Origin of the sequence: Ruegeria lacuscaerulensis (assembly GCF_013031245.1) — a bacterium.
Lineage (GTDB): Bacteria > Pseudomonadota > Alphaproteobacteria > Rhodobacterales > Rhodobacteraceae > Ruegeria > Ruegeria lacuscaerulensis_C.
Window position 1 is genome coordinate 1 of record NZ_WPZL01000004.1, and the last position, 227,968, is coordinate 227,968.

The window sequence follows — 227,968 nt, forward strand, 5'->3', positions numbered from 1 at the left end:
TGGTTCCTCCGTTTTCTTAACCATAACGGCGGACCACTTCAGAGGGGGAGGATCACCCGTTCGCAGCGACTAATCACACCTTCTGATTTGAGACGTGACGGACTCGTGGGGCAAACGGTTTACCGTCGAAGCTACAAGTGCCCGTTACGCCTCGCGAATAGTCTTGTTCACGCAAAAACGCCTGCTAACCTCGACTGATAACCCCAGTCTCGACCCATTCGTCAAATTGGGTCAAAACGACCCCACAAAATGCGGTGTCGTTGATGTGAGCATCCAATTCAGTCATCGGCACTCGGCCCGGCATGACCTTGCGGGCTTCATCAACCATGTCCGCAAGGGCTGCGGGGTCATGGGCTTCCTCGCCCTCCTTGTCCCATGCCTCGACGCCTTGCACCGGCAGGAAGAAATGAACCGGCCCGGTTGCTGCCTCCAGCCGGTTTGCCAGTTCTCGTATCCAGGCCCGGCGTTCCTCGCCGTTGAAGACCGAGCTTTTGATCAGGCGGTTATGTTCGTGAAAGGGGCGGTCTGCATATTGGTCGGGTATCTCTTGCCAGCCCGCAAAGTCCAGCAGGTCGAGCGCCCCGGGGGCGACCATCTGTGGCGTGCCAACGCGCCCGGCGTTGGTGACGCGATCCTCTCCGCTTGAGACAACGGAGCCTGCCAGCAAATTGCCAAACTCCTGCATGCAGAAGTCCATCACGCAGGCAAAAGCGCCCTCGGCAGCCAGTTTCTCGAAGGCCATGCCGCCCATGCCGGTCGAGTGAAACACCGCGACCTCAAAGCCGCGCTCTTCCAATGCTGGCTTCAGGGTTTTCATGTAGCGCAGGCAGGACGACCCAAGGCTGGTCATGCCGATCAGAGGTTTGCTGCGATCCGGCGCGATGGCGGCTTTGGCAGCGCCGACCACGGCCCCTGCGGCCTGAGCCAGCGAGGACCGGCAGATTGAGTTCATACCGTACAGCCCCCCGGCCCACAGGATCATCTGAATGTCCGGGGCCAGCCGATGCGGCGGGATCAGCGGCGAGAAGCTGACGGTTGAGACGATGTATTTCGGCACCCCCATCGGCAGAGCCTGCGCGCAATCCAGCGCGAGGTCGGTGCCCATGGTGCCGCCGGTGGCCAACATTCCGTCGAAACGGCCATCGGCATAGGCCTTTGCCACTACTTTAGCGGCCCCGGCGGACATGACACGGAACGCCTTGTTCTCGTCCCCCAGCGCGATCACCTCGTCGATGGACATGCCTTCGGCGGCGGCGACGTCGTGTTTCGAGATGTCGGTCGGCGTCTCCGGATCGCCCAGAACGGACACATCCATTGTCAGTACATCCGCGCCCTGCGCCCGTACGGCATCCTCGATGAACCGCATCTCGGGGTCTTTGGTGTCGTATGTCCCAATCAGCAGGATCGTTTTGTTGGTCATTGGTTTCCTCCCGTCCATGCGTGTTATCCGAGGTAGTGCGTCAGCAGTCCCCGGGCGGTTTCAACGAACCGCGTATTGCGTGCCTGTGACCCATCTTCGTCCATCCGGGACGATATCCACCCGACATACGTGGCTGCGCGCAGGGCCATGAACAGATCGAGATGCTTAGTGTCGAACGCCCGTTCTGACCGGTATCCCTCAATCAGGGCTTCTTGCAGAGCGTCGTAGTCAGGCTCGCGCAGGTTTTTCAGCAGCGTTGTGGCGAGGTCGAACAGGCGGAACCCAAACCCCGCATCGTCGAAATCAATCAACCAGAGCTTTTCGCCGTGGATCATCACGTTTTCGCGCACTAGATCGGCGTGGATCAGGCCATAATCCAGCTGACTTTCGATCTGTTGCAAGTGGCTGTTTGCTGTCTCGCGGAACGCGGCGAACAGGGCGCGATCCTCGTCCGAAAGCGTGGGGTTCTCCCAAAATCGATCCCACAGAGGGGCATCGCCCAGCAGCCCGGCACGGTCCCAGGACCAACGCGTAAAGCCATCTGGCCGGGTCCAGACATCGCTGGTCTCGTGCAGCTTTGCCATCTCGCGCCCGAGGGCCCGGAATTTCCCGGTGCGGTCGTCATGGTCGATCCCGGTTTCGGTCGATCCCAGCGGGCGACCTGACAGCCAGTCCAGCATATCGACCTGAACGCGGTCCAGCAGATGCAGATAGCGTCCGTTCTTGGCCGGCACGGGCGTGGGCACACTGACACCATTGGCGCCAAGCTCGATAATCCATTGCAGTTCGGACCGTAGGGCGGCGTCCGAATGCAGCCCCTGACGGTGCAGGCGCAGGGCAAAGCCTTTCCCGCCGGTCTGAACCCGATAGACATGGTTTTCACGGGCTGCGACCAGCGACCATTCAGCGTCGTCCATGCCCCAAAGGGTCAGGGCTTGCTCGACAATCCGGGTCATAGGGTCAGCGGGGTTTCGGCCAAAACCTCGTCCAGTGTGTCAAACAGCAGATCGGCATTCTCTTTCGAGAAGGGCATCGGTGGCCGGATCTTGAGCGTGTTCTTGTGGCGGCCCAGTTTTGAATGGATGATCCCCTGGTGCCGCATCGCATTGATCACCCGATCGGTGAATTCACTGGCTGGTTCCTTGCTTTGACGATCCAGCACCATTTCGGCCCCGAAGATCAGGCCCGAGCCGCGCACGTCGCCGATAAAATCATACTTCTTTTGCAGCGCCGTCATACGCACGCGGGCGTGATCGCCCACCACCTTGGCATTGGCGACAAGGTTCTTGTCCTCAATCTCTTCCAGCACCGCCATGGCTGCGACGCAAGAGACCGGGTTGCCGCCGAACGTGTTGAAGTACCGATAGCCCTTGCGAAACGTGATCAGGATTTCGCTGCGCGTCACCACGCCGCCCACTGGATGGCCATTGGCCATCGGTTTGCCCATTGTCATGATGTCCGGCACCACGCCCATTTTCTGATGCGCCCACATATGGGTGCCGGTGCGGCCAAAGCCGGATTGCACCTCATCACAGATCAGCAGGCCACCGGCCTTGCGCACTACCTCGGCCACCGGTTTCAGCCAGCCGTCGGGATGGTTGGGGAAGCCTTCGTTCAGGAAGTATGGGCAGACCACCAAGGCGGCGAAACCAATGCCGGATTTTTCATGCTCGGCAATCTGTTCGGCCACGGCATCGGCAAACCTGTTGCCGTCCGGGTCGGGAGCGCGATAGCTGTCGGGTGCCTCCACAAACCGGAAATACTGATTCAAACCGAAGCCAACGGTCGGCACGTTCGATTTGCTCAGCTGGCTGACAAGTGAAGTGTTGCCGTGATAGGTGGCATCCGTGGCGATGATGCCGCGTTTGCCGGTCATGCCCTCGGCCATGCGCAGGGCGATGTCGTTTGCCTCGGACCCGGTGCAGGTCAGGATGGCTGTGTCCAGCGTCGTGTCCATCGTGCCGGTCAGCTTTTCGACATAGTCCAGAATACCGTCGTGCAGATAGCGGGTATGGGTGTTCAGCGCCGACGCCTGACGGCAGATCGCGTCGACCACGCGCGGGTTGCAGTGGCCGACATGCGGCACGTTGTTGTAGCAGTCCAGATATTTGCGCCCGTCCGCATCCCACAGCCAGACACCGTCGCCCTTCACGATATGAAGCGGCTCATCATAAAAAGTCGAAACATTCGGGCCTAGCAGTATGGCCCGGCGTTCAACAAGCTCGGCGGATTTCGGGGGAAGCGTCATGCGTTTGGCCCTTGGTCAGAGTTTTATCCATGCGGTTTTCAGGTCGAGATATTTCTCGAGCGCGTGCAGAGACTTGTCATGCCCGTTGCCCGATTGACGCACCCCACCCAGCGGCACGGTCAGGTCAGACCCGCCATAGGTGTTCACGTGCACGACGCCTGCGCGGATACCCGCGATCATGCGGTGCGCGCGGCTCAGGTTCGACGTCCATACGCCCGAGGACAGACCGTAGACCGTGGAGTTGGCCAACTGTATCGCCTCGTCCTCTTCCTTGAAGGGCGTCACGGCCAAAACCGGGCCAAACACCTCGTTCTGGAACAGGTTGTCGGCGGGCTTCACTCCGGTCATTACGGTCGGCGCCATATAGTAACCGCCGGTTTCCTCAAGAATGCGGCCGCCACCTGTGCGACGCTCGGCGCCTTCGGCTTCGGCCTTGGCGACGAATTCCAGGTTGGAGTCCAGTTCGGGCAGTGAATGAACCGCGCCGATTTGCGTGTCCAGGTCCAGTGGGTTGCCGACGCGCATCGCTTCGGCATGTTTGACAAGTTCGGCAACAAATTCGTCGTGAATGTCCTCTTGTACAAGCAGACGAGATCCGGCGATGCAAATCTGGCCGGCGTTGCGGAAAATGCCGCCCGCCGATACTTTGGCGGCATCGCTCAGGTCCGGGGCGTCGTTGAAGACGATGTTGGGGGATTTGCCGCCCAGTTCCAGATAGCAGCGTTTCATGTTCGAGCGTGCCGAATACTCCAGCAGCCGCCGACCTGTCGCGCCCGAGCCGGTGAACACCATGATGTCCACATCCATCGATAGCGCCAGCGTTTCACCCACCACCCGGCCCGAGCCGGTGACGACGTTCAGCACGCCGTCGGGCACTCCGGCCTCAGCCGCCAGTTCGGCGAGCTTCAGCAGCGAAAGGGACGCGCTTTCGGCCGGTTTCAACACCACCGAGTTGCCTGTGGCCAGCGCCGGGGCCAGTTTCCAGCTGCCGATCATCAGCGGCATGTTCCAAGGCACAATCGCGCCAACGACCCCAACCGGCGCGTGATGGATCAGGCCCAACACGCTTTCGGCCGTGGGGGCGATCTGGCCATAGACCTTGTCAATCGCCTCGGCGTAATAGCGGAATGTGCCGGCCGCCGACATCGGTTCGGCCTTCATGGCCATGGTAATCTCGGTGCCGTTGTCGCGCACGCCCAGAACCGCCAGTTCGAGGGCGTGCTTTTCGATCAGATCGGCCAGTTTCAGCAGCACTTTCTTGCGCTCGGCCGGGGATCGGCGTGACCAGCGGCCATCTTCGAACGCGACCCGAGCGGCGGCAATCGCTGCCTCCATATCCGCTGGTGTGCCTTCGGCAATCTGGGTCAGAACCGTGCCATCAATCGGCGACAACACATCCCGGTGACCGCCTTCCGAGGCAGCGATCCAGCGACCCCCGATGAAGTGCGAACGGGGGGACAGAACCTGAGATCGCAGGGCGTCAATGTCGGATTGGTTCATGGCAGGGTTACCCTTGCTGATTGGGGTGATCGGAATCGACCGGTAGCGCGGTCGGCTCGGGTTTCAGCTTGTTGCGGAATTCAAAGTACAGCGTGCGGAGATGAAGCAGCAGGATCAATACGATCAGCGCTGTCAGGATCGCGGCAATCGGGCGGTCGACGAAATCGAGCGGTGATTTGACCCGAGCCATGGCGCTGCGCAGTTTGACTTCCATGATGCCGCCCAGAACCATGCCCAGGATGATCGGCACAATCGGCAAGTCCAGCCGTTTGAGGATCAGGCCGAACACACCAAACCCGGCGGCAATGGCGCAGTCGGTGATCGAGTTGCGCAGGCTATAGACGCCGACAAAGGCCAGGATCAGGATCAGGATGCCCAGGAACCGGGTTGGGATCTGGATGATCTTCAGCAACAGGTTTGTCGAGAACAGCAGGAACACCAGAACGATGACGTTGAGCAGGATCAACGCCATATACAGCGCCATCACAAAGTCCATCTGGTTTTCAAACAACTGGGGGCCGGGGATGACGTTATGCACGTAGAACACCGATAGCATCATCGCGGTCAGCGCCTCGCCCGGGATACCCAGCGCCAGCAGCGGGATCATGGCCGCGCCGGGTACGGCGTTGTTGGCGGCCTCGGACGCCACCAGCCCTTCGGGTGAGCCATCCCCGAATTTGTCGGGGTCTTTCGAGGTTTTCTGCGCATAGGTGTAGGACAGGAATTGCGAGGTAAACTCACCCGTGCCCGGCACCATGCCCATGAACACGCCGATGCTCGAGGATACGGTGGCAACGCGTTTGATGCCCAGCAGTTCCTTGAGACCGGCAAAGATGTTGCCGCTGACATGCGCTTCGCCCGGTGTGTGGTTCTTTTCCAGCAACAACAGCAGCGCCTGGCTGATCGCAAACAGGCCCAGCACGACCACGATCAGGTCAACGCCAGAGGCCAGCCAGCTTTGGTCAAAGGTAAAACGGCGGGTGTATTTGACCGGCTCAAGCCCGACGGTGTTCAGGAAGATCCCGAAGGCCGCCAGCATACCAGCCGCAAAAATCTGCCCGCGGTGTGCAAGGATCACCAGAATGATCCCCAGAAGGGCGGCCAGAAAAATCTCGCGGCTGCCGAAATGCGGTGCGATCAACGCCAGAACCGGAGACAGGATCATCAGGCAGATGATGGCGAAAACGCCGCCAAAGAAGGATGCAGAGTAGGCCAGTGACAGCGCACGGTGCCCTTGTCCGCGTTTGGTCATCGGATAGCCGTCATAGGTGGTTAGCGCGTTCACCGCCGTGCCCGGCGTGTTGATCAGAATGGCCGGAATGGCGCCGCCATACATGGACGAGCCATAGATGCCCAGCAGCAGCGTCAGCCCAACAATAGGTTCGAACGCGAATGTAGCAGGCAAAAGGATGGCGATGGCCACAGCCGCGCCGACACCGGGCAGCGCGCCGATGATGACCCCACCGATCGAGCCGATCAGAAGGGCAACGATCACCTGCCATTGCGTCAGAATAGAAAGCCCGGACAGAAACGTTTCCATGGCGCACCTCAGAGATAAGTCAGCGCAAAGGCGCGTACGGAGTCCGGCAGGTATTCATAGACGGCGCCTGCCGGAATTTTGACCTGCAGAAAGGCGCGGAAGATGACCGTCACTGCGATACCAAACGCTGCCGCTAGGCCAATGGCCCCGGCGCTCCGGAACCCGGTTCGGATTGCAAGAAAAACCGCGAACAGAACGGTCGATGGCAGGTATCCCAAAAGCGGGACGACCGCGACATAGATCAGAAAATAGGCGACGTATTCAAAGGACCGCAGCCAAAATGCCACTTCGGGCCAGCGCCCCGGAATACGGTCAGATATGGCCGAGCTGAGCCAGTGCAGAAAGGCAAAGATTGCCATTGCCCAAAGCGAGACCATTGGCCAGAAGCCGGGTTGTGCAAACCACTTGGTTCGCTTGACGACCTGGGTCTGCTCACCCAGTTGGGTCAGCAGGAAAACAGCAAAAACCAGAAAGGCCAAAGCAAAAACAACATCGCCGGGTCGGCGGTATCGTTTGAACATGTCCTGAAGTGTTTTAGCTATCATAGTCCCCTCCCTAACCGCTGAAAAAGTCGCGCGAAGAGCTCCCGCGCGACCCTGTGGTTCCTTTATTCGCCCACGAGGGCTTGGATGGCACCAATCGTTTCACTGTCACTTTCGATCTGGGCGTTTGATGCGTCGGCATCCAGCCAGTAAATCAGAACACCGGTCTCACCGATCAGGTTCTGTGCCTTTTCGGTCTGCAGCGCGTTTTGTGCAGCGACCGCGATTTTTTCGCGCGCTTCTGCCGGGGTGTCCTTGTGGACAAACAGACCGTTCCAAAGCGCCACATTCAGATCAGGGTGCAGTTCGCTGACCGTTGGCGTGTCCGGTGTCAGGCTAATGCGCTCGTTGCCAATGCTGGCCAGAACGTTGACGTCGTCCAGGCAGGGCAGGATCAGCTGCAACGTGGTGTTGATCACGTCGACATCGCCGGAGGCCAGAGTGTTGCAGTCCAGCGCATCAAATGCAGCTTCGCTTGCAAAATCAAAGCCCGAACTGATCGCGGCGGCAAACGTCACCTGGGTGGGCGGCAGGAACGACCCAAAATGACCCAGCGCCACGTCGTTTTCCTTGCCATAGGCGACCAGTTCTTCCCAGGTCGCGAATGCGGCGTCTTTGCTCGACGCGATCACGAAGGGATAGGTCATGAAAATGCCGATTGGCTCGAACGGGTTGGGGGACAGTTCGGGAATGCCGATCTGGGGGCCGCCGACGGGAACGTCCGTCACGAAGGACCCGATGGTATAGCCATCCGCCGGAGCGGTTGCCACTTCGACAGCGCCGGGGAACGGGCCGCCGCCACCGCCGGGCTTGTTCACGACCGCGGCGGGAACACCATACATCGCCTGGAACTCGTCCGCGATGATCCGCGTCAGGACGTCTTCCAAGTCACCCGGGGGCCACGGAACGACAAAGGAAACAGGTTTTTCAGGATATTCAGCCAGCGCAGCCGTCGCTGACGCAACAAAGGCTGCAGTTGCAAGAAACTTTTTCATTGACACCTCCTGTAAGTGGTTCGTTATATGAACCGCATTAGCATTAATAATGTTGCTTTGTTAAGGTTGTTCTGTCAAGTATTACCTTGGCGGGAGGATACGAAACACATAGGTACCGGCCTGAACGCTCTGAAAATGCTCCATTATTTCTCAAACGCCCGACCGGAAATCGGGTTAAGTCAGTTTGCGCGGTTGTCCGGATTGAACAAAGCCACTGCGCTGTGCCATCTACGGGCGCTCGAGGAATACGGGCTGATCGAACAGAACCCCATGACCAATTCCTATGCGGCCCCGCCGCGCTGCACCTGGCGGCGTTGCGCCAAATCGCCCGTCCCGGGATAGAAAGTGCCCACCAAAGAATGCAGGCCTCTACGTGGGACGTGGGCGAAAGCCTGCATCTTTCGCTGCTTGAAAAAGATTCTCTTCTAACCGCGCTGGTGGTCGAAACGACGTGCCACAATGTACGTGTCAGCCTCGATCCCAGCGAGATTCCTCCGATCGATGCCACCGCTTCGGGCCTGTGCGTGCTCAGCTTTGGTCTACCCTACTTGTTGGACCCTCTCGCGCAGGAAGAACATACGCGATACACGAACACCACGCTGACTGACCCGACCGAAATCAAAGAGCTGGTCGCGACAGTCAGCCAAACCGGTTGGGCCAACAGCAATGGAAGCTATGAAAACGGCGTCTATGGTTATGCGGCACCCAATATTTGGATTTGATCAGGTGGCGCTGGGAGCCATTGCGATTGCCGTTCCCGAAGGCCGCGCCGGAAACGAACCACTGCCAGAAATTTTGACCACCCTGCACGCCCTTTCGATTGACTTAACCGCAAGATTTGGCGGTCAGCTCCCCGCCGAATTCCATCCTTGAGCGGATGGGCGCAAACCCCAGAGACCCGAGAAATGAAAGACTCGAACTTTCTTAAGGAAAACAACGCGCATTATTTCTGACACTCGATGACGCGGATCTGTAGCAATCTTTTGGCGTTTGACCCTCACGCCATTATCGGCTGAACGACAGCTACGCCCAGAGTTTGCGGCGGAATCATCAAATCGTTCACTCTCATGCTTTTTCAATCCAAACCCGAATGCCTGGCATCGAATTCTCATGATGTACTGCAACAGCAACTCCGGGGATTGATACCAAAGTTCCGACCAGCGAGTGAAATGCTCGGGTAGCATAGCAGAGCCATTCAGGAATTTTCGGGCCGCGTTCATTCATCAGGAAATATTGCGGAAAAACCGCAATGCCTGATAGCCTGCTGAGGAACTGGACAACTGCGCTTTAACCCCTTGTTACCTTCTCTTGCGCGTCCCTGTAACGATGGCGGGTCAAACAATGTCCCTAAATGTGAACACATTCCATTTCGACTCGTTCGATCTGTGGACCGAGAAGATGTGGCGCTTCAGCAGCCCGATGATCGTGCATTGTGAAAACCCAAATGCATTCAAGGGCTTCAGCAAGACTTGGGAACTTGGCGATCTGGGAATGACCTTTTTCAGTGCACCACCTTACCAGGCAGAACAGACAGATGTCGAACTTAGCAAAGCACAGCGCAAAAGACTTGTTCTGACGATTCCAACCAGCGGGCGATGCGAATTCAATCAATTCGGAAGATATGTGGAGCTTGGCCCTGGTGACGCGGTTTTTCATGTCACCCGGTCACCGATGGTATACACTCAGCGGGAACCAACCACCGCCTGGTTGATCAGTATCCCATTGAAAACGGCATTGATGCACGTGGACGATCCGGAAGAGATCTGTGCCGTGCTTATCTCAGAAGCCACGCCCGGGTTCAGGACCTTGCGGGCACTGCTCTCGGCAATGCCGGATGACGTTCCAAATTTGTCAGACGCGGCCCGCGATATTTTTGTCCATACCTCAATCGAAATGATCTGCGCGATCATTACTCAAATGCGCGGCGATGCCAGCAGCCGACGCAGCCAGATTGCACGTCAGAGGCTACGGCAGATCAAGGGATATATCGACCGCCATTTGGGCGATATCGACCTGACTCCGACCCGAGTCGCCGATGACCATTCGATATCGCCGCGCTACCTGCATTATTTGTTCAGCACCGAAGGGCAGACCGTCTCGAAATACGTGTTGAACCGCAGACTTGAGGAAAGCGCGCTATTCATCACCCGCAACAAGAACAAGAAGCTGGATGCGGGTGATGTAGGGTACCGTTTCGGGTTTGCCAACTCAGTTCAATTCAGGCGGGCTTTCTCACGAAAGTACGGTACGACACCGTCGAAATACCTAAAACTGACACTATCAGCGCAGTAAAACAGTACTATCAGTGCAAAATATGTAACCGATTGTTGCGTTTTGAGTCCCCCTTTTTCTTCCTGATGTCATAGCCAGGGGATGGTCCGCTCGGTCTGACCGGTAGGTCGTCGCGATGAGATGCCGCTCCGTTTCTGAGCCAAACAGGGAGAAGACAATGTTCTTGTCGACCGAGAAGAAGCAGCTTTCAGAATTACCCAGAAATTGTACGTTTCCGGAAAACGATTGGCACATTCTGGCCGGGTTTTGGCATCCGGTCGCCTTTTCGTCTCAGGTCAAGGACAAACCCGCCAAGGCCAAGCTTCTGGATGTCGATCTGGTAATCTATCGCACCGTCGACGGGATCGCCGCAGCGCGGGATTTGTGTGTTCACCGCGGCGCTGCCTTGAGTCTGGGCTGGATGGACGAGGACTGCAAAAACATCGTCTGCCCGTTTCACGGACTGCACTACAACAAGGACGGTGAGTGTACAAAAGTCCCGTCCATGCCGGACCAGTCAAAACCGATCCCGAAATCCATTCGGTTGATCAGTTATCGGGCGCAGGAACGGTATGGCCTTGTCTGGGTGTGTCTGAAACCCGAGGCAATCCGCCCGATCCCGGAATGGCCGCTTTTGGAGAATGCCGGTGACGAATGGCTGACCATCGAAATCCCGGAGGGCCTCTGGAAAGCCTCTGCCAGCCGGCATGTCGAGAACTTTAACGATCTCGCCCATATTTCCTGGGTGCATATGAAAACGTTCGGCAATCGGGAACGTCCGGAAATCATCGACTACAAGCTCGAACTCGACGACAACGGGATGCGCATGGAAATGCCCTATATCGAGGTTGAACGCGGTTACAACGACGATGAAGGCGAACGCGAGCGCGAGGTGTACTACACGCACTTCTTCACCTTCCCTTTCGCCACGGATTTACAGGTGGACTACAAGACCGATGATGGCGGACACGTCACCAGCCATTTCTATGACATCGGTACTCCGATCAGCGCCCATGAAACGGCGATCTTCCAGATTTCGCAGACGAATATCCCGGGGGCAACCGCCGAGGACTATGCCGAATATCAGCTGGTCACGAACGAAGAAGATCTGGCCCTTGTCGAAAGCCAAAAACCGGAAGAAGTCCCGCTGAATATCGCGGAAGAGCTTCACATTCCGGCAGACAAATTCTCGATCCAGTACCGCCGGGCTCTGGTGCGCCTGTTCAATTTGGGTGCGCCTGAAATGACCGAGTAATCGGCGGCAAGACAAAAGAAAAAGAAATCAAAACACGCGGCAGAGGAGGATATTATCAATGTATCCAGCAAATCTACTGAATAAGACGAAGGCGGCCGTTTTTGGCGCCGCCGCATCCGTCACGATGCTGGCCGGTGGCATGGTTATGGCTCAATCTGATGTGAACATCGCCCTGATGTACTCGGTTGGCCCGGAATCCGGTTGGGATAAAGTTGTCGAAGAGGCGCTGGACCGCGTGGGGGCGGATAACAAGCACGGCCTCAACGTGTCATATGACTCCAAAGACGCGGTCTATGGCGAGGAAGCAGAAACTGTGATGAACCTGCTGGCCAAATCCGGCAAGTACGACATCATTATCAGCGCCACCGCACATAGCGATCAGATCAAGAACCTGCAGGGCAAGTATCCGGATACGATGTTTGTGTCCCTTGGGTCCGGAAATTACAACACCGGCCCGAACCACTATCTTCTTTATGGCCGTGTTCACGAGGCCGCCTACCTTTTGGGCATGCTGGGCGCGGGAATGTCCGAAACGGGCGTGCTTGGTGCCGTCGGCAGCTTTCCCGCAGATGACATCAATGATCAATTGAATGCCTACAAGGCGGGTGCGCAGGCGGTGAACCCGGACGCCAAAGTCAAAATCAGTTTCATCGAAAGCTGGTATGACCCGCAACTGGCTATCGAGGCGACCTATGCGCAAAACGCGGCCGGGGCCGATGTTGTTTATCAGCTTGCCGGCGAGGTGTACGAAGCTTGCCGTGATCGGGGCATCTTGTGCTTTGGCCTGTTCCAGGACACCAATTCGATGGCGCCAGATGTTGTCCTGAGCGGCACCGAATTGATCTGGGACCCTGCGGTTGAATGGGTGCTGGACGAATGGGTCAAGGCAAAATCCGATGGCGGGTCGTTCAACGGCAATACCGAGCCTGTCTGGTTCGGGCTGGCCGACGGTGGCAGCGACATTTCACCCTATCATGATTTGGCCGACAAGGTGCCCGCCGATCTGAAGGACCAGATCGAACAGGCCAAGGCAGATATCATCGCGGGCACGCTCGAGGTTCCGCTGGTGCTTGACGTGCCGGCCTCGGACTGACGCGTAACCGACTGCTGGGTTCCGGGCTGACCGTTCGGAACCTCACTTAACCAGATCGGGGAAACGAAAATGAACGCAGTTGCCAACCCACCGCACCTGCGCGTGGAGGGTTTGACCAAAACGTTCGGGCCCGTCATCGCCAACAGCGACGTGTCCTTTCAGGTCGAACGCGGAGAAATCCTGTGCCTTTTGGGCGAAAACGGGGCCGGTAAATCCACGCTGTCATCCTGCTTGTACGGTTTTTATCAAGCCGACAAAGGACGGATTTTCTACGAAGGCAAAGAAGTGGAATTCCACTCTCCACGCGACGCGATTGCCTGCGGGATAGGAATGGTTCACCAGCATTTCGTTCTGGTCACCCCGATGAGCGTTATTGAAAATATCGTTTTGGGGACGCACGAACATGGCTGGGCACTGGGCGTTGAAGAAGCGGAACGCCGGGTTCGGGACCTCTGCGGCCGATATGACATCGACCTCGATCTGGACGCCAAGATCTGGCAGTTGTCGGTGGGTGAGCAGCAATGGGTCGAGATTGTCAAAGCGCTCTATCTCGGGGCCGAACTGCTGATCCTTGACGAGCCGACGGCAGTGCTGACCCCGCAGGAGTCGGACAAGCTGTTTCGAATTATCCGTCGGATGACCGGCGATGGGCTGTCGATTATCATGATCTCGCACAAGCTGAACGAGGTCATGCAATCCGACCACGTCGCGGTTCTGCGCCGGGGTAAGATCGTCGACACCGTGCGCACGGCGGATGTGACCAAAGAAGATCTGACCTCGATGATGGTTGGCCGGCCGGTCATGTTGCAAGCCGAGCGTGAGGATATGGAACCTGGTGAAACCATCCTTGAGGTGGCCGGTTTGCGTGTCCGAAACGACAAGGACCAGCACGCCGTCAAGGGCATGAGTTTCAAGGTGCATGCTCATGAAATTCTGGGTATCGCGGGTGTGTCAGGCAACGGTCAGAACGAATTATTCGAAGCCCTGATGGGCGTACGTGACACGGACTCGGGCCAGATCTGGCTACACGGTGAGGATGTCACTCACCAGAACCCAAGGCAGATGGTGGAACATGGTATCGGATATATCCCGGACGACCGGTTTCGCGCGGGATTGGTGGGCAGTTTCAGCGTGGCCGAGAACACGATCCTCGGGTTGCAGAAGAACCCGCGGTTTTCGGACGGCCCGCTGCTGAATTTCCGACGCATCCTGAATTTTGCCAACGAAGCGATCAAGCGGTTCGGCATCGTCACACCTGGGCCTCACGCCCGAACTGACACCCTGTCGGGCGGCAACGCGCAAAAGATCATCTTGGCCCGCGAATTCTGGTCCGCCTCATGCTGCATTCTGGCCAATCAGCCGACACGCGGACTGGACGTGGGCGTGATCGAATATGTCCACCAGATGCTGCTGGAAAAGCGCCGCGACGGTTTTGCCATCGTTCTGGCCTCCGAAGAACTGGAGGATATTCTGGCACTTTCCGACCGGATCGCCGTTGTTTTCAAAGGCGAGATCATGGGTGTTTTCCGCTCGGACGAGGTGGATATCCAGAAACTCGGGCTGCTGATGGCCGGACAGCGCGACGCCGCTGCGCAATCGGATGGGAAACCCTATGTCAAAGTCGTTTAGGATCGAGAAACGCCCCGAAATGGGATTGATCGGACTGGTGGTTCAGGCCGCCTTCGCGATCACGCTCGCCTTTGTCGCGTCGGCCTTGCTGCTGGAAGTGCTGGGATTTAACGCGCTGGAATCGTTCGAGGCGCTCCGGATCGGCGCCATTGGCGATTGGGAAAGCTTTGAGGGCACGCTGATACAGGCGACACCTCTGGTCTTTACCGGGCTTGCTGCCGGTATCGCATTTCGCACCCGTATCTGGAGCATCGGTCAGGAAGGTCAGCTTTTCGCCGGAGCCATGATGGCCTATTTCATCACCACCCTGTTCGACCTCCCTCCGTTTCTTATGGTTATCGCCGTCATTCTGGCGGGCGCCCTGGGTGGGGCGCTGATGGGTGGACTGGCTGGTGTGCTCAAGGCGCGGTTCAATGTCGACGTGATCGTGTCGACGGTGATGCTGAACTATATCATCGTCTATCTTCTCTCTTATCTTCTGACCAGTCGTCTGTGGATGGCGCCGGGCGAGTATTACTTGCAGACGGCGCAGGTTCCCGAAGCGTCGCGGTTGCCGGCGTTCCTGTCCGGCACCAACCTGCATTTAGGCGTCGGGCTGGCGCTGCTCGCGATCATGATCATGCAATTCATCCTGTCACGCACCACTTTCGGCTATGAACTGCGTGCCTTTGGCGACAATCAGGTTGCGGCGCGGTTCAAGGGCACAAATCCGCAGCGCATGACCGTCATCGTGCTGATGCTTTCAGGCGGCCTGGCCGGGCTGGGCGGTGTGGCGCAAACGTTCGGGGTTGATTTCCGCATCTCGCAGACGTTCCTGTTCGGTTTCGGCTCGGCCGGGATCATCATTGCGGTCATAGCGGGACTGCGCCCCGTCATGATCGGGTTCGTGGCCCTTCTGTTCGGGGGCTTGGCCAGCGGTGGTCTGTTCATGCAGGTCATGGCGGATGTGTCCTCGGCGATCATCTCGGCGATGCAGGCCATTATCCTGATTTTCTTCCTCGGTTCTTCGGTGCTGTTTCGGTACCGCCTCAAAAGGGTGACCTCAGATGAGTGACCTGTTCCAACAGACCATTCTGGTATCCATGTTCGCGGCCATGTTGCGCATCGCGGCCCCCTTGATGCTGGCTTCGATCGGAGAGCTTGTCGTGCAGCGTTCCGGTATCTGGTTTCTGGGTGTCGAAGGCAGCATGTTGATGTCGGCCTTCGCGGCATACACGGCGGCTTTGTCCAGTGGATCGATGTATGTCGGGCTTCTGGCGGCCGTGCTGACCGGGATCGCGGTGCATCTGTCGATGGCGATCGCCGCGGTCACGTTCAAGATCAATCAGTTCGTAACCGGGCTGGGCATCAACCTGCTGGCATCGGGACTGACGCTGTTTCTGTATCGCGAAAGCCTCAAGTCCTATGGATCCGGCAACATTCCCACGGTCGATCCGTTTGAGACCGTGGCCATACCCGGCCTGTCCCGGATTCCGGTTCTGGGCGAAATCCTCTTTGACCAGCATCTGTTCACCTACTTTGCCTTCCTGATGGTCTTTGTGGCCTGGTACTTCCTTTACCGCACCCGCTATGGGCTGGAGCTGCGTTCGTTGGGCGAAAACCCCAAGGCGCTGGATACCAAAGGGTTGAGCGTTTCGCGGCGGCAATATGCGGCGCTGGCCTTTGGCGGCTTCATGGCCGGTCTGGCGGGGGCGGTTCTGGTGTTGGCGCTGACCGACCGGTTCGTACCTGGAATGACCGGTGGGCGTGGCTGGCTGGCCATCGTGATCATCATTGCCGGCAACTGGAAACCCGTGCCGATCATGCTCGCGGTTCTGGTCTTTGCTTTCCTCGAGGCTTTCCAGCTGCAGGCGCAGGGCGTTGGCCTGCAAATCCCGTATCAACTTCTTCTGGCACTGCCCTACATCGTCGCGATCATCGCCATGATGGGCATTCGGGTGCGGTCCGAACAACCGGCGCACCTGGGTGTGCCATACCACCGGGAGTGAGGGACATGTTCGATAGCAACAACCAAACCCTTCAAGTCACGGTGTCTCAAAAGCGTTGCGCGGCCGAAGACACGGCGGTATTCGAACTTGTCCCGGCAGAGGGCGAAAGCCTGCCGACCTTTACCGCGGGTTCCCATATCGACGTTCATCTTGGCGATGGGATGATCCGCCAATACTCGCTGTCGAACGACCCGTCGGAACGCCACCGCTATGTCATCGGCGTCCTGCGCGAGGCGGATGGCCGTGGCGGATCTCGCACCATGCATGACCAGGTGCACGCGGGTGATACTATGACCATAAGCACCCCGCGCAATGCCTTTGAGCTGAACGAGAGTGCCCGTAAAACCCTGTTGTTCGCGGGCGGGATCGGCATAACGCCCATCCTCAGCATGGCGCGGCGTCTGGCGGCGCTGGGTGCTGAGTTCGAGATGCATTACTGCGCCCGGTCCAAGGAACGTATGGCATTCCGGGATGAGATTACCGCGTCCGGATTTGAAGATCGGGTGTGGTTACACTTTGACGACGGCCCGGAAGATCAGAAGTTGGATATTTCCGGCGCTTTGTCAGACCGGATCGATGACACGCATCTGTATGTTTGCGGACCCAATGGCTTTATGGACGCTGTACTGAGCACGGCCAAGGCAGAGTGGCCGGATGAGGCCGTACATCGGGAGTACTTTGCCAGCGATCTGGATCTCCATACCGATGGCGATGAAGCCTTTCAGGTCAAGATCGCCAGTTCAGGCGAAACCGTCGATGTGGGCGCCAACCAGACAATCGCCGAAGCGCTTCTTGGCCACGGTATCGGGGTCACGATGTCCTGCGAGCAGGGCGTCTGCGGAACCTGCGTCACCCGCGTTCTGGAGGGAACGCCCGATCACCGCGACATGGTGCTGAGCGAGACGGAACATGCCGCGAATACCGAAATGACGGTGTGCTGTTCGCGATCCAAAAGCCCGCTGCTGGTGTTGGATTTATGACCCTAAGCCGCTTGATGAACTTTGAAAAGGAACGTTGCCATGTCATGCCATGATCGTATTTTGCTCGACGATTGGCACGTTGTCGCTGACATGGAGCAGTTACGGCAAAGCCGGGTTCTTTCGGCCACCCTGTTCGAAGCTGCTCTGACCGTTTCCCTGGGCGAAGACGATAATGTCTCGGTCAAGCGCGACCGCGATGGCCAGGACCTGACCTGCCAATTGAAATACGGCTTTGTCTGGGTCTGTCCCGGCACGCCGACCCGCGACATTCTGCATATTCCCGAGGCCTTCGAAGAAGACCGCTACGTCGTCAGCGGCGGGTCGTTTCCCGTGCGTACGTCGGGTCTACGCGTCGTCGAGAATTTTCTGGACATGGGGCATTTCCCCTTCGTCCACACCGGCTGGCTGGGAGAAGAACCATTCACCGAAGTTCAGCCCTATGAAGTCGAACTGACCGACGATGACGAGATCATCGCAACCGAGTGTTATTTTCATCAGCCGATCGCATCGCCTACCGCCGAGGGTGGGATAGAGGTGGAATACACGTACCGGGTTTATCGTCCCTACATCGTGTCCCTGTACAAGACCAATCCACATTTTGACGATCGCAAGGACTACATTGTCCTGTTCATTCAGCCGGTCGGACCAGAGCGCTGCGTAGTCCACAACATGCTGTGTTATTTGAAAGAGGGGATGAATATGCCGGATCTGCGCTGGTTCATGCAGCTGATTTTCGCGCAGGACAAACCGATCCTGGAAAATCAGATTCCGCGCCGTCTGCCGCTGGACCCCCGTGCCGAAACCCCCATCCGCGCCGACAAGGTTGCGATACTTTATCGCCGCTGGTTGCGTGAACATCAGGTGAACTACGGCGCAATCCCCGCCGTTTGACCCGAGAGGAGCCCATGTCCGAGTTCAAATGCAAAGATCCCGTCGCCCTCAATCTCTGGTACGCGATTTCCGCCCTGGAGGAAGTCCGGCAGGGTCAGATCGTCCGCTCGATGTTGCTGGAGGAACCCATCGCCTATACGCGCGATGACTCCGGGCAGGTTCGGTGTTGGGCTGGAGGCGATAAAGACAGCCGCGCCCTGCCGGTACAGGAACGCTATGGTTATTTCTGGACAACACTGGGTAAGCCGACCTCTGAAATTTTCCCGATCCCCGAACACGCCGAGGCAGACCGTCGCAACATTCACGCGGCAACCGTCGGGGTAAATGTCTCCGCGCCTCGCATGGTCGAGAACTTTCTGGATATGGGACATTTCCCCTATGTGCACACGGATATCCTGGGGGCGGAACCACATACTGAGGTCAAGGAATATTTCGTCGAGGTTTCCAAGGAACGCGACGAGATTCTGGCGACAAACTGTCTGTTCTGGCAACCGATGGCGGCTGCGGCCTCGGATGGCGGGGCGGATGTTGAATATGTTTACCGCGTCCCACACCCCTTTTGCTCGGTGCTCTATAAATCCAGCCCGCTGGACGAAACCCGGATGGATGTGATTGCCATCTTCATTCAGCCATACAATCAGGAACAGGTGCGTGTTCACATGATGCTGTGCCTATTGGATGAAGAAAACACCGACACGCAGATCCGCCTGTTCCAGCAGACGATCTTTGGTCAGGACAAACCCATTCTGGAAAACCAGCATCCCAAGCGCTTGCCGCTTGATCCACGGGCCGAAACGCCCATTCGCGCGGATAAATCCGCAATCGCCTACCGCAGGTGGCTGTCCGACAAAGGGATCACATACGGTGTGATCCCCTCGGCTGCGTGACCAAAACAACAGGGAAATCAACATGACGACCGACCTGCAGAGAAATTGGTATCCGATCGCCTCCAGTACGGATTTGCCGAAACGGCATGTCTATCAGGCCCAGCTATTGGGACGTGAATTCGCGGTCTGGCGCGCGGATGACGGATACGTCAATGTCTGGGAAAACCGTTGCCTGCACCGCGGCGTGCGGCTGTCCATCGGGATCAATGACGGGCGTGAGCTGAAATGCCAGTATCACGGATGGCGCTATGCCAACCGCACGGCAGGCTGCACTTATATTCCGGCCCATCCCGCGGATGCCCCTGCGCGGACCATCTGCAACAACACCTATCCCGCGCAAGAGGCATACGGACTGGTCTGGGCCGGCGAGGAAGCCACCGGCGACGTGCCTGCCCTGGACGGGTTCGACGACCTGACCGCCCTGCGACCGATCCCGCTGATCGCGCCGATGAATATGGTTGCGGAGGCGTTGCTGGAGTACAAATGGGATGAATCCTGCAAGGGCGCGCGCAACGACGAAGGGTCCGTTACTGTGACTGCGTCGGATGGCACCGCGGTGCGTGTGTTCGTGCAGCCGCTGGACAGCAACCACTCGGTAATGCGCGGCATTTACAACCGGGCGGTTTCAGAAGACGACCGGGTCGCCCTGCTGAAACGCCACAGCTGGCTGATGCAGGAGTTGCGCGACCGGATCGAAGCTCAAGCCGCCACGCAGGACGCGCCGGAACCGTATCACCCGGTTATTGCAAAGGTCTCGGAGGATCTGGTCGATATCCCGGCGATCAGCGAAGATGGCCGCACCGCTGATCTGCGCGTGACTGTCACAAGAAAGGAAATGACTGCCGAGAGTATCGTCAGCCTGCGCATGGAGCCCATCAAAGGGACCTTGCCCACATTTCAGCCCGGCGCGCATATCGATGTGCATCTGCAAAACGGACTGGTGCGGCAATATTCGCTGACCAACGGGCCGGGAGAAACCGATCATTTTACTATCGGGGTCAAGCGCGAACCGGACAGCCGGGGCGGTTCCGTCTCGATCCATGACAATCTGCAGCAGGGCGACAATCTAGCGATTTCAGCGCCGCGCAACAACTTTCCGCTGCGCCGGGATTCGGTGCATACGATCTTTGTCGCAGGGGGCATCGGTGTCACACCACTGATCGCAATGGCCCGCGCGCTGAACGCACAGGGCCTGAGCTTTGAGTTTCATTACTTCGTACAGTCCGACGATCACGTCGCTTTCAAGCGCGAGATTGGCGAATTCGAGGGGGCCCTCAGTATCCACACGGGGCTGTCGCCGGATGCAACAGGCGCCAAGCTGGCCGAGATATTGTCCAGCCCCGACAACTCACGGCACGTCTACATTTGCGGACCGGGCCCGATGCTGGAAGCCACCCGCGAAATCGCGTCCGAGAAGGGATGGAGCGACGATGCGGTGCATTTCGAGTATTTCAAGAACACCACGGAACTGGACGACAGCTCGAGTTTCGATATCGACCTTGCGCGTTCGGCCATGACGTTGAACGTGCCCGCGGGTAAATCCATTCTGGACGTGCTGCGTGAAAACGGCATCAACATGTCCAGTTCATGTGAACAGGGCGCCTGCGGCACGTGCCGCTGCGGCGTGATCGAAGGCGAAGTGGCGCATCAGGACGTCTACCTGAGCGACACGGAAAAGGCTGAAGGCAAATCCATAATGACCTGCGTCAGCCGTGCGAATTCCGACCGGCTTATTCTGGATATCTGAGAGGGCGAGATGCTGAAACTTTACGATTACGAACTGTCAGGCAACTGCTACAAGCTGCGCTTGATGATGTCCTTCCTGGGGCTGGAACACACCACCGAGGCGGTCGATTTCTATCCCGGCAATCAACACAAGTCCGAGGCGTTCCGCCAGATCAACCCGCTGGGCCAGCTGCCGGTAATCGATGATGACGGATTGGTGCTGCGAGATGCGCAGGCGATACTGGTCTACCTGGCCAGCAAATACGACACATCCGGAAAATGGTATCCGTGCGACGACCCGGCCATGTTGGGCCAGATCTCGCAATGGCTGGCCTTTGCCGACGGGATCACCGCGACCGCATCCGCCGCGCGCCTGCATGACGCGCTGTTCTATACCCATATCGACGTGGATGCCGCACGGTCTGGCGCGCACAGGCTGTTCCGCATTCTCGACGAACACCTCTTCTTTGCCGAAGAGATCGGACAGACGTGGATCTGCCCCGGAGATCATCCGACCATCGCCGATATCGCCTGTTTCCCCTACATCATGCTCGCCGAAGAGGGCGGCGTGTCCCGCATGGACTATCCCGCCATTCGCCGCTGGTGTGACCGGTTCAAACGCATTCCGGGGTTCAAGGTCATGTCGGGTGTTTTCCCGGCGGGCCCCGCAGCCGATCAATCCGCCGCCTGATTGTTTCTCCCATTCGCCACACACTTTTGTGGCGAACCCAGGCGTCCGGTCCAGGATGCGACACATGTGGACCGGACGCCGATTAAAATATACCAAATATAAGGACAGACCGATGATAGTGACCCGCGCCGCCGTTGCCCTTGCCCCCGGCAAACCCCTGGAAGTGATGGATGTGAACCTGGAAGGTCCGAAAGCGGGCGAGGTGTTGGTCGAGATCAAGGCCACCGGCTTATGCCATACCGATGAGTTCACCCGCTCGGGGGACGATCCCGAAGGCATTTTCCCGGCCATTCTGGGCCACGAAGGCGCGGGCGTAGTGGTTGAAGTTGGCGAAGGCGTGACCTCGCTGAAGCCCGGCGATCACGTGATCCCGCTCTACACACCGGAGTGTCGCGAATGCGAATACTGCCTGAATCCAAAAACCAACCTGTGCCAGTCGATCCGCTCAACTCAGGGTCAGGGGCTCCTGCCGGATGGCTCGACCCGGTTTTCGATGCTGGATGGCACGCCGATCCACCACTACATGGGGTGTTCGACCTTTGCCAACCACACTGTAGTGCCGGAAATCGCGCTGGCCAAAATCCGCCCCGACGCGCCGTTTGACAAGGTCTGTTACATCGGCTGCGGCGTGACCACAGGCATCGGCGCGGTGATCAACACCGCCAAGGTCGAAATCGGCAGCCGCGCCGTGGTCTTTGGTCTGGGCGGGATCGGTCTGAATGTGATTCAGGGCCTGCGGATGGCGGGTGCAGACCAGATCGTCGGTGTCGACCTCAACGACGGCAAAGAAGAAATGGCCCGTCATTTCGGCCTGACCGATTTTGTAAACCCGTCAAAGGTCACGGGGGACATCGTAGCCCATCTGGTTGAGCTGACCAAAGGCGGTGCAGATTACACGTTCGACGCAACAGGCAACGTGAACGTGATGCGCACGGCGCTGGAATGCGCACATAAGGGATGGGGCGAAAGCATCATTATTGGCGTGGCCCCTGCCGGGGCCGAGATTGCGACACGACCCTTTCAGCTGGTCACCGGCCGGGTCTGGCGCGGCACCGCCTTTGGCGGCGCATCCGGCCGGACCGACGTGCCGAAGATCGTCGACTGGTACATGGAGGGCAAAATCGAGATCGACCCGATGATCACCCATAAGCTGTCACTGGATCAGATCAACAAAGGCTTTGAACTGATGCACAAGCTAGAAAGCATCCGTGCCGTAGTCGAGTTTTGACGCTTTAAATTGAACTGAAACCCGGAATTTCTGGTGGCAGCGCTGATGGGGCAGTTCAGGGCGTTTGGCAAAGTAGGATTTCTGGTTCATCGGGCCTTTGTGGAGTGGAGGTGAACCGAAATCCGGAACACCCGCGAGCCAAAGTGAGAAGGTTTTGGAGGGTATCCGCCGAGCCACGCGTAAAGGTTGTGTCGCAATCTATTGGATCGACCAAAGTCTGCGTTTTACTGGACACACTTATCCCGCGATCTCAGCAAACACCCGAAAGCCTGAGGTCGTCGCGCTAGAGAATTGCTGCTTCCGTGTAATGTTGGCGAATTCGATACCATCTAGTGTTGTCGCAACTTATCGGAACGACTTGAACCCGCAGTTGGGCCGAACATGCCGCTTTATGAACCTGTGATTTTGTTCCACGAGGTTGTTCAGACTATGGACCTGACGGATTGTACCTTGATCGAACAAGAAAGGCGCTGCAGGATCTTGCTTTTCTCTCGAATGCTGGCCGCAGTTGCTCCGCTTTTGTCGATGACGATTTTGTTTGGGATTCCGTTCGAAAACAGTGCTTTGGCAAAGAACTTGGTTGCCGCAGGACCATTCCTTCGCTCAGACAGCATGAAATCCAGGGTGTTTCCTGCCTTGTCGACGGCTCGATAGAGGTACATCCATTTGCCGCGAACACGAACGTAGGTTTCGTCCATTGGCCAAGACTTCAGTGTTGGGTGTTTCCTTGATTGGCGCGGGCAGCAACTAAAGGCGAATACTTCGTTACCCAACGGTTCAGAGAGGCGTGATCAACCCGCACTCCACGCTCGGCCATGATTTCTTCCAAATCCCGATAGGTCACCGTGTAACGGAGATAGAAAGAAACTGAATACAGAATCGCATCCTTAGGAAATTGGGAGCCTTTGATTGAAATCATGTTGACGCCTGCTCGATAGTATCGCGAAAGAAAAGGGCACCAGAACACGCACTCTCGTCAATCCGGACCCAAAAGTTCGCAACATATCCATTTCGGTCGCTACCCTCAGTAAAGAATACATTGCGGGGTAAAGAAACCTTCCGGGCTATCCGAAAGAGTCACATCGCGAACAACCGAACCAGTGTACAAAACGATATAGTGTCCATTGTAATTCTGTTTCCGAAAGCTGCTTGAATGAGGAACAAGCCCTCCAAGTCTGCGGCCCATTGAGTTAATGCAACAGTGCCAATTCATTTAAGGACGCGCTATCGGATCTGCGTTCGGCCTGACAGATGGGGACAGAGCTCGTGACAGGTTCGCTCTAATGTCCTAGAAAAGCTTGGGCGACCAGAGGCGACCTGACCAAAGATTCACCATCGCCTGTGATCCCGACAAGACCGTTTTCGAGTACATAGCCGTAGTCGGCAATTTTCAGTGTCGAGCGCACGTCTTGTTCCGCGATCAGGATGGACAATCCGAAATCCAGCAACTCGGGTATCGTTGAAAATATCTGTTTGGCGATTCCAGGCGCCAATCCAAGCGTCGGCTCGTCCAGCAACAAAACTCTGGGCATGGCCATCAGGCCCCTGCCCAAGGCAAGCATTTGTTGTTCACCCCCAGAAAGGGTGCCGGCATATTGCGATTTGCGTTCCTCCAGCCGCGGGAACAGCGCCATGACCGTTTTCAGGGTGTCATCGGAATGCGCACGCGCCCGGACATTGATCGCACCCAGCCTGAGGTTTTCGGCCACGGTGAGATCGGGGAAAACCAGCCGTCCCTCGGGAACCAGAACAACGCCTTTTTCAACTCGTTTGTGGGAAGCCAGAACGCCAATATCCTCGCCCTGAAACCTGACGCGGCCCGACATGCAGGGCAGCAGGCCCGCGATGGTGCGAAATAACGTTGTCTTGCCTGCGCCATTCGCGCCCAGAACCGCCGTCACTTTTCCTTTTTCCAATGCGATGCTGACACCATGCAAAACCTTTACGTCCCCGTATCCCGTACCCAGATCGTTGATTTCAAGAAGGGCCGTCATGTGTCGTCTCCTCCGAAATAAACTGTGCGCACATCCTTGTTTTCGGCAATTTCCCGGGGTGTTCCTTCGGCGATTTTCACACCGTGGTGCAAGACGATTATCCGGTCGGACAGGTCCGACAGCGTCGATACAACATGTTCGATTATGAATATTGTCAGTTTGTGGTCGGCCTTGATGGCCCGCAGCGTGTCCAGCATCTTAGCGACTTCGGCTGGGGTTAAACCCGCCATTACCTCATCCAGCAGCAGCAGTTCGGGACCGGTACCCAGGGCACGCGCGACCTCCAGCTTTTTTCGCCCTGACAATGTCAGGGCACCCGAGGGCATTTCGGACTGATCAACCAGCCCGACCTGATCCAGAATGTCCTTTGCGCGGATTTCAAGCGGTTGGTTGCTGGCATGGCGTGCCCCGCCGAACAGGATTGCCGTTTCCACGTTTTCACGGACGGTCATACGCGCGAATGGCCGGACAATCTGAAACGTGCGGGCAATGCCGGCATGACAGATCTGATCCGGGCGTTTCCCGGTCATCTGGTCGCCCTTGAACCGGACAATGCCATCCGTTGGTGGCTGATGCCCCGCAATGATGCTGAACAAGGTGGTCTTGCCGGCACCGTTGGCTCCCATCAGCCCGACGGTTTCGCCGTTGTTCACCGCAAAATTGACGTCGTTCAACGCGCGAAGCCCGCCGAAGGATTTCCCTATTTTTTCGATCTGCAGAAGAGTCATTTGCTGTGCCCTTCGCCGTATTTCCGCAGAAGACCGACCAGACCGGAGGGTGCCAGAAGGACGAATGCGATCAGGAATGCCCCCAACAGGATCATATAAAGCCTTGGCGCACTGGACCACAGAAGCTCGGAGAGAAACACCAGAAACGCCGCCCCAAGGATCGGCCCACGGGCATCGTTGCTGCCGCCGATGATTGCCATGGTCACAATGGTGAATGATATGAAAGGGTTAAAGACCTGTAACACCTCGAAATAGGTCGAGCGCAGTGCCATCAGACCGCCGACCATGCCGGGAATGAAGGCCGACAGCGTGAAGCCCATGACCTTGAAACGGGTCACGGGGATACCCACAGTTTCGGCGGATGTCTCGTCCCCCTGAATGGCGACGAGACCTCGGCCAAATGTTGATGACTTGACTAGTCGCATCAAGACACTGGATGCGACGGCCAGCGCAATCATCGTATATAGCACCGCTTCCGCTGAAGGCGCGCCAAAGAGCAGCCGGCTCGACTTCCCCAGATAGGTTTCCAGATTGAGGATCGAATACTTGACCAGTTCCGAGATGCCAAATGTCAGAATGACGAAGTAGGGTCCGCGCACACGCAAGGCCGGGACGGCGATCATCAACGCAAACACGGCGGCAACCAGACCACCCATCGGCACCGCCACCCATAGTGGCAGCACCTTGAAGCTGACCGCGACCGTATAGGCCCCCAGACCGTAAAATACGACGTTGCCTAGCGAAATGTAACCTGTCAGCCCTGAAAACAGGGCCCAGCTTTGGGTCAGCGCAATCCACATTGCGAAATTCAGCGCAACGATGACCCAATAAGTTCCAAAAAGGCTGCCGACCGACAAACCGAAACCGGCAAGAATGGCGAGGCCTGCGAAAAAGGCCAGATCGCTGCGCAATACAGTCATCAGGTTTGCGCCTTTCCGAACAACCCCTGCGGCCGCAGCATGATGGCAGCCACAAACACGCCGTAGATCAGGATCGACCGGTACGTCGCGGATGTAAGCGCGACCGAATAGATCTCTATGAACCCCAGCAGGATACCGGCGATGATGCCGCCGCTGATATTGCCCAACCCGCCCAGGATGATGACAACGAAGGCCGCAATGGTGAACGGAAAGCCCATAAACGGCGATATCTGTTCGGTCAGGCTGACCAGCGCGCCGGCGATTCCGGCAACTCCAAATCCCAGAATGAAGCTGCCGAGTTGAACCCGCCCCACATCAATGCCGACAATTTTGGCCGCGTCCCGGTTCTGAATGATTGCTGAAATGCCCAACCCGTAGATCGAGAATTTCAGAAACATGGAAATTGCAAAGACGATGGTCAATGACACGACCAGTGCCAGCAGACGGCTAAGTGTCATATCCAGACCGCCGATGCTGATCACATAGTCCAGATGCTGATAGGCGCGCGGCGAAGTGGTGAACAGCAGAGCCATGGTGTTTTGCAGGATGACGGACACACCAAAAAACAGCAGCAGCGAGTTTGCTTCAAGCTGTTCGACAGAAGTGGTATTTTCAAGTTGCCGTTTGAACAGGCCAAAATACAGCCCCGCCCCGATCATAGCCGTGATGCCCGCGATCAGGGGAAGTCCAAACATCGGCGAAAGACCCAACGCCGTGAAAAGACCGAAAGCGGCATAAGCACCGATCATTACAAGATCGCCATGCGCGATATTGAGCAATCGTATCGTGCCGTAGACAAAATTCAGTCCAACGCCGATCAGTGCATATAACGAGCCCAGAACCAGTGCCGAAAACAACAGCTGAGGCGAGAGCAGCAGATCCATGATCACTCTCCGAAGACCATTCGTTCAGGTACGCCGTGGAGTGTTCAACGCAACCCACGGCGATATCGTCTGAGGCTCAGCGATTTTGGTATTCTGACGTCGCAATGTCGCCCGGCCAGATCAGATGCATTTCACCACCCTGCAATTGCAGAAACGCTGTTGGCGTTTCGACGTTTTCGACACCGTCAAACCGCACCGGGCCATTGATGGTATCGAATGTGCTTGTCGAAATCACGTCTCGCAGCTTCTCATGGTCCAGCCCGGCCTGAGCAACGGCGGCCTCAAGGATCTCGGCTGACATGTATGCCAGAGCCGAGTCCAGATAATCCGGCGCAAATCCGTACTTGGCGACATAGGCGTCGTAGAATGGCTTGGCCCTTTCCCAGTCAGCCTGGTGCGGCGACCAGTGGCCCAATGTTACGATGCCATCCGCATCAGCGCCAAAGGCTCCCTGAAACGCGGAAATTGTCGGACCGACCAATAGGAACTGGAAAGGCTGGTCAATTCCGAGTTCCTTGGCCTGACCCATGTACAGGAAGGAGTCTGCGGGGTAGGACAGGGCAATTACTGCATCCGCCCCCGACGCTTTGACCTGCGCTAGCAGGGACGTCATGTCCGAGATGTCGGGCGGGTAGTTTTCATTCATCTTCACCTCGATCCCTTGCTCTTCCAGGGCAGGCAGCAGGAACTGCAGATTCTCCTGCGCAAAAGGCAGCACGTTCGCCAGAATAGCGACCGAGCCTATGCCTTCGGATTTTGCAAAGGCGGCAAGTTCCGGGCCTACCTTGTCGGGAATGGCAGAGGTCGGGAACCAGACATTGCCCGGGGACACTTCGCGAATGGCGACAGAGGCCGCGGTATTGCCAACCATCGGAAAACCGTGCGATTCCACAACACCGGCGACGTTCAGATGATGCGGCGTTCCCCACGGGGCCAGCAAGAGATCGACTTCGTCATCCGAGATGAGTTTCTCATAAATCTGGGCCGCCTTCGCCGGATCGGATTCGTCGTCATACCAGATCAGCTCCACCGGTCGCTTCTCGCCTGCCACTTCGAGACCGCCTTCGGCGTTCACCTGCTCCGCCCAAAGTTCATAGGCTGTCACCTGCGATGGTGCCGCCTGGGAAAAAAGTCCTGTATTTGCTATGGAATAGCCGATTTTGACAGCGTCCTGCGCGCTTGCCACACCCGCCAGCATGGTCAACGCTACAGCGCCTAGAACAGTGTTCCGCAGAGTCATTGTATCCTCCCTTGGTTTGCTTGCTATTCTGGTGTCTTATTCAGAATGAACTGGCTGGCGCGGTTGACCCACGCCCCGTCTTCGTCTCCTGCGGCGTAGCTTGCCTGCAAATGATCGCAACCCCGCAATTCCAGTGTTTCCACCGTGACGCCATGCTCTTTCAGACGATCCGCAAACCGTTCTGACTGCATCTTGAGATGGGCAAAGCCCATCGCGCCGTAGGCTACCAGAAACGGAGTGTCCGAGCCTGAGACGAACCGGACCGGCGACGCGGCTTGTTCGGCGCCGTTTTCTTCAGGCCCAAGAAAGCGTGGCCGTATGGACAGGCCGGAACCCTCCCCGAACCAGAAAGTTCCAGAAATTGGCAAGGCTCCCTTGACGATGTTGCCGGGAAGGCCGCGGGTCGTTTTCCAGTCATTCTGCAATGTCAGCAGGCTGGCGTAGTGACCGCCGGCGGAATGCCCGCCTATGAAAATGCGGTCCGGGTCGCCGCCATGTTCCGCGATATTGTGATAGACCCAGCCGACACCATCGGCGCAATCGTCAAGCCCGACGGGAAACACGTGGTCGGGGGCCAGGCGATAGCCGAGACTGACAAAAGTTATGCCACGGTTGTTCAGGGCCGGGGCCATAAAAACCATCCATTCCTTGTATCCGCTGGTCCATCCGCCGCCGTGAATGAAGCACAGCACCGGCGCGCCCGGCATGTCCGCCGGGCAGACAAGCAGAGATTGATAGGGGTTGTCGCCATGCCGGATATCCAGACCCGTGACATTGCTGCCCAGATTCATGACATGGTCATGATACCGGGCTCCGATTTCGGTGAACGGCTCTTGCTGCGGATAATCCGATGGTTTCATGGCACTGGCCCTGTCTGGTCCCGGTCGAGCAGCCCATTCAGAACCCGTTCGGGCGTCAGGGGAAGATGATGATGCCGAAAACCGGTCGCGTCGTAGACCGCATTGGCAATCGACGCGGCAACCGGATTGATACAGATCTCTCCCGCGCCTTTGGCCCCAAACGGCCCGTCCGGCTCGGGGGCTTCCACGATGATGGATTCAATGTGATCCGGAATATCGCGGCTGGTTGGCACCTTGTAGTCCATCAGCGACGGGTTCGCGAGGCGGGGACCGTCCCAGACCATTTCCTCGCACAGGGCAAAGCCCATCCCCTGAACAAACCCACCCTCAAGCTGCACCTCGACAAGTTGCGGGTTGATCGCGCGCCCCACATCTGCGGCCGTCCAGGCACGGCATACACTGGTTTTGCCCGTGACGTGATCCACCTCAACCTCGGTGGCGAGCGCGCCGAAACTCATCACGCCGATGCGCGGAAAAGGCAGGCCCAGGGCCGACGCGCGTTTCGGGTCATGCGTGTTGCGGTCAAAGACCAGTGTATCGCTTCCGACAACCGGGCCGCCTTCGGCCCAATGCGCACGACCCGAAATGTCGCCGAACGTCAGGTCCGTGTTGGACCCTTTGATCCCGATCCTGCCTCCAAAACGCAGTTCCAGGTCGGATTTGTCGCAATCGAGCATCTCGGAGGCGTATTGCATCATCTGCGCCACCACCTTGTGTGACGCCGCCGAAACCGCACGCCCGGTGGTATAGGTGACGCGGCTGGCAGTTGTGCCCCAATTATAGGGGGACCCGTCCGTGTCGGGGCTGGACACGACAACCTGCTCGATCGGGATTTGCAGCGTTTCCGCGCAAATCTGGCTGAGAACTGTATCCGATCCCTGGCCGATATCCGTGGCTCCGGTGTTCAGCGAGACGGTACCGTCCTCCAGCACGCGGACGATGGCGCCGGTTCCCAGTAGACCGGAAATATGCGCGGTAATGGCAATGCCCAAACCGCGGGACGTGTCATCGGGCCAAGAATCCCGGTTCTTCCAGTCGCAGGCGCTTTCGACCGCGTCAAGACAGGCGTCCAGACCGTTTGATTCCACGACCTGACCCAAAAACCAGGGGTCGCCCTCGCGGCAGATATTCTGACGGCGCAGATCGAACGGGTCGCGCCCGAGTTTTCCGGCAATCTGGTCGATTTGCTGTTCGCCCGCAAATGTAACCTGCGGATTACCGAAGCCTCGAAACGCGCCAAAGCGCATCTTGTTGGTGTAAACCAGCTTGCCACTGCATTTCACATGTTCGATCCGATATGGACCGCGCGCCATCAGCAGGCTGTAGCCCAGAACCCCGGGGCTGTCATCGGCGAAGGCGCCGCAATCCAGCAGCACTTCGCATTCTCGGGCCACCAGCGTTCCGTCGCTTCTGGCGCCGGTTTTCATCCTGATCCGGAATGGGTGACGGGCGCGGACAACTTCGAAATCTTCCTCGCGCGAGAGAATCATCTTGACCGGACGCCCGCATTTCAGAGCAAGCGCCACGGTAATGGGCTGGATGTGCGGCTCCATCTTGTTACCGAACCCGGCCCCGACGCGCGGGGTCAGGCTGCGTAGCTTGCTCATCGGCAGTTGAAGGGACTCGCAGACATTGGCCTGAACCCGGAAAACGGACTGGTTCGCGGACCACAGCGTCACGCGGCCCGTGGCATCCACCTCGGCGAGGGCACCGCACGGCTCCATTGAGACATGGGCCTGCGGCTGGGTAGTGAATTCGCCCTCGACGATCACGTCGCAGTCGTCCCAGGCGGAATCAGCATCACCCTCGGAGAACACGGTCCGCGCGGCCAGGTTACCCTCGGAGCCTGCGTCGAAAACCTTGACGTACTCCTGCAAATTCTCGTGCAGGATCGGCGCATCCGGTTCCAGCCCTTGTTCCGGTGACAGAACGGCGGGCAATTCTTCGTAGTGAACCTCGATCAGCCGGGCGGCGTCGCGCGCTTGTGCTTCTGTTTCGGCGGCGACGGCGGCAACCGGTTCCCCGTGGTACAGAACCTTGCCTTTGGCGAGCGCATGTTCGTCCTTGATAAAGGCCCCCATACGGCCATCGGCGACGTCATCTCCGGTCAGAACCGCCACGACGCCCGGCGCACCGAGCGCCTTGCTCACATCATATCCCAGAATACGCGCGTGAGCATGCGGGCTGCCGACGAATGCGGCGTGAACCATGTTCGGGCGATACATGTCGGCGATGTATTCGGATCGCCCGACAACCTTTTCCCGGCTGTCGAGTTTCGCCACGGATGCGCCGACAACATTAACACCGGGCTCCTCGGCGACAGCGCGTTGGCGGTCGGGGCGCACGGTGTCTTCCGGTTTGTAGCCCGGGGTCATTGGCTGGTCTCCTGCGCGGCTTCTGCGACGCTGTCGATGATCTTTTGGTATCCGGTGCACCGGCACAGGTTTCCGGACAGAGCCGATCGGATGTCCGTCGCGGTCGGTTGATCGGATGTTTCAAGGAAATGCCAGGCTGTGATCATCATGCCGGACGTGCAGAACCCGCACTGCACCGCCCCGTTCCCCTGAAAACTATCCTGCAGTTTCCGCATTCGGCCATCATCAAGCAAAGCGTCCAGCGTCCGGATTTCTTTGCTCTGACAATTGGCGGCCAGCGACAGGCAACTGCGCTGCGGCACGCCATTGATCAGGATGGTGCAGGCCCCGCAAACGCCTTGATTGCAGCCCCGCTTCGGGCTGGTGATCCGCAATTCGTCCCGCAAGACCGTCAGGAGAATTTCGCCACAAGCGACCTCAATCTCGCGTCGCGCGCCGTTTACATCAAGTGTGAGTACCTCTTTCGCCGTCATCATGCGTCCTCTCGCGTGGACATTGCGGTTTCAATGGCTTGTGTCACCATGCGCGGAATAATGCATTTCCTGTATTCGGCGCTGCCCCGAACATCATCGACAGGGTCCGCAAGACCGGCCAGGGTGTCCGCAAAAGCCGCGATCGCCGATTGGGACAGACCGTCGGCCACAAGCTGTCTTTCTGCCGATTTCGACCGTATCGGTTGCGGGCCGCAGCCTCCGACGGCGATTTGCACTGACGGCGAAGGCTGCGCTGTGACCGATATCGCGCAGTTTGCCGTCGCAAAATCGCCCGATACCCGGGCCATCTTGTAATATTGCGCGTGGCCTTTTTCGGCGGGCGGCAAATGAACCGCGACGATCAGTTCGGCGCGCTGCAACGCGGTTTCATGCCAGTCGACCAGAAACTCTGCGATCGGGATACGGCGCCGGCCGTTCGGTCCGGCCAACTCAAGTTGCGCGTCCAGACACGTCAATGCCGTCAGGTAATCGGCGGCCGGGTCGGCATTCGCGACCGAGCCGCCAATCGTGCCCATGTTGCGCACCGGTGGGTTGGCGATCCGGCCCGCGGCCTGTTTCAGAACCGCATGCGTGCCGGTCAGAACATCGCTGTCGGCGGTTTCACAATGGCGCGTCATTGCACCGATCCTGATGGCGCCGGCCGCAGAAACGGAAATACCCCGCATCTCGGCGATACCCTCCAGGCTGACGAAATGATCCGCATGCACCAGATTGGCGTTTTTCATGGCGATCAGGGTGGCCCCCCCGGCCAGCGGCAGCACCCCGTCAGATTGGATCAGGTGATTTACCGCATCTTTGACCGTTTGCGGCTGCAGAACGCTTTGAGCCGAACGCGGGTCGGCGACCCTCTTAGCAGACGATTCCACCGGGATGTCCGCCTTCCTGCGGAACAGACCGCGCCACCCACCTGATTTGTCCGGCTCGGCGACATCCGCCGCGGTATCCGAAGTTGCTTCGGGCGTGTCGCCAGTCAAAACCTTCCGGAATTGTTCGGCGAATTCCTCTCCAAGGATCGCCGCCTTTTTGCGCATCATCCCTAGGCCGAATTTCCCCAACCGACCGGTTACATGCACCTCGGATTCATAGTCGACCCGGGTGCCTCCGCCGGGCAGGTCCGTCAATCTGACGACGGTGTCGGCAGACACCACGCTGGCGCGCGTGCCCTCGTCGCCCCGTGTGATGGCGTATATAGCGTTGGGAGGGTCCTCGCGCGTGACTTCGACCATAAGGTCGAAGTGAGCCTTGATGAGACCGAGAGAGATTTGGACAGCAGCGCGGTAATGGGTCGGATCAATCTGTTCGATATCAACGCAGCCGGGGATGCACCGCACCATTAGCTGCGGGTCCCGCACGTGCTCCCACACCGAAGCACGTGACATATCTATATCAAATCCATCATCGATCTGCATCGCTTCACGTCCCCCGGTTCAGCGACGCTCGCGCGGGACGATCATCCTGGGGTCGGTGAGATTCCCGTCCTTGACCACGATCTGACCGTCGATCTCGATGGTGCAGTCCCGCATCGGCACGTCATAATGTCCGCGGGTCGTGCGTTTGCCGCCACCTTGCGAGTTCGGACCGGTCGAAAACAGAAAGTTGCCCGGAAAACAGCGCGAGGCCGCGCGGCTGCGTTCGGGCGCATCACCAAAAAGCGCGATGGAATCCCAGCGGCACTGCGGATTCAGGCCCCAGCCCAGATGCGACAGGGCATACGGATCACGATCGCCTTCGAATTCCTCACCGTCCTTCAGCCATTCACGCATCAGGGTCGCATCCAGCCCGCCCTCGATACTGACGACATGGCCGTCTTCGATGTCCAGATGGATCGGATCAACGACATAGCGGCAATATGGCAGTATGATGATGTCACCCGGCTGAATGACCACCTTGCCCCGGGCGCTGCCTTCGTTGGGGAAGGTGTGGATCAGACCGACGCCCCAGTGATCGAAGCGACCAGGCTTATCTGCCATGCCATATTAGCTCATCACCGGGTATTCCCCGCGCTCGTAGTACAGGTCCGTGCCCGCATTGCTGGTGACGCGGATTTTCGAGCATTTCTCATAGACATCGTGTGCGTGCAGTACGGCATCTTTCAAACCCGGCGGTGATTGAAGCTGTTCAAGATCGTCGGGTGCATCAATGATCATCTGCACCCGCACATTTTCGTCCATGACCTCTTTCAGCCACTTTGCGAACAACGGCACATGGAAGATCAGGATCATGTCGCACTGCTTGAGCGCATCCAGCGTGCCCTTGCATTTGCCAATGGTCGGTACGCCGACCTTGGTCCAGCCCGGGATCATATTCACGCACATTTCGTAGATATCCGCGCCCAACTCATCCGCCGCTGCAAACGCTGCCTGTATATATTCGCGCCGGGTCCCCAAGTCGGACACGATGGCAATCGTGTCACCGGGTTTAATCTTGCACAGTTCGAACTGTTTCCTGAACAGACCCGGCATTTTTCCCGGGTTCATTTCCTGACTGCGGATTGCGGATTCCATATCGTTTCTCCCTTGTCAGCGTCGCTGCGAGGTCAGAGCGTCTGCCCCACATCGTTTACCGAATGGTATTCGCTATAGTAAACGGGCGGCTGGACGTCCCTGTCAATAGCGAATACCATTCGGTATAGATTTTGTCTGTCGCGAAAAGGAAATCCTGTGAAGCTCAAGAGCCAGAAGGTGCATGACGCGATACTTAAAGCTGCTCGTGCAGAGTTCACCGAACGCGGCTATGTCAAGGCGACCATTTCAAAAATTGCCGCCAGCGCCGCGATTTCACCCTCAAACGTCTATGTCTACTTTCAGTCCAAGCTCGAGATCATGCTGGCGGTCTACGAGCCTTGGTTCAAAAGCAAGGTGAAGAGTTTTCTGGCACAACAGGACGTGACGGCCGAGACCGAGAACCGAATCCATGCCCTACTGACGGCGCTTTGGTCACAGATTCCCGGACGCCGCGAAGGTCTGACTACGCCGTTTATGCAGGCGCTTGCGATGGCAACGCCAGAGGAGAAATACAACCCCGAACTTTTGATCTGGACCGAGAACAAAATTGCCGAAGAATTGATCGAAATACTGGGTGCCGAAAGCCTGACCCGCGATCAGGCTCTTGCATACGCACATCTGATACTGATCACGTTCGATGGCGTGGCCCTGCGCCGCAATCTGCAAGGTCTGCCTGACAGATCGGCACGTATGGTACAGGAAATGGCTGCTTTGCTGGCGGGCATCAAAAAAACTTGACGATCAGGTCGCTTCAATCAGTATGGTTGCGCCCTGCCCTTCGCCCACGCGTATCGCGCAAGTCGCCTGGCGTTTGCGACAGAGTCACAGAGTCTCACTTTAGGGACTGTCAGATTGATTTCGAGAGATAAAGAATTGCATCGCACCACTGGTTAAGCTGCTGAACTGTTTGTGCAATCGTTCCAGTGATTGAATGCGGCTGTTCTTTTCTGGCGGTAGGATGCGCCGGAGAGTTTGTGGCGGCGGGGACGGAACTGGTTGGAAGTTACGTCATGCACTTGCAGGAATAGCTGCGCTTGTCAGGTTGATTTGAACCGGCCCTGTAATTTCTCTTGTTTCCGAGTGGGCCGGTGGGATCCTTCGATACGATTGTTCAACCCATTATGCGCCCGGTGATCCATGCCCAGCGCGAGCCTGCACAGGGCCGCGCTATAGCTGCGCAACTTGTCCGTCACGATGACCCGAGGCTTACCCCAAACCGGCCATCATATGAGCAAATATCCCATTATCGCTCCACCGCTTCCAACTATTTTAGAGGGACCTGCACGGGCCATACTTTCTCGGCGCATTTCGCCACCGTAAGTCGTTGCCATTGATGAAGATAATCCCGCTGAGGGAAGGTCGATCATCAACACCTGGATTGCCGTGGGACTTCGGGAAGAAGGGCTCAAGACGCACCATCTGCACAACGCTCAACCAGAAAAGATCAGACATGTTCACCGATCAGTTTTGTGACCCGTGAATCACGCACAAAGTTGGGAAACAATGAGTCGTGAGCCTAAGAACTCAGCAGTGCGAAGAGCTGCTCTATTGTAGGTTAATGCAAACCGCCTTCCCATTTTTCGTAGTGAAGAAGTCGGAAAGACGGTGGCGACGGATTCGGCTGCAATCAAATTTCAAAATTCACGAAGCAATGTAGGTTGGTCGGTCAACTCCCAATCAAAGGCAACGTACCGCGAGGTGTCCGTTCATTAAGAAGCACTGGTCAATACTTCGACGACTGACACAGAGATCGAGGCATTAGCCATGAAGAAGAACCCATTCACTAACCGCGTTTCCAGTTTATCGGGACCTGCGCGGGACATTTTGCCTGTTACGCCTTCTGACACCACCGACTTGTCGCAAGTTGCAATCAGTCTTTACGTCGAAACGGGCGGCACGCTGGTTGTAACCACTGTACCGGGTAGAAAACGCTTTGTTGAAGTGGACGATTTTTCGATCCTACCCGTTGGAGCAACGCGTGTGCATGCAAGCGGCACGACAGCAACAGGCATTCACTCTATGGTGCTGGCATGAAGCTGACGCGAGATATTTCAATTACGTCACGGCAAAGCCGCCGGAAGTCGAATGCAACATTGTCGCTCGACTTTGCAAGACAAGTTTATCGCCGATCCGGCGCTCCGATTTCGTTAAACTCAGTTCTGAGCTTCTCGCGCGCAACTCCCGCCACGCTAATAGGCGCAACAGGTGTGATTGAGACAGCAGGCATTGATACTCTCCGTCGCGATCACGTCCTTGGAACGGGCTTATTCCGTGGAGTGCTTTTCGAACCCGAAGCGACAAACCTTCTTCACTATTCGAACAGTTTCACCCATCAGGACTGGTATGGTCATTGGTCCAAGCCAAGTTTTTCTGTTGGTCTGACAGCACCGGATGGCAGCAGTACCGCGATGGGTTGGAACTGCACCGAAACAACTGGCGGGTTGGACGGCCTGCGCGGCGGGCTCGTCATGAAGGATGAAAGTGTCGCCGGAACATCGACCGTCAGTATCTGGCTTCGGGCCAGCGCACCGGTAGCACTGCGTTTTGGTCAGTCTGACGGGAACTCGGAAATCATTAATGTGACCACAGATTGGCAGCGGTTCACCTATACTGAAGTACTGCCTAATGCGCAGGACCGGATCTTTGTACTCAGCGAGACCGAGGGCGCGGACATTGACATCGAAATCTGGGGCGCCCAGGTAGAGATTGGCTCGAAGGAAACCACAATCATACCTACCGATGGGAGCGCAGCGAGTCGCAGCGCGGATGTCGCAGGTCTCAGCGGTACCAACGGCACGTTTGATGTCACACTCACTTATGACGATGACAGCCAGGACACGCTTTTAGCCCAAAGCATCGGCGAAGGTTGGTGGCCGGTTCTGCGTCGGAACCATCTGAAGCATATTCTGATCGAGTGAGGCGGTTAGGCGACAGCTGTGGCAAGTGCTTTGAAGTTCTCCAATGACGAAATTCTGATGGTATAGCTAAATCACGTCGCAGCCGAAAAGCGTCACCAGGATTGGTTGCGGTCGTTGTTGTACATGGCAGCAACCGCTCCATTCACAGCCTGGCCTTCTGCGCTGCACGCAACGCAGGTCATTCATGCCCTTTTACGACAAAGTAGTATGATAGGAGCAATCACCAACAAAATTTGCCAGATGAACTCTGCCACGCTTTGGAGCGACCCACGTGTTATGAACAGCATATTCCCAGCAATCACAACAGACGCAAAGTAGGGGATCGTCGCCGAGGGATTTGAGCGAAGCGACCGATCAATCCGTGAAATCAGAATGCCTAAGTACAGAATCAATACCGCGCCCAACAAATGGAAGTTCAAATAGGCTTCTCCAAAAAGTGGCATCGAGAGATTAGTATTGGAGCTGCCGAGCCATTCCGAAACGATTGTGCCTGAGTGTGCTGGTTTTTCTGGCCAAAGTTTACGCGGTACAAACGCTAAGGAGCTATTGATTAACCCTGCCCCCCAAAAGTGCCCAAATTCCTGGGCCCAATAGACCGCGTGCATCATTGATTGATACCCGTCAAAATCACCTCCGGCAAAAAACTCACGCCATGCACCGGATGAAATTCGATCCCACTGCCGCGAAGTACGGCTAAGCACGCTTACGAGCGGGTAAATCAGTATCGACCCTCCCAACATTGCTAAGAATGCAAGTAGCTTCGCCCGAGTACTGTTGAGCGGAAAAAATAGCAAAAGGAAAGAAGATACAAATCCAATTAGTCGCCACCGTGCTGAGTTTATTGGATTAACAAAGACAAACAAAGTTATCACCATAATTATGAATAGCCAAAGGAATATGCGCCGATTATTGGGATGAGGGTCATTTCGAGCATTAAATCCTGCCACGAGAGTAAGACCAAAGAGCAGCAATGAAACTCTCTTGAAGACACCAAAACGCGGACCTGCACTGTTTGAAAGTGTATCTTCGATCAGAATTCTTGGCGTCGTTATGATGTCTAGCCCCACCCAAGCATAGATCAAAAGGACCAGAAAATAACCACCAATCAGAAGTGGAAAAGATCGCTTTGCAGAGACACCCATTCTTGGCCGTGTAGTGGAAGGCGCGCGAACTCGCATTCCGTAAATTATCCCAATATGTAAGCAAATACTGAATACAAGACACATAAGCGACGTGCTACGAAGTAACTCTTGCGAAAGCACTCTATACGCGATAGGCCAAGGGTAAATTCCGATTGCCGTATAGATTAGCGCTGGGAAAAGCGCGCCGAAGGCGAAATAAAACGAAACTTGGATTGTCGCGAATCCGGCATTTGGGTGAGTAATATAGTAATAGATTGCGAACAAATTTATCGCGAAAGCGCTACCGAGGTACAAAAAATGAACGTCCGACAGAATTACGCTGTTTAATAATACCCAATTCAAAATCGCCACTGTGCCGATTGATAAAATTATCATTAAAGCAAAGTTGAATAAAGCGTGGCGGTTATGGGGCGAAATTTCGGTCATTTTTCTAACTATAGATGTACGAAGTCATTTCAGCACGAGACATGCGTTTAACACCGTTCACGCTGATTGAACATAGTTCTTCTGAAGTTGTGTTTTATAACCTCTGTTCGGCAGTTAACTAGTGAGAAATAAGTGCGAATTCTGATCATCTTAAATGAGTCCGCGGTGGAGAGAGGCACTTATCACTTTTCCCAAAATTAGGGCGTGCTGTGCCTGTACTTTGATGCGAAAGTTCAGTAGAAGCCGCCAGGGATCCACGCCTCTTCCAGCTTGCAACTTAGATCTTAACTACTTGAGGTTAAATTGAAAATTAGACAGATCTTTCTTGCAGATCTAAATAATGACCAGACAATTTCCTAAGCCGTCGCACAGCCCTGTTCCAAGCATTTCATGGACGCGCTGAGACAGAAACCGCCATCAGGCATACCATGACGTTTCCAACGAACCTCTTCAAAGTCACCTTCCTTGCGCTGCTCGTAAAATTGGCAAGTGCGCCTCTGAACTATCTTATGCTGATCGCTCTGGCGCGGGCCATGGATCTGGAGGGGTACGGAGTCTTTGCGTTTGGGTTTTCGGCAGCTTTGATTCTTGGGCAAATTGCACTCATGGGGCAGAACCAGTTGGTGTTGCGCGTGCTGCCCGCCAACGCCGATCCTGCGCAAGAACCTATACGCAATGCGGCCATTGCCTATGGTCTGCGCAACGTCCTTCGGTCAGGAATTGTGCTTTCACTGGTCTTTGCGGTTTACAGCCTGACGACCGAGGAAAGCTGGTCGATGCTGGCAGCTACGCTGATGATTGTACCCATTGCGTTTGCCGAGTTCCAATCGAGCGTTTTGCGAACGCGAAACCGTGTTATTGGTGCGCTCGCTCCGCGGGACATACTGTGGCGTCTCAGCGTGATCGGTGTGGCGGGTCTGGTGATCTTGGGCGTCCTGCCGCCGCTCGAGCCGGTGTGGGCCTTTCTGCTTTGCGCCGGGACGCTGGTGTTTTGGCTTGTGGTGCAATCTGGCATCGACCCGGCAACACGCTACTTTGAGGTTTTAAAGCGGCGCGGCACGCCGCTGACGCAGAATTGGTGGGACATGACCAGAAGCTTCTGGCTGGCCTCGGTAGTGATCGTCTCGGGCCCCAACCTGGCTGTGGTGGCGATTGGTTTGGTCATGACTCCAGATCAGACCGCGCCGTTCTTTGCTGCGCTCAAAACGGCGCAATTGATGACGCTACTGCTTTTGGCGGCCAACCTCGCGGCAACACCCCTGATTTCGCGCGCCTATGCAGAGGGCGAACATGATACCGTGCGGAAAATCTGTCAGTTCGTCTCTGCCGCGGCAGGGGGGTTTGCCGCCTTGGGCCTGATGGCGTTCTGGGTTTTTGGAGGGCTTGCTCTGAGCCTGTTCGGGCCGGATTACGCGGTGGCCAAGCCCGAACTCCTGGTTCTTTCTTTTGGTTTCGCCATCAGCGCAGCGGGGGGTCTTAATGGAATCCTGATGCAGATGACGGGGCAGGAAAAATCCTTTGCGCGGCTTTCGCTGATCTGGAATGCCGTTGGACTGGCCGCATTGATCCCCGTGGTTTGGGTCTTTGGCACTCTGGGAGCCGCCTGGGCCGTGGCGCTGACAACGATTGCCTGGAATGTCCATGCCTGGGTACTGTGCCGAAGCAGGATTGGAATTGACCCAAGTCTCTTGGGCTTTGTCCTTCCGGCCCCTCAACTTCCGATAAAGGATTGAAAACATGTCAGACCGGACCAAGCGTGTCGTCCTGGTGATGGATTACGGAGACATCCGCGGCGGGCTGGAAAAAGTTTGCATCGAGAGTGCTCTGGCGTTGAAAGAGACCGGCAAGGAAGTGGTGTTTTTCTGTGGGGTTGCCCCAGTGGATAAACGCCTTGAGGAGGCTGGGATCAGCGTCACTTGCCTGGGTGTTCAGGATATCGGATCGGACAGGTCCAAACTCCGCGCGGCGGCAACTGGGCTTTGGAACGTGGCTGCCGCGCGTGAGCTGGACCGGGTTATCCGCGACACAGACGATTTGGATGGAACTGTCGTGCACATCCACGGCTGGACCAAAAGTTTGTCGAGCGCCATCGGGCAGATTGTGACTGCGCCGGATATTCGGCACGTATTCACGATGCATGAATATTTCTTTGCATGTCCAAATGGTGGCTTTTACGATTATCAGGCCAACGAAATTTGCCAAAGACCTGCCTTGGGCCTTGGGTGCCTGACCACGAACTGTGATGTTCGGCACCCTTTACACAAAGGCTATCGGATGCTTCGGCAAGTTGTGCAAAAGGGCCGTGGCGGCCTACCGCCCCGGGTCAGAAACATAATCTACATCAGCGAATTGCAGAAAGAGGTCATGCAGCCCTATTTCCCGGCTTCAACCGTCTTCCGGCAGGTTGCCAACCCTGCCGTGAGCCATAAGCGTTCGCCGGTTCAGGTGGCGGGAAACAAAGAGTTCTACTTTGTCGGCAGACTCGTCGAGTCCAAGGGAGCTTTGGAGTTTGCTTTGGCAGCCCGCGATGCGGGCATTCCGGCGGTGTTTGTCGGTGATGGGCCGCTACGCGGCGCCATTGAAGCGGCCAACCCGTCGGCAACCATTCTGGGTTGGCAAAACGCCAGTGAAGTAATGGAGCATCTGCACCGCGCCCGAGCTCTGGTTTTCCCCAGCAAGTGGTATGAATGCCAACCGCTGGTTCCGATCGAGGCGCAGGCTCTTGGCATCCCCGTTATCTGCGGAAATTGGTGCGCAGCTCGCGAGAGCGTCGCTCATGAGGAAACCGGCCTGCATATCCGTTCACTGGATGAAAACGGTGGGTTCCAGGACGCTCTGGCCCGGCTTTCATCGGCTGAATATGCCGCTCAGCTGGGCCGCGCAGCCTATGAGCGCTATTGGAGCGATCCCCTCACTATGAAGCGTCACCTGGACCGGCTTCTATCTGCGTATGAGCAGATCCGAACACGGCAAGAAATGGACGACGACTGCCTAACTGACGGCACGGTGCAAGCCTCGCAGAGTTGAACGGCCTAGCCCAACTCCAGATGCTGACGCAATAGTTCCTTGTCCGTGTCGCTGACCTGCTCCGTGTTGGGCTTAAAGTAAACCGCTTTCAGTTTGCGCTTTAAACTGACGGGCAGCAGTTGACGCAGATGAGTTTTGAGGCCCGAGGTCATCAGGAAGGCGTTAAGAGCTTTGAAACGCGGCGCGTCGCCTGCGTTCTGGCTGTCGACGGCCGTGTCAAATTGGCCGGGATCAATTTCAAGAAATGCAGCAACCTGCGCCAGCGTAGCGTCGACATTGCTGACCAAATCCTCAAAGGTGAGTTCCAGCAGATTGTCCGGGCCAAAGACTTCGCGGTATCTGTAAACGGCGTCGTCGTACCGGCTTTGACGCAGAAGGAAACGGCCCGGCAACGGCGTTTCTCCGCTGGCTTCCGCCTGAATCTCCTCGCGCAATGACCTTGTGGTGCGGCCGGTGCGTGTGGCCAGGCGGTAGTGCGACAGCGCGCGCGCCACCGGGTTCCGGGTCAGCAGGATGACCTTGGCATCGGGCGCGTGGTCGCGGATACTTTGTGCGGCTTCCGGGCAATGCAGGTAGGTTGTTGAGGCATCCATGCGCCAGCGGGCTGCCAGCCCCTGAAACAAGTAGTCATAATGCTCAGACTCTCGAAATATCGCAAATTGCATCACCTTGGCGGATCGCTGGGCCACATAGCGGGCCGGGTCCACGTCGTTCAGATGGTGCCTGGCAACGTAATCGGCCGGAAACTCATGCTGAGAAAAGAAATTGGGTTCCTTGATTGTCGGCAGGTCCACGTCCGGGTGGGACGCCAGCCATGCAGATAGTTGCGTCGAGCCAGACCTTGGCGCCGCGACGAGGAAAAGATTGGAAGTCATTGCAAAGTCACTCTCAAATCTGGGTGGTCCCGGCGTTGCAGACGGTTTGCTTGCGCCCGACGGGCACCGTACAGATCCTGCAGCCCGCGCAACGCACCGGCACTGAAACCGATATGGATTACTATTGCCAGAAGTGCGGCCAGCCCCCAGACCGAAGAAGGCACAGCGGGCCGTGCGCACTGCGCACCGTGCCAAGCCAGGAAGAAGACAAGCGCAATATAGCTGGCAGGTATTACTAGTGCCCAGGGCGTTACCAACGCAATCATTGCAGACAGCACCAGAATCGGCGCAATTGCCATAGGCAACAGTTGACGTTTACCCAGCCTTTCCCTGTGCTTCACGGCTGTCCAGACGCGGTATCGCCCGTTGCGGAAAAACTGCTTGAAAGAGCCTCTCAAGGTCGGGCGCGGAAAATAGTCGATGGCGGCATCGTCCTCGAGGAAAATCCGCCCATCCGCACGGACAAGGCGCAGGTCAAATTCGGCATCTTCATTAGCCGCAAACTCGGGGTCATAGCCGCCGACCCGGGCAAAATCCTCGACCCTGAACAGGGCGTGATGCCCGTGCTCGACCCACCCCCTGAAACCTTCGGCGCGATGGTGCGCGCCCCCATTGCCAAGCCAGGTCGAGAACAGAAACCTGGCCGCATTCTGAACCCTGTTTCCGCCTTGCGTGCGCATCGTCACAACCACACTGTTGGCGTTCGTCTTCTGCGCTGTGGCACATAGTTTCGAGATGAAGTCACTGGGGTATCTGGCGTGGAGATCAGCCCTCACCAGAAACTCGGCTCCACGTTCGATAGCGATCCCGGCGGCCATGTTCATGGCGTGGGCCTGTAACCGGTGAACATTGTGTACGATTTCGACCCGATCACCGAAGGCGGCGCGCACTTCTTCCTGAGTGCCGTCCGTGCTGCCTCCATCAAGCAACAGGATGTCGAAATCAGCAGCCCTTTTGTCATCAAGCAAAGAGGTAATGGCCTCAACGGCCCGGTTGGCTTCGTTCAGGCAAGGGCATGCCACGACTATTTTGCGGGTTGAGGTGTCTGTCGGCATCTTGTGACTTATGCAGGTCCGGAAAGTAAAATTGTGTTTTGGTCAAGGACTTTAAGGGTCTCATCATTAGTTCGAAGCAAAAATTTCTCGCGCTTCCAAACTCCACCTATTTCAAAGCAGCTGCTTCATAGAAATGCCTCAAGAAGATTTCAATTACATCGCCAATTCACTTGGTGATAATGAATTCGCTCATCCGTTACCATAGGTAGATTCAGCCTCCAATGGCCACGCTACATCACCTCCATCGCGAAGACTTATGCTAACAAGTCTGTTTGCCGACATTTGGAGCAACTTCGAGAGCTGTCGGGCTCCAGTGCTTTGTCCCGCCGGTCACCGTGCTTTAGTCTGGCACGTCTCCTCTAGAAGGCCGTTCCCAGATCGAACCCGTCGCCGGCCTGGACAGGACCGCACCGCGCATCGGTTCCAACATTTGCAGCGATGTGCGAACGCACTCCGGCCCATCACGGTTGCGCGGCCAGTTCCAGCATCTCATGATGCCTGAGCTCGGCCTGCCCTTTCACCCGCTTCACAAACGGCGCGGGCAGATCGGGGCCAATTGCGGCCTGATACCTCCGACAGGATTTGTCACCGATCAATTCGGCGTATTTGACCCACGTACGGAACGCGAACACATCCCGCAGGCTGATCAGTAGTTTCGTTTTAGTGTGTGTCTGCGGCGGTGGAAGTTTCAGACGCCCGAAGTGCTTGTCCTCAACGTCCCGCCATCCGGCCGGAGTTTCAAAGCGGTTCTGATCTTCTGTCTCAGAATATTTGAACTCCGGGTATTCCAGACCGTACTCGGAGCAGCCGTGAGAGATTTTTGAATGCACACCCCGAATTCCAAATTTCGCCTGTATATCCTGAAACGCCGCTAGACTGGCTTTCACCTCGGCAATGCTTTCGCAAAAAATATAGGCTTTATACGGGAACTTGATACCGTCGCGCAGCTCGATCATGCATTTTCTGGCATTGTCACCCGGCAAGTCGAGATTGAGCAGCAGGAAATAGGTTTGGAACATCGCCTCGAGGTTTTCCGGCAGTATCTGAACCTTGTAGCAGTCGTGACACAGAGCTGGTATCACGCTGGTTTCCTTGAAGAACTTCAGCTTTTCCCCACAATATAGATGCTGCCCCTTTATGGTCATGACCTTGCCGGAAAAAACCTGCCCGATGGGTACGGCATGCTGGATCCGGGCAGAATTCAAGATGTCCAGCCATTGCCCATAGGCCTCGGCACTGCGCGCAGAGTCCAGAAAGGACTTTTGCCATCCGGGTTTCAGAGACCTGCCGATCCGGGTCTGTGCTTTGCCAAAAGCACCTGAAGGCGCGGCCCCGGGATCAGGCAATTCCAAAAGCGTGACCAGTTGCCGGATTGCTGGCAGGTCATTGGGTTTGTTCGCCACCCAATCTTCTAGTTTTTCCAACTGTGCTTGGCTTCGCACCCTGGCCTCCTGCTATGGGATGTCATGGTGATTGCGCTGATTGGCACTGTCGTCAACTGTATTGATCAGTAACCGAGACGCCGGGGCAGGATGCTGGGGGTGTGAAGCTGTGGTCAGGACACCGATTGTTCCGAAACAACCTCACCAAATCGGGTGAAGAATTTGCCTGAAAGCTTTTTGGCCGTCCCTGCGATCAGGCGGCTGCCCAACTGCGCGATCTTGCCGCCGACCTCGACCTTGGCAGTATAAGCCAGAACGGTTTCATCCCCATCTTCAGTAAGGGTGACTTCGGCACCGCCCTTGGCAAAACCTGCCGCCCCGCCTTTGCCTTCTCCGGTCAGGGAAAACCCGTCGGGCGCATTTGAATTGTTCAGCGTGACCTCACCGGCAAATTTCGCTTTGACCGGGCCGATCTTGAGAACAACTTTTGCCTCGAGCTCTTCGGGAGAGTTCTGGATCAGTTCCTCGCAACCCGGAATGCATTCCTTCAGGATTTCGGGATCATTCAGAGCCTGATATACAACATCCCGAGGTGCCGCGATGCGGATTTCGTCACTGAGTTCCATTCATGTTTCCTTCGTTCAACAACATCTTGGATAAACCAGAATTGCGGTCTCGGCAGCTTCTTCCGGAGTTTGTTCCGGACGAGACGGCCAAAGGGCCTTTAGGCGGTTAAGCACGTTTTTCATCATCAGACGCCTCCTTCCTCTTGTCGGTGTTCCGCCACAACACGATCTCGGCAAGGATCGACAGGGCGATTTCGTGCGGGTCAATCGCGTGTATATCCAGCCCAGCCGGGGATTTAAGCTGTGCAGCGCGTACCGGGTCCAGCCCCTGAGTGATGAGTTTCGCCGTCAGCGTATCAGCCTTTCGGCGGCTGGCCACCATAGAAACGTGGATCGCATCGGTTTGCAGGGCGGCTTTCAGGGCGTCCGCGTCCCCGCGCCCCTGCGAGGCCACGACAACGAAATCCCGCGCTTCGATACCCAACTGAGTGATCGCGCCGGGCGCGAACGTCTCATAGCCAACGTTGCCTTCAGCCCCTTCAGTGACGCAGATGCGAAAACCGGCCAGTGCACCATGCGTAGCCAGCGCCGTGGCGATTGGCGACTCGCCAAAGATCACCAAACGGGGGGCATGTTGATACGGCTCCACCAGCAGATCGACTGTACCACCCGAAGGACATCCGCTTTTGAAGGTCTGCACCCCGTCAGGATCGATCATGTTCACCACCCTTTCCGACGGTTTGACCCGGATCATCTGCGGCGCACCGCTGGCCAATGCCTGAAGAGCCGAAGTTCGCACCGCGCGCTGGACGCAGGCCCCGCCGAGATGGCCTAGAATACGTCCGTCTTTGGTGACCGCGGCCTTTCCCCCGGCCTTGGCCGAGGTCGCATTCGCCGTGCGCAAAACCGTTGCCACACAGAAGGCTTCATCCGTCTGACGCAGCTGTTCGATGGTGTCGAATATGTCGAAATTTGCCATGTCAGATTCCTTTCACAGCTTTCGAAATTGCGGTTCCAGCGCTGCCAGCGCTGCCAGCGTATTGGCGGGCAGATGTGCGTCCAGATAGGGTTCAGCCGCCTGCATCGCGGCTGCGACGGGCTTATAGTCGCGCCAGCCTTTCAGAGGGTTCAGCCAGACGATCCGCCGGACTTTGCGCCGGATGCGCGCCAGCACATCGCCCAGCGCCTGCGGGTCGGAACTGCAATAGCCATCGGACAGGATCAGTACGACCGTCCGCCCGTTCAGCGCCCGCGCGCCATAGCCGGTCAGAAAACTATCCAGACTGCCTGAAATATCGGTGCCACCGCCAAACCCTTCGGCCATCAGCGACAACCGACCAGCGGCACGCAAAGTGTCGTGGTCGCGGAGTGCATCGGTGACGCGCATCAGGCGCGTATGGAAAAGATATGCATCCGCTTCGGTTCCGCTGCCGATCAAACCTTTGAGAAAGGCCAGAAACACGCGCGAATAGACGGTCATCGAACCACTAACGTCACATAGGGCGACGATCCGCATCGGGCGCGGCGGACGGGCGCGACGATACAGGTCCATCGGCTCTCCACCACGCGCCAGACAGGCGCGTTGTATCCGCCGCATATCCAACGCGGGACCGCGCAGCGCCTGTTTACGCCTGCGGGACCGACGGTCCCGAATGGCGCGCGCCAAGATCATTGCAGCTTTTTCCGCCTGCTTCAGAGCCTCTTCATCAATCACCTCGCGCAAATCCCGACGCGACAGGTTGGCCGCACGGGTCGCAATCAGCTTCCCGTCTCTCCCCGCGGCCTCCCCGTCGCCCGGATCAGGCGCGGCGACCTGATCCGTATCGGATTCTGTTTCCTGAGCTTCCCCGGTCTGCTTCTGCCAGATCATCGGTTTGGCGGATTGCACACGGACATGTTCGGTTGACGCCGTTTCTGCGCGTTGTTTCCCGGCGTTGAACCAAAAGGCATCGAACAGTTCATCAAACCGGCGCCAGTCGTCAGCGTCGCCCGCAAGCAGGACGCACAGGGCTTGCCGAGCCTGTTTGGCATCCGTCGCCTCAACGGTCGTCAAGGCGGCCAGCGCATCGGCGGTTTCCGCAGGCCCGACACGCATCCCGTTCATCCGCAGATGCGCAATGAAACCGGACATGCGATCTGCCAGACCGGCGGCACGGGAGGGAAACCGGGTGACCCGCATCAGGCCACCTTGCCGATCAGCCGACCCATCACCTCAGGTGGGGCGGCATCATAGTCGGCTGCGGTTTTCAGCAAGCAGACAAGGGTTGCCTGCACTTCATCCCGGGATCGCGCCATATCGTTGACTCCAAGTCCCGACAGCGCGGCCGCCCAATCCAGCATCTCGGCGATGCCGGGGGTTTTCTCCAGATCTTCTTTGCGCAGCGCCTGCACGACACCGATGATCTGGCGTGCCAACAACCCTTCGATCTGAGGCATGTGGGCGCGCAAAATGGCCAGTTCGGTTTCACGCGGCGGGTAATCGAGGAAGCTGTACAGGCACCTGCGGCGCAATGCGTCCGACAGGTCCCGGGTCCCATTCGCCGTCAGGATCACGATGGGCCGCGAACGCGCTTTGATGGTACCAAGCTCGGGGATGGTGATCTGAAAGTCTGAGAGTATCTCAAGCAGGTAGGCTTCGAATTCCTCGTCCGCGCGGTCGATTTCATCGATCAACAGGACGGGCGGCTCGTCTTCAGTGATCGCCTCCAGCAAGGGGCGTTTGAGCAGGTAGGCATCGGTGAACAGCTGTGCCTCGCTGGTTCCGCCCTGGGCCTCGCTGGCGCGAATGGCCAAAAGCTGGCGCTGATAGTTCCACTCATAAATGGCATGGCTGGCGTCCAGACCTTCGTAGCATTGCAACCGGATCAGGCGTGCGTCCCGTTGGGCAGCCAGCGCCTTGGCGACTTCGGTCTTGCCAACGCCAGCCGGGCCTTCCAGCAGTAGTGGACGGCCCAGCGTCTGCGCCAGATGCAGCGCCATCGCCAGGCGGTCGTCGGCGACATAGCCCACTTGCGCAAGTCCCTGCTGAATGTCCTGCAAGCTCATGCCATTCTCCCGAATTGCCGCCGCGCCGAGTTCCGGCACGGCGGCCTGTCGTTTCAGCCGTGCATTCCGAGACCGTTGGCGATCTTCCAAATGCGCCAATGATCATGCGGCATGTGGCTCTGAACAAGGCCAAATGGCCGGAATGCATCATGCACAGCGTTCGAGAATGCGGGCACGCCGCCCACATTCGGGCTTTCGCCCACACCTTTGGCGCCGATCGGGTGGTGTGGCGAGGGGGTCACCGTGTGATCGGTGGTGTAGTTGGGCGTCTCCCATGCGGTCGGCAGGAAAAAATCCATCAGGGTGGCGGTCTTGACATTGCCCATCTCGTCATAGGCAATCTCCTGCCCCATCGCGATGGCCAGCGCTTCGGTTACGCCTCCATGGACCTGCCCCTCGATGATCATCGGGTTGATCCGGGTACCGCAATCATCCAGCGCATAAAACTGCCGAACCTCCCATTCGCCGGTATCCACGTCGATCTCCATGACACAGATATAGGCCCCAAACGGGTAAGTCATATTCGGCGGGTCGTAGTAGCTGACCGCCTCCAGACCGGGTTCTAACCCCGGAATAGCCTGGTTATAGGCGGCGAAGGCAATTTCCTTCATGGTCTTGAACCGCTCGGGCGCGCCTTTGACCGTGAACCGATCCACGTCCCATTCGACGTCGTTGTCGTGGACCTCCAGCAGATAGGCCGCGATCATCTGGGCCTTGGCGCGGATCTTGCGCGCGGCCATTGCCGTCGCCGCTCCGGCCACGGGCGTCGACCGTGACCCATAGGTCCCAAGCCCATACGGCGCTGTGTCCGTGTCACCTTCCTCCAGCGTGATGTCATCGGCGGGCAGTCCGATCTCACTGGCGATGATCTGGGCAAAGGTCGTGGCATGTCCCTGACCCTGACTGATGGTTCCCAGTCGCGCGATGGCGGATCCGGTCGGATGTATTCGGATCTCACACGAATCGAACATGCCCAGCCCGAGGATATCGCAGTTCTTCACCGGGCCGGCCCCAACAATTTCGGTGAAATGCGTCAAACCGATCCCCAGCAGTTTGCGGGTTTTACCGGCTTTGAAATCCTCGATCCGCTGCGCCTGTTCCGCCCGCAGACCTTCGTAATCCACTGCCTTCAGCGCCTTGTCCCATGCGGTGTGATAATCGCCCGAGTCATATTCCCAGCCCAGCGCCGACTGATACGGGAACTGATCGGCCCTGATGAAGTTGATCCGGCGCAGCTCGGCCGCGTCCATGTTCAGCTTGATGGCCAGAACCTCAATCATCCGTTCGATGAAATACGCAGCCTCGGTCACCCGGAACGAGCACCGATAGGCCACCCCTCCCGGTGCCTTGTTGGTATAGACACCGTCCACGGCCAGATAGGCGGTGGGGATGTCGTATGACCCGGTACAGATGTTCATGAACCCCGCGGGGAACTTGGTCGGGTCGGCACAGGCGTCAAATCCTCCGTGATCCGCCGTTGTATGACACCACAATCCGGTGATCTTGCCATCCTTGGTGGCGGCGATCTTGCCCTGCATCCAGTAATCACGGGCAAAGGCGGTGGACATCAGGTTTTCCATCCGGTTCTCGACCCATTTCACCGGCTTGCCGGTGACAATCGATGCGACAACCGAGCAGACATAGCCCGCATAAGCGCCCACCTTGTTGCCAAACCCGCCGCCGATATCCGGGCTGATGACGCGGATATTGTGCTCGGCCAGACCAGAGATCAGTGAAACAACGGTGCGGATCGCATGCGGAGCCTGAAAGGTTCCATACAGCGTCAGCTTGCCGGTCACCTTGTCCATGCTGGCCACGGACCCGCAGGTTTCCAACGGGCAGGGATGGGTGCGGTGATAATAGATCATCTCTTCAGCCACCACATCGGCCTCGGCCAATACGGCCTCGGTCGCATCCTTGTCGCCCTGTTCCCATGTGAAGATGTGGTTGTGATGTTTCCGGGGGCCGTGCGCGCCCTCGGTCTGGCCTTCAAGGTCCTCGCGCAAAACAACATCGGATTTCAGCGCTTCGAACGGGTCGGTGATGACGGGCAGTTCTTCGTATTCCACCTCGACCAGTTCGACGGCGTCCGCCGCGATATACCGGTCCTCGGCTACCACAAAGGCCACCTCTTGGCCCTGGAACAGCACCTTGCCATCGGCCAGAACCATCTGCTTGTCACCCGCCAGGGTCGGCATCCAGTGCAGGCCCAGCGGCGACAGGTCTTCGGCGGTCAGCACCGCTACAACACCGGGCATGGCCAGCGCGGCCTCTTTGTTCACACTGACAACGCGGGCATGGGCATAGGGTGAGCGGACAAAAGCGCCGAACAGCATCCCGTCCAGCTTGATGTCGTCGACATAGTTGCCTTTGCCCTGAGTTAAGCGCACGTCCTCAACACGCTTGCGGGCGCAGCCCATCCCTTTGAGATTGGCGGCACGTTCTTCGGGGGTCAGAGCCTGGTCGTTCATTCCGCAGCCTCCTTCTGAGCGTTCAGCACGTCGGCAGCAGCCGAGATCGCCTTGACGATGTTCTGATACCCCGTGCAGCGACACAGGTTGCCGGACATGCCAAAGCGAATTTCTTCCTCGGTCGGATTGGGGTTCTCCTGCAGCAGGCGATGCGCGCGGGTGATCATGCCGGGTGTGCAGAAACCGCATTGCAGCCCGTGATGTTCACGGAACATCTCTTGCAATACGCCCAGGCTGCCATCGTCATTGGTCAGCCCTTCGACTGTGGTGACATCGGCCCCATTCACCTGCGCCACAAAGACTGTGCAGGATTTGACCGACTTGCCGTCGATATCCACGGTGCAGGCCCCGCAATGGCTGGTTTCGCAGCCGATATGCGGGCCGGTGATATTCAGGTCTTCCCGCAGGAAATGAATGAGCAGCGTGCGCGGCTCGGCCAGACCTTCGATCTCTTTGCCGTTCACGGTGAGTTTAACGTGCATCTTCGACATTGTTCCCTCCCCTCAGCCCGCGCGGCTTTGCGCGCGGTTGATGGCGCGGCGCAGCATCACGGCGGCCACGTGTTTCTTGAATTCGACGGGGCCGCGGTTGTCGGCCACCGGATCGATCGCGTCGAGCATCGCGGCCACGCAACCGTCCACATCGCCGTTGGCCAGCGCAGTGCTGGCCCCTTCGGACCAGACCGGCGTGTCGGCCAGGTTGGTCATCGCCACCGAGGCCTGACCGTTGCCGACCATCACCGCTGCGGCCGCCGTGGCATAATCCCCGATCTTGCGCTTTTGCTTCTCATAAGCTTGCCCGACACCGGCACCCGGTATGGGGATGGAAATCCGGGTCAGGATTTCTTCGTCTTCGCGAGCAGTGAAATAGGCGGCTTCGTAAAAGTCCCGCGCCGCGACACTGCGGGTTCCATCCGGACCGAAAAGCTCAAATGTCGCGTTCAAACATTGCATCAGCCCCGGAATGTCATTGCCCGGATCACCATTTGCGACATTGCCGCCAACGGTGCCCACATAGCGCACCTGCGGATCCGCGATCTGCAAAGCGGCCTCACGGATCAGCGGAATTGCGGCGGCCAACCCCTCGTTGGTAATCAACTCGTGCTGTGTAACCATCGCGCCCAGCGAAACGGCGTCGGCACCCAGCTCAATTCCCTTCAACTCGTTTATGGCCTGAAGGTCGACCAGATGACTCATCTCGGCCATGCGCAGCTTCATCATCGGGATCAGGCTGTGCCCGCCCGCAATCACGCGCGCCTCATCTCCGTGTTCCTGTAGAATGCCGATGGCCGATGCGATGTCGCCTGGCCGGTGATACTCGAATCCGGCTGGTATCATGTTTTTCCTCCCTGGGTCCGCGCGATATGCCTTGGGGACCCGGGGTCAGAAAAACGGCGACTTCTTTATGCCTTCCAGCAAGAGGAAACGGGGCGCGCAGCTTGTTTCACGAAATGCGAATAAGCTGCACGAGATGCGATCAAAGACCCAGCGCGCTGCGGATGTCAGTCAGGCGGGACCGGCTGACCGGCACTTTTTTCAGGGCATCCACGCCGTCGAAAAAGCAGGTGCCGTTATCCTTGTGCCGCTCGAAGCTTGAGACATGTTTGGGATTCACCAGATAGCTGCGATGGGCCCTCAGAAACCCGTCTGGTGACAGGCGCGTTTCCGCCTCGGTGATCGACCATGGGCAGAACAGCTTCTCAACCCCCATGTAAAGCACGGTATAGTGCCCTTCGGCCCGGATTGCGGCGATGCGCGCGGGTTCGGCAAAAAAGGTCTGTCCTTCTCGCTCGAACGGGACACCGGCCCGCAAAGCTGTCGTGGGTTCTGGTTCGAAGGCGTCAGGCCGTGTGTCCGAGGCGTCAGACCCGATGAAGGTGATCCCGGTCAAAAGGAACGCGCCGCAGATCAGGAACACTGCCACCGTGACCCCCATCGCCAATACCTGATTGTTCAGCGCGGGTCCGGCCCCTCCGGCGCTGTCGCTGGCGACAAAATCGGTCAGTCCAGCGGCCACGAAATGCATCGTGAAGACCGCCAACCCAAAACATGCTGTCCCTAGCAGAATGTTGCGCTGCGTTCGGTTGTCATAGGCCACCCAGATCGCCAGTACGGACAGCACGACTGAGGCGAGTGTCGAAATCGCCACGTCCCAGGCAGTATAGACCGGGCGGCAAAGCTTCATCCCGGCCATGCCGACATAGTGCATTACGACGATTCCCAACCCCACAATCACTCCAGCGCCAACTACCGTTTGCATCGTCCGGGGGCGGAAATGCAAAAGCAGCAACGCCAGTCCGACCATCAAAATGGCGACCAAGGCAGAAATCAGAGTGATCAAGGCGTCGTAATAGAACAGGATGGGCAGTTGCAGGCCCAGCATCGCCACGAAATGCATCGACCAGATGCCGCCACCCAGAATGATCGCAGACAGAGCGACAACGAACTTACGCCTTTGGTCATCCAGTTTGGAGGCCCCGTGCGTCAGGTAAAGCCCGGTGAAACCGGCCATCAGCGCCACGGCCAGCGATGCCGCCACAAGCCAGGCGTTATGCGAATAGTCCAGCATTTGGGTTTGCGCGCCCTCCCCGACGCGAGGGCGACGTTAGCAAACAGATTTGATTGGGACAATTGACTGTTGGTCACGATTTGCAAGCGCTGCCCTTACCCGCGGACAGCACTCATTCGGCTCTGGCGCGAAGATCTTTGAAGGATGAATGCGATCTCATTATACCCATCTCTTCGGCGCGCTAGACGGAAGGTGGCAACAGATCCGTGGTGAAGCGGCTATCCGTTTTGCTGGTGGAACGCTATCCGTAAACGGTCAAATTACAACGCTTCTTCAAGCAGTCGGCACAGCTACCACCCGTAAATAGGGCGATAGACCAAGTGGACCGCGAGGGTGCAAAGGGCGATACCACAAAGATTGAGAAAAAGGCCCGCTCGCGCCATATCAGTGATTTTGAGATCAGGGTTTGAAAACACAATTGCATTTGGCGCCGTTGCGACTGGCATCATGAACGACATATTGGCGGCCAAGGCCGCTGGAACCGCCAATAATAGGGGGCTCCAACCGAAACCAACGGCAACGGCCGAAACCACCGGCAGAATAGTCGCGGCTGAGGCAGGGTTTGACATAATCTCTGTAAGAAAGACCATCATCGTGACAACCAGAAACAGCATCGCCAGAACCGAGATGTCTATTCCTGACACCTGTTCACCGATCCAGTCGGCGAGCCCGGTAATTTGAAACGCCAATGCTACGGCCAAGCCCCCGCCGATCAGGATCAGCACGTTCCAGGGCAACTTGACTGCGGTCTGCCAATCCAGAGCGAATTTCGTCATACCTGCGTTCACCGGGGTTGCAAAAAGCAGCAATGCGGCGATCAGGGCGACACCTGTATCCGTGATTGGCAATCCGGTTAAATACGTGATCTGGTCGCCGAATATCCATCCCGCCGCGGCCAGAACAAAGACCCCCGCGACCGTCTTTTCCGGACGCCCCATCGGCGGCAGCCGTTCGCGCTCGACACGGACGGCGTCAGCCAGATCGGTATCCGCCATGCCGTCGCAGCGAAACAGGACAAAACTCAGCAATGCCCAGGAAATGAGCAACATGACAACCGTCACTGGCAGGCCGATCATCAGCCAGTCGACGAATTCGACAGTGATGCCGTATTCGCCAGACATGATCGTCGCCAGCAACGCATTGACGGGCGACCCGATCAATGTCGCCATGCCTCCGATCGATGCGCTGTAAGCCACGGCAAGCATCAGGCCTACGGAAAACCGGCGTAGCTCGTCTGAAGGTTCTACCTTGCTTTTGATAAAATCCACGACAGAAAGCGCAACGGCGTACATCATGATTGTTGCCGCGGTATTTGTGATCCACATCGAAAGAAATGCGGTCGCAATCATGAAGCCGAGCGTCAGATTGCGCGGCCCCGTACCGGCCCTTGAAACGATTGCAAGCGCGATGCGCCGGTGGAGGCCAACAGATTCAATCGCCATGGCCAGCATGAACCCGCCCAAAAACAAAAATATCAGGGGATGGCCATAGGCTTGTGTAACCGTCCCGATCTCGGCAACTCCGGCCAGAGGCATGACGACAACGGGCAGTAAGGCTGTGGCCGCAAGTGGTATCGCCTCACTGAGCCACCAGGTAACCATCCAGGCAAGCAAGGCGAGCAACGTCCAGCTTGTCTCGGACATTCCGGCTGGTGGGTTAAACATGCGGATCAGAAAAAACAGGATCGGACCCGCCATAAGCGAGATTATTACGCGCCAGCGGGAACGAGCGGACCGGACTTGAATCTCCTGCATGATACCAACCTTCGGCGCAACAATTCACCGACGATGTTTCTACGCAGTACCGATGACCGCGCCCTGTGTCAGACTATGGCAAACATCTCGCTTGTGTCATCTGCAAGTTTCTTATTTGGGCGGTCAGTTCGAATGACCGGTTGCCCCACAGACGACTTTGTTGGCTTAAATCTCCATCTCGTCCATATCGGTCAGGTCTGTTTTGAGCAGTGATTTCAGCTTTGGTCGCCAAGTTTCAGTAAGGGCGTCTTCACGTGTCACCAGCGAAATGTTGCGGAACAAGGGCTGCGGCTCGCAGGGCAGGACAAGAACCTGGTCAGCACCGTAACGAATGACATCCGCCTTCGGCAAAAGCGCGTATCCGATCCCGTTTTTGACGCAGTTAACGATGGCTTCGATACTGTCCAGGATAATCACGTCACTGGATTTCAGTTGCATCTGATCGCAATATTGAGCGATCAGTTTCCCGATGCCCGACGACGGGATGAAATGCAGAAAAGGATGCGTCTGAGATAGCTCGATCAATCCCCCGGCCTTGCTGGGCAACGGCGCTGCAACCACCATTTCGTCGCGGATCAATGTTTCGCAGCAGAGCTCGAAAGTCGCGTCCGAGATTTCCGTTACGACGGCCGCATCCAGTTGGCCGGTTCGAACCTGTTCGCACAATGTTTCGGACAACCCGGTGCTTGTATGGAACATCGCCTTTGGGGCCAGCTGCTTTGCGGTCCTGAGAAAATTGGGCAGGATGCGGGCGCCGGCAGACGGGACAAACCCGATCCGGTAAGCCCCTGTCAATTCCCCGGTGGACACACAGCGCGATTTCAGGACCGAGAATGCATCGACAATAGTCCGGGCGTCCTGAGCCACCCGTATTCCCAATGGGGTCAGCTTGGGTGGCCGATACCTGCGATCAAACAATGAGGCGCCAAGTTCCTCTTCCAGAGATTTCATCTGCATGCTGACTGCAGACAGGGTCATGTTGCGGATCTCTGCAGTTCGCGAGAATGAACTGTGCTGCGCGATGGCAACCAGTGTCTCAAAGGCTGAAATTTGCATAAGTTCAATTAATCTTAATTTGATAGTAAAGTAAATTCGATTGAAAATAACATAGCCGCCCTCACATAATCTTGAGTATGAGGGAGGATGGCCCAATGCTCGATCAAGGCACCAAAACCTATCAGGAAATTGCCCGTGAATTGGCACCCGGCTTCGCAGAACGAGCGGGTCATTGGGACGAAACCCGCAACTACTGCTGGGAAAATGTGCGCGAACTGACCGACGCCGGACTAATGGGAATGACCATTCCAACAAAGTTCGGAGGTCCCGGGGCCTCGTACCTTGATGTTGTTCTGGCTGTCGAAGAAATTGCCAAAGCCTGCGCGTTAAGCGCCCGGATCGTGGTCGAGGCCAATATGGGTGGCATCAGTGCAATCATGGCTTACGGCACAGATGAACAACGTGCCTTTGTGGCCCCTCTTGTCCTTTCAGGGGATAAGCCAGCGATATGTATAACAGAGCCAAACGCGGGCAGCGCCGCCACTGAGATGCAGACAACGGCGCGGCGTGTCGACGGAAAATACCTGATCAATGGAACCAAGCATTGGATCACCGGAGGCGGCGTCTCCAGGCTCTATCTAATTTTTGCGCGTGTTCTGGATGAAGACGGAAACGATCAGGGCATAACCGGTTTTCTGGTTCACTACGATCCCGAAAACGGTATCTCTCCAAAAGGGTTCGATGTGGTTGGCCACGAACGGACCATGGGGCTTTGCGGGATGCCCGAAGCAGAACTTCGTTTTACCGATCTGGAAGTTGATGAGCGTTTCGCACTGATGACACCATCGGGGATCAAACGCGGCTTTGCGGATCTGATGACCGCCTATAACAGCCAGCGCGTCGGTGCCGGAACGGTTGCCATGGGAATTGCGTCAGGTGCGCTGGACCATGCGAAAAGATACCTGCGCGAGCGTCATCAGTTCGGCCGCCCGTTGCAGGAGTTTCAGGGTCTCCAGTGGATGTTTGCTGACATGGACACGGCGGTCCATGCGTCGCGCCTGATGCTGCACGAAGCCGCCCAGACGCTGGGGCCGACTGGGTTTCCCGACATGATGATGGCGGCCCGGGCAAAGGCATTTGCGTCCGAACAGGCAGTGAAAGTCGTTAATGACGCCCTGCAAATATTTGGCGCGCGTGGATACGGCGCTCAGGAGCCGATCGAAAGGATGTATCGTGACGTCCGTATGTTCACCATTGGCGGTGGAACGGCGCAGATATTGAAAACTCAGGTCGCGGGCGCTTTGCTGGGCATCAAAACGCCGCAGACCAGAGACGGGTACGCGAAACTGGCGGCCCGGTCTTCTGAACCGAGCGCTGCGGTCTGAAATACGGGCTTTTGCGGTTGAAGTTCTTTTACCCTCTCCAGGCTACCGTGAACGATTGATTAAACCTTGTTCATGCTTGCGCAAACAGGCCCTGTTCAGGTTGGCCAGCCCCGGCCGAACGACCATCTCTTTCGCAACAGATTGCTATTCAACAATGCTGGATATCGGAGGAGATCATGTTACTTGCCCAAAAATCGGGACTGGCCAAGTCCCTGCAAGCCGCAACGATTGCCGCGACACTGTTGGTAGTCCCGGTCGCTTTAAAGGCCGCTGAGTCGAAGTTTCTGCCCGAGGGCAGCGTGAACGCGGTGGATCTAATTCCGCCCGCGCCGACCCTGGACAGTCCGGAGTTCCAAACACAGATGGAGATTGTCGAATGGGCTCAGCAGACCAGAACCGATGACGACGTTGCATTTGTCGAACAAACACTGAATGTGGATCGGTTCTGGCCGATTATTGGCGCAGACCTGTTTTCGGTTGATGCGCGTGGGCTGAAAGACGTGATCGATCAATCGATCGACGAGGTCAGGGCAGACTATGACGCGTTAAAGTCCGTCTATGACCTGCCGCGTCCCTTTCAGGTGAATGAAGTCATCGACCCCGTCGGGGATGCCCGCCCGGTAGCGTCATACCCAAGTGGCCATTCGATCCGCGCGATCGTCTATGCGCGCCTGCTTTCAGAGGTGTTTCCACAGCATGAGGCCGAACTGATGGAACTGGCCCATCAGGTTGGCTATGGGCGCGTAATGGCCGGCGTTCACTACCCTGTTGACGTGGTATCCGGCCAGGCCCTCGGGCACGCGTACTCCGATGCTATTTTGGCTAACTCCAAGTTTCACGATGCGGTAATCCGCATTTCAACGGAACAATCAGTCAGCAATTGCTGTTGGCCGTCTCAGGCTGAAGGAACCGGTGGTTCGGACTCATAGATGCTGTTGTCAGCGGTCAGATTGATTGGCTGGTAAGCTAAATCGGACCTTCGTAGCGCAGATAACCAACGGCAATTTGGCGCAACAACCTGCCACTCGGGATTGCGGCTGCAACGTCAGAAATCTGTCATAAGTCGGCACTGCCCTTAGCAGCATGAGGTTAAGAGCGGTCGTTCACTGCTGCCTCAGGCACACAGACCATTTTTGCGAAGCAGACGAAGCGTGAACAGTCTTTAGCGTTCACGCTTCGATGCCATTGTGTCCAAATCTGCGGAATGCACACCTGTATCTTGGTAACTAAAGATCGAAACCGCTATTTAGCACAGAGCAAATCACTGGCCTTTTCCCCAATCATGATCGCTGGGGCGTTGGTGTTTCCGCTGACGATTTCCGGCATAATCGAACAATCGGCAACGCGCAGGTTTTTGATCCCATTCACCCTTAGGCTTGGATCCACAACAGCGCTTTCGGAGGTACCCATCGCACAAGTTCCTGTCGGGTGATAGATAGAGACAGAGTTCGAGCGCGCCCAATCCAGGGTGCCTTCGTAATCATCGAAAGACAGATCCGACGTCGGTCGGAACTCTTCCGAAATCTTGGAAGCCAGGGGGTTATTCCTGGCAATGCCGCGCGCGATGTTCACCCCGTCGACGATGGTTCTGCAATCCGTTTCCGTCGACAGGTAATTTGGGATGATCTTGACGTAACTGGTTGGGTCAGGGCCATCCAGACGCAGTTCGCCCCGGCTTTCCGGCCTAAGCTGGCAAACGGACATGGTAAATGCGGAAAACGGATGCACACCCTCTCCGGGGCTGTCGGCAGACCACGGTTGAACGTGGAATTGAATGTCCGGTGACTGAACCTCGGGACGGGTTTTCAGGAAACCAGTGGCCAAGCTGGCCGCCATTGTCATGGGCCCTGCACGAAAGAGAGCGTATTTTAGCGCAATGCGCGCCTGATTGAACAAGCTTCGTACTTCATCATTCAGTGTCGGTTCGTTGCATTTGAAGACCAGTCGGGCCTGCAGGTGATCCTGCAACCCCTTGCCAACTCCGGGCAGCGAATGGACGGGCTCGATACCGTTAGCTTTCAAATGATCCGGGTCGCCGATACCCGACAACATCAATATCTGGGGTGAGTTGATCGCACCTCCGGACAAGATGATTTCGCGCCGCACTTTGATGGTCTTCACTTCGCCCGATCGATCGCGATAGAGAAGCCCGGTTGCCCTTTTTCCATCCAGTTCGATCCGCGTTACCAGCGCATGGGTAACAATGTTCAGGTTTTGCCGGTTGCGAATTGGCTTGAGGTAGGCAACCGCAGCGCTGCAGCGGCGACCGTTTCGTGTGGTCAACTGAAAATAGCCGACACCTTCCTGATCGGCCCCGTTGTAATCGGGGTTGAATTGGTACCCCGCCTCCTGGGCGGCGGCGACCCAGGCGTCGCAGATGGGGCGCTGAATGCGCATGTTCGACACTGCGAGCGGGCCACCAACGCCGTGAAACGCGTCCTCTCCGCGTTCCTGGTCCTCGCTACGTTTAAAAAGGGGCAGCACATCTTTCCACCCCCAGCCTACATTCCCCATCTGGCGCCAGCGGTCGTAGTCCTCTTTCTGGCCGCGAACATAGAGAAGACCATTGAGAGAGGATGATCCGCCCAGCACCTTTCCGCGCGGCCAGTCTATTGATCGCCCGTTCAATCCCGGGTCGGGCTCGGTGCGGTAACACCAGTCAACGGACGGGTTGTGCATTGTTTTGAAGTAGCCGACCGGAATGTGAATCCATGGATTGGTGTCACGTCCGCCCGCCTCAAGCAGAGCGACCGTGGTTTTGGGATCAGCGCTCAGGCGATTTGCGATAACACAGCCCGAAGAACCGGCCCCGACGACTGCATAATCTACCTCCATGACTGTCTCCTCCTAAGGTCGCTGGAAAAAAGCTCTATACAAATTACCGCAACTATACTAGCCTTTTTTGATACAAAACGTCTCAATAATTGCAATCAGGGAGGTAAGCAATGGAGATCGGACGGAAAATAAGTGGCATTTCAAGGCGGGATTTCTTCCGAGTTGCAGGCCGTTACGGCATGAGCTCAACCCTGTTGGCGGCAGGCGGGTTCGGCGGGGCGATGAGCCTGGCGAATCTGGCGCAGGCTGCCGAATCGACCTACGAAAAGCGATTCTCGAAAGAGCCGAAGCACACGCTGAAATTCGGCGCGTCGGGCTTCAACACCCGTAACCTTCTGATCGAACGCGCAGGCGCGATTGAGTTTGCGCGTGACTTGGAAGAGCGCACGGATGGCGAGATTCGCATCGAGTTCATCGGCGACAACCAGATCTGCGGACAACTGAGCTGTGTCGAGAAGACCCAGCAGGGAATCGTCGATATCTACGCGGCCTCAACTCAGAACTCGGCTGGTGGCGCGCCCTATCTGAACGTTCTTGACTACGCTTACATGTTCCCGGGTCGGGCGGCGCAGTATCACTTCTTCTACAGCCCGGCGAGCCAGCGCATCCTGCGCGACCCGCTGGAAAAGCGGCACGGGCTGAAATTCCTGTTCACGCATTGCGAACTGCGCGGCCTGCAGATGGGTTCGACGTTCTCCGACAAACCCACCGTCACCAAATTGGAAGAACTGTTCGGCACCAAGAACCGCGTGACGGGCACGCAGCTTGGCCGGATCGCCATGCAGTTGCTGAACCTGAATCCGGTGCCGGTTGCGTGGGAAGAGACGCTGGACGCACTGAAGACCGGTCTGATCGACGGGGCGGAAACCTGGGCCTCGGCCGTGGCCTACGCCAACATGTCGCCTGTGGTATCGCAATCTGTGAACCTGAAATTCTTCTGTGGCACTGAACATACGTCGATGTCCGCCAAGGTCTTTGACGGGCTCGGCGGTGAGCTGCAGGACGCGGTCATGGAGTCCTCGTATTTCACTCAGGCCTTGATTCAGGGGGCCAACGAAGCCGCGCTGCTGAACACCGTTGGCTTCTCGGACCCTCAACTGCCCAACACGATCTTTGCCGAAAACGGCGTACGCCCGGCCTTCCTGGCGGACGATCAGATCAAGCTGGCGGAAGAGATGTGCGCCCCGAACTTTAACCCCGAACCCTGGGCGCAATGGCGCGAACGGCTGAACAAATGGGCGGGCGGCATCGATACCTATCAGGAAATCTACGATATCGCGCGGGAAATCCCGGCGGACACGTTGCCGGAAAATGTCGAACCGCGCCGTTGGTGGAAAGGCGAAGCTTGATACAACATTGTGAATCGGCCCTGACAGGGGCCGGTTCCACCTAACACCGACTGGGAGGACGGGGTTCATGTCATTTTGGGCAGATGTAGGTGCGATTTTCAGTGCCATTCTCAGCCAGGATTCATTCGAGATTCAATCCGCATTGGAGTCTGATGCAACTTGGGTCGTCGGCACAGTAGTCTCAGCTTTGGGTGGCTTACTCATCATGCTGATCTATCGGAAAGTACCGTTCATTGAACGACACTTTGAGCGGGCTGTGATGGTCTATTCGTACCTGGCCATCGCATTGATTATCTTCTGGGGCGTGATTGACCGGTTTGTCTTTAACGATCAGGAGCCCTGGTCCACCACTATTCCTCCTCTGTTGTTCATGGTCATGGCCTGGTTCGGCGCTTCCTATAACGTGCGTTTGCGCACCCATCTGAGCTTCAGCGAATTCCGCACAGCCATGCCGCGTGGCGGACAATTGGCATGTCTGTTCCTGGATGCAGTCCTTTGGTTCATTTTTGCAGTCATTGTTATCGTCACTACGACGCGGCTGGTGGCGCTTTCGGCCTCGAACTTTCAGATCGTTCTGGGGACTGACAATATCATGCAGTGGTGGTTCCTGCTCGCAGCACCGCTGTCCTTCTTTCTTATGGTCGGACGGGTGTTTCAGAACCTCGCCGATGATTTGCACAACTGGAAAACAGGCAAGCCGCTGATCAAGCAGGCCGTGATAGGGGCAGACTGATGACAGACGGAACCATGGTCACACTGATCTCGCTTGGGGTCACATTTCTGTTCATGCTGGGCGTGCCCGTGCTGCTGGTCATCGGCTATTGGGTGATCGGATGCTCGTTCGTGCTGGGTCTGACCCTGGACAATATGGGGGCAGAACTGCTGAACGTGTTCAACAAGGGCTTTGCGCTGCTGGCGATGCCCCTGTTCATCCTGACAGGAGACCTGATCAACAAATCAGGCATCGCCCGACGGCTCAGCGATTTTGCCTATTCCTGTCTTGGTTGGATACGCGGTGGGCTGGCCATGGCCTCGCTAGGGGCGTGCGGGCTGTTCGCAGCGATCTCGGGCTCCAACTCTGCGACGACGGCAACAATCGGGTCGATGCTGCACCCGGAAATGGTCAAAGGTGGCTATGACGAACGGTTCAGCGCCGCCACCGCGGCGGCAGGCGGTACGGTGGGTATCATCATCCCGCCCTCGATCATCTTCATCGTCTACGGATTCCTGATGAACCTGCCCATTTCCGAGCTGTTCGTGGCGGGTATCCTGCCCGGTGCGCTGATGGTCATGGGAATGCAATTCGCCTGCTGGATCATCTGCCGCATGAATGGCTGGGGCCACCTTATCCCGTTGCAACTGAACCGGGTTCTGAAAACCGCCTTCGGGGCGTGGCTCGGTTTCTTCGCCATCGGTCTGGTGCTGTGGGGCATCTATACCGGCAAATTCTCACCCACCGAGGCGGCTGGCGTGACGGTTGGGTTCTGCGTGATCGCCGGGTTGGTCAGCTATCCCATCAACCGGATCATGGGCGCGCGCGACGATGTCTCACCCACCGACAAGAGTTTTGCCGAAATGCTGGTAGTCGAAGGGTTCACCATCCCCGAAATCCCATCAATCGTCATCCGCTCGGCCCAGATCACCGGCATCCTCGCACCGCTGATAGCAATATCCGTCGTCATGCAACAGATCCTGTCCTTGCTTGGCGCCCAGCAGACCATTGGTGATTTTGTGACGTCAATGGGGGGCTACTACGCCGTGTTGTTCACATCGATGGTAATCGTCTTCTTCTCGGGCATGGTGCTGGAAAGCCTGCCGGTTACGATCATCCTGGCTCCGATTCTTGCACCTATCGCCGCCTCCGTCGGGGTCGATCCAATCCATTTCTCGGTGATTTTTCTGGTTGGCGCATCAATCGGGTTCATCACGCCGCCTTACGGGCTGAACCTTTATGTCGCTTCCGGTGTGACGGGCGTGCCCTATTTCCGGCTATTGCGCTATACGGTGCCGTATTTGGTAGCGTTGCTTTCGGTCTGGATAATGGTGTCGCTGGTCCCTGATCTGGCCTTGATCCTGCTGCCAAATAACTAGAATGTTGCAGGATGGCCGAGACGGATACACAAAACAAAGAAACCCAGATTCCGACCAACCTGCGTTTGCTTCTTATACTGGAAGAGGTGGCCCGGCGTGGCGTGGCGGTCAAACCCGCTGATTTGATCGAAACGCTGGGTCTGGCCAAGCCAACCGTCCACAGATTGCTGCAAACTGCCGAGGCTGAGGGGTTCTTGCAGCGCGATCTGGATGGCCGGTCCTATGGTCCGGGCCGGCGCCTGCGGTTGTTATCCGTGAACACCATGTCGTCAGAACATCTGCGCACCGCACGCCTCGCGATCCTGCGCGGCGTCGCAGATGAAATCGGCGAAACCTGTAATATTGCCATCCCGGATCGGGAGGGGATGATCTATCTTGATAGGGTCGAGACCAAATGGCCGCTGCGCATTCAGCTGCCCATTGGCAGTCAGGTTCCGTTTCACTGCACCGCCAGCGGAAAGATGTACCTTTCTACGCTTCGCCGAAACACACTGAACGGTTTTCTTTCTGCGCGTGAGCTGAACGAGAATACCAAAAAAACCATAATCAACCCTGAAGCATTAAGCGCCGAAATCATCCGCATTGCGCGAAATGGGTACTCGACCGACGACGAAGAATTTATGCCGGGCATGGTGGCCATAGCGGTGCCTGTTTTGGATGGGCACGACAGACTGGTTGCAACATTGTCAGTTCATGCGCCAACCCAACGCTACGACTTGGAAAGTTTGACGCAGTTCCTTTCCTTATTGCAGGTTGGAGCACGCAAACTCTCGGGTTTGCTCGCGTCTTAGATAGGTTCTGGATTCAAAATCATTTGGCGGTCCAAAGGAAATTGATCGGTTTTCTGCAACCTGGACCTCCACTTAACCGCGTATGATTCCTGCATTTTTCCGAGGGTGAACCGGCTGCGCGTATTGTCACGTTGAGATGTGAAGACGCACGTGGAATCGTCTGGGCCAAAATAATCGGATCCGACCGTCAATGGTTCTTCCATCCACCTTACAAGAGATTTCCGCGTTATCTCGATCCAAACCGGCTTTTACGTCCTGCTTTGGATGATCGACATGCCCTCTTTGACCTGACCGGTTGCATACACGGACATTCCGGTGGCTGCCCGCAAATGGCGGCTCAGCGCAACAAGGCTGGCGTTTCCAGGATTTTTCAAATGGCCTGTCAGGACTGGCTTTGAAGCCAGTCGGAAAAAACCCGTACTGTTTCAGTCGCTGCAACACGGTCCGGTCGAACGAGGAAATAGCCATATTCGGACAGTTCGGCGCCGGACAACCGAACAAGCCTGCCCGTGTCCAGCTCGTCCCTGATCAGATCATCCATCAAGGCGATCCCCTGACCATCGATCACGGCTTGCACCCGCACGTTGGGGTCCGGGACGATCAAGACGTCTCTGCGAGATTGGGGAGGCAATTCTGCCGTGTTGAGCCAATCCGACCAGGCGTTGCTGTCATCGCGATCCCGCAGCAACGTGAAGTGCGAAATTGCCTGTTCAATCCCCAGGTCTTCGACCAGTCGGGCAGCGTCAGAATTTCCGACAGGAAAGGTTGGCATAGGCATGAACGGCGTCACCACACCGCCGCCAAAACAACCGTTGCCCCATCTGATGGCCAGATCAATGTCCTGCATTTCGTGGTCGGAAAACTGGATCATCGGCTGAATGCGCAGCTGCACATCCCCATGCGCTTGCATGAAAGACATCAGCCGCGGTGACAGCCAGCGCGCAGCGAAATAGGTTGATACCCCAACCGTCAGCGTTTTGGATGATGTGCCCTGCAGCGCCAGCAGATCAGCCTCGATATCCTGATACCGCCCCTGGCAGGCCGCCAGCACTCCCTGCCCTAGTTTTGTCAGCGCAACTCCGCGTGTCGTGCGTTGGAACAGGACCATGCCCAGATCGGCCTCCAGTGTTTTAATTTGGTAACTGATTGCACCCTTGGTCATGTTCAGCGCCTCGGCCGCTTCCGAGAAACTCGGGTAGCGGGCGATTTCCGCGAATAGCCTGAGAAGATCATGGTGTCGGAACCGGGTCGGCATGTTCTTTGCGTACAAAATTTTTGTACGCATTGGAAAGAAAATTTCGATTTTCAAGCTCCGTGGCCCATGCACACATGATCTTGTTTCCAGGAAATGGAGGACGTGCGTTGGGAAGCTTGAACGCAGAACCAAATCCGGCCAGGCAGTTGTCACACCGGGCCAGGTCGCGCCGGGGGCGCTTATCACGTCACAATGCGCCGCATGAGGCGCTTCCTTTCCGAGGGCGCAAGATACCGGCTTATGGTCTTCTGGGCGACGCGGCGCTAACCCGGATCGAAGAGCAGGCCGATTGGATTCTGGAACAGATCGGTGTTGAGTTCCGGGGGGATCGAACCGCGCTGGATCTCTTTTCACAGGCGGGCGCACGGATTGACGGCGAGCGGGTGCGTTTCGAGCCTGGGCATGTCCGTGAACTCTGCGCCTCTGCCCCGGCTGAATTTCAGCTTAAAGGGCGTGATTCTGCCCATACCGTAACACTTGGCGGAGACAACGTGGTGCTGATGCCGGGGTACGGCGCGCCATTCGTAAGTGATCTTGAGAAGGGCCGGCGTTATGCAACGCTGGCGGATTTCCGAAACTTCGTGAAGCTCGCCTACAGCGCACCTGCCATGCACCATTCCGGTGGCACAATCGTTGAACCGACCGATGTGCCGGTCAACAAGCGGCATCTGGACATGATGCTGGCGCATCTCACTTTGTCGACCAAGCCTTTCATGGGATCCGTCACCGCGCCCGAGCGCGCAAGGGACAGCATCGAAATGGCAAGGTTGGTCTTCGGACGTGGCTTGATGGACCGCCATGCGGTGATGCAGGCCAATATCAACGTCAACTCACCGCTGATCTACGATGACACGATGTCGGGCGCGCTGCGCGTCTATGCCGAGGCGAACCAATGTGTCTGCGTTTCTCCGGCGATCTTTGCCGGGGCTATGGGCCCGCTGTCACCCGCCGCCGTCGCGGCGCAGACTTTAGCCGAGGCGATGGTCGGCATTGCACTTACACAGCTGGTCCGGACCGGCTGTCCGGTTGTCTTTGGCAGCTTCCACTCCACGGTGAACCTGCGCACCGGTGCGCTGACTTTTGGCTCACCTGAGGCCAACCTGACAACGATGGCATTGACCCAACTGGGCCGCAGACTGGGTGTCCCGGTCCGCTCTGGAGGCGGGCAGATCACAGCCTCGAATGCGCCCGACGGACAGGCCATGCAGGACAGTGCGGGCGCCATGTGGGCCACTCTTTTGTCTGGGGCGCATCAGGTCTGGCATGCGGCGGGCTGGCTCGAAGGCGGATTGGTCATGTCCTACGAGAAATTCGTGATGGACCTCGACCATTGCGGCGCGATGCTGAAACTACTGCAAGGGTTTGGAACCGAAGACGAAGCTTTTGGCCGCGACGCTTATCTAGAGACCGGACCGGGCGAGAATTTCCTGTCCACAAGCCACACGTTGCGTCACTACACCTCGGCCAATTTCGAACCGCAGATTTCAGATGCGGGGCCTTATGAAACATGGGCCGAAAACGGATCGCTGACCTCTGATCAGCGCGCCTTGGCGCGGTGGCGGCAGATGCTGGCCGATTATCAACAACCTGAAATCAAACCCGAAATCCAAGCTGCTTTGGAAGACTTTGTCGCCGAGCGCAAAGCCTCGATGCCTGACGAATGGCACTAGAAAGGACCCGAAATGACTGAGGAACTCAGCCGCACCTCTGCGCTGGCCTCCCGCCATGCCGACCTTGGCTCCGGGCTGGAGGATTGGAACGGTATGGGTACCGCCTGGACCTACAACACCGATCCGAACGATGAACATGATGCTGTGCGCGAAAGGGCGGGAATGTTCGACATGTCGCCCCTTAAAAAAGTGTTCGTGCGCGGCCCGGACGCGCAGGCGGTGCTGGATCACCTGACCACACGAGACTTGTCGAAAGTCACGCCCGGTAAGGCGGCCTATCTCTGTGTTATAACGGATCACGGCGGCATCGCGGATGATGCCATCGTATCGAATAACGGCGGCGACGAGTGGATGATCGTGCACGGTTCGGGCGATACCATGGCTTTGTTGGAGGCCTCGGCAGGCGCGCGCGATGTTCAGCTGCAGTTCACAGATGATCTGCATGACCTGTCGGTGCAAGGACCAGCGGCGCTGGATATCCTCAACGCCTACACAGATAAAGACCTGGGAATGCTGGCCTATTTTGAACACGCCCCTGTGACGCTGTTCGGCCACGCCTGCCGGATCTCGCGTACCGGTTATTCCGGCGAACGCGGCTACGAGATATTTGCCGATGGAAGCGTGATCACCGATATCTGGGACAAGCTCGTCGAAGCGGGCGTCATGCCCTGTTCCTTCACCACGCTGGACAAGGTCCGCATCGAGGCAGGCCTCTTGTTCTACGGCTACGACATGACCGAGGAAAACACCCCATGGGAAGTTGGGCTCGGCTTCACTGTCAGCAAGTTCAAGGGCGATTTCCGCGGCAAGGCAGCTGTTTTGACGGCCCAAGGGGCGGAGACGGTCAACAATGTCTGTCTCGACATCGACCACCCGGATATGGTCGCAGGCGGTGAAACCTTGTCTTTGAATGGCGAAAAGGTGGGGGTCGTCAACAGCCCCTGTTATTCGCACCGAATGGGCAAATCTCTTGCCCTCGCCCATGTCCGACCGGGCTTGCCCGTCGGAGCATCCTTGGGGGTTTCGGGCGATGGTTTGGATACGACGGCAACAATCGTTTCAAGCCCCGTTTATGATCCGGGGAAGACACGCACGCACGGCTAAACCCGATGGCACCGTCAACGTGGTGACGACAGGTGACTGCGCTATTCAGACTTGCCTAGTGCACCGGCCACGGTGCCGACCATGGCGTTCGGGTGAGACTTGAACTGGCGGGCAGCCCTCGCGACCATGCGTTGTTCAACGCTGATATCGATTGCAAGCCGAACACTGTCGCGGGCGTGGCAATGCCAAACTCCTCGGAGCAATGACTTTGGTCGCAATGGCGGCAGAGAGCCCGGTGCGGCCGTTCTCTTCCTAAATTCATCCCGGCACTGACGCGCGTTGGTTCTCTTGTGCCCGAGAGTTACCACCAATGGTCAGGCATTCGCAGGCAAAAATCTGACGGTCCTTCCGGTCATACTCGAGACATGCGAACCGCTCTCCACCCCACAGCGCTAGATGTGCCGGAAAACGCTCCAATTTAGCCTGGAGCTGGCGAAAAACTGCTAATCGGTCGCTGTACGACAGAGATTCAAGTCTCACGGCAGCATCTATGCCCGCGCTGCGCGGAGGCTGTGCTATACTCCTCTAAAATTAGATGCATTGTTGTGGAGGTTAGTCATGATTATTCGCTTATTAACAACGCTTGGCATCGCGCTTTCATTTGCGATGGCCGCTCCTCAAATTGCCCGAGCCGATGCCGGTGATTTCATCGGCGGTGCGGTCGTCGGTGGAGTCGTGGGTTACGCGATTGGCAAGGACCAGCAAAAGAAAAAGTCCCAATCAACAACAACTCGGACCTACCGGTCGGGCATTCCATCGACCTCACAAGGCGCGCAGACCCAGACGGCACTCAACTATTTCGGCTACAATGCCGGAAGGGTCGATGGCCAGGTCGGCGGTGGTACCCGAGCAGCAATCGAACGTTATCAGGCTTCAATGGGCTATCCTGTAAATGGCTATGACTTTCAGCCCTATCAGCGCGACTTCCTGATGCAGGCCTATTACTGGGGTACAAGCGGCGGTCAGGCCGCAACTCAACTCTCGGGCCAGCCGCTTCTGATGGCGTACCGCCGACAAATCCAAACCGGTTCTGCCCTGGCGGTCGCTCCTCAGGCTCCGGCACAGGCCACCCCGGTTGTTACACCCCAGAGTGACGCGCCCGCGACAAACACTGCCGAAACAACGGCTTCTAGCCTACCGAGCCTGTTCTCTGGCGGTACCACGGGACCTTCGCTCGCCAATCGCTGTAGCGCGGTTATGCTTCAAACCTCAACCAATGGCGGCTACACGACTCTGTCAAATATGTCCGATCCAAATTTTGCACTAAGCGAACAGTTCTGCCTCGCCCGCAGCTACGCGATGGCGCGCGGTGAAGAGCTAATGTCGGACGTCCAGGGATTGACGCCGGATCAGGTGGCTGCTCAGTGCGACGCTTACGGTGAAACGTTGGCGCCGCAAGTTGTCAAGCTGTCTCTGAGCTCAAAAGCAGAAGCGGAATCTCAGATGCGCGAATTTGCGTTAGGCACCGGGCTCAGCCCTGAAGATCTGGCGGCAACAAGCAAGGTCTGCCTGGCAATTGGCTACCGTCAGGACAACATGGATAGCGCACTTGGTTCTGCACTGATGTTGGTCGCAATGGGCGAGCCTGCCTATGGAGAGTTGATAGGGCATCACCTGCGTGAAGGCTTCGGTGTGCAGGAACGCCGCGATCTTGCGATGCAGTGGTATGATGCCAGCCTTACGGCGCTGGACGCCGGATCGCAGGCTGTCTTCCTGCCGTCTCAGTCCGACCGCCCGCAACTCTTGCGAGCAGCTATGACTGGCGCGCAGTAAGCCGAAATTGCCGCCCACCCGCAGGCAAACTGACTGCCTGCGGGACCAATCTAAAATCCGATTCTAACAGCTGCATGCCCAATCACCGGGCTTGTATTGGCTGTGCGATGCATAGAGGCTGAGCCCAGTACGTGGGCCATTATCTGACCTCTCAAGCCGCTCCACACCGAACGGCAATCACGTCCGCAGTGCTGCCATTTCCGACCCGTACGATGTTTTATATTCCCCAACGTCCACCTTGGGGCAGCGGCAGCGTTCAACCTTAATGATGGTGGCTTTGGGCCGATCTCGCGGCTTTGCAAAGTCCGCATCCATTGCGGAGGTGATTTACAATGCCCAAAGATCAGTTCGCTCCACCCACCTGGTCTTTTATGAATAAAGGAATGACTGTGCCTGCCCGGAAATGATACTCTTCGAACATCGCGAATTCGGAAATCCTCACTCGCACTTTCGGCAAGCCATCTATAGAGTTCCACCGGTAAGTGGAAACCGCGCGCTAGGTCTGTTTTTCGACCTCTTTGTCAATGGGCTCGACATCAGGCCGGACGGGTTCAACCTCGATTTCGATAACTTCGGGATCAACCGGTTCCTCGGTCTCTTCCACTTCAGGTTCAGGTTCAAGTTCAGGTTCTGCCGTGTCCTCCAACGCACCGACGATCAAGGGCAGCATGTGCACACCTGTTGCAGTCGCAATTTCGGGCGTTTGTGGGGTTTGCCAGCTGAGCGTGTCAAAGCTGTGGCAGTTCTGGCAGACCGGGCCCCATTCCGCCTGAATATCATGGCAATTGTCACAGACCCATTGCGGACCCCGCGGCGCGTTCAGTGCCTTGGCCAGCCAGCCCTGAACCACAGCATCCGTGGCGCCTTCGCCCCGCTCAATAGCCGCCATCAGGGTATAGGCTCGCGCGTCGGCCTGTTTTTCAACCACGTCACCCAGCGCTCTGCGCGCTTCCGGGAAATCCTCGGCCACAATGTTCAGCTCCGCAAGGATCAGGCGGGTTTCCATGTTCTCCGGGTGAATGCGGGTCAGCGCTGTGAACCGCTTGATCCGTTCTGTCGGTGTTTCGTCCGGCGCGATCTCGGCAAAGGCATGGGCCAGATCGGGATGGGGCTGAACCTCCCACGCTTTTTTCAGAATCTTGGTCGCGGGGCGCGGTTTGCCCTTTTCGATATAGGCTCGCGCGGCCATCGCCGCGGCTGGTACCAGATCGGGCGACAGGCGGTTGGCCTCGATCGCGTGTTCCTGCTGTTCGACGGTGGCGCTGTCGTCCAGAATATCCTTGGCCTCGGACAGGGCCAGCACTGCGTCCCGACGTTTGAACACGTCGCGCGGCAGGTGACCGGCCTTCAGTTTGGCCGTCAGAGTTGACCGCGCCCCGACCCAGTCCTGCGCCTTGGTTTGCAGACCCAGCAGAATATCCTGCGTCTCCCCATGGCGTGGTTTGATGGCCAGCGCCTTTTCGGCCAGCTTGCGGGCGGTTTCGTCATCGCCCTCGGCCAGCTTCTGTTTCATGATGCCACGCACACCAACAAAGCGGGTGGCGTTGTTCGTGACCAGTTTCTTGTAGGTGTCCGACGCTTTTTTGGTGTCGCCATTCATCTCGGCGGCTTGCGCCACCAGCAGGTTGGTCAGTTCTGGCTTGTTCAGCAGTTTCTCGGCCTTGGTGGCCTTGTTCATGGCCACACGACCCTCACCCGAGGCCAACGCCATCAGGCCATCCGCCAGTGCCTGATATCCGCGCTTCTCGCGGCTACGGTCGAAATAGCGCGACAAGGCGGTTTCGTCGCCGTTGAGGAAATGAAGCGTCGCGACCAGAAGGGTCAGCAGCTTAAAGAACAGCCAGATCACAAGCACCAATACGCCCAGCGCAATCACCGACTGCAACGGTCCCAATGTATATTCGGTCCCTGCGGCAGTGATCTGCACGCCGCCGCTGGTATCCATCAGGAATATTGCGCCCATGGCCAGCAGGCCGACAATCGCAACAAAAACAAGGATCTTTAACAGTGACCACAGCATGGCAGGTCCTTCAGTTCGAGTTTACGCTTGATTGAAGCGCATTTGCGGCATCCACAGCTGCGACCCGCGCCTGCGCTGCCTTTTCCCAGTCGGCCAAAGCAGCCTGCGCCGCATCGGGCAGGGATTTGAGTTCGGTCAGGACGGCAGAAACATCCCCATCCGACAGCGCTGCCTGCGCGCGCGACAGAATGGCATCCGGGCCGTCACCCTCTTGTGGAGTCACAGACCGGGCACCTGTCTGGCGCTGCAGGAATGCGACCAGGCCCGTGCCTTTATCCGCGTCCCGCGCATCCGCTAGCGCGGTGCGCGCCGCAGGTGCAAATGAACTGCGCAATGCGGCAAGTGTCGCCACACCCTCGCTGGCAGGGGTCGAAAGGGCCTCGGGCACCGTCACGCCACCGGCCGAAAGTTCCGCGAGCAGATCGGCATAAGGCTGACCCGCATCCAGCTGCCCATTCACCTGAGACAGGATCGCCGCGTTGGTCGCGGCTTGCGCCTTCGCGGCGGCTTTGACCTCTAACGCCTGCGCATCCGAGACCATTTTTTCGACCTCAGCGCGCTGCGCGGCCAGTGAATCCTGCAATTTCTTCAATTCCGCTTCAAAAGCGGCAGTAACTTCGGGCGATGCGCCTTGCGTCAGCGCACCGCTTTCCAGGTCGCTCAGGCGGTTTGCCAGCGGATCAACCTTACCCGCCAGGCCTTCGACACTGGATTTCACCGCATCCAGATCCGAGGTAATCGGCGCAATCTGATCGGTCAGCGCCGTGATTTTCGTGTTCAGATCCGCACTGTCAGCAAGGGATTTCGACAAAGCCTCGAGCTGGCCGGACTGGTCGTTGAGCTTCGATTCCAGCGCGGCAATCGCGTCGGTCTCATCCGAATTGAACAGGCCGGCATTGCCCGCCGCAAACCCGATCGCCGCCGCAATCACGCCACCGATCAGCGCGGGCACGAACCCGCCGCGCTTTTCTTCCTTACGCTCAACGGGCTTTTCTGCGACCGGTTCAACAACCGCTTCGGCTTCGGCTTCGGCTTCGGCTTCGGCTTCGGCTTCGGCTTCGGCTTCGGAAAGGGCCTCTTCTACCGGCTCGGGCAGGTCAAGAAGCGCGTCGTCCGGCTTGGAAACGGATTCGACCGCCTCATCCGACTTGGGGTCCTCTACCGGCTTTTGATCGGTTTTCTTCTTACCAGCCACCGCAACATTCCCCTTATCGAATCCAAAATCATATGAATAACAGGCCAGTCTAAGTTAATCGGTGGCCTCGCCGCCCTCAACCCGCATCGCATGTTTCACAAGCTTTTTAACGGCTTTCCGCATTTTCTTCGGTGTCGGCTCTCTGGCGATCTTCAGACGCGCATAGTCCAAGGAATAAAGGGGTTCGGCGGTCGCGTCACTGATCGCGGCCAGCCACAAAGGTGCCGATCCGGTCCAGATATCGGCAAATTGTCGCGCCGTTCTGGGGGAAAACAATGGGGCGATTACCGGTGTTTCACCGTCGGCAGCAGCGATCGCTTCGGGTGTCAGCGGTAACAGACACTGCTGATACACCGCCTTTTCCTGAACACTCAGCCCGGATTCGATCAGGCGTTCGGCAACATTTCCCCGGCTGTGCTCTCCGCGCAGGTGCAACAGAGGGCTTTCTGGTCTGTGTTTCAGCAGATAGGCCACCAGCTCTTCGGCCGTTGCCCCTACCATCTGGGCATCCCACCCCGACCCTTTAGCTGTTCCAGTGGTGGCCGGTCCGACGCAAAACGCGGGCAAATCCCGCGCCAGGCCCAGGGACACAGCAGCATTTACCCCATTGGCCGAAGTGAAAATAAGCCCCCGTACCCTACTTGCATCGACTTGCATCGGAAGCGGCCTGATTTCCAGGATCGGAGAATAGATGACCTGAACCCGTGACCTGACGCGGGTCGGCAACTGCGCGACAAACCTTTCAGAGGCGGCACGCGGGCGGGTCATCAACAATTTCAACACTCGGCGCCTTCGGCCTTGGGATTGTTTGCATCCGCGCAGGGTGATACCCCGCTTGGCAGTCATGATGTAACGGATCAGACCAATGGTGCAAACACTTACCGTGCTCGGGTTGGAAAGCAGTTGCGACGACACCGCTGCAGCCGTCGTGCGTCAAACCGATGGCGCACGGGCCGAGGTGCTATCGTCGGTTGTGCACGGCCAGACCGAATTGCACAGCGCGTTCGGCGGTGTGGTTCCCGAAATTGCTGCCCGGGCGCATGCGGAAAAGCTGGATACTTGCGTCATCCAGGCGCTTGAGGCTGCGGGCCTGACCCTTTCTGATATGGACGCCATCGCCGTGACCGCCGGGCCGGGTCTGATCGGAGGCGTCATGTCCGGTGTCATGTGCGCCAAGGGGCTGAGCGCCGCGACCGGCCTGCCCCTTATTGGTGTGAATCATCTGGCGGGGCATGCGCTGACTCCGCGCCTGACGGATGGGATTGCCTTTCCCTACCTGATGCTTCTGGTTTCGGGTGGGCATTGCCAATATCTGATCGCGCACGGCCCCGAAGAATTCACCCGTCTGGGCGGCACAATTGATGACGCCCCCGGCGAGGCCTTCGACAAAACCGCCCGTCTGCTGGGCCTGCCGCAACCCGGTGGCCCCTCGGTCGAGGCCGAGGCACGCTCGGGCGATCCGAAACGGTTTCGCTTTCCACGACCGTTGCTGGATCGGCCGGGATGTGACCTGTCCTTTTCCGGCCTCAAGACCGCGCTGATGCGGATGCGGGACCAAATTGTCGCCGAAAAGGGCGGCCTGACCCGGCAGGACCGTGCTGACCTGTGCGCGGGGTTTCAGCAGGCTGTCGTAGATACGCTGGCCGAGAAAACACGCCGGGCAATTGACCGATATCTGGAGGAATCCCCTTTGGACCCGGTCATTGCGGTTGCCGGCGGTGTCGCTGCAAACTCGGCCATTCGGGCTGCGTTAGAGACTGTTTGTGCCGAAAAAGGCGCCCGTTTCACCGCGCCGCCGCTGGCCTTATGCACCGACAACGCGGCAATGATTGCCTTTGCCGGAATGGAACGTTTTCGCGCCGGCGCACGCGATGGGCTGGACCTGACCGCCCGACCCCGCTGGCCTCTGGATCAATCCAGCCCTGCCATGCTGGGCGGCGGCAAGAAAGGAGCCAAGGCATGAGCGTTTCTGTACTGGGATCCGGTGCGTTCGGCACGGCTCTGGCCATCTCGCTGGCTGGAAACGGGCCGGTGACGCTGTGGTCGCGGGACACGGATCAGGCCAGGCAAATGCAGAAGAGTCGTGAGAATGCGCTGCGCCTGCCGAATGTGGCTCTGCCCCGCGAGATCACTGTGACGTCGGATATCAAACAGGCTGTCGAATGCGACGCCGTCCTCGTATCCGTACCAATGCAACAGTTGCGCAAAGCCCTGCAGGAGCACGCGTCGGTTCTGGTCGGAAAGACGCTGGTCGCCTGTTGCAAGGGGATTGAGCTGTCTTCGGGCCTTGGGCCCATCTCGGTGATCCGTCAGACGATTCCGGACGCACGCCCCGCTCTATTGACCGGACCCAGTTTTGCCGATGACATCGCGCGCGGGCTGCCCACCGCCCTGACACTGGCCTGTTCTGATGCTGATCTGAGCCAAACATTGCAGTCCGAACTGACCACAGCAAATCTGCGCCTTTATCGCACGACCGATGTAGTCGGCGCAGAACTGGGCGGCGCCTTGAAAAACGTGATGGCCATCGGCTGCGGAGCCGCCATCGGCGCCGGGCTGGGCGACAGCGCCCGCGCCGCATTGATGACGCGCGGATTTGCCGAGATGCAGCGGTTTGCCCTGATGCGTGGCGCGCGGTCGGATACGCTGATGGGTCTGTCCGGACTGGGGGATCTGGTGCTGACCTGCTCCTCTGATTTGTCCAGAAACTACCGTTTTGGCCTGTCTTTGGGTCTGAATCGTCCATTTGACGCCAACACGACCGTCGAAGGTGTCGCCACGGCCCGCGCTATGTCCGAGATTGCCACCACGGAAGGGTTGGACATGCCCATCAGTGGTACGGTGGCGGATCTCAGCAGCGGCGCTTACAGTGTAGCGCAAGCCATCCAAACCCTGCTCAACCGCCCCCTCAAGGAGGAATAACATGCTGATCGCCCTCATCGCCCGTGACAAGGACGGCGCCCTGCAAACCCGGCTGGACAACCGCGCGGCCCATCTGGCCTATATCGAGGAAACCGGTGTGGTTGCACAGGCAGGCCCGCTTTTGGAAGGTGACGCCATGATCGGGTCCCTGATCATCCTCGAGGTCGAGGACATGGCCGCGGCGCAAAACTGGGCGGACAATGATCCCTACGCCAAAGCCGGGTTGTTCCAGTCCGTTGACCTGATTGCCTGGAAAAAGGTCATAGGCTGATGGCTTATTGGTTGTTCAAGTCCGAACCGTCGACCTGGAGCTGGGACCAACAGGTGGCCAAGGGCGATGTGGGCGAAGAATGGGATGGCGTCCGGAACTATCAGGCGCGCAATTTCATGCGTCAGATGGCAGTAGGCGACCGGGGGTTTTTCTATCATTCTCAAAAGGACAAAGCGATTGTCGGCATCGTCGAGGTTTGTGCCGAAGTACATCCCGACAGCACCACCGACGACGCGCGCTGGGAATGCGTGGACATTAAGGCTGTGCGCCCATTCACAACGCCTGTAACGCTGGACCAGATCAAGGCGGATGAACGCCTGGCCGAGATGGTTTTGGTCAAAAACTCACGCCTGTCTGTTCAACCGGTCAGCGCGGCAGAGTGGTCAGTAATTTGCGCGCTGGGAAACACGCAATCCGATTGAGCCGGTCCGGCTTTGGAACGCAAACCTTCTCAATTACGCAATAAAATGCTATAAATTATGGGTTCGCGCCGGTTTTGGGGGCTTGGTGGCAATTTGAATGTGATCGGGACTTCGTCGGCATAAATAAGGAATAGTACGTTCATTTTCGAAAGTATTGACCCATGTCTGACGCTAATGGCAGCAGTGGGGCATTCGAGGACCTAGATAACGCGCATCAAACAGCAAGTTGGGAAGCGCGCCTGGAATTGGCGCGAAAACAACGGGCAAAAATTCTGGCTGAGGCCAATCGGTCGGCCGATGTCACACCCGAAAAGACTGGCGCGCAAAAGAACCTTGTCAATGGGGCACTTTACGCGCCGCCAGACACTGAATTTGAGCGTTCTGAGGACCATTTCGGTGCAGAAAATCGTGCTTCGGAACCTCGGAAGACAAGAAAGACCAGCGCCAGCATTCTCGCCCTGGCGTCCTTGCTGTGTGGCGTTTTTCTGGGATTGGCATCCTCTCAAATTGCGGCGGGATGGCAGCAGAACCCTGCGATATCTGCGCAAAAAAAAATGGCAATCGCGAAGGTGATCCCAAGCGAAGCTTTACCGCCAACCGCTATCGGAACTGCACCTTCTGGTCTGAGCTTTCAATTTCAAACTGTCGGCCTACGCCCGGATCCATTTTTGGCGCTCAGCCCTCCAGGCAAAGTCACCAGATCTGGCCAGCCGGACCCATTGCCAGTGCAAAAACCCGTCTCTGGTAGCTTTGCGTTCAACGAGCCAGCGCCTCCGGTGCCCGTACCGTCGTCACTCTCCGAAGTTAAGCCTCTCCCGTCATCGGTGCGTGGCCCAGCCATAGAGGTGTCCTTGTTCGTGCCTGTGGAAGTATCGGCCGAAGCAAGTGACAATGCGCTGGACGTTCTGACAAGTGGCAGGGCGTCGGTCGTGGCGACGGCTCGGGTGGGGTTTTCAGTCAAGGAAACCCAGGTGCGCTACTATCACCCGGGTGACGCGGAAGAAGCCATGTTGGCCGCTGGTGCTTTGGGTGGAATTTCCCGCGACTTTACCAACTCCGCAACGAAAACACGGCCCGGTCGACTCGAGGTTTATCTGGCTGGGAATGGCGCAAGTTCTGGCCAGAAAAGGAACTTGAGAGGCCAACCGAACCAGTTTGACGTGTTTATCGCCCGGCTTCTGGACGAACTTCGGTAGAAATTTCGGGAAGGCCCTGACAGATGCAGAACCTTCCCTACCCCGCGTGCTCCCAACTCACCACACGCGTATAGAAATCTTTGGTTCTGACCGTCCTGGTCACATTTTGACACTAACCGATCAGGCCGGGTCAGCACAAACACCAAGTGCTTAAAATTGAAAACGCCCGCCGGCGATCCGACGGGCGCTAAAAAAAATTGTTATCGGGATCAGCCGTAGACCGACTCTTTGCCGAATTGTTTGGTCAACATGTAATAGACAACCGCGCGATACTTGTTGCGCTCGGACATGCCATAGGTTTCCAGTACTTTGTTGATACCCTCCATCAACTCAGGACCATCTGACAGACCCAGCTTTTTGATTAGGAAATTGTTCTTGACCGTTTCAAGCTCACCCTCTTGGCTGGCGGCCACGGTTGACGCGTCAGCGTCATAGATCGCAGGACCACAGCCGATCGTGACTTTGGTCAACAGGTCCATATCAGCGTCCATTCCACATTTGGACTTCAGGTCTTCCGCATATTTAGCGATCAACTCGTCGCGTTTTCCCATTGTTGTCTCCTGATTTGGGTTCGTTTCTGGTCAATCCGTCACCTAAATACGGTAATGGTCAGTGGAATTTGTACAAAGGGAAAATTTTGCGGCTTTCCCCCTAACCTTGTCCCCGCGCTTGTTCAGGCTTGATTTCTGCCATTTTTCTATTTAACATTATTGTTAAATAAAAGATCAGGAGATTACCATGACCGTTTCCCTGCCAAACGAAAGCCCGGAATACAGAGTTGCGCGAAACAGCTTGCTGTCCGCCGAAGCAGACCTGCGAGCAAAGATTGAAGAAGTAGCCAGCTTAAGACGCGGTCTTCCCAAAGGCGGCATGGTGCCTCAAGACTATGGATTCAGAACCCTTCAGGGCGCAGATGCTCCTCTCTCTTCTTTGTTTGGCCCTCATGACACCTTGGCGGTTTATTCTCTGATGTACGGGCCAAATGCGGATTTACCCTGCCCCATGTGCTCGGCTTTCCTTGACGGATTGAACGGGCAGATCGCGCATATTTCGCAAAAGATCAGCTTTGCCGTCGTTGCCCAGAACACGCCCGGGAAACTGTCTGACCTGAAGACGCGGATGGGGTGGAGTGAATTGCCGCTCTATTCGGCGCTCGGCACCGATTATCAACGCGACTATCTGGCCGAAGGTGAGGACGGAAGCCAGTTGCCAATCCTGAACGTTTTTCAGCGTGATCAGGATGGGGTTCATCACTTCTGGAGTTCCGAGCTGTTTTTCGAACCCAGCGACTGGCATCCACGGCACATAGATGCGGCATGGCCGCTTTGGAACATATTGGATTTCACGCCACAGGGCCGCAGTGATTTCTTTCCGTCCCTGCGCTAGGGGCCAGACACAAAAAAACGGCGGCCGCGTTGGCCGCCGCTCCGATTCCGCTAACCGCGGAAATCAATAACGATAATGCTCCGGCTTGTACGGACCTTCGGGCTTAACGCCAATATAAGCGGCCTGTTCGCTGTCCATCTTAGTCAGTTTCACGCCGATGCGATCCAGATGCAGGCGTGCCACTTTCTCATCCAGATGCTTGGGCAGGATGTAAACCTTGTTCTCGTATTCATCACCCTTGGTGAACAGCTCGATCTGGGCCAGAACCTGGTTGGTGAACGAGGCCGACATCACGAAAGACGGGTGCCCGGTGGCGTTGCCGAGGTTCAGCAGACGACCTTCGGACAACAGGATGATGCGGTTGCCCGTGGGCATCTCGATCATGTCCACCTGTTCCTTGATGTTGGTCCATTTGTGGTTCTTCAGGTTGGCGACCTGAATTTCGTTGTCGAAGTGGCCGATATTGCCAACGATGGCCATGTCCTTCATCTCGCGCATATGCTCGATGCGGATCACGTCCTTGTTTCCGGTGGTGGTGATGAAGATGTCCGCGCTGGCAACTTCGTCTTCCAGCAGCGTGACCTCAAATCCGTCCATTGCGGCCTGCAAGGCGCAGATCGGGTCGACCTCGGTCACTTTCACACGGGCACCGGCGCCGCGCAGCGAGGCGGCCGAGCCTTTGCCCACGTCACCATAGCCGCAGACCACGGCGACCTTACCGGCCATCATCGTGTCGGTGGCGCGACGGATGCCATCAACCAGCGATTCCTTACAGCCGTATTTGTTGTCGAATTTCGACTTGGTGACGCTGTCATTCACGTTGATTGCCGGGAATGGCAGTTGGCCGTCTTTCACCAGTTGGTACAGGCGGTTTACGCCGGTGGTTGTTTCCTCGGACACGCCCTGAATCTGTTCGCGCATCTTGGTGAACCAGCCGGGGGATGCGGCCAAACGCTTTTTGATCTGCGCCTTGATCACCTCTTCCTCTTCCGAAGACGGAACCGGGATGATGTCCTCACCCGCTTCGGCGCGTGCGCCCAGCAGGATGTACAGCGTCGCATCGCCGCCGTCGTCCAGGATCATGTTGGGGCCGTCTTCGAACAGGAAGGATTTGTCCAGATAATCCCAATGCTCTTCCAGCGTCTGGCCTTTGATGGCAAAGACCGGGATGCCAGCCTCGGCAATCGCTGCCGCTGCATGGTCCTGGGTTGAGAAAATGTTGCATGATGCCCAGCGCACATCCGCGCCCAGCGCCACCAGCGTTTCGATCAGTACAGCCGTCTGGATGGTCATGTGCAGCGAACCTACGATGCGCGCACCTTTCAGCGGCTTGCTTTCACTGTATTCGGTGCGCAGAGCCATCAGGCCCGGCATCTCAGTTTCGGCGATATCCAGTTCCTTGCGGCCAAACCCGGCCAGCGAAATGTCTTTTACTATATAGTCCCCGGCCATCAGGTACTCCACTCCGGTAAATCACAGTCCGGGATGCCCCTAGCATTCCTCGGGGCAGGTGGCAACGCGGATGGCCGGAAACAGGAGATTCCGTCGCTAAAATCAGCTGGGCTGACCCTTCAGTTTAATCTTCGGGATCGCTTCAAAAAAATCTGTGCCAACGGCGACAATACAACTAATGCCGTTCGCCTGGGTCACCAGAACCGTGTAGCTTCCGGTTTCCTTCGAGGTCCAGACCTCCATGATCGCCTGCGCGCCGCGCGTTTTTTGCAATCCGCCAAAGGTCAGCTCTTCCGAATAGCTGTCCTGCAGCTTGGCAATGACATGCTCACGCTGTGCGCAACTTTTGGCAAATGCAGGGGGGGCGGTGGCGGCCATTCCAAAGGCCAGTGCAATTCCAAATATTCGCTTAAACATAGCTAGCTCCTTTCGATACGAGTTACGTTCCGAGAGGGGCACACCGGGAGGAGCATGCACCCCCCTCAGTACAAATGTCGGTATCACCAGGCGTCGATTCAAAGCACGAATGCTCAAGAAAAAGTTGGCAGCTGGTGATATCGACAGGTACATCATACCACAAAAACGCGAAACTTACGTGTTCAACTTCACAAGGCATGGCATAATGGCAACACAACCCAGAGCGTGGCAAAGGATGCTGTCGGGTCGCCGGCTGGATTTGCTGGATCCGACGCCGGTGGACATCGAAATCGAAGATATTGCCCACGGATTGGCTTTTGTGGCCCGCTGGAACGGCCAAACCGCTGGGAATTTTGCCTATTCCGTGGCCGAGCATTCCCTGCTGGTCGAAGAGCTTTTTGGCCGGATTGCACCCAATGCACCGGTGAAATGGCGGCTCGCGGCTTTGTTACATGATGCGCCGGAATATGTGATCGGAGATATGATCTCGCCGGTGAAATCCGCCGTCGGTCCGGATTACGGCGCGCTGGATGACCGTCTGGCGGCAGCGATCCACATCCGGTTCGGCCTGCCTGCTGCGGTGCCGAAAACGGTGAAGCGGCAGATCAAAAAGGCCGACAAGATCAGCGCCTGGATGGAGGCGACCCAGATTGCCGGGTTTTCCGAGGCCGAAGCGACAAAGTTCTTTGGTCGCCCGGACAAAGCGGTGATGGAGGGGTTGGAGATTACCTTGCGCCCGCCGGTTGAGGTCCGAGAGGCATATATGGCGCGGCATGGCGAACTGTTGGCGGCGTGCTGAAACACTTTGCTTCTGGTTGCGTATCCAAACAAAGAGAATCTGAATGAATGAAACATCCATTTATCAAGCTGTAAGAAGCAAACTTATTACTCACGGGGCCGATAAAACCAAAGAAGGTCGGGTCACTTTTAAAGACCCAAATTTATTCGGATTGTTTGTAAAACTAGAAAAGGCTGCAAAAGGGTCAAGTTTTTCCGCAACTCAATCCACTGTCCAAGAAATCGAAGATTATGCCTTTTCTATTGGCAAGAGGCATTTGGTTGTCTTCGCTCTCATGTACCTGCGGTTTTCCGACCTGACTCCTAAGACTTGGGAACTAGACGAAGAACTGCCTGACGGGAAAGTAAAAACAACCAATATCTATGAGAGAGAGCTTTCCGAAGAAGAAATGCTCATCGGTCTTTGGGCGAAGGTACGGTACGATTCCGTCGGCCAGGATTACCTTTCGGCTGTCTACAAGGACGAACACTCTTAAGACTATTTCAGCCAGAAGTTTTACCGCGGGCTACGCTTCGCCAATATCCGTTGCAAGGTCCGACGATGCATGTTCAGGCGACGCGCTGTCTCGGAAACGTTCCGGTCGCACAGCTCATAGACCCTCTGGATATGTTCCCAGCGGACGCGGTCCGCACTCATGGGGTTTTCTGGTGGCGGCGGCAGTTCGTCGCCCTTGGCCAGCAGCGCGTTGGTTATGTCAGTGGCGTCGGCGGGTTTAGACAGGTAATCGGTCGCACCGATCTTGACCGCTGCAACAGCGGTGGCAATTGCGCCATATCCGGTCAGAACCACTACCCGGCTGTCGGGGCGTTTCTCGCGCAGAACCTCGACCACATCCAGCCCGTTGCCATCCTCCAGGCGCAGGTCAACGACGGCATAGGCGGGGGGGCGGGCTGTGGAAATGGCGCGACCCGCGGCAACGGAACCGGCGGTTTCAACTTCGAACCCGCGTTTCTCCATGGCCTTGGCCAGGCGTCTCAGAAACGGCTCGTCATCATCCACCAACAACAGTGATTTATCGGGGCCGATGTCGAGTTCAGAGCTGTCCGCCATATTCTGTTCTTTCCGCTATTTCCTGCCTCTGGCTTAAACATGAGTAATAGCAGCGCCATTCCAAAGGTCAAATAACCCGTTGCGCCTTAGAGCTTGTCCAAAAAGCACCCGACCTTGTCGGCCATCTGTTCGGCGGTGTCGTCGCGGTTGAAAAATTCGATGAACCCGTCCTCGGGTGTGACCAGATAGGTAAAGGTCGAATGGTCGACCAGATAGAACTCGTCGCTTTTGTCATGCGCCTTATAATAGGTCTTATAGGCCTGGCTTGCCGCCTTGACCTGTTCGGGTGAACCGGTCAGCGCGATCATGCGTTCATGCAGGTTGAACGCATAGTCGCCGACCACTTCCGGTGTGTCGCGGTCGGGGTCGATCGAGATGAACAGCGGCGTCACCGATTGTCCGCGCTCGGCCAGAATATCCACGGCCTCGGCATTGCGGGACATGTCGAAGGGGCAGACATCGGGGCAGAAGGTGTAGCCGAAGTAAACCAGTGTCGGTTCGGTGATCACATCCTTGTCCGTGACTGTCTCACCATTGCCGTTGACCAGTTCGAAAGGACCACCGATGGCCGCTGCGCCACCCGCGATCTGGCTTGACCGGCATTGCGCGAACTTGTCGTTTGCCCCCGAGCCGCGCGTCAGCAGCCACATGGCCCCCAGGCCCACGGCCAGAACAACGGTTGCGAGGACGGCATAAAGACGGACCATGACATCAATCCTGACATGAGAGGGGTTGTTGATCGTTTCGGCCGGGACACCTATCAAGATGATCAGCCGATGCAACAGGACATAATAGACCGATGGCAAATTCCAACATCACATTATGGCGCGGTCAGGAACGCAGCAGCTGGATTCGGCTGCGTACGCTGATCCTGTTGCGCTGGGTGGCCATCATCGGCCAGATCACCGCCATCACCGTCGCGCAACGCACCTATGGCGTCCAGCTGGATGTTACTCTGTGCTATCTGGCCATCGGCGTTTCGGTCATGGGCAATCTGACCGCCATCCTGCTGTTTCCCCGCAACAAGCGCCTGTCCGAGTTCGAAAACTTCCTGATGGTGCTGTTCGACCTGTTGCAACTGACTATCCTGCTGTACCTGACCGGCGGGTTGAACAACCCGTTTGCGTTGTTGCTGGTCGGTCCTGTGACTATCTCGGCCAGCGTCATGAGCACCCGGTCGACCATGGTCATTGGCGGCGTCGCAATTGTTCTGACCACCCTGCTGGCTGAATTTCATCTGCCGTTGCGCACTGACGTGGGGGTTGATCTGGTCATCCCGGATATCCTGCTGTTCGGCAACTGGGCCGCTATCGTGATCGCCATCGTCTTTCTGGGCGCTTATTCCCACCGTGTCAGCTCCGAAGTGCAATCGATGTCCGAAGCACTTTCAGCCACGCATATGGCGCTGGCCCGCGAGCAGAAGCTGACCGATCTCGGCGGTGTGGTCGCCGCCGCCGCGCATGAGCTGGGCACACCTCTGGCCACGATCAAGCTGACCAGTTCCGAACTGATCGAGGAACTGGACGACCGGCCCGACCTGAAGGAAGACGCCGCCCTGATCCGCGAACAGGCCAACCGCTGCCGCGATATTCTGCGCGATATGGGCCGGGCCGGTAAGGACGACCTGCACTTGCGGCAGGCACCCTTGTCTACGGTCGTTCATGAAGCAGCCGAACCGCATATCCATCGCGGCAAGACTGTTCACTTTGCCGAAGGTCCGGCCGAGGACGGCGATGTGCAGCAGCCGTCGATCCTGCGCAAGCCCGAGATCATCCATGGGCTGCGTAACCTGATTCAGAACGCGGTGGATTTCGCCCGCTCCAATGTCTGGGTCGAGGCCGAATGGACCACCGATCAGATTACCGTAAAAATCATGGATGACGGGCGTGGATATCCGTCACAGATGATTGGCAGAATTGGTGATCCCTTCATGCGCCGCCGCCGGGCCGAATCCGATCGAAAAGCCAGACCGGAGTATGAAGGCATGGGGCTGGGACTGTTCATCGCAAAAACGTTGCTGGAACGCAGCGGCGCGGAACTGGATTTTGCCAACGGCTCCGACCCGTACCAAACCCTGTCTGATAACCCCGAGCGCCGAGGGGCGATTGTCCGGGTTTCGTGGCCACGCAAAATTGTGGACGCCCAGATTGGCGACACACCTGTGCCATCGGGTGCAAACCAGCAGATCCAGGTTTGAGTTAAGACCCCGTTAACCATTCAGGCGCATAGTCATAGCTCGTGATTTCCGCCGAGGAGAGCGCATGGTCGACTGGATCATTCTGGCCGCGATCAGCCTGGTATCTGCCAGCCTGGCGGTTCAATGGCTTTTGCCTCGCCGCAGGCAAAGGGGCGACAATTTCGGCCTGTCCTCGCCCGCATCGCTGTTCGATACGGTGTTTCTGTTCGACGGCAACCGCCTGATCAGCCACTCCGACATAGCGCTTGAAGGGTTTGAGGCCGTTCGCGACTGGCCCGATCTGCGCCGCCTTTTACAGCGGGATTTCCCCACGTTTCCTGAAACGCCCGACCGCATTCGGCACGCGGGCACTCTGGTCATTCCCGCCATTGACTGCACGGTTGAGCGTGACGTTTTGTGCGAATGGATCGATGGCATTGTCCGCGTTCAGCTGCGCGACAGTACCGAACATCCGACTCCGATTCAGCGCGACGCACTTGACCCGATCCGCCTGGCCATGGAGCAGGCACCCTACCCTGTCTGGCTGCTGGACCACCAAAATAACGTCCGCTGGTGCAATGCGGCCTATGTCTCGCTGGTGCGCAAGGTTCGGGGTCAGAATACGGATCTGACCGCACCGCTGTTTCCCGCTTCGGACGAGGACGAGCGATTGAGTGCGAAGACGCGCATCTCGATCTCGTCAGACGGCAGCGACAACAGGCTCTGGTTTGACCTGACTATGGTCAGCCACCCCGAGGGGCACCTGTGTTACGCCGTCGATATCAATGCCATCGTTGCTGCAGAAACGGCCCAGCGCAAATTTGTTCAGACGATGACAAAGACCTTTGCGCAGCTCTCCATCGGGCTGGCCATTTTTGACCGCAACCGGCAACTTGCGCTGTTCAACCCGGCCCTGATCGATCTGACCACCCTGCCCCCGGACTTCCTGAGCTGCCGCCCAAGCCTTTCCAGCTTTTTCGACCGGCTGCGTGACCAGCACATGATGCCGGAGCCCAAGAATTACCGCAGCTGGCGCAGTCAGATGAACGACCTGCTCGAAGCGGCAGAGGACGGAAACTATCAGGAAACCTGGTCACTGCCGTCCGGATCGGTCTATTCGGTCAGCGGTCGCCCCCATCCCGATGGCGCCGTCGCCTTTCTGTTCGAGGATATCACCGCCGAGATCACCCTGACCCGGCGGTTCCGTTCGGAAATGGACCTGATGCAGTCCGTTCTGGACAAGCTGGCAGATGCTATCGCAGTGTTTGGCGATGACGGTACGCTGGCCTTGACAAATCTTGCCTATCAAAATCTCTGGGGCGATTCGGGCGAAGCCGGGTTCGAACCGGATTCCGTTCTGGATGTCACGCGATCCTGGCAGAAACTCTGCGCTGCATCGCCGATCCTGGGCGAAATCCGCGACTTCGTCGGGATGCGGGACAACCGCGCCGAGTGGTCGGGCGATCTTCGGATGCGTAACGGTACCAAACTGACATGCACCGTCAGTCCCATGCAGAACGGTGCAACGATTGTTCGGTTCGCGGTGGACGACGTTGCTTTGGCTTCACATCCGATCCAACAAATCAGCGCCTGAACCGGGTTGCAGCCGACCGGGCGCGAGGTCATTGTGGCGCCATGACGTTGCACTCCCTCTCATTCACGCTGAATTCGCCGGAAGAAACCGCTGATCTTGCGGCCCGGCTCGGCGCGGAATTGCGACCCGGTGACATACTGCTTCTCGAAGGCGAGATCGGCAGCGGTAAGACCCATTTCGCGCGCAGCCTGATCCAATCGTTGATGACGGTGCCCGAGGATGTCCCCTCACCCACGTTCACGCTGGTGCAGGCCTATGACACCGAGGCCGGCGAAATCTGGCATTGCGATCTCTATCGGCTGAGCGCGGTGGAAGAAATCGAGGAACTGGGGCTGATCGAGGCCTTTGACGCCGCCATCTGCCTGGTCGAATGGCCGGACGCACTGGGTCCGCTGACTCCCGGCGCCGCCCTGAAACTGACTTTTGAAACAGACCCTAATTCAATGGATACACGCCATCTGACCCTGTCCTGGTCCGATCCGAAATGGCCCCCGAAACTGGAGACCGCCGCATGACAAACCGCGCTGTGCTGGCCGAAGCGCTGATCGCACAAACACCTTGGGCCAACGCAATCCGCGCGCCTCTGGCCGGGGATGCCTCATACCGCCGGTATGAACGCCTGACTGACCCGGCGACCGGTCGGACGGCCGTATTGATGGATTCCCCTCCGGGCCAGGCCGAACCTGTCGAAGCCTTCGTGCGTATGGCAGAGTATTTGCGATCCATCGGGCTCAGCGCACCCGAGATTTATGCCGAGGACACACAATATGGCTTCCTGCTGCTCGAAGACTTGGGCGATGACCTGTTCGCCCGTGTTCTTGAGCAGCACCCTCAGATGGAACGCGAGTTGTATGAGGCCGCAACGGATGTACTAATCGAGCTTCACGACGCACCCACCCTGTCGTTGCAATCCTATGACCCTACCCTGATGACAGAACTGGCCGCGCTATCCTTTACCACATACGCACAGGCGGTTCTTGGGACACATGATGCCGACGCGCGCGTGCGGTTCGAACATCGCTTTTCCGATATTCTGCATCAGGAGACTTCGGGAAAGAAAGTGGTCATCCAGCGGGATTACCACGCGGAAAACATGATCTGGCTACCGGATCGGACGGGAGTCCAGCGGGTCGGCCTGCTGGATTTTCAGACCGCAATGCTGGGCCATCCAGCCTATGACCTCGTCTCGATGCTGCAAGACGTCCGCCGCAATGTGGGACTGGGAACCGAAATGCGGATGCTGAACCGCTATATCGCGGCAACAGGCGAAAATGATCACGATTTTCGGACAGCTTACGCTGTGCTGGGGGCGCAGCGAAACCTGCGTATTTTGGGGGTCTTCGCGCGTCTGGCGACAGAACGTGGCAAACCTCAGTATGTGGATCTGATCCCGGCTGCCTGGGCGCATCTGATGCGCGATCTGGAACATCCTGCTCTGGTCAACGTTGCTGATCTGCTGCGAAGCGCCCTTCCCAACCCAACACCGGAAAATCTGAACAGGCTCAGACAGAAATGACTCAACACCCCAATGCTGTCATGTTGTTTGCCGCCGGGTTCGGGACCCGCATGGGTGCGTTGACCAAAGATCGGCCCAAACCGCTGATCGAGGTCGCAGGTCGGCCCCTGATCGACCACGCGCTTGATCTGGTGGATGACCTGCGTCCCAACCGCGTGGTCGCTAACCTGCATTACCTTCCCGAACAGCTTGAGGCACATCTGGGCCCCAAAGGCGTACTGATTTCGCGGGAAGAGCCAGACATTCTTGAAACCGGCGGCGGGCTGCGCGCTGCACTGCCCTTGCTGGGATCGGGACCGGTGTTCACCCTGAACACCGATGCGATCTGGTCCGGGCCAAACCCTCTGACCCTGCTGCGCGAGGCATGGGACCCCGACAGGATGGACGCGTTGATGATGTGCGTTCCCACCGCCCAGGCCATCGGGCACACCGGGAAAGGCGATTTTACCGCCGATGAGGATGGCCGGATCACCCGCGGCCCCGGATTGATCTATGGGGGCGCCCAGATCATGAAGACCGGGGGGCTGCAGAACTTCTCGGAAAAAGCGTTCTCACTGAACCTGCTTTGGGATCAGATGCAGAAGCAGGGCCGCTTGTTCGCCCTGTCATACCCCGGCCGCTGGTGCGATGTCGGACGCCCCGAAGGGATCGCTTTGGCCGAGGGGTTGATTGCCGATGTTTGAGCCCAGCTCCGCACCGCGCGTCTTTGCGGTTCCACCCGGCGCGGATTTTCCGAAAGCGCTGGTCCACGGGCTGAGAAACCGCAACGCAGATTGCCCACCCGAGGCGTTGGCGCGGGTTCATCTGGTCGTCAACACCCGCCGCATGGCGCGCCGCGTGCGCGATCTGTTCGATCAGGGCCCGGCCTGTCTGTTGCCGCGCCTGTCGCTGGTCACCGATCTGGGCGAAAGCGTCGATCTGGCCCAAATTCCACCCGCCATCCCTCCGCTGCGGCGCAGGCTGGAACTGACACAATTAATTGCCAAATTGTTGGAACAACAGCCTGATCTGGCGGCGCGATCATCCTTGTTTGACCTGTCTGACAGTCTGGCGGCCCTTATTGATGAAATGCAGGGCGAAGGTGTCTCACCCGACGCGATCCGGCAACTGGATGTCAGTGATATGTCCGGCCACTGGGCTCGCGCGCAGGCTTTCATCGGCATTGCTGATCACTTCATCGACTCCGGCCCCGATACGCTGGATGCGCAGGCACGGCAGCGACTTGTGGTGGAGAACCTGATCGATCGCTGGCAAGGCGATCCGCCGCAGCACCCGGTCATCCTTGCCGGGTCTACCGGGTCGCGGGGGACTACGCTGATGCTGATGGAGGCTGTCGCGCGCCTGCCGCAAGGGGCGCTGATCCTGCCGGGCTATGATTTCGACCAACCGGATCATGTCTGGCGGGGATTGGATGATGCCCTGGCCTCAGAGGATCACCCGCAATACCGGTTCCGCAAGTTGATGAACCAGCTTGAAATGCAGCCCGATCAGGTCATGCACTGGACCAACGATTGGCCTCCCTCACCTGCGCGTAACCGCCTGATTTCACTTGCATTACGCCCGGCGCCGATCACCGATGCCTGGATGTCCGAAGGCCCTCGGTTGACCGAATTGGACAGCGCCACCAATGACCTCACGTTGGTCGAGGCGCAATCTCCCCGTGCCGAGGCGCTCGCCATCGCCCTGCGCCTGCGGCAAGCAGCTGAGACCGGCCAGACCGCTGCACTGATCACACCCGACCGGATGCTGACCCGTCAGGTCAGCGCTGCGCTGGACCGGTGGAATATCCTGCCCGATGACAGCGCCGGCTTACCGTTGCAATTGTCTCCGCCCGGCCGGTTCCTGCGCCATGTGGCAGGTCTTTTCGCCCGGCGTCTGGATGGTGAGGCGCTGCTGACCCTGCTCAAAAATCCGCTGTGCCACGATGGCGGCGATCGCGGTGGGCATCTGTTGCATACCCGCGATCTGGAACTGGATTTACGGCGCCATGGTCCCCCATTCCCGGACAGCGCCAGCCTGACCGCATTTGCCATTCGCAAGGAAATGCCCGAGGGCTGGATACAATGGCTGACGCGGCATTTCTGCGATCAGCAAATGGCGGGCGAGCGCCCTCTGTCTGACTGGGTTGCCCGACTACGCACACTGGCCGAGGCAATTTCGGCGGGGAGCGTCGGGGAAAGTGGCACGCTCTGGGACAAAAATGCAGGCCAAAACGCGCTGACAGTTTTGGCCGGATTGGAAGCAGAGGCGCAGCATGGCGGCCCAATGACCGCCTATGATTTCGCCGATTTGCTGGGTGCGCTTTTGGCGGGTGAAGAAGTTCGCGACCGGGACGCGCCGCACCCCCACATCATGATCTGGGGCACACTCGAAGCCCGTGTTCAGGGTGCAGACCTGCTTATACTGGGCGGTCTGAATGAAGGCAGTTGGCCTGAAGCCGCGTCGCCAGACCCATGGCTGAATCGTCAGATGCGCGACAAGGCCGGGCTTTTGCTACCAGAACGCCGGATTGGCCTGTCTGCACACGACTTCCAACAAGCTGTCGGTGCACCGGAGGTCTGGCTGACCCGCGCGACCCGGTCCGATGACGCGGAAACCGTGCCGTCGCGCTGGCTGAACAGGCTGACGAACCTGTTGCAGGGCTTGCCGGGGCAGGGTGGACCCGACGCCCTGTCCGATATGCGCAAACGCGGGCAGCAATGGCTGCGCTGGTCCGAGCAATTGGAAGTTGCGCCGCGAATAGACCCCGCACCGCGCCCGTCTCCGCGCCCACCGGTCCCGACCCGTCCGCGTCGTCTGAGCGTGACGGAAATCAAACGGCTGATCCGCGACCCGTATGCGATCTACGCCAAACATGTGCTGCGTCTGAAGCCTCTGGACCCGTTGGTGCAGGCACCGGACGCCTTGCTCCGCGGTATCGTCATCCACGAGATTCTGGAGCATTTCGTCAAAGACAGTGTGCTGGACATGGCATTGCTGACCCGAGAGAATTTCCTCAAGCGCGCCGAAAGCCTTTTGGATCAGCATGTTGCCTGGCCTACCGCTCGCAAGCTATGGCTGGCGCGGCTTGAATGTATCGCCGATGATTTTCTGAACGCTGAAACCGCCCGTCGTGGCGATGGTGGGCCAGTAGCGTTTGAAGCCGCAATGAAGCTGGTGCTGTCGCCGCTGGATTTCACAATTGCAGGCCGGGCGGACCGCATCGACCGCAACAGCCGGGGCGCCCTGCGGATCGTGGATTACAAAACCGGGACGCCGCCCACCGAAAGCCAGCAGGCCAAATTCGATAAGCAATTGTTGATTGAGGCCGCAATGGCCGAGCAGGGCGGTATTGAAGGAATCGACCCGACATCCGTCGCCGAGGCTGTGTTTATCGGCATGGGCGGGACCTATAAAGAGGTGCCCGCGCCACTGGTCAAGGAGCCTTCGGAAAAGGTTCTGGCCGAGCTGAAAGAGTTGATTTCCTCTTATTTAGAGCCTGATCAGGGATTCTCGTCCCGTCGAATGCTGCACAAGGATACGGACATTGGCGATTATGATCATCTGGCCCGGTTCGGTGAATGGGACCGCACTGATGAAACTACGCCAGAGGACCTGACATGAGTGCCCGCAATGACGCAACTGAACGGCAGGTGCAGGCCGCGCGACCCGATGCCTCGACCTGGCTGGCGGCCAATGCGGGGTCGGGCAAGACGCGGGTTCTGACGGACCGGGTGGCCCGCCTGTTGCTGGGCGGGGTTCAGCCACAACACATTCTGTGCCTGACCTACACCAAAGCCGCCGCCAGCGAGATGCAGAACCGGTTGTTCAGGCGGTTGGGCGAATGGGCCATGTTGGGAGATGGGCCGTTGCTGGCGCAATTGACCGATTTGGGTGTTCCGGGGATCATCAACCCCGACAGGCTTGCGCAAGCCCGCACGTTGTTTGCGCGCGCGATCGAAACACCCGGCGGGTTGAAGATTCAGACAATTCACTCGTTCTGCGCCTCATTGCTGCGACGCTTTCCGCTTGAAGCCGGCGTCAGCCCGCAATTTTCGGAAATGGAAGACCGAGCGGCGGCACTGCTGCGTGAAGAAATTGTCGAGGATTTCGCCGAAGGCCTGCAGGCCGCATTGATCGAAGATGTCGCCCATTTCGTCACCGATACCGGGTTCGACAAGCTCACGGCTGCCATATCCCAAAAGCGCAACCTGTTTGCGCAGCCGATGGAGTGGTCCGACTTGCTGCTGCAGTTCGACCTGCCCGACGGGTTTGACGAAGACACCTTGCAGGCCCGCGTATTTCTGGGTGGCGAGGTTGAACTGATTCGCTCGATCCTGCCTGCTTTGACTGAAAGCGGCGGCAACAATGCCAAGGCCGCAGCAAAGCTCGCGGCGTTCACCGAGGCGCGGATCAGCAGCTTGCCTGTTTTGGAAAGCGTGTTTCTGACCGGAAAATCCGCCAAGGAACCCTTTACGGCAAAGATCAACAGCTTCCCAACCAAAGCGCTGCGCGAAGGGGCGCTGGCTGGGCACATGCCCAAGTTGGAAGCCTTCATGCTGCGGATCGAGGCCGCGCGGGAACACCGGCTGGCGCTGGTCGCCGCCCGCAAGACGCTGGTGCTGCACCGCTTCGCCGCTGCCTTCCTGCCGGAATACGAGCGGCGCAAGCAACTGCGCGGCTGGTTGGATTTCGACGATCTGATCCTGCGCGCGCGGCAGGTGCTGAACGATCCGGTCGTGGCAGAATGGGTGCTGTACCGGCTGGACGGCGGTATCGACCACATTCTGGTGGACGAGGCGCAAGACACCAGCCCCGATCAATGGGATGTGGTCGAGAAACTTGCGCAGGAATTCACCAGCGGGGAAGGGGCCCGGTCGGGGGTCGAGCGCACAATATTCGTCGTCGGTGATAAGAAGCAGTCGATCTATTCTTTCCAGGGCGCCGACCCGCAAGCCTTTGACCTGATGCAGGCTGAGTTCGGGCGAAAACTCACAGAATCAGGCTCTAAATTGTGGGATTTCACGCTTGAATACTCGTTCCGATCGTCGAGCGCGATCCTGTCTCTGGTCGATATCCTGTTCGAGAACCGCGCTGATGCCGGTTTTCACAAGGAAAGCCAGCACCGCGCGTTCAAGGCCGATCTGCCCGGTCGCGTCGACCTATGGCCGGTGGTTGAAAAGGTCGAAGAGGACGATGATGGGAATTGGACCGATCCGGTGGATCGACCCGGCGCGCGGCACCACAACACCATTCTGGCCGAGCAGGTCGCGCAGTCGATCAAGACGATGATCGACCGGGGTGAGACAATCCCGGAAGATGGCAAAACGACGGGCACATTTGTGCGCCGCAAGGTTCAACCAGGGGATTTTCTGATCCTCGTCCAACGCCGCTCGGACCTGTTTGCCGAGATCATTCGTGCCTGCAAGGCCGCAAACCTGCCCATCGCCGGGGCCGACCGGCTGAAAGTGGGGGCGGAACTGGCCGTTAAGGATCTTGCCGCGCTGCTGAGCTTTCTTGCTACGCCCGAAGACAGCCTGTCTCTGGCCACCGTCTTGAAATCTCCGCTGTTTGGATGGACCGAACAACAGCTTTTCGATCTGGCCCATCGGCGAGAGGAACAATTCCTCTGGGCAGCGCTGCGGCGCCGCGCCGAGGAGTTTCCCGAAACGACGGCCGCGTTGAACAACCTGCGCTGTCAGATCGACTTTCTGCGTCCCTATGACCTGATCGAGCGCATCCTGACGCGCCATGACGGGCGTCGTAAGCTGCTGGGTCGCCTGGGTGCCGAAGCCGAAGACGGGATCAATGCGCTGTTGTCGCAGGCGCTGGCTTACGAACGTACCGACATTCCCAGCCTGACAGGATTTCTGGTCTGGATGCAAACCGACGATCTGGAAATCAAACGGCAGATGAGCGGCGTCGGCAACATGATCCGGGTGATGACGGTGCATGGCGCCAAGGGGCTGGAGGCGCCGATTGTGATCTTGCCGGACACAGGAAAACGGCAGGCCCCGCGCGATGCCGAGATCATGGTGGGTGACGGAAAAGCCCTTTGGAAAGTACCCGCCGATGCCTCACCGGCGCTGATCGCCCGCGCACGTGCAGATGCCAGAGAGCGGGAGGAAAACGAACGGCTCCGGTTGCTATATGTGGCTCTAACACGGGCAGAAAAGTGGTTGATCGTGGGGGCTGCCGGGGATGTCGGCAAGGATGGAGGTAGCTGGTATCAGATGGTCGAGGCGGCAATGGCTCGTGCCGGAGCCACGCAGCTGCCGGGTTCCGGGACCTTGAGGTTGGCACACGGAGATTGGGAGGCGCTTCCGCTTGCGGAACGGGCAGGCACTGCGGTCACCGAGACAGCGCTGCCCCGGCAATTCCTGTTACCTGCCACCGCACCCGAACCCGCTCCGGAAACGCTCAGCCCCTCAGATCTGGGTGGTGCCAAGGCACTGTCCGGCGACACGGGATTGCATGAAGAGGCCGCAAAGCTACGTGGCACACGCCTGCACCTGCTGCTCGAGCACCTGCCGTCCGTTGCCTCGGACAAATGGACACAGCTCGGCGTCCGGATTCTGCCCGATATGCAGGAAACGGAACGGCAAGAGCTGCTGGATGAGGCGCGCAGCGTGCTGACGGCGGACCATCTGCAACCGGTTTTCGCGGCGGATGCGCTGGCCGAAGTGCCCGTTACGGCTGACCTGAACGGCCATCGGATGCATGGTGTGATCGACCGTCTTATCGTGACCGATGTCGACGTTCAGGTTGTTGATTTCAAATCGAATATGATGGTTCCGGACAGCCCGTTCGCGTGCCCCGAAGGTCTGCTGCGGCAGATGGGGGCCTATGCCCGGGCACTGTCTCAGATCTATCCCGACCGCGAGGTCCGCACCGCCATACTGTGGACGCGCACGGCGGACCTGATGTGGCTGCCACACGATCTTGTGACGGATGCACTGGGTCGCACCCAGATATCTTGACCTTGGAATGTCGCGACCCTACGTTCAGTTCCCGAGTTTACCCCATTCAGGAGACAGAATATGTCGACCGTAGCCGTAACCGACGAAACCTTTGACGCCGAGGTTAAGAATTCCGACATCCCCGTGGTTGTCGATTTCTGGGCCGAGTGGTGCGGACCCTGTAAGCAGATCGGCCCGGCTCTGGAAGAACTGGCCAATGAATACGGCGGCAAGGTGAAAATCGCCAAGGTGGACGTCGACAGCAACCCAAATGCAGCCGCTGCAATGGGAGTGCGCGGTATTCCGGCGCTGTTCATCTTCAAGGACGGTCAGGTCGTCTCGAACCGCGCTGGTGCCGCGCCGAAGGCCGCGCTGCAAAGCTGGATCGACGAATCCATCTGATCTGAGCGTTTTCTGATCAACGGGCATCGCTGTGCGGTGCCCGTTTTTTCTTTGGTTAGTCCGCACCTGACTCCGGTCCGATCCATTCCAGCGGCAAGTTCACAACCGGCCCGTTTGGCCGATGGCGCCTGTCCAGAGCGTGAGGAAAACTCGTTGACCGGACTTTCCGTTTTGCGCGATCCCGCCGCACGAACGTGGCCTCGATCACTCGGGGAAATGTCTCATCTTCAATGTCCACAGTGCCAGAGGCATTATTGGGATGGATATGAGCGCACACAAACCCGTCTTTCAGGGCTGACAGGGCAGGGTGCGCCCTTTTGAAAGCAGCGGGCTTGGTGAGGATCGACGGAATGCGGTGAAGCTCCAGCACGATGAGGCGAAAGCGGTTCAGGTATTCGGCTGGCAGGGTAGAAAGAACGTTATACTCCGCACCTTCGATATCCATCTGCAGAATCATGTCGCCATCGGTCGGCGCAAACTGATCCATCCAATCCTGCAGCGAGATGACATCCTCGCCCGTTGCCGCGGCCAGATGCTTTTTGACAAAGACAGAGTCCGGGACGTTCAGCATCGGTTCGTCAACCGAGCCATCCGCCATAAAAGACGGGATCCCATGCTTCGCCAGGTCCAATTCAAAGCTGGATTGCCGCGAAACGCCCGGTGAAAAACAGGCGACGATACCTTCCAGATCGCTGGGCAACAGATACCCGCCATCGCCAAAATCACCTACGCGGATGAGCTTGTACCCCAGATCATAAGGTCTGATCACATCAGCGAAAAAAACCCGGCGGTCGGCAGTCGTCATATCAGATCCGGACATAGAAACTCCGCTGAGGCTGATCTCTTCAGGTCAACATGTCTTGTCACGCAAAATTGCGGAATACCAGTATTGTTTAGCTTCTGGATCTAACCGGGTCTTCAGAACGCATGATCGCTCCAGTTGTTATAAAGGCCTATTCCAGGCAGCATTTTTGTTTGAACCCGAACAGGATATCGGGTTGCCTTGCCGCATATGAGCACCCTCTCCAAACCAGATGAGGCAGAAATGGCAAAAACACGGGTTCTTGTGGAATTCGGCATGGGCACCTCGCTAAGGCGCAAGGATTACACCGAGGCCGCATTGCGCGCGATCAAGGACGCGCTGTGGCACAACTCGATTAACATGGCCGAGCTGTTCGGCTTTCCGAAAGAAGCGATGATCATCGATGCGGAGATCGGCGTGCAGCAGCCGGATCAGGTCGATGTAGAGAGGCTGAAAGCGGTTTTCCCCTACGGCCAGCCCAACATCACTGTTACCCAGGGTGGTCTGGATGTCGATAAACCAGACAGCGAAGGCCGCACGGTTATCGCCAACGCGGCCCTTGTCGTTTCCTTTGATATAGAGCCCGCACAATGACCGAAAAACGTATCATTCTGGAAATGGGCACCGGGAACGACCTTTATGGTCAGAATTACACCAAGGCGGCGCAGCGCGCGGTGCAGGACGCGCTGCACCATTCCTCGATCACGTTGTTTTCAAAGCTGGGAATCGACCATTCGGAAATGCGCGTTAACGTAACAATCGGTGTGCAACGGCCTGAAGAGGTGGATTGCGATCAGGTAACCGCCGATCTGCCACGGGGGCTGGCAAAGGTGCGTGTAGTCAAAGGGGGGCTGGATGTTGTCGATGACGCAGCAGGAACGCGCCACGTGGTGGCCACGGCTGCGATCGAAGCTTTCCTGGAGGAGCTGTCCGGAAGGTACAAGCTGTCCTGAAAAAGAAAAAGCCGCTCGGATGAGCGGCTAATCTAAGTTGTCGAGCGGGTCGCGGATCAGATATTTTTGATATCCGCGCGGCACAGGCCGATATCTTCCAGCTGTGCATCGCTCAGGACCGACAGGGCCTTGCGGGTCTTGCGGGAGTCGTTCCACGCAACTGCTTTTTCGTATGTTCCGAAGAACGCGTCCACTACATGCAGGATGGTAGCTGCTCCGAGCGGCGCATGGATATTTGCGGTAGTTGCCATTTGCGCATTCCTTTTAACTGAAACAGCCGACCTCGTGTCGGTTGTGAGGCTCATGTAAGATTTTCCACTGAGTCTCACAATTGCTGGTTCGACAGCCCCGAATTGCATTTTGTGCATATCTTTTGGGCTGCTTTGGAACGGGTTGCACCAATCGCGCACCCGGCCCATATATGAGCCCGGAGATAACGGAGGCTTTGATGGCAGACAGCGATTTTCCCGGTTGGCATGGCACGACAATTATTGGCGTCAAGAAAGGCGGCCATGTGGTGATTGCCGGGGACGGGCAGGTCAGCCTGGGCCAGACCGTGATCAAGGGCACCGCCCGCAAAGTCCGTCGCCTGTCGCCGGGCGGTTTCGAGGTTGTCGCGGGCTTCGCCGGATCGACCGCCGATGCCTTCACCCTGCTGGAGCGGCTGGAAGCCAAGCTTGAGGCAACGCCCGGCCAATTGGCCCGCGCCTCGGTCGAACTGGCCAAGGACTGGCGCACCGACAAGTACCTGCAAAAGCTTGAGGCGATGTTGATCGTCACCGACGGAAACGACCTGCTGGTGATCACAGGGGCAGGGGACGTGCTGGAGCCCGAACACAACGTGGCTGCCATCGGATCGGGCGGCAATTATGCCCTAGCCGCGGCCCGCGCGATGATGGACGGCGACAAGTCGGCTGAACAGGTGGCACGTGAGGCCATGGCGATTGCCGCCGATATCTGTGTCTATACCAACGGCAACCTGACGGTTGAGACGATCTCAGGCTAGCAGCGCTGAAATCTCTTTCCCTTTCCAGCGCATATGCATCCCGATCAGGCCCATCAGGGCCGTTGCTACGACGATGTAATAGGGCAGGCGAATATCAAAGCTCATCAGCCCGCCGCCGATCAGTGACATGATCCCGCCGGCCAGACAGAACACGGCGGTGGTCACACCCATGACCCAGCCCTGATCGGCCTCGCTGACCGATGAGGAAAACAGGCCCAGCATGGTCGGATACGAGACGCCGAAAAAGAAATAGAAGAAGAAGACCGGGAAATAGCTCAGTACCCCGTTGGGGCTGAAGGCAAAGGCAAACCCGCAGATCACCATGACCACCAGCGAGGTGTAGATGATCACGTGCTTGCTGAACTTTTCCTGTGCAGGTTTGACCAGGAAGGTACTGGAGAACGCCAGCGCAAAGCCGATGACCACCATCGCCACGCTGCCGCCGATCACACCGTACCCGAAGGCGCTGGTCAGGAAGTTGTCGACGAACACATAGAAAGTGACGTTGGCGATCATGAACAACGCATAGACCGGCAGGATTTTCATAACCATCGGGTGACCCCGGACGGCGATCAGGCTGTCGGTGATGTCCCGCGGACGGAACACAAACGCGGTGCGCTCGGTGCGGGTGTCCTTGAAGAAGAACAGAACCAGGAAAATGGCAACCAGTACCAGAACAAAGGCGCCGTAAAACGGGGTTTTCAACGTGGCCGCACTACCCAGAAGGGTCGCATCCGACAGCACGGCGCCGATTATCGGCCCGCCCACCAGACCAAAGCTGACACCGGTGACGATATACCCCATGTTACGATCCCGGTCGGCAGCGTCGGTGCTGCCGTCGATCATGGCGGCTTGTGCAATAGGCTGATTTCCTGCGGTAAACCCGGTGATAGAGCGCCCGGCGATCAGCAGCAGAAGGCTGTTCAGGTACAGGGCTGCAATGGTGATGGCGTATCCGGCAAGCGCGCCGCCCAGACAGACCAGCAAAGCATTCTTGCGACCGATGGAATCCGAAACCTTCGACACATAAACGACCCCCAGAAACCAGGACAGGAAGAAGCACCCGATCACCAGACCGTAATAGAAGTGGCGTCGCCCCTGCGGAGTACCTTCCGGCAGGAAACCTGATTTTGTCTCCATGATCAGAGAGTTGATGATGGGAAAGACCAGTCCTTGCCCGATCAGATCAACAAAAACCACGAACAGCAGGGTGATCTTGGCAATCTTCGACATACAACTCGTCCCTGTTTCCAACATCTTGGACGAGTGTAGCAGATATGCGCCGCGTCACCTAACAGCGCAACAGAGGCCGGACGTGCCGGCCTCGGTACCTTTGGTCCGGCACGGGTTACTTGAGCGTTGCTACACCCAACGGAACGCCCGCGACCTCGCACCAGATATAAACCTCGTTGTAATTCGACACGTCCAGCGTCGGCGGCACGGCATAGGATTGCTTGCCGGTCAGGTGCAGCAGAGCGCCCAGCTTGGTATCGGGGTCATATGAGCCGTCCTTGCCCAGCGCCACGCGCGGGTCGGGGCCGCCATCCAGCGAAAAATCATCCCCCAGCTCGACGATATAGCGGTCACCATCCTTGACCATTTTGACGGTTCCGGATGTGACATGGTTGGAGCGGCCCTCGAATTGGCCCTCATGGCCACCGGCCACGGCAAAAGTGGTGCTGGCCAGGGTCAAAGCCGCACCTGTAGCTGCAGCGTTAAGAAAGAGCGAACGGCGCGTCATCATGATGATTGATCTCCATTGAAGTTGCGCAGGCGGTCTTGCCTGCCACCAACCTTATGACCGAGCCGCACTCAAACATGCCATTCACAACACTACGAAATCCCGTGTGCGCCCCGTGTATTGTCGTGATCTTTGCGTGATCGGCTTGTGTTTTCGCGCCCCATGATTAGGTTCCGGTGCGAAACAAACGGATAGAAAACACATGACCGACCTGACCCCGCGCGAGATTGTCTCGGAACTGGATCGTTTTATCATCGGACAGAATGACGCCAAACGCGCGGTGGCCGTGGCGCTGCGCAACCGCTGGCGGCGCAAGCAGCTGGCCGATGATCTCCGGGACGAGGTCTATCCCAAGAATATCCTGATGATCGGCCCCACCGGCGTCGGCAAGACCGAGATCAGCCGCCGTCTGGCCAAACTGGCTCGCGCGCCTTTTATCAAGGTCGAAGCGACCAAGTTTACCGAGGTCGGCTATGTCGGCCGTGACGTCGAACAGATCGTGCGTGATCTGGCCGATGCGGCAATCATCCAGACCCGCGAGTACATGCGCGAGGATGTCAAAGCCCGTGCCCATCAAGCCGCCGAAGACCGCGTGATCGAAGCCATCGCCGGTACCGACGCCAGAGAGGGCACGCGCGAGATGTTCCGCAAAAAGCTGAAGGCGGGTGAACTGGACGACACAGAAATCGAACTGGAACTGTCCGACACTTCGAACCCGATGCCGATGTTCGACATTCCCGGACAGCCCGGCAGCCAGATGGGGATGATGAATCTGGGCGATATCTTCGGCAAAGCCTTTGGCGGGCGCACCGTCAAACGCAAGATGACCGTCGCAGAAAGTTATGAGGCTTTGATCGGGGAAGAGGCCGACAAGTTGCTTGACGATGAAACCGTCAACCGCGTCGCGCTGGAATCGGTCGAACAGAACGGCATCGTGTTTCTGGATGAGATCGACAAGGTCTGCGCCCGTGCGGAAGCGCGCGGTGGCGATGTCAGCCGCGAGGGGGTTCAGCGCGACCTGTTGCCTCTGATCGAAGGCACAACTGTATCGACCAAGCACGGGCCGGTCAAAACCGACCACATCCTGTTCATTGCCTCTGGCGCGTTCCACATCGCCAAGCCGTCGGACCTGTTGCCTGAATTGCAGGGCCGCCTGCCGATCCGCGTCGAACTGCGGGCGCTGACCGAAGAGGATTTCGTGCGTATCCTGACCGAGACCGACAACGCCCTGACCCTTCAGTACACCGCGCTGATGGGCACCGAGGAGGTCACGGTCAGTTTCACCGAAGACGGCATCGCCGCTCTTGCGCGTATCGCGGCGGATGTGAACCAAAGCATTGAAAACATCGGCGCGCGGCGTCTGTACACGGTGATGGAACGGGTGTTCGAGGACCTGTCCTTTGCCGCCCCCGACAAGGCCGGGACTGAAATTACGGTCGACGCGCAATTCGTGAATGACAATCTGGGTGAGTTGACCAAGTCGACAGACCTCAGCCGTTACGTTCTGTAACACGTTCAGCCGGAATTCGCCGCCAATCTCGCCCCATGTCGCTGGACGTGGGGCCAGAATTCGATAGCTTAGCGCAAAAGGCTCTGAGGACGTCCCGTGCTGCGCTATTTGATTATTCTTTTTGTGTCCCTTTCACTTGGTGCCTGCGTTGATCGGACCGTATCCGAGATTGTGCCTTCGGCTCTGAATGTTGGTACACCGGAAACCATTTTCGCAAGCACGACCCGGGCTCGTGAAGCCGACGGGAACTATGGATTCCGACGTGGCGAAACGCTGAAATTTCTGGAAACCACGGTGTCCATCCCGCCCACGCACACGCCGGGAACGCTGAAATTCTCCTATGCGAATCCAAATCCGAAAAAGGAATTCGTTCTGGCAGATGTGACAGAACTGGACGGACCGCAGGGGCTGCGAGAACACCTGCACGGCCAGGACGACGTTACCATCTTTGTGCATGGGTATAACTCGACCCAGACTGAGACCCTTTTCCGCGCGGCTCAGCTGACCCATGATATCGGTCTACCGGGATCCACTTTGGTCTATTCCTGGCCCAGTCGGGCGACGGGCTATGGATATGCCTACGATCTGGACAGCATGTTGTTTGCCCGTGACGGGTTGGAGCAAACCATCCGTGAACTGAAGTCCATGGGTGTTAAACGTGTCATTCTGGTTGCACATTCCATGGGCGGCGCCCTGTCGATGGAGATGATGCGGCAGGCGGAACTGCAGGAACCCGGCTGGGCCAACAGAAACATCGAAGGGGTGGTGCTGATTTCCCCCGATCTGGATGTGGATCTGTTCCGGTCGCAGATGGAGCGAATCAAAAACCCGCCCGAACCCTTTGTCGTGATGGTGTCGCAGAAGGATAAAATCCTGAACATCTCGTCCCGCCTCCGTGGAACAGCCGAAGGCGAAAGGTTAGGGAACATAAGCTCGATCGACACACTGGAAGAGTTTCCGATCAACGTGATCGACACCACCGCCTTTAGCAGCGATGCTGGGTCGTCGCATTTCGTCGCCGCCACGTCTCCGGCGCTGCTGGCGATCCTCAGTTCGGTCCGGCGGGTCAGCAATACGTTCGGGCCTGACGAACGACCAGGGATCGACGTTCTGGTCCCGCCAAGCCAGCGCAACCCCGATGGCGCGACCGAGATCATTCTGACGGAAACCGGAGAAGCGCAGGTTAGTACTCCGTGACCCGGTTCAGTCTGCGTCGGTATCTGATCCGGAACGCAGGCTGGCTGAGCGCGGGAATTCTGCTGACGTTTCTGTCCAGTTTCGGGCAAACTTTCTTCATTTCGATCTTTTCCGGGCAGATCCGCGCCGAGTTTGGCCTCAGCCACGGGACATGGGGCGGAATATACTCACTGGGCACGACGGTATCGGCCATCGTGATGATCTGGGCCGGAGGATTGACCGACATTTTCCGCGTTCGGATTCTGGGGCCGGTGGTCCTGTCTGGTCTTGCGCTTGCCGCGCTATCCATGGCCCTGAATAGCTGGGCGATGATGCTGCCGTTTGTGATCTTTCTTCTGCGCGCCTTTGGTCAGGGGATGAGCATGCATCTGGCGCAGGTCGCCATGGCGCGCTGGTTCATCGCCACGCGGGGAAAGGCGCTTTCCATTGCATCGCTGGGTTATGCGATCGGGGAATCCCTGCTGCCATTGGTATTTGTCGCCGCTATGGCCTTTTTGGATTGGCGCTGGCTGTGGGTGATCGCTGCAGGTATCACAATTCTGGGCATACCGGTTCTGATACGGCTATTGCGGCAGGAAAGAACGCCGCAAAGCCTTGCCAGCGATCATTCGGCTACAGGTATGCAAGACCGGCACTGGACCCGACACGAGGCGCTGTGGAATCCCTTGTTCTGGTTCATGGTGCCCGCGATCCTTGGACCGTCTGCCTTCATCACCGCTTTCTTTTTTCATCAGGTCCATCTGGCCGAGGTCAAGGGCTGGCTCCATATCCAGCTGGTTGCTTTGTTCCCGGTCTTTACTGGTGTTTCGATCCTGTCGATGTTCGCAGCGGGCTGGGCGCTGGACAGGTGGGGTACCGCGCGGATCATGCCTTTTTATCAACTGCCGATGGCTGTTGGTTTTGCTGTCCTCGCCTTTTCGGGCACCATCGGCGGGGCGCTGATCGGCCTTGTCTTTCTGGGCCTGACTGTCGGGGCGCACAGTACATTGCCCAGCGCCTTTTGGGCTGAGTTCTACGGCACCCTGCACATCGGTGCGATCAAAGCCATGGCGGCGGCAGTCTTGGTTCTGGGCTCGGCCATCGGACCTGCGCTGACCGGAGTGCTGATTGACCGCGGTGTCTCGCTAAGCACACAGTTCCTTTGGATCGCCGCATTTTTCATCCTTGTCTGTGCGCTTGTCTGGATCGGCATCCGCCGCGCAAAGGACGAGTATTAACGGTTCCGGCGCAGATAGACGTAATAGGCACCGTCGCCGCCATGACTGATATGGGCAGGCGTCACCTGCAATACCGCCTGCGCCAAAGGCGGCAGAGACAGCCATTGCGGCACCTGGTTGCGCAGCACCCCGCGCGGGGTTGGTATAGGGCCGGGTTCGTCCCGATCCTTGCCTTTGCCGGTGATCACCAGAACCAACCGTTTGCCCTGCGCCTGTGCCGTCAGGATGAACCGCACCAATGCAGGATGCGCCGTGTCGATCCGCATCCCATGCAGGTCCAGCTTGCCTTCCGGCTTTAGCTTGCCCCGTTTCATCCGGCCAAAGGCCTTGGTGTCCATCTGAACTGGGCTGGTCCGCAGGCTATCGGTCACTGAGGGTTTCAGCGCATGGTGCGCGGGTTTTGCCGATGCATCCCGGCCTACTTCGAACCCATCAAGCCGCAGCTTGGGCGTCTTTGTGGGCTTGGGCTTGGGCAGGGTGATCGGATGCATCGATTGGGGAATCTCAGGATGCATGCGCTCAGCCTGTTTGGCGACCTTGCGCCACAGCTCGATCTCTTCTGCGGTCAATTTGCGCCGGGACATCAGAACTCATCCGGTAACAGGGCATAGGCGCGCTGGATCGGCAGCAACAGGACCATTCGGCCCGAATCCTTCAGCCGTCCTGCGGCCTGACCTGCGGCATCTCCGGTGCCAAAGAAGATATCCGCACGCTGCGCCCCTTTGATGGCCGCACCGGTATCCTGCGCAATCATAAGCCGGCGCAATGGGGTTTTGCCGTCCTTTTCGACCCAGACCGGAGCGCCCAAAGGCGTGTAAGCAGGATCGGCCGCAATACTGCGCATGGTAGTTACGGATCGGTTCATCGCCCCCAAAGGACCAAGCTCGGGTGCAACCCGCGTCACTTCGCGAAAGAACACGTAAGACGGATTGTGAAACAACAACTCCGCACCAGCCTCGGGGTTTTTGCGAACCCAGGCGCGGATCATCTGGGCGCTGACCTCATGCGCACCCAATGCGCCTTGGCGGATCAGTTCGGCCCCGATTGAGCGGTAGGGATGCCCGTTTGCACCGCCATAACCAACCCGCAGTGCGCTGCCATCAGGTAGACGGATACGGCCCGAGCCCTGAATTTGCAGAAAGAACAGTTCGACCGGGTCATCCACCCAGGCGATTTCCAGCCCTCTGCCTGTCATGGCATCGCCGGTCAGAATCTCGCGGCGGCTGAGCCATTTTTCGGTGGCCCGCGCCTCGGGCGGCATTTTGTAGATCGGGTATCTGAACCGCCCCGAAGGAGTTTTCGATCCATCCAGCTCTGGTTCAAAATACCCGGTGAACAAGGCATCATTGCCGTCTTCGACCAGTACCGGGCGAAAGAACAGCTCAAAGAAAGACTGCGCTGCATCCGGCTCATAGGTCTTGGCCACCCCGCACAGAGCGCGCCAGTCCGGGTCCTTCAGATCACCGCATGTGTTCAGGAAAACCGAAAGGGCAGCGCCGTGATCATCGTCGGCCCAGCTTTCCAGGTCATCAAACGACAGGATGGATCGCGTCGCCTCGGCTCCGGCGACGCTGGCGGTGGTCATGGCGCCCACCAGAAAGAGCGACCGGAGTGCGGCACTCATGCGTCCGTGGCAACAAGCAGCCAGTTCGGATCGTCAGCGCCCATGACACGGGCAAAGGTCCAGCTGTCCTTTTGGCGTTTGACGGTGTTCGGGCTGCCCTCGATGATATCGCCTCCGCGATCACGCACGACCGACGTCAGCTCACCGACGAACTTCATGGTGATCTCGGCCTGATTGGTGTCTTTGTCGAATTTAACATCGGCCAGCGATGTCTCGCGCACACCGACGAACTCGGCTTCGATGGTCAGGCCCTGATCTTCGCGGTCGGCGACGACAGAAACGAAAGTGTCGAACACCTCTTCGGACAGGAAGGGCTGGATTTCGTCCAGATTACCCTTTTCGAACCCCATGACGATCATCTCATAGGCGCCGCGCGCACCCTGCACAAACTCGGTCACGGAAAAACCGGGCTCGATCCGCTTCATCGCGGCAAGCGTTTGCGCCTGTTCGCTGTCCTCGGCAACATGGTCCGTGATGTCGTGATCCGGGCCACCGTCGATCACTTCGAACCCGCGGCGGGATTTATGTGGTTCAGGCTGTTGCTGAAGCGGCGGTTTTTCAAAACCCTCACGGGTGCCCAGCACGCTTTTCAGGCGCAGGATCAGGAAAACGGCAATTCCGGCCAGGACCAGCAACTGGATCATCGGTTCGTTCATTTCATCCTCTTTTCAGACTGCGACTTTGTATACGCAGCCTCATGCCACTATGTAGGTGACAGTTGGGGGCAAGTCCACCGCCCGGCCCATGGTAAAGGATAACGCAAATGTACCTGTTCTTGGCATTTTTATTGGTCCCGATCATCGAGATCGCCCTGTTTATTCAGGTTGGTGGTCTGATCGGCCTTTGGCCAACCCTTGCAATAGTGGTTCTGACGGCCGTTCTGGGCACCGTATTGGTCAGGACACAAGGTCGCATGGCGCTGGCCAATCTGCAGCGGTCCTTTGCCGAGTTGGACGACCCGACCGAGCCACTGGCCCATGGCGCGATGATCCTGCTGTCCGGCGTTTTGCTGCTGACACCCGGATTTTTCACCGACGCCGTTGGTTTTGCGCTGCTCATACCGGGCGTGCGGGTGGCCGTATTTCGATATATTAAGTCCAAGGCGACCATCACGCATTTCCAGATGGGCTCCGGGGCGCAGTTTCGCACCGGTCCGGCCCCGTTTGATCAGGATGACGTGATCGACGGCGAATTTACCGAAGTGCGCCCGCGTCAGGATCCCTCGAAGCGGTCCAAATGGGTCGAAGGGCCGCACCAGCATTGAGGTGCCGCGTCCAACTTGCTAAGCAGTGGCGAATTTCAATTTCGGAGTAGATCCATGGCTGACGAAAGCCCTGCAGAAAATACCGCGGCCCAGGCCGCCCCGCAAATTCAGATGCGTGTTCTGGGACAATTCATTCGCGACCTGTCCTTTGAAAACGTGATGGCGCAAAAAGGTGTGTCCGGCGACGTTCAGCCCGAAATCGCGGTACAGGTGAACCTGGATGCGAAAAAACGCCCAACGGAACACCAGTACGAAGTTGCGGTCAAGCTGAACATCAAGTCCAAAGCCAAGGGCCTGGAGGACATCCTGTTCCTGTGTGAGCTCGACTATTGCGGTCTGTTCCACATCGAAGGTGTGGCCGAGGACCAGTTGCATCCGTTCCTGATGATCGAATGCCCGCGCATGCTGTTCCCGTTCCTGCGCCGCATCGTCAGCGACATCACCCGTGACGGTGGTTTCCCACCGGTCAATCTGGACAATATCGACTTTGTTGCACTGTACCGCAATGAACTGATGCGCCGTCAGGCCGAAGCGCAGAAAACCGAAGCCTGATAAATTTGACCCGCGCCAGGCCTGGTCTCAGGCGCGGGTCCACAGGGCGTTTTCGCCCAGTTTTTCCACAAAGGCCTCATGTGCCGCGCGTTCTTCTTCGGTGATCTTCGACGCCAGCGGTGTCGGGCGCGCCGTAGGACGCCAATCATCTCCGCCCCAGGACGCAGAGGACGCAGCCGTGGACAGACCGAAATCCGGTTGCCGTCCGCCGATCAGCTCCAGATACACCTCGGCCAGGATTTCCGAGTCGAGCAAAGCTCCGTGCAGCACTCGGTTCGAGTTGTCGATGTTGAACCGTCGGCACAGCGCATCCAGCGAGGCGGGTGAACCGGGGAACCGTTTGCGCGCAATCGCCAACGTGTCCAGCGCCTGATCCATTGGGATTGGTGGCAAACCCATCCATTTGAGTTCCGCGTTCAGGAACTTCATGTCGAAGGACGCGTTGTGGATTACCAATTTCGCATCACCGACAAACTCCCGGAACCCCTGACCGACCTTGGCAAAGACCGGCTTGTCCTTCAGCGTCACCTGACCTTTTTCCGGCGGGCGCGGTGGTTCCAACAGGTCAGGGCCAATACCATGCACGCCGAACGCCTCTTCGGGCATGGACCGTTCGGGGTTGATATAGACATGATAAGTCTCGCCCGTGGCCACGTGGTTCCACAGCTCAACTGCACCGATCTCGACAATCCGGTCGCCGCTTTCCGGGTCAAACCCGGTGGTTTCGGTATCGAGCACAATCTCACGCATTTGCCATCCCCGCCCGTATCTGCCTGACCACATCCTGCACCTGCGCGCGGGCGTGGTCCAGTGTGTCGGTCACGATCACAAAATCCGACCGCGCGCATTTTTCGTCATTCGGCATCTGCTTGGCACGGATATGCTCAAACTGGTCCTCGGTCATGGTGCTGCGCTCCATCACGCGGCGTTTTTGCTCGTCTGCCGGGATTGAGACACAGGCGACGGCATCCATCGCCACCTCGCCGCCGGTTTCGAACAGCAGAGGGATATCGAACACCAGAATATCCGCTGTGGCGGTTTCCCGGAAAGCGGTCCGATCGGCGGCGACCAGAGGGTGAACGATCCCTTCGATCACTTTCAAAGCCGCTGGATCGGTTGAAAGGATCTGTTTCAACGCATCCCGGCTAACTGCGCCGTCAAGAACAGCATCCGGAAACGCAACGCTCATCGGTGCAACCGCGGCACCTTCCCTTGAATAGAGTCTATGCACAGCCGCATCCGCATCCCACAACGCACAGCCTTCTTCCACGAACATCTGCGCGGTGGTGCTTTTGCCCATTCCGATCGAGCCCGTCAGGCCAAGTGCAAAGCTCATTCCAGCACCGCCGCGCGAAGGTCGTCTGTCACCTCGGGACGCTTGCCAAACCAGCGTTCAAAACCGGGCACGGCCTGATGCAATAACATGCCCAACCCATCGACCGTGGTGCACCCGGCCGCTTCGGCCTGCTGCAGCAGACGGGTTTTCAGCGGTGCGTAGACCAGATCGGTCACAACCGATCCGGGTTGCAAGCCGTCCAGAGGCACACGCAATTCCGGCTGTCCCTGCATCCCCAGCGAAGTCGTGTTGACCACCAGCTCGGCATTTTCGATGGCATTACCGGCCTGTACCCAGTCGACGACAGTAATGGGCTCGCCAAACTCCTCTTTCAACTGGTCCGCGCGGGCGCGGGTGCGATTGGTCAGCAGAATCTCGGGTACACCTGCTTCTGCCAGCGCCTGCAAAACGGCCCGGGCTGCGCCACCAGCGCCAAAGACAACGGCCGGGCCATCTGACGGGTTCCAGTCGGGCGCTCCGCTGCGCAGGTTCTCCATGAACCCGTAGCCATCGGTATTGTCGGCGTGAATTGCTCCGTCATCATCAAAGACCAGCGTGTTCGCCGCGCCAATTAAAGAGGCCCGGTCAGAAACATGATCCGCCAGACGCAAAGCAGCCTCTTTATGCGGTACGGTCACATTGGCACCGACATACCCGGCCTTGGGCAAGGTCCGCAGAACAGTCTCCAGATCTTCGGGCGCGACATCCATAGGGATATAGTGCCCTGGCAACCCGTGGCTCTTTAACCAGTGACCATGCAGCCGAGGCGATTTCGAATGAGCTATAGGGTGCCCGATCACTCCGGCCAGCGGAATACGGTTATGCGTCATTGATCGATCACCCCTTTGACAGCCAGAAAATTGAGCAGTTCCAACAGGGGCATACCCAAGACATTAAAATAGTCCCCGTCAATGGTGGCAAACAGACGAACGCCTTCCTCTTCCAGCTTATAAGCCCCCACCGCATGACGAATACTGTCCCAGTTGCGTTCAATATAGCCGCGCAGATAGGCGTCCGAACTCATCCGCATCCGCAAGCGCACCTGCCCCACATGCCGCCAGATTGGTTCACCATCCTGATAGATAACAGCTGCAGACAGCAACATATGACGCTTGCCCCGCATCGCTTTGAGTTGCACCAGCGCGTCTTCGGGCGATTTCGGCTTGGACAAGAGCAGCCCGTCGAAGTCCAGAACCTGATCACAGCCCAGAACCATCGCACCGGGGGTCTTGTCGCTGACTTTGCGGGCCTTCATCTCGGCCAGTGTGTCCGCGATATCGCGGGGCGGCGCGTTTTCGGCCAGCAGAGCGCGTTTGGCTGTATCCTCGTCAACGCGCGCGGTCTGCACGGTGAACGGCACGCCCGCATTCCGCAACAGCTGTGCGCGAATGGATGACCCCGACGCCAGGATGATGGGGACAGACATGTGGAAAACCCCCTGAGCAAATCGTTGAGTGTTCTGGGATGGTTTGTATGGTTTTCCGGTTGACACGCAACCCCGGGAAATTCGCGAAAACCTCCCCTGAGTCGCTCGAACTCTGTCCAATCGGGACAAGGATAAGTTCCAAATGCGGGATAACGGAGATCTCCCGTGTTACCCAAAGGGTTATCCCCAGAGATGTATATTCAGAACCAATATAACTTGCTGTAATAGCATAATTTTTTATAGAATCAACAGAATCACCTCATTTGGAAATATTTCTGTCCACCTGGGGAAAACGTTTGGGTAAAAAAGTAATCCACGGAAATTACCCACCCTACAAAACCATCTTCCTTTTTCTTTTCTTATTTTTTTATTAGGGAGGGTTCCGAGCAACGACCGGAGCCGGAATGACCGATCTTCTTTTCACGATTTACCCGTGGGTGAAGTCTTTACACATCATGGCCGTGATCTCGTGGATGGCTGGGTTGTTCTATCTGCCCAGGCTGTTCGTCTATCACGTAGAAAAAGCGCAAGCTGTCGACGGGGCGCAGGAAATCTTCTTTGAAATGGAAGAAAAGCTTTTGCGTGTGATCATGCGCCCTGCGATGTACGTGGCGTGGATCTGCGGGCTGATCATGGTCTTTACGCCAGGCATCGTCGGGTGGGACTGGACCTGGCCGTGGGTTAAAGGTGCAGCCGTGATCGGCATGACCTGGTTTCATCACTGGCTGATGGCACGGCGCAAGGATTTCCTGGAAGGCCGAAATACGCTCACTGGGCGCCAGTATCGCATGATGAACGAGGTTCCCACCGTTTTGATGGTTGCCATCGTCCTGGCGGTCGTTCTGAAGTTCTGAGGGCCCATTTGACTCCGGAGCGGCGGATGCGTATGTAACGCATAACACGCCCGTCCGGGCGGCGTATCTTCCGTACTGAAATTCCACTGTAGTGCCGCGATCCATGCGGACAAGGTTCGTATCATCATGACAGCTGAATCCCTGAATCTGGCCGACCTGAAGGCCAAAAGCCCCAAAGACCTTCTGGCGATGGCCGAAGAGCTCGAGGTCGAAAACGCCTCGACCATGCGCAAGGGCGAGATGATGTTCCAGATTCTGCGTGAACGCGCGGATGAGGGCTGGACCGTCGGTGGCGATGGCGTGCTTGAGGTTCTGCAGGACGGGTTCGGCTTCCTGCGCTCGCCCGAGGCGAATTATCTGCCGGGTCCTGACGACATCTACGTGTCGCCCGACATGATCCGCCAGCACTCCCTGCGGACCGGTGATACGGTCGAAGGCGATATCAAGGCCCCGGATGAGAACGAACGCTATTTTGCGCTGATCAAGGTCACCAAAATCAACTTTGAAGAGCCAGAGAAAGCCAAGCACAAGATCCTGTTCGACAACCTGACGCCTCTGTATCCCGACGAACGTCTGAAGATGGAGATCGAGGATCCCACCATCAAAGACAAATCGGCCCGTGTGATCGATCTGGTTTCACCCATCGGCAAAGGCCAGCGTTCGCTGATTGTGGCGCCGCCGCGGACCGGTAAAACGGTGATCCTGCAGAACATTGCGCATTCGATCGAACAGAACCACCCGGAATGCTATCTGATCGTTCTGCTGATCGATGAACGCCCGGAAGAGGTCACCGACATGCAGCGCTCGGTGAAGGGTGAGGTCGTGTCCTCGACCTTTGACGAACCAGCAACCCGGCACGTCGCCGTGTCGGAAATGGTCATTGAAAAAGCCAAGCGATTGGTCGAACATAAACGAGATGTTGTTATTCTTCTCGATTCTATCACAAGACTTGGTAGGGCGTTTAACACTGTGGTGCCTTCGTCCGGTAAAGTTCTGACCGGCGGTGTGGACGCCAACGCCCTGCAACGGCCCAAGCGGTTCTTCGGCGCTGCGCGGAATATCGAAGAGGGTGGCTCGCTGACCATTATCGCTACTGCGCTGATCGATACCGGCAGCCGGATGGACGAAGTGATCTTCGAAGAATTCAAGGGCACCGGTAACTCAGAAATCGTTCTGGACCGCAAGATCGCGGACAAGCGTGTGTTCCCGGCCATCGACATCCTCAAATCCGGTACAAGGAAAGAGGACTTGCTGGTCGACAAGGGCGATCTGGCCAAGACCTTCGTTCTGCGCCGCATCCTCAACCCGATGGGCACGACTGACGCGATTGAATTCCTGTTATCCAAGTTGAAGCAGACCAAAACAAACGGTGAATTCTTCGACTCGATGAACACCTGACACAGGTCTTAAACAACGCGAGGCCTTCGAATGGATACGATATTCGCCTTGGCCAGCGCGCAAGGCAAAGCAGGGGTGGCGGTCATCCGCCTCTCTGGCCCAAACGCGCATCCCGCTGCGGCCGGCCTGACAGGCGGTACGTTGCCACCCCGTGGAATGCGGGTGCGCACGCTGCACGCAGGTGACGGATCACGGCTGGATGATGGCCTGGTTCTGACTTTTCAGGCACCGGCCAGTTTCAGCGGCGAGGACGTGGCTGAGCTGCAGATTCATGGCAGCACGGCTTCGGTGAATGCTGTGATGCGATCACTGTCCGACACCGAGGGGCTGCGTCTGGCGGAGCCCGGTGAGTTCACCCGCCGTGCACTGGAAAACGGCAAGATGGACCTGACCCAAGTCGAAGGTCTTGCCGATCTGATCGATGCGGAAACCGAGGCGCAGCGCAAACAGGCCCAGACCATTCTGGCCGGCGAATTGGGCGCTCTCGCTGAACGCTGGCGGCGCGATCTGATCCGGGCGGCATCTTTGCTGGAAGCCGTCATCGATTTCGCCGATGAGGAAGTGCCTACCGACGTCACGCCCGAAGTGCGGTCATTGATCTCTGGTGTTATGGCGGATTTGCAACGCGAAGCTGAGGGCGTGCGGATTGCAGAACGAATTCGGACCGGATTTGAGGTTGCCATCGTTGGGCTTCCGAATGCCGGCAAGTCGACTTTGCTGAATGCGCTGGCGGGCAGGGACGCCGCTATCACTTCGGAATTTGCCGGAACGACCCGGGATGTTATCGAAGTTCGCATGGATCTGGGCGGGCTTCCGGTTACTTTGTTGGATACCGCCGGGTTGCGCGAAACTGAGGATCATGTCGAGAACCTTGGTATTGAACTGGCCAGAAAAAGGGCGGAAGCTGCGGATCTGCGCGTATTTTTGACCGAAAATCCAACTGAACTTGGTGTTGAAATGCTGGTAGGAGATATTCAGGTATTCCCGAAATCTGATCTCCGAGATGTGACGGAAGGTGGAATTTCCGGAAAAACAGGGCAGGGGATTGATCAGCTGATCGCCCAGATATCGCGTGTACTAGCTGAGAGAACCACAAGCCATGGTATAGCCACTCGGGAAAGGCATCGTGTTGCGCTTGACAATGCCAGGGAAGCCCTGGGTGCGGCAATGGCAGTTCTGGAATCAGGGCCGGACTTGTATGATATTGCAGCGGAAGAAATGCGTACAGCAATCCGTGCCCTTGAAACCCTGGTAGGCAGGATTGGCGTTGAGGATCTTTTGGATGAAATATTCTCGAGCTTCTGTCTGGGTAAATAGGGAGTGTTTCACGTGAAACATTCAAAGTTCGATGTCGTTGTGGTTGGCGCTGGACATGCCGGAACCGAAGCTGCGCATGCCGCAGCACGCATGGGTGCTGAAACCGCTCTGGTCACCCTGTCCGCGTCAGACATCGGAGTGATGTCCTGCAATCCGGCAATAGGCGGCTTAGGTAAGGGACATCTGGTTCGGGAAATTGACGCGCTGGATGGCGTTATGGGGCGCGTTGCGGATCAAGCCGGAATTCAGTTTCGCCTTTTGAACCGCCGGAAAGGACCTGCGGTTCAAGGTCCAAGGACTCAGGCGGATCGCGCGCTGTATCGCGCTGCTATGCAAAAAGAAACCCATGCCCAGCAACGACTAACAGTTGTAGTTGGTGAGGTTGTTGACTTTTTGATGGACGGGTCACGGGTAGCTGGTATCAGGCTGGCTGATGAGTCTGAAATCCATGCTGAGGCAGTTATTCTGACATCTGGCACATTTTTGCGTGGTGTCATTCATATTGGAGATGTATCCCGCCCAGGTGGTCGTATGGGTGGTCGGCCTTCAGTCAAACTGGCAGAAAGGTTGGACAGCTTCGATTTACCTTTGGGACGGCTGAAAACGGGTACCCCACCCAGGTTGGACGGTCGCACAATTGATTGGTCAGAGCTTGAACGACAGGATGGAGATGAAGAGCCCACGTTATTTTCCTTCCTCTCGACTTCGGTTGTCGCGCCGCAAATTTCCTGCGGAATCACGCATACAAATACGCGTACCCATGAAATTATTGAAAAAAATCTGTCCAGATCCGCGATGTACGGCGGGCATATAGATGGTATAGGTCCACGATATTGTCCGTCGATCGAGGACAAGATTGTCCGCTTTTCCGACAAAGAATCGCATCAGATTTTTCTGGAACCTGAGGGGGTCAACGATCATACGATTTATCCCAACGGAATTTCCACGTCGCTGCCACAGGATGTACAGCAGGAATATGTCCGCTCGATCATGGGGCTTGAAAATGCGGAAATTCTTCAACCGGGTTATGCGATTGAATATGATTATGTGGATCCCCGCGTACTGACGTCTTCACTGTCACTGCCGGACGCCCCCGGCCTATATCTTGCGGGCCAAATCAACGGAACCACAGGATATGAGGAAGCTGCGGCGCAAGGCTTAGTTGCTGGCTTGAATGCTGCATTGGAAGTTTTTGGACGAAACCCGGTCCATTTTTCTCGGGCCGATAGTTATATCGGCGTGATGATCGACGATCTGACAACGCGTGGCGTCGCGGAACCCTATCGAATGTTTACTTCTCGGGCAGAGTTTCGATTATCTCTGCGAGCAGATAACGCCGATCAAAGGCTGACGCACGTTGGGCTTCAATTGGGGTGCGTCGGCGACAGGCGCAAGGCCAGGTTCGGTGAAAAGATGGAAATGCTGACGGCGGCCAAGTCGAAACTATCGGAACGGACTTATACCCCGAAAGAGATCAGGGCAGTTGGCATTAACGTCAATCAAGATGGGAACCGTCGGGATGGTTTCGCAATCTTGGCTTTCCCCGACGTTGCTTTTGACGACTTGATTCCTCTGGTTCCTTCGTTGCGTGAAGTTGAGCCTGATATTCGATTACAGGTCGAGCGTGACGCACTTTATGCAAATTACATCGCGCGGCAACAAAAGGACGTCGAAGCTATGAAGCGCGACGAATCCTATGAAATTCCACGTGATTTTGACTATTTCTTGCTGGAAGGCCTGTCTTCCGAGATAAAACAAAAGCTTTCGCAGGCGCGGCCTGAGACAATTGCTCAGGCAAGCCGGGTTGAGGGGGTTACCCCAGCCGCACTTACGTTATTGCTGGCAAAGCTAAGGCGCGAGCAAAAGGTCCGTAAAGCATGAGCTATGCGAATTTTGAGAACTTGGGTGTTTCACGTGAAACATTCAACCGCCTTGAGGCATATGTTGACCTGGTCCGACGGTGGAACCCAAAAATCAATCTGGTGTCGCGAAACAGTTTGAACGACATTTGGACGCGGCACATTCAGGACTCTGTTCAAGTCTTTCGTTGCGCGGATTCATTTGACACCTGGGCAGACCTTGGCAGCGGGGGCGGATTTCCCGGAATGGTCTGTGCACTTATGGCGATTGAGGAAGCACCGGGAACTCATTTTACGTTCGTGGAAAGCGATCAGAGAAAGTCAGCTTTTTTACGCAATGTCTCCCGTGAGTGCGGCGCAAACTGCACGGTTATTTCAAGACGTATCGAAGCAGTTGACCTACTGAATGCGGATATCCTGTCAGCACGTGCTTTGGCTGATCTGAATACTCTATTGTCCTTTTGTGACAGACATTTAAGCAAATCCGGTACCGCCCTGTTGCCGAAAGGCGCGAACTGGAAAAAAGAGGTGGAGGACGCGCGCGAAGAATGGAGTTTCGATTCTGAGGCGATTACAAGTTTAACTGAACCCCAGGCTGTTATCCTAAAGATCAAAGGAGTATCACGTGGTTGATCTGTCTCGCCCCTCAGGGCCCCGGATAATTGCGGTTGCCAATCAAAAAGGTGGGGTGGGAAAAACGACGACTGCGATAAATCTTGCTGCAGGAATGGCTGAAGCCGGATGCAAAGTGTTGGTTGTCGATCTTGATCCGCAGGGAAACGCGTCCACTGGTCTTGGCGTGGAAGATCGGGACTGGACAACATATGATCTTATTCTTGATGATGCGCCGCTTGATGCCGTTGTACAGGATACTGAAATCCAGGGTCTTTTTGTTGTGCCGGCAACTGTAGATCTGAGTTCGGCGGATATTGAGCTGATATCCAATGAAAAGCGCAGTTATTTGTTGCACGATGCGTTACGTCAGACCGCGATCGACAAGTTTGATCTGGATTTTGTTCTGATCGATTGCCCTCCGTCCCTGAATCTTCTGACCGTTAATGCAATGGTTGCCGCCCATTCGGTTTTGGTCCCGTTACAAAGTGAGTTTTTCGCGCTGGAGGGTTTGTCGCAGCTGATGTTGACGATCCGAGAAGTCCGACAAACCGCGAATCCGGACCTCAGAATCGAAGGTGTTGTGTTAACCATGTATGACAACCGCAATAACTTGTCCCGGCAGGTTGAGAAAGACGCGCGTGACAATCTGGGTGAGATGGTATTTAAAACCAAGATACCCAGAAATGTGCGGGTCAGCGAAGCGCCTTCATACGCATTGCCGGTTCTGCAATATGATTCAGGGTCGCTCGGTGCGATGGCATATCGGCATTTGGCACGCGAAGTGATCCACAAAAATAAAAATGTGTCGGCTGAGCGACAGTGAGGAGGGCGCAGTGACCGTCAAAAAATCAAAATCCAGAGGATTGGGCCGTGGGCTGTCCGCTCTTATGGCTGATGTGACGCAGGATGTTGAAGGTCTGGCCCCGATGGAACCCCGCCGCCCCGACCTGAAAATTCCGATTGAAAAACTGCGTGCCAATCCAAACCAGCCACGCAGGACGTTTTCGCAGGATCAATTGAATGAGCTGGCAGCCTCGGTCAAGGAAAAGGGGATCATTCAACCGCTGATCGTGCGTGAAATCAATGGCGGTGAGTATGAAATTGTAGCCGGTGAGCGCCGCTGGCGCGCGGCCCAAATGGCACAATTGCACGATATTCCGGTTATCGTGCGGGATTTCGACGACACCGAGGTGTTGGAAGTTGCCATCATCGAAAATATTCAGCGTGCAGACCTGAACGCGGTGGAAGAAGCCGCAGGTTTCAAGCAGTTGATGGACCGCTTTGGTCATACGCAGGAAAAGCTGGCCGAAGCCCTGGGAAAAAGCCGCAGCCATATAGCAAACCTGCTGCGTTTGTTATCTTTGCCATTGGATGTTCAGACACTGGTGATCGAGGGTAAGCTTTCGGCTGGCCACGCACGGGCACTCATCACGTCTGAGAACCCCTCTGAACTGGCGAAAATCGTTGTACGAGATGGGCTTTCCGTGCGCGCGACCGAAGCTCTGGTCAGGAAACAGCAAGCTGATCCGGCGAAATCCGCACCACGCTCGAGAAACCTGGATGCCGGCAAAGACGCGGATACGCGGGCTTTGGAAAAAGACCTGTCCGCGATTCTGGCGATGAAGGTCGCGATCAATCACAAGGCGGGAACGGAAACGGGGCAAGTGGTCTTGACCTATGAAAACCTTGATCAGCTTGACGATCTGTGTGCCAAGCTCAGCCGTTAGGCCGCGTCCAGATAAAGATCAACACGGCGCCCAGAACCACCGCCTGAATGATCAATGCATGCGTTGGCAGTGAAATCAGGACCGACAAACCAAAGACAGCGGCGATCGACACGGTTGCCGCTTTTTTTGCAATCGGTCGAATCGCCCCGGAGCTTTGCCAATCCAGGATCATTGGTCCAAAGGCGCGGTGAGAGATCAGCCAATTGTGCAGGCGTGAGGACGACCGGGCAAAGAAAAACGCGGCCAAAAGCAGAAATGGAACTGTCGGCAATAAGGGCAGGGCGATGCCAATTACTGCCAATCCAACACTGATCAGTCCCAATGTGGCCCAGATATACTGCATCAATTATCCCAATAACTCTCGGATCACTGCATTCAGGACAGCGCGACCGTCCTTGGTGGCGATCAACTGGTCTTCTGCCTGATGAACCATACCTAAATCTATTAGGTCATTCAGCTTGTTCTGTGGCAGCGGATTGTCTGACAATGTGTTGAATCTGTCTATATTTAGTCCTTCAGCGACTCTTAACCCCATCATGAGGTATTCATTGGCCTGATCTTGCAGTGAAAGCTCTGCGCGTTCCTTTTCCCCGCTGCCGTTAAAAGCGGCTGTTAGCCAGGTATTCGGAGACATAAAAGTTTCGGTCGCCAGCTTCCGCCCACCAACCGTTATCCGCCCATGCGCACCGGGCCCGATGCCGACATAATCCCCGTATCGCCAATAAATCAGGTTGTGCCGTGACTCGGCGCCGGGGCGGGCATGGTTCGAGACCTCATATGCAGGCAGGCCGTGGGCTTCGCAGATCTCTTGCGTGGCAAGGTACATTTCGGCGGCGCTGTCATCTTCGGGCAGGCCGCGCAGTTTACCGATGGCATATCGGTCACCAAAAGCCGTGCCTTCTTCGATGGTCAACTGATAGAGTGACAGGTGATCAACCGCCATGGACAGCGCCTCGGTCAGTTCCGCGCGCCAGGCTTCCGGAGTTTGATGCTGGCGGGCGTAAATTAGGTCAAAACTGACCCTATCAAAGCACTTTCGGGCGATGTCGAACGCTGCGCGAGCCTCGGCCACGGTATGGATACGCCCCAGACGCCGCAAATCTTCGTCGTTCAGTGCCTGTACGCCCATCGAAGTGCGGTTTACCCCGGCATCGCGATAGGCCGCGAACCTGCCTGCCTCGACCGAGCCGGGATTGGCTTCGAGCGTGATCTCCATGTCATTGGCTGGTCGCCAGAGGGCGCGGGCCTCATCGATCACCGCGGCGACGGTTTCGGGAGCCATCAAGGACGGTGTACCGCCACCGAAGAAGATCGTGTTCAGGACGCGGTCAGGAGTTTCGGCCGCCGCTCGGTTCAACTCGCTTAGATATGCCGTAAGCCATTGTTTTTGATCTATTTTACTTGAAACATGGCTGTTGAAATCGCAGTAGGGGCATTTGGCCTCGCAAAAAGGCCAATGCACATACAGGCCAAAGCCCCCGTTGCGCCAATCATCCGCCAAAACAGCCCTTCACGAACATCTCCACCGCACGGCCGCGATGGCTGATCTTGTTCTTTTCCCAACGATCCATCTCGGCAAAGGTAATGTCGTACCCGTCGGGGACAAACATCGGGTCATAACCAAAGCCGTCTTTGCCCCGAATAGGCCAGGTGAGATGACCGGGGGCGATGCCCTCGAACACTTCGTCATGCCCATCGGGCCAGGCCAGAACGAGGGTGCAGCGGAACTGAGCGGTACGAGGGTGCGCGGCGTCTTTCGCCTCAAGTTCGTTATGTGCCCGCGTCATTGCCATCAGGAAATCGCGGCCATTACCGGTTTCGGCCCAATCGGCGGTATAAACCCCGGGCGCGCCGCCCAGCGCGTCGATGGTGATCCCGGAATCGTCCGACAGGGCAGGCAGGCCGGTGGCTTGGGCCGCGGCGTGGGCCTTGATCCGGGCGTTGCCGACGAATGTATCTTCGGTTTCTTCCGGTTCTGGTAGGTTCATCGCGCCTGCACCAACAACCGTCACGCCAAAGGGTTCGAGGAGATGGGTCATCTCCTCAAGCTTACCCTTGTTGTGGGTCGCCACCAGCAGCCTGTCGCCGTCGAACTTGCGGGTCATGCAGTAGCGACCTTCTGCGCGGCGGCCAGTTCGGCCACACCTTTTTCGGCCAGGTCCATCAGCTGATCCATCTGGGTACGGCTGAAGACCGAGCCTTCCGCGCTCATCTGCACTTCGATCAGTTTGCCCGAACCGGTCATGATGAAATTGCCGTCAACGCCCGCTTCGCTGTCTTCGGGATAGTCCAGATCCAGAACCGGCTGACCAGCGTAAATCCCGCAGGACACGGCGGCGACCGGGTCAACCAGCGGGTCCGAGATCACGTCGCCCGCCTTCATCAGCTTGTTCACCGCCAGACGCAGCGCGACCCAGCCTCCGGTGATCGAGGCGCAGCGAGTGCCCCCATCGGCCTGAATAACGTCGCAGTCCACGGTGATCTGCCGCTCACCCAGCGCAACCCGATCCACACCGGCCCGCAGGGCACGACCGATCAGGCGTTGAATTTCCACCGTGCGGCCACCTTGCTTGCCGCTTGCCGCCTCTCGCCGCATCCGCGTATTGGTTGCGCGGGGCAGCATTCCGTATTCAGCGGTGACCCAACCCAGACCCGAGCCTTTGATGAAGGGCGGCACGCGATCCTCGATCGTGGCCGTACACAGCACATGGGTGTCGCCCATTTTGATCAGGCAGGAACCTTCGGCATGTTTGGTGAACCCCGTTTCGATTGAAACCGGGCGCATTTCGCTTAAATCTCGTCCTGAGGGTCGCATGGAAAATCCTTTGTTTGCTGGGTTGGGGATAACGCCCCGCGGCGTTACGATGCAACCCCGATTGACCTTTCATTTGCGTGCGATTTAATGACGGCCCAGCAGGGGAACGCCGATGAGCGAAGCAAGCAAAATTCTGGCTGAGATGAATGACCGGTCGCGTGAGGTGTTCCGGTTGATTGTCGAGAGCTATCTGGACAGCGGAGAACCAGTCGGCAGCCGTACGCTGACCCGCACCCTGTCCGAAAAGGTCAGCGCCGCGACGGTGCGCAACGTGATGCAGGATCTGGAGTTTCTCGGCCTGCTTGACAGCCCGCATGTCAGTGCGGGGCGGATTCCGACACAGCAGGGTTTACGAATGTTCGTGGATGGTTTGCTGGAAGTTGGCGATTTGGGCGCTGATGATCGGCAGAAGCTGGACGAAACTTTAGGCTCTAACGCGTGTGATGTGGGCGGAATGCTGGACCGGGTGGGCGCGGCTTTGTCACACGTGACACATGGTGCCTCATTGGTTCTGACGCCCAAGCATGAATCCGAGATCAAACATATCGAGTTTGTCTCTTTGGCTCATGACCGCGCGCTGGTCGTATTGGTGTTTGCCGATGGACATGTGGAGAATCGCCTGTTCACACCGCCACCTGGACAAACGCCCAGCTCAATGCGCGAGGCTGCGAATTTCCTGAACGCGCTGATAGAAGGGCGTACCCTCAGTGAAGTGCGCCGTCAGATGCAATCTCAGATCTCGGCGCGCAGGCAGGAAATCGACGCATTGGCGCGTGAGATGGTGGAAAGCGGCATGGCGGTCTGGGACGGTGATGGCTCCGATTCGGAACGTCTGATCGTGCGGGGCCGGGCGAATCTGCTGGGCGATCCGGGTGAGGCCGAGGAACTGGACCGCATTCGGACCCTGTTCGACGATCTTGAGCGCAAGCGTGATATCGCGGATTTCCTTGAACTGACCGAGGAAGGTGAGGGTGTGCGCATTTTTATCGGGTCTGAGAACAAACTTTTCTCACTTTCGGGTTCCTCTTTGGTGGTGTCTCCATATATGAACGCTGATCGAAAGATAATTGGTGCGGTCGGGGTCATCGGACCTACGCGACTGAATTATGGACGGATCGTGCCGATCGTGGATTATACGGCGCAACTGGTCGGCAAGCTGATATCCGACCGGAGCTAGAGGGTAAGAGATGGCAGAACCCAAGAACGAAGATTTTCTGGATGATATCGCAACCGCCGAGGCGGAAGAACTGGCCGAGGAATTTGCTGAGATCAGCGAAGAGGCGCTGGAAATTGATGCGCTGCGCGCAGAGCGGGACGATTTCAAGGACAAGTTCATGCGCGCGTTGGCGGATGCCGAAAATGCACGTAAGCGCGGCGACAAGGCGCGCCGGGATGCTGAACAGTACGGCGGATCGAAACTGGCCCGTGACATGCTGCCGGTTTACGACAACATGAAACGCGCGCTTGAGGCCGCAACCGATGAACAGAAAGAGGTTGCGGGACCGCTTTTGGAAGGTGTCGAACTGACCATGCGTGCGCTGAAGGACGTGTTTCAAAAACACGGGATTGAGGTAATCACGCCCGAGGTTGGTGATCGGTTCGATCCGAATATTCACGAAGCGATGTTCGAAGCGCCGGTACCGGGCACCCGCGCGGGCGACATCATTCAGGTTTCGGCCGAAGGCTTCATGCTGCATGACCGTCTGCTGCGCCCGGCGCAGGTTGGCGTGTCGTCGACGCCTGCAAGCTGAAACGCGCGCGAGCGCGCGTGCCTTCGGCGAGAGTATTTTTGAAAAGATGAAGGGGCGGTCAGGTTCTGGCCGCCTCTTTCAGTTTGTAAATCAGGTCCAGCGCCTCGCGAGGCGTCAATTCGTCCGGCAGAATCTCGTCCAGCAAATCCCTGACCGGTGACTCCTTGGGTGCAGGGAGCGGCGGTGGTGGAGCTGCGGAAAACAGCGGCAAATCGTCGATCAGCGCTTTTTGCTTGCCACCCTCGCGCTCGGTTTTCTCCAGTTGATCCAGCACAACGCGGGCCCGTTCGACCACGGTCGCGGGCAGACCGGCAAGCTGGGCCACCTGCACACCATAGGACCGGTCTGCGGCGCCTTTGTGAACTTCGTGCAGGAAGATCACCTCACCCTCCCATTCCTTTACCGCGACGGTGGCATTATCGACGCCTTCCAGTTTTCCGGCCAGCGCGGTGAGTTCATGGTAATGCGTGGCAAACAGGGCGCGGCATTTGTTTGCGCCGTGCAGATGTTCCAAAGTGGCCCAGGCGATGGACAGGCCGTCATATGTCGCAGTTCCGCGACCGATCTCATCGAGGATTACCAATGCGCGGGCATCGGCCTGATTCAGGATGGCGGCGGTTTCAACCATTTCGACCATGAAGGTCGACCGGCCTCGGGCCAGGTCGTCCGAGGCACCAACGCGGCTGAATAGCTGGCTGACCACACCTATATGCGCCTGTTCTGCCGGGACATAGCTGCCCATCTGTGCCAGCAGGGCGATCAGGGCGTTCTGGCGCAGGAAGGTCGATTTACCGGCCATGTTCGGGCCAGTCAGAAGCCAGATAGAAGCGCCCTGATCTGCGGTCAGATCGCAGTCATTGGCGATGAAAGCGTCTCCACTTTGTTGACGCAGGGCATGCTCCACGACCGGATGCCGTCCGCCCTGCACCTTGAATGCACGAGACGTATCGACCTGAGGGCGGCACCAGTTTTCCCCCCGTGCCAAATCGGCCAGCGCGGTGGTCAGATCCAGCTCGGCCAGACCTCTGGCCGCTTGGTTCAGATGCGCAGCTTTGGCCAGAATATCGCCGGAAAGCCTTTGATAGAGCCGTTTCTCAATTTCCAACGCCAAATTACCAGCGTTCAGAATGCGGGTTTCGATCTCCGACAGTTCAACGGTGGTAAACCGCACCTGATTGGCGGTGGTTTGCCTGTGGATATAGGTCTCGCTGAACGGAGGGTTCAGCATCTTTTCGGCATGGGTGGCCGTTGTTTCGATGAAATAGCCGAGCACATTGTTGTGCTTGACCTTCAGAGAGGGGATGCCGGTGTGTTCCGAATACTTCTGCTGGAACCCGGCGATGACCGAGCGGCCTTCGTCGCGCAGAGTGCGGGCCTCGTCCAGTTCGTTGTCGAAGCCCGGCGCGATGAAACCGCCGTCGCGGGCCAGCAGGGGTGGTTCGGCGACCAGCGCTTCGTCCAGCAGGGTCAGGAGGTCATCAAAACCGGTCAGATTTTGCACGGCGGTGGCCAGTAAGACTGGCAAGTCCTGACTATCGCATAGATCAGCAATCGCCACGGCTTGTGTCAGCCCGTTGCGGATCGCAGCCAGGTCGCGGGGGCCGCCGCGTTCCAGCGACAGGCGCGACAGGGCGCGGTCCAGATCGGGAGTCTTGCGCAATGCCTCGCGCAGGTCCGAGGCGGTCAGGCTATCCTCGGCGGCGAAACTCACCGCGTCCAGCCGGGCATGGACGACATCCAGGTTTCGCGAAGGGCTGGACAGGCGCTGTTCCAGCAGTCGCGCGCCGCCGGGTGTGACGGTGCGATCCACCACCGATAACAGCGATCCGGCACGACCACCCGAAAGGGACCGGGTCAGTTCCAGGTTGCGGCGTGTGGCGGCGTCGATCTGGACAACACGGTCTTCGGATTCTTTCAGCGGCGTTTGCAGCAGCGGCAGTTTGCCCTTTTGCGTGATCTCCAGATAGTCGATCAGCGCGCCCATCGCCGAAATTTCGGCGCGTCCGAATGTTCCGAACGCATCCAACGCCCCCACGTGAAACAGACCGCAGATGCGTTTTTCCGCCGCAGTGCTGTCGAAACTGGCCCGGCCGATGGGCGTCAGCGAAATCCCCAGATCGCGAACAGGTTCCTGCAGGTTGTGTTCGGAGCCGTCAGCCACGATCAGTTCGGATGGGGCCAGCCGTGCAAGCTCGGGGCTGAGGCGTACGGATGTCAACGGCATCACGTGAAACGCGCCGGTCGAGATATCGGCCCAGGCCAGCGCGGCCTCGTCCCGGACCTCGGCATAAGCGGCCAGAAAGTTGTGACGACGGGCCTCCAACAACGCGTCCTCGGTCAGCGTCCCGGGCGTCACCAGACGCACGACATCCCGCTTTACGACTGATTTAGAGCCTCTTTTCTTCGCCTCGGCAGGGCTTTCCATCTGTTCACATACGGCAACGCGAAAGCCTTTGCGGATCAGCGTCAGCAAATACCCTTCGGCGGAATGAACAGGAACGCCGCACATCGGGATATCTGTGCCGTTGTGTTTGCCGCGTTTGGTCAGCGCGATATCCAACGCCTCGGCCGCGTTGGCGGCATCCTCAAAGAACATCTCATAGAAATCGCCCATACGATAGAACAGCAGGGCATCGGCATGGGCTTCTTTGATCTCGAGATATTGTGCCATCATCGGCGTGACTGTGGACAAGGCTGATCCCTTCTGGCGTGTTCCGGGCGCGACCTTACAAATCCACCACCCGCGACGAAAGGTGAAAACGTATTCTCGTTGAGGCGCGCGTTCGCCTGCGCTATGAGGCAAACGTCCCGCAGATGTAAAGAAACGACCCATCACATGCCCAAAGCGAAGATCACCAACGAAGAGGCGCTGGCCTTTCACCTCGAACCGACCCCCGGCAAATGGGAGGTACAGGCTACCGTTCCGATGACCACGCAGCGGGATCTGTCGCTGGCCTACAGCCCCGGTGTGGCTGTTCCATGTGAAGCAATCGCTGAATCCCCCGAGACAGCTTATGATTACACCAACAAGGGGAACCTGGTCGCTGTGATTTCCAACGGTACCGCGGTTCTGGGGCTTGGTAATCTGGGCGCGCTGGGGTCGAAACCGGTGATGGAGGGCAAATCGGTCCTGTTCAAACGGTTCGCCGATGTGAACTCGATCGACATTGAACTGGATACCGAAGATCCGGATGAGTTCTGCCGCGCTGTACGTCTGATGGGGCCGACCTTTGGCGGTATCAACCTCGAAGACATCAAGGCGCCCGAGTGTTTCATCATCGAACAGCGTCTGAAGGAAGAGATGGATATTCCGGTCTTCCACGATGACCAGCACGGTACCGCGGTTATCTGTGCGGCAGGCCTGCTGAATGCGCTGCATATCTCAGGCAAGAAGATCGAAGATGTGAAGATCGTACTGAACGGAGCGGGCGCCGCCGGCATTGCCTGTATCGAACTGCTCAAGGCGATGGGAGCGAAACATGACAATTGCATCGTCTGCGACACCAAGGGCGTGATCTATCAGGGCCGGACCGAGGGAATGAACCAGTGGAAATCGGCCCACGCGATCACCACCGATCTGCGCACGCTGGAAGACGCCATGAAGGGCGCGGATGTGTTCCTGGGCGTGTCCGTCAAGGGTGCCGTTACGCAGCAGATGGTCGCCAGTATGGCCGACAATCCGGTGATTTTCGCCATGGCCAACCCTGATCCTGAGATCACGCCGGAAGAAGCGCATGAGGTGCGTGTCGATGCAATCGTCGCCACCGGCCGAAGTGACTATCCCAATCAGGTTAACAATGTTCTGGGTTTTCCCTACCTGTTCCGCGGTGCACTGGACATCCATGCCCGCGCCATCAATGACGAGATGAAGATCGCTTGCGCCCATGCGTTGGCCAATCTGGCGCGAGAGGACGTGCCGGATGAGGTCGCCATGGCCTATGGAAAATCGCTGACCTTTGGCCGCGATTACATCATCCCAACGCCGTTTGACCCGCGCCTGATTCATCGGATTCCACCCGCCGTGGCCAAGGCCGGGATGGATACCGGAGCGGCCCGCCGTCCCATCATCGACATGGATGCGTATGAGCTGAGCCTGAAATCCCGCATGGACCCGACCGCCAGCATCCTGCGCGGCCTGAACGCCCGTGCTCGTGCGGCACAAAGCCGGATGATCTTTGCCGAGGGCGACGATCCGCGCGTGTTGCGCGCAGCGGTGATGTATCAGCGCTCAGGCTTCGGCAAGGCGCTGGTTGTTGGCCGCCCGGACGACGTAAAGACCAAGCTCGAAGCCTCTGGTCTGGGCGACGCAGTACGTGAGCTTGAGGTGGTGAATGCCGCCAACACCTCGCATCTCGAAGCTTATACGGATTTCCTGTACAAGCGTCTGCAGCGTAAAGGGTTTGATCATAAGGACATTTATCGTCTGGCGGCGCGAGACCGGCATGTGTTCTCGTCCCTGATGCTGGCGCATGGACATGGCGATGGTTTGGTGACCGGGGCCACACGAAAATCGGCGCATGTGCTGGACCGGATCAACCACGTGTTCGACGCAGATGCGGCCCAAGGGGCAGCAGGCGTGACCGCGCTGCTGCATAAAGGCCGGATCGTCCTGATTGGTGACACGCTGGTGCATGAGTGGCCCGACGAAAACGATCTGGCGACCATCGCGGAGCGCTCGGCTGCTGTAGCCCGGCACATGGGCCTTGAGCCGCGCGTTGCCTTTGTCAGTTTCTCGACCTTCGGTTATCCGGTGTCCGAACGGGCCGAGAAGATGCACCGCGCACCTGCGGTTCTGGACAAGCGCGGCGTCGACTTCGAATATGAGGGCGAAATGACTGTGGATGTTGCCCTGAACGTGGAACAACAGGCAAATTATCCGTTCTCACGCCTGACCGGCCCGGCAAATATTCTGATCGTTCCGGCCCGTCACTCGGCGTCGATCTCGACCAAGCTGATGCAGGAAATGGGCGGTGCCACCGTGATCGGTCCGATCCTGTCGGGCATCGACAAGCCGATTCAGATCTGCTCGACCGTGTCGACCGCCAATGACATCCTGAACATGGCCATTCTGGCCTCCTGCGATATCGGATAAACCATGACCATCTGGAATCTCGGCTCGATCAACGCGGACATGATCTATGACGTGCCGCACCTGCCCGGACCGGGAGAGACCCTTTCGGCCAATCGCCTGGACCGGTTTCTGGGCGGCAAGGGGGCGAATATGTCCGTTGCGGCCGCGCGGGCCGGGGCGCGGGTGGCGCATATTGGTGCGGTTGGCCGGGACGGGCGCTGGGCGCGGGAACGTCTGACAGAATATGGTGTCGACACGCGCCATATTGCCGAGGCTGAGATTCCGACCGGCCACGCCATCATCGCGGTGGATGCAGATGGGGAAAACAACATCATCCTGTTTCCCGGCTCGAACCATGCGATTTCGCAGGATCAACTGGGGCAAGCGCTGTCCTCGGCGTCTCGGGGAGATCTGCTGGTGATGCAGAACGAAACCAACCTGCAGGTCGAAGCCGCGAAGATGGGGCGAGAACTGGGTCTGACGGTCTGCTACGCCGCCGCACCGTTTCAGGCCGAGGCAGTGCAAGCTGTGTTGCCGTATCTGGATTTCCTGATCCTGAACGAAATTGAAGCCGATCAGTTGCGTCAGGCAACCGGGCAGGAGGTCTCGGATCTGGATGTTCAGCACGTGATCGTCACACTGGGATCCAAGGGTGCGCGGTATCATGTGCGCGGAGCTGAGGATTCCGAGTTTCCGGCCCACAAGGTGCAGGCTGTGGATACCACCGGTGCGGGCGACACCTTCACCGGTTATGTACTGGCCGGAATGGATCGCGGAATGCCTTTGGCGCAGGCGATTTCACAAGCGAACCGTGCCGCGGCGCTGATGGTCACGCGGCACGGTACGGCTGATGTTATTCCTGATCTCAAAGAGGTGCGCGAGGCGCGGTTCGATTAAGACCCGGCAAATGGCGCGTCGCTGCCCCACAATTGTTTGACCCTGGCATCACGTCCGCAGGCCTTGCGATATGCCTTGTAGGCGCTGTGCTGGCGCTTGGGACCAAAGCGGGTGAAAACCAGCTTGTTTCCCTTGTAATAATCCTGGTGATACGCCTCGGCCGGGTAGAATGCACCTTGTTGCAGGATCGGCGTGACAACAGATTGCCCCAAGGCTCGTTGCGCATTGGACTTGGCTTGCTGCGCAAGCGCCTTTTCCCCAGTGTTAGAGACAAATATGGCCGTGCGATAGCTGTCGCCCCTATCACAGAACTGCCCTCCTGCATCTGTGGGATCAACTGAGCGGAAGAACAGGTTCAGCAGGGTTTCACGGGAAACGCGGGCTGGATCAAAGGTGATCTGGACTGCCTCGTAATGACCGGTGCCGCCTTTGGTTACCTGATCGTAGGTCGGGTTGACCGACTTGCCGCCTGTATAACCCGACACCGCCCCGATCACGCCGGGGACGGATTCGAAATCGGATTCGACGCACCAGAAACAGCCGCCAGCCACCGTCAGTGTCTCGGCCCCTGCGGCAGGCGCAGGCAGGGCACGCAACATGGCGACAAGCGTGATCAGAACAAAAAGAAGCGTCGGTTTGACGTAGTTGAGATAAGCGATGCGGGTCATGGCAGGTCTCCTTCTGCAAGCAGGCTGCCCTGACATTTTCGCATACGCAATCCGCTGACATCGTTTGTCACGGGGTGGTGAGACGAGTTTATCGGCGCTCAGCGCAGCAATTGCCCCAGCTTCATCGCAACACCCATGTTGCCTGAGATTTTGAGCTTGCCCATCGCCACACCGGTCATCGGGTTCAGCTTGCCGGTCAGCAATTTGGTCAGGTTGTCCTGCGAGATGCGGATGGTGCAATCCGTGTCCTGATCCTGCGTCGTGGCCTGATTGTCGGCCAGCACGATCACGCCGTCGTCGCCACAGTCGAATTTGAGCGAGCCTTCAAAATTTTTACCGTTCAGACCTTTTTGAATCCCGTCTGCAATGTCCTGAAGCATCCCTGTCCCTTTTGCAGTTTTCGCATGCGTACCGGGCAGGGACGCCAATGTGCAAGGGTGACCCAACTGGACCCTGCGGTCATGAGGTCCGCAAGATCTGCAAGGTCCGCTCGCATGGCCGACCCTCATAGAAGGCGTCAAGAACTGCCTGAAACTCGGGCATTGCGCCGGGTACAGACGAAAACAACGTCATGGAAGAACGGAGTTTCTTTGCATCGATCCCACCCAGAATGTCGATGGGGTCGCGCCCTTTGTGCCGCAACATCAGACGCGCGGCTTCCGTCAGGCGGCGGCGGAGTTCCGGGTGACCTAGATAAGCCGTGGCTTCGTCAAGATCTTCGATCCCATACAGCTGCGCCATGTGAGACCTGCCAAGTTCGGCCAGTTGCGGAAACACGAACCACATCCAGTGGCTGGATTTCTGCCCTTGTTCCAGTTCGCGCAGGACATCGGACCAGACCGCGTCCTGCGCCTCGATGAACAGATCGAGTTCGTCGTTGATGTCGTCGTCGTCGATCACTTGGACAGGCGCTTGTCCCGCGCCGCCAGCAGCTTCAGACGCAGCGCGTTCAGCTGAATGAAGCCGGCCGCATCTGTCTGATCGTACGCACCCGCGTCTTCCTCGAAGGTCACATGCGCCTCGGAATACAGCGAGTGATCGGACCAGCGGCCCACGGTCGAAGCCAGACCTTTGTACAGCTTCACGCGGACGGTACCGGTTACATGTTCCTGAGATTTGTCGATGGCGGCCTGCAGCATCTCACGCTCAGGGCTGTACCAGAAACCGTTATAGATCAGTTCGGCATATTGCGGCATCAGCTGGTCTTTCAGGTGCATCGCGCCGCGGTCCATGGTGATGGACTCGATGCCGCGATGCGCCTCCAGCAGGATGGTGCCGCCGGGTGTTTCATAGATGCCGCGCGACTTCATGCCCACGAACCGGCCTTCGACCAGGTCCAGACGGCCAATGCCGTGCTTGCCACCATATTCGTTCAGCTTGGTCAGGATTGTGGCCGGGCTCATCGCCTCGCCATTGATGCTGACCGCGTCGCCTTTCTCGAACCCGATCTCGAGGAATTCCGGCTCGTTCGGCGCGTCTTCGGGGTGGACGGTACGCTGATAGACATAATCCGGCGCCATATCGGCGGGGTCTTCCAGAACCTTGCCCTCGGACGAGGTGTGCAGCAGGTTGGCATCGACCGAGAAGGGCGCTTCGCCCCGTTTGTCCTTGGCAATCGGGATCTGGTTCGCCTCTGCGAATTCCAGCAGCTTGGAGCGGCTGGTCAGGTCCCACTCGCGCCACGGGGCGATCACCTTGATGTCGGGGTTCAGCGCGTAGGCGGCCAGTTCGAACCGCACCTGATCGTTGCCCTTGCCAGTTGCGCCATGGGCGACAGCATCGGCACCCGTTGCTTCGGCAATCTCAACCAGACGTTTTGAGATCAACGGCCGGGCGATCGAGGTGCCCAACAGATATAGACCTTCGTACTGTGCATTTGCGCGGAACATCGGGAAGACGAAGTCGCGGACGAATTCCTCGCGGATGTCCTCGATATAGATGTTTTCGGGCTTGATCCCCAGCAGCTCGGCCTTCTTGCGGGCGGGCTCCAGTTCCTCACCCTGACCCAGATCGGCGGTGAAGGTCACGACCTCGCAACCATATTCTGTTTGCAGCCATTTCAGGATGATCGAGGTATCAAGGCCACCGGAATAGGCCAGAACAACTTTCTTGGGCGCGGACATCTGACTTCCCCTTATTCGTAAGACGATTGGCCCCTAACGGGTTTTGAACGCGGGGGCAAGTTATGAGCGTTGACCCGGTGCTGGAATTGGGATGAAACAGGCGGATAGAAAACAAGGATTGGTTGAGGGGGCGGCATTTAGATGTTGGGTTGGAAGATTTTTGTGCACTCGATGTGGATGGTGTATCGAAACAGGCGCGAAGCACTCCGCATCGGGTTAATACCCTCGACGCTTGCCGCAATAGTGTCATATTTTTTTTTACGATCCCTGGCTCCTCGGTTCTCCGGTCAATCATGGACAGAGTGGGTGAGTTCAATGGGGGTATTTTCGCAAGTTGGATTCGGTCTGGTTATTGCGGCAAATATATCTGTCATTGTTTGGATATTCATAGCTTGGCACAGATTTGTACTGCTAGAAGAGTTTCCGCAAGGTTGGATACCTCCCGTCAGAGGCTGGTGCGTCGTAAAATATTTTAAGCAGTCAATAAAAGTGCTGGCTGTGGCGTGGATAATCTCATTTGGTGTCGGGATGGCTTTCTTAGTTCTGTTTACGGTTCTGACGAATGCGGAGCTTTTGCCTAGAGCGGTTCTAATTTTACCAACTATCGTGTCAATGTTTGTTTCCTACTTTTTTGTTTTTAGACTGGGTCTTGTTTTTCCGGCGGCGGCAATAGGTCACTCGCTTAGCGTTAGAGAGGTATTTCTGATAACCAAAGGTAAAAACGGAACGCTGCTGGTGCTTTCATTTATTCAAATTTTTGGCCTGATCATGACGTCATGGTTGATTGATACAGTAGCTGCAGCGGTACCCACAGCTGCGTTAGCTACAGAAGCGTTAGTTCAGCTGTTTTTCTCGCTGATTTGCGTCAGTGTCTGGACTACGCTCTTTGGCGTATTCGTAGAAAAACGCGAACTCTCCTGACCACCCGTACACATATGTATTCCTTGCCCTTGTCGCACTGATGCTGCACTGAAACCTCATGAGTGATTTCATGACCCGCGCCCGCGCCGCCGAACAGGCGATGCGCACTGTGTTTCCGCCGACGCCGCTGCAGCGGAATGCCCACCTGTCTGACCGCTATGGCGCCGATATCTGGCTCAAGCGTGAGGACCTCAGCCCGGTACGGTCCTACAAGATTCGCGGCGCGTTCAACGCCATGCGCAAGCAGCAGGGGCAGGAGCTGTTCGTCTGCGCCAGCGCGGGCAATCACGCGCAGGGCGTGGCCTTCATGTGCAAGCATCTGGGCGTGAAGGGCGTGATCTTCATGCCGGTGACGACACCTCAGCAGAAGATTCAGAAAACCCGCATCTTCGGTGGCGACAATATCGAGATCCACCTGACCGGCGACTATTTCGACGACACTCTGGCCGCAGCACAAGCATGGTGCGCCCGGCAGGGCGGGCACTTCCTGTCGCCCTTCGATGATGAGGACGTAATCGAAGGGCAGGCCTCTCTGGCCGTTGAGATCGAGGCGCAGCTGGGCGGTGTCCCCGATCACGTGATCCTGCCGGTGGGTGGGGGCGGTATGTCCTCGGGCGTGGCGACGTGGTTCGGGGATCGGACCCATTGCCTGTTTGTCGAACCAAAGGGCGGGGCGTGCCTGCATGCGGCCATGGCGGCAGGGCATCCGGTGGCACTGGATCAAATCGACAACTTCGTCGACGGCGCTGCGGTTGGGAAGATTGGAGCGAAGCCGTTCGAACTGCTCAAGGATCGCCACCTGTCCGATGTGCTGGTCATGTCCGAAGACCGCATCTGCGCCACCATGATCGAGATGCTGAATGTCGAAGGCATCGTTCTGGAACCTGCCGGTGCGCTGGCAATCGAAGCGGTGGCGGATGTACAGAGCTTTATCCGGGGCAAGACCGTGGTCTGCGTGACTTCGGGAGGAAATTTCGATTTCGAGCGCTTGCCCGAGGTCAAGGAACGGGCCCAGCGCTATTCGGGCGTCAAAAAGTACTTCATCCTGCGCCTGCCTCAACGGCCCGGCGCGCTGAAGGAGTTTCTGGGTATTCTCGGCCCCGAGGACGATATCGCCCGGTTCGAGTACATGAAGAAATCGGCCCGCAATTTCGGTTCCGTCCTGATCGGCATCGAAACCCGCAAACCCGAGAACTTTGCGCGTCTGTTTGCCCATCTGGACGAGGCCGGATTCACCTACACCGACATCACCGAGGATGAGACGCTGGCGCAGTTCGTTATCTAAGCCAGGTTTTGCGTCTTTTCCGCCACGAACACGGTGCAGGACTCGTCATAGGCTTTCACGATTGCGGCAAGATCGACGTCACCGGACTTGCCTGCCGCAGCATTGCGCTCTCCGTCCTGGCATAATTTTGAGAACCTGTCGAACCCGAGGCTGAGCGCGCTGCCCTTGAGGAAATGCAGGTTCTGCTCAAGCTCAAGGCGCGCGGTGTCCTTGTGCAGGCGCTCGATGGTTTCCTGCACTTCGTCCAGAAAAATCTGTACTACCTCGTCGAACTCGCTGGCGCCGACCTCATCCCGAAGCTGCCTGACCCTGGACCAGTCGATCATGCTTATCCTCTCAACATAATTCGTGATCCGCCTTTGTTAGTCGGGAATGGGTAAAGGGCGGGTTAAACGCTGCAAATCTGAGGCCTTCACGGGATGTTAAACCACCACGCGCTAGGTTCGTCGCGTTAGGTGATGGTCACGGTGCAGAGGGTTCAGGTGGCAGAGGTCAGTCAGGCAGAGGCCAGGGCGGAACTGAATTTTGGCGCGATCCGAAAGGTGCTGGTCGTGGATGACAGCCGCTTGCAGCGCCGGATTCTTGTGGCCTCGCTGAAAAAATGGGGTTTTGAGGTACTTGAGGCCGACAGCGGCGACGCGGCCATCGAGATGTGCGCCTCGGTTCAACCGGATCTGGTGCTTAGCGATTGGGTGATGCCAGGGATGAGCGGGCTTGAATTCTGCCGGTCCTTTCGCGCGCTTGAAGCCGAACAGTACAGTTATTTCATTCTGCTGACCTCCAAAAGCGAAAAGCAGGAAGTAGCGCGCGGTTTGGATGCTGGCGCGGATGACTTTCTGATCAAACCGCTTGAGGCGGATGAATTACGCGCGCGCATTTCGGCCGGGGCCCGCATTCTGGACATGCAGCGTGAGCTGTCCGAAAAAAATCGGATGATCGAAGCCGCACTGGAGGAGCTCAAGCTGGCACATGACGCGATCGACAAGGATCTGATTCAGGCCAGAAAAATCCAGGAATCACTTGTCCCGGAACTGACGCGTGATTTCGGTAAATCACGGGTAAGTCTGTTGCTGAAACCCTGCGGGCATATCGGTGGCGATCTGGTAGGGATGTTTTCGCCCGGAGTGAATCGGCTGGGGTTTTACAGCATCGATGTTTCCGGTCACGGCATCACTTCGGCGATGATGACGGCGCGGCTGGGCGGGTATCTGTCCAGCAGCCATTTCGACCAGAACGTGGCGATGGAAAAACGCTTTGACAAATTCTACGCGCTCCTACCGCCAGAACACGTGGCCGAACTGCTTAATTCACGCCTGTTAGCAGATGCTGGAGTTGAAGAGTATTTCACGATGGTCTACGCGATCATCGACCTGCGCAACGGGCATCTGAAGATGGTGCAGGCCGGGCACCCCCACCCGCTTTTGCTGCGTCAGGACGGCAGCACCGAATTTCTGGGCGAGGGTGGTTTGCCCATCGGGTTGCTATCGGATGTCACCTTTCAGCGGACGGACACCTATATGAAACCCGGTGACAAGCTGCTGTTGTACTCGGATGGCTTTACCGAATGTGGCCTTGCAGACGGAGGCCTTCTGGAAGAAGAGGGCCTGCGCCAAATGGCGATTGGCTGCGCCCCAGGCCGGAGCGGCACCGAGTTCCTGGACGACATGTTCTGGCGCCTGACCCAGGCCATGGCACCGGGCCGTGGCATGGATGATGATGTGTCCGCTGTTTTCTTTGAGTATGGCGGGCCTTAAAGCCCCTGCAGATGCAGACCGGCAAAATGACGATCGCCGCCATTTCCTAACTTCTCGACCGCGTCAGCTGTATCCATCCAGCGTGCTTCATGAAACTCTTCGCGCGGCGGACCCATGCGACGAACCGGCTGAGCTCGGTAGATCAGACACACCTTTTCCGCCCACAGATCATATTCAGGCATATAGGTGAATCGTCGAAAGGCGCCGATGCGGCGCGGGGCTGTGATCAACCAGCCGGTTTCCTCGAACACTTCGCGATGGAGGGCGATAATCGGCGATTCGCCCGGATCGATGCCACCGCCGGGCAATTGCAGTTCCGGGTTCAACCCATCGTCATACCAGGTGACCAACAGACCCCGCCCACGCGGCAGCAGGGCGTAGACTCCGGGCCTGCGTGTGTATTTCCGCCCTGCCTCGGGGGTTTCACCGAACCGTCTGATCATGTATGGCCCCTTACAACCCAAATTGTTCGACCTATATGCTGGCGGTATGCCAACCTGTGGCGTGTAAGGAAACCCCATGTCTCTTGGAACGAAAATCGCGTGGGACGATACCGTCCTGCCCTTTCAACTCGATGTATCGGATATGCGCGGCCGCGTGGCCCGTCTGGACGGCGTGCTGGACGGCATCCTGAAACAGCATGACTATCCGGAAAAGGTCGAGGCCCTTGTGGCCGAGATGGCCTTGTTGACCGCGCTGATCGGCCAGACCGTGTCGCTACGCTGGAAACTGTCGCTGCAGGTCCAGTCCAAAGGTGCGGTGCGGATGATCGCCACCGACTATTATGCGCCGAAGAATGAAGGCGAGCCGGCCCGCGTCCGCGCCTATGCCAGTTTTGATCGCGACCGCCTGACCGATGGCGCACCGTTCGATCAGGTGGGCGAAGGCTATTTCGCCATCATGATCGACCAGGGCGAGGGGACGCAGCCTTATCAGGGGATCACTCCATTGACTGGAGGTTCGATCAGCGCCTGCGCCGAGGCGTATTTTGCGCAGTCCGAACAGCTGCCGACCCGGTTCTCGCTGAGTTTCGGAAAATCGACCGAGCCGGGCGTCGGCGAACACTGGCGCGCAGGTGGAATCATGTTGCAGCACATGCCAAAGGCCTCGCCGTTCGTGACCTCGGGTGAAGGCGAGGGCGAGATCCTGACCGCCAATGATCTGGTTGACGGCGAAGAGGGCGAGAACTGGGGTCGTGTCAATATCCTGCTGGACACGGTCGAGGATCTGGAACTGATTGGCCCCTCGACTGCGCCGACTGATCTGCTGATCCGTCTGTTTCACGAGGAACAGCCGCGGGTCTATGACGCGCAATCGGTGCAGTTCGGCTGCACCTGTTCCGAGGATCGGGTGCGCCAGAGCCTGTCGATCTACTCGGCCAAGGACATCGAAAAGATGACCACGCCCGAGGGCGATGTTACGGCCGATTGCCAGTTCTGCGGCGCCCATTACGTGCTGGATCCCGGCACGGTCGGGTTTGATGCTGACGGTGCCTGACCTGACGCAAGACCTGCGGGCGGCCCTGCGCCGCCCCGGGGGCGGGTCGAGCGATTTTGACCTGAACCCCGAAACTGTTCTGCCTGCGGGACGAAAACTGCGCCCTGCAGGCGTGCTGGTTCCGATCACGGTCTTTGGCGACACGCCGCGACTGATCCTGACAAAACGCTCTTCGGCCCTGAAACACCATCCTGGTCAGATCGCCTTTCCCGGCGGCAAGCAGGATCAAGGCGATGTGGATGTCACCGCCACGGCCCTGCGCGAGGCGCAAGAGGAAATCAGCCTGCCGCCGGAAATGCCCGAAATACTAGGGCACCTTCCCGCGCATGAAACGGTGACGTCTTTTACCGTAACACCAGTCGTGGCGATCCTGCGCGAACCCTTTCCCATCGTGCCCGAACCGGGCGAAGTGGACGAGGTGTTCTCGGTTCCGCTTGCACATGTGCTCAACCCCGCGAATTATATCGTTGAATCGCGCCGCTGGCGTGGTCAGAAACGGTATTATTTCACGGTGCCGTTCGGCCCCTATTACATCTGGGGCGCGACGGCCAGAATGTTGCGGGGATTGGCCGCGCGGATGGGTGAATGACGCAAATCAATGAGGCCTGGGTATCTGAACAGGCAACGCAAATGGTCTGTGCCGCCCTGACTGAGGCCGGTGCGCAAGCGTTGTTCGTGGGGGGGTGCGTACGAAACGCCCTGCTGGGTGCGCCGGTATCCGATATCGACATTGCCACGGATGCACGTCCCGAGCGGGTGGTCGAACTGGCACAGGGTGCGGGGCTCAAGGCCATTCCCACCGGAATTGACCATGGCACAATCACGGTTGTCAGCAATGGCATTCCGCATGAAATCACCACGTTTCGCCGCGATGTGGCAAGCGATGGCCGCCGTGCAATGGTTGCCTTTTCCGACACGGTAGAGGAGGACGCCGCGCGCCGAGATTTCACCATGAACGCGATTTACGCGCGGCCCGACGGCACCGTTCTGGACCCATTGAACGGGCTGCCGGATTTGCGGGCGCGGCGTGTGCGGTTCATTGGCACCGCCGAAAACCGTATTCGCGAGGATTACCTGCGTTCGCTCCGCTATTTTCGGTTCCACGCCTGGTACGGGGATGCCGAGAACGGGTTTGACGCGGACGCGCTGGCCGCAATTGCTGCTAATTTGGACGGGTTGGTCGCATTGTCGCGCGAGCGGGTCGGGGCCGAGCTTCTAAAGCTGCTGGGCGCGCCCGATCCCGCGCCTTCCGTCGCCGCGATGCGTCAAACGGGTGTGCTGGCGCAGCTTGCGCCGGGGGCAGAGGATCGCGCACTGGCTCCTCTGGTCGCTCTGGAACAACAGGCAGGGGCCGAGCCGGAGCCGATCCGCCGACTGTCAGCGATTGCGACGCCCGGGATCGCCAAGACCTTGCGCCTTAGCAAGGCGCAGCTGCAGCGACTGACCCGCATGCGGGACGAGGCATCCGGCACAGCCAGCGTCGCCGAACTGGGGTTCCGCTACGGCGAAGAGGGTGGGATGCACGAAACCTTGCTGCGCTGCGCGTTTCAGGAACAGCCCTGGAGCGAGGAATTACGGCAGGCGCTGCGCACCGGCGCTGCTGCTGAGTTTCCGATCAGGGCGACCGATCTGATCCCGGAATTCACCGGGCCGGCGCTGGGCAAAAAACTGGCCGAACTTGAGGCGCGCTGGATCGCATCCGGCTTCACCCTGACCCGCGAAGACCTGCTAAGCCTCTAAGGTAAAGTCTCAAAAGGGGATGACAAACAAAAGACTTTGTGGTTACGTGCCCCTGTCACATGAATGGAGGGATGCGAATGTATTACGGGATCTGGTTCGGCTAAAGCCGGAACGCTTTGACCCGTAAGGGTGGTGTTCTGGCGCCATCTTTCTTCGCATGACAATTTCTCTGCTCAATCGGAGCACTCTCCATGTTTCGCTATTTCGAAAACCTCGTTGACCCTTTTGTTGCCTATACCGAATCCGATAGGCCTCCGACACGGTTGTGGCCGTTCATGTTGGAGTATTCCCAGCCGTTCATGCGGGTGTTTTTCTGGGCCGGATTGATTTCCGTCGTCGTCGCGGCCGTCGAGGTCGGCCTGATTTATTACATGGGCCGGGTGGTTGACCTGTTGTCAGGTCCTCCGGCCGAAGTCTGGCAGAAACACGGTACGGAACTGATCCTGATGGCTGTGTTTGTGCTGCTGCTGCGCCCGTTGCTGCATGTCGTTGACGTGCTTCTGCTGAACAACACGATCCTGCCGAACTTTGGCACCCTGATCCGCTGGCGCGCGCATAAACATGTGTTGCGCCAGTCCGTGGGCTGGTTCGAAAACGACTTTGCGGGGCGCATCGCCAACCGGATCATGCAGACACCGCCGGCGGCAGGTGAGGCGGTGTTTCAGGTCTTTGACGCCATATCGTTTTCTCTGGCCTACCTGATCGGAGCGGCTGTGCTGCTTATGGCGGCTGATCCGCGTTTGTTGTTGCCTCTGCTGATCTGGTTTGCGCTTTACGCCATTCTTGTACACTGGACCGTGCTGCGGGTTGGCCCGGCCTCTCAGGCGGCGTCGGATGCGCGTTCCGCCGTGACGGGACGGGTCGTGGACAGCTATACCAACATCCACTCGGTCAAGATGTTCGCCCATGACGCGCAGGAACTGGATTACGCCCGCGAGGCTATCGAGGAAACGCGCCGCACCTTCCAGATCGAGATGCGGATTTTTACCATCATGGACGCGGTTCTGGTCACGCTGAACGGTCTGTTGATCGTGGGCGTGGTCGGTTGGGCGATTGCCTTGTGGATGCAGGGCAGCGCCACGGTGGGTGTGGTCGCAGCGGCCACGGCTCTGACGCTGCGGCTGAACGCGATGACCGGCTGGATCATGTGGGCTCTGACCAGTTTCTTCCGGCAGCTTGGTGTGGTGGCCGAGGGGATGCAGACCATTGCGCAACCTATCGACCTGCTGGATGCGCCGGATGCCAAGCCGTTGCGACTGCCTGAAGGACAGATCGAAATACGCGACTTGTCACACCATTACGGGCGCAAGACCGGCGGGCTGGATCACATCAACCTGACAATCCATCCGGGTGAAAAGATTGGTCTGATCGGGCGCTCCGGAGCCGGGAAATCGACTCTGGTAAAGCTGCTTTTGCGATTTTATGACGTGGAGCGGGGCGCGATCCTGATTGACGATCAGAACATTGCCAACGTCACGCAGGACAGTTTGCGCAGTCATATCGGCATGGTGCAGCAAGATAGCGCGTTGCTGCATCGCTCGGTGCGCGACAACATTCTGTATGGCCGCCCCGAAGCGACTGAAGAGCAGATGATCGCCGCCGCCAAACAGGCCGAGGCGCATGAGTTCATCCTCGATCTGCAAGACCCGCAGGGGCGCACCGGTTACGACGCGCATGTGGGCGAACGGGGCGTGAAGCTCAGCGGCGGTCAGCGGCAGCGTGTGACGTTGGCGCGGGTGATCCTGAAGGACGCTCCGATCCTGCTGTTGGACGAAGCGACATCTGCCCTAGATTCCGAAGTCGAAGCGTCGATTCAGGAAACTCTCTACGGCATGATGCAAGGTAAAACCGTGATCGCCATTGCCCATCGGCTCAGCACTATTGCCCAGATGGATCGCATTCTGGTCATGGATGGCGGTCGGATCGTTGAGCAGGGCGGACATTCCGAACTGTTGTCGCAAGGCGGGCTTTACGCCCAGTTCTGGGCGCGGCAATCTGGAGGCTTCCTGAACACGGAGGCCGCCGAATGAGGATTGCCGATCTCATAGATCCGTTCAAAAACATCGAAACGCCCCCGCCGCAAACGCTGGGGGCGTTCATTCGCTGGTGCCTGTCCGGTGCGTGGCCGATGATATTTGTCGCGGCGACCTTTTCGGCAATGGCCGGCGCGATGGAGGCCGGGACGGCCTGGATGCTGGGTCTTGTGATTGATATGGCAACTGAGAGCGGGCCTCAGAACTTCCTGAGCGCCAACAATCTTTGGATGGTCCTTGGCATGGCGGCGTTCTTCATGCTGCTGCGGCCAGTGTTCTTCGGTCTGTCAGCGTTTTCGAACAACTATGTTGTCATGCCCAACATCCCGCCTCTGGTTCTGGCCAAGCTGAACCGCTGGACGCTGGGCCAGTCTGTCACGTATTTCGACGATGATTTTGCTGGCCGGATCGCGCAGAAACAGATGCAGACCTCGAATGCTATGGCCTCGGTCGTGTCCGAAACGATCAGTGCGATTGTCTTTGCTCTAGCCTCGCTTCTGGGTTCGTTGCTTTTGTTAGGGTCTATTCATCCGCTGGTGATGCTGCCCTTTGCCGGCTGGCTGGTGGTGTATTTCCTGTTGATCTGTTGGTATTTGCCGCGCATCCGAAAGCGCTCGGCCGCGCGGGCCGGCGCGCGTGCGATGGTGTCGGGACAGGTGGTCGACACGATCACCAATATCAAAACCGTCAAGCTGTTCGCCCATTCTGATTTCGAGGATCAGGCCGCGCGGAACTCGATGGTCGATCTTCGGGAAAAGATGCTGGCCTTCGGCAAACTCTCTGCCAGTTTCCGCTTTGTCCTGATGGTGTTGGCAGGGGTTCTGCCGGTGCTTCTGTTGGGTGCGACGTTGCTATTATGGCAAGCGGGAACCGCGACTGCTGGTGACATCGTAGCCGCAGGTGCCGTCTCGATCCGCATCGCGCAGATGACAGGCTGGGTCAGTTTCACGCTGATGGGCCTTTACGCCAATGTCGGCGAGGTTGAGAACGGCATGAAGACGCTGGCAAGGCGTGACCGGGTCGAGGATGCGGCCGATGCCGTCAATTTGTCCGTGACCATTGGACAGATCGATTTCGACCATGTCAGCTTTGCCTATGGCCGCGATATTGGCGGAGTGACCGACGTTAGCATGACCGTTCATCCCGGTGAAAAGCTGGGCATAGTTGGTGCTTCGGGTGCGGGGAAGTCGACTTTGGTTTCGTTGCTGCTCAGACTCTATGACGGGGAAAGCGGCGCTATTCTCATTGACGGACAGGACGTGTCGCGGGTGACGCAAGACAGCCTGCGAAGCCAGATTGGCATGGTTACGCAGGAAACCGCGATGTTCAACCGCTCAGCGCGTGAGAACATCCTGTACGGCCGACCCGATGCTTCGGAAGACCATATGATCGAGGCAGCGAAAAAGGCCGAGGCGCATGAGTTTATCCTCAGCCTTCAGGATGCCCATGGCCGCAAGGGTTATGACGCGCATCTTGGAGAGCGGGGCGTGAAACTCAGCGGCGGGCAGCGGCAGCGGATCGCTTTAGCCCGTGCCATTCTCAAGGACGCGCCGATTCTGGTTCTGGACGAGGCCACATCGGCGCTGGATTCCGAAGTTGAGGCCTCGATCCAGACCGCGCTGCACCGGGTGATGCAGGGCAAGACGGTGCTGGCGATTGCGCACCGTCTGTCCACGCTCAGCGAGATGGACCGGATCATCGTGCTGGATCAGGGTCGTATCGTGGAAACCGGCACACATGACGCGCTGCTAAAGCAAGGTGGGCTGTACGCGCGGTTCTGGCATCGCCAGTCGGGCGGGTTCATTCAGGCAGAAGCTGCGGAATAAGGCTTTTGTTGCGTGCAAAGCCCCGGTATCAGGCCCCACATGACGCAGCAGTTCACTATAACTCGCCTTGGCCATCAGGGCGACGGCATTGCCGAAGGCCCCGTTTACGCGCCGCGCACCCTACCGGGTGAAGTAGTCAGCGGGACACTGGTGGGTCAGCTTCTGACGGATATCCGGGTGGAGACGCCCTCGGACAATCGGGTAAAAGCACCGTGCCGCCATTACAAGGCTTGCGGCGGATGCCAGTTGCAGCACGCCGCGGATGAGTTTGTCGCTGACTGGAAGGTCGGTGTGGTGCGCAATGCGTTGGCCGCGCAGGGTTTGGAGGCGGTGATGCGCCCGATCCACACTTCGCCGGAACAGTCTCGCCGCCGCGCCACCATCGCGGTGCGGCGGACCAAGAAAGGCACGCTGGCCGGGTTTCACGGCCGAGCTTCGGACACGATCACCGAAATTCCAGATTGCCGACTGTTGGACCCCAAGCTGATTGACGCCATTCCTGTCGCCGAAGCTTTGGCTGTTCTGGGTGGCAGCCGCAAGGGCGTGCTGGCGGTAACACTGACCCTGTCCGAAGGCGGGCTGGATGTGGCTGTCAAAGGCGGCAAACCGCTGGATGGGCCGCTGGAACTGGCCCTGGCGCAGGCTACCGAAAAGCATGGCCTGGCACGGCTCAGCTGGGATGGCGAGGTGATCGCCATGCGCCAGCCGCCGGTTCAGAGGTTCGGCACGGCCGAGGTTGTTCCGCCGTCGGGGGCCTTCCTTCAGGCCACAAAAGACGGAGAACAGGCTCTGTTACAGGCCGTTTTGCAGGCCACAGAGGGCGCAAAGCGGGTTGCCGACCTGTTTGCGGGCAGCGGCACCTTCTCTCTGCCTCTGGCTCAAACTGCCGAGGTTCATGCGGTGGAAGGAGAGGCCGCGATGACGCAGGCGCTGGATCAGGGCTGGCGCAGGGCACAGGGGCTCAAGCGGGTCACGACCGAGGCGCGCGATCTGTTCCGTCGCCCGCTGTTGCCGGACGAGATGAGATCCTTTGACGCCGTGGTGATCGACCCGCCGCGCGCCGGGGCCGAGGCGCAGGTGGTGGAACTGGCGCAGGCACTGCGCCCGGTGATTGCTTATGTATCCTGCAACCCGGTCACGTTCGCGAGGGACGCAAAAACACTCGTTAATGCGGGATACACCCTTGAATGGGTACAGGTGGTTGACCAATTTCGATGGTCGTCACACACCGAACTTGCCGCGCGGTTCACGCTGAACCCATCAACCTGACAGGAGACCACCCGAATGGTGATCACCCAGCGCCTGCTGACAGTTATCGAAGCTCCGTCCTTTGGGCGATTCATCACCGGTGTCATCATCTTCAACGCTGTGCTTCTGGGCATGGAGACCTCGCCTTCCCTGATGGAAAGCATGGGCCCCTTGATCGTGACGCTGGACAGTCTCTGCCTCGCGATCTTCGTGGTTGAGATTGGGATGAAACTGATCGCCACCGGGCGCAGGTTTTTCACCAATGGCTGGAACGTGTTTGATTTCGTGATCGTCGGTATCGCGCTGGTGCCGGGCGGTGCGGGGCTGTCGGTCCTGCGGGCACTGCGAATTCTGCGGGTCTTGCGGGTCATCTCTGTCGCGCCGCGCCTCCGCCGCGTGGTCGAGGGCTTTATCTCGGCCCTGCCGGGCATGGCCAGCGTGTTCCTGCTGATGGCGATCCTGTTCTATATCGGTGCGGTGATCTCGACCAAGCTGTTCTCGCAATCCTTCCCGGACTGGTTCGGCGATCTGGGTCTCTCGGCCTATACGCTGTTCCAGATCATGACGCTGGAAAGCTGGTCTATGGGCATCGTGCGCCCGGTGATGGAGGTCTACCCCTATGCCTGGCTGTTCTTTGTGCCCTTTATCATGGTCACCACTTTTGCGGTGGTGAACCTGCTGGTCGGTCTGATCGTGAACTCGATGCAGGACGCGCACCATGCCGAGGACGAAGTTAAAACCGACGCTTACCGTGACGAAGTGCTTGAGCGGCTCGAGTCCATCGAACGCCGCTTGGTTGAGCAGTCGCACATCAAAAAGTGATTTCAGTTTTTCGGTTTTCTGGCATAATCGTAAAAAAAAGAGCAGTAGCAGGCAGTGAACATGGATCGTCGAGCATTTGGATTGGGCGCTATGGCAACGCTGAGCCTTTCGGCTTGTGCCTCGGCCAGCCCAAGATTTCTGACATATGATGGGCCCGAAGTGACCTCATTGGTCATCAACAAGGGCGCGCGGAAGCTTTATCTTCTGCATAACCAACACGTCCTCAAGGAATACAAGGTCGATCTGGGCTTTGCGCCCGATGGTACCAAGACCAAGCGCGGCGATGGCCGCACGCCCGAAGGCAGCTATCTGATCGACCGGCGCAACCCGAACAGCCGCTATCACCTGTCGCTGGGGATTTCATACCCGAACTCGAAAGACATCGCGCTGGCCAAGGCGGCCGGTGTTGATCCGGGTGGTGACATTTTCATTCACGGGCAACCTAAAAAACGGTCGGAACTGAAACGGGCCAAAAGAACGCAGGATTGGACTGCTGGCTGTATCGCCGTCAAGAATGAAGAGATTGAGGAAATCTATGCGATGGTGAACGAAGGAACACTGATTACCCTTCGCCCGTAATCGGTTTCCAGTTGGCAAACCCGAATTGCAAGTAATCGCGCTGGTAGGCGTCTACTGCCAGCGACTCGAGCTTGCTGTCGTAAATGTCATTCAGATTAAACGGCACGTCCGGCGCGCTGGATTCAGGCGTGGGCGGGGTTTCATGGCCTATCCGTCGGGCCAGATCGGGCAGGGCCGACGCAATCTCGTCTTCACGCAGAATAAGGTCGGGCAGGGCGAATGAGGCCATCCCCTCAAGCACCTGGGCCTGACTGCACCACACTCCATCCACCCGTACAGGTGTCTGCCCGGCCAGGTTTTGGCGCAGGAAAGTCAGAAAGGCCGAGAAGGCCTCATAATGCTGTTCAGCCGGGTAATTGTCTTTACGCAATTGACCGGGGATCGGAATTTTGAACCGGTTGCGCAGCATGTTTCGGATTTTCAGATAAGCACCGGGTTCCGCGCTAAGGATATAGGAGCAAAACGCAGTATGCGCCCGCGCCAGGGGGTGGCGCAGGACCGTGAATTTCCGGTGCCCGGGGTGCGCCTGCAACCATCGCCGTGTTTGCTTCCGGTTCTGATTGGTGATCAACCCGTCGCTGCCGACAGCATCAAGATCCGCCAGCCATCGGGTCACCGGGGTCTCGACCCCTCCGCGTACCGGCAGATACATCAGCGGAGTTTCAGGCGCGGCAATGTAGTTTCCGATCGCTGGTCCGCGCCGGGGTTCAAAACTCGGCGCATGATGCAGATTGAAACTGTCGATCCGGGACAGGGCCTGTTCCATTTCCCCGGGGTTTGTCACTTTGGACAGTGCGGGTTCGGGGTTCTGTGGCTTGAGCGTATCATCGATTGTCGACAGCCGTCCCGAGACGCCCAGCCACGCCGCCAGACCGTTCAGTGTGTCCAGACGGTTCAGATCGTCGTAGGCGATGAAAAATGCAGCTTGCCCGGATGCCTGAAGCTGGTGCAGCAGAAGCAGTTGAAACTCCTGCTGTTGGTCCAGATACTTTTCAAACTCCTGTCCGTCGAATTCGATCTGTGCCTCGCGGCGGCGTTTGATGTTTTTCAACTGCCACTGCTTGGTTTCCCGCGCGATATTCAACGATATGTAGCTGTCCAGCGGGTTGCGCGTCAGGATAATCTTGGCGCAGCGGGGATCGGTCAAAGCAGGCTCCAACACACGAGGATCATGCCCCTGAAAAAATCGAAACCCGTTCAGTTCACCTGGAGCGGATTTGATTGCCTGAACAAGGTTTAACGGGTCGCTGTCCCGGTCTTCCAGCGATATGCCCATCAGGCTTTCGGATTTGAGCCGGCCAATGAAATGGGGATTGAATGCCTCGCCGTGGCAGGTGACGCCGTCAAGCGCATTCAGATTTGTCTCAAGCAGATTCGAACCGGTGCGCATGGCCGCGAGAACGATGAAATAGTCGAATTTGGCAGTCATGTTAGGTTACCGCACCAGATAGGGTTTGTGGAACGGTCTGACCTGTGCGCCGAATACATCGTCAACCGGGAAATCTCCCATCATATAGGGATGCATGCCCTGGTTCTTGAGGTTCTGCAAAAATTGCCCAAAACCCGACAGATCCACCATCACCGGCGCTTCGGTCAGGTGGCTGGCATGGGTGGTGCCGATTTCCTCGATTACCGTCTGCAGAGGCTCCATCGGAGATTCCACGAAATCTGCCAGCGACCATTTGCGTACCCGTGCTTTGGTCCAGACAGAATCCAGAACCTCAAGCTGTTTGGTTTCGATCTGTTGCAGGCGAGCGGCCTCGTTCCGGATGTCGGCAAAATTCATGTTCGACCGGAACAGCGGAATCGCCCAGGCTCCGGTAATGACCGAGATCTGCGCATTCTTGTCCCGCGCCAGAAACCAGTTGATTTTTTGGGTATCTCCGGGTCCGAACTGAAAACACTGTCGTTCCCCACGGGTGTTCCAGATCAAGTTCGAGACAAAAGCGGTGGGATTGTAATCCCGTAAGACCGCGCAGTCACTGAGTGCGCCGTTGATGATCTTTTCGCCACCGGCAAACTCGGCACGCTCCGGCCCGAACAGATGCCCGTGAACCCGCGCGCCCGTGGTGTCGGCCAGCCAGAGTTCAAAATCATCGAACAGTTCGGTAAAGCCCTGGAACACGGAATAGGGAAAGGAGGTCAGCCCGTTCTCACTGCCGTGACGGGGAAACCGGCTTTGCATATACAGGCCGTCGCGTCCTCTGGTTCGCCGTTCCACAGCCTTTGAGAACACCCGGTCAATCTTGCCCGGATTGGGCTCGGCCGGTTTCAAAGCGCCGTTCTGATCGGTCAGGAAGGATTGATACAACCGTTCGGCGCGCGGCCAGACTTTACGGGCGACGAAACAGTCGGACCTGCGCAAAAGCTGCAAATGGTCGTCGTAAAAAATGTGCGGACGCCCCTGGTAATCGAATTTGGACAGGGTCAGCGACCGGCTTTCGATATGGGTGGAATAGAGCCGCGCCAGCGTCTGGAAATAGCTTTCATCCGGGATCCAGACCCGCCGGAAATAACGGTCATAGGTCTTGCGCCTGGGGTCCTGCAGAATCGCGGACAGGGTCTGGCGTGTCAGGCACCACCACTGGCTGCCCATATGCGGCACCAGCCCATCCGGGATGCGACGGCGCAGACCGATGGCGCGCTGCAACTTCACATAGGCATCGAACAATTTGCGGTTCTTGCGCCACGAAAACGGAAACCGCAGGGTGAAACGTTCCTGATCCAGCCCGCCGATGGTCCAGCTGACATCGGCGGTGGTGGCGCTTTCGATGAAATCGACACGCGGCCGCTCCGAGAGATAGTCGATCAGCTCATCCACAGGCCGCAGGGGCAGGCACGCGCCCGAGGATAAATAGACGTGATGCACATTCGGGAAGGCGTCAAGCATCAGCTCGGCCGCGGATTGCGACGCCTCCACGATCCCCCAACCACCCCATTCGCAGGTGTGACGTTCGGAAAACCGGATCAGCGGATCGTCTTTGCACGCAGCAACAAAACGGGAATAGACCTGATCCGGCACCTTGCGGTCCACATGGATCACCACCGGGCAGCCTGACGCTGTCCAGTGGCGCGCGACCTGCTCGGCGCGGTGCAGCGCGGTGTGAACCAGCATGATGATGCCAAGGCTGCTCATGCCCAGTTGCCTTTCGACATGAGACCCAGAATTTCAAGCTGCCGCCAGTTGATGTATTTTTCCGATTTATCGCACCAGAACACAGGCTTGTCCTGCAGCCGTTCGGCGTAGGCGCGATACTCGCCTGACCGCCGGTAATGCTGGCCGCGCTCCAGCTCTTCGCGGGCTTTGTCGCCCAGCGTGTTGATCAGCTTGGCATGCAGCAGCGCTCCACTGGTCTTTTCACCGCCCCATTCGTCATAAACCTGGTTCAATCCACGCGGCAGCAGCGAATGTGTCGAGCTGACATAGACATAGCGCCTGTCCCATTTCACCAGTGGAATCTTGTTCAGCGCCGGCGCCTGAGAAGGATTGTCGCCAAAGAAAACCCGTGCTCGTGGCCCGCCCTGAATCCACAGGTTTTTGTAATCCGGGTTCTTGGTGATCATGTAATTGCCAGCATCGAACCAGCGGGCGATCTGGAACGGGTCCTGCCCCTCGCGGTAAACCTGGGCGTCAACCGGGCCCTGCGGGTACATGTCGATCAGCATGGCGCCGAAGCTGCGCACGGCGCAGCCGTCCAGCCAATCTGTCAGGGCGCGGATCGGACGGGTATCGCAGAAGGGGTAAATAAAGAACTCATCCGGATCGACCGTCAGAATCCAGTGATTATGGGCATATTTTCGCAACAGGTAATTCGACCAGTCCAACCCGAACGAAGCCCGTTTGTAACTTGCATCGGCTAGCCAAAGCGACACATCAGGTTGGTTTTCCAGGAACTCGCAAGTGCCGTCATCGCTGTCATTGTCGACGAACAGAAAGTGATCGACGCCCAGCTTGCGGTAGTATTCAAGGAAAAAGGGCAGGCGTATCTTTTCGTTTCGCACCACACTCATCAACAGGATGTCATGGCGTCGAATTTTGGTTGTTCTGTCAGCGACGGGCGTCAATTCCCGTCTTTTACGCAGACAGCGCATAAGGCGACGCTTGCGCCGCAACCTCATCCGATATGAATCCAACAGGCTCACGCGTCTGCTCAACCTTTTTTGTTACGCGAGCATGCCCGGGGGCTGGACGATCCAGAGTGGTGCCGGGCAATTGCCGTTTTATGCCATCTTTGCATCTTTCGAAGCAACGGCTTTAAAATTGGTTAGTCCGAAGCGTTGCTTTCGTGTTTTTCCCACATGATTTCGCTCATCAGCCCCAACTGCAGCAGCTGTGCCCAGCCCGTGTACCGAACCGAGTCCGGCGTCCACATATCGGGCTGGTTTCCTATCGCATCATAGTATGTCGCAAATTGGTCGGGATCATGAAAATGCTGGCGGCGCGTTTTCTCGGTTTTTGACTTGGCAACCACTTCGGGCAGGAACTTTGTGTGCAGCAGGACGCCGGATGGCGCTGTTCCGCCCGGCCCGTCGTAAAAGGCGTTCAGATGCCGGGGCAGGGCAGAGTGGCATGAGTTCACATAGGCAAACCGCCGTGACCACCGGACCAGCGGGATTTTGTTCAGTGTCGGAGAGTGGCGTGGCCTGTCTGAAAAGAACATGCGTTCCCGCGCGCCGCCCTGAACCCACAGATTACCCAGCGGGGCTTGGCGCCGGGATCGGTAGGGGCCGCTGTCGAACCAATTCAGAACATCGGTTGGGTCGGACTCTGGGTTGTAATCCTGCGCGCCCAGCGGCCCCTTGGGGTACAGGTCGAGCAACAGAGCTCCAAACGCTGTGCGCTCCTGTCGGTTCAGCGTTTCGGTCAGATCGTGCAGGGAATTGCTGTTGTAGGTCGGGTAAATCAGCAATTCATCGGCGTCCACCATCAATGTCCAGTGGCCATTACCGAAACGCATCTGCAGCCAGGTCAGCCAATCCAGCCCGTATCGCGAGGCACGATAGCTGGCATCGGTCTGCCACAGCGAAACGTCGGGCTGGTCGCGCAGGTAGTCCACCGAGCCATCATCACTACCGTTGTCTACAATCAGAAAGTGATCGACTCCCAGCGCGCGATAGTGGCGGAAGTACCAGGGCAGGCGCGTGATTTCATTACGCAGGGTGGTAAAGGCCAGTATGGCGCCGCGCCCAATTTGGGTTGTTTGATCATTGAGGCAGGACAGCTGATGGCGACTGCGAAAGGATCGCCACAGCAGCCGTCGCCGTTTCAGGCGCAACCGATATTTCTGCACCCATCCGATGGGTGGAAGCATATCGGTTACAGTGTCTGTCACCTTAGCCTCATTTCTCGTAGTGGCCGTTCTGATGCCAGCGCCACGCGTCACCGATCATCGTCTCTAACGTTGACCTTTTCGGGGTCCAACCCAGCTGTTCTCCGGCACGGACCGAGCCCGAGACCAGCTTGGTGCAATCGCCGGCGCGGCGCGATCCGACCGAATAGGGCACTTCGCGATTGGTGACGGATTTGGAATGGGCAATCACCTCCATCACCGAAAAGCCCGAACCGGTGCCCAGATTGAACACGCGGCTGCCCTTGCCCCGTTCCAGCCAATTCAGCCCCAGCACATGCGCATCGACCAGATCGCAGACGTGCACATAGTCGCGGATGCAGGTGCCGTCGGGTGTGTCGTAATCGGTGCCGAAGACGGTCAGCCCGTCGCGCTTGCCGTCGATTGCGTCCAGCATCAGCGGCACCAGATGGGTCTCGGGGCGGTGGAATTCACCCACTTCACTATCGGGGTCGGCACCGGCCACGTTGAAATAGCGAAAGATCACATGGTTCAGCCCATGCGCGGCCTCAAAGTCGCGCAGAATCTCTTCAATGGCACGCTTGGAAGCGCCGTAGGCGTTCAGCGGCAGTTGAGGGGTGTCTTCGTCAAGCACGACGTTGTCATGTTCACCGTAGGTCGCACAGGTCGAAGAAAACACAAAATTCAGGCACCCGGCGGCGACCGTGGCCTCGATCAGATTCAGAGATCCGGTGACGTTGTTGGCCCAGTATCTGCCGGGCTCGGACATCGCCTCGCCCACCTGACTAAGCGCGGCGAAGTGCATGACCGCGACGGGCTGATATTTGGCAAAAACCTCATCCAGACGCGCGCGGTCCAGCAGATCGCCCTGTTCGAATGGCCCGAATTTCACGGCGTCCTGCCAGCCGGTGATCAGATTGTCATAGGTCACTGGCGTGTAACCCGCGCGGGACAGCGCCTTGCAGGCATGGGATCCGATATACCCGGCCCCGCCGGTCACAAGGATATTTGTCATTGGAAAGTCCAAATTGAATTTCTGTGTGCAGCTACACTGCGGCGTAATTGAGAGTCATGGGGAAAATTGGTCAATCCAACCCCATGGCGGCCATCATCTCTTCAAGCTTCGGGACGTCCTGCGGGTTGTTCAGTTCCCAAAACTGTCGGCCCTTGGCCTCGACCTCGACGCACAGAACCTTACGACCGTTTTCCATAAAGCGCAGCTGTTCAAGCCCTTCCAGCTGTTCCAGCGGACCAACCGGCCAGCCGGGATAAGCGGCCAGCGCATCGGGACGGTAGGCATAGACGCCAACATGGTGGAAAACCGGTGTCGGTTCTTCCCCGGTAAAGGTTTGCGCCGTGAAGGGGATAACCTCTTTCGAGAAATACATCGCGCTGTGATCGGGAGCAAACACGGCTGTCGTGCCCCCCACGCGTCCGTTTTTTCGGTCGTTCAGCAGACTGTTCAACGCGTCGCCATCGCAGCGCAAAACCGGAGTTGCAACACCGGCCTCCGGCGCGGCGCGCAGGCCGGTGATCAGGTCTTCGACGAACCAATGCGGGGTGAGCGGCGCGTCGCCCTGCAGGTTCACGACGATCTCATAGCCCGCACCCAGTTCAGCATGGGCCTCGGCGCAGCGTTCCGTGCCATTCCCGCAGCTTTCCGAGGTCATCACAACCTCGGCCCCAAACCCCTCGGCTACTTTGCGGATACGGTCGTCATCGGTCGCGACAACCACCTTGTCCACGCCCGATACCGAACAGGCGGCGCGCCATGAGCGTTCGATCAGGGTCATCGAGGCACCATTGGCCCCGGTCAAAGGAACCAGCGGCTTGCCCGGATACCGGGTTGAGGCGTAGCGGGCGGGAATGGCGATCAGAACGGACATCAGGCCTCCTTCAGGTCAACGCCCGGAGCGTAGGCGATAAAGAACGGGTTTGCATAGTCGTCCTTGCCATAGGTCAGGGGCGAATGGTCGTCGAAGCGTACGACCTTACCACCTGCGCCCGCCAGCACGGCATGGCCCGCTGCGGTGTCCCATTCCATCGTGCGTCCGACGCGGGGATACAGATCGGCCTCACCTGTGGCGACCAGACAGAATTTCAGCGACGAGCCCGCGCTCTTGCTGTCCTGAACATGATATTTGTTGATATAGTCGTCGGTGGCCTGATCACGGTGCGACTTGGACGCCACCACCAAAAGCGCCGAATTGTCAGGTTTAGAGACTGAAATCGGCGCGGTATCACCTGGCTGCGCCGTGTCCAGAGCGCCGGTTTCTTCGACCGACCGGCCATCGGCCTGTGTATAAAACATGCGGCCGCGCGCAGGGGCATAAACCACACCGCGGGTCGGTACGCCGTTTTCGACCAGAGCAATGTTCACCGTGAAGTCGCCGCGACGATTGATGAATTCTTTGGTGCCGTCCAGGGGATCAACAATCAGGAAGGTGTCACCTTTCTCAGAGTGTGACTCGGCCTGTTCTTCGGTCACCAGCAGGATGTCCGGAAAAGCGTCACGCAAACCAGCCGAGATCAGCGCGTCGGCGGCCTCGTCCGCTTCGGTCACGGGGCTGGCGTCGGATTTGACCTTTACGTCAAAGTCATCGGCCTCATAGATCTGCATGATCTTGTCACCCGCTTCCAGGGCCAGGCTTCGGATGACGGGAATAAGGTCGTCGTAAGTCACAAAAAAGCTCCGTTCCGGTGATTTGTTGATCGAATATCCTGACGGCCTTATGATGTGCTGGTTACGGAACGGCAAGAAATTCGTGGCAGATTGCAGGCGAAAAAACGGGAAAGACGCTTCGGGTGTTTTATTTCAAACGAAACCAGACGCTTTTGGGCGGTGCGTTCACAACGGCAGAGCTTATTTTCCACGCGGTTGTTCGTAATGTGCGGTCGCAACACAGCAATGCTGTTCTGGCAATTCTGATGAATATCGTTCAGATTCTGGCTCTGGTTGCAGTGTTTTATACGATCATGTCCTTCATGGGGACACGAGTTGCCAAAATACGTGGCGATTTCGTTCTGTTTTTGATGACCGGCGTTTTCTTGTTCCTGACCCATATCAAAGCAGTCGGCGCTGTTGGTGGGGTTGGCACCGGGAACAATCCGATGATGCTGCATTCGCCGATGAACATGATGGTGATGCTGCTGGCCACGGCTTTCGGAACTCTTTACACGCAGTTTTTCTCGATGATCATAATTCTGTTTGGTTACAGTGTGTGGTTTGGTGTCCCAGAAGTTCAGGAACCGGGCGGTGCATTTGCGATGCTCATGCTGGCGTGGTTCACCGGTTGTTCAGTCGGCGTGGTGTTCATGGCTCTCAAACCCTGGTTGCCGACCACAGTCGGGATCATGAGCACCGTTTACCGCCGATTGAACATGATCTTTTCCGGCAAGATGTTTGTGGCGAATGCGTTGGGTGGTTTCATGCTGACCATGTTTGCCTGGAACCCTCTGTTTCACATCATCGACCAATGCCGAGGTTTTGTTTTCCGTAATTATTTCCCACGCAACACCAGTTGGGAATATGCGCTTTGGGTCGGGCTTGTATTGTTGATGGTCGGACTGCTGGGGATTTTCTTTACCCGCCAGCACGTCTCGCAAAGCTGGGGCGCGCGCCGTTAAACGGCCACTCGCAGGGTCAGGTTGATCCGTCCACCTTTCGGCAGCAGTTTTGACGACCCGAACCGGATGCGGTCGATCCCGTGATAGGCCAGGCGGGCGGGTCCGCCCATGATCACGACGTCGCCGGAGCTCAGCCAGATGGATTCCGTTTTGCCGCCCCTTGTCGTGTTACCGATGCGAAACAGCGCGTCATCCCCCAGCGAGATTGACAGGACCGGCCAGGAAAAATCGGCTTCGTCCTTGTCCTGATGCAATCCCATCCGGGCGCCTTCACCATAGTAATTGATCAGGCAGCAGTCCGGTTCGCGCTCGGGGCTGACCAGGTCTCGCCAGATATTGAGGATGGGTTCAGGAATGGCGGGCCAGTCCGCCCCCTTTGGGTGCTGTTGCTGATATCTGTAGCCTGCCTTGTCCGTGACCCAGCCAAGGGGCCCGGCCGAAGTCATGCGAACCGACATTTCCTTGCCTGAGGGAGTTACCGGCCGGTACAGCGGGGCCGATTTCAGAATCGGGCGCAGTTCTTCGATCAGCTGCGCCTGCGCAGCCCCGTCCAGACAGGCTTTTCTGATATCAAAACCGCGCAAAAGCAGCCGCGCCATCCAAGATTCCCCAATCCTTGCCAAAACCTTGCCGAAAAGGCCGCAGATTCCCGAAAACCTGCGATTTACACCGCTTGCAGGCCCCTGTTCCCGCCCTTATATACGCCGGGACGCGCGATGGTGTAGACCTGTTGCGCAAATCAGATCGGGGCCGGGTGCCATAACGGGTTCGGACCTCGGGACATCGCCTTGAAGAGAAAGGGATTGAACATATGGGAAAAGTAATCGGGATTGACCTCGGCACCACCAACTCGTGTGTAGCCATCATGGACGGCTCGCAGCCGAAGGTCATCGAAAACGCCGAAGGGGCGCGGACCACGCCCTCGATCGTCGCCTTCACCGAAGATGAGCGTCTGGTCGGTCAGCCTGCAAAACGTCAGGCGGTCACCAACCCCGACAACACCATCTTTGGCGTCAAGCGTCTGATCGGTCGTCGTGTGGATGATGCAGAAGTCGAAAAAGACAAGAAAATGGTGCCGTACGCCATCGTCAACGGCGGCAACGGCGACGCGTGGGTCGAAGCCCGCGGTGAAAAGTACTCCCCAAGCCAGATCTCGGCCTTCACTCTGGGCAAGATGAAGGAAACCGCCGAGAGCTATCTGGGTGAGGAAGTCACTCAGGCCGTCATCACCGTTCCGGCCTATTTCAACGACGCTCAGCGTCAGGCCACCAAGGACGCGGGCAAGATTGCCGGTCTGGAAGTGCTGCGGATCATCAACGAACCGACAGCTGCTGCGCTGGCCTATGGTCTGGACAAGGAAGAAACCCAAACCATCGCGGTTTATGACCTTGGTGGTGGTACCTTCGACGTGACCATTCTGGAAATCGACGACGGGTTGTTCGAGGTCAAATCGACCAACGGCGACACCTTCCTGGGTGGTGAAGACTTTGACATGCGCATCGTCAACTACCTGGCGGATGAGTTCAAAAAGGAACACGGCGTAGATCTGTCGAGCGACAAGATGGCCCTGCAGCGTCTGAAAGAAGCCGCTGAGAAGGCCAAGATCGAACTGTCCTCGACCTCGCAAACCGAAATCAACCAGCCGTTCATCTCGATGGGTGCCAACGGTCAGCCGCTGCACATGGTCATGAAACTGACCCGTGCCAAGCTGGAATCGCTGGTTGGTGATCTGATCAAGAAGTCGATGAAGCCCTGTCAGGCTGCTCTGAAAGATGCGGGTCTGTCGGCTGCTGATGTAGACGAGGTTGTTCTCGTTGGAGGTATGACCCGGATGCCGAAAGTGATCGAAGAGGTCACCAAGTTCTTCGGTAAAGAGCCGCACAAGGGTGTGAACCCGGACGAAGTGGTTGCCATGGGCGCCGCCATTCAGGCCGGTGTTCTGCAGGGCGACGTCAAGGACGTGGTTCTGCTGGACGTGACCCCGCTCAGCCTGGGTATCGAGACTCTGGGTGGCGTGTTCACCCGCCTGATCGACCGCAACACCACGATCCCGACGAAAAAGTCTCAGGTCTTCTCGACCGCCGAGGACAACCAGAACGCCGTGACCATCCGCGTGTTCCAGGGTGAGCGTGAAATGGCCTCGGACAACAAGATCCTGGGTCAGTTCAACCTTGAAGACATCCCGCCCGCACCGCGCGGTATGCCACAGATCGAGGTGACCTTTGACATCGACGCCAACGGCATTGTCTCGGTTTCGGCCAAGGACAAAGGCACCGGCAAAGAGCAGAAGATCACCATCCAGGCATCTGGAGGTCTGTCCGACGAGGACATCGAAAAGATGGTCAAGGACGCCGAAGAGAACGCGGAAGCCGACAAGGAACGCCGCGAGCTGGTCGACGCCAAGAACCAGGCGGAAAGCCTCATCCATTCGACCGAGAAGTCGATGGAAGAGCATGCCGACAAGGTCGACCCGACCACCATCGAAGCCATCGAGCTGGCGATTGCCGCGCTGAAGGACGAGCTGGAAACCGAAAATGCCGACAAGATCAAGTCGGGCATCCAGAACGTCACCGAAGCCGCGATGAAGCTGGGTGAGGCCATCTACAAGGCACAGTCCGAAGAGGCCGAGGACGAGCCTGCTGCGGCAGATGCTGCTCCGGCTGGAGATGACGACATTGTCGACGCCGAGTTCGAAGATCTGGACGACGACAAACGTAACTAACGGGTAACCGGGCCAATGCGGGCCGGTCCGGTTGCCGGGCCGGCCCGATTACGTTGAGGCAGAAGGAAATACTGATGTCAAAACGCGACTACTACGATGTGCTCGGCGTGTCCAAGGGCGCATCGGCGGACGAGATCAAGAAGGGTTTTCGCAGGAAAGCCAAAGAATTGCATCCCGACCGCAACAAGGACAACCCGGATGCTGAGACGCAGTTCAAGGAAGCCAACGAGGCTTATGATGTGCTGCGCGACGCCGACAAAAAGGCGGCCTATGACCGTTTCGGCCATGCCGCCTTCGAAAACGGCATGGGTGGCGGCGGCGGCCGTCCCGGTGGCGGTTTTGGACAGGGTGATTTCTCCAGCGCGTTTTCTGACGTGTTCGACGATTTGTTCGGCGATTTCATGGGTGGTCAACGTGGTGGCGCTGGCGGTGGGCGCCGTGCCGCGCGCGGTTCGGACCTGCGTTATAACCTGCGCGTGACACTGGAAGAGGCGTTCTCGGGCCTGCAGAAAACCATCAATGTCCCTGCCGCCGTGGCCTGTTCGGCCTGTGACGGCTCGGGCGCCGAAGGCGGTGTTGAACCTACTACCTGTCCTACCTGTTCCGGCATGGGAAAGGTCCGGGCACAGCAGGGCTTTTTCACCGTGGAACGAACCTGCCCGACCTGCTCGGGTCTGGGGCAAATCATCAAGAACCCCTGCAAATCCTGTAGCGGCGCAGGCCGTGTCGAAAAAGAGCGTGCGCTGTCCGTCAACATTCCCGCCGGTGTCGAAACCGGCACCCGTATCCGACTGGCGGGTGAGGGTGAGGCCGGAATGCGCGGTGGCCCTCCGGGTGATCTCTATATCTTTGTCGAAGTGTCGGATCACAGGCTGTTCGAACGCGACAGCGTGAACCTATACTGCCGCGTCCCGGTCAGCATGGCCAAGGCGGCGCTGGGCGGGTCGATCGAAGTGCCGACCATCGACGGCGGCCGTGGCCGCGTGCAAATTCCGGCTGGCAGCCAGTCCGGTCGTCAGATGCGTCTGCGTGGCAAGGGTATGCCCGCCCTGCGCGGCAGTGGTGTTGGCGACATGTTTATCGAACTGGCCGTGGAAACCCCGGTCAACCTGACCAGCCGCCAGAAAGAGCTGCTGCAGGAATTCGACGATCTGGGTGAGGATAACCATCCGGAATCCAAAAGCTTTTTCTCATCGGTCAAGTCCTTTTGGGATGGTATGAAGGGCTAAAGCCTCACGTATCAACACGACAAGAGCCGGTTCCGTCGAACCGGCTATTGTCGTTTCATAAGTCCAGATTGAGCGCGGACGGCGCCCAAATTGGCCCTTGATTCCCCTCGCAAGCCCTGAGATTGTCCGCCCAACCGTTGGAGTGCCCTGATCAAAGGGCTGAGAGGCGCGAATGCGTCAATTCATCGAACCTGATCCGGGCAATACCGGCGTAGGGAACGGTCTTACACTGCGCAGACGTTTTCCATGCCCCGTTGCCCCCGTAGAATTGGAGCAACGACATGACGCCTATTGCGTTGACTATCGCAGGATCGGACAGCGGGGGTGGGGCCGGGATTCAGGCGGACCTCAAGGCGATGTCTGCCCTCGGCGTATATGGGGCCAGTGTAGTCACAGCGGTGACGGCGCAGAATACAAGGTCCGTGACAGCCGTACACGGTATTCCGCTGGATGTAATTGCGGCCCAAATCGAAGCTGTTCTGACCGATCTGGACGTGGGTGCGATCAAGATCGGTATGCTCGCGACACCGGATATTATCCGGTCCGTTTCAGACAGTATCGCGGGTTTTACCGGCCCTGTCGTTCTGGACCCGGTGATGATCGCCAAATCCGGGGATGCTCTTTTGGCGCAAGACGCCGTGCAGACCTTGCGCAAGGTCCTGCTGCCCCGCGCAACCGTGCTGACGCCGAACCTGCCCGAAGCCGCCCGTATACTGGGCAGCGCCGAAGCAGACACACCCGAACAGATGGTCGTACAAGGTCTTGCGTTGTGCGAATTGGGTCCGCAGGCGGTTTTGATGAAAGGGGGGCATGGTCGGGGTGACACGTGCCATGATCTGCTGATTGATTCCGCGGGTTGTGTGGCCGAATTTAAAGCCCCGCGACGGGACACTCGCAATACACACGGCACGGGTTGCACCTTATCCTCCTCAATTGCGGCTGGTCTTTCCAAGGGGCTGAGCCTGACGGATGCGGTCGCGCAAGCGCATGACTATTTGCAAGGCGCCATAATCCGCGCCGACAGGCTGTCAGTCGGACAGGGACATGGCCCGGTTCATCATTTTCACCGGGTCTGGCCCGCATGACAGTATGGTCTGTCATAGGGTCGGGCGTCGCCGGGTTGGCCGTTGCCAGCGAGCTTGTGTCGCGAGGCGCCAGGGTTCAGGTATTTGACCCGGTTGGGCCACCCGGGGCGCATGGCTGTTCCTGGTGGGCGGGCGGCATGCTCGCCCCGTGGTGCGAATATGAAAACGCCGAAGAACCGGTTTTGCGTCTGGGTCGGACCGCACTGAACTGGTGGGCCGCACGTACGCAGTTGCACCGGCGTGGAACTCTTGTATTGGCCAGCCCCCGCGACCTGCCCGACCTGCGCCGCTTTGCCCGCCGGACAGAAAGGTTTGCCGAAGTTGATCAAACAAAAATAGCCTTATTAGAGCCTGATCTTCACAATTTCACCAAAGGCCTGCATTTCGCGGATGAGGCGCATCTGGACCCTCGGCAGGCGCTACGGGATTTGTACCGTCAGCTTCAGGAACAAGGCGTTGTCTTTCACCGCAAACTCGCGCCTTCAAGGTTGGAGAATGCGATTGACTGCCGTGGCCTGCATGCGCGCGAGGTGCTGCATGATCTGCGCGGGGTCAAGGGCGAGATGCTGGTGATCCGCTGCCCGGATGTGGCCCTGACCCGGCCCGTGCGTCTGTTGCATCCCCGTATGCCGCTTTACGTCGTTCCACGCGGGGATGGCGTTTACATGCTGGGCGCGACGATGATCGAATCCGAAGACAGCAGCCGCATCACTGCGCGTTCCATGCTGGAACTGCTCAGCGCAGCTTATGCATTGAACCCCGCCTTTGGTGAGGCCGAGGTGCTGGAAATCGGCGTCGATCTGCGCCCCGCTTTCCCGGACAACCTGCCCCGTATCCGCCGCTTGGGGCGGACGATTTATGCCAACGGGCTGTATCGCCACGGCTACCTGCTGGCGCCCGCGCTGGCGCAGGGCGTGGCCGATCTGGCGCTGGAGAACAAACATTCGGAGATGGTCGATGATGATCGTGCTTAATGGCGAACCGCGCGAGGTGCGCGCCGAAACCCTTGCGGAATTGCTGACAGAATGTCGGCTGTCAGGCCGTGTCGCGACTGCGGTGAATGAGGAGTTTGTGCCCTCAGGTCTGCGCATCGCTCAGAAACTCAACGATGGCGATCGGGTTGAAGTCGTCGCCCCGATGCAGGGGGGCTGAGGATGAAAGCGTTCTATGGAACCCAACTGCCAAACCCGCTGATGCTGGGTACGGCGCAATATCCCAGTCCGGCGATCCTTGAGCAAGCCTTTCGCGACAGCGGGGCCGGGGTTGCCACCGTGTCGCTGCGGCGTGAATCCGGCGCGGGACAGACCTTCTGGCAGATGATCCGAGAGCTGGGCGTTCTGATCCTGCCCAATACCGCAGGCTGTCACACAGTCAAAGAGGCCGTGACCACGGCCCATATGGCGCGTGAGGTGTTTGACACCAGGTGGATCAAGCTGGAACTGATCGGTCAAACCGACAGCCTGCAACCCGACGTGTTCCAACTGGTCGAAGCCGCGCGCATTCTGACAGAGGATGGATTTCAGGTCTTCCCCTACACCACCGATGACCTGATCGTGGGCGAGCGGTTGTTGGCAGCGGGGTGCGAAGTTCTGATGCCCTGGGGCGCGCCGATTGGCTCGGGGCGGGGGCTGAACAACGAATACGCCCTCCGTGCGATGCGGGCGGAATTCCCGGACGTGCCGCTGGTGATCGACGCTGGTATCGGCCTGCCCAGCCACGCCGCACAGGCGATGGAGCTGGGCTATGACGCGGTTCTTTTGAATACCGCAGTCGCGCGCGCAGGCTACCCGGCCGCGATGGCCAAAGCGATGATGCTGGCAATCGAAGCTGGTCAGCTTTCCTATCAGGCCGACCCCATCGAAGCGCGCGATATGGCTGAGCCTTCTACCCCAGTGATCGGAAAGGCCTTTTTATCATGAGCCTGGATCGATTTTATCCAATCTTCGACCATTCCGATTGGCTGCGCCGGATGCTGCCCTTGGGTGTGAAACTGGTTCAGTTACGGATCAAAGAGCAACCTGACGCGGTGATACGGGAACAGATCGCGATCTCACGTGATCTTTGCCGTGAATACGGCACGGTGCTGGTGGTAAATGATTATTGGCAGGCGGCAATGGATGCAGGCTGTGACTGGATCCACCTGGGGCAGGAGGATCTGGATGAGGCCGATCTGAAAGCAATCCGCAAGGCCGGTCTCAAACTCGGGGTTTCAACCCACGACGATGATGAGCTTGAGCGCGTTCTGGCGATGGATCCGGATTACGTCGCGCTGGGCCCGGTTTATCCAACGATCCTGAAAAAGATGAAATGCGAACAGCAGGGCCTGCCTCGCGTCACCGAGTGGAAGACCCGTGTGGGGGATATCCCTTTGGTTGGTATTGGCGGAATGAGCGTCGACCGGGCGCCGGACGTGCTGCAGGCCGGGGCAGACATCGTGTCGGTGGTCACCGATGTCACCCTGAATGCCGACCCAGAAGCGCGTGTGCGCGAATGGATCGAGGTTACGCGATGACCCGATATGCTCGCCAGACGCTGTTGCCCGAAGTCGGGGCCAAAGGGCAGGCGCAGATGTCCTCAACTCGTGTGCTGGTCGTGGGCGCGGGCGGTCTTGCCGCTTCGGTCCTGCCTTTGCTGGCCGGGGCAGGGGTTGGTCGGATCACAATTGTGGATGGTGATATCGTTGATTTGTCAAACCTGCACCGTCAGACGCTGTTCTCCGAGGTGGATTGTGGATATCCAAAGTCTGAAATTGCCGCCGACCGCTGCCGTTCGTTGAACAGCAATATTGAGGTATTCGGTCAGAAACAGACTCTGACAAGCGAAAACGTGGCCACATTTGTCACGCAGGCGGATGTGGTTCTTGACTGTGCGGACAGTTACGCGGCCAGCTATATCCTTTCGGATACTTGCCTGGCGCAGAGCAAGCCGCTGATTTCCGCATCAGTGCTCGGGCTGTCCGGCTATGTCGGCGGTTTTTGCGGCGGTGCGCCGTCTTTGCGTGCGCTGTTCCCGGACGCACCTGACAGCGGCGCGAGTTGCGCAACGGCAGGGGTGCTAGGCCCGGTCGTAACCACAATTGGCGCGATGCAGGCGCAGATGGCAATGAACCTGATCCTGGGTCTGGACCCGTCCCCCCTGGGCCAGATGGTGCAATATGATGCCCGCACCCTGCACAGCAGTGGTTTCCGGTTCGATGAAGCGCCGGAACCGGACAGCTGTTTTCGCTTTCTGACAGCCAGTCAACTGATCGCGAACGACCAGATTGTAGAACTCCGCGGAACAGACGAGGCACCAACGCCAGCCCATCCGGATGCAATACGAATATCGCCGGAAAATTTGGATAAAATAGATCCTAACAAAGGAAAAAGACTGGCACTTTGCTGTGCCACCGGTCTGCGTGCATGGCGCGCGGCGGAACTATTGCAACCGGATTGGCCAGGCGAGATTGTCCTTGTCGCGGCCTCAACCTCGTGAATAGAGAGAAACGCGATACATGATAACCTGGATAGCGCCGTAGTCTGGCTGGCCATCGCGCCGGTCTTCGCAGAGGACAAGGTGACCCTGCCGCAGGTCTGGTTCATCGACTCCGACCTTATCATTGTGGCGAAGGAAAACGTCTATTTCGCCGATGAATGGTATTAAGTCGAAATCGTTCCGACCGGCGACCTGTCGGCCCCGCCACGTCTGGTCGCCGCCAGTCAGGTCGATCTGGCCGGAGAGATGCGTTAACCATTCAGAAACCGATTCTGAGCCACTCTGAGCGTATGACCCAGGACGCCTTTGCCGAAGCCCCGACGCTTTTTGAATCTGACGAAGCCCCGGTGCAGCCGCTGCCGTCGGGACGGTTGCCGTCCTATATCAAGGACCACCGCAAACGGCTGCGGGAAAGGTTCATGTCGGGTGGCTCTGCCGCGATGCCGGATTACGAATTGCTGGAATTGGTTCTGTTCCGGTCCATTCCCCGACAGGATGTGAAACCTCTGGCCCGGGCATTGATGGATACGTTTGGTGATTTCAACCGCGTACTGACCGCGCCCGAGGAGCGGCTACGCCAGATCAAGGGCGTGGGTGACACCGTCATCACCGATCTGAAAATCCTTGAGGCCTGCGCCCATCGCATGGCCCGCGCGCGGGTCATGCAACGGCATGTAATCTCGGGCTGGGACGCGCTGCTGGACTATTGTCACACGACAATGGCCCATCGTGAGACCGAACAATTCCGGGTGTTTTTTCTGGACCGCAAGAATGTTCTGATCGCAGATGAAGAACAAGCCAAGGGCACTGTGGACCACGTGCCCGTCTATCCGCGCGAAGTGGCCAAACGAGCGCTGGAACTGAACGCCTCGGCGCTCATTTTGGTGCATAATCACCCCTCGGGTGATCCCACGCCGTCGCAATCGGATATCGACATGACCAACCGGATTCAGGATGCCTGCGTGGCGCTGGGCCTGACGTTGCATGATCACCTGATCATCGGCAAATCGACTGAGCTCAGCTTTCGGTCTGAAGGTTATTTGTAAGCGCTACTGAACCCAGATCTCGACCCGGCGATTGACCTTTCGGCCCCAGTCGGTGTCGTCGCAAGCCATCGGCATCGCCTCGCCAAAAGCATCGACTTTCAGCTCGACACTGTCGGGAATTGCCGTCTCAACCGCCGCCAAAACCGCATTGCGCACCGTCTTTGCGCGCAGCAAGGCGATCCGGGCGTTTGCAGCCGCATGACCGTTCCCGTCGCTGAAACCGATAAAGGTCAGCCTACGCGCGTCCAAAGTACCGGCTTCGAGCTGCTGCGCCAAATGTCGGATGTTCGACCGCGACTGCGCGTCAGGTCGAGAGGATCCGGCCTCAAATCGAAAGGACAGAGACAGCCGTGACATTGGACGCAGTGTTTCGATCATGCGCTGCAATTCTTCCAGCCCTACTTCGGCACCGCCAGAGGCAACCGCATTAGCCAGACGATCTCCTTGCAGCCCTATGCGCATCGTTTCAGGCATCTGGTCGACAAAACCCGCATTGCGAATCGCCATCTGGGCATCGGTGCTTTGCGTATAGGCCAGAAACTGACGCGCGACGCGGGGCAGACGCCGGTCCGGCAGGTAGAGGAACATGGGTGCGGTCAGCGGGTAATCCTCAGTCTTGATCGACTGTCGCGTCGCAACCAGCGCATGTCCGCATCCGCCGGCCAGCGGCAAAGCGCGGGCGATGTCAGCCTCGGCCTGGCTGGCGATTCCAATGGCAAAGGGGTCATCCGACACCACGCGGATCAGATCGCCGCTGCTCTCGTGCCGAATGACGTTTTCGGACAAGGGCGCACCGGCGGGTTCAAGCAACCGGTCCTCCAAACCTTGAGCTAACCCTGATCCTGCAACCGGCAGGTGCAGGGAAATTGGCGCATCCGGCCCGCCGAGTTCAGACCAGTTCACAACCTCTCCCGAAAAAACGCGCACCAGATCGGTAGGAGAGATTTGCCGCACCGGATTGTCCGTGGCGACGACGGGCACCAAGGCGTCCAGTGCCACAACCCGGGATCGGCGGGCTTGGGTCAGGTCTCCCAGTCCGGCGGCTTGCGCTGCCTGAGCCTCAGAGGGGCGAACCTCGCGCAGGGCCATGACGATATCGGTTTGATCTTCGATCAGGTCAGAAAACCCCTGACCTGTATTGCCAACGTTAATAAAGAATCGCCCCAGCGGCGCGGCGCGCCCATTCTGGTGCAGCTCATAGGTGAAACTGTCTTGGTCGATGCGCTGCGGGGTGGCTGACAGCCCTTCCTGTCGGGCAAACCCTGTCAGCAGGGCCGGCAGAACGCTTTCCGCCATCACCGACGAGCCTGAAAAACGAACCTCCGCTACAAAATCGGTCAAGTTGGGGCAGGCTGGGCCGTCACAGGTCACACCTGACCCATCGACCGTCAACTCTCCGAACTGCGTGTCCACGCGGTAGAATTCACCGTCAAAGCCCAAGAGGGTGCCTGTCACCTCGACCTTGCCGTCGTGAGATGTAAGCGCGATATCCTGCGCCTGCACGCCCGATGCAAGTGTTGCCGAAAACAGTGCGGTCGCTGCCACACGAAAGAATGTCATTGGAAAATCGAGCCTGCCTGCGGTTTAGTTTGCCGCGATTGTCAGGTCTTGGAACAGATTATTCAACACCAGAAACTCACCGGTCCTGGAGCATTCGGGCAGAGACAGCGTTATATCGCGCGACCGCAGCTGCCGGTCGCCGCGTAGTTCCAGCGATTGCATGTTCAGGTCGCGGCCGCAGTTTTCTGCGGTCACCTCGGCTTCGACCGTCAGGGCGATCGAGCCGGCCTCATGTGCCTGAGTGGCCGGGAAGGAATATACTTCGACATTGCGCGCATCGCTGAGGCCGGATTGACCCAGATGAACAACGCTGCCCGTTCCCCGCGTTTCCGGATCAGCGGACACATGACCTTTGCCGCCGTAATTGGCACCAAATTCCAGCGCGTGGATCTGCAGATCCGTGTCACCCTGCCATTGCAGGGCGACACGGGAGTAATGAGCCATGTCGGGTATGTGAGTGGTGGCAACGGTCCCTTTCTGATCCTCAAGCGAGATCAGAAAGATCGCGTATTCCGACAGGGCTGGTATGGTCAGATCCAAAGTACCGTTTGCGTCCGTCCGCTGGGTCACAGTCAGTCCGCTGTGATGCACCTCGATCCGCTCATTGCCGTGGCAGGGGGCTTTGATGAACAGGCGCGCGGCAGCGCCGGGCACGGCACGTGCACGGGCGCTGAGGCTGCAACCGGCACGGTCAGAGGGGGATGACCGGCTGGACCGCAGGGTCCGCTGAGATGGTTCGGTGTCCGCATTTGCGTCATGGGCCGGAGGCGAGGAGGTCAGAACAATTCCTTCCAGCCCGGTGATGACCGAAGCCTGAGCCATGGCGGTTGCCACACCCTCAGGTGCCTGCGCGCCATCTCGTTGCGCAGGTGTTCCATTCTGCATCAGGTAACCAATGGCCAGGGCGCAAGCGACAGTGCCTCCGGTGGTTACGTAGTTCTTTATTACAAACAAGACACCCTCCCCAGTTGAAGGAGCGAGTCGCACTTTGAAATTGAATCACGGCCAATATGTGGCCGTGAGGCGGACTCATTGTGTCTGGATTAGGGTGACGTCAGGTCAGCCGCCCGTGGCAATGTTTGAACTTCTTGCCGGAGCCGCAGGGGCATCTGTCGTTGCGCGACGGGTTACCCCAGGTTGCCGGATCATCCTCAGCAAAGCCGGGGCGCGGATCACCGGAAGCTTCGGCTTCGGCCACCGCTTCGGCCTGACCGGCGGCCTGATCGACTGCCTTTTGCGCCTGTGCCTGCTGGGCTGCCATCTGCGCCAGCATTTCCTTCTGTTCCTCTTCGGTCAGCGGGCGCACGCGCGACAATTGCTGTGTCACGGTTTCGCGCAGGCTGTCGAGCATACCTTCGAACAACTGGAAGCTTTCGTTCTTGTATTCGTTCAGCGGATCGCGCTGGGCATAGCCGCGGAAGCCAACCACCGAGCGCAGATGTTCCAGCGTCAGCAGATGTTCGCGCCACTTGCTGTCGATGGTCTGCAGCAGCACCTGCTTTTCGATATTGCGCATGTTTTCGGGGCCAAAAGCGACCGCCTTCTGCGCCATCATCTCATCAGCGGCCTTGACCAGACGCTCGCGCACTTGCTCGTCATCCACGCCTTCTTCGGCGGCCCAGTCCTGTACCGGGGCGTCGATGGTCAGCTTTTCCCTGATCGCTTCGTGCAATCCGTCGGTGTCCCACTGATCGGCGTAGGTTTTCGGCGGCATGTATTCGTCGATCAGATCGTCGATCACCTGCTCGCGCATATCCGAGACGATCTCGGACAGGTCGTCGGTTGACATGATCTCGCGTCGCTGACTGAAGACCACCTTCCGCTGGTCGTTCATCACGTCGTCGAATTTCAGAACGTTCTTGCGCATGTCGAAGTTGCGGCCTTCGACCTTGGACTGCGCGCGTTCCAGTGATTTGTTGACCCACGGGTGGACGATTGCTTCGCCCTCTTTCATGCCCAGCGTGGTCAGGACCTTGTCGAGCCGTTCCGAGCCGAAGATGCGCATCAGGTCATCTTCAAGGCTCAGGTAGAATACGGTGCGGCCGGGGTCACCCTGACGGCCTGAACGGCCGCGCAGCTGATTGTCGATGCGACGGCTTTCATGCCGTTCCGAGGCCATCACGTAAAGGCCACCGGCGGCCAGAACCTTTTCCTTTTCTTCCGAATGGCGCGCCTCTTCGGCTGCGCGCAATTCTGCTGGATCGGCCTCGGGGTTCCCGGCCAGAGCCTGTAAAACCTTCATTTCCACATTGCCGCCCAGCTGAATGTCTGTGCCGCGACCGGCCATGTTGGTGGCGATGGTGACCGCGCCAAACCGGCCCGCATCGGCGACGATCTGCGCCTCCTGCTCGTGCTGGCGGGCGTTCAGAACGTTGTGTTCGATGCCTTCCTTGGTCAGCATCTGGCTCAGCAGTTCAGATTTCTCGATCGAGGTGGTGCCCAGCAGAACCGGCTGGCCCTTTTCCCGCGCCTCTTTGGTCTCGTTGATCATCGCGGTGTATTTCTCACCAGCTGTACGATAGACCTGATCGTCTTCATCCAGACGAGCAATCGGCTTGTTGGTCGGAACCTCGACCACGCCCAGACCGTAGATTTCGGCAAATTCCTCGGCCTCGGTCAGCGCCGTGCCGGTCATGCCGCCCAGCTTGTCATAGAGGCGGAAATAGTTCTGGAAGGTCACACTGGCCAGCGTCACGTTCTCGGGCTGGATCTGAACGCCTTCCTTGGCTTCGATGGCCTGGTGCAGACCTTCGGACAGGCGGCGGCCCGGCATCATCCGGCCGGTAAACTCGTCGATCAGCACCACGTTTCCGTCACGCACAATGTAATCCTTGTCGCGCTGGAACAGTTTGTGCGCTCGCAGGCCCTGATTGACGTGGTGCACGACTGTGGTGCTTTCGGGATCATAGAGCGAGTGACCTTCGGGGATCAGTCCCGCGGCAATCAGCTGTTGTTCCAGAAACTCGTTGCCTTCGTCAGTGAAGGTCACGTTGCGGGATTTTTCGTCCAGCGTGTAGTGGTCGTCACTCAGCGACGGAATCATGCTATCAATGGCGGTGTACAAGTCCGAGCGGTCCTCGGACGGGCCCGAGATGATCAGCGGTGTCCGTGCCTCGTCGATCAGGATCGAGTCCACCTCATCCACGATCGCGAAATTGTGGTGCTTTTGATAGATTTCAGCCAGGTCCGCTTTCATGTTGTCGCGCAGATAGTCGAATCCCAGCTCGTTGTTGGTGGCGTAGGTGATATCGCTGGCGTAGGCGGCCTTCTTTTCGGCATCGGGCTGGCCCGACCAGATCACGCCGGTAGTCATGCCGAGGGCACCAAACACCTTGCCCATCCATTCCGCGTCACGTTTGGCCAGGTATTCGTTCACCGTAACCACGTGTACGCCCTTGCCAGTCAAAGCGTTCAGATAGGCGGGGAACGTCGCCACCAGGGTCTTGCCCTCACCGGTCTTCATTTCCGAAATGTTGCCCTGGTGCAGGAACACGCCGCCCATCAGCTGAACGTCAAAGGCGCGCAGCCCCAGTGCGCGTTTGGCGCCTTCGCGCACATTGGCAAAGGCTTCGGGCAGCAGGTCATCAAGGCTTTCGCCGTCCAGTGCACGTTTGCGCAGCTCTTCGGTTTTTTCGATCAGGCCTTCATCCGGCAGTTTTTCGAACTCGGGTTCCAGCGCGTTGATCTTTTCGACCAGAGGGCGGGTCGCCTTGATCTTGCGGTCGTTCGGTGTTCCGAACACCTTTTTGGCAAGCGTTCCGAGTCCCAGCATGTTCACTCCAGCGGATCTGTTCTTATCGTGGTTGCGACAGGCTTGCCCACCTTGCGCGCAACCCATAGATACGGGGGGTGAAAGGCGGCCCTGTCCAAGGCTTCAAAGCGATGTAAGCGGCAGGTTCCAGAGTGTCAACGCTGCGCCCTGTCGCGGCAAAGAAATAGGATGATTCCATGCCCAAAGGCCTCACTTTTCTGCCATCGCTGGCGCTTGCTGCCGTGATGGCGCTGCCGCTTGCCGCCGAAACCAAGCCGGATGCAGGGACTGTGGTTGCGCGCGTGAACGGGGATGAGATCACATTGGGTCACGTCATCGCCACCGTGGCCACACTGCCGCCGCAATACCAGCAGTTGGAAGATGACGTCCTGTATGACTTCATTCTCGAGCAACTGGTACAACAGCAATTGCTGAGCCAGGAACAGGAAGACCTGTCCAAACTGAACACACTGGCGCTTGAGAACGAGGCGCGCTCGCTACGGGCAGTGCAGACGGTCAGCGGCCTTACCGAGGACGAGTTGACGGATGAGGCGATCCAGGCCGCCTATGACAAGCAATTCGCCGATTTCGAAGGTGCTGAGGAATTTGACGCCAGCCATATCCTTGTCGAGACCGAGGACGAGGCCAAAGCCATCAAGGCGCAACTGGATGATGGCGCCGACTTTGCGGAACTCGCCAAAGAGAAATCCACCGGCCCGTCTGGTCCCAACGGCGGCGCGCTGGGTTGGTTCGGCAAGGGTCAGATGGTACCTGAATTCGAAAACGCCGTTCTGGGTCTTGAAAAGGGGCAGGTTTCGGACCCGGTGCAGACGCAGTTCGGCTGGCACGTCGTCATCCTGAACGACACGCGCAAGGCACAGGCGCCTGAACTGGCGGCCGTACGGGACCAACTGGCCCAGACTATCCGGCAGGACGCGATTCAGGCCAAGATCGACGAGTTGACCCAACAGGCGCAGATCGAACGCCCGGCGCTGGATGGCACCGGCCCCGAAGTCATCCGCCAGCTGGACTTGATTCAGGAGTAACCCCGTGGCCACGATCACCAAGGTTTCGCCGCTGGCCCCTGCGGCTTTCCCCGATCTGCCCGCAATTGACGGTGTGCGCTTCGCCACCGTCGAGGCGGGCGTACGCTATCAGGGCCGGACGGATGTCATGCTGGCCGTGATGGACCCCGGCACCTCGGTTGCCGGGGTGTTTACGCGTTCGGCCACCCGCGCGGCCCCGGTGCTGGACTGCCAGGACAAGATCGGCGGCGCCAGCGATGGGCCTGCGGCGATCCTTGTGAACTCGGGCAATGCCAACGCCTTTACCGGCCACTACGGCCAGACCTCGGTGGCTGAGGTGACCCAGGCGATTTCGGCAGCTACTGGCGTTCCCGCCGAGCGGGTCTTTACCTCGTCGACCGGTGTGATTGGCGAGCCGCTGCCGCATGAGCGTATCGTGGCGCAGTTGGAGACGCTGAAAGCGGGCCTCAGTCGCCACGCTGTCGAAGACGCGGCGCGCGCCATCATGACCACCGATACGTTCCCGAAAGGTGCGTCGGCGCAGGTCGAGGTGGACGGCAAAACAGTCTCTATTGCGGGGATTGCCAAGGGGTCGGGCATGATCGCGCCGGATATGGCGACGATGCTGGTCTACATTTTCACGGACGCGCAGGTCGAGCAAACGGCGTTGCAGGCCATGCTGGGCGCGCAGACAGACCGGACCTTCAACTGCATCACGGTGGACAGCGATACGTCGACCTCGGACAGCCTGCTGTTGTGCGCAACCGGGGCCTCGGGCGTCGATGCGACCAACAGCGAAGTGTTTGCCGAGGCATTGGAGGGCGTGATGCTGGACCTCGCGCAACAGGTTGTCCGCGATGGTGAAGGCGCGACGAAATTCGTGGAAATCCGCGTGATCGGAGCGGCCTCGGATGCGGATGCCAAGGTACACGGACTGGCCATTGCCAATTCGCCTCTGGTCAAGACGGCCATTGCAGGCGAAGACCCGAACTGGGGCCGCGTGGTCATGGCCATCGGTAAATCCGGCGCGGCAGCCGACCGTGACCTGCTGAGCATTTCCTTCGGTGACATTCTGGTGGCCGAAAATGGCTGGGTCAGCCCGGATTACCGGGAAGAGGATGCCGCCGCCTATATGAAAGGTCAGGATCTGGTGATCGCCGTCGATCTGGGGCTGGGCGACGGCAAGTCCACTGTCTGGACCTGTGACCTGACGCATGGATATATCGAGATCAACGCGGATTACCGCTCGTGAAGACCATATTAGTCTCTGCTGTCGCCCTGATCGACATTGAGGGCCGGGTGTTGCTGGCGCAGCGCCCCGAGGGCAAATCCATGGCCGGTCTCTGGGAATTCCCCGGCGGCAAGATCGAACCCGGTGAAACCCCCGAGGCCGCCCTGATCCGCGAATTGCACGAGGAGCTGGGCATCGACACCTGGGCTTCGTGTCTGGCGCCGCTGACCTTCGCCAGCCACAGCTATGACAATTTCCACTTGCTAATGCCGCTCTTTGCCTGCCGCAAATGGGAGGGCATCCCGCAATCCAAGGAAGGTCAGGCGCTGAAATGGGTGCGCGCCAACGAGTTGCGCAACTATCCGATGCCTGCGGCGGATGTGCCGCTGATCCCGATATTGAGGGATTGGTTGTGAGACAACTGTTGCCCAAGAAATTTCAGTTAGGCGGTGGGGGTGTCAGCTACTGAAGACGCGGTGGCAAGTGACAGGAGTTGTTTAGACTTCAAGCAAGGCTGGATCGAACCACATATCTTCATAAGTGCCATCAGTCAGAAAACGCCACCCAGGCGGAAGCAGCAGGTATTTGAGGCTGAGCCTGCAGCTGTTCTCCAAATGAGCAAGGTGAATGGGTTTGAAGAAATCAGGAGAATCCGACAGCACTTCTCCGCCCCAAATATACCAGCCGGATACACCAAAAGCTGTTGGATGACGAAGTCCGTTCAACGGCATCAATCCCTCTAGGGCAGATTGAGATATGCCTAATTTGTCGCCAGCAAAAGCTTCGCAAATTTCAACACCCAAGTTGTTGCAGGTCACTTTTTGCGATTGTCGAATTTCCTGTTTCAAAACGTCCTCCTACTTCCTAGCGATGTTATGCATTGAGAGCTTGGAGTTCACATTACCCAATCGTCACAATTGATATTAATTTCAGCAGTTATGGTTTTCATATGCTGAAACTCTGGTCGCCCACCCTCTGTTACAATTCGTAAGAATTGAGAAAACATCAGGAAAAAGTTGACGCTGATTGTGCAAGCGTCCCTTAATCGGGGCGCTGGCGTCCGAGGTGTTCCTCGGGTCTGCCGTTTCCGGCCCGAGGTGGGGTCGGATAGGGAGGAGAAAGAGATTGGCTCAGACGCAGACGGGCGCCGAAGGGTTGCACTCCCTTCCGGCGCTACTACACCGCAATGTCACCCAGCTCGGGGATGCACCGGCCTACCGTGAAAAGGAATTCGGGATCTGGCAATGCTGGACCTGGGCTGAGGCAGCCAGGGAAATCCGTTCGATTGCATTGGGATTTCTGGAGCTTGGCGTTGAGAAAGGTGACCACATCGCGGTGATCGGGCGCAACCGCCCCGCGCATTACTGGTCGATGGTCGCAGCCCAGATGGTCGGCGCGGTGCCGGTCCCGCTCTATCAGGACGCGGTGGCCGAAGAGATGGCCTATGTGCTGGAGCATTGCGGCGCGAAATACGTCGTCTGCGGCGATCAGGAGCAGGTCGACAAGGTTATCGAGATTCAGGAAAACCTGCATCAGGTCAAACACATCCTCTACACCGACAAGCGTGGGATGCGGAAATACGACCACTCTCAGATGAACGCGCTTGCGGATCTAATGGCGGAGGGGAGTGCCGGTCACGCCCGTTTTGACGCCGAGCTGGACCGCCGTATCTCGGAAATCACTTACGACGACACCTGCGTGATGCTGTACACCTCGGGCACCACGGGCAAACCCAAAGGCGTGGTGTTGTCGAACCGCAATGTGATCGAAAGCGCCAAAAACTCGGCCGATTTCGATCACCTGACCCGGAATGAGGACATCCTGTCCTACCTGCCGATGGCCTGGGTGGGCGATTTCATATTTTCCATCGGTCAGGCCTATTGGTGCGGATTCTGTGTGAACTGCCCCGAAAGCGCCGAAACGATGATGACCGACCTGCGCGAGATCGGGCCGACTTATTTCTTTGCCCCTCCGCGAGTGTTCGAAACGCAGCTGACCAACGTCATGATCCGCATGGAGGATGCCGGCAAACTGAAGCAGCGGATGTTCCATCACTTTATGGCGCATGCCAAGAAAGTGGGTGGTTTGCTGCTGGACGGAAAGCCGGTGGGTTTCGGAGACCGCCTGAAATACGCGTTGGGAAATATTCTGGTTTATGGACCGCTGAAAGACACACTGGGCTATGGCCGGTTCCGAGTGGGCTATACCGCGGGCGAGGCGATCGGGCCGGAAATCTTTGATTTCTACCGCTCCCTCGGCATCAACCTGAAGCAGCTTTACGGCCAGACCGAAGCCACCGTATTCATCACCGTTCAACCGGATGGCGAGGTTCGTGCCGACACTGTTGGCGTCCCCGCGCCTGATGTGGAATTGAAGATCGATGACAAAGGCGAAATTCACTACCGCTCGCCGGGCGTGTTCGTCGAGTATTTTAACAACCCGGACTCCACAGCTTCGACCAAGGATGCCGAGGGTTGGGTTGCCACTGGAGATGCCGGGTTCATCGAGGAAAACTCGGGCCACCTGAGGATCATCGACCGGGCCAAGGATGTTGGTAAAATGGCTGACGGGTCGATGTTTGCGCCGAAATATGTCGAGAACAAGCTGAAGTTCTATCCTGACATCCTTGAAGTTGTTCTGTTCGGCAACGGCAAGGATCGATGTGTCGCTTTTATCAATATTGACCTGACGGCGGTGGGCAATTGGGCGGAACGCAACAATGTGGCCTATGCCTCATATCAGGAACTGGCGGGCCATCCCCGTGTGTTAGAGACGATTCGCGGCCATGTCGAAGAAGTGAACAAGTCCGTTGCTGCTGATGAAATGCTGTCAGGATGTCAGGTGCATCGCTTTGTGGTTCTGCACAAGGAACTGGACGCAGATGACGGTGAAATGACCCGCACCCGCAAAGTGCGCCGCGGCTTTGTCGAAGACAAGTTCAACGACATCATCGCCGCGCTCTACGACGGGTCCGAGACTGTTTCGACCACGACCGAAGTGACCTATGAGGACGGCCGCAAGGGCTCGATCAGTGCGACGCTCGAGATTGTCGATGCGCCGGTTGTGCCGGTCGCACAGCAAAAGGTGGCTGCGGAATGAGGGGCCGTCATGCGCCGCTCGACCTGCGGTCTTCACCCCGCCCGCCGTCCCGTATTTGCGCAAGTCAGGGAGTGACTGATGCTGGATAACTCCGAAGGATATGTCACCGAAGATGGCCGCAAGATCGGCGGCGTGGTGATGGAGATGAAGAACATCACTCTGCGGTTCGGCGGTGTGGTGGCGATCAAGGACATCTCGTTCGACATCCGCGAAGGCGAGATCCGCGCCATTATCGGTCCGAACGGGGCGGGCAAGTCCTCGATGCTGAACGTTATCTCGGGGTTCTATGTCCCGCAGGAGGGTGAAGTTTGGTTCCACGGGGCCAAGCGCCCACCGATGCGGCCATTTGAGGTCGCGCAGCAAGGCATTGCCCGGACGTTCCAGAACATCGCCCTGTTCGAAGGCATGAGCGTTTTGGACAACGTCATGACCGGGCGGCTGAACTACATGAAAACCAACATCTTTCAGCAGGCGCTGTGGAAGGGCAAAGCTGAGGTGGAAGAGGTTGAAAACCGCGAAGCCGTGGAAAAGATCATCGACTTTCTGGAAATCCAGCACATCCGCAAAACGCCGGTGTCACGCCTGCCATACGGGTTGAAAAAACGGGTCGAACTGGCCCGTGCCCTGGCGGCGGAGCCCAAACTGTTGCTGTTGGACGAACCGATGGCCGGCATGAACGTCGAAGAGAAAGAGGACATGAGCCGCTTTATCCTCGATGTGAATGACGAATTCGGCACCACAATCGCGCTGATCGAGCACGATATGGGTGTGGTGATGGACCTGAGCGACCGGGTGGTCGTGATGGATTACGGCAAGAAAATCGGGGACGGCACGCCGGACGATGTGCGCAGCAATCAGGAAGTCATCGACGCCTATCTGGGGGTGAGCCATGACTGAGCAACTGACAGACATGAGGGGAGGCGCACATGCCTGATCAGCTGATTTTCGCAATGGAGGTTATCCTTAACGGTCTGATGGCCGGGGTGCTTTATGCGCTGGTGGCTCTGGGCTTTGTACTTATCTACAAGGCGTCGGGGATTTTCAATTATGCCCAGGGGGTTATGGCCCTGTTTGCCGCGATGACACTGGTGGGGATCATGAACGGGCAGGTACCGTTCGCGCATGTGATCAATGCCACATTCGGCACGCATATCCACTATTTCGGCTGGAATGTGCCTGCGTTGCTGGCAATTGTCCTGACCATGGGAGTGATGGTGCTGCTGGCCTGGTGCGTTCAACGCTTTGTTATGCGCCATCTGGTCGGGCAGGAGCCGATCATCCTGTTCATGGCGACCATCGGTCTGGCCTATTTCCTTGAAGGTGTTGCCGACCTGATGTGGGGATCCGAGATCAAGACGCTGGATGTGGGTCTGCCGCAGGGTATCAACCTGTGGATCGATGAGAGCACGTTCAACATCTTCGGCTACGGCTTCTTCATCGACAATCTGGATATCGTTGCAACGGTGATTGCGGCGCTGCTGGTGGCGGCTCTGGTCGCCTTCAGCCAGTACACCAAACAGGGCCGGGCAATGCGCGCGGTGGCGGATGACCATCAGGCGGCGTTGTCGGTGGGGATTTCGCTGAACTTCATCTGGATCATGGTCTGGTCGGTAGCAGGTTTCGTGGCGCTGGTCGCCGGTATCATGTGGGGCACCAAGTCGGGCGTGCAGTTCTCGCTGTCGCTGATCGCGCTCAAGGCGCTGCCGGTGCTGATGCTGGGCGGATTCACCTCGATCCCCGGGGCCATCGTCGGCGGGCTGATCATCGGTGTGGGGGAGAAGCTGTTCGAGTTTTCCATCGGCCCGCTGGTCGGCGGCGCGACCGAGAACTGGTTCGCCTATGTGCTGGCGCTGATCTTCCTTGTGTTCCGGCCGCAAGGTCTCTTCGGTGAAAAAATTATCGAGAGAGTTTAAATGGATAGATTGGAACCCCTCTTCAAAGCACTCCCTGTTATATTGCTGGGCTATGGGCTGGTGAGAACGATTGGGGAGTGTTTCGAGGTCCATCTGGCAGGCGCCGGGGCGAACATGGGAGCGGAAACGGAATGGCAGCTCAAAGTCTTTATGTATGCGAGCTACATTCGAGCGTTGGATTCGTTGCTCTTCTACGCCGCGTTTGCTGCGGTGGTGCATTGGCTGAATGTCAAAGGCGGGAGAGCTACGACATGAAGAAGCTGATCGCCATCATCAATGTGATCGCTTGGGCAGGGTTCTGGGCATTTGGCTATATCGCGATCACCTCGGAAGATCTGACAGCCAGCCAGTTGGTGATCTCCGCGATCCTGGCCTTTGCCGGATTGGTGACCGGGGTTTTGGCCTACATCAAACTGGTGCGCTCTTCAGAGGCGAGCGGATACGCAAAGGGGTCCAAGCAACTGGACGCCAAGGCCCGCAACCGGGCGCAGGAAGAATGGGGAAGGTAAGACATGTTCTATCGTGAGGCCGGAGATTTCAAAGTCTCTTACGTGGATGACAACCAGACTTTCCCGATCAAGTTCGATCGGTATCGGTATTATGCGGTTCTGGCGGTGGCGTTTGGGATCATCCCCTTCGTCATCAATGATTATTGGGCCAACGCGCTGCTGTTGCCCTTCCTGATCTATGCCATTGCGGCCATCGGTCTGAACATTCTGGTGGGCTATTGCGGTCAGGTATCCTTGGGCACCGGTGGGTTCATGGCTGTGGGGGCCTATGCCTGTTACAAGCTGATGACTGCATTTCCTGATGTCAGCATGTTCATCCACGTGATCCTCGCCGGGGGGATCACGGCCATCGTCGGTGTGCTGTTTGGCTTGCCATCCCTGCGGATCAAGGGATTTTATCTGGCAGTGGCCACGCTGGCTGCGCAATTCTTCCTTGTATGGCTCTTCAACCGGGTGCCGTGGTTCTACAACTATTCGGCCTCGGGCCAGATCAATGCGCCGGAACGGGATGTGTTTGGCATAATCATCACCGGTCCGAATGCGCCGGCTTGGGCAACCTATATGTTCTGCCTGATTTTCCTGTCGGTCAGCGCCCTGATCGCGCGCAACCTGACGCGAGGCACAACCGGGCGGAAATGGATGGCGATCCGCGACATGGACATTGCCGCCGAGATTATCGGAGTGAATCCGCTGAAAGCCAAGCTGACAGCCTTTGCCGTTAGTTCGTTCTTCGTCGGCATCGCCGGTGCACTGTTCTTTGCGGTCTATCTGGGCGCGGTTGAGGTGGGCGAGGCGTTTGGAATCCAGAAATCATTCCTGGTGCTGTTCATGATCATTATCGGTGGATTAGGGTCTATTTTCGGATCTTTCGCCGGCGCGGCCTTCCTGGTTCTGCTGCCCGTCGTACTGAAGGTGGTCGGGGTCGACGTACTGGGCTGGCCCACCGATATCGTGGCGCATCTGCAGCTGGTGATCGTGGGCGCGCTGATCATTCTGTTCCTGATCCTCGAACCGCACGGGCTGGCGCAGCTATGGCGCGTAGCCAAGGAAAAACTCAGACTCTGGCCGTTCCCCCACTAAGGGGCGGGCCCAATCAGAAGACGGGTGCGAAGCCCGAACCCAACATCGGATAAACCAAGGGAGGATACACCCGATGAAAATAAAACTGGCAACCGCGGCGCTGGGCGCCCTGATGGCCGCAGGGCCCGCACTTGCGGATCTTGTGATCCCCGATCTGAGCTATCGCACGGGCCCTTACGCGGCTGGCGGTATTCCGTTCTCGGATGGATACAATGACTATTTTACCCTGCTGAACGAACGCGATGGCGGCATCGGCGGCGTTCCTGTCCGGGTTATCGAATGCGAAACCGGCTATAACACCGAAAAAGGTGTGGAATGCTATGAATCTACCAAGGGCGAAGGTGCTCTGGTGTATCAACCGCTGTCCACGGGCATCACATATCAGCTGATCCCGAAAGTGACCGCAGACGACATTCCGCTGCACACAATGGGATATGGACGGACCTCAGCCAAGAACGGCGATGTGTTCAGCCACACCTTCAATTATCCGGCCAACTATTGGGACGGGGCTTCGGGTGCGATCAACTATCTGCTTGAGGAAAACGGCGGCGATCTGAGCGGCAAGAAAATCGCGCTGGTCTATCACAACTCGGCCTATGGCAAGGAACCGATCCGCACCCTGGAAGAGCTGTCCAAGAAACACGGCTTTGAACTGGTCGCCCTGCCGGTCGATCACCCAGGCCAGGAGCAGAAATCGCAGTGGCTGCAAATCCGTCGTGATCGTCCCGACTATGTCCTGATGTGGGGCTGGGGCGTGATGAACCAGGTTGCGGTACAAGAGGCCGCCAACATCCGCTTCCCGATGGAGAACTTCATTGGTGTCTGGTGGTCCGGTTCGGAAAACGACGTATTGCCTGCCGGTGAAGCCGCCAATGGCTACAAGGCACTGACCTTCCACAATGTCGGCACGAACTTCCCGGTCTTTGAAGATCTGCAGAAACACGTGGTCGATGCGGGCAAAGCCGCTGGTGCGGGCGATCAGGTCGGTACGGTCCTGTATAACCGCGGTATGTATGCCGCAGTTCTGGCCGCCGAAGCCATTAAGAAAGCACAGGAAATCTCGGGCAATGCCGACATCACCGCGACCGAAATGCGCGCCGGCATGGAAGCATTGGAGATGACCGAGGAGAAGATGACCGAACTGGGTCTACCGAACTTTGGTCCAACATTCTCGGTTTCCTGCGAAAACCATGGTGGCGACGCTCTGGTGGGTGTGACCCAGTGGGACGCAGCAAACAAGACCTGGACGATGATCTCGGACTTCAAACCAACCGATGGTGAAGTGATTGGCGCGCTGATCGACGAAGACTCCGCGGCTTACGCCTCGGAGAACAACATCGGATCGCGCTGCAACTAAGGCGCCTTGAAACGCGGGGCGGCGGGGACTGCCGCTCCGAACCCAACACAGGCATGAGGACACGCGCTGATGCTGGATGCGGAACAAACCACCGAAGTGCAGGCGGAAACCCTGCTTGAGGTCAACAATATCGAGGTGATCTACAATCACGTGATCCTCGTCCTGAAAGGCGTCAGCCTGACCGTGCCCAAGGGTGGGATCACAGCCCTGCTGGGTGGCAACGGCGCGGGCAAGACGACGACGCTCAAGGCAGTGTCGAACCTGCTGCACTCGGAACGGGGTGAGGTCACCAAGGGGACGATCACCTATCGCGGGACCAGCGTGCATGAAAGCGACCCCGCCGATCTGGTGGAAAAGGGTGTCATCCAGGTGATGGAGGGCCGTCATTGCTTCGAACACCTGACGGTCGAGGAAAACCTGCTGACCGGTGCCTACACGCGCAAGGACGGTAAGGCCGCGATTCAGCAGGATCTGGACCTTGTCTACACATATTTCCCGCGCCTCAAGGAACGTCGCCGGTCGCAGGCAGGTTATACTTCGGGTGGTGAGCAGCAGATGGTGGCGATGGGCCGGGCATTGATGTCGCGGCCCGAGACGATCCTGCTGGATGAACCCTCGATGGGACTGGCGCCGCAGCTGGTCGAAGAGATTTTTGGCATCGTTAAGGATCTGAACGAGAAAGAGGGCGTGTCCTTCCTGCTGGCCGAACAGAACACCAACGTGGCGCTGCGGTTCGCGCATTACGGCTATATCTTGGAATCGGGCCGTGTCGTGATGGATGGCCCGGCAGCCGAATTACGCGAAAATCCGGACGTGAAGGAATTCTACCTGGGCATGTCTGACGAGGGGCGCAAAAGTTTCCGCGACGTGCGCTCATACCGCCGCCGCAAGAGGTGGCTATAAGCGGATGGAGGATCTGGTCATGACGAAATATTTTGACGCGCTCGAGACCCGTTCAGCCGACCAACGTGCCGCCGATCAGGCGCAGGCTTTGCGCATTCAGATCGATCGGGCAAAGTCTGCTCCGGGCTTTGCGGCGCATCTGGCAGAGTCCGACACTGATGCTGTTGCTTCGGTGGAGGATCTTGCAAAACTGCCGGTACTAAGGAAGTCCGATCTGGCACAGGCGCAGGCGGCCCGCCCGCCTTTTGGCGGCTTTACCGTCAAACCAGCCCGGCATTTTCACCACGTGTTTCAATCCCCCGGACCGATCTATGAACCCGGCAGCACCGATCCGGACTGGTGGCGCATGGGGCGGTTCCTGCACGCGGCAGGCGTCGGGCCGGGCGATATCGTTCAGAACTGCTTTGGCTATCACCTGACACCTGCGGGGATGATTTTTGAAAGCGGGGCACGGGCCGTTGGGGCGGCGGTGCTGCCCGCCGGAACCGGTCAGACAGAACTGCAGGTAACCGCAGCCCGGGATGTAGGCTGCACGGCTTATGCCGGGACACCAGATTACCTGAAGGTGATTCTGGACAAGGCTGACGAGATGGGCGTTGCCCTGAGCTTCACAACCGCTGCCGTGGGTGGTGGTGCGCTGTTCCCGTCTCTGCGTCAGGACTATGCTGACCGGGGTATCTCGTGTCTGCAATGTTATGCGACGGCCGACCTGGGTAACGTCGCCTATGAAAGTGACGCAATGGAAGGGATGATCATCGACGAGCATGTTATCGTTGAGATTGTCACGCCGGGGACCGGAACACCTGTGGCGCAGGGCGAGGTGGGGGAGGTCGTGGTGACGTCCCTGAACCCTGACTACCCGCTTATTCGGTTTGCGACCGGAGATCTGTCTGCCATCATGCCGGGCATCTCGCCTTGTGGGCGCACCAATCTGCGGATTAAAGGTTGGATGGGCCGCGCCGATCAGACCACCAAGATCAAGGGCATGTTCGTGCGCCCCGAGCAGGTGGCGGCGCTGGTCGACAAGCACGAGGAAATCGTCAAGGCCCGCGTGATCGCCGCCCGTCAGGGTGAAATGGACACAATGACCGTTCAGATCGAAAGCCAGGGCGGAGACGACGTGGCCTATGCCAAATCCGTGGTCGAAGTGCTGAAACTGAAAGGTGCGATCGAGGTCGTAGCCCCCGGATCACTGCCCAAGGACGGGTTGGTGATCGAAGATCAGCGCGTCTATGAATGACCCAATACAGCTCTGCGGCAGTATGTGCCGCAGATTTGTTCCCCCGCGCACTGGTGTTTCTTAGCATTTTGGTCGATTAAAGGCTGAATCTGCGCCTTTGCCAGTCACAAGCCGGAAACATGGCCGAAATCGATTATTCAGAACACGGAGCACGCAATCGGGGCGTGTTTGGCACTCGTTTGGTGGGTACGGTCGCTTGTCTGGTGGCCGCCGCCTGTTTGTTGCCGATGCTGGCCGTCGTTCTGGCGGCGGTTACAGGCGGGACAGATACGATTTCGCACCTGCTGGATACGGTTCTGCCACGCTATGCGCTGACGACGGTGATTTTGGTGGTTCTGGTGGCCGCAGGTACTTTTTCCATTGGTGTCGGCGCCGCGTGGCTGGTGACGATGACACGCTTCCCCGGCGTGCGTTTTCTGGAAATCGCGCTGGTTCTGCCGCTGGCCTTTCCGGCCTACGTTCTGGCCTATGCCTATACTTTCATTCTGGATCACCCGGGGATCGTCCAGACTACGTTGCGTGATCTGACCGGCTGGGGTCCGCGCGACTATTGGTTCCCCGAAATCCGCTCGACCGAAGGCGCGGCGGTGATGCTGATTCTGGTCCTCTATCCATACGTTTACCTGCTGGCCCGCGCGGCGTTTCTGCAGCAAAGCGCCACTGCCTTTCTGGCTGCCCGAGCGCTGGGCAAGAGCCCCTGGCTGGCGTTTTGGCACGTTTCCCTGCCCATGGCCCGCCCAGCCATTGCAGGAGGTGTTCTGCTGGCAATCATGGAAACCATCGCCGATTTTGGCACAGTGGCCTATTTCGGCGTGCAGACCTTTGCCACCGGTATCTACACCAGCTGGTTCTCGATCGGCGACCGCGCCGCCGCGGCGCAGCTTGCCCTTTGCCTGCTGGGTTTTGCGTTGGTTATGGCCGTGGCCGAGCGGATGCAGCGCGGCAGGGCGAAGTATTACCAAACTGGCAAAAGCCATGCGTCTCTGCCCTCGGCGCGGTTGAAAGGCTGGCAATCTGCGGCGGCGTTTACGCTCTGTGCCATTCCGGTGCTGCTGGGCTTTTTGCTGCCTGTGTTCATCCTGATCCAGATGGGTTTGACGTCGGAACAGAATCTGCTGTCGCGGCGCTATATCGGGTTCATTCAGAACTCGCTGACGCTGGCGGGCGTGGCCGCAATGGTCACCGTTTGCGCCGCGATCTGCGTTGGTTTCTTTCAACGGCTGCGGCCGGGAAGGGGTTCGGCCACCGCAGGTTATCTGGCGCGATTGGGCTATGCGGTGCCGGGTGGCGTGATCGCGGTTGGCCTGATGGTACCTTTTGCCAGTTTCGACAACGCGCTGGACGCCTGGATGCGCGAAACCTTCGACATTTCGACAGGGCTGCTGGTCACAGGCTCGATCTGGTTGTTGGTGGCTGCTTATATGGTGCGCTTTCTGGCTGCAGCGCTCAGCGCCTATGAAGGTGGGCAGAGCACCGTGCACGCCAATATGGACGCGGCCTCTCGGTCTCTGGGGCAGACACCGCTGGGGACGCTGCGCCGGGTGCATTTGCCGATCCTGACGCCTTCGCTGCTGACGGCGCTTCTGATCGTTTTTGTCGATGTAATGAAAGAGCTTCCCGCGACGCTGATCATGCGGCCTTTCAACTTTGACACTCTGGCGGTCCAGGCCTATCGGCTGGCCTCGGACGAGAGGCTGGAAGGCGCGGCTGTTCCCTCGCTGGTCATACTGGCCGTGGGGCTTTTGCCGGTGATTCTGATCTGTCGGCAGGTCGGGCGGCGCTAGGGTTCAGCGGTTCAAAAATACAACACTCTTTTGCTTCGGGCTTGATTCAAACGCGAATTCCGGCAAGGCTTGGGTTATGAACATGCAGCCTCCTAGCCGGTTTTCTGCAAACTCGGCCCAGATGCCCGTCGCGTTCGACCGGCGCGAGATGTCACATATCCTGTCCGTCTATGGCCGGATGGTCGCCGCCGGAGAATGGCGCGATTACGGAATATCCAACCTGTGTGATATGGCAGTGTTTTCCATCTTTCGACGAACGGCAGAGCACCCGATCTACCGGGTCGAGAAACACCCGCGCCTGCGGCAAAGGCAAGGGTTGTACTCGGTGGTCGGTATGGACGGGCGCATTCTGAAACGCGGCCATGATCTGCGGACTGTATTGCGGGTATTGGAGCGCAAGCTTATTCGGTCCGTTGACCCTGATTAGAGCCTTTTATGGGCCGTAACAGGCCCGTCGCCCTGTTCCAATATCCGTGCAATGGCCTGATCCATCGGCTCAAAGGTCACGTCCATGTGGTAGGCATTGGCGTGCAATAGCATATCTTCGCCGTAGACCCAGGCGACATGCCCCTTCCAAAACAGCAGGTCGCCGCGTTTTGCCGGTGTTCCGGCTGGCAACGCCTCGCCCAGCTCACGTTCCTGATCACCACTATCTCCGGGGCAGGGCAGGCCGCAGGCCAATAGACCTGCCTGAATCAGTCCCGAACAATCCACCCCAAACCGGCTGTTGCCTCCCCACAGGTAAGGCGTACCCAGAAACAGCTCTGCCACGGCCGCCGGGTCAGTCAGGCGGGTAGTGCTGAGCTTGGCGTGCACTGCGGGGATGAATCCCAGTTCCGTTTCCAGAAACCCGTTTTTTTCGGACAGCGCCTGCACCCTGCTGCCGAAACTCAGGGAATCCAGATCCGGACTTTTGATATCCGGACCGGCATAGGCGTGTGTGGAGGGCGCCGTGATCCAATGGGTTTCCGGCCGCTCCGGTCCCAAGAGGTTGGAGGCAATCCAGCCGGTGTATCCGTCCTTGTCCGCGGTGACGTGGCTCCAACCGTCTTGCGAGTTGTCGACGTTGACCGTGTCGCCATACAAAAGCTGCCGGTCCCGCGGGCCATCCGGGTTACAGAGCAGGTCAACGACCGGTTTTATGATACGCTGCTGGGTCATAGGTCCAAAATCTCGGGCAGGGCGGCCAACAGGGCGCGCGGTCCTTGCCCCAGACCGCCCTTGCTGCGACCAGGGGCTTTACTGGACTGCCACGAATAGATGTCGAAATGCATATAGGCACTGTCACCTGCAAACCGGCGCAGGAACAGGGCGGCAGTGATGGACCCCGCAAATCCGCCCGAGGGCGCGTTGTCCAGATCGGCGACACCCGGTTCGATCATCGCCTCGTACGGTTCATGAAACGGCATCCGCCAGACCGGGTCGGCAGCTTTTTGTCCGGCGCGCGCCAGCGCCTTGGCCGCATTGTCGTCATCCGTGTAAAACGGCGCCAGATCGGCACCGACGGCCACGCGCGCAGCACCTGTCAGCGTCGCCATTGAGATCACCAGGTCCGGTTCCCCCTCAGCCGCCAAAGCCAACGCATCGGCCAGCACCAGCCGCCCCTCGGCATCGGTGTTGTTGATCTCAACCGTCAGACCCTTGCGTGAAGTCAGGATGTCGCCGGGTCGAAACGCATTCCCTGCAACCGAGTTCTCAACCGCCGGTATCAGTACCCGCAGTTGCACCGGTAGCTTCAGCGCCATGATCATCCGTGCCAGACCCAGCACATTCGCCGCGCCACCCATGTCCTTTTTCATCAAAGCCATCGAGTTGCCCGGTTTCAGGTTCAGCCCGCCGGTATCAAAACAGACCCCCTTGCCGACCAGCGTCAGTTTCGGACCAGTACCGCCCCAGTTCATATCGATCAGACGCGGTTGCTGCGCGGCGGCGCGACCAACCGCATGGATCATTGGGAAATTCTGATCCAACAGGGCCTCTCCGCAGATGACTTCGCAGGACGCTCCAAATTTCCGGCCCAGTGCCTCGGCGGCAGCCTGTAACTGCTCTGGCCCCATGTCCGAGGTGGGCGTGTTGACCAGATCACGGGTCAGGGCCTCGGCATTGGCCAGGACTTCGATCCGGGCGGCATCTATGCCTTCGGGTGCAGTCAGACGAGCCTTTGCCGGGGATTGACTGGCATAGTGGTCAAACGCATAGCCGGTCAGAAGCCAGCCCAGGCATTCGGTGTCCAGCACGTCATCGGGCACGCCCGAAGCGATGGTGTACACCCCTTCGGGCAGCGCTTCGGCTGCCGCGGCCAGCGGGAACCGCTTGCGCGCGCGACTGGAGGGTTCGCCGTAACCTGCCAATGCGTGTGTCAGAACACCCTCGGGGCCGGGGATCAGCACGACCTGACCCATCGCGCCGGTGAACCCGCTGGCCCTGACCCAGGATACGACCTGATCCGGCTGGCCGCTCAACCAGTCGTCAAGATCGGATTGCGCGATGACATGCAACGACACAGAGGGCTCGGATGGTGAAGCGAAGGACAGAGTCATGGGCATCTCGACTGGTTCGATTTGCGCCCAGCCTAGCGGTCGTTGATCTGTCCGCAAGCCCTGTCAGACCGAAAGGTCCTGCTGATCCCAGATCACGGTCAGCGATTTCTCACCCACCCGGATCAGCCGCGACAGGGTGGCACCGGTGGCGACCGCATCCCCGGCGTCGACTGTCCGCGCCACATCGCCGGCAACGCGGGCCAGCGCGACCATCCCGATCTGTTCCGAGATCGCAACCAGCGAGCGCGAACACTTGCGCAGCCCCGTCCAATCGCGCTGCCGCCAGAACCGTTCACAGTTCGACAGGCGCACGGCCAGTTCCTCGACCGTGCGGCACAGCACATCCAGTGCGTTTTTGTCGCCCAGTTGTCGGTACAACCCGTTCAACCGGTCCTGGTCCAGCCGGACGGATTCTTTATGTTCAAGCGTGATAATCTTATCCACCACATTCACCCTAAATCTCTATGCCCCCACGGCATAGCCCGACTTTGGCGATGAATTCCTTTGCAAAACCTTGCATCCGCGCAGGATAATCGCTCGAATTTTCTGCGAATTCGGGGTAGAGCAGCTCTCAGCGAAGAAATCAGGGACACGCAAATGGATCATGCCAAACCTCTGCCGAATTATCTGGTCAAGCGGTACCACGGTTGGAAAGCCACCACTTATTCCGAAAATCAGGTCTGGTATCGTCGTCTGGCAACCGAAGGGCAGCGCCCGCGTGCGATGGTCATCTCCTGCTGCGACAGCCGGGTTCATGTCACGTCGATTTTCGGCGCTGATCAGGGCGAGTTCTTTATTCACCGCAATATTGCCAACCTCGTGCCGCCCTACGCTCCGGACGGTGACCATCATGGCACCAGCGCCGCAATCGAATATGCGGTTACCGCGCTGAAAGTCGCACATCTGATCGTGTTGGGCCATTCGCAATGCGGCGGCGTTCAGGGTTGTATCGACATGTGCAAAGGCCAGGCGCCACAGTTGGAAGCAAAGGAAAGCTTTGTTGGCCGCTGGATGGATATCCTGAAACCGAAATACGATCTGGTTTCCGATGTCGAAGACAGCACTGATCAGGCGCGTCAGTTCGAGCGGCAGGCGGTTGTCGCTTCGCTTGAGAACCTGATGACGTTCCCCTTTGTGTCTTCCGCGGTCGAGAGTGGTTCGCTCAGCCTGCATGGTCTGTGGACCGATATCGGCGAAGGCGGGCTGCAATGTTATGACCCGCAGGAAAAGAAATTCGTGGTGGTCTGAGCCACTCAGACGTTCCGCAAAAACAAAGGCGTGGGATCAGGTCTCTGATTCTGCGCCTTTTTTTGCTATAGTCACTGCGTTTTTCTTAGGATCAGGAGCGCGTGATGCGATTCATTAAACGCATTCTTCTTATTCTGTTTACGCTTGTTCTGGTGCTGATCGGGGTTTCTTACCTGTTGCCCGGCAAGGCCGAAGTGTCCCGTAATATCACTATCGATGCGCCGGCCAGCGCAATCTTTCCCTACGTAAATTCCATGCAGGAGACCGAGAAATGGTCTCCCTGGCTGGCGCGAGACCCTGAGACCAAGCTGTCCTATAGCGGACCCGAGGCTGGTGTGGGCAATACTCTGAGATGGAGTTCGGAGCACCGGGAGGTCGGATCAGGGACGCAGGAAATCGTTGAAAGCGTCCCCGATCAGATGGTCAAAACCGCTCTGGATTTCGGTCAGATGGGCACCGCTTCGGCATCGTTCACGCTGACACCCGAAGGGGACCAGACGCAGGTGACATGGGGGTTCGATTCCGACCTTGGACTCAACCCGATGTCCCGCTGGATGGGGCTGATGATGGATAAATGGGTCGGAGGCGACTATGAGCGCGGTCTTTCCAAACTGAAGGCCCTGGTTGAAACTGGCCAATAAGGTATCAGCGCGGTCACAAAAACCGGACACCCGACTTTCAGGGCAGGCTGATACGGGCTTTGATCCCCAAGTGATCGGATCCCATGAACGGGCGCAGTTCCGCAGTGCCGGTCGTGCCTTTGGGAACAAGAAGGTTGTCAATTGGCATGGGCAGCATCCAACTGCCACGGTTGTGCGTGTTCAGCGCCGGGCCGAAGACCTGATTATCGGCAGCGGATCCGATGCGGCGCACGCTGCTGCCCCAATGAACCATATTGAAATCGCCCGCGATCAAAACCGGCCCTTCCAATTGTTCGATGTGCCTTGCAATTCTCTTGCTTTGTTCGAACTGCTCATACGGGTAGGGCCAGTTGAGGTGAACGGACACTACCCAGACGGGCTGCTTGTCCGGGCCGACTACCTGAAGCCCTACCAAACCAAGCCCATGCAGGCAGAATTCCGTTCCTTCGACAACAGGTAAGGTTGTCAGGATTGCAACATTCTGCTCGGGTCGAAACTCGCAAATCGCCGATCTCGGATAATGGTCAAACAGGTTGCTCATATATTCCTGATTGTGGCTGGACACTTCCTGCAGGGTCACAATTTCGGCGTTTGACTGAAGGATGTCGTCTGCAAGCGGATACCGCGGCCAGGCCTTGGACATCAGGTTCTTTTGGTACAGCGTGACGCACGTATCGTCGCAATCATCGGATGCGGGTATGAACCCGGCCGCGACGGAACCCACCGCAATCATTGCAAAAACCAGAGAAGCCAGTGCAAAACCTCTGGCGTGCACCGCCAAAAGGATCACGGCAAACAAAACCAACAGAACCCCGACCTGCGGTCGCATGAGCGCGATCGAATCCCCGGGCGCAAAATACCGCCCGGTGAACCCAAAGATCACCAACACCATCAATAAGACTGCGCACCCCGCGATAACGGTTTGCGCAAACTTGTTTCTGGTCGCGAAACGCACGATCTGCCTCAATCTTCTGCCTGCTGCTTCAATTAATCCCTAATTAACACATTTCCACCAGAGACCCTATGGACTCACGATACAATGCAGAACTGTTTGATGTCAGCCGACAGGCCAACTGCTACACAAAACCGGATATCTGTTCAGAATCGATCGCATCACTCCTGACCACTGGGTGCTCGATCGCGTCGGTTCGTCCAGCACCATCGTCTCGCGTGGTTTAGTCTCCAGATGGAAGGTTTCGGCGCTAACCCACGCGGGTCAATTTCAACGGCCAACTGGCTTCGTAGGTGCGTATGTTCTCGGACCGGGCGACGGACAGAACATCCGCGGGTATACGCTCGGCCACAAGAACGCCGTCCAGCCTGCCATGAGCGAAACCGTCCTTCTTGCCAAGCGCGAGCAGATAATCAGTTACCTGATGCACGGCAGCTGGTTTGGCTTCGGCACGTTTCAATTCAATAACTAACCAGTCGCCGGTCACCCGGTCGCGGGCGAGTATGTCGACCCGTCGGGAATTCAGACCCCCGTCTAACGGAAACTCGTCCTGAAAAACGTCGTATCGAGCCCCCCATGGCGTTCTTGACCAGTTCGTGAGTATTTCGCGCTGAATGACATATTCAGTAGTGAAGCCATCACCTTCATGTGTCTTTCTGTTGAGGGCGAGAACCGAGTGATCAAAGTCTGAAAGCAATCTGAGCGTTGGGATGACCAGATCACGCGCAACAACGAGGTGGCCCGCCGTCCTGTTGCGCTTTTCAAAGTCAAAGGGAATTCCCGCCGAGATAAACTGCTCATGGTACTTTCCATTAAAGACCGCATGGCCAAAATCTCCACGCCCGGCATGAAACGTATCGATGGCAAGCGACCATTGGTCTCCTCGCTCTGGCGAAAACGCCAGATAAACGACACCTCTTGTGTTTGGCCAACGTGCTTTCCGGCGGGGATGATCATTACGGATCATGCAGGTCAATCCGCTGGAAAGAGCCGTCTCAATCACCTGCTTGACTGGCGGAGTAAGGCGCCAGTTCCGCGCGACATATGCTTCGCCGAATTGTTGAACCAAGAGACCGCTTTCGACCTCTTCAATACTGAGTCCGATTGAAAAGGTTGCTTGCGTCATGATCGTTCTCGTCTGGTCTTGCGCGCAGAATACTGACAGGGGGGCGGGATGGCCATCCCGGTTTCGAAGGGCGTTAGGTCAAACGACGCGCAAAAAAAACCCCGCCAGTTGGTAGGCGGGGTTCTTGCGTTTTTGGATTTTTACGACTTCAGCCCTTTTTCAGAACCTCACGGCCCAGCAGTTCCGCGATCTGGACGGCGTTGAGGGCCGCGCCCTTACGCAGGTTGTCCGAGACGCACCACAGGTTCAGACCGTTTTCCACGGTCGAGTCCTGACGAATGCGGCTGATGAAGGTGGCGAAGTCGCCCGCGCATTCAATCGGCGAGACGTAGCCGCCGGGTTCGCGTTTATCGATCACCATGATGCCCGGTGCTTCGCGCAGGATGTCGCGGGCTTCGTCTTCGTCCAAAAACTCCTCGAATTCGATGTTCACAGCCTCGGAGTGGCCAACGAAGACGGGAACGCGCACGCAGGTTGCGGTGACCTTGATCGACGGGTCGACGATCTTTTTCGTCTCAACAACCATCTTCCACTCTTCTTTGGTCGAGCCGTCTTCCATGAAGACGTCGATCTGCGGAATGACGTTGAAGGCGATCTGTTTCTGGAACTTCTTCGGTTCAACTTCGGTGGTGGGGTTGTAGACGGCTTTGGTCTGATCCCACAGCTCATCCATCCCTTCTTTGCCGGCGCCGGAAACCGACTGATAGGTCGACACGACGACGCGCTTGATCCGGGCGCGGTCATGCAGCGGCTTCAGCGCGACAACCATCTGCGCGGTCGAACAGTTGGGGTTGGCGATGATGTTCTTGTTTTTATAGTCGTGGATCGCCTGCGGGTTGCATTCGGGCACGATCAGCGGGATGTCCGGATCGTAGCGGTAGAGCGATGAGTTATCGATTACCACACAGCCGGCCGCAGCCGCCTTGGGGGCGTACACCTTGGTCGCCTCGGAACCCACGGCAAACAGCGCCATGTCCCAGCCGGTGAAATCGAAAGTGTCCAGGTCCTTGGTAGTGAGTGTCGTGTCGCCAAAGCTAACCTCGGTGCCCAGCGACCGACGGCTTGCCAGGGCGGCAAGTTCATCGACGGGGAACTGGCGCTCCGCCAGGATGTTCAGCATTTCGCGGCCCACGTTACCCGTGGCGCCGACGACTACGACGCGATAGCCCATTTCATGTCTCCAAAGTTAAGGACGCGCGTTCATAGCCGCGTTGCAGCGAAGAAAAAAGAGTTTTCGGGGTATATTTGCCGGAATGACGCCGATTTGACGCGGCCCAGCGGGTCAAGCGTCGCTCAGAAGGCGTTCATAGAGGGCAACAAGCGTTTTTGCCTCGCCATTGATGTCGAAGTTCCGCTCAACATGGGCGCGGGCGGCAGTGCCTGATCGCGCAAGGGAATCGCGGTCGGACAGCATTTCGGCGGCGGCGTTAGCCAGCGCCGGGATATCGCCAGGTTTCACCACGCGGCCCAGAGATGGGTCGGTCACGATCTCGGAAAACGCGCCGACATCTGTGGCAACAACCGGCACGCCGCAGGCCATCGCCTCAAGCGGGGTCAGGCCAAAGCCTTCCCACCGTTGCGGAGCGATGAACAAGTCCAGAACCTGATACCATTCGGCGATCTGATCGACGGTCACTTCGGGCTTGAACAGGATGCGATCAGACAGACCTTCCTTGGTGACCTTGTCTTTCAGTTCGGCCAGGAACACGGCGTGTTTTTCGGTGGCGCGGCCCATGATGATGCCATGGACATCGTCAAAGCGACCGCACAGATCGATCATTGTATCGACAAAGGCGTCGGTACCTTTCTGGTGCCGGATGCGGCCATAGCAGCCCAGCAGCAGACCATCCGGCAAACCCAGTCGTTGCCGAACGGCGGCTTTTTCTTTGGGTGGTGTGAAATCCTGAAGGTTGATGCCGTGCATGATCACCTGTGCGTCACGCTCCAGATACCTGGCGGTCTTGCGCGAGGTGGCGACCACCGCGTCCATCCTGTCGATCAGCCATTTGGTATAGCCGGTATGGGCGCGTTGTGAGGCGCTGGTGAACAGTAGTTTTAACCGCAGCCGGAAGACATTGCGCAGGATCAGGCCCAGCAGCATCTCGGTATTTCGCCGCGCATGCCAGACGCGTAGGGGTTTGCGCGACAGAAAGGGTAGGCGGCCCAGCGGGATATGCGGGATGTCCGATGGCAGGCCCAGCCCCGTTGCGGCGATGTCGATCCACTGCACCTGCAGCGGTACCAGCCTGGCAATCGTTGCGGTCACACCCGAAAGTCGGCGTTTGAGATTGGGGGCAATGACGCGCGGGTCGGACATGGATACTCCTGACGGTTACAGCATCAGTCGATGCTGTCGCGGCTGAATAGGTAGATCACGCAGCCGATGGCAAGGGTGACTGCGAAAAAACCGAATATCGCTGTGTAGGGCGCGGTCGGGCTGATGTCCACTGTGGCGGCATGGATGCGGCCAGTCACGAATTGCGCGAGACCGACGCCCCCGATGCCAAAGAGGTTCAGCAGGGTCATGCCGCGTCCGACCAGATGCGACGGCACAAAGGCGCGGCCATGTGCCATGATGACCGGAAAGCTGGCCCCCATGAACCCGATCACCGCCATCAGCACAACCGACAGCCAGACTGCGTTGTCGATCCACAGGCAAAGCAAGATCAGTGCGGTCGTGCCCAGTGCGTTGCCTCCGAAAATCACCCATTTCCGCGTGCCCAGCATCCGGTCGAGCGGGCCGTAAGCAAAGGTCCCTGCAATCATCGCGGCCCCCATGATCAAGGTCCCAGTTCCGATCTGGGTGGTGCTGAGGCTGAATATGTCGCTCAGATACGGCCCGGCCCAAAGACCACGGGTCGCGGCGGACGGAGCATAGGCGACCAACATCAGCGGCAAGATCGCCCACAGGGCTGGTTCTTTCAGCAAATCCAGCACAGACCCTCTGTGCTCGGTCTCAACCCGTTTTGGATCGTGAACGCGGAACCAGATACCCAGCGCGATTGCGGCAGAGAAGACCGCCAGCGTCGCCATCGTGGCCCGCCATCCCATCAGCTCGACCGCCAGCGCCGTGGGGTAGGAGGCCACCAGATTGCCGACCGACCCGACGCCCAGCATGACGGCGGCCAGAGTGGCGAACCGCGCGGGCGGGTATTCGCGTGCGAAGATATAGTACGACGCCATCAGCACCGGAGAGCATCCGACCCCGATAAGCCCCATAGCGATGGCGATGTGAAAGGGCGTGGTGGCCACTGCAAACAGTGTCGCACCACCAGCACCGCCGATCATCAGCAGAACCGCTGCCGTCAGTCGCGGCCCGACCCGGTCTAGCGCCCAGCCTACCGGCAGCTGCATTGCCGCAAAGACCAGAAACCACAAGCCCGAGGCAAAGGCCAAATCTTCGGGCGTGGCGCCAATATCGCGGCCCAGATCGACGCTGAGGACGGCCAAAAAAGCACGAAAGAACTGGCTGAGCACATAGCCCAGACACAAGACCACCAGACCTGCCTTCATGGAACGCCCCTTTTCCCCAATGCGCGGGAAATGCTTGGCACGTGGCAGAGTTCCGCACAAGCGCGTGCGTCGTACTGATTTCACCGGACAGCGATTACATTCGGGCTATCATTGTTGTAACCGACCACCCCGAGGTGACAATGAAAGACGCCCAGGCCGCCTTCTATGACACTCTTCCTTTGTTGCGAGATTTCAACCGTCTGGCTGAACCCGCGCAGTTTACTGCTGTACCTGACGACTGGGCGCTGGGCGTCGCCGACATCGTCGACTCCACAGGTGAGATCGCCAAAGGGCGGTACAAGACAGTCAACATGGTCGGAGCAGCGGTGATTTCAGCCATGATCAACGCGCTGCGGGGCAAGGAATTTCCTTATGTCTTTGGCGGCGACGGGGCCGGATTTGCTATACCGGCAGGTGCCGTCAACACGGCCCGTACCGTTCTGGCCGACCTGCGGCGCTGGGCGGAAGAGGAATTCTCGATCTCGCTGCGTGCGGCCTTGGTACCGGTGTCCGAAATTCGGCTTGCGGGCAAGGACCTGCGAGTGGCACGCTACGCGCCCTCGGACGGGGTGGATTATGCTATGTTTTCGGGAGGCGGGCTGGCCTGGGCCGAGGCGCAGATGAAGGCGGGCCAATTTACCGTAGAGCCCGCCGGTTCAGGTGCGCAACCGGACCTGACAGGACTGTCCTGCCGCTGGTCCAACTGCAGGGCGCGGCATGGTCAGATCGTATCCATTGTGGTGCAGCCGACGCCAAAAGCGACCGAAAGCGATTTTGCCGATCTGGCCCGTTCCGTTCTGTCAGCCTCGGAAGGGTTGGAGCGTGCAGGCCATCCGGTCCCCGTAAACGGCCCTCCGATCAACTGGCCGCCCCCGGATGTCGAACTCGACGCCCGCGTATCGCGGGCCGGGCATAACCTGTTCGTGCGGAAGCTTTCGCTGCTGGGGCAGAACCTGCTGATCGCGCTGTTGTTCATGTCCGGCACGCGACTGGGAAAATTCGAACCCGGGCATTACAAACGCATGGTCAGCCGCAACGCCGATTTCCGTAAATTCGATGATGGGCTGAAGATGACGCTGGATTGTGATCCGGCGACACTGGCGCAGATTCAGATGATGCTGGAACAGGCACGCGGGCAGGGTAAGATCCGTTTTGGTCTGCATGCGCAGGACGAGGCGATGATGACCTGTTTTGTCCCCTCGGCCATGCGCGACGATCACGTGCATTTCGTGGACGGAGCCTCGGGCGGCTACGCACAAGCCGCCGCCTCGATGCAGGGCTGACGCTATTTCGCCTTCCATTTTGATGCCAGCTCTCGCGATGCCTGTGCCAGCAGCATGACGTCGATCCCCACTGCCAGAAACTGCGCGCCCATGTCCAGATAAGCCTGTGATGCTTCGTCGGTGGTGCCCAGAATGCCGGGAGCTTTGCCCGCTGCCTTGATCCGTGCAATCGCGTCGGCAATGGTGGCCCGCACCTCGGGCGCGGCGCTGTTCCCCTGATAGCCCATATCGGTGGACAGGTCGGCCGGGCCAATAAAGACGCCATCGACCCCTTCGACCTTCAGGATATCGTCCAGCGCAGCCATCCCGGCGCGGTTTTCGACCTGCACCAGTAAACAAATCTGCTCATCCGCCGACTGAATGTAATCCGAGACCGATCCGTAAGCTGTCGCCCGTGCTGCACCCGCGCCAACTCCGCGCACCCCTTCGGGCGGATAGCGGCACGCGCGTACCAGTTCCCGCGCCTGTTCGGCACTGTCCACCATCGGCACCAGAACCGTTTGTGCCCCCGCATCCAGAACCATTTTGATCAGGGCCGTCTCGCCAATCGGCACCCGGACAACCGGATGCGACGGGCTGTGTGCCAGCGCCATCAACTGATCCCGGATCGAGCGGATGTCGTTCGGCGCGTGCTCTCCGTCGATCACCAGCCAGTCAAACCCGGCGGTGCCCATGATCTCGGCTGTGACGGCCTCGGCGAAACTGCTCCAACACCCGATCAGCCGGCTGCCGTTTTTCAGGGCCTGTTTGAATTCATTCATGGGTGCGGGCATTGCGGGCCTCCTGGTTCGGTCAATGGGCACCCCAATTCGTGCCAAGCCTTAAAATGAGTCAGGCGCGGCTGTGCGCAGGGTGGAATTTTTGTTTTGCCAGTGACGGGTATTCAACCCGAAAGGTCAACGATCTTTGCAATTTGCGCTGAACCAGAAACAGCATTGACGCTATATAGCGTCAATCAAACAGTCTCTAATAAAAGTTACGAGAGGTTTCAACGAGAAATAGATTGGAAAGTTGCAGTATCACCCGAATTCGGCGAAGATTCCTTATGACTAAATACGTACCTTTGACGTCACGTTCGCTGCCAATTGCGCTGTTGCGGGCACGAGAACGGGTCATGGGGCCCATCCGCAAAATGCTGGCGGATGCCGGGGTGACGGAACAACAATGGCGCGTGCTACGTGTCCTGAACGAAGAAGGTCCGCAAGAGCCAACGCATCTTGCGGATCGGGCTTGCCTGTTGTTGCCCAGCCTCACCCGAATTCTGCAAAAGCTTGAGGCCAAGGGCTTGATCCTGCGGCGTGCCCATCCGTGCGACAAGCGCCGCCAAATAGTGGAAATCACTGCCAAAGGTGAGCGGATCATCCAGGATAATATTCAGATAACGCTCCGACTGGCAGAAGATTTGCGGACCCGATTGGGGCCAGATCGTCATGAGGCCCTGCTGGACCTCTTGAACGATCTGCACGACCTGGAAACGTGACTATCCACACGCAAACCCCGCCGAAGATGTACGAGTCACCTCCGGCGGGGCGGCCAGACATGTACTGGATATTGCGCCTGGCCAAAGGCCGGTCACGCCAAGTATGGTCCGACGGTCCGGCCTGCGCTTCAGAGAACATTCCAGCCCCAAAATTGAGCAGGCATTCAGGCGCAAAGACTTGTTGGGGGTAACATCTTTGGCCTTAGTTCTCCGAAACAGTCGCACCCGGTTTGGCGGAGCAGAACTCCGGCCGCACGAGGTGTCTTATCGTTCAGGCGGACTCTTGGGTATCCGCCGAACGCGTGAGCGGTGACCAGAGCGCATTGCGCCCCAATTGGTCAGGGGCTCATCGCCCTGCACTTTTTGAACGTAGGGCCTCGCAAGCGTATTCCAAGACTTTGCAAAGCAATTGTGAACGAGATGTGATTTGAACACGGTAGGCGCAGCGTTTCAATTTTCTAATGAATTCAATCTGTTTTGCCGATGGTTTCTGAAGGTCCCGCAAGACTTGCGCATGCTCAGAGGCGTCTTGCCCACTGCGCCATCTCTTCTAAGATGCGTCCTGATTGGCGCAAAGGGGTACACGCATGCCGGACAGTTTGTTTTCTCTTCCTGATCCGATTGCCGTTCCAGTTCAGGGACAGCTGTCGGTTTATCCGGTTGGCCGTATTTTCTGCGTTGGGCGCAATTACGCGGCGCACGCGGCCGAGATGGGTCATGAGGTCGACCGTGATGCCCCGTTTTATTTCACGAAATCAGCCCCGAATGCGGTTTTGTCCGGTGCGACCGTGCCTTACCCGCCGGGCACAGAGAATTTCCATTACGAGATGGAACTGGCCGTGGCCGTCGGAAAGCCTGTTTTCCGCGCCGGCAGTGCCGAGGCCAGAGAGGCCGTTTACGCCTATGGTTGCGCGCTGGATATGACCCGCCGGGACCTGCAAATCCGCGAACGTAACAAGCAACGCCCCTGGGATCTGGGTAAGGACCTTGAGAATGGGGTGGTTTTTGCGCCTTTGACCGCTGTCGCGGACTGGTCGCCCAAGGACAACACCCGCATTCATCTGAGCGTGAACGGTGAGATACGCCAGGACGCGACCCTGGAAGAGTTGATCTGGAAGATCGACGAAATCATCAGCCATCTGTCGGGGTATTACCACCTGCGGCCCGGCGACCTGATCCTGACCGGCACACCTGCCGGTGTTGGCCCGGTGCAGGCAGGGGATGTGATCGAGGGTGGAATTGACGGGTTGCAACCGGTTCAGCTGACGCTGTCGGCTGCGGAATAGACCCTATTTAGGGTCTTTTAGCCAGTCAGCTGCGAATTCAACCTTATCAAGGTCGGCGAACCTGCGAACCCGATCCAGTTCCGACTGCAGCCGCCGGGTGCGCGCGTCAGACCATCGCACGGACCGTTCCGGCCACAATGAGTTGACGTGCAGGACGCCACGGTCCCGATGCGCTTTCATGTCGATCCGACCGATCAACCGATCACCTTCCAGCAGCGGGAATACATAATACCCATAGGTACGCTTGGCGGCGGGTACGAAAACTTCGATCCGGTAATGAAACCCGAACAATCTCTCGGCCCGGTTGCGGTCACGCAGCATCGGATCAAAGGGGCTGAGCACTCTGATCCGCCCGGTAGGTGACGGCACAGTGGTCTCAGCAAGGTCGGGGCGGGCAAGCACTTTTCGCACCCGGCCATCTGCGCAGGTAACCTCGATTTCCTGCAAATCGCCCTTTGTCAGAGCCTTTGCAGACCATTCTTTGGCCTCAGCTGTGCTAACTGTGTCCCAAAACGCTGCCAGTTCGCCCGAGGTGGCAAATCCCAGCCGGTCAAGCGCCGCGTTGCACAGCCAATCGACGGTCTGGTCCTCATCACACGACATGTTGCCCGGACACAGATGTGTTTCGATCACCCGTTCGGTCAGATCGTAGCGCTTTTGAAACCCGCTCCGGCCAATGACCGTCAACGCGCCTGAGCGCCATAAAAACTCCAAAGCAGTTTTGGAAGGATGCCAGTCCCACCAACCACCTGAACCTTTCTTTTCGTCCTTGCCAACGTCAGACGATGAAACCGGCCCATGATCGCGAATATGCTGCAGCACGGTCGCAAACTGCTGCTCGAACCCGTCCCGGCGCCAGTTCTTCCAGCGCGATTTCAATAGGTCTGCGTCGCGCTGAAACCGCAAGTGCCAGTGTGGGTAGAACTCCATGGGGATGACGGCGGCGTCATGGGTCCAGTGTTCGAATAACGCCCTGTCACGTTCGTAGAGGCGCTTGAGATTGTTGGCTCGATAGGAAGGCCTGCGTGAAAACAGGATCATGTCATGGGCGCGGGCGACCGTGTTTATGCTGTCCAGCTGAACAAAGCCAAGACGCCGGATAAGATCCAGAAGATCGGCGCCTCTTGCCCCGCCCGAGGGTGGCTCCGCCAAGGCATGGCGGTCCATGAACACTGCACGGGCCGTCTTGTTGTCCAACTGTCGCAGCGCCACCGACTCAGCGCCGTTTTAACGTGTCGCCATAACTGATTTTGGGGGTCAGGGTCACACGGGTGTCGATCTCGGCATTCGGATCGGCCAGTTGCGCGGCGATGATCTCGGCCGCCTTGCGCCCTATTTCAAGCCGACAGGCGTCCATCGTGGCCAGTTTGCGCGGCAGGCCCTGCAGCAACTCGACATTGTTGAAGCCGGCCAGGCCAATCTGCCCTGGAACTTCGATCCCTTGATCCAGCAGATACAATAACCCGCCGGCACCGATCATGTCGTTGGAGTAATACAGGAAATCCAGTTCAGGTGAGCGCTCCAGCATAGTTTGGGTCATTTCGCGCCCTTTGGCCAAAGCGGACCCACCTGAATAGAACTCGCGATCCTCAATCTCAACGCCGTGTTTGCCCAGAACCTCGGTGAAGCCTTCGAACCGTTTGCGGGCGCGGTGGTCCAGAGGCATCTTGGTACCCATGAATCCGATATGTTCATACCCGGCCTTCAGAATCGCCTGCGCCATCTCGCGCCCGGCGCGCCGGTGAGAAATGCCCACCATCGCGTCCACCGGCTTGCCATCTGTGTCCATGATCTCGACCACCGGAATGCCAGACGAATCCAGCATGGCACGGGCGGCTTCGGTATGTTCCAGCCCCGCGATGATCACACCCGACGGCCGCCACGAGAGCATCTCGTACAACACCTTCTCTTCTTTTTCGGGCAGGTAGTCGGTAACGCCGACGACGGGTTGCAACTCGGTGTCTTCCAGCACCTGATTGATGCCGGTCAGTACTTCGGGGAATACCATATTCGACAGCGACGGGATGATCACCGCCACAAGATTTACCCGACTGGAGGCCAGCGCGCCGGCGATTTTGTTGGGCACATATCCCAGCTCTTTCGCTGCTGCGAGAACGCGGGTGCGCGTGGCATCGGAAACATCGCCCCGATTTCTCAGGACCCGGCTGACCGTCATTTCCGATACTCCGGACGCTTCCGAGACATCACGAAGGGTAAGCGGGCGTTTTGTTTCTGTGGTCACGGAGGGCACCTGCGTTGTTATTTTGTCCGATGGTAGCGTGAACAGGACGTATTTTACAACTGTTGTGCAAAGGTCATGACAACCCCGAAAAACCAAGGTACAGAGAGCCTTGCGCGGCCCCGTGGCTCAACTGGATAGAGCAGCCCCCTCCTAAGGGGCAGGTTGCAGGTTCGAATCCTGCCGGGGTCGCCAGACTATTCTAAAAAAGTATGTGCTTTCCATACCTTAGATGCTTCCTGTACCCCGATAGGTGGCACATGTCGAAGAACTGGTTCAGACACGGTCCAATAAGAATGACTATCAAACATGTTGAATGGCGTGGAGGTAGAGCGAACTACCGGCCCAGAATACCAAAGGACTTACAGGTTCACTACGACGGGAAGGAATTTCATTTCGAGTCCCTTGGAACTAAAGACCCAGCAGTAGCGGCTAGAAAAGCGCAGCAGACCACCAAGAGGTTAGACCGAAAATGGAGCCTCTTGAGTTCCAGCGATGGTGGCGAACTTGCTCTTCGTGAGGAAGCGATGGCTATCCTTCAAAAACACGGTTTAAAACCCGGTCAAGCTGCTGAATACGCTAAGTACGATATTGAGCCGGAACGTTTTGTTAATGAGCTTCTCATCGAATCTCTGGATCAGGACGGACAAGCGCTGGGTATTGTAGCAGAACGGCTTCCACCCGGCTTAAGGGTCGGGTATGGGTTTTCGGAATAATTGGTTTTTGGACAAACCTGAAAACTAAAAAAGTTCCTTAGTTTGGGGTTTCAGGTACCGAGGTCCAGCTTGCTTTTTCAGACAGTTAAGACCTGTCAGCACATTGCTGGAGGTGTCACAAGGCTTTGGAGAAGCCAAATCCGCATGCTTCAGTTGGCACTCGCGCTAACCTTTCGTACAACAAACGACTTTGTTTGCGAAGTTGTTTTCAAAAGTTGGGCTAAGGGGTGGGTCGATAAAGCGTCGCTATACTTACTATATTGATAATTAAGTATATTTTTATGAAATTTGGTGCCTCAAGAGGGACTCGAACCCCCGACCTTGTCCTTACGAAGGACCTGCTCTACCAGCTGAGCTATTGAGGCAAGCGAGGGTCCGTTTAAACGGTGATGCTGACGCGCGCAAGCCTCGATACAACGAAATACACGCGGTTGGTTTGGGTGTGGTTCTTAAGAGGTTGTGTGGTTCAGGGTTGATTGGGTCGCCTGACCTTACCTGTAAGTGACACCGTTTCAATAGGTTATGAGTGCTTTCAGAGTCACGACAAATTCGAATTGACGAACGTATTATATTTTAATATTTCATGAAATATGCTAAAAGAAATAACGAACCAACTGGCCATCCTGGGTCACCCGCAGCGCATATCGGTGTTTCGCATGTTAATGCGACGTTTTCCTGACAGTGTCCCGGCAGGAGAACTGGCGGCAGAGCTTGGCATCAAGGCAAGCACCCTGTCGAACTACCTGAAGGCATTGCAACGGGCGGAGCTGGTGAAGCAGGAACGATCCGGCACATCACTGCTCTATTCTATTGAAATGAGGAATGTGCAGCACATGCTTGGCTTTCTGCTGCACGATTGCTGTCGAGGTCGACCTGATATCTGCATGTCCCCAAACCTGGGGGATGAGACAATGACTGACAGGAAATTCAATGTTTTGTTCATCTGCGTGGGCAATTCCGCGCGCTCGATCTTTGCTGAATCCCTGCTGCGCGAGATTGCGGGCGATCGGTTCAATGTCTATTCGGCGGGAACACGGCCGTCCTCCAAACTGAATCCCATTGCCTTGCAGGTTCTGAAAGGCAAGGGCCACGAAACCTCGGTCCTGCGGACCAAGAACATTGCCGAGTTCACCAAACCTGACGCACCCGAACTGGATTTCGTTTTAACCGTCTGCAATCAGGCCGCCAACGAGGAATGCCCGCCATGGGACGGACAGCCGATCAGTGGCCATTGGGGCATGGTTGACCCGGTCAAGGCCGAAGGCACCGATGCCGAGAAAAGCCTGGCCTTCCAAAATACTTACGGTGTGCTCAAACGCAGGGTCGAAGCCTTTGCCTCTCTGCCGGTCGAAAGCCTCGACCTCATTGCGCTGCAATCTGCTGTCGATGACATTGGAAGGACGTCTGTTGAGGGCTTGATATGACGATTTATGCTGTGAACGGTCTGGGCCGGATGGGAAAGCTGGCCCTGAAACCGATGCTGGAAAAGGGCGCAAAGATCGCGTGGATCAACGATGCCGTTGGCGATCCCGAGATGCACGCGCACCTGCTGGAGTTCGACACGGTGCATGGGCGCTGGGATGCCACCTTCGAACATGATGCCAAGAGTGTCACCATCAACGGAACACGCTTGCCCTTCATCGGCAGCAATGATCTGAACGCGTTGCCTCTGGACGGAATTGACGTGGTTATTGATTGCACGGGTATCTTCAAGACCGAAGCGAAGCTGGCCCCCTATTTCGAGGCGGGCGTGAAAAAGGTCGTCGTCTCAGCCCCGGTCAAAGACGGGCCCACCGCCAACATCGTCATGGGCGTGAATGAGGCCACCTATGATCCGGTCACGCATCACATCGTGACGGCGGCCTCCTGTACCACCAATTGTCTGGCGCCGGTGGTCAAGGTGATCCATGAAAACCTCGGAATCCGACACGGATCGATGACCACCATCCACGATGTGACCAATACACAAACCCTCGTGGACCGCCCGGCCAAAGACCTGCGCCGAGCGCGCTCGGCGCTGAATTCGTTGATCCCGACCACAACCGGATCGGCCACAGCGATCACGCTGATATACCCGGAACTCAAGGGACGGCTGAACGGTCATGCCGTGCGGGTGCCGCTGCTGAACGCCTCGCTGACCGATTGCGTTTTTGAGGTGGAGCGCGAAACCACCGTTGAAGAGGTGAACAGTTTCTTTGAGGCTGCCGCCGACGGAGAGCTGAACGGCATTCTAGGCTATGAAACCCGCCCGCTGGTGTCGACGGACTACACCAATGACGAGCGGTCCTCGATCGTCGATGCGCCTTCGACCATGGTGGTGAACGGGACGCAGGTGAAGGTCTACGCGTGGTACGACAATGAAATGGGCTATGCTCACCGTCTGGTCGACGTCGCCCTGATGGTTGGTGCCTCGCTGTGAGCCAAAGGCCAGAGGGACTGTCGGCCTATATCGCGGTCACGGTAGCCTATTGGGCCTTTATGCTGACCGACGGGGCGCTGCGGATGTTGGTGCTGCTGCACTTTCACACGTTGGGCTTTTCGCCGGTGCAGCTGGCATATCTGTTTGTCCTGTACGAAATCGCAGGGATGGTGACGAACCTGACAGCGGGCTGGATTGCGGCGCGGTTCGGGCTGACCTCGACGCTGTATGCCGGGCTGGGGCTGCAGGTCGTTGCGCTGCTGGCACTGACTCAATTAGACCCTAACTGGACGATTGGTGCCTCTGTTGCCTTTGTCATGGCCGTTCAAGGAGCCAGCGGTGTGGCCAAAGATCTGGCCAAGATGTCGTCGAAATCCGCTGTCAAACTGTTGGCACCCACCGAGGCTGGCGGGCTGTTCCGCTGGGTTGCCGTCTTGACCGGTTCCAAGAACGCGGTGAAAGGGCTGGGCTTCCTGCTCGGGGCAGCTCTGCTGGCAACGCTGGGTTTCACATGGGCCGTTCTGATCATGGCGATAGTGCTGGCGGTGATCCTTGTGGCCGTCATCCTGTTCATGCCCCCCGGCCTGCCGAAGGGCCGCAAGGGCGCAAAGTTCTCCGAGGTCTTCTCGAAATCCGCCAACGTGAACTGGCTTTCGGCAGCTAGGGTTTTTCTGTTCGGTGCGCGGGATGTGTGGTTTGTGGTTGGCATCCCGATCTATTTCTACGCCGTGCTGTCGGACGGTACCGAAGATGGCAATCGCGCGGCATTCTTCATGATCGGCACCTTCATGGCCGTCTGGGTGATCCTGTATGGAGCCGTTCAGGCCAGCGCTCCGAGAATCCTGCGGGCCGCGGAACGCACTGAGGGCGACCTGATCCGCGCCGCGCGCAGTTGGGCCGCAGCTCTGTTCTGTGTTCCTGCCGCGCTGACAATTGCAGTTCTGATCTCTTCAGGACCGCAGGCCTGGCTGACCGTCACTTTGGTCCTGGGCTTGCTGGGCTTCGGCGCAATCTTCGCGGTCAATTCCTCGCTACACTCCTACTTGATCCTGGCCTTTACCAAGTCCGAGCGGGTCACAATGGATGTAGGTTTTTATTACATGGCAAACGCGACGGGCCGTCTGGTTGGCACTGTCCTGTCCGGCCTGACCTATCAAGTCGGAGGGCTATCCCTTGTGCTTGGCACAGCCGCGATAATGGTGGCGTTGGCGGCGCTGACATCCGGAAAACTCACCGATCAGACGCATGCGGCATATTCCTGAGCTTCCTCAAAGCTAACAGACCATCGGAAACGCGGTGGCCATGACTGTCGGCAGTAATGATGAAGTTTGTCATGCCAGACAGTAGTCCTACACCGTTACTGGTCTGGCATGCAGGCACATATTGGCCTCGGAATTATGACTGCAGACTCGCAGCTTTATGTGTCCGCGTCGCACTCAGTTGCAAAGGATTGGTGGCTTTGAAGCTGTCTTGCGGCTCTGAAGCGGTCAGCAGTATGCGGTTGCCGAAAGGGCTAATTTCGCTTCAGGCAGGAGCCGGTCCAACCTGTGTCGTTTAGCTGATTTATCCGGTTCGACTCGCCAAAAAGAATAGTGGCGTACAAATTGCTACGCCCAATTGTTTCGTATGATTCCCTTGTCGAAAAATTCAACGGCAGACCCACGATGTTGTCGCTATTCTGACTATTTTTCGACGATGTATCGGCATGCTTCCGAGTAAAGATTTTAGAGAGAAATTTTTAGTAAAATCAAAATTAAACAGTTGATTTAAAACATAATTTTGACAGCTGCCGTGCTCATTCAAGGCCCCGCACTTCTTTAACTCTGATCCAGACTTCTACTGAGATTGGAGAGGATGCGATGTCGGATCTGAGCAGCCACGTTCGAGTGGCGAATAAGTATGTGCTATACTGTCATATGTTTGGATTAGCGCGGCTTTTGCTTTCTGCGCTGGCTGCTGTCCTGCTGATACCAGTAGTTGTTTCGCCATTGTCGGCCGAGGAAGGAAAGCTTTTTATAGTGGGTAATGATCGGGGCGGCTATTTGCATGACCGCCTGATTGAACTTGAGAATCTGCAACGCAACGGGGTCGCGGTTGAAATCCGTGGACGTGTCTGTTTTTCGACCTGCACAATGTTCTTGGGGTTGCCGGGGGCATGTGTAGACCCGGACACAACCTTCGGATTTCACGGGCCTTCCCGAAACGGACGCCGCCTTGCGCAAGCAGATTTCGACTATTTCAGCCAGATAATGGCGGATTATTACCCAGAGCCCCTGAAATCCTGGTTCATGAAGACAGGGCGCACACGCATTTCGGGTGTCTACAAAATAAAGGGCGCCCGGCTTATCCAAATGGGTGTCCCTGCTTGCCAAGCAGCCTGAGCGCCCGCTTGCCCAGATCTGCATCTGAGGGTATCACGCTTTGGTTCGGGGCGGGTGCGTCACAACGCTTTGTCTCAAGGCGCTCATACATGCAGGAGACTAAGCATCATGCTGTCATCCTTATTTCAACGATTTGGGTGGCGCGCGGCGTTTTCTACGCCTACGCCTGAAAGTCCAATATGCGTGATCGGGGATGTGCATGGTTGCATCGTCCAGTTGGAAAAACTCCTACCCAAAATTCCGCAGGATCACCGCGTCGTGCTCGTTGGAGATTACATAGACAGGGGTGAGTACAGCGCCGATGTGTTGCGGCTGATTAGCGAGCATACGGAATTCACATGTCTGAAAGGCAACCACGAAGACATGTTACTGCAATTTCTGGAGGATCCCGAAAAGCACGGGCGCCGTTGGCTGCACTATGGCGGGATGCAAACATTGGCGTCGTTTGGCCTTCGCGGCATCCGCCCGGAGATGAATAGAGACGAATTGCAGGAATGTCGCGACAGGTTGCAGGAGGTGATGGGTGATGCTCTGAACCGTTGGTTGAAAAGTCTGAGAACCCACGAACTTTCTGGTAATGTTCTTGTTGCTCACGCGGGGGCCGATCCGATTATTGCGCCCGGTTTGCAATCCGACAAAGCGCTCATTTGGGGCCATCCCGGGTTCCAAACTGTCGACCGGCGGGATGGTATATGGGTCGTCCACGGACATACGATTGTCACAGAGACGACTGCAAGACGTGGGCGCATTGCCATTGACACCGGGGCTTATGCAACCGGCTTGCTGAGCGCGGTCTGCCTTGACGGAACTGAGCCCAGATTTATTTCGGCACGCTGACATACGCGGGTCCGAAAAATTTGGCACCGCCCGAAGTTGGTATGCGCGGTCATCTTGAGAGAAGCGCCCCCTAATGCTCTCCTGTGACCCTCGAAACAGACCAGGTTAATTGCAGAACTAGAACGCGGTAAGTGGGATATGAGCAAGTTTCCAGCGCGGCCCGATAGCACGAGTGAATGCACCACTTTTGCCGGATTAATCCCGCCCTAGCCTTGCCGCCGTAAATCGCATCTAATAGGACCGTGACAAAAGTAGACGAGATTTCGAGCTTTTCATGTTGATAACACCTGTCCTTCTGTGTGGAGGCTCCGGAACACGCCTGTGGCCGCTGTCCCGAAAAAGCTATCCCAAGCAGTTCGTTCCGCTTGTCGGCGAGGAAACGCTTTTTCAAGCGTCTGCCCGCCGTTTGTCGGGCACAGCCGGTGCTCTTGAGTTTTCTGCCCCGTTGGTTCTAACCAATTCGGACTTCCGTTTTATCGTGGCTGAGCAACTGCAGGCCATCGGGCTTGACCCAGGTACGATTCTGATCGAACCCGAGGGTCGTAACACGGCACCAGCGGTTCTGGCCGCCGCCCTGCACGCGCACGAGCAAGACAAGAATGCAGTGCTTCTGGTCGCGCCGTCCGATCATGTTGTGCCTGACGCGGCGGCGTTTCATGCCGCCGTTGCCCGCGGTCTGGAGGCTGTGGCCCGGGGTCAACTGGTTACGTTTGGGATTACACCGACACACGCGGAAACCGCTTACGGGTATCTTGAACTGGCATCTGCGCCGAACAGCGATGGCGCTGCGGTTCCGTTGAAGCAATTTGTCGAAAAGCCGGATCTGGCTCGCGCGACCGAGATGCTGGCGGCTGGCAACTACAAATGGAATGCCGGGATTTTCCTGTTCCGCGCGTCGGACATTATTGCGGCATTCCGCGTGCACGCTCCCACGTTGATGGCACCGATTGAAGCGGCGGTTGCGACGGCGACGCCGGATTTGGGCTTTTTGCGACTGAACCCTGATCAATGGGGCGAGGCCGAAGATATCTCGATCGACTACGCCGTTATGGAAAAGGCAACCAACCTTTCAGTCGTGCCGTTTGATGCAGCGTGGTCCGATCTGGGTGGCTGGGACGCGGTCTGGCGCGAAGGCAACCCGGATGATCGGGGTGTTGTCACCAGCGGCGGTGCCACCGCGATCGACTGCCAGAATACGCTTTTGCGTTCGGACAGCGAGCGGATGGAAGTTGTAGGTATAGGTCTGGAAAACATCATCGCGGTGGCTATGAATGACGCGGTTCTGATAGCGGATTCATCCAGCGCGCAGGATGTCAAAAAGGCGGTTGCCGAGCTAAAGAAAAAAGGCGCATCTCAGGCCACGACCTTTCCTAAGGACCATCGCCCCTGGGGATGGTTTGAAAGCCTTGTGGTCGGCGACCGGTTCCAGGTGAAACGCATACATGTTCACCCCGGTGCATCCCTGAGCCTGCAAAGCCATTTCCATCGCTCTGAACACTGGATCGTTGTTGAGGGTACCGCCCGTGTGACCATTGACGACCACCAGCAGTTGGTGACGGAAAACCAGTCCGTCTATATCCCGTTGGGTGCCGTCCACCGGATGGAGAACCCCGGCACGGTTCCGATGGTGCTGATCGAGGTGCAGACCGGAACTTATCTGGGTGAGGATGATATCGTCCGCTACGAGGACATATACGCGCGCGGTCAGGGTGCGAAGGGCTGAGCATTGCTCAGCCCATACTTCTCGTTCATGGGGCTGCTGAGGGCGGGTAGCTGAACACAAATTACTGGTCGCTTTGCCAGGTGCCGTCCACAAGGGACCATTCGTTTTGGAAGGCAGGTAGTACACAGGGCGCAACGTTCTGTGGACTTTCGGGTCTTTAAACAAATTTTGGCTAACGTGCCGCTGATCGATACAAACAGCGAGACCTGAACCATGCCGACGAACCCATTCACCAATCGCGTTTCCAGCCTGTCGGGCCCTGCAAGCGACATTGTCCCTGTTACACCTTCGGATACTGCAGATTTGGCCGACGTTGCGATCGGTCTTTATGTCGAAGCCGGTGGCACCCTGGTTGTAACCACGGTTCGGGGCGATACCCGATCTGTCGAGGTTGCCGATTTCTCCATACTGCCGGTCGGTATCTCGCGCGTACATGCTTCCGGCACGTCGGCTGGGGGCATTCATGCCATGGTGCTGGCATAAGGCTGATCCGGGAAATTTTCACGATTCCGAATCAACGACACCGGATGCTCCGCCATGTCTTGTCGCCCGGATTTGAGCGGCAAGTAAGCATGTGATGCTAAACCGGCGTACTCAACAATTGGTCCGGCAATGCCGCCGTCTGAGATAGCACTCCCGTTTCTTTGCGGCTGGAACTTGCCGGGCTCATAACCCGTCAAACTAGGGGCTAATAAATAATAGGGCATGAACCGAAATACGAACCCTCAGTCAGGAAATCGCCGTTACGATGGTCAAAAGAGCAGTCAATCTCTGAAACCGGAAAGCTGCTTAGCTATGATCGAGTATTTTAGGCATGATGATTACTCCCACCCTCCATCTCGGAGGCTCCGGAAACCTACTGGCTTGTAGTTAACGCGGAAGCCGAATTTCCGTATGGCCACATTGGTTACTTTTTGTGTCCTCAAGGCAGCAGGGCGATACCGCACCAGCAATTAGCTGCGGAACCTTGTGGTGCTTAGCCCCCTTTCCGGCGGCCAATCGTGAGTGGGCGATTCGCGCGCCTACCCCGCGCACAGATTGAGGCATTTAACATTGAAACTTCTTCGGCAAACTCACCTTATGGTTGTTCATGAGCGGAACGAAAACCTGCGCGTGCCGGCCACTGAGGCATCTCGTGCAACATTTGTGCATGCGCAGAATTTTTTTCGCGGAATGTTAATTTTTGATCTTATTATTTTTAACTTTAGAGTTTAGTAAAAAACTAATTAATCATCTAAACGATGTATTACCCATTGCACCAATGTTTCGGGATTTCAAATATGCTGGACTTTTCTTCTGCGGCACATTCTCAAGACAGCACGGCTGACCAACCGGCACCGCACACGGTGCCGTCAGGTTTTTATACCGGATTAGGGAAAAGGGTATTTGATCTTCTGCTTGCCTTACTGCTGCTGCCGGTCATTGCGCCGGTCATTTTTATCTTATGGTGCCTTGTACGCAGTGATGGCGGACCCGGCTTTTTCGGACATACACGCATTGGAAAAAATGGTAAACCCTTCAAATGCTGGAAAATTCGCAGCATGGTCGTGAATGCCGAAAGTCGACTTCAGGCATACCTGGACGCCAACCCGGAAGCAGCGGAAGAGTGGGAGCGCGACCATAAACTGACGAACGATCCGCGTATCAATCGGCTTGGACACATTCTTCGCAAGACCAGCCTGGATGAGTTGCCTCAAATTTGGAATGTGCTTAGAGGCGAGATGAGCTTTGTCGGCCCACGTCCCGTGGTTGCAATCGAACTGGTTAAATATGGCAGTTCGGCATCAGCTTATCTTGCTCAGAAACCGGGCATTACCGGGCTGTGGCAGGTCTCGGGCCGCAATGACATCAGCTATAGCGAGCGGGTCGCGATGGATGTCGCCTATCTGGCTCGGCGCAGCTTTCTGAAAGACCTCAAGATCATCTCACTGACGGCTTCGGCGGTGCTTCTGAGAACGGGCCGTTAAGTCCTTTATTCTTGCCCGAGAAGCCTGTAGAGAGCGGCAGCACACGCGTTTCGCGTGTGTCTGGTACTTGGGATCGTAAGCTTGATATGAAGCAAACTCCGATACATGACGCGCATTTCCAAACAGGCGAGCCCGCGGTGGGCAACAGCTCCGCGGACGACACGGTTGACCTGGGCGCGCTGGTGGGAACGCTGTGGCGCGGCAAATGGATCGTCGCCCTGTCCACCGCCGTGGCGATATTGATTGGTGTGTATTACGCGTTTGTCGCTGCTGTCCCGGTGTACAAGTCTACCGCTGTGGTCATGCTGGAAACTGATCAGGCCAGCGTGGTAGATCTGCAAAGTGTGGTTGGCGGTCTGGCCGGGGACACGGCCGAAGTCAATTCCGAACTGGAAGTGCTAAAGTCCCGGGGCCTGATGGGTAAGGTTGTCGACACGCTGGACCTGGTCTCGGACCCAGAGTTCAATGCAGATCTTCTGCCGGTCTCTGCGCTCGATCGGGTGAAGCAGTTTATTAAATCCATATTTGCAGCTCAGACCGGCCTTGATCCGGAGTCCAAGGAACTTGCCGAACAGCTGATCCGGGACGATGTGATTTCCGCACTGATCGGGAAGGCCGCGATTCGCAATGTGCCGCAAAGCCTGGTGTTCGAGGTGACGGTCGAAACCGAGTCAGCCCGCAAGTCGGCGCTGATTGCGGACACCATTGTCGAGCTCTACGTCCTGAACCAGATCGAAGTGAAGTTCGAAGCCACCGAACAGGCGACCTCGTGGCTGACCGATCGGGTGGCTGAGCTGCAGATCGAGCTGGAAACTTCGGAGGCGAAGGTCACCGAGTTCAACGCCTCTACGGCCCTGATCTCACCAGAGGCGCTGCAATTGCAGGAAGTTCAGTTGAAGGACCTGCGTGAACGCCGCGTTTCAGCCGAAGCGGCCAGCGTCTCGGCGCAGGCCCGGTATGACGCGTTGAACGCATCAGACAGCCTCGAAGAACAAGCCGAAGCCAGCCAGGATCCGCAGCTTCAACGCCTGTTCAGTCAGATCGAAGAATCCGGCACAGGTGAAGACGCCTTTGACACGGCCTTCCAGCGCCTGGTGGCACGCACCGCGCTCGAGGCGCGGCGGGCGGATCAGCAGGTTGAGGCCCTGACGCAATCGGCTGAAGAATTGGGTAAGCAGATCGCGCAGCAGAATGGGGATCTGATCACACTTCAGCAATTGGCGCGTGAGGCCGAAGCGGTCCGGCTGCTGTATGAGTATTTTCTGGCCCGGCTGAAGGAGACATCGGCGCAGGAAGGTATCCAGAAAGCGGACAGTCGCCAATTGTCGCGTGCCGTGATCCCCAGCGATCCTTCGGCACCGCGAAAGCCTCTGATCCTTGCGCTGTCGGCTATTTTGGGCGTCATGCTGGGCGCGGCCATTGTGTTGCTGAATGAAGCGCGGCGCGCAGGCTACCGGTCGGCGCAGGAGCTGGAGCGCAAAACCGGCTACAGCGTTCTGGGTCAGATTCCACTCTTTCCCGCCCGCGGACGCCGCAAGGTTCTGGAATACCTCGCCGACAAGCCTTCTTCGGCCGCGGCCGAGGCGGTGCGCAACCTGCGCACCTCGTTGATGTTGTCCAATGTAGATCACCCGCCGCAGGTCGTGGTGATGACGTCTTCGCTGCCGGGTGAGGGCAAGACGACGAATTCTCTGGCGCTGGCGCAGAATTTCGTCGGGATCGGCAAAAAGGTGCTGCTGGTCGAAGGCGATATCCGGCGCCTGACCTTGACGTTGCAACTGATGGACGTGCCGCACAAAGGGATCGTGTCAGTTCTGGCAGGGGACGCGACGGCTCAGGAGGCAATCTTTCAGGATCCGCTGTTGGGGTGTGACGTTCTGGCGGGCGAAGAAACTTCAGCCAATGCGGCAGACCTTTTTGCCTCGGAACGGTTCCGAGTGTTTCTCGAGGACATGCGCAAGCGGTATGACGTTATCCTGATCGACACGCCACCGACATTGCTGGTGTCCGACGCGCGCCTGATTGCTCGCAATGCCGATGCGGTGCTGTTGACCATCAAATGGAATGACACGTCCGAACAGGATGTCACCGAGGCCATGCGTTTGTTCCACACCGATAATCAACGCCTGACAGGGATAGTGCTGGGTCAGATCAACGCCCGAAGCGCCAGGCATTACGGCTATAGTTATGGCGGCCACGCAAACAAGTATTACAGCAACTGATCACCAGCTACAGCAGCAAAAAAACAGCGCACCTTTTAGGCGCGCTGTTTTTTGTTTGAAGTCGAAGGTTCATTTCGTGGTGCCAACCGTACTTGTCGTGCTGTTTGTTGATCCACCGCCGCCAGCGGCAGCCAGCCCAACAGCAGCCGCGGCCACGCCAAGCGCTGGTGCAACAAGCGGCACAAATCCGGTGACACCTGCAGTTGCGGCCGCGCCTGCCGCACCTGCACCGCCACCTGCCTGGGCTGCTGGCGCCGGGTTGGGCGTTGCCGGACTGGGTGGCGTTTCCTGCGCATACACGCTTGTGGTTGAGAGGGCAAAAATCAGAAGCGTCTTTCTGATCATCTTGAATCTCCTAAAGCAAGTCTTGCCCCGGACGCTAACACAGCCGATAGGCACAGAAAATGCCGCACCATGGAAAAAAATAAAAAATGCAGGGAAAGTGATGTTTTTCAGCGGCTTGGTGACAAACATGCCGCACATTGTTGCGCCCTAAATGACCTCCGGAGCAAAGTGCCTTCTTTCAAGAGTCCGAAAACTGCGATACGGGCCATGGAAATTGGCAGATTCGCCACAAAGGTGAATGAAACCCTGTGAATTTGAAATGACACAAGACCCCATTCGGAAATGCGGCTAATCAGGCGCCAAGAAAAAACAGCGACAATTTGAAGTGAAGAATCGAGCGGTGAAAAGTGGGCTAACGCGCCTGTTGATATTGGCGTGCGCCGTCGCTGCGGGCATGGCTCGGGCGCAGTCGGTGTCGACATATGGCACGCCCGGCCTGTTGGATATCCCGACTGCTGAGATGTTCGACGACGGCACGCTTGTTTTCACGGGGGCGGGGTTCAGAAATACCGGACGGGCGACGATGACTTTCCAGATGTTGCCCTGGGTTCATGGCAGTTTCCGGTACGCTGTTCTCGACAGGTTGGATGGTCCCGATTCCACACGCTACGACCGCAGTTTCGACGTCCACTTCCGGCTGCGCGAAGAAAGCAGAAGCGGACCGGCTATTGTGATGGGGTTGCGCGATTTTGGCGGCACCGGCATCTATGCTGCGGAATACTTCGTTGCCACAAAAACTTTTCAAGACCGGTTCAAACTGACTGGTGGCATTGGGTGGGGGCGCATGGCCGGACGCGGTGCGTTTTCGAACCCGCTGAGCGTATTCGGCGACCGGTTTGACACGCGAAATAACGCAAACGCCGGCGGTATTTCAGAGACCGGCCAGCTGGATTTCGGCAACTGGTTTCATGGCGACGCTGCATTGTTCGGGGGCGCCATCTGGCAATACAGTGACCGCCTCACTTTTCTGGCCGAATATTCCCCCGACCTTTACACCCAAGAAAGCACAAATGACAATTTCAGGGTCAAATCCCCGTTCAATTTCGGTGCTCAATACAGGTTTAGAAACGGGTCTCAGCTGACGGCTTCTTATCTGTACGGCACCACGCTTGGAGTGACCTACAGCTACTTCATCGATCCGCGCAAAACGGTGGCTCCGGGCGGGCAGGGCGCCGCGCCGCCGCCTCTGGTGCCGGAAGATCAGGTTGCCTTGACCCGCCCCCGCAACGAGGCGGATATCCGGGATCAGTTGCAAACGGCACTGGAGCAGGAAGGGTTACGGCTGGTCTACCTTTCTGAATCCGGGGATACAGTTGGGGTCGGGGTCGAGAACAATACCTATGGCCAGGCGGCACAGGCCCTTGGCCGCACCGCGCGTGTGCTGGCGAACGAGCAGCCGCCTCAGGCAGAATATTTTGACATCGCTCTTATGTCCAGTGGAGTGCCTTTAAGCGCGGTCCGGGTAAATCGGAGCGATCTGTATGAGCTTGAGCACGACCCCGATAACGCCTGGCGCAGCTTTGCCCGGGCCGAGATTTCAGACACGATCCCGCTGATCCAGGGCGGTATTATCAGCGATGCCTATCCGCATTTCTCGTATCGGTTTGGACCCTACCTGAATCTTTCTTTTTTCGACCCCGATGACCCGGTGCGATACGAAATCGGTGCGGCGCTCGGGCTGGATTATACCCTGACGCCCGGGTTCACTCTGTCGACGGGTTTGCGTCAGCCGATCATCGGCACGCTGGATGACAGCACCCGTGTTTCGGATTCGGTGCTTCCACATGTGCGATCGGATTGGGCGATCTACGCTCGGGAATCCAATCTGCGGATCGAACACTTGACTGCAGAATATTTGTGGCGGCCCGCGGAAAACTTCTATGCGCGCACCACGCTGGGCTATTTGGAGACCATGTTCGGTGGATTGTCGACTGAACTGCTCTGGTACCCGACGGACAGCCGGTTGGCGCTGGGGATCGAGGCCAACTACGTCGCCCAACGCGACTTTGACGTTTTGTTCGGCTTTCAGGATTACAAAGTCGCCACCGGCCATGTCTCGGCCTATTACGACTTGCCGGGGGATTATCATGCGCAGATTGATGCGGGCCGGTATCTGGCAGGCGACTACGGGGCGACCTTTTCTCTGGATCGCGAGTTCAACAATGGCTTCAAGGTCGGCGCCTTCTTTACTCTGACCGATGTAAGCTTTGAAGATTTCGGTGAGGGCTCGTTCGATAAAGGTATCCGGCTGGAAATTCCGGTCTCGTGGCTGACCGGGCGACCGTCCCGCAATAAAATCAGCCAAACGATCCGCCCGGTTCTGCGCGATGGCGGCGCACGGCTGAACGTACGCAACCGGCTTTACGGTGTGACCCGCGAGGCGCGCGCGCAGCAGTTGTCCCGCGGCTGGGGGAGGTTCTGGAGATGAAGGCCCTGCGTGCCGCATTTCTTGGGCTTCTTCTTGTGTCCTGCGGCGAGGCACAGGATGATTTCGACCTGTTGCGCGGCGCGTTGCAACCGAACGCGCCCCGGTTCCACCCCCGCGCCGAGGCGCTGGCCGCGCGCCGCCCGATCCCGCCCCGGCTTGAGGTCGGGTTTCCTGCCAGCGACCTCAGCGGTGTCATGTTGCTTGAGGTCGAGCGGGACGGAGTGCAGACTTGGCTGACCGCCGACGGCGCCACGATTACGCTGGAACAGGGGTTCCTGACCTCGACCAAAGGGTTCGGTGGGGGCATGGCCGGTTCGGATGTCCGCCAAAGCGCCGATCTGATCCTCAATGGCGGCGAGGGTCGGGTCGAACGGTTCCACAGCTTTCTCAACGGTAATGATGAGATCGAGCTGCACGCGTATATTTGCCAGATCAGCACCTTAGGGTCCGAGGACATTGTCCTGCGTGGCGCCCCTGTCGCCACTCAACGGCTGCAAGAGCAATGCTATGGGGTGGCGGAAAGCTTTACCAATACCTACTGGGTGCAGGGAAGCACCCGCAAGATTGTCCAGTCCTCGCAATGGACTGGCGCATTTCTGGGCAACATGTTCATGAAGGTTGTGCCGGATGATACCTAGATTTTTGAACAGCGGAGGACACATCGTGCGCCACATTCCACTCTTCCTCAGTGCGCTGGCTCTTGGCGGTCTGATCGCCGGATGCTCGACCATTTATCGCAGCCCCTCGGTAACTGCGGGCGTCTCGGACAGCGGCAAGGTACGGGTCGTGCCGGTGACGCCGGAAACCGTGCTGGTGGCCAACCGCTCGCCCTATTCGCCAAAAACCCTGCCTTCGGTATTCGGGCTGTCGGCGGGATCCGGCTCCAGCGCCAGCCTGCGCGGCACCGGCCCCTTGCCCGAGGCACCTTCAACCCAGGATGGATCGCGCGCGGGATTGCAACTGGACCCGCCGCCGCAGATAAACCCGGGCCCCTATACTATTGGCATCGGCGACGTGCTGGTGCTGTCCACCCCGTCGACGCAAGGCACAGCGGGTGAACTGTCGGGACTGCTGGCCGCCCAAAACAGCCGCAACGGCTACACCGTGCAGGATGACGGGTCGATCAATATCCCCGATGTGGGCCGCGTCCGGCTGGTCGGGCTGACAGTGGATGAGGCCGAGGCTCTGCTGTTTCGGCGCCTGGTCGAGAACCAGATCGATCCGACCTTCAGCCTTGAGATCGCCGAATTCAACTCGCGCCGCGTGTCCGTAGGCGGGGCGGTGGGTCAACCCGGCGTACAACCCATCACCCTGACACAGCTGACGCTGGGCGAGGCGCTGTCCGCCGCTGGGTCCGTCTCGGTCAGTGATATCGATAACAGTTCGGTGCGGATCTATCGCGATGGCCGCATGTATCAGATTCCACTCGAAGATCTCTACTCGCGCACGGATCTGCAGAACCTGAATCTGGTCGCCAATGACTCGGTCTTTGTCGACACCGACTACGACCTTGATCGCGCCGAACGCTTTTTTGTTCAGCAAATCCAGCTGCGCGAAACTGTTCTGGAAGGTCGTCAAACCGCCCTGCAAGAGCTTTCGACCGCCGTCAATCTGCAACGGGCCGACCTGAATGAACGCCGTGACAACTTCATCCAGTCGATTGAGCTGGACGCGGTGGACAGGGATTACGTCTATCTCAGCGGCGAGGTCCGCACCCAGGGCCGTTACGCTCTGCCATTCGGCCACGAAGCGAGCCTGGCGGATGCGCTGTTTGACACCGGTGGCGGGATCGCGAAAGAGACCGGTGACGCCTCGGAAGTCTACGTTTTGCGCGCCTCGCAGGATGCGCGGGAATTTGGTGCCGTCACCGCATGGCACCTCGACATCCGAAACGCCGCACAACTCACCCTTGCCGCGCAATTCGAACTGCGCAGCAACGACATCATCTTCATCGCAGAAAACCCCGTCACAAAATGGGGCAGAACAATCAGCCAGATTACACCGTCGCTGATCACAACGCCAATAAACGCTGCAGTGAATTAAGAGCAGGTTGCGATCTGGCTTCGCTTTGAAAAAAAGGAACTGCCGAGAACACCAATCGGCAGTTTCGGCAGTGACTTTCCGGCACAACAAGATCGGCGGGACAAGCAAACGGGTTAAGCCTTCAATACTCAGTACGGCAATGCATCGACCTTCTGCGCCAAAAAGAACGCAGACTGGAAATACAGCGGAACCGAGTAGCACGGCAGACCACCGGGAACCTGTTATCCGGCGCCGTCAGCAAGACTATCGGCTTAAGATGCGGAATCGCGAAATTCCGTGTCTTCGGCATCGACTAAAGCCGCAAGGTACGCGCCGTACCGGGTTTTTTCGAATGCCCTGGCGTGTTTTTTCATCAAGTCACGATCGATCCAGCCCTGTCCAAAAGCGATCTCCTCCGGGCAGCCAGCCTGCAGCCCCTGTCGCTCCTGCAAGGTGCGCACGAAATTGCCCGCATCCAAAAGCGAGCCATGCGTGCCGGTGTCCAGCCAGGCATAGCCGCGGCCCATGGTTTCCACCCGCAGGGTGCCGTCGTCCAGATACATCTGCAAAAGATCTGTGATTTCCAATTCGCCGCGCGGCGAAGGCGTCACCATTCGCGCACGCCGCGGCGCGCTGCCATCCAGAAAGTAGAGCCCGGTTACGGCATAGTTCGAGGGGGGAACGCGTGGCTTTTCAATGATTTCCTGCACTGTTCCGTCCTTGCTAAAGGCCACCACGCCATAGCGTTCCGGATTGGCCACGTGATACCCGAAGGCGGTGCCGCCGACCTTCTGGCTATCCGCTGCTTCCAGAAGTTCCGGCAAGCCATGGCCAAAAAAGATATTGTCGCCCAGCACCAGCGCCGAGGGGGCGCCATCGAGAAATTCCTCGGCGAGGATAAACGCCTGCGCCAGCCCTTCCGGTGACGGCTGAACCACAAAGGTCAGGTCGATCCCCCATTGACTGCCATCGCCCAGCAACCGGATGAATTGCTCCTGATCCTGTGGTGTTGTGATCACGCAGATTTCGCGGATACCCGCCAGCATCAGAACGGACAACGGGTAGTAGATCATCGGCTTGTCGTAGAGAGGCAATAGCTGTTTCGACACCGCCATGGTGATTGGGTAAAGCCTGGTTCCCGAACCGCCCGCCAGGATGATACCTTTCCTGCCAGAACTGCGTGTGACATCAGTCATGAAACCTCTCCCAAATCTTTAAGAATATCAGTTAACCCCAACCGCCAATCCGGCTGGGGGATACCAAAAACGTTCTCTAACAAGGTGCAATCGAGCCGGGAGTTGAGTGGTCTCGCCGCAGGCGTCGGATAATCTGAGGTCAGGATATCCTCTACCACGCAGTCGATCACGGCCTGTCTGAAAATCTCCCGGGCAAAGCCTGCCCAACTGGTCTGAGGTGCGCCCGCCAGATGATAAAGGCCGGACTTGCTCGGGTCTTTGCCTATTTGCCGCGCCATTTCCAGACAGGCGGCGGCAATGTCACGGCCCGGGGTCGGCGCTCCGATCTGGTCGGCAACGATGGTCAGCCGCTCTCGCTCGCGCCCCAGTCGCAGCATGGTTTTCACGAAGTTATTTCCGTGGCTCGACACCACCCAAGAGGTGCGCAGTATGGCATGAGTGCCTCCCGCCCTACGGACCGCCTCTTCGCCCGCCAGTTTTGAGCGGCCATAGGCGCTGACCGGAGCCGGCGTGTCAGTCGTTTGCCAGGGCACTTCACCGCTGCCGTCAAAGACGTAATCCGTAGAAACCGTCACAAAGGGGATGCCCATTTCTGCGCAAACCCGGGCCATGGCCCCCGGTGCTTCGCCATTGATCACAGTGGCCAGCGCCTCCTCTTCCTCTGCCCTGTCGACGGCGGTATAGGCGGCGGCATTGATCACGGCTTGCGGACCCCGCGCCCGGATGGCATCCGCACAAGCCAAAGGATCACTTAGATCCGCCTGGTCGCGACCCAGGCAGGTCACACCCCCTTGCCTTGCCAGTTCGCGCGCCAATTGGCCGGTTCTGCCGAAAACCAGAATGTTCATGGGATCAGCCCCGCCCTTCTGCCATCTTGTTCCATCCCCTCCTGTCGGAACGCCTTCAGGTCCCGGTGCCCAGTCGCTTGCCGACGCCGTCGCGGCCCTGCAGCGCACGCCACCAGCCCTCGTTGTCGAGATACCATTGCACGGTGCGCTCCAACCCTTCCTCAACCGTTACCGAAGGGCGCCAGCCCAGCTCTTTCCGGATACGTGTCGGATCAATGGCGTAACGTGCGTCATGACCCGGACGGTCGGTGACAAAGGTGATCTGATCCTTGTAGGATCTGCCGTCCGCGCGCGGACGTTTGTCATCCAGAATCTCGCAAAGCGTGTGCACCAGTTCCAGGTTTGACCGCTCATTCTCGCCGCCGATGTTATAGGTCTGCCCAAGCGTGCCTTTCTGCACCACCAGCAGCAGCGCGTCGGCGTGATCCTCAACATAAAGCCAGTCACGCACGTTGGAGCCGTCGCCGTAGATCGGCAGCTCTTTGCCCGCCAGGGCATTGAGGATCACCACCGGGATCAGCTTTTCCGGGAAATGGTAAGGCCCGTAATTGTTTGAGCAGTTGGTCAATACCACCGGCAGTCCATAGGTTTCACGCCATGCCCGCACGAGATGGTCGCTGGCGGCCTTTGAGGCCGAATAGGGCGACCGCGGATCGTAGCAGGTGTCTTCCGTGAATTTCACCGACCGGTCGGCAGGCAGGCTTCCAAAAACTTCGTCCGTCGAGATGTGGTGGAAGCGGTAGGTTTCCGGCTTGCCGGTCTTGGTCCAGAACTTCCGGGCAGCTTCGAGCATATTGAAGGTACCGGTGATATTGGTTTCGATGAAATCGCCGGGCCCATCGATCGATCGGTCCACATGGGATTCCGCTGCCAGGTGCATCACCGCATCCGGTTTGTGGTCCGCAAAGATGCCGTCCAGTGCATCACGGTCGCGGATATCGGCATGTTCAAAGGAATAAAGCGGGCTGTTCTCAACTTCCGCCACATTCTTCAGGCAGGCGGCATAGGTAAGCGCGTCCAGGTTCACCACCTCATGACCACGTGCAACCGCAAGCCGCACCACGGCCGAGCCGATGAATCCCGCGCCGCCTGTGACCAGAAACTTCATCTCTTATCCTTCCCAGGTGAATGGGCTGTCGAAGTCGGCCAGAGCGGGCGCCACTGAGTCCTTTTCAGACAGTACAGGGGCACCATCGAAACCCCAGTCAATGCCGCAGCTGTACCATGCAATGACACCGTCACAGTCTGGCGCGTAATAATCGGTGCATTTGTAGATCACCTCGGTATTGGGCGCCCGGGTAACGAAACCATGCAGAAACCCCTTGGGCACCAAGAGCTGCTTGCCGTTCTCTGCCGTCAATTCAACTCCGAACCATTTGCCATAGGTTGGCGATCCTTTGCGGATATCCACAGCCACATCAAACAGAGAGCCCCGGCCGCAGCGTACCAGTTTGTCCTGGGCCGCAGGTGGCGCCTGAAAATGCAGCCCGCGCAGGGTGCCAGCCTGCGCTGACAGTGAATGATTGTCCTGCACAAAGTCCAGATCGATCCCGCACTCTTCCAACCGACGACGATTCCAGCTTTCGCTGAAAAAGCCGCGCGAGTCGCCGAAACGTGCCGGCGTCAGCACCTTCAACCCCGGAAGTTCGGTTTCTTCAATTTGCATAACGTCAAACCTGGATACCTTGGTTGAATTGGTGTGTGTGTTTCAAAACATCACTTTAATATCAGCCCATTGTTTGTACACCTTACAAGTGTTCCAGGCCAAAGTAATAAACACCGAACAGATCTGCGAAGACATTGTACCAATAAGCGCAACAGTGGGTTTGGTGAACCGTAACAACGCCTGTACGGTCAGGAGATTTGCCTCTTTTAGTCCTGCATTGCAGGTCATCAAGGCGGTGAACCTCAGAAAAAAGGTTGCTTCGCACAGGTCGGGCCATACCGGGCCGAAAAACATCGACCAGACACCGTGTTTCAGATGGGTTGCGACGACGTCGATGCGCGATGTGACACCCCGACCGGGCGCGTCCTTCCGGACGATCCGCATCTACACTCGGCCATTCTGAAATGAATTCTCTGACCATCTGGTATCGGCAGTCGGGTCTGACTTTCCCTTGGGTCGTCACGGTTATTCACAATCAATTGTTGCAACCGTCAAAATGATCTGGATGATCAGGATCACCGAGGCTGCAAAAAGCGGCCCACCGTCTGAAAGGACGGAGCAAACAAAAACCGGGGAGACTAAGATGATCCTAAGAAACCTGATGATCGCCGCCAGCGCCACGGCGTTGATGGCGGCTGGCGCATCGGCTGATACTCTGCGCTGGGCGCGTGCCGGGGACTCGCTGACGCTGGACCCGCACGCCCAGAACGAAGGCCCAACATCGGCTCTGGCGCACCAGATCATGGAGCCGCTGGTCATGCGTGACCATTCAGGTGCCCTTGTGCCCGCGCTGGCGACCGAGTGGGGCCCGTCCGAGGCCAATCCGAATGTCTGGGTGTTCAAACTGCGTGAAGGCGTCACCTTCCACGACGGGGCCGAGTTCGACAGCGATGATGTCCTGTTCTCGCTGAACCGCGCGATGACGCCGGATTCAGACTACAAGGAGCTGCTGGCCTCAGTCAAAGAGGTGCGCGCGCCGGATAAATACACCATTGAGATCGAAACCGATGGTCCGAACCCGATCATGCCCAACAACCTGACCAACATGTTCATGATGGACAAGGACTGGGCTGAGGCGAACAATGCCGTGAAGGTTCAGGACTATGAGGGCGGCGAAGACACGTTCGCTGCCAAGAACGCCAACGGCACCGGACCCTACAAGCTGGTCAGCCGCGAACCGGACGTGAAAACGGTACTGGCCGCCAACGAAAACTACTGGGGTAAAGACGAGTTCCCCCTGCAGGTAACCGAGATCGTCTATACCCCGATCCAGAACGCAGCCACCCGCGTTGCGGCGCTGTTGTCAGGCGAAGTCGATTTCATTCAGGACGTGCCGGTTCAGGACCTTGAGCGGGTTGCCGGCGCCAACGGTCTGGACGTGCGTACTGCGCCGCAGAATCGGGTGATCTTCTTTGGTCTGAACCAGGGCGATGCGGATCTGGCCAACGACAATGTCGACGGCAAGAACCCCCTGTCCGATGTACGCGTGCGTCAAGCCATGTCCAAGGCGATTAACCGCGATGCGATCAAACAGGTCGTCATGCGTGGTCAATCGGCCCCGGCTGGCATGATTGCCCCGCCCTTCGTGAATGGTTGGGATGAGGGCATGGACAGCTCCTCGACGACAGATATCGAGGGAGCCAAGGCTCTGATGGCCGAAGCGGGCTATCCGGACGGTTTCACCATCCAGCTCGATTGCCCGAACGACCGCTACATCAATGATGAGGCGATCTGTCAGGCGGCTGTCGGCATGCTGGCCCAGATCGGGATCACGGTGAACCTGGATGCCAAACCCAAGGCGCAGCACTTCCCGCTGATCAACAACCTGGAAACCGACTTCTACATGCTGGGCTGGGGCGTTCCGACCTATGACTCGGAATACATCTTCAATTTCCTCGCCCACACCAAGGGTGAGAAGTACGGCTCGTGGAATGGCACCCGTTACAGCAACCCGGAACTGGACGCCAAGATTCAGGCTCTGGCGTCGGAAACCAACCTGCCCGAACGCGACAATCAGATCGCCGAGATCTGGCAGGTGGTGCAGGACGAACAGCTTTATATCCCGATCCACCATCAGGTGCTGAACTGGGGCATGAAGTCCAACGTTGGCACCGTGGTCGAGCCCGAGGATTCGCCCAAAATCAAATATTTCACTCTGAACTGAGGCAATCACATCAGTGATTTGGCGGGGCGCGAATGTCGCGCCCCGCCGCCTTTTGCGTTATCCTTCAACGCATCGTCCATTTGCAGGACACACAGGGAGAAGCCACCATGATCCTTAGAAGCAGTGCCATCGGTCTGGCCATGCTGATCGCCACCGGCGTTCAGGCCGCCGATTTCAAATGGGCCTCGACCACCGACCCGCAAACCATGGACCCGCATGCCGTCAATTCCGCAGCGGTTTTGGGGTTCCTCAACAACGTCTATGAAGGGCTGGTCCGGCGCGGCAAGGACATGAGTGTCGAACCCGCGCTTGCGGTCAGCTGGGAGCCCATCGGCGATGGCGAGGGCTGGCGTTTCCATCTGCGTGAGGGTGTTACCTTTCATGATGGCAGCATTTTCGACGCGCGGGACGTGCTGTTCAGTTATCAGCGCGCCTCGGGCGAGGCCGCGGATACCCGCAGCTGGTTTGCGCCGATCAGTGATGTGATCGTGGTCGACGATTACACAGTGGATTTCATGACCACCGCGCCGAACCCGCTGTTCCCGTCCTCTATTGCCAACTGGATGATCATGGATCAGGGCTGGACCGAGGCCAATGATGCGGTCGTGCCCGACAAGGAAACCGGCAATTACGCGACGCTGAACGCAAACGGCACCGGCGCATTCAAAGTCACCGCGCGCGAGCCCGGTCTACGCACGGTGCTGGAACCGTTCGAAGGCTGGTGGGACGAAGCGGAACACAATATCACCGGCGCCGAATTCACCCCGATCCAGAATCCGGCCACCGCGGTTGCGGCGTTGCTGTCGGGCGATGTGGACATGATCAACCCGGTGCCGATTCAGGACGTTGCGCGTTTGCAGCAGAACGGCGATGTCGACGTTATTCAGGGCATCGAGGCGCGTGTGATCATGCTGGGTTTCGATCATCAGGCTGAGATGCTGAAATACACCGACGATGCGGGCAAACCGAACCCGTTCCGCGACGCGCGCGTGCGCAGGGCTGTGGCACAGGCCGTAAATGTCGACGCCATTCTGGCCACCATCATGCGCGGCAATGCCGAGGCGGCCTCGCAACTGGTCAGCCCTGCGATGAGCGGCTACTCTGAATCCAATGCTGCGCGCCCTGCATTTGACGTCGAGGCTGCCAAGGCGCTGTTGGCCGAGGCAGGGTATGCGGACGGCTTTTCCTTCGGTCTGAAATGTCCCAATGACCGCTATCTGAATGACGAGGTCGTCTGTCAGGCCGTGGTCAGCATGCTGGCCCAGATCGGGATAACGGCAGAGCTGGATGCCATGCCCGTCCGCAACTACTGGCCTGAGCTGCGCGAAGACAATTACGACATGTACCTCTTGGGCTGGAGCCCCGGGACCTTTGATGCGGAACATCCGGTTCGGTTCCTCGTGGCCACTCCAAACGAAGAGAAAAAGCTGGGCAGCTGGAATTTCGGCGGCTTCTCGAACGCGCGTGTGGATGAACTGCTGCCGATGATTCAATCGGAACTGGACGCCGCCAAACGTCAGGCCATGCTGGACGAGGTGGCGCAGATCATTCAGGACGAACAGGTCTATGTGCCGATGTATGTGCAGCCTCTGGTCTGGGGTGCGCGCAGCAATGTCGAGCTGACACAGCGCCCGGACAACTTCTTTCTCCTGCGCTGGGTAACGGTGAATTAGCCGTTCGGACGTCGCGTCTGACCGTTAGCGATACCTTGACCATCCGGTCAAGGACGGCCTAGAGAGACAGATCAACGGGGAAAATGAATGTTCGCATATATCGTCCGAAGGATGTTCCAATCCGTGATCGTGCTGCTGGTCGTGGGTCTGGTCGCGTTTTCGATGTTTCGCTTTGTCGGCGATCCGATCGACAACATGCTGGGGCAGGAGCGCACGCAGGCCGACATTGATCGGCTGCGCACCGAGCTTGGCCTGGATCAGCCCTTTCCGGTCCAGTATTTCAAGTTCCTGCAAGGCGCTGTGCAGGGCAATTTCGGCGTCTCGTATCGTCAGGGACGTCCGGTCTCGACGATCATCGCCGAACGTGCGCCTGCGACGTTGGAGCTTGCCTTTGTTTCGGGCTTTCTGGCGATCACAGTGGGTATCGCGTTGGGCGTTTTCACCGCCATCCGACGACAAGGGGTCGCGGCAAATATCATCATGACCGTCAGTCTGATCGGAGTGTCCCTGCCGACCTTCCTGATCGGGATTTTGCTGATCTACATCTTCTCTGTCGAGCTGGACCTGTTACCCAGTTTCGGCAGGGGTGAGACCGTCATGATCGGCGGCTGGTCCACAGGGTTCCTGACAGCTTCGGGTCTCAAGGCGCTGATCCTTCCGGCGATTACGCTGGGCCTCTATCAGATGACGCTGATCATGCGGCTGGTGCGGTCGGAAATGCTCGAGGTGATGCGTGCCGATTATGTCCGCTTTGCGCGCGCCCGAGGACTGTCGGATCGGGTGATCAACTTCCGCCACGCGCTGAAGAACACTCTGGTGCCTGTGATCACAATCACCGGGTTGCAGCTGGGCTCGATCATCGCTTTCGCCATCATAACCGAGACAGTGTTTCAGTGGCCGGGCGTCGGTCTGCTGTTCATCAACGCGATCCAGTTCGTCGATATCCCCGTCATGGCCGCATATCTGATGCTGATTTCGGTCATGTTCGTCACGATCAACCTGATTGTCGATCTTCTTTACTATGCCATCGACCCGCGCCTGCGCGTCGACGCGAGGGCCACATGACCGATACCGCCGAATCCCCTAAAGCCCCCGCCAGGTCGCGCTTTGCCAAGTTCTGGGACAGCGATTTTGCTTGGTCGTTCCGGCATTCACCGGTGGCCATAATCGCCTCGCTGGTCGTGGTGATCCTTGTGTTGGCGGCGATTTTTGCGCCGCTGATTGCGCCACACAACCCGTTCGATCCGGCATCGCTGAACCTGATGAACGGCTTTACGCCGCCGGGCACGCCTAACGCCTTTACGCAGGATACCTTCCTGCTGGGCACCGACGATCAGGGGCGCGACGTGTTCTCGACCATCCTCTATGGCATGCGCATTTCGCTGTTTGTCGGCGCGTCGGCGGTGCTGCTGGCGATGATCATCGGTGTGGTTCTCGGGCTCGTGGCTGCCTATTTCGGTGGCTGGGTCGAGACCCTGATCATGCGCATCGCAGATGTGCAGCTGACCTTCCCCGCCATTCTGGTCGCCATGCTGATCTTCGGTATCGCCAAGGGGGTGACGCCACCGGAATACCGCAATGAGATGGCGATCTACGTGCTGATCATCGCGATTGCCCTGTCCGATTGGGTGCAGTTTGCAAGGGTCGTTCGCGGTGCCGCACTGGTTGAGAAGAACAAGGAATATGTGCAGGCCGCCCGTTTGATCGGGCGAGGATCGATCCCGATCATGTTCCGGCACATTCTGCCGAATGTGCTCAGCCCGGTCCTGGTGATTGCCACGATCTCGCTGGCGCTGGCGATTATCGCCGAGGCAACGCTCAGCTTCCTGGGTGTCGGCGCACCACCGACCCAACCCTCACTTGGCACGCTGATCCGCATCGGGCAGGGCTTCCTGTTCTCGGGTGAGTGGTGGATCCTGTTCTTCCCGGCCTGCACCCTTCTGGCGCTGGCCCTTTCGGTCAACCTGCTGGGCGACTGGCTGCGCGACGCGCTGAACCCCAAGCTGCGGTGATTTCATGAGCCTTCTGACGATCAACGACCTGACGGTTGAATTCCCGACGCGCCGCCAATTGTTCACCGCGGTGGACCATGTGGACCTGTCGGTCGAGCCGGGTGAAATCCACGGTCTGGTGGGTGAATCCGGTGCAGGTAAATCCACCATCGGCGCGGCAATCATGGGTCTGCTGGACCGCCCCGGCCGGATTGCCAGTGGCATCATCAAGCTGAGCGGCGATCAGATCAGCGGTCTGGATGCCGAGGCGATGCGCGGGCTGCGCGGCAAGAAGATCTCGATGATCTTTCAGGACCCGCTGACCTCGCTGAACCCGCTGTTCACGGTGCGCGAGCAACTGGTCGAAACCATTCAGGCCCATCTGGGCGGCTCTGACGCTGAGGCGAACAAGCGTGCCCGCGACCTGATCGACCGGGTGGGCATCCCTGATCCGGACACGCGGCTGGATCAATACCCGCACCAGTTCTCGGGCGGAATGCGGCAGCGTGTTGTCATCGCCCTGGCTCTATGTACCGAACCGGATGTGATCATCGCGGACGAGCCGACCACGGCG

At 57.9% G+C, this 227,968-nt stretch carries 211 protein-coding genes, 2 tRNA genes, 5 pseudogenes and 1 riboswitch (1 of these 219 cut by a window edge); of the genes and pseudogenes, 122 read left to right on the forward strand and 96 right to left on the reverse strand.

Annotation, left to right across the window (positions count from 1 at the left end):
- Positions 1–184 precede the first annotated feature (184 nt).
- From GOX66_RS06460 to GOX66_RS06490, 7 genes are all read right to left on the reverse strand, one after another.
- Positions 185–1,420, reverse strand: coding sequence for a Tm-1-like ATP-binding domain-containing protein (locus tag GOX66_RS06460; RefSeq protein ID WP_170760767.1), 1,236 nt, complete (start codon positions 1,418–1,420; stop codon positions 185–187).
- A 23-nt stretch (positions 1,421–1,443) separates the two neighbouring features.
- Positions 1,444–2,376 carry a phosphotransferase enzyme family protein gene (locus GOX66_RS06465; protein WP_170760770.1) on the reverse strand — a complete coding sequence of 311 codons (933 nt, stop codon included), beginning with the start codon at positions 2,374–2,376 and terminating at the stop codon, positions 1,444–1,446.
- Entirely contained in the window at positions 2,373–3,668 is a 1,296-nt protein-coding gene (locus GOX66_RS06470) for an aspartate aminotransferase family protein (protein WP_170760772.1), read from the reverse strand. Before GOX66_RS06470 ends, GOX66_RS06465 begins: the two co-directional genes overlap by 4 nt.
- 15 nt (positions 3,669–3,683) lie before the next feature.
- Positions 3,684–5,168: an aldehyde dehydrogenase gene (locus GOX66_RS06475; protein WP_170760774.1), complete on the reverse strand. Its 1,485-nt coding sequence runs from the start codon at positions 5,166–5,168 to the stop codon at positions 3,684–3,686.
- A 7-nt stretch (positions 5,169–5,175) separates the two neighbouring features.
- Positions 5,176–6,708, reverse strand: coding sequence for a tripartite tricarboxylate transporter permease (locus tag GOX66_RS06480; protein WP_170760776.1), 1,533 nt, complete (start codon positions 6,706–6,708; stop codon positions 5,176–5,178).
- 8 nt (positions 6,709–6,716) lie between these two features.
- Complete coding sequence (locus GOX66_RS06485; RefSeq protein WP_170760779.1) at positions 6,717–7,253, reverse strand: tripartite tricarboxylate transporter TctB family protein; 537 nt, start codon at positions 7,251–7,253, stop codon at positions 6,717–6,719.
- 62 nt (positions 7,254–7,315) lie between these two features.
- Positions 7,316–8,245 carry a tripartite tricarboxylate transporter substrate binding protein gene (locus GOX66_RS06490; RefSeq protein WP_170760781.1) on the reverse strand — a complete coding sequence of 310 codons (930 nt, stop codon included), beginning with the start codon at positions 8,243–8,245 and terminating at the stop codon, positions 7,316–7,318.
- A gap of 135 nt (positions 8,246–8,380) precedes the next feature.
- Between GOX66_RS06490 and GOX66_RS06495 the strand changes: the two genes are divergently transcribed.
- The 14 genes from GOX66_RS06495 to GOX66_RS06560 all read left to right on the forward strand — a co-directional run bounded on the left by GOX66_RS06495 (position 8,381) and on the right by GOX66_RS06560 (position 22,883).
- Positions 8,381–8,587: a helix-turn-helix domain-containing protein gene (locus GOX66_RS06495; RefSeq protein ID WP_170760783.1), complete on the forward strand. Its 207-nt coding sequence runs from the start codon at positions 8,381–8,383 to the stop codon at positions 8,585–8,587.
- Positions 8,560–8,967: an IclR family transcriptional regulator domain-containing protein gene (locus tag GOX66_RS06500; protein WP_419555546.1), complete on the forward strand. Its 408-nt coding sequence runs from the start codon at positions 8,560–8,562 to the stop codon at positions 8,965–8,967. Before GOX66_RS06495 ends, GOX66_RS06500 begins: the two co-directional genes overlap by 28 nt.
- Positions 8,968–9,586: 619 nt before the next feature.
- Complete coding sequence (locus tag GOX66_RS06505; RefSeq protein WP_170760787.1) at positions 9,587–10,537, forward strand: helix-turn-helix domain-containing protein; 951 nt, start codon at positions 9,587–9,589, stop codon at positions 10,535–10,537.
- A 157-nt stretch (positions 10,538–10,694) separates the two neighbouring features.
- Complete coding sequence (locus tag GOX66_RS06510) at positions 10,695–11,771, forward strand: aromatic ring-hydroxylating oxygenase subunit alpha (protein WP_170760790.1); 1,077 nt, start codon at positions 10,695–10,697, stop codon at positions 11,769–11,771.
- A gap of 58 nt (positions 11,772–11,829) precedes the next feature.
- Entirely contained in the window at positions 11,830–12,864 is a 1,035-nt protein-coding gene (locus GOX66_RS06515) for a BMP family lipoprotein (protein ID WP_170760793.1), read from the forward strand.
- Positions 12,865–12,933: 69 nt separating this feature from the next.
- The gene (locus GOX66_RS06520) at positions 12,934–14,493 is read left to right on the forward strand and encodes an ABC transporter ATP-binding protein (protein WP_170760794.1); all 1,560 of its coding nucleotides are present in this window, start codon (positions 12,934–12,936) and stop codon (positions 14,491–14,493) included.
- Positions 14,477–15,547 (forward strand): ABC transporter permease, encoded by a 1,071-nt coding sequence (locus tag GOX66_RS06525; RefSeq protein WP_170760796.1) that lies wholly within the window; start codon positions 14,477–14,479, stop codon positions 15,545–15,547. The genes GOX66_RS06520 and GOX66_RS06525 overlap by 17 nt, the downstream gene beginning before the upstream one ends.
- The gene (locus GOX66_RS06530; RefSeq protein WP_170760799.1) at positions 15,540–16,481 is read left to right on the forward strand and encodes an ABC transporter permease; all 942 of its coding nucleotides are present in this window, start codon (positions 15,540–15,542) and stop codon (positions 16,479–16,481) included. Before GOX66_RS06525 ends, GOX66_RS06530 begins: the two co-directional genes overlap by 8 nt.
- A 5-nt stretch (positions 16,482–16,486) precedes the next feature.
- Positions 16,487–17,461, forward strand: a complete 975-nt coding sequence (locus tag GOX66_RS06535; RefSeq protein WP_170760801.1) for a PDR/VanB family oxidoreductase — start codon at positions 16,487–16,489, stop codon at positions 17,459–17,461.
- Between the two features lie 39 nt (positions 17,462–17,500).
- Positions 17,501–18,352: an aromatic ring-hydroxylating oxygenase subunit alpha gene (locus GOX66_RS06540; RefSeq protein ID WP_170760803.1), complete on the forward strand. Its 852-nt coding sequence runs from the start codon at positions 17,501–17,503 to the stop codon at positions 18,350–18,352.
- Between the two features lie 14 nt (positions 18,353–18,366).
- Positions 18,367–19,239 (forward strand): aromatic ring-hydroxylating oxygenase subunit alpha, encoded by an 873-nt coding sequence (locus GOX66_RS06545; protein WP_170760805.1) that lies wholly within the window; start codon positions 18,367–18,369, stop codon positions 19,237–19,239.
- 22 nt (positions 19,240–19,261) lie between these two features.
- Entirely contained in the window at positions 19,262–20,986 is a 1,725-nt protein-coding gene (locus GOX66_RS06550) for a Rieske 2Fe-2S domain-containing protein (protein ID WP_170760807.1), read from the forward strand.
- Between the two features lie 9 nt (positions 20,987–20,995).
- On the forward strand, positions 20,996–21,655 hold the full coding sequence (locus GOX66_RS06555) for a glutathione S-transferase family protein (protein ID WP_170760810.1): 660 nt from the start codon (positions 20,996–20,998) through the stop codon (positions 21,653–21,655).
- A gap of 112 nt (positions 21,656–21,767) precedes the next feature.
- Entirely contained in the window at positions 21,768–22,883 is a 1,116-nt protein-coding gene (locus GOX66_RS06560; RefSeq protein WP_174822671.1) for an S-(hydroxymethyl)glutathione dehydrogenase/class III alcohol dehydrogenase, read from the forward strand.
- Positions 22,884–23,120: 237 nt separating this feature from the next.
- Here GOX66_RS06560 and GOX66_RS06565 read toward each other — a convergent pair.
- The 11 genes and pseudogenes from GOX66_RS06565 to GOX66_RS26450 form a co-directional block, all read right to left on the reverse strand.
- A pseudogene (locus tag GOX66_RS06565) lies at positions 23,121–23,802 on the reverse strand (IS6 family transposase).
- Between the two features lie 361 nt (positions 23,803–24,163).
- Complete coding sequence (locus GOX66_RS06570; protein WP_170760812.1) at positions 24,164–24,877, reverse strand: ABC transporter ATP-binding protein; 714 nt, start codon at positions 24,875–24,877, stop codon at positions 24,164–24,166.
- Complete coding sequence (locus GOX66_RS06575) at positions 24,874–25,605, reverse strand: ABC transporter ATP-binding protein (RefSeq protein WP_170760814.1); 732 nt, start codon at positions 25,603–25,605, stop codon at positions 24,874–24,876. The genes GOX66_RS06570 and GOX66_RS06575 overlap by 4 nt, the downstream gene beginning before the upstream one ends.
- Positions 25,602–26,525: a branched-chain amino acid ABC transporter permease gene (locus tag GOX66_RS06580; RefSeq protein WP_170760817.1), complete on the reverse strand. Its 924-nt coding sequence runs from the start codon at positions 26,523–26,525 to the stop codon at positions 25,602–25,604. Before GOX66_RS06580 ends, GOX66_RS06575 begins: the two co-directional genes overlap by 4 nt.
- On the reverse strand, positions 26,525–27,409 hold the full coding sequence (locus GOX66_RS06585; protein WP_170760819.1) for a branched-chain amino acid ABC transporter permease: 885 nt from the start codon (positions 27,407–27,409) through the stop codon (positions 26,525–26,527). The genes GOX66_RS06580 and GOX66_RS06585 overlap by 1 nt, the downstream gene beginning before the upstream one ends.
- Before the next feature lie 76 nt (positions 27,410–27,485).
- Positions 27,486–28,649: an amino acid ABC transporter substrate-binding protein gene (locus tag GOX66_RS06590; RefSeq protein WP_170760823.1), complete on the reverse strand. Its 1,164-nt coding sequence runs from the start codon at positions 28,647–28,649 to the stop codon at positions 27,486–27,488.
- A gap of 23 nt (positions 28,650–28,672) precedes the next feature.
- Positions 28,673–29,509 carry an alpha/beta hydrolase gene (locus GOX66_RS06595; RefSeq protein ID WP_170760825.1) on the reverse strand — a complete coding sequence of 279 codons (837 nt, stop codon included), beginning with the start codon at positions 29,507–29,509 and terminating at the stop codon, positions 28,673–28,675.
- Positions 29,506–31,884 (reverse strand): xanthine dehydrogenase family protein molybdopterin-binding subunit, encoded by a 2,379-nt coding sequence (locus GOX66_RS06600; RefSeq protein ID WP_170760828.1) that lies wholly within the window; start codon positions 31,882–31,884, stop codon positions 29,506–29,508. The genes GOX66_RS06595 and GOX66_RS06600 overlap by 4 nt, the downstream gene beginning before the upstream one ends.
- A complete protein-coding gene (locus GOX66_RS06605; RefSeq protein WP_170760831.1) occupies positions 31,881–32,360 on the reverse strand; it encodes a (2Fe-2S)-binding protein in 480 nt (159 codons plus the stop codon). The genes GOX66_RS06600 and GOX66_RS06605 overlap by 4 nt, the downstream gene beginning before the upstream one ends.
- Positions 32,357–33,787 carry an FAD binding domain-containing protein gene (locus GOX66_RS06610; protein ID WP_170760833.1) on the reverse strand — a complete coding sequence of 477 codons (1,431 nt, stop codon included), beginning with the start codon at positions 33,785–33,787 and terminating at the stop codon, positions 32,357–32,359. The genes GOX66_RS06605 and GOX66_RS06610 overlap by 4 nt, the downstream gene beginning before the upstream one ends.
- A gap of 18 nt (positions 33,788–33,805) precedes the next feature.
- A pseudogene (locus tag GOX66_RS26450) lies at positions 33,806–34,882 on the reverse strand (2,5-dihydroxypyridine 5,6-dioxygenase NicX family protein).
- A 156-nt stretch (positions 34,883–35,038) separates the two neighbouring features.
- Between GOX66_RS26450 and GOX66_RS06625 the strand changes: the two are divergent.
- The gene (locus GOX66_RS06625; RefSeq protein WP_170760841.1) at positions 35,039–35,620 is read left to right on the forward strand and encodes a TetR family transcriptional regulator; all 582 of its coding nucleotides are present in this window, start codon (positions 35,039–35,041) and stop codon (positions 35,618–35,620) included.
- Between the two features lie 152 nt (positions 35,621–35,772).
- On the opposite strand, the pseudogene GOX66_RS06630 reads toward GOX66_RS06625, so the two are convergent.
- Together GOX66_RS06630 and GOX66_RS06635 are read right to left on the reverse strand one after the other, a co-directional pair.
- Positions 35,773–36,096: pseudogene (locus GOX66_RS06630) on the reverse strand (DDE-type integrase/transposase/recombinase); the annotation flags it as partial.
- A 58-nt stretch (positions 36,097–36,154) separates the two neighbouring features.
- A pseudogene (locus GOX66_RS06635) lies at positions 36,155–36,334 on the reverse strand (IS5/IS1182 family transposase); the annotation flags it as partial.
- Positions 36,335–36,646: 312 nt separating this feature from the next.
- On the opposite strand from GOX66_RS06635, the gene GOX66_RS06640 reads away from it, so the two are divergent.
- The gene (locus GOX66_RS06640; protein WP_170760844.1) at positions 36,647–36,916 is read left to right on the forward strand and encodes a spike base protein, RCAP_Rcc01079 family; all 270 of its coding nucleotides are present in this window, start codon (positions 36,647–36,649) and stop codon (positions 36,914–36,916) included.
- A gap of 173 nt (positions 36,917–37,089) precedes the next feature.
- Positions 37,090–37,800, forward strand: a complete 711-nt coding sequence (locus GOX66_RS06645) for a phage head spike fiber domain-containing protein (RefSeq protein WP_170760847.1) — start codon at positions 37,090–37,092, stop codon at positions 37,798–37,800.
- Between the two features lie 182 nt (positions 37,801–37,982).
- Here GOX66_RS06645 and GOX66_RS06650 read toward each other — a convergent pair whose 3' ends face one another.
- Positions 37,983–39,368, reverse strand: coding sequence for a hypothetical protein (locus GOX66_RS06650; protein ID WP_170760849.1), 1,386 nt, complete (start codon positions 39,366–39,368; stop codon positions 37,983–37,985).
- Between the two features lie 428 nt (positions 39,369–39,796).
- Here GOX66_RS06650 and GOX66_RS06655 point away from each other — a divergent pair, with 428 nt between their 5' ends.
- Both GOX66_RS06655 and GOX66_RS06660 read left to right on the forward strand, forming a co-directional pair.
- Positions 39,797–41,101: a lipopolysaccharide biosynthesis protein gene (locus GOX66_RS06655; protein WP_170760852.1), complete on the forward strand. Its 1,305-nt coding sequence runs from the start codon at positions 39,797–39,799 to the stop codon at positions 41,099–41,101.
- A gap of 4 nt (positions 41,102–41,105) precedes the next feature.
- Entirely contained in the window at positions 41,106–42,395 is a 1,290-nt protein-coding gene (locus GOX66_RS06660; RefSeq protein WP_170760855.1) for a glycosyltransferase family 4 protein, read from the forward strand.
- 5 nt (positions 42,396–42,400) lie between these two features.
- On the opposite strand, the gene GOX66_RS06665 is transcribed toward GOX66_RS06660, so the two are convergent.
- The 13 genes from GOX66_RS06665 to GOX66_RS06725 form a co-directional block, all read right to left on the reverse strand.
- Complete coding sequence (locus GOX66_RS06665) at positions 42,401–43,270, reverse strand: sulfotransferase family protein (RefSeq protein ID WP_170760857.1); 870 nt, start codon at positions 43,268–43,270, stop codon at positions 42,401–42,403.
- Positions 43,267–44,325 carry a glycosyltransferase gene (locus GOX66_RS06670; RefSeq protein ID WP_170760860.1) on the reverse strand — a complete coding sequence of 353 codons (1,059 nt, stop codon included), beginning with the start codon at positions 44,323–44,325 and terminating at the stop codon, positions 43,267–43,269. Before GOX66_RS06670 ends, GOX66_RS06665 begins: the two co-directional genes overlap by 4 nt.
- 461 nt (positions 44,326–44,786) lie before the next feature.
- The gene (locus GOX66_RS06675) at positions 44,787–45,767 is read right to left on the reverse strand and encodes a hypothetical protein (protein ID WP_170760862.1); all 981 of its coding nucleotides are present in this window, start codon (positions 45,765–45,767) and stop codon (positions 44,787–44,789) included.
- Positions 45,768–45,880: 113 nt separating this feature from the next.
- Positions 45,881–46,333: an SRPBCC family protein gene (locus tag GOX66_RS06680; RefSeq protein WP_170760865.1), complete on the reverse strand. Its 453-nt coding sequence runs from the start codon at positions 46,331–46,333 to the stop codon at positions 45,881–45,883.
- A gap of 106 nt (positions 46,334–46,439) precedes the next feature.
- A complete protein-coding gene (locus GOX66_RS06685) occupies positions 46,440–47,252 on the reverse strand; it encodes an XdhC family protein (RefSeq protein WP_170760868.1) in 813 nt (270 codons plus the stop codon).
- 12 nt (positions 47,253–47,264) lie between these two features.
- Complete coding sequence (locus tag GOX66_RS06690; RefSeq protein ID WP_170760870.1) at positions 47,265–48,452, reverse strand: vWA domain-containing protein; 1,188 nt, start codon at positions 48,450–48,452, stop codon at positions 47,265–47,267.
- Positions 48,452–49,318: an AAA family ATPase gene (locus GOX66_RS06695; protein ID WP_170760873.1), complete on the reverse strand. Its 867-nt coding sequence runs from the start codon at positions 49,316–49,318 to the stop codon at positions 48,452–48,454. The genes GOX66_RS06690 and GOX66_RS06695 overlap by 1 nt, the downstream gene beginning before the upstream one ends.
- 53 nt (positions 49,319–49,371) lie before the next feature.
- Positions 49,372–51,789 (reverse strand): aerobic carbon-monoxide dehydrogenase large subunit, encoded by a 2,418-nt coding sequence (locus tag GOX66_RS06700; RefSeq protein ID WP_170760875.1) that lies wholly within the window; start codon positions 51,787–51,789, stop codon positions 49,372–49,374.
- Positions 51,786–52,280 carry a (2Fe-2S)-binding protein gene (locus tag GOX66_RS06705; protein WP_170760878.1) on the reverse strand — a complete coding sequence of 165 codons (495 nt, stop codon included), beginning with the start codon at positions 52,278–52,280 and terminating at the stop codon, positions 51,786–51,788. The genes GOX66_RS06700 and GOX66_RS06705 overlap by 4 nt, the downstream gene beginning before the upstream one ends.
- Positions 52,281–52,292: 12 nt before the next feature.
- Entirely contained in the window at positions 52,293–53,126 is an 834-nt protein-coding gene (locus GOX66_RS06710; protein WP_170760880.1) for an FAD binding domain-containing protein, read from the reverse strand.
- A 139-nt stretch (positions 53,127–53,265) separates the two neighbouring features.
- Positions 53,266–54,357, reverse strand: coding sequence for an MHYT domain-containing protein (locus GOX66_RS06715; RefSeq protein ID WP_170760883.1), 1,092 nt, complete (start codon positions 54,355–54,357; stop codon positions 53,266–53,268).
- 290 nt (positions 54,358–54,647) lie between these two features.
- Positions 54,648–56,111 carry an SLC13 family permease gene (locus GOX66_RS06720; protein ID WP_170760886.1) on the reverse strand — a complete coding sequence of 488 codons (1,464 nt, stop codon included), beginning with the start codon at positions 56,109–56,111 and terminating at the stop codon, positions 54,648–54,650.
- A 165-nt stretch (positions 56,112–56,276) separates the two neighbouring features.
- The gene (locus tag GOX66_RS06725) at positions 56,277–57,167 is read right to left on the reverse strand and encodes a LysR family transcriptional regulator (RefSeq protein ID WP_170760889.1); all 891 of its coding nucleotides are present in this window, start codon (positions 57,165–57,167) and stop codon (positions 56,277–56,279) included.
- Between the two features lie 95 nt (positions 57,168–57,262).
- On the opposite strand from GOX66_RS06725, the gene acdA reads away from it, so the two are divergent.
- Both acdA and GOX66_RS06735 read left to right on the forward strand, forming a co-directional pair.
- A complete protein-coding gene (gene acdA / locus GOX66_RS06730) occupies positions 57,263–58,492 on the forward strand; it encodes a 3-sulfinopropanoyl-CoA desulfinase (protein ID WP_170760891.1) in 1,230 nt (409 codons plus the stop codon).
- 176 nt (positions 58,493–58,668) lie between these two features.
- Positions 58,669–59,421, forward strand: a complete 753-nt coding sequence (locus GOX66_RS06735) for a phosphatase PAP2 family protein (RefSeq protein WP_170760894.1) — start codon at positions 58,669–58,671, stop codon at positions 59,419–59,421.
- Positions 59,422–59,734: 313 nt separating this feature from the next.
- Here GOX66_RS06735 and GOX66_RS06740 read toward each other — a convergent pair whose 3' ends face one another.
- Positions 59,735–61,327, reverse strand: coding sequence for a GMC family oxidoreductase (locus tag GOX66_RS06740; RefSeq protein WP_170760897.1), 1,593 nt, complete (start codon positions 61,325–61,327; stop codon positions 59,735–59,737).
- A gap of 110 nt (positions 61,328–61,437) precedes the next feature.
- On the opposite strand from GOX66_RS06740, the gene GOX66_RS06745 reads away from it, so the two are divergent.
- The 4 genes from GOX66_RS06745 (at position 61,438) to GOX66_RS06760 (ending at position 65,558) form a co-directional block, all read left to right on the forward strand.
- A complete protein-coding gene (locus GOX66_RS06745; RefSeq protein WP_170760899.1) occupies positions 61,438–62,676 on the forward strand; it encodes a TRAP transporter substrate-binding protein in 1,239 nt (412 codons plus the stop codon).
- A gap of 67 nt (positions 62,677–62,743) precedes the next feature.
- On the forward strand, positions 62,744–63,409 hold the full coding sequence (locus GOX66_RS06750) for a TRAP transporter small permease (RefSeq protein WP_170760901.1): 666 nt from the start codon (positions 62,744–62,746) through the stop codon (positions 63,407–63,409).
- Positions 63,409–64,767, forward strand: coding sequence for a TRAP transporter large permease (locus GOX66_RS06755; protein WP_170760902.1), 1,359 nt, complete (start codon positions 63,409–63,411; stop codon positions 64,765–64,767). The genes GOX66_RS06750 and GOX66_RS06755 overlap by 1 nt, the downstream gene beginning before the upstream one ends.
- An 11-nt stretch (positions 64,768–64,778) precedes the next feature.
- Entirely contained in the window at positions 64,779–65,558 is a 780-nt protein-coding gene (locus GOX66_RS06760; protein ID WP_170760904.1) for an IclR family transcriptional regulator, read from the forward strand.
- Between the two features lie 382 nt (positions 65,559–65,940).
- Here GOX66_RS06760 and GOX66_RS06765 read toward each other — a convergent pair whose 3' ends face one another.
- Positions 65,941–66,843, reverse strand: a complete 903-nt coding sequence (locus tag GOX66_RS06765) for a LysR substrate-binding domain-containing protein (protein WP_170760906.1) — start codon at positions 66,841–66,843, stop codon at positions 65,941–65,943.
- A 77-nt stretch (positions 66,844–66,920) separates the two neighbouring features.
- On the opposite strand from GOX66_RS06765, the gene GOX66_RS06770 reads away from it, so the two are divergent.
- The 3 genes from GOX66_RS06770 (at position 66,921) to GOX66_RS06780 (ending at position 71,360) form a co-directional block, all read left to right on the forward strand.
- On the forward strand, positions 66,921–68,483 hold the full coding sequence (locus tag GOX66_RS06770) for a trimethylamine methyltransferase family protein (protein ID WP_237212534.1): 1,563 nt from the start codon (positions 66,921–66,923) through the stop codon (positions 68,481–68,483).
- A gap of 12 nt (positions 68,484–68,495) precedes the next feature.
- The gene (locus tag GOX66_RS06775) at positions 68,496–69,587 is read left to right on the forward strand and encodes an aminomethyl transferase family protein (RefSeq protein ID WP_170760910.1); all 1,092 of its coding nucleotides are present in this window, start codon (positions 68,496–68,498) and stop codon (positions 69,585–69,587) included.
- Between the two features lie 558 nt (positions 69,588–70,145).
- Positions 70,146–71,360 carry a peptidoglycan-binding domain-containing protein gene (locus GOX66_RS06780; protein WP_170760912.1) on the forward strand — a complete coding sequence of 405 codons (1,215 nt, stop codon included), beginning with the start codon at positions 70,146–70,148 and terminating at the stop codon, positions 71,358–71,360.
- 496 nt (positions 71,361–71,856) lie between these two features.
- On the opposite strand, the gene GOX66_RS06785 is transcribed toward GOX66_RS06780, so the two are convergent.
- The 3 genes from GOX66_RS06785 to GOX66_RS06795 are packed head-to-tail and all read right to left on the reverse strand — an operon-like array spanning position 71,857 to position 75,343.
- Positions 71,857–73,380, reverse strand: a complete 1,524-nt coding sequence (locus tag GOX66_RS06785) for a heme biosynthesis protein HemY (protein ID WP_170760914.1) — start codon at positions 73,378–73,380, stop codon at positions 71,857–71,859.
- 10 nt (positions 73,381–73,390) lie between these two features.
- On the reverse strand, positions 73,391–74,575 hold the full coding sequence (locus GOX66_RS06790) for a hypothetical protein (RefSeq protein ID WP_170760916.1): 1,185 nt from the start codon (positions 74,573–74,575) through the stop codon (positions 73,391–73,393).
- Between the two features lie 54 nt (positions 74,576–74,629).
- On the reverse strand, positions 74,630–75,343 hold the full coding sequence (locus tag GOX66_RS06795; protein ID WP_170760918.1) for a uroporphyrinogen-III synthase: 714 nt from the start codon (positions 75,341–75,343) through the stop codon (positions 74,630–74,632).
- Between the two features lie 97 nt (positions 75,344–75,440).
- Here GOX66_RS06795 and tsaD point away from each other — a divergent pair, with 97 nt between their 5' ends.
- The 5 genes from tsaD (at position 75,441) to GOX66_RS06820 (ending at position 79,386) form a co-directional block, all read left to right on the forward strand.
- On the forward strand, positions 75,441–76,538 hold the full coding sequence (tsaD, locus tag GOX66_RS06800) for a tRNA (adenosine(37)-N6)-threonylcarbamoyltransferase complex transferase subunit TsaD (protein WP_170760920.1): 1,098 nt from the start codon (positions 75,441–75,443) through the stop codon (positions 76,536–76,538).
- Positions 76,535–77,497 carry an NAD(P)H-dependent glycerol-3-phosphate dehydrogenase gene (locus GOX66_RS06805; protein WP_170760923.1) on the forward strand — a complete coding sequence of 321 codons (963 nt, stop codon included), beginning with the start codon at positions 76,535–76,537 and terminating at the stop codon, positions 77,495–77,497. Before tsaD ends, GOX66_RS06805 begins: the two co-directional genes overlap by 4 nt.
- A 1-nt stretch (position 77,498) precedes the next feature.
- Positions 77,499–77,768 carry a YciI family protein gene (locus GOX66_RS06810; protein WP_170760924.1) on the forward strand — a complete coding sequence of 90 codons (270 nt, stop codon included), beginning with the start codon at positions 77,499–77,501 and terminating at the stop codon, positions 77,766–77,768.
- Complete coding sequence (locus GOX66_RS06815; RefSeq protein ID WP_170760927.1) at positions 77,768–78,190, forward strand: EVE domain-containing protein; 423 nt, start codon at positions 77,768–77,770, stop codon at positions 78,188–78,190. Before GOX66_RS06810 ends, GOX66_RS06815 begins: the two co-directional genes overlap by 1 nt.
- Before the next feature lie 851 nt (positions 78,191–79,041).
- Positions 79,042–79,386: a hypothetical protein gene (locus GOX66_RS06820; protein ID WP_170760929.1), complete on the forward strand. Its 345-nt coding sequence runs from the start codon at positions 79,042–79,044 to the stop codon at positions 79,384–79,386.
- A gap of 209 nt (positions 79,387–79,595) precedes the next feature.
- Here the strand turns inward: GOX66_RS06820 and GOX66_RS06825 are convergent, their stop codons facing one another.
- Complete coding sequence (locus GOX66_RS06825; RefSeq protein WP_170760931.1) at positions 79,596–79,937, reverse strand: DUF2853 family protein; 342 nt, start codon at positions 79,935–79,937, stop codon at positions 79,596–79,598.
- A gap of 187 nt (positions 79,938–80,124) precedes the next feature.
- Here GOX66_RS06825 and GOX66_RS06830 point away from each other — a divergent pair, with 187 nt between their 5' ends.
- The gene (locus GOX66_RS06830; protein ID WP_170760933.1) at positions 80,125–80,772 is read left to right on the forward strand and encodes a DUF899 family protein; all 648 of its coding nucleotides are present in this window, start codon (positions 80,125–80,127) and stop codon (positions 80,770–80,772) included.
- Between the two features lie 63 nt (positions 80,773–80,835).
- Here the strand turns inward: GOX66_RS06830 and ahcY are convergent, their stop codons facing one another.
- Together ahcY and GOX66_RS06840 are read right to left on the reverse strand one after the other, a co-directional pair.
- On the reverse strand, positions 80,836–82,224 hold the full coding sequence (gene ahcY / locus GOX66_RS06835) for an adenosylhomocysteinase (protein WP_170760935.1): 1,389 nt from the start codon (positions 82,222–82,224) through the stop codon (positions 80,836–80,838).
- Positions 82,225–82,326: 102 nt separating this feature from the next.
- Complete coding sequence (locus tag GOX66_RS06840; RefSeq protein ID WP_170760937.1) at positions 82,327–82,641, reverse strand: hypothetical protein; 315 nt, start codon at positions 82,639–82,641, stop codon at positions 82,327–82,329.
- Between the two features lie 205 nt (positions 82,642–82,846).
- Between GOX66_RS06840 and GOX66_RS06845 the strand changes: the two genes are divergently transcribed.
- Positions 82,847–83,440 carry an HD domain-containing protein gene (locus GOX66_RS06845; RefSeq protein ID WP_170760939.1) on the forward strand — a complete coding sequence of 198 codons (594 nt, stop codon included), beginning with the start codon at positions 82,847–82,849 and terminating at the stop codon, positions 83,438–83,440.
- A 43-nt stretch (positions 83,441–83,483) separates the two neighbouring features.
- Positions 83,484–83,915 carry a hypothetical protein gene (locus GOX66_RS06850; RefSeq protein ID WP_170760941.1) on the forward strand — a complete coding sequence of 144 codons (432 nt, stop codon included), beginning with the start codon at positions 83,484–83,486 and terminating at the stop codon, positions 83,913–83,915.
- 20 nt (positions 83,916–83,935) lie between these two features.
- Here GOX66_RS06850 and GOX66_RS06855 read toward each other — a convergent pair whose 3' ends face one another.
- Positions 83,936–84,490 (reverse strand): ActR/PrrA/RegA family redox response regulator transcription factor, encoded by a 555-nt coding sequence (locus GOX66_RS06855; RefSeq protein ID WP_170711166.1) that lies wholly within the window; start codon positions 84,488–84,490, stop codon positions 83,936–83,938.
- An 86-nt stretch (positions 84,491–84,576) separates the two neighbouring features.
- A complete protein-coding gene (locus GOX66_RS06860) occupies positions 84,577–85,197 on the reverse strand; it encodes an SCO family protein (protein ID WP_170760943.1) in 621 nt (206 codons plus the stop codon).
- A gap of 92 nt (positions 85,198–85,289) precedes the next feature.
- Here GOX66_RS06860 and regB point away from each other — a divergent pair, with 92 nt between their 5' ends.
- From regB to trxA, 8 genes and pseudogenes are all read left to right on the forward strand, one after another.
- Positions 85,290–86,687, forward strand: coding sequence for a sensor histidine kinase RegB (gene regB, locus GOX66_RS06865; RefSeq protein WP_170760945.1), 1,398 nt, complete (start codon positions 85,290–85,292; stop codon positions 86,685–86,687).
- Between the two features lie 64 nt (positions 86,688–86,751).
- Positions 86,752–88,260 (forward strand): PAS-domain containing protein, encoded by a 1,509-nt coding sequence (locus GOX66_RS06870; protein ID WP_170760947.1) that lies wholly within the window; start codon positions 86,752–86,754, stop codon positions 88,258–88,260.
- Positions 88,261–88,301: 41 nt separating this feature from the next.
- On the forward strand, positions 88,302–88,775 hold the full coding sequence (gene tsaE / locus GOX66_RS06875; protein WP_170760950.1) for a tRNA (adenosine(37)-N6)-threonylcarbamoyltransferase complex ATPase subunit type 1 TsaE: 474 nt from the start codon (positions 88,302–88,304) through the stop codon (positions 88,773–88,775).
- Positions 88,772–89,776, forward strand: coding sequence for an aminoglycoside phosphotransferase family protein (locus GOX66_RS06880; RefSeq protein ID WP_170760952.1), 1,005 nt, complete (start codon positions 88,772–88,774; stop codon positions 89,774–89,776). The genes tsaE and GOX66_RS06880 overlap by 4 nt, the downstream gene beginning before the upstream one ends.
- Positions 89,773–90,459 carry a nucleotidyltransferase family protein gene (locus GOX66_RS06885; RefSeq protein ID WP_170760954.1) on the forward strand — a complete coding sequence of 229 codons (687 nt, stop codon included), beginning with the start codon at positions 89,773–89,775 and terminating at the stop codon, positions 90,457–90,459. Before GOX66_RS06880 ends, GOX66_RS06885 begins: the two co-directional genes overlap by 4 nt.
- Positions 90,452–93,379 carry a double-strand break repair protein AddB gene (gene addB / locus GOX66_RS06890; protein ID WP_170760956.1) on the forward strand — a complete coding sequence of 976 codons (2,928 nt, stop codon included), beginning with the start codon at positions 90,452–90,454 and terminating at the stop codon, positions 93,377–93,379. The genes GOX66_RS06885 and addB overlap by 8 nt, the downstream gene beginning before the upstream one ends.
- On the forward strand, positions 93,376–96,735 hold the full coding sequence (addA, locus tag GOX66_RS06895) for a double-strand break repair helicase AddA (RefSeq protein WP_170760958.1): 3,360 nt from the start codon (positions 93,376–93,378) through the stop codon (positions 96,733–96,735). The genes addB and addA overlap by 4 nt, the downstream gene beginning before the upstream one ends.
- Before the next feature lie 39 nt (positions 96,736–96,774).
- Positions 96,775–97,116: pseudogene (gene trxA / locus GOX66_RS06900) on the forward strand (thioredoxin); the annotation flags it as partial.
- A 55-nt stretch (positions 97,117–97,171) separates the two neighbouring features.
- On the opposite strand, the gene GOX66_RS06905 reads toward trxA, so the two are convergent.
- Positions 97,172–97,936: a class I SAM-dependent methyltransferase gene (locus tag GOX66_RS06905; RefSeq protein ID WP_170760962.1), complete on the reverse strand. Its 765-nt coding sequence runs from the start codon at positions 97,934–97,936 to the stop codon at positions 97,172–97,174.
- Positions 97,937–98,161: 225 nt separating this feature from the next.
- Here GOX66_RS06905 and GOX66_RS06910 point away from each other — a divergent pair, with 225 nt between their 5' ends.
- Together GOX66_RS06910 and GOX66_RS06915 are read left to right on the forward strand one after the other, a co-directional pair.
- Entirely contained in the window at positions 98,162–98,512 is a 351-nt protein-coding gene (locus tag GOX66_RS06910; protein ID WP_170760964.1) for a Lin0512 family protein, read from the forward strand.
- The gene (locus GOX66_RS06915; RefSeq protein ID WP_170760966.1) at positions 98,509–98,871 is read left to right on the forward strand and encodes a Lin0512 family protein; all 363 of its coding nucleotides are present in this window, start codon (positions 98,509–98,511) and stop codon (positions 98,869–98,871) included. The genes GOX66_RS06910 and GOX66_RS06915 overlap by 4 nt, the downstream gene beginning before the upstream one ends.
- 56 nt (positions 98,872–98,927) lie before the next feature.
- On the opposite strand, the gene GOX66_RS06920 is transcribed toward GOX66_RS06915, so the two are convergent.
- Positions 98,928–99,122 (reverse strand): DUF1127 domain-containing protein, encoded by a 195-nt coding sequence (locus tag GOX66_RS06920; protein ID WP_170760968.1) that lies wholly within the window; start codon positions 99,120–99,122, stop codon positions 98,928–98,930.
- A 197-nt stretch (positions 99,123–99,319) separates the two neighbouring features.
- Here GOX66_RS06920 and hslV point away from each other — a divergent pair, with 197 nt between their 5' ends.
- Complete coding sequence (hslV, locus tag GOX66_RS06925; RefSeq protein ID WP_170760970.1) at positions 99,320–99,877, forward strand: ATP-dependent protease subunit HslV; 558 nt, start codon at positions 99,320–99,322, stop codon at positions 99,875–99,877.
- Here hslV and GOX66_RS06930 read toward each other — a convergent pair.
- Entirely contained in the window at positions 99,869–101,110 is a 1,242-nt protein-coding gene (locus GOX66_RS06930) for an MFS transporter (protein ID WP_170760972.1), read from the reverse strand. The two genes, hslV and GOX66_RS06930, sit on opposite strands and share 9 nt — an antisense overlap.
- 115 nt (positions 101,111–101,225) lie before the next feature.
- A complete protein-coding gene (locus tag GOX66_RS06935; RefSeq protein ID WP_170760974.1) occupies positions 101,226–101,621 on the reverse strand; it encodes a DM13 domain-containing protein in 396 nt (131 codons plus the stop codon).
- A gap of 199 nt (positions 101,622–101,820) precedes the next feature.
- Between GOX66_RS06935 and hslU the strand changes: the two genes are divergently transcribed.
- From hslU to GOX66_RS06950, 3 genes are all read left to right on the forward strand, one after another.
- On the forward strand, positions 101,821–103,128 hold the full coding sequence (gene hslU, locus GOX66_RS06940) for an ATP-dependent protease ATPase subunit HslU (protein WP_170760976.1): 1,308 nt from the start codon (positions 101,821–101,823) through the stop codon (positions 103,126–103,128).
- 96 nt (positions 103,129–103,224) lie between these two features.
- A complete protein-coding gene (locus GOX66_RS06945) occupies positions 103,225–104,325 on the forward strand; it encodes an alpha/beta fold hydrolase (protein WP_170760978.1) in 1,101 nt (366 codons plus the stop codon).
- Positions 104,322–105,542 carry an MFS transporter gene (locus tag GOX66_RS06950; RefSeq protein ID WP_170760981.1) on the forward strand — a complete coding sequence of 407 codons (1,221 nt, stop codon included), beginning with the start codon at positions 104,322–104,324 and terminating at the stop codon, positions 105,540–105,542. Before GOX66_RS06945 ends, GOX66_RS06950 begins: the two co-directional genes overlap by 4 nt.
- On the opposite strand, the gene GOX66_RS06955 is transcribed toward GOX66_RS06950, so the two are convergent.
- The 3 genes from GOX66_RS06955 to GOX66_RS06965 are packed head-to-tail and all read right to left on the reverse strand — an operon-like array spanning position 105,539 to position 107,822.
- A complete protein-coding gene (locus GOX66_RS06955) occupies positions 105,539–106,126 on the reverse strand; it encodes a Smr/MutS family protein (protein ID WP_170760983.1) in 588 nt (195 codons plus the stop codon). The genes GOX66_RS06950 and GOX66_RS06955 overlap by 4 nt on opposite strands.
- The gene (mltA, locus tag GOX66_RS06960; protein WP_170760985.1) at positions 106,126–107,166 is read right to left on the reverse strand and encodes a murein transglycosylase A; all 1,041 of its coding nucleotides are present in this window, start codon (positions 107,164–107,166) and stop codon (positions 106,126–106,128) included. Before mltA ends, GOX66_RS06955 begins: the two co-directional genes overlap by 1 nt.
- On the reverse strand, positions 107,163–107,822 hold the full coding sequence (locus GOX66_RS06965; protein WP_170760987.1) for a Tim44/TimA family putative adaptor protein: 660 nt from the start codon (positions 107,820–107,822) through the stop codon (positions 107,163–107,165). The genes mltA and GOX66_RS06965 overlap by 4 nt, the downstream gene beginning before the upstream one ends.
- 107 nt (positions 107,823–107,929) lie before the next feature.
- Here GOX66_RS06965 and GOX66_RS06970 point away from each other — a divergent pair, with 107 nt between their 5' ends.
- Both GOX66_RS06970 and secB read left to right on the forward strand, forming a co-directional pair.
- A complete protein-coding gene (locus tag GOX66_RS06970; protein ID WP_170760989.1) occupies positions 107,930–108,430 on the forward strand; it encodes an FxsA family protein in 501 nt (166 codons plus the stop codon).
- Positions 108,431–108,484: 54 nt separating this feature from the next.
- On the forward strand, positions 108,485–108,982 hold the full coding sequence (gene secB / locus GOX66_RS06975) for a protein-export chaperone SecB (RefSeq protein WP_170760991.1): 498 nt from the start codon (positions 108,485–108,487) through the stop codon (positions 108,980–108,982).
- Positions 108,983–109,009: 27 nt separating this feature from the next.
- On the opposite strand, the gene dnaQ is transcribed toward secB, so the two are convergent.
- The 4 genes from dnaQ to GOX66_RS06995 are packed head-to-tail and all read right to left on the reverse strand — an operon-like array spanning position 109,010 to position 111,744.
- Positions 109,010–109,732, reverse strand: a complete 723-nt coding sequence (dnaQ, locus tag GOX66_RS06980) for a DNA polymerase III subunit epsilon (protein WP_170760993.1) — start codon at positions 109,730–109,732, stop codon at positions 109,010–109,012.
- On the reverse strand, positions 109,725–110,318 hold the full coding sequence (coaE, locus tag GOX66_RS06985; RefSeq protein WP_170760995.1) for a dephospho-CoA kinase: 594 nt from the start codon (positions 110,316–110,318) through the stop codon (positions 109,725–109,727). The genes dnaQ and coaE overlap by 8 nt, the downstream gene beginning before the upstream one ends.
- Positions 110,315–111,148 carry a shikimate dehydrogenase gene (locus GOX66_RS06990; protein ID WP_170760997.1) on the reverse strand — a complete coding sequence of 278 codons (834 nt, stop codon included), beginning with the start codon at positions 111,146–111,148 and terminating at the stop codon, positions 110,315–110,317. Before GOX66_RS06990 ends, coaE begins: the two co-directional genes overlap by 4 nt.
- Positions 111,145–111,744: a Maf family protein gene (locus tag GOX66_RS06995; protein ID WP_170760999.1), complete on the reverse strand. Its 600-nt coding sequence runs from the start codon at positions 111,742–111,744 to the stop codon at positions 111,145–111,147. The genes GOX66_RS06990 and GOX66_RS06995 overlap by 4 nt, the downstream gene beginning before the upstream one ends.
- Positions 111,745–112,148: 404 nt before the next feature.
- Between GOX66_RS06995 and GOX66_RS07000 the strand changes: the two genes are divergently transcribed.
- The 7 genes from GOX66_RS07000 (at position 112,149) to GOX66_RS07030 (ending at position 119,514) form a co-directional block, all read left to right on the forward strand.
- Positions 112,149–112,598 (forward strand): CopD family protein, encoded by a 450-nt coding sequence (locus GOX66_RS07000; protein ID WP_170761001.1) that lies wholly within the window; start codon positions 112,149–112,151, stop codon positions 112,596–112,598.
- A 126-nt stretch (positions 112,599–112,724) separates the two neighbouring features.
- Positions 112,725–113,996, forward strand: coding sequence for a transcription termination factor Rho (gene rho / locus GOX66_RS07005; RefSeq protein ID WP_170761003.1), 1,272 nt, complete (start codon positions 112,725–112,727; stop codon positions 113,994–113,996).
- Positions 113,997–114,026: 30 nt separating this feature from the next.
- Positions 114,027–115,313 (forward strand): tRNA uridine-5-carboxymethylaminomethyl(34) synthesis GTPase MnmE, encoded by a 1,287-nt coding sequence (gene mnmE / locus GOX66_RS07010; protein ID WP_170761005.1) that lies wholly within the window; start codon positions 114,027–114,029, stop codon positions 115,311–115,313.
- 12 nt (positions 115,314–115,325) lie between these two features.
- Entirely contained in the window at positions 115,326–117,194 is a 1,869-nt protein-coding gene (gene mnmG, locus GOX66_RS07015; RefSeq protein WP_170761007.1) for a tRNA uridine-5-carboxymethylaminomethyl(34) synthesis enzyme MnmG, read from the forward strand.
- Positions 117,191–117,805: a 16S rRNA (guanine(527)-N(7))-methyltransferase RsmG gene (gene rsmG, locus GOX66_RS07020; RefSeq protein ID WP_170761009.1), complete on the forward strand. Its 615-nt coding sequence runs from the start codon at positions 117,191–117,193 to the stop codon at positions 117,803–117,805. Before mnmG ends, rsmG begins: the two co-directional genes overlap by 4 nt.
- Positions 117,798–118,610: an AAA family ATPase gene (locus tag GOX66_RS07025; RefSeq protein WP_170761011.1), complete on the forward strand. Its 813-nt coding sequence runs from the start codon at positions 117,798–117,800 to the stop codon at positions 118,608–118,610. Before rsmG ends, GOX66_RS07025 begins: the two co-directional genes overlap by 8 nt.
- Positions 118,611–118,620: 10 nt before the next feature.
- Entirely contained in the window at positions 118,621–119,514 is an 894-nt protein-coding gene (locus GOX66_RS07030) for a ParB/RepB/Spo0J family partition protein (RefSeq protein WP_170761013.1), read from the forward strand.
- Here the strand turns inward: GOX66_RS07030 and GOX66_RS07035 are convergent.
- The 4 genes from GOX66_RS07035 to rph are packed head-to-tail and all read right to left on the reverse strand — an operon-like array spanning position 119,504 to position 122,329.
- Complete coding sequence (locus GOX66_RS07035) at positions 119,504–119,857, reverse strand: YbaN family protein (RefSeq protein WP_170761016.1); 354 nt, start codon at positions 119,855–119,857, stop codon at positions 119,504–119,506. The genes GOX66_RS07030 and GOX66_RS07035 overlap by 11 nt on opposite strands.
- A 3-nt stretch (positions 119,858–119,860) precedes the next feature.
- Positions 119,861–121,015 (reverse strand): radical SAM family heme chaperone HemW, encoded by a 1,155-nt coding sequence (gene hemW, locus GOX66_RS07040; protein ID WP_170761018.1) that lies wholly within the window; start codon positions 121,013–121,015, stop codon positions 119,861–119,863.
- Positions 121,005–121,619: an RdgB/HAM1 family non-canonical purine NTP pyrophosphatase gene (gene rdgB, locus GOX66_RS07045; RefSeq protein WP_170761020.1), complete on the reverse strand. Its 615-nt coding sequence runs from the start codon at positions 121,617–121,619 to the stop codon at positions 121,005–121,007. The genes hemW and rdgB overlap by 11 nt, the downstream gene beginning before the upstream one ends.
- Entirely contained in the window at positions 121,616–122,329 is a 714-nt protein-coding gene (rph, locus tag GOX66_RS07050) for a ribonuclease PH (protein ID WP_170761022.1), read from the reverse strand. The genes rdgB and rph overlap by 4 nt, the downstream gene beginning before the upstream one ends.
- Positions 122,330–122,441: 112 nt before the next feature.
- Between rph and hrcA the strand changes: the two genes are divergently transcribed.
- Together hrcA and GOX66_RS07060 are read left to right on the forward strand one after the other, a co-directional pair.
- Positions 122,442–123,506: a heat-inducible transcriptional repressor HrcA gene (gene hrcA, locus GOX66_RS07055; RefSeq protein ID WP_170761024.1), complete on the forward strand. Its 1,065-nt coding sequence runs from the start codon at positions 122,442–122,444 to the stop codon at positions 123,504–123,506.
- A gap of 10 nt (positions 123,507–123,516) precedes the next feature.
- On the forward strand, positions 123,517–124,080 hold the full coding sequence (locus GOX66_RS07060) for a nucleotide exchange factor GrpE (protein WP_170468241.1): 564 nt from the start codon (positions 123,517–123,519) through the stop codon (positions 124,078–124,080).
- A gap of 58 nt (positions 124,081–124,138) precedes the next feature.
- On the opposite strand, the gene mutS is transcribed toward GOX66_RS07060, so the two are convergent.
- Entirely contained in the window at positions 124,139–126,754 is a 2,616-nt protein-coding gene (gene mutS / locus GOX66_RS07065; RefSeq protein ID WP_170761431.1) for a DNA mismatch repair protein MutS, read from the reverse strand.
- Positions 126,755–126,916: 162 nt separating this feature from the next.
- Here mutS and GOX66_RS07070 point away from each other — a divergent pair, with 162 nt between their 5' ends.
- Both GOX66_RS07070 and GOX66_RS07075 read left to right on the forward strand, forming a co-directional pair.
- Positions 126,917–129,172, forward strand: a complete 2,256-nt coding sequence (locus tag GOX66_RS07070) for an NADP-dependent malic enzyme (protein ID WP_170761026.1) — start codon at positions 126,917–126,919, stop codon at positions 129,170–129,172.
- Positions 129,173–129,175: 3 nt separating this feature from the next.
- Positions 129,176–130,048, forward strand: a complete 873-nt coding sequence (locus tag GOX66_RS07075) for a ribokinase (RefSeq protein WP_170761028.1) — start codon at positions 129,176–129,178, stop codon at positions 130,046–130,048.
- Here GOX66_RS07075 and msrA read toward each other — a convergent pair.
- The 4 genes from msrA to GOX66_RS07095 all read right to left on the reverse strand — a co-directional run bounded on the left by msrA (position 130,045) and on the right by GOX66_RS07095 (position 132,839).
- Entirely contained in the window at positions 130,045–130,716 is a 672-nt protein-coding gene (gene msrA, locus GOX66_RS07080; RefSeq protein ID WP_170761030.1) for a peptide-methionine (S)-S-oxide reductase MsrA, read from the reverse strand. The two genes, GOX66_RS07075 and msrA, sit on opposite strands and share 4 nt — an antisense overlap.
- A gap of 98 nt (positions 130,717–130,814) precedes the next feature.
- Entirely contained in the window at positions 130,815–131,096 is a 282-nt protein-coding gene (locus GOX66_RS07085; protein ID WP_170761032.1) for an SCP2 sterol-binding domain-containing protein, read from the reverse strand.
- Positions 131,097–131,175: 79 nt separating this feature from the next.
- Positions 131,176–131,616 (reverse strand): DUF1810 family protein, encoded by a 441-nt coding sequence (locus GOX66_RS07090; protein ID WP_170761034.1) that lies wholly within the window; start codon positions 131,614–131,616, stop codon positions 131,176–131,178.
- Positions 131,613–132,839 (reverse strand): argininosuccinate synthase, encoded by a 1,227-nt coding sequence (locus GOX66_RS07095; protein WP_170761036.1) that lies wholly within the window; start codon positions 132,837–132,839, stop codon positions 131,613–131,615. Before GOX66_RS07095 ends, GOX66_RS07090 begins: the two co-directional genes overlap by 4 nt.
- 315 nt (positions 132,840–133,154) lie before the next feature.
- Here GOX66_RS07095 and GOX66_RS07100 point away from each other — a divergent pair, with 315 nt between their 5' ends.
- Together GOX66_RS07100 and ilvA are read left to right on the forward strand one after the other, a co-directional pair.
- Positions 133,155–133,760, forward strand: a complete 606-nt coding sequence (locus GOX66_RS07100; RefSeq protein WP_170761038.1) for a hypothetical protein — start codon at positions 133,155–133,157, stop codon at positions 133,758–133,760.
- A 58-nt stretch (positions 133,761–133,818) separates the two neighbouring features.
- On the forward strand, positions 133,819–135,045 hold the full coding sequence (gene ilvA, locus GOX66_RS07105) for a threonine ammonia-lyase IlvA (RefSeq protein ID WP_170761040.1): 1,227 nt from the start codon (positions 133,819–133,821) through the stop codon (positions 135,043–135,045).
- Here ilvA and GOX66_RS07110 read toward each other — a convergent pair.
- Positions 135,042–135,371 carry an Hpt domain-containing protein gene (locus tag GOX66_RS07110; protein WP_170761042.1) on the reverse strand — a complete coding sequence of 110 codons (330 nt, stop codon included), beginning with the start codon at positions 135,369–135,371 and terminating at the stop codon, positions 135,042–135,044. The two genes, ilvA and GOX66_RS07110, sit on opposite strands and share 4 nt — an antisense overlap.
- Before the next feature lie 132 nt (positions 135,372–135,503).
- Here GOX66_RS07110 and GOX66_RS07115 point away from each other — a divergent pair, with 132 nt between their 5' ends.
- Positions 135,504–136,799, forward strand: a complete 1,296-nt coding sequence (locus GOX66_RS07115) for a PP2C family protein-serine/threonine phosphatase (RefSeq protein ID WP_170761043.1) — start codon at positions 135,504–135,506, stop codon at positions 136,797–136,799.
- Here GOX66_RS07115 and GOX66_RS07120 read toward each other — a convergent pair.
- On the reverse strand, positions 136,796–137,242 hold the full coding sequence (locus GOX66_RS07120; protein ID WP_170761045.1) for an NUDIX hydrolase: 447 nt from the start codon (positions 137,240–137,242) through the stop codon (positions 136,796–136,798). The two genes, GOX66_RS07115 and GOX66_RS07120, sit on opposite strands and share 4 nt — an antisense overlap.
- A gap of 76 nt (positions 137,243–137,318) precedes the next feature.
- On the opposite strand from GOX66_RS07120, the gene hslO reads away from it, so the two are divergent.
- From hslO to GOX66_RS07160, 8 genes are all read left to right on the forward strand, one after another.
- Entirely contained in the window at positions 137,319–138,296 is a 978-nt protein-coding gene (hslO, locus tag GOX66_RS07125; protein ID WP_170761047.1) for an Hsp33 family molecular chaperone HslO, read from the forward strand.
- Positions 138,280–138,885 carry a CoA pyrophosphatase gene (locus tag GOX66_RS07130; RefSeq protein WP_170761049.1) on the forward strand — a complete coding sequence of 202 codons (606 nt, stop codon included), beginning with the start codon at positions 138,280–138,282 and terminating at the stop codon, positions 138,883–138,885. The genes hslO and GOX66_RS07130 overlap by 17 nt, the downstream gene beginning before the upstream one ends.
- Complete coding sequence (locus tag GOX66_RS07135; RefSeq protein ID WP_170761050.1) at positions 138,882–140,036, forward strand: CCA tRNA nucleotidyltransferase; 1,155 nt, start codon at positions 138,882–138,884, stop codon at positions 140,034–140,036. Before GOX66_RS07130 ends, GOX66_RS07135 begins: the two co-directional genes overlap by 4 nt.
- Before the next feature lie 191 nt (positions 140,037–140,227).
- Positions 140,228–142,066 (forward strand): ABC transporter ATP-binding protein, encoded by a 1,839-nt coding sequence (locus GOX66_RS07140; protein WP_170761052.1) that lies wholly within the window; start codon positions 140,228–140,230, stop codon positions 142,064–142,066.
- Positions 142,063–143,895, forward strand: a complete 1,833-nt coding sequence (locus tag GOX66_RS07145) for an ABC transporter ATP-binding protein (RefSeq protein WP_170761054.1) — start codon at positions 142,063–142,065, stop codon at positions 143,893–143,895. Before GOX66_RS07140 ends, GOX66_RS07145 begins: the two co-directional genes overlap by 4 nt.
- Before the next feature lie 39 nt (positions 143,896–143,934).
- Complete coding sequence (locus GOX66_RS07150; protein ID WP_170761056.1) at positions 143,935–145,164, forward strand: class I SAM-dependent RNA methyltransferase; 1,230 nt, start codon at positions 143,935–143,937, stop codon at positions 145,162–145,164.
- A 15-nt stretch (positions 145,165–145,179) separates the two neighbouring features.
- A complete protein-coding gene (locus GOX66_RS07155; RefSeq protein WP_170761058.1) occupies positions 145,180–145,965 on the forward strand; it encodes an ion transporter in 786 nt (261 codons plus the stop codon).
- 60 nt (positions 145,966–146,025) lie between these two features.
- Positions 146,026–146,544, forward strand: a complete 519-nt coding sequence (locus tag GOX66_RS07160; RefSeq protein ID WP_170761060.1) for a L,D-transpeptidase family protein — start codon at positions 146,026–146,028, stop codon at positions 146,542–146,544.
- Here the strand turns inward: GOX66_RS07160 and GOX66_RS07165 are convergent.
- From GOX66_RS07165 to cysQ, 7 genes are all read right to left on the reverse strand, one after another.
- Positions 146,528–147,973: a nodulation protein NodH gene (locus GOX66_RS07165; protein ID WP_170761062.1), complete on the reverse strand. Its 1,446-nt coding sequence runs from the start codon at positions 147,971–147,973 to the stop codon at positions 146,528–146,530. The two genes, GOX66_RS07160 and GOX66_RS07165, sit on opposite strands and share 17 nt — an antisense overlap.
- Before the next feature lie 6 nt (positions 147,974–147,979).
- Complete coding sequence (locus tag GOX66_RS07170) at positions 147,980–149,680, reverse strand: DUF5927 domain-containing protein (RefSeq protein WP_170761064.1); 1,701 nt, start codon at positions 149,678–149,680, stop codon at positions 147,980–147,982.
- A complete protein-coding gene (locus tag GOX66_RS07175) occupies positions 149,677–150,663 on the reverse strand; it encodes a glycosyltransferase family 2 protein (protein WP_170761433.1) in 987 nt (328 codons plus the stop codon). Before GOX66_RS07175 ends, GOX66_RS07170 begins: the two co-directional genes overlap by 4 nt.
- A 146-nt stretch (positions 150,664–150,809) precedes the next feature.
- Complete coding sequence (locus tag GOX66_RS07180; protein ID WP_419555549.1) at positions 150,810–151,877, reverse strand: glycosyltransferase family 2 protein; 1,068 nt, start codon at positions 151,875–151,877, stop codon at positions 150,810–150,812.
- Positions 151,878–151,884: 7 nt separating this feature from the next.
- Entirely contained in the window at positions 151,885–152,868 is a 984-nt protein-coding gene (gene galE / locus GOX66_RS07185; protein ID WP_170761066.1) for a UDP-glucose 4-epimerase GalE, read from the reverse strand.
- 70 nt (positions 152,869–152,938) lie between these two features.
- On the reverse strand, positions 152,939–153,739 hold the full coding sequence (locus tag GOX66_RS07190; RefSeq protein ID WP_170761068.1) for a 3-deoxy-manno-octulosonate cytidylyltransferase: 801 nt from the start codon (positions 153,737–153,739) through the stop codon (positions 152,939–152,941).
- Positions 153,739–154,536: a 3'(2'),5'-bisphosphate nucleotidase CysQ gene (cysQ, locus tag GOX66_RS07195; RefSeq protein ID WP_170761070.1), complete on the reverse strand. Its 798-nt coding sequence runs from the start codon at positions 154,534–154,536 to the stop codon at positions 153,739–153,741. The genes GOX66_RS07190 and cysQ overlap by 1 nt, the downstream gene beginning before the upstream one ends.
- A gap of 122 nt (positions 154,537–154,658) precedes the next feature.
- Between cysQ and GOX66_RS07200 the strand changes: the two genes are divergently transcribed.
- The gene (locus GOX66_RS07200) at positions 154,659–155,480 is read left to right on the forward strand and encodes an ABC transporter permease (RefSeq protein ID WP_170761073.1); all 822 of its coding nucleotides are present in this window, start codon (positions 154,659–154,661) and stop codon (positions 155,478–155,480) included.
- Here the strand turns inward: GOX66_RS07200 and GOX66_RS07205 are convergent.
- Positions 155,477–156,079 (reverse strand): alpha-ketoglutarate-dependent dioxygenase AlkB family protein, encoded by a 603-nt coding sequence (locus tag GOX66_RS07205; protein ID WP_170761075.1) that lies wholly within the window; start codon positions 156,077–156,079, stop codon positions 155,477–155,479. The genes GOX66_RS07200 and GOX66_RS07205 overlap by 4 nt on opposite strands.
- Positions 156,080–156,291: 212 nt before the next feature.
- Here GOX66_RS07205 and dnaK point away from each other — a divergent pair, with 212 nt between their 5' ends.
- The 9 genes from dnaK (at position 156,292) to radC (ending at position 165,036) form a co-directional block, all read left to right on the forward strand.
- Positions 156,292–158,202 (forward strand): molecular chaperone DnaK, encoded by a 1,911-nt coding sequence (gene dnaK, locus GOX66_RS07210; protein WP_170761077.1) that lies wholly within the window; start codon positions 156,292–156,294, stop codon positions 158,200–158,202.
- 74 nt (positions 158,203–158,276) lie between these two features.
- Positions 158,277–159,431, forward strand: a complete 1,155-nt coding sequence (gene dnaJ, locus GOX66_RS07215; protein ID WP_170761079.1) for a molecular chaperone DnaJ — start codon at positions 158,277–158,279, stop codon at positions 159,429–159,431.
- Between the two features lie 128 nt (positions 159,432–159,559).
- Positions 159,560–159,666, forward strand: a riboswitch (TPP riboswitch).
- A gap of 46 nt (positions 159,667–159,712) precedes the next feature.
- On the forward strand, positions 159,713–160,516 hold the full coding sequence (gene thiD, locus GOX66_RS07220; protein ID WP_170761081.1) for a bifunctional hydroxymethylpyrimidine kinase/phosphomethylpyrimidine kinase: 804 nt from the start codon (positions 159,713–159,715) through the stop codon (positions 160,514–160,516).
- Positions 160,513–161,490, forward strand: a complete 978-nt coding sequence (locus tag GOX66_RS07225; RefSeq protein ID WP_170761084.1) for an FAD-dependent oxidoreductase — start codon at positions 160,513–160,515, stop codon at positions 161,488–161,490. Before thiD ends, GOX66_RS07225 begins: the two co-directional genes overlap by 4 nt.
- Entirely contained in the window at positions 161,474–161,668 is a 195-nt protein-coding gene (gene thiS / locus GOX66_RS07230) for a sulfur carrier protein ThiS (RefSeq protein ID WP_170761086.1), read from the forward strand. Before GOX66_RS07225 ends, thiS begins: the two co-directional genes overlap by 17 nt.
- A gap of 2 nt (positions 161,669–161,670) precedes the next feature.
- A complete protein-coding gene (locus tag GOX66_RS07235) occupies positions 161,671–162,435 on the forward strand; it encodes a thiazole synthase (RefSeq protein ID WP_170761087.1) in 765 nt (254 codons plus the stop codon).
- Positions 162,432–163,028 carry a thiamine phosphate synthase gene (locus GOX66_RS07240; protein ID WP_170761089.1) on the forward strand — a complete coding sequence of 199 codons (597 nt, stop codon included), beginning with the start codon at positions 162,432–162,434 and terminating at the stop codon, positions 163,026–163,028. The genes GOX66_RS07235 and GOX66_RS07240 overlap by 4 nt, the downstream gene beginning before the upstream one ends.
- The gene (locus tag GOX66_RS07245) at positions 163,025–163,990 is read left to right on the forward strand and encodes a ThiF family adenylyltransferase (protein ID WP_170761091.1); all 966 of its coding nucleotides are present in this window, start codon (positions 163,025–163,027) and stop codon (positions 163,988–163,990) included. Before GOX66_RS07240 ends, GOX66_RS07245 begins: the two co-directional genes overlap by 4 nt.
- Before the next feature lie 290 nt (positions 163,991–164,280).
- A complete protein-coding gene (gene radC / locus GOX66_RS07250; protein WP_170761093.1) occupies positions 164,281–165,036 on the forward strand; it encodes a RadC family protein in 756 nt (251 codons plus the stop codon).
- A 3-nt stretch (positions 165,037–165,039) separates the two neighbouring features.
- Here radC and GOX66_RS07255 read toward each other — a convergent pair whose 3' ends face one another.
- The 3 genes from GOX66_RS07255 to secA form a co-directional block, all read right to left on the reverse strand.
- Complete coding sequence (locus GOX66_RS07255; RefSeq protein WP_170761095.1) at positions 165,040–166,596, reverse strand: phosphate ABC transporter substrate-binding/OmpA family protein; 1,557 nt, start codon at positions 166,594–166,596, stop codon at positions 165,040–165,042.
- A gap of 24 nt (positions 166,597–166,620) precedes the next feature.
- On the reverse strand, positions 166,621–167,550 hold the full coding sequence (locus tag GOX66_RS07260; RefSeq protein ID WP_170761098.1) for a hypothetical protein: 930 nt from the start codon (positions 167,548–167,550) through the stop codon (positions 166,621–166,623).
- Between the two features lie 100 nt (positions 167,551–167,650).
- Complete coding sequence (gene secA / locus GOX66_RS07265) at positions 167,651–170,368, reverse strand: preprotein translocase subunit SecA (protein ID WP_170761100.1); 2,718 nt, start codon at positions 170,366–170,368, stop codon at positions 167,651–167,653.
- Positions 170,369–170,544: 176 nt separating this feature from the next.
- Here secA and GOX66_RS07270 point away from each other — a divergent pair, with 176 nt between their 5' ends.
- From GOX66_RS07270 to mutT, 3 genes are read left to right on the forward strand one after another with little or no spacing between them, the layout of a single operon-like run.
- A complete protein-coding gene (locus GOX66_RS07270; RefSeq protein WP_170761102.1) occupies positions 170,545–171,393 on the forward strand; it encodes a peptidylprolyl isomerase in 849 nt (282 codons plus the stop codon).
- A gap of 4 nt (positions 171,394–171,397) precedes the next feature.
- Entirely contained in the window at positions 171,398–172,624 is a 1,227-nt protein-coding gene (gene argJ, locus GOX66_RS07275; RefSeq protein ID WP_170761104.1) for a bifunctional glutamate N-acetyltransferase/amino-acid acetyltransferase ArgJ, read from the forward strand.
- Complete coding sequence (gene mutT, locus GOX66_RS07280; protein ID WP_170761106.1) at positions 172,621–173,019, forward strand: 8-oxo-dGTP diphosphatase MutT; 399 nt, start codon at positions 172,621–172,623, stop codon at positions 173,017–173,019. The genes argJ and mutT overlap by 4 nt, the downstream gene beginning before the upstream one ends.
- 81 nt (positions 173,020–173,100) lie before the next feature.
- On the opposite strand, the gene GOX66_RS07285 is transcribed toward mutT, so the two are convergent.
- Entirely contained in the window at positions 173,101–173,451 is a 351-nt protein-coding gene (locus tag GOX66_RS07285) for an immunity protein Imm33 domain-containing protein (RefSeq protein ID WP_170761108.1), read from the reverse strand.
- A gap of 277 nt (positions 173,452–173,728) precedes the next feature.
- Here GOX66_RS07285 and GOX66_RS07290 point away from each other — a divergent pair, with 277 nt between their 5' ends.
- From GOX66_RS07290 to GOX66_RS07340, 11 genes are all read left to right on the forward strand, one after another.
- Positions 173,729–175,702, forward strand: coding sequence for an AMP-binding protein (locus GOX66_RS07290; RefSeq protein ID WP_170761110.1), 1,974 nt, complete (start codon positions 173,729–173,731; stop codon positions 175,700–175,702).
- Between the two features lie 78 nt (positions 175,703–175,780).
- Entirely contained in the window at positions 175,781–176,599 is an 819-nt protein-coding gene (locus GOX66_RS07295) for an ABC transporter ATP-binding protein (RefSeq protein WP_170761112.1), read from the forward strand.
- A 29-nt stretch (positions 176,600–176,628) separates the two neighbouring features.
- A complete protein-coding gene (locus tag GOX66_RS07300; RefSeq protein ID WP_170761114.1) occupies positions 176,629–177,615 on the forward strand; it encodes a branched-chain amino acid ABC transporter permease in 987 nt (328 codons plus the stop codon).
- A complete protein-coding gene (locus GOX66_RS07305) occupies positions 177,616–177,870 on the forward strand; it encodes a hypothetical protein (RefSeq protein WP_170761116.1) in 255 nt (84 codons plus the stop codon).
- Positions 177,867–178,124, forward strand: a complete 258-nt coding sequence (locus GOX66_RS07310) for a hypothetical protein (protein ID WP_170761118.1) — start codon at positions 177,867–177,869, stop codon at positions 178,122–178,124. Before GOX66_RS07305 ends, GOX66_RS07310 begins: the two co-directional genes overlap by 4 nt.
- Positions 178,125–178,127: 3 nt before the next feature.
- Positions 178,128–179,204: a branched-chain amino acid ABC transporter permease gene (locus GOX66_RS07315; RefSeq protein WP_170761120.1), complete on the forward strand. Its 1,077-nt coding sequence runs from the start codon at positions 178,128–178,130 to the stop codon at positions 179,202–179,204.
- 73 nt (positions 179,205–179,277) lie between these two features.
- Positions 179,278–180,561 carry an ABC transporter substrate-binding protein gene (locus tag GOX66_RS07320; protein ID WP_170761122.1) on the forward strand — a complete coding sequence of 428 codons (1,284 nt, stop codon included), beginning with the start codon at positions 179,278–179,280 and terminating at the stop codon, positions 180,559–180,561.
- 69 nt (positions 180,562–180,630) lie between these two features.
- Entirely contained in the window at positions 180,631–181,464 is an 834-nt protein-coding gene (locus GOX66_RS07325) for an ABC transporter ATP-binding protein (protein WP_170761125.1), read from the forward strand.
- Between the two features lie 19 nt (positions 181,465–181,483).
- A complete protein-coding gene (locus GOX66_RS07330; RefSeq protein ID WP_170761126.1) occupies positions 181,484–182,704 on the forward strand; it encodes a phenylacetate--CoA ligase family protein in 1,221 nt (406 codons plus the stop codon).
- 119 nt (positions 182,705–182,823) lie between these two features.
- On the forward strand, positions 182,824–184,488 hold the full coding sequence (locus tag GOX66_RS07335) for an ABC transporter permease (protein WP_170761128.1): 1,665 nt from the start codon (positions 182,824–182,826) through the stop codon (positions 184,486–184,488).
- A 76-nt stretch (positions 184,489–184,564) separates the two neighbouring features.
- Positions 184,565–184,915 (forward strand): DUF2794 domain-containing protein, encoded by a 351-nt coding sequence (locus GOX66_RS07340; RefSeq protein ID WP_170761129.1) that lies wholly within the window; start codon positions 184,565–184,567, stop codon positions 184,913–184,915.
- Here the strand turns inward: GOX66_RS07340 and GOX66_RS07345 are convergent.
- The 3 genes from GOX66_RS07345 to GOX66_RS07355 form a co-directional block, all read right to left on the reverse strand.
- Positions 184,912–185,649: a C40 family peptidase gene (locus tag GOX66_RS07345; protein WP_170761131.1), complete on the reverse strand. Its 738-nt coding sequence runs from the start codon at positions 185,647–185,649 to the stop codon at positions 184,912–184,914. The genes GOX66_RS07340 and GOX66_RS07345 overlap by 4 nt on opposite strands.
- A complete protein-coding gene (locus GOX66_RS07350) occupies positions 185,646–187,028 on the reverse strand; it encodes a leucyl aminopeptidase family protein (RefSeq protein ID WP_170761133.1) in 1,383 nt (460 codons plus the stop codon). Before GOX66_RS07350 ends, GOX66_RS07345 begins: the two co-directional genes overlap by 4 nt.
- A 63-nt stretch (positions 187,029–187,091) precedes the next feature.
- A complete protein-coding gene (locus GOX66_RS07355) occupies positions 187,092–187,481 on the reverse strand; it encodes a hypothetical protein (RefSeq protein WP_170761135.1) in 390 nt (129 codons plus the stop codon).
- Between the two features lie 144 nt (positions 187,482–187,625).
- Between GOX66_RS07355 and GOX66_RS07360 the strand changes: the two genes are divergently transcribed.
- Together GOX66_RS07360 and GOX66_RS07365 are read left to right on the forward strand one after the other, a co-directional pair.
- On the forward strand, positions 187,626–188,276 hold the full coding sequence (locus GOX66_RS07360) for a carbonic anhydrase (RefSeq protein WP_170761137.1): 651 nt from the start codon (positions 187,626–187,628) through the stop codon (positions 188,274–188,276).
- Positions 188,277–188,380: 104 nt separating this feature from the next.
- Positions 188,381–188,917, forward strand: a complete 537-nt coding sequence (locus tag GOX66_RS07365; protein WP_170761139.1) for an SRPBCC family protein — start codon at positions 188,381–188,383, stop codon at positions 188,915–188,917.
- A 37-nt stretch (positions 188,918–188,954) separates the two neighbouring features.
- Here the strand turns inward: GOX66_RS07365 and GOX66_RS07370 are convergent, their stop codons facing one another.
- The 5 genes from GOX66_RS07370 to GOX66_RS07390 form a co-directional block, all read right to left on the reverse strand.
- Positions 188,955–189,872, reverse strand: a complete 918-nt coding sequence (locus GOX66_RS07370) for an endonuclease/exonuclease/phosphatase family protein (RefSeq protein WP_170761141.1) — start codon at positions 189,870–189,872, stop codon at positions 188,955–188,957.
- A 247-nt stretch (positions 189,873–190,119) separates the two neighbouring features.
- Positions 190,120–190,995, reverse strand: a complete 876-nt coding sequence (locus tag GOX66_RS07375) for an endonuclease NucS domain-containing protein (protein WP_170761143.1) — start codon at positions 190,993–190,995, stop codon at positions 190,120–190,122.
- Between the two features lie 148 nt (positions 190,996–191,143).
- Entirely contained in the window at positions 191,144–192,166 is a 1,023-nt protein-coding gene (locus GOX66_RS07380) for an aspartate-semialdehyde dehydrogenase (protein ID WP_170761145.1), read from the reverse strand.
- A gap of 111 nt (positions 192,167–192,277) precedes the next feature.
- The gene (locus tag GOX66_RS07385) at positions 192,278–193,312 is read right to left on the reverse strand and encodes a glycosyltransferase family 4 protein (RefSeq protein ID WP_170761148.1); all 1,035 of its coding nucleotides are present in this window, start codon (positions 193,310–193,312) and stop codon (positions 192,278–192,280) included.
- A gap of 23 nt (positions 193,313–193,335) precedes the next feature.
- Positions 193,336–194,508 carry an MFS transporter gene (locus tag GOX66_RS07390; protein WP_170761150.1) on the reverse strand — a complete coding sequence of 391 codons (1,173 nt, stop codon included), beginning with the start codon at positions 194,506–194,508 and terminating at the stop codon, positions 193,336–193,338.
- Between the two features lie 140 nt (positions 194,509–194,648).
- Between GOX66_RS07390 and GOX66_RS07395 the strand changes: the two genes are divergently transcribed.
- Positions 194,649–195,791 carry a DUF3095 domain-containing protein gene (locus tag GOX66_RS07395; RefSeq protein WP_170761437.1) on the forward strand — a complete coding sequence of 381 codons (1,143 nt, stop codon included), beginning with the start codon at positions 194,649–194,651 and terminating at the stop codon, positions 195,789–195,791.
- A gap of 2 nt (positions 195,792–195,793) precedes the next feature.
- On the opposite strand, the gene GOX66_RS07400 is transcribed toward GOX66_RS07395, so the two are convergent.
- The gene (locus tag GOX66_RS07400; RefSeq protein WP_170761152.1) at positions 195,794–196,564 is read right to left on the reverse strand and encodes an HpcH/HpaI aldolase family protein; all 771 of its coding nucleotides are present in this window, start codon (positions 196,562–196,564) and stop codon (positions 195,794–195,796) included.
- A gap of 272 nt (positions 196,565–196,836) precedes the next feature.
- On the opposite strand from GOX66_RS07400, the gene hpaR reads away from it, so the two are divergent.
- Together hpaR and GOX66_RS07410 are read left to right on the forward strand one after the other, a co-directional pair.
- Positions 196,837–197,271 carry a homoprotocatechuate degradation operon regulator HpaR gene (hpaR, locus tag GOX66_RS07405; RefSeq protein ID WP_170761154.1) on the forward strand — a complete coding sequence of 145 codons (435 nt, stop codon included), beginning with the start codon at positions 196,837–196,839 and terminating at the stop codon, positions 197,269–197,271.
- A 587-nt stretch (positions 197,272–197,858) separates the two neighbouring features.
- Complete coding sequence (locus GOX66_RS07410) at positions 197,859–198,557, forward strand: fumarylacetoacetate hydrolase family protein (protein WP_170761156.1); 699 nt, start codon at positions 197,859–197,861, stop codon at positions 198,555–198,557.
- A 3-nt stretch (positions 198,558–198,560) separates the two neighbouring features.
- Here GOX66_RS07410 and GOX66_RS07415 read toward each other — a convergent pair whose 3' ends face one another.
- Together GOX66_RS07415 and GOX66_RS07420 are read right to left on the reverse strand one after the other, a co-directional pair.
- Positions 198,561–199,769 carry a DNA glycosylase AlkZ-like family protein gene (locus GOX66_RS07415; RefSeq protein ID WP_170761158.1) on the reverse strand — a complete coding sequence of 403 codons (1,209 nt, stop codon included), beginning with the start codon at positions 199,767–199,769 and terminating at the stop codon, positions 198,561–198,563.
- A 4-nt stretch (positions 199,770–199,773) separates the two neighbouring features.
- Entirely contained in the window at positions 199,774–200,799 is a 1,026-nt protein-coding gene (locus GOX66_RS07420) for a substrate-binding domain-containing protein (RefSeq protein WP_170761160.1), read from the reverse strand.
- A gap of 115 nt (positions 200,800–200,914) precedes the next feature.
- Here GOX66_RS07420 and GOX66_RS07425 point away from each other — a divergent pair.
- Both GOX66_RS07425 and GOX66_RS07430 read left to right on the forward strand, forming a co-directional pair.
- Positions 200,915–200,991 (forward strand) — tRNA-Arg (locus tag GOX66_RS07425).
- 101 nt (positions 200,992–201,092) lie between these two features.
- Complete coding sequence (locus tag GOX66_RS07430) at positions 201,093–201,512, forward strand: DUF6538 domain-containing protein (protein WP_170761162.1); 420 nt, start codon at positions 201,093–201,095, stop codon at positions 201,510–201,512.
- 289 nt (positions 201,513–201,801) lie between these two features.
- Here the strand turns inward: GOX66_RS07430 and GOX66_RS07435 are convergent.
- Positions 201,802–201,877 (reverse strand) — tRNA-Thr (locus GOX66_RS07435).
- 225 nt (positions 201,878–202,102) lie between these two features.
- On the opposite strand from GOX66_RS07435, the gene GOX66_RS07440 reads away from it, so the two are divergent.
- From GOX66_RS07440 to GOX66_RS07480, 9 genes are all read left to right on the forward strand, one after another.
- Positions 202,103–202,936 carry an arsenate reductase/protein-tyrosine-phosphatase family protein gene (locus GOX66_RS07440; RefSeq protein WP_170761164.1) on the forward strand — a complete coding sequence of 278 codons (834 nt, stop codon included), beginning with the start codon at positions 202,103–202,105 and terminating at the stop codon, positions 202,934–202,936.
- Entirely contained in the window at positions 202,933–203,931 is a 999-nt protein-coding gene (locus GOX66_RS07445; RefSeq protein WP_170761166.1) for an ArsJ-associated glyceraldehyde-3-phosphate dehydrogenase, read from the forward strand. Before GOX66_RS07440 ends, GOX66_RS07445 begins: the two co-directional genes overlap by 4 nt.
- A complete protein-coding gene (arsJ, locus tag GOX66_RS07450; RefSeq protein WP_170761168.1) occupies positions 203,928–205,193 on the forward strand; it encodes an organoarsenical effux MFS transporter ArsJ in 1,266 nt (421 codons plus the stop codon). The genes GOX66_RS07445 and arsJ overlap by 4 nt, the downstream gene beginning before the upstream one ends.
- A 597-nt stretch (positions 205,194–205,790) precedes the next feature.
- Entirely contained in the window at positions 205,791–206,312 is a 522-nt protein-coding gene (locus GOX66_RS07455) for a hypothetical protein (RefSeq protein ID WP_170761170.1), read from the forward strand.
- A gap of 108 nt (positions 206,313–206,420) precedes the next feature.
- Positions 206,421–207,149 (forward strand): metallophosphoesterase family protein, encoded by a 729-nt coding sequence (locus tag GOX66_RS07460; RefSeq protein ID WP_170761172.1) that lies wholly within the window; start codon positions 206,421–206,423, stop codon positions 207,147–207,149.
- A 274-nt stretch (positions 207,150–207,423) separates the two neighbouring features.
- Positions 207,424–208,872 carry a mannose-1-phosphate guanylyltransferase/mannose-6-phosphate isomerase gene (locus tag GOX66_RS07465; protein WP_170761174.1) on the forward strand — a complete coding sequence of 483 codons (1,449 nt, stop codon included), beginning with the start codon at positions 207,424–207,426 and terminating at the stop codon, positions 208,870–208,872.
- Positions 208,873–209,085: 213 nt separating this feature from the next.
- Entirely contained in the window at positions 209,086–209,355 is a 270-nt protein-coding gene (locus tag GOX66_RS07470) for a spike base protein, RCAP_Rcc01079 family (RefSeq protein ID WP_170761176.1), read from the forward strand.
- A 797-nt stretch (positions 209,356–210,152) separates the two neighbouring features.
- A complete protein-coding gene (locus GOX66_RS07475) occupies positions 210,153–210,839 on the forward strand; it encodes a sugar transferase (RefSeq protein WP_170761178.1) in 687 nt (228 codons plus the stop codon).
- Positions 210,840–210,976: 137 nt separating this feature from the next.
- Complete coding sequence (locus tag GOX66_RS07480) at positions 210,977–213,061, forward strand: GumC family protein (RefSeq protein WP_336509457.1); 2,085 nt, start codon at positions 210,977–210,979, stop codon at positions 213,059–213,061.
- A gap of 69 nt (positions 213,062–213,130) precedes the next feature.
- Here GOX66_RS07480 and GOX66_RS07485 read toward each other — a convergent pair whose 3' ends face one another.
- Complete coding sequence (locus tag GOX66_RS07485; RefSeq protein WP_170761182.1) at positions 213,131–213,406, reverse strand: hypothetical protein; 276 nt, start codon at positions 213,404–213,406, stop codon at positions 213,131–213,133.
- A 394-nt stretch (positions 213,407–213,800) separates the two neighbouring features.
- Here GOX66_RS07485 and GOX66_RS07490 point away from each other — a divergent pair, with 394 nt between their 5' ends.
- From GOX66_RS07490 to GOX66_RS07500, 3 genes are read left to right on the forward strand one after another with little or no spacing between them, the layout of a single operon-like run.
- Positions 213,801–215,834, forward strand: coding sequence for a YjbH domain-containing protein (locus GOX66_RS07490; RefSeq protein WP_170761439.1), 2,034 nt, complete (start codon positions 213,801–213,803; stop codon positions 215,832–215,834).
- Entirely contained in the window at positions 215,831–216,472 is a 642-nt protein-coding gene (locus GOX66_RS07495) for a YjbF family lipoprotein (protein WP_170761184.1), read from the forward strand. The genes GOX66_RS07490 and GOX66_RS07495 overlap by 4 nt, the downstream gene beginning before the upstream one ends.
- A gap of 25 nt (positions 216,473–216,497) precedes the next feature.
- Positions 216,498–217,877: a polysaccharide biosynthesis/export family protein gene (locus GOX66_RS07500; RefSeq protein ID WP_336509459.1), complete on the forward strand. Its 1,380-nt coding sequence runs from the start codon at positions 216,498–216,500 to the stop codon at positions 217,875–217,877.
- A gap of 251 nt (positions 217,878–218,128) precedes the next feature.
- Here the strand turns inward: GOX66_RS07500 and rfbA are convergent, their stop codons facing one another.
- Genes rfbA through GOX66_RS07525 form a run of 5 tightly spaced genes read right to left on the reverse strand, consistent with a single transcriptional unit; the run spans position 218,129 to position 221,950 of the window.
- The gene (gene rfbA / locus GOX66_RS07505) at positions 218,129–219,052 is read right to left on the reverse strand and encodes a glucose-1-phosphate thymidylyltransferase RfbA (protein WP_170761188.1); all 924 of its coding nucleotides are present in this window, start codon (positions 219,050–219,052) and stop codon (positions 218,129–218,131) included.
- Positions 219,049–219,900, reverse strand: a complete 852-nt coding sequence (rfbD, locus tag GOX66_RS07510; protein WP_170761190.1) for a dTDP-4-dehydrorhamnose reductase — start codon at positions 219,898–219,900, stop codon at positions 219,049–219,051. The genes rfbA and rfbD overlap by 4 nt, the downstream gene beginning before the upstream one ends.
- Positions 219,901–219,955: 55 nt before the next feature.
- Positions 219,956–221,008: a dTDP-glucose 4,6-dehydratase gene (gene rfbB / locus GOX66_RS07515; RefSeq protein ID WP_170761191.1), complete on the reverse strand. Its 1,053-nt coding sequence runs from the start codon at positions 221,006–221,008 to the stop codon at positions 219,956–219,958.
- 3 nt (positions 221,009–221,011) lie between these two features.
- Positions 221,012–221,566 (reverse strand): dTDP-4-dehydrorhamnose 3,5-epimerase, encoded by a 555-nt coding sequence (gene rfbC, locus GOX66_RS07520; RefSeq protein WP_170761193.1) that lies wholly within the window; start codon positions 221,564–221,566, stop codon positions 221,012–221,014.
- Positions 221,567–221,608: 42 nt separating this feature from the next.
- Positions 221,609–221,950, reverse strand: coding sequence for a hypothetical protein (locus GOX66_RS07525; RefSeq protein WP_170761195.1), 342 nt, complete (start codon positions 221,948–221,950; stop codon positions 221,609–221,611).
- Positions 221,951–222,149: 199 nt separating this feature from the next.
- On the opposite strand from GOX66_RS07525, the gene GOX66_RS07530 reads away from it, so the two are divergent.
- The 5 genes from GOX66_RS07530 to GOX66_RS07550 form a co-directional block, all read left to right on the forward strand.
- Complete coding sequence (locus GOX66_RS07530) at positions 222,150–223,730, forward strand: ABC transporter substrate-binding protein (RefSeq protein WP_170761197.1); 1,581 nt, start codon at positions 222,150–222,152, stop codon at positions 223,728–223,730.
- A 107-nt stretch (positions 223,731–223,837) separates the two neighbouring features.
- A complete protein-coding gene (locus GOX66_RS07535) occupies positions 223,838–225,403 on the forward strand; it encodes an ABC transporter substrate-binding protein (RefSeq protein WP_170761441.1) in 1,566 nt (521 codons plus the stop codon).
- An 87-nt stretch (positions 225,404–225,490) separates the two neighbouring features.
- Positions 225,491–226,468, forward strand: a complete 978-nt coding sequence (locus GOX66_RS07540; RefSeq protein ID WP_170761199.1) for an ABC transporter permease — start codon at positions 225,491–225,493, stop codon at positions 226,466–226,468.
- Positions 226,465–227,415 (forward strand): ABC transporter permease, encoded by a 951-nt coding sequence (locus GOX66_RS07545; RefSeq protein ID WP_170761201.1) that lies wholly within the window; start codon positions 226,465–226,467, stop codon positions 227,413–227,415. The genes GOX66_RS07540 and GOX66_RS07545 overlap by 4 nt, the downstream gene beginning before the upstream one ends.
- A 4-nt stretch (positions 227,416–227,419) precedes the next feature.
- A protein-coding gene (locus GOX66_RS07550; protein ID WP_170761203.1) for an ABC transporter ATP-binding protein crosses the window boundary here: on the forward strand, positions 227,420–227,968 show its start. The gene runs 1,161 nt beyond the window's last position; only the first 549 of its 1,710 coding nucleotides appear in the window; its start codon is at positions 227,420–227,422; its stop codon lies off the right edge, out of view.

What these genes read in the sequence shown, in the direction of transcription:
- rph (WP_170761022.1), bottom strand. Translation starts at nt 122,329, where the DNA reads ATGCGACCCTCAGGACGAGATTTAAGCGAAATGCGCCCGGTTTCAATC.
- GOX66_RS06815 (WP_170760927.1), top strand. Translation starts at nt 77,768, where the DNA reads ATGGCTTATTGGTTGTTCAAGTCCGAACCGTCGACCTGGAGCTGGGAC.
- GOX66_RS07320 (WP_170761122.1), top strand. Translation starts at nt 179,278, where the DNA reads ATGAAAATAAAACTGGCAACCGCGGCGCTGGGCGCCCTGATGGCCGCA.
- GOX66_RS07115 (WP_170761043.1), top strand. Translation starts at nt 135,504, where the DNA reads ATGGTCACGGTGCAGAGGGTTCAGGTGGCAGAGGTCAGTCAGGCAGAG.
- GOX66_RS07165 (WP_170761062.1), bottom strand. Translation starts at nt 147,973, where the DNA reads ATGACTGCCAAATTCGACTATTTCATCGTTCTCGCGGCCATGCGCACC.
- addB (WP_170760956.1), top strand. Translation starts at nt 90,452, where the DNA reads ATGTTTGAGCCCAGCTCCGCACCGCGCGTCTTTGCGGTTCCACCCGGC.
- GOX66_RS06575 (WP_170760814.1), bottom strand. Translation starts at nt 25,605, where the DNA reads ATGACTCTTCTGCAGATCGAAAAAATAGGGAAATCCTTCGGCGGGCTT.
- GOX66_RS06965 (WP_170760987.1), bottom strand. Translation starts at nt 107,822, where the DNA reads ATGAACGAACCGATGATCCAGTTGCTGGTCCTGGCCGGAATTGCCGTT.
- GOX66_RS07335 (WP_170761128.1), top strand. Translation starts at nt 182,824, where the DNA reads ATGGCCGAAATCGATTATTCAGAACACGGAGCACGCAATCGGGGCGTG.
- rfbC (WP_170761193.1), bottom strand. Translation starts at nt 221,566, where the DNA reads ATGCAAATTGAAGAAACCGAACTTCCGGGGTTGAAGGTGCTGACGCCG.
- GOX66_RS07340 (WP_170761129.1), top strand. Translation starts at nt 184,565, where the DNA reads ATGAACATGCAGCCTCCTAGCCGGTTTTCTGCAAACTCGGCCCAGATG.
- GOX66_RS06990 (WP_170760997.1), bottom strand. Translation starts at nt 111,148, where the DNA reads ATGACGCATAACCGTATTCCGCTGGCCGGAGTGATCGGGCACCCTATA.
- GOX66_RS07460 (WP_170761172.1), top strand. Translation starts at nt 206,421, where the DNA reads ATGCTGTCATCCTTATTTCAACGATTTGGGTGGCGCGCGGCGTTTTCT.
- GOX66_RS06460 (WP_170760767.1), bottom strand. Translation starts at nt 1,420, where the DNA reads ATGACCAACAAAACGATCCTGCTGATTGGGACATACGACACCAAAGAC.
- GOX66_RS06910 (WP_170760964.1), top strand. Translation starts at nt 98,162, where the DNA reads ATGGCAAAAACACGGGTTCTTGTGGAATTCGGCATGGGCACCTCGCTA.
- GOX66_RS06810 (WP_170760924.1), top strand. Translation starts at nt 77,499, where the DNA reads ATGCTGATCGCCCTCATCGCCCGTGACAAGGACGGCGCCCTGCAAACC.
- dnaJ (WP_170761079.1), top strand. Translation starts at nt 158,277, where the DNA reads ATGTCAAAACGCGACTACTACGATGTGCTCGGCGTGTCCAAGGGCGCA.
- GOX66_RS07300 (WP_170761114.1), top strand. Translation starts at nt 176,629, where the DNA reads ATGCCTGATCAGCTGATTTTCGCAATGGAGGTTATCCTTAACGGTCTG.
- GOX66_RS07315 (WP_170761120.1), top strand. Translation starts at nt 178,128, where the DNA reads ATGTTCTATCGTGAGGCCGGAGATTTCAAAGTCTCTTACGTGGATGAC.
- GOX66_RS07380 (WP_170761145.1), bottom strand. Translation starts at nt 192,166, where the DNA reads ATGGGCTATCGCGTCGTAGTCGTCGGCGCCACGGGTAACGTGGGCCGC.
- GOX66_RS06605 (WP_170760831.1), bottom strand. Translation starts at nt 32,360, where the DNA reads ATGATGACGGCGAAAGAGGTACTCACACTTGATGTAAACGGCGCGCGA.
- GOX66_RS06930 (WP_170760972.1), bottom strand. Translation starts at nt 101,110, where the DNA reads ATGTCGAAGATTGCCAAGATCACCCTGCTGTTCGTGGTTTTTGTTGAT.
- GOX66_RS06715 (WP_170760883.1), bottom strand. Translation starts at nt 54,357, where the DNA reads ATGCTGGACTATTCGCATAACGCCTGGCTTGTGGCGGCATCGCTGGCC.
- GOX66_RS06805 (WP_170760923.1), top strand. Translation starts at nt 76,535, where the DNA reads ATGAGCGTTTCTGTACTGGGATCCGGTGCGTTCGGCACGGCTCTGGCC.
- rdgB (WP_170761020.1), bottom strand. Translation starts at nt 121,619, where the DNA reads ATGACCCGCAAGTTCGACGGCGACAGGCTGCTGGTGGCGACCCACAAC.
- GOX66_RS07410 (WP_170761156.1), top strand. Translation starts at nt 197,859, where the DNA reads ATGCCGGACAGTTTGTTTTCTCTTCCTGATCCGATTGCCGTTCCAGTT.
- tsaD (WP_170760920.1), top strand. Translation starts at nt 75,441, where the DNA reads ATGGTGCAAACACTTACCGTGCTCGGGTTGGAAAGCAGTTGCGACGAC.
- GOX66_RS07085 (WP_170761032.1), bottom strand. Translation starts at nt 131,096, where the DNA reads ATGCTTCAGGACATTGCAGACGGGATTCAAAAAGGTCTGAACGGTAAA.
- GOX66_RS07430 (WP_170761162.1), top strand. Translation starts at nt 201,093, where the DNA reads ATGACTATCAAACATGTTGAATGGCGTGGAGGTAGAGCGAACTACCGG.
- GOX66_RS06825 (WP_170760931.1), bottom strand. Translation starts at nt 79,937, where the DNA reads ATGGGAAAACGCGACGAGTTGATCGCTAAATATGCGGAAGACCTGAAG.
- GOX66_RS06885 (WP_170760954.1), top strand. Translation starts at nt 89,773, where the DNA reads ATGACTCAACACCCCAATGCTGTCATGTTGTTTGCCGCCGGGTTCGGG.
- GOX66_RS07400 (WP_170761152.1), bottom strand. Translation starts at nt 196,564, where the DNA reads ATGCCCGCACCCATGAATGAATTCAAACAGGCCCTGAAAAACGGCAGC.
- GOX66_RS07530 (WP_170761197.1), top strand. Translation starts at nt 222,150, where the DNA reads ATGATCCTAAGAAACCTGATGATCGCCGCCAGCGCCACGGCGTTGATG.
- GOX66_RS06795 (WP_170760918.1), bottom strand. Translation starts at nt 75,343, where the DNA reads ATGACCCGCCCGCGTGCCGCCTCTGAAAGGTTTGTCGCGCAGTTGCCG.
- GOX66_RS06765 (WP_170760906.1), bottom strand. Translation starts at nt 66,843, where the DNA reads ATGCGTACAAAAATTTTGTACGCAAAGAACATGCCGACCCGGTTCCGA.
- mnmE (WP_170761005.1), top strand. Translation starts at nt 114,027, where the DNA reads ATGGATACGATATTCGCCTTGGCCAGCGCGCAAGGCAAAGCAGGGGTG.
- GOX66_RS06480 (WP_170760776.1), bottom strand. Translation starts at nt 6,708, where the DNA reads ATGGAAACGTTTCTGTCCGGGCTTTCTATTCTGACGCAATGGCAGGTG.
- GOX66_RS06485 (WP_170760779.1), bottom strand. Translation starts at nt 7,253, where the DNA reads ATGATAGCTAAAACACTTCAGGACATGTTCAAACGATACCGCCGACCC.
- GOX66_RS07205 (WP_170761075.1), bottom strand. Translation starts at nt 156,079, where the DNA reads ATGGCGCGGCTGCTTTTGCGCGGTTTTGATATCAGAAAAGCCTGTCTG.
- secA (WP_170761100.1), bottom strand. Translation starts at nt 170,368, where the DNA reads ATGCTGGGACTCGGAACGCTTGCCAAAAAGGTGTTCGGAACACCGAAC.
- GOX66_RS06830 (WP_170760933.1), top strand. Translation starts at nt 80,125, where the DNA reads ATGACCGTTTCCCTGCCAAACGAAAGCCCGGAATACAGAGTTGCGCGA.
- GOX66_RS07445 (WP_170761166.1), top strand. Translation starts at nt 202,933, where the DNA reads ATGACGATTTATGCTGTGAACGGTCTGGGCCGGATGGGAAAGCTGGCC.
- GOX66_RS07395 (WP_170761437.1), top strand. Translation starts at nt 194,649, where the DNA reads ATGAAAGACGCCCAGGCCGCCTTCTATGACACTCTTCCTTTGTTGCGA.
- GOX66_RS07305 (WP_170761116.1), top strand. Translation starts at nt 177,616, where the DNA reads ATGGATAGATTGGAACCCCTCTTCAAAGCACTCCCTGTTATATTGCTG.
- GOX66_RS06705 (WP_170760878.1), bottom strand. Translation starts at nt 52,280, where the DNA reads ATGTCGAAGATGCACGTTAAACTCACCGTGAACGGCAAAGAGATCGAA.
- GOX66_RS06840 (WP_170760937.1), bottom strand. Translation starts at nt 82,641, where the DNA reads ATGTTTAAGCGAATATTTGGAATTGCACTGGCCTTTGGAATGGCCGCC.
- GOX66_RS06595 (WP_170760825.1), bottom strand. Translation starts at nt 29,509, where the DNA reads ATGAAACCATCGGATTATCCGCAGCAAGAGCCGTTCACCGAAATCGGA.
- GOX66_RS07375 (WP_170761143.1), bottom strand. Translation starts at nt 190,995, where the DNA reads ATGACGCAAGCAACCTTTTCAATCGGACTCAGTATTGAAGAGGTCGAA.
- GOX66_RS06995 (WP_170760999.1), bottom strand. Translation starts at nt 111,744, where the DNA reads ATGTCTGTCCCCATCATCCTGGCGTCGGGGTCATCCATTCGCGCACAG.
- GOX66_RS07255 (WP_170761095.1), bottom strand. Translation starts at nt 166,596, where the DNA reads ATGACATTCTTTCGTGTGGCAGCGACCGCACTGTTTTCGGCAACACTT.
- GOX66_RS06850 (WP_170760941.1), top strand. Translation starts at nt 83,484, where the DNA reads ATGAATGAAACATCCATTTATCAAGCTGTAAGAAGCAAACTTATTACT.
- GOX66_RS07330 (WP_170761126.1), top strand. Translation starts at nt 181,484, where the DNA reads ATGACGAAATATTTTGACGCGCTCGAGACCCGTTCAGCCGACCAACGT.
- tsaE (WP_170760950.1), top strand. Translation starts at nt 88,302, where the DNA reads ATGACGTTGCACTCCCTCTCATTCACGCTGAATTCGCCGGAAGAAACC.
- rfbB (WP_170761191.1), bottom strand. Translation starts at nt 221,008, where the DNA reads ATGAAGTTTCTGGTCACAGGCGGCGCGGGATTCATCGGCTCGGCCGTG.
- GOX66_RS06845 (WP_170760939.1), top strand. Translation starts at nt 82,847, where the DNA reads ATGGCAACACAACCCAGAGCGTGGCAAAGGATGCTGTCGGGTCGCCGG.
- GOX66_RS07035 (WP_170761016.1), bottom strand. Translation starts at nt 119,857, where the DNA reads ATGCAGTATATCTGGGCCACATTGGGACTGATCAGTGTTGGATTGGCA.
- GOX66_RS06880 (WP_170760952.1), top strand. Translation starts at nt 88,772, where the DNA reads ATGACAAACCGCGCTGTGCTGGCCGAAGCGCTGATCGCACAAACACCT.
- GOX66_RS07075 (WP_170761028.1), top strand. Translation starts at nt 129,176, where the DNA reads ATGACCATCTGGAATCTCGGCTCGATCAACGCGGACATGATCTATGAC.
- GOX66_RS07325 (WP_170761125.1), top strand. Translation starts at nt 180,631, where the DNA reads ATGCTGGATGCGGAACAAACCACCGAAGTGCAGGCGGAAACCCTGCTT.
- GOX66_RS07525 (WP_170761195.1), bottom strand. Translation starts at nt 221,950, where the DNA reads ATGCGGATCGTCCGGAAGGACGCGCCCGGTCGGGGTGTCACATCGCGC.
- GOX66_RS07135 (WP_170761050.1), top strand. Translation starts at nt 138,882, where the DNA reads ATGACGCAAATCAATGAGGCCTGGGTATCTGAACAGGCAACGCAAATG.
- GOX66_RS06935 (WP_170760974.1), bottom strand. Translation starts at nt 101,621, where the DNA reads ATGATGACGCGCCGTTCGCTCTTTCTTAACGCTGCAGCTACAGGTGCG.
- GOX66_RS07000 (WP_170761001.1), top strand. Translation starts at nt 112,149, where the DNA reads ATGACCGATCTTCTTTTCACGATTTACCCGTGGGTGAAGTCTTTACAC.
- GOX66_RS06590 (WP_170760823.1), bottom strand. Translation starts at nt 28,649, where the DNA reads ATGACTCTGCGGAACACTGTTCTAGGCGCTGTAGCGTTGACCATGCTG.
- GOX66_RS06785 (WP_170760914.1), bottom strand. Translation starts at nt 73,380, where the DNA reads ATGCTGTGGTCACTGTTAAAGATCCTTGTTTTTGTTGCGATTGTCGGC.
- mltA (WP_170760985.1), bottom strand. Translation starts at nt 107,166, where the DNA reads ATGAGTGCCGCACTCCGGTCGCTCTTTCTGGTGGGCGCCATGACCACC.
- GOX66_RS06920 (WP_170760968.1), bottom strand. Translation starts at nt 99,122, where the DNA reads ATGGCAACTACCGCAAATATCCATGCGCCGCTCGGAGCAGCTACCATC.
- GOX66_RS06640 (WP_170760844.1), top strand. Translation starts at nt 36,647, where the DNA reads ATGAAGAAGAACCCATTCACTAACCGCGTTTCCAGTTTATCGGGACCT.
- GOX66_RS07170 (WP_170761064.1), bottom strand. Translation starts at nt 149,680, where the DNA reads ATGAGCAGCCTTGGCATCATCATGCTGGTTCACACCGCGCTGCACCGC.
- GOX66_RS06690 (WP_170760870.1), bottom strand. Translation starts at nt 48,452, where the DNA reads ATGCGGGTCACCCGGTTTCCCTCCCGTGCCGCCGGTCTGGCAGATCGC.
- GOX66_RS07540 (WP_170761199.1), top strand. Translation starts at nt 225,491, where the DNA reads ATGTTCGCATATATCGTCCGAAGGATGTTCCAATCCGTGATCGTGCTG.
- rsmG (WP_170761009.1), top strand. Translation starts at nt 117,191, where the DNA reads ATGAGCTATGCGAATTTTGAGAACTTGGGTGTTTCACGTGAAACATTC.
- GOX66_RS06665 (WP_170760857.1), bottom strand. Translation starts at nt 43,270, where the DNA reads ATGACTTCCAATCTTTTCCTCGTCGCGGCGCCAAGGTCTGGCTCGACG.
- GOX66_RS07070 (WP_170761026.1), top strand. Translation starts at nt 126,917, where the DNA reads ATGCCCAAAGCGAAGATCACCAACGAAGAGGCGCTGGCCTTTCACCTC.
- GOX66_RS07120 (WP_170761045.1), bottom strand. Translation starts at nt 137,242, where the DNA reads ATGATCAGACGGTTCGGTGAAACCCCCGAGGCAGGGCGGAAATACACA.
- GOX66_RS06560 (WP_174822671.1), top strand. Translation starts at nt 21,768, where the DNA reads ATGATAGTGACCCGCGCCGCCGTTGCCCTTGCCCCCGGCAAACCCCTG.
- rfbA (WP_170761188.1), bottom strand. Translation starts at nt 219,052, where the DNA reads ATGACTGATGTCACACGCAGTTCTGGCAGGAAAGGTATCATCCTGGCG.
- GOX66_RS07485 (WP_170761182.1), bottom strand. Translation starts at nt 213,406, where the DNA reads ATGATCAGAAAGACGCTTCTGATTTTTGCCCTCTCAACCACAAGCGTG.
- GOX66_RS06495 (WP_170760783.1), top strand. Translation starts at nt 8,381, where the DNA reads ATGCTCCATTATTTCTCAAACGCCCGACCGGAAATCGGGTTAAGTCAG.
- GOX66_RS06525 (WP_170760796.1), top strand. Translation starts at nt 14,477, where the DNA reads ATGTCAAAGTCGTTTAGGATCGAGAAACGCCCCGAAATGGGATTGATC.
- GOX66_RS07475 (WP_170761178.1), top strand. Translation starts at nt 210,153, where the DNA reads ATGCTGGACTTTTCTTCTGCGGCACATTCTCAAGACAGCACGGCTGAC.
- GOX66_RS06775 (WP_170760910.1), top strand. Translation starts at nt 68,496, where the DNA reads ATGACTGAGGAACTCAGCCGCACCTCTGCGCTGGCCTCCCGCCATGCC.
- GOX66_RS06855 (WP_170711166.1), bottom strand. Translation starts at nt 84,490, where the DNA reads ATGGCGGACAGCTCTGAACTCGACATCGGCCCCGATAAATCACTGTTG.
- GOX66_RS07150 (WP_170761056.1), top strand. Translation starts at nt 143,935, where the DNA reads ATGACGCAGCAGTTCACTATAACTCGCCTTGGCCATCAGGGCGACGGC.
- GOX66_RS06915 (WP_170760966.1), top strand. Translation starts at nt 98,509, where the DNA reads ATGACCGAAAAACGTATCATTCTGGAAATGGGCACCGGGAACGACCTT.
- GOX66_RS06745 (WP_170760899.1), top strand. Translation starts at nt 61,438, where the DNA reads ATGGAGATCGGACGGAAAATAAGTGGCATTTCAAGGCGGGATTTCTTC.
- GOX66_RS07345 (WP_170761131.1), bottom strand. Translation starts at nt 185,649, where the DNA reads ATGACCCAGCAGCGTATCATAAAACCGGTCGTTGACCTGCTCTGTAAC.
- GOX66_RS07060 (WP_170468241.1), top strand. Translation starts at nt 123,517, where the DNA reads ATGGCAGAACCCAAGAACGAAGATTTTCTGGATGATATCGCAACCGCC.
- thiD (WP_170761081.1), top strand. Translation starts at nt 159,713, where the DNA reads ATGACGCCTATTGCGTTGACTATCGCAGGATCGGACAGCGGGGGTGGG.
- radC (WP_170761093.1), top strand. Translation starts at nt 164,281, where the DNA reads ATGACCCAGGACGCCTTTGCCGAAGCCCCGACGCTTTTTGAATCTGAC.
- GOX66_RS06860 (WP_170760943.1), bottom strand. Translation starts at nt 85,197, where the DNA reads ATGGTCCGTCTTTATGCCGTCCTCGCAACCGTTGTTCTGGCCGTGGGC.
- GOX66_RS06610 (WP_170760833.1), bottom strand. Translation starts at nt 33,787, where the DNA reads ATGCAGATCGATGATGGATTTGATATAGATATGTCACGTGCTTCGGTG.
- GOX66_RS06755 (WP_170760902.1), top strand. Translation starts at nt 63,409, where the DNA reads ATGACAGACGGAACCATGGTCACACTGATCTCGCTTGGGGTCACATTT.
- GOX66_RS07365 (WP_170761139.1), top strand. Translation starts at nt 188,381, where the DNA reads ATGCGATTCATTAAACGCATTCTTCTTATTCTGTTTACGCTTGTTCTG.
- GOX66_RS06470 (WP_170760772.1), bottom strand. Translation starts at nt 3,668, where the DNA reads ATGACGCTTCCCCCGAAATCCGCCGAGCTTGTTGAACGCCGGGCCATA.
- GOX66_RS06545 (WP_170760805.1), top strand. Translation starts at nt 18,367, where the DNA reads ATGTCCGAGTTCAAATGCAAAGATCCCGTCGCCCTCAATCTCTGGTAC.
- ilvA (WP_170761040.1), top strand. Translation starts at nt 133,819, where the DNA reads ATGAGTGATTTCATGACCCGCGCCCGCGCCGCCGAACAGGCGATGCGC.
- addA (WP_170760958.1), top strand. Translation starts at nt 93,376, where the DNA reads ATGAGTGCCCGCAATGACGCAACTGAACGGCAGGTGCAGGCCGCGCGA.
- GOX66_RS06970 (WP_170760989.1), top strand. Translation starts at nt 107,930, where the DNA reads ATGTACCTGTTCTTGGCATTTTTATTGGTCCCGATCATCGAGATCGCC.
- ahcY (WP_170760935.1), bottom strand. Translation starts at nt 82,224, where the DNA reads ATGGCCGGGGACTATATAGTAAAAGACATTTCGCTGGCCGGGTTTGGC.
- GOX66_RS06905 (WP_170760962.1), bottom strand. Translation starts at nt 97,936, where the DNA reads ATGTCCGGATCTGATATGACGACTGCCGACCGCCGGGTTTTTTTCGCT.
- GOX66_RS06680 (WP_170760865.1), bottom strand. Translation starts at nt 46,333, where the DNA reads ATGGAACTCAGTGACGAAATCCGCATCGCGGCACCTCGGGATGTTGTA.
- GOX66_RS06570 (WP_170760812.1), bottom strand. Translation starts at nt 24,877, where the DNA reads ATGACGGCCCTTCTTGAAATCAACGATCTGGGTACGGGATACGGGGAC.
- msrA (WP_170761030.1), bottom strand. Translation starts at nt 130,716, where the DNA reads ATGACCCGCATCGCTTATCTCAACTACGTCAAACCGACGCTTCTTTTT.
- GOX66_RS06650 (WP_170760849.1), bottom strand. Translation starts at nt 39,368, where the DNA reads ATGACCGAAATTTCGCCCCATAACCGCCACGCTTTATTCAACTTTGCT.
- GOX66_RS06780 (WP_170760912.1), top strand. Translation starts at nt 70,146, where the DNA reads ATGATTATTCGCTTATTAACAACGCTTGGCATCGCGCTTTCATTTGCG.
- GOX66_RS06670 (WP_170760860.1), bottom strand. Translation starts at nt 44,325, where the DNA reads ATGCCGACAGACACCTCAACCCGCAAAATAGTCGTGGCATGCCCTTGC.
- GOX66_RS06660 (WP_170760855.1), top strand. Translation starts at nt 41,106, where the DNA reads ATGTCAGACCGGACCAAGCGTGTCGTCCTGGTGATGGATTACGGAGAC.
- GOX66_RS07095 (WP_170761036.1), bottom strand. Translation starts at nt 132,839, where the DNA reads ATGTCCGCGCCCAAGAAAGTTGTTCTGGCCTATTCCGGTGGCCTTGAT.
- GOX66_RS06750 (WP_170760901.1), top strand. Translation starts at nt 62,744, where the DNA reads ATGTCATTTTGGGCAGATGTAGGTGCGATTTTCAGTGCCATTCTCAGC.
- GOX66_RS06540 (WP_170760803.1), top strand. Translation starts at nt 17,501, where the DNA reads ATGTCATGCCATGATCGTATTTTGCTCGACGATTGGCACGTTGTCGCT.
- GOX66_RS07235 (WP_170761087.1), top strand. Translation starts at nt 161,671, where the DNA reads ATGAAAGCGTTCTATGGAACCCAACTGCCAAACCCGCTGATGCTGGGT.
- GOX66_RS07455 (WP_170761170.1), top strand. Translation starts at nt 205,791, where the DNA reads ATGTCGGATCTGAGCAGCCACGTTCGAGTGGCGAATAAGTATGTGCTA.
- GOX66_RS06695 (WP_170760873.1), bottom strand. Translation starts at nt 49,318, where the DNA reads ATGAGCTTGCAGGACATTCAGCAGGGACTTGCGCAAGTGGGCTATGTC.
- GOX66_RS07190 (WP_170761068.1), bottom strand. Translation starts at nt 153,739, where the DNA reads ATGTCCGTTCTGATCGCCATTCCCGCCCGCTACGCCTCAACCCGGTAT.
- GOX66_RS06585 (WP_170760819.1), bottom strand. Translation starts at nt 27,409, where the DNA reads ATGGATCTGCTGCTCTCGCCTCAGCTGTTGTTTTCGGCACTGGTTCTG.
- GOX66_RS07545 (WP_170761201.1), top strand. Translation starts at nt 226,465, where the DNA reads ATGACCGATACCGCCGAATCCCCTAAAGCCCCCGCCAGGTCGCGCTTT.
- acdA (WP_170760891.1), top strand. Translation starts at nt 57,263, where the DNA reads ATGCTCGATCAAGGCACCAAAACCTATCAGGAAATTGCCCGTGAATTG.
- GOX66_RS07465 (WP_170761174.1), top strand. Translation starts at nt 207,424, where the DNA reads ATGTTGATAACACCTGTCCTTCTGTGTGGAGGCTCCGGAACACGCCTG.
- GOX66_RS07155 (WP_170761058.1), top strand. Translation starts at nt 145,180, where the DNA reads ATGGTGATCACCCAGCGCCTGCTGACAGTTATCGAAGCTCCGTCCTTT.
- GOX66_RS06720 (WP_170760886.1), bottom strand. Translation starts at nt 56,111, where the DNA reads ATGCAGGAGATTCAAGTCCGGTCCGCTCGTTCCCGCTGGCGCGTAATA.
- hrcA (WP_170761024.1), top strand. Translation starts at nt 122,442, where the DNA reads ATGAGCGAAGCAAGCAAAATTCTGGCTGAGATGAATGACCGGTCGCGT.
- GOX66_RS07100 (WP_170761038.1), top strand. Translation starts at nt 133,155, where the DNA reads ATGGGGGTATTTTCGCAAGTTGGATTCGGTCTGGTTATTGCGGCAAAT.
- GOX66_RS07310 (WP_170761118.1), top strand. Translation starts at nt 177,867, where the DNA reads ATGAAGAAGCTGATCGCCATCATCAATGTGATCGCTTGGGCAGGGTTC.
- GOX66_RS07240 (WP_170761089.1), top strand. Translation starts at nt 162,432, where the DNA reads ATGAGCCTGGATCGATTTTATCCAATCTTCGACCATTCCGATTGGCTG.
- GOX66_RS06550 (WP_170760807.1), top strand. Translation starts at nt 19,262, where the DNA reads ATGACGACCGACCTGCAGAGAAATTGGTATCCGATCGCCTCCAGTACG.
- GOX66_RS06555 (WP_170760810.1), top strand. Translation starts at nt 20,996, where the DNA reads ATGCTGAAACTTTACGATTACGAACTGTCAGGCAACTGCTACAAGCTG.
- GOX66_RS06580 (WP_170760817.1), bottom strand. Translation starts at nt 26,525, where the DNA reads ATGACTGTATTGCGCAGCGATCTGGCCTTTTTCGCAGGCCTCGCCATT.
- GOX66_RS06505 (WP_170760787.1), top strand. Translation starts at nt 9,587, where the DNA reads ATGTCCCTAAATGTGAACACATTCCATTTCGACTCGTTCGATCTGTGG.
- regB (WP_170760945.1), top strand. Translation starts at nt 85,290, where the DNA reads ATGGCAAATTCCAACATCACATTATGGCGCGGTCAGGAACGCAGCAGC.
- GOX66_RS06870 (WP_170760947.1), top strand. Translation starts at nt 86,752, where the DNA reads ATGGTCGACTGGATCATTCTGGCCGCGATCAGCCTGGTATCTGCCAGC.
- GOX66_RS06475 (WP_170760774.1), bottom strand. Translation starts at nt 5,168, where the DNA reads ATGAACCAATCCGACATTGACGCCCTGCGATCTCAGGTTCTGTCCCCC.
- rfbD (WP_170761190.1), bottom strand. Translation starts at nt 219,900, where the DNA reads ATGAACATTCTGGTTTTCGGCAGAACCGGCCAATTGGCGCGCGAACTG.
- GOX66_RS06535 (WP_170760801.1), top strand. Translation starts at nt 16,487, where the DNA reads ATGTTCGATAGCAACAACCAAACCCTTCAAGTCACGGTGTCTCAAAAG.
- GOX66_RS07350 (WP_170761133.1), bottom strand. Translation starts at nt 187,028, where the DNA reads ATGACTCTGTCCTTCGCTTCACCATCCGAGCCCTCTGTGTCGTTGCAT.
- GOX66_RS06725 (WP_170760889.1), bottom strand. Translation starts at nt 57,167, where the DNA reads ATGCAAATTTCAGCCTTTGAGACACTGGTTGCCATCGCGCAGCACAGT.
- GOX66_RS07490 (WP_170761439.1), top strand. Translation starts at nt 213,801, where the DNA reads ATGGCTCGGGCGCAGTCGGTGTCGACATATGGCACGCCCGGCCTGTTG.
- GOX66_RS06655 (WP_170760852.1), top strand. Translation starts at nt 39,797, where the DNA reads ATGACGTTTCCAACGAACCTCTTCAAAGTCACCTTCCTTGCGCTGCTC.
- GOX66_RS06510 (WP_170760790.1), top strand. Translation starts at nt 10,695, where the DNA reads ATGTTCTTGTCGACCGAGAAGAAGCAGCTTTCAGAATTACCCAGAAAT.
- hslV (WP_170760970.1), top strand. Translation starts at nt 99,320, where the DNA reads ATGGCAGACAGCGATTTTCCCGGTTGGCATGGCACGACAATTATTGGC.
- GOX66_RS07140 (WP_170761052.1), top strand. Translation starts at nt 140,228, where the DNA reads ATGTTTCGCTATTTCGAAAACCTCGTTGACCCTTTTGTTGCCTATACC.
- GOX66_RS07175 (WP_170761433.1), bottom strand. Translation starts at nt 150,663, where the DNA reads ATGAGGTTGCGGCGCAAGCGTCGCCTTATGCGCTGTCTGCGTAAAAGA.
- GOX66_RS07145 (WP_170761054.1), top strand. Translation starts at nt 142,063, where the DNA reads ATGAGGATTGCCGATCTCATAGATCCGTTCAAAAACATCGAAACGCCC.
- GOX66_RS06490 (WP_170760781.1), bottom strand. Translation starts at nt 8,245, where the DNA reads ATGAAAAAGTTTCTTGCAACTGCAGCCTTTGTTGCGTCAGCGACGGCT.
- GOX66_RS07270 (WP_170761102.1), top strand. Translation starts at nt 170,545, where the DNA reads ATGCCCAAAGGCCTCACTTTTCTGCCATCGCTGGCGCTTGCTGCCGTG.
- GOX66_RS07295 (WP_170761112.1), top strand. Translation starts at nt 175,781, where the DNA reads ATGCTGGATAACTCCGAAGGATATGTCACCGAAGATGGCCGCAAGATC.
- GOX66_RS06760 (WP_170760904.1), top strand. Translation starts at nt 64,779, where the DNA reads ATGGCCGAGACGGATACACAAAACAAAGAAACCCAGATTCCGACCAAC.
- GOX66_RS06600 (WP_170760828.1), bottom strand. Translation starts at nt 31,884, where the DNA reads ATGACCCCGGGCTACAAACCGGAAGACACCGTGCGCCCCGACCGCCAA.
- GOX66_RS06520 (WP_170760794.1), top strand. Translation starts at nt 12,934, where the DNA reads ATGAACGCAGTTGCCAACCCACCGCACCTGCGCGTGGAGGGTTTGACC.
- GOX66_RS06710 (WP_170760880.1), bottom strand. Translation starts at nt 53,126, where the DNA reads ATGATACCAGCCGGATTCGAGTATCACCGGCCAGGCGACATCGCATCG.
- GOX66_RS07440 (WP_170761164.1), top strand. Translation starts at nt 202,103, where the DNA reads ATGCTAAAAGAAATAACGAACCAACTGGCCATCCTGGGTCACCCGCAG.
- GOX66_RS07390 (WP_170761150.1), bottom strand. Translation starts at nt 194,508, where the DNA reads ATGAAGGCAGGTCTGGTGGTCTTGTGTCTGGGCTATGTGCTCAGCCAG.
- GOX66_RS07110 (WP_170761042.1), bottom strand. Translation starts at nt 135,371, where the DNA reads ATGATCGACTGGTCCAGGGTCAGGCAGCTTCGGGATGAGGTCGGCGCC.
- GOX66_RS06740 (WP_170760897.1), bottom strand. Translation starts at nt 61,327, where the DNA reads ATGGAGGTAGATTATGCAGTCGTCGGGGCCGGTTCTTCGGGCTGTGTT.
- GOX66_RS07130 (WP_170761049.1), top strand. Translation starts at nt 138,280, where the DNA reads ATGCTGACGGTGCCTGACCTGACGCAAGACCTGCGGGCGGCCCTGCGC.
- secB (WP_170760991.1), top strand. Translation starts at nt 108,485, where the DNA reads ATGGCTGACGAAAGCCCTGCAGAAAATACCGCGGCCCAGGCCGCCCCG.
- thiS (WP_170761086.1), top strand. Translation starts at nt 161,474, where the DNA reads ATGATGATCGTGCTTAATGGCGAACCGCGCGAGGTGCGCGCCGAAACC.
- GOX66_RS07535 (WP_170761441.1), top strand. Translation starts at nt 223,838, where the DNA reads ATGATCCTTAGAAGCAGTGCCATCGGTCTGGCCATGCTGATCGCCACC.
- GOX66_RS06955 (WP_170760983.1), bottom strand. Translation starts at nt 106,126, where the DNA reads ATGTCCCGGCGCAAATTGACCGCAGAAGAGATCGAGCTGTGGCGCAAG.
- GOX66_RS07245 (WP_170761091.1), top strand. Translation starts at nt 163,025, where the DNA reads ATGACCCGATATGCTCGCCAGACGCTGTTGCCCGAAGTCGGGGCCAAA.
- galE (WP_170761066.1), bottom strand. Translation starts at nt 152,868, where the DNA reads ATGACAAATATCCTTGTGACCGGCGGGGCCGGGTATATCGGATCCCAT.
- coaE (WP_170760995.1), bottom strand. Translation starts at nt 110,318, where the DNA reads ATGAGCTTTGCACTTGGCCTGACGGGCTCGATCGGAATGGGCAAAAGC.
- GOX66_RS06685 (WP_170760868.1), bottom strand. Translation starts at nt 47,252, where the DNA reads ATGGCAAATTTCGACATATTCGACACCATCGAACAGCTGCGTCAGACG.
- GOX66_RS06735 (WP_170760894.1), top strand. Translation starts at nt 58,669, where the DNA reads ATGTTACTTGCCCAAAAATCGGGACTGGCCAAGTCCCTGCAAGCCGCA.
- GOX66_RS07385 (WP_170761148.1), bottom strand. Translation starts at nt 193,312, where the DNA reads ATGTCCGACCCGCGCGTCATTGCCCCCAATCTCAAACGCCGACTTTCG.
- dnaQ (WP_170760993.1), bottom strand. Translation starts at nt 109,732, where the DNA reads ATGCGTGAGATTGTGCTCGATACCGAAACCACCGGGTTTGACCCGGAA.
- rho (WP_170761003.1), top strand. Translation starts at nt 112,725, where the DNA reads ATGACAGCTGAATCCCTGAATCTGGCCGACCTGAAGGCCAAAAGCCCC.
- mutS (WP_170761431.1), bottom strand. Translation starts at nt 126,754, where the DNA reads ATGATGGCACAATATCTCGAGATCAAAGAAGCCCATGCCGATGCCCTG.
- hslO (WP_170761047.1), top strand. Translation starts at nt 137,319, where the DNA reads ATGTCTCTTGGAACGAAAATCGCGTGGGACGATACCGTCCTGCCCTTT.
- GOX66_RS06515 (WP_170760793.1), top strand. Translation starts at nt 11,830, where the DNA reads ATGTATCCAGCAAATCTACTGAATAAGACGAAGGCGGCCGTTTTTGGC.
- GOX66_RS07495 (WP_170761184.1), top strand. Translation starts at nt 215,831, where the DNA reads ATGAAGGCCCTGCGTGCCGCATTTCTTGGGCTTCTTCTTGTGTCCTGC.
- GOX66_RS06700 (WP_170760875.1), bottom strand. Translation starts at nt 51,789, where the DNA reads ATGAACGACCAGGCTCTGACCCCCGAAGAACGTGCCGCCAATCTCAAA.
- GOX66_RS07225 (WP_170761084.1), top strand. Translation starts at nt 160,513, where the DNA reads ATGACAGTATGGTCTGTCATAGGGTCGGGCGTCGCCGGGTTGGCCGTT.
- hpaR (WP_170761154.1), top strand. Translation starts at nt 196,837, where the DNA reads ATGACTAAATACGTACCTTTGACGTCACGTTCGCTGCCAATTGCGCTG.
- dnaK (WP_170761077.1), top strand. Translation starts at nt 156,292, where the DNA reads ATGGGAAAAGTAATCGGGATTGACCTCGGCACCACCAACTCGTGTGTA.
- GOX66_RS07160 (WP_170761060.1), top strand. Translation starts at nt 146,026, where the DNA reads ATGGATCGTCGAGCATTTGGATTGGGCGCTATGGCAACGCTGAGCCTT.
- GOX66_RS07470 (WP_170761176.1), top strand. Translation starts at nt 209,086, where the DNA reads ATGCCGACGAACCCATTCACCAATCGCGTTTCCAGCCTGTCGGGCCCT.
- GOX66_RS07360 (WP_170761137.1), top strand. Translation starts at nt 187,626, where the DNA reads ATGGATCATGCCAAACCTCTGCCGAATTATCTGGTCAAGCGGTACCAC.
- hslU (WP_170760976.1), top strand. Translation starts at nt 101,821, where the DNA reads ATGACCGACCTGACCCCGCGCGAGATTGTCTCGGAACTGGATCGTTTT.
- GOX66_RS06465 (WP_170760770.1), bottom strand. Translation starts at nt 2,376, where the DNA reads ATGACCCGGATTGTCGAGCAAGCCCTGACCCTTTGGGGCATGGACGAC.
- GOX66_RS06530 (WP_170760799.1), top strand. Translation starts at nt 15,540, where the DNA reads ATGAGTGACCTGTTCCAACAGACCATTCTGGTATCCATGTTCGCGGCC.